Raw genomic sequence first — 216,908 nt, 5'->3', positions numbered from 1 at the left:
CAAAGGCAAAGTTTGAACGCAACAAACCGCACGTGAACATCGGCACGATTGGTCACGTTGACCACGGCAAGACGACGCTGACGGCGGCGATCACGAAATACTTTGGCGATTTCCGGGCCTACGACCAGATCGACGGCGCGCCGGAAGAGAAAGCCCGCGGCATCACCATCTCGACCGCGCACGTCGAGTATGAAACCGAAGCGCGTCACTATGCGCACGTCGACTGCCCCGGCCACGCCGACTATGTGAAGAACATGATCACCGGTGCCGCCCAGATGGACGGCGCGATCCTGGTGGTGAACGCGGCCGACGGCCCGATGCCCCAGACCCGCGAGCACATCCTGCTGGGCCGCCAGGTCGGCATCCCGACCATGGTCGTCTACCTCAACAAGGTCGACCAGGTTGACGACGCCGAGCTGCTGGAGCTGGTGGAAATGGAAGTCCGCGAACTGCTGAGCTCGTATGACTACCCCGGCGACGACATTCCGATCATTCCGGGTTCGGCTCTGGCCGCAATGGAAGGCCGCGACGCGGAAATCGGCGAAGAGTCGATCAAGAAGCTGATGGCCGCTGTCGACGAATGGATCCCGACGCCCGAGCGCGCCGTGGACCAGCCGTTCCTGATGCCGATCGAAGACGTGTTCTCGATCTCGGGCCGCGGCACCGTTGTGACCGGCCGTGTCGAGCGTGGCGTGATCAACGTGGGCGACGAAATCGAAATCGTCGGCATCCGCGACACCAAGAAAACCACCTGCACCGGCGTGGAAATGTTCCGCAAGCTGCTGGATCGGGGTGAAGCCGGCGACAACATCGGCGCCCTGCTGCGCGGTGTGGACCGTGAAGGCGTGGAACGTGGCCAGGTGCTCTGCAAGCCCGGTTCCGTGAAGCCGCACAAGAAGTTCGAAGCCGAAGCCTATATCCTGACCAAGGATGAAGGTGGCCGTCACACGCCGTTCTTCGCCAACTACCGCCCGCAGTTCTACTTCCGCACCACGGATGTGACCGGCACGGTGACACTGGCCGAAGGTACGGAAATGGTAATGCCCGGCGACAACGTGAGCTTCGGCGTCGAGCTGATTGCCCCGATCGCGATGGAGCAGGGCCTCCGCTTCGCCATCCGCGAAGGCGGCCGCACCGTCGGCGCCGGCGTGGTGTCGAAGATCGTCGAATAAGACATAGCGGGGCAGGGGGACCCCCCCCTGCCACCAGCGTGATTGAAACGGCCCTCCCACCTTGGGGGGCCGTTTTTCGTTTGTTCACGCTTTTCTGAAAAGCTCGTCCCGTGATCGGCGGAAATTGCGGCACTCGCGGGATCGTGTTGGCCAGACTTTGCCGCCCTGCGCAACGACAGGGTTGATATTCATGTATCAGGACGTAGGGTTTTAAGCGGGTAAGAAGACAAAACGGAATATGCGACTAGGTAGATTTGTACTGACGCTGTTTCTGGCGCTGGTTCCCTTTATGGGGGTGGCGCGGCCGTCCGATACCGGTGCCGCGACCGATCAGGCCCGAACCTGCACCGAATTCACCGGCGACTACGCCCGGATCATGTCTGCGTGCCGGGTGGCGCTGGACCGTCCGGATATCTCCGACCGAACCCGGCAGGATCTGATGGATGGGCTGGCTTGGGCGCACTATTACCTGAACGATATCGACGGTGCGCGGAGTGTTTTTCAGCAGATACTGGCGCGTTATCCAAACTCGGAAGACGGGATGACGGGCCTTGCCTGGCTGGCCTATGACGACGATTCATACGATCAGGCAGCGGAGCTGTTTGCCCGGGCGATGGATGTGTCCCCCAATGCCGAAGTGCTGGCCGGGTACGGCGCCGCGCGCTATATGGCGCGCCTTGATCCGCTGGATGCGGCCTTGGCCCGGATCGATACCGCCCTGACGATCGACCCGGAGTATATCTGGGCGCTGCGCCGTAAAGGTTGGTTTCTTGAAGAGGCAGGCCGCCTTGCCGAGGCTGAAGCCGCCTTTCGCCGTGCGATAGACGTACAGCCTGACGATGCGGCCTCGCTCTACGGATTGTCCTATGTCTTGGGACGTAGCGGGAAATGGGCACAGGCACTGCCCTATGTGAACCGCGCATTGGAAGAGCGGCCCGATTATCTGGCCGCCCTGTCGCGACGCTCGCTGGTGCTGTTCAACCTCGGGCGTCTGGGAATGGCCCTGCGCGATGCTGACCGGATGATCGCCGCCGATCCCGGGTGGTCCGAAGGATACGTGCGCAAGGCGCGGGCACTGTTCCGGCTGCGCCGAAATGACGATGCGGTTGCCGCACTGGCCACAGGAGACAAGGCTGTCGGCTACAACAGCTTTCTGTTGTACTGGTACGCACGGATGCTGGTCGATACCGGCCACAGTGCGCAGGCGCTGGACCAGATCGACCGGATTGACGCCCGCGGCGATGCCGATTTTCACGATGTTCTGCTCCAGACGCGGATTGCGCTGGTGATGGGAAACACCGTGTTGGCGCGACAGGCGATAGACCGCTCTCTGGGCTTTCGCCCGACCGATAAATGGGCGCTGTACTACGCCACGCTCGTTCTGGTTGCGGAAGGCCGTTACGACGAGGCCGAGGTCCGGTTCGATGCAGCGCTGCGGGCCGGTTTGAGCAAGGAAAAGCTGCCCGATTTCATCAAGGCCCTTCTGGGTCGCAACGAACATGCCCGTGCGGTGAAGCTGCGCGACCGATACGTGTCACAGGCCAGCGGAGGCTAAAGCCGCCCGGTGCGCCTGTCGCTGTCGTCGGTGATCGTGTCGAGCGCGGATTGCAGGTTCAGGCGCAGCGTCTCGACCGTCTCGGCGTCGGCTTTGCGCGGGACGGTTTCATTCCACTCCCGGCACATCAGAACACCGCGCGAAAACGGCACTGGCAGCATGATCCTGTCCCAACTTGGAAAGGTGAGCGCGCGATTGGCCGACCAGGACAGAACGAACACGCGCTTGCCCGTGCTGCGCGCCCAGACGATGGGCACGGTTGACGCCTGCCGCGCCGGGCCGCGCGGCCCATCCACCGCGATACCGATGCTATAGCCTTCGCCGATGTGGCGCAGGACTTCGCGCGACAGGGCGACATGGCGTTTGTGGCTCGACATCGGGATGGTGGCAAAGCCGAACCGGCCCAGAACCTTCCCGACCAGCCGCCCGGCCCGGGCCGAACTGGTCAGCGAGCAGAACTTTCCCAGGTCCTGATTGAACATGAAGGGTGCCATCACAAGCCGCTGATGCCAGACGGAAAAAATGACCGGCTCGCCCTGCGCCAGAACCGCATCCATAGCCTCGAATCCCTCCGCCTCCCAGCGCGAGGTGCGTTGGGCAAAGCGAATATACCCCGCGAAGAACGACTCCACGGCGCGGTTGACCCGCTTGCTGTCGGCGATTTTCCTGCGAAGCGACACGGGTGCGCCTTTCGGTCGGTGACGGTGCCTGCGCTTACACCGCGAAATCGCCCGCAAGGCAAGAGCGGGGCAATTTCCCCCTTGCCCCGCGCGCGGGCCTGTCATAGATCATGCGCGGCCTTAGGGGTATAGCTCAGTTGGTAGAGCGACGGTCTCCAAAACCGTAGGTCGCGGGTTCGAACCCTGCTGCCCCTGCCAGTTTCCCGAAATTTGCGAAATCTGCCCGGATGTGACCGGGTTCACAGCTTTGGCGCGGGTTTCGCCCAGAATGGGGTGATTGCCCGGGGGTGCATCTGCTACCATGGGCGCAGTGGTTCTGACATTTCAGTATCGAGGCCCCGCCATGATACGCATTCTATTGGTCTTTCTTCTGTTGCTGCCCTCGGGTGCGATGGCGGACAAGGTCGCGCTGGTGATCGGCAACGCGGCCTATGACTCGGTGGCCGTGCTCGACAATCCGGCAAACGATTCGCGCGATGTATCGCGGGCGCTGGCGCGGCAGGGGTTCGATGTGATTGCCGCGAACGATCTGAACCGCGTGCGGATGCGTGACACCCTGCGTGAATTTCGCGAGTTGGCCGACCGGGCCGAGGTGGCGCTGGTGTATTATGCAGGCCACGGGATCGAGATTGCGGGCCGCAACTATCTGGTGCCGGTGGACGCGCGGCTGGAAGACGAGCGCGACGCTGAGCTCGAGATGATCGACCTTGACCTGGTGCTGGCCCAGATCTCGGGGGCGAAGGCGCTTAAGATGGTGGTGCTGGATGCCTGCCGCAACAACCCTTTCGTCGTCAAGATGAAGCGCGCCGAGGCGGGGCGCAGCGTCAAGGCGGGGCTGGGGCGGATCGAATTCGCGCAGGCGGACACGCTGATCGCCTATGCCGCTGCCGCCGGAGAGATTACGCCCGATGGGGCCTCTGGCGGAAATTCGCCTTTTACCCGCGCGTTTCTAAGCGCGCTGGAGGGGCCGCCCACGGATGTGCGCCGCCTTTTGGGGCGGGTACGCGACCAGATGCGCCAGGATGTGCCGGATGCCGCACCATTTGTGTATACGTCGCTGGGTGGCGGGGAATTTGTCATCAACCCCAATAGCAAAGGCGCCAGTCAGCCCGTGGCGCAGGCTGCGGGCCCCAGCATTTCAGAAGATTTCATCTCCACCGATCGCGCCGGCGATTTCGATGCCTGGAATGGGTTCCTTTTGCGACATGAAGGGCAAAGCGATCACCCTTTGTATGCCTTCGCGCTGGAAAAGCGCGAGTCGCTGCGCGGTGCGCGTGTGGCGCTTGCCACCCCCGAGGCCGCCGGCCCAAATCCCGAGCGCCCCGCCGCTCGTGCCGAGCCAGAGCCGACACCCACGCCAGACCCGCAGGCAATAGCCCGTGCCGTGCCTGTCCCGGATGACGAAGTGGCGCGGCAGTTGCAGGTATTGCTGCGCGACGCCGGGTGCTATCGGGGCGCGATTGATGGCATTCTGGGCCGCGGCTCTCGCGGTGCCTTGGCGCGCTTTGCGGCGGCCGCCGGGATCGACCTGCCATCGCAGGCTACCGTAGGCGGCGCGCCATTGCAGGAGACGCTTGCGCAGGTACAGGACAATGTGGGCGTCGAATGCCCACAGGTGGCGGCTGTGCGCCGCACACCGCAGCCGCGTGTGTCGACGAAGCCGGCCACCGCTCCGGTATCCGCGGCGCCGACTCCGCAACCGCAAACGCTGCCGCAAGACAGCCGAGAGCCGCGCCGGACCAAGCTGCTGCCGGAAAAGGGATCGGAGCAGATCGAATGCAAAGGCCCGCGCCGCAAATTCTATGACTGCCCGTAGCACCTAGCTTTTGAAGGGTTTCATCCCCTTGCGGGCCAGTTCGTCGGCGCGTTCGTTTTCGGGGTGCCCGGCATGGCCCTTAACCCATTTCCACGTCACCTTGTGGCGCGCCTGAGCCGCGTCCAGCCGCTGCCACAACTCGGCATTGGCGACGGGTTTCTTGGCGGCGTTTTTCCAGCCGTTGCGCTTCCAGCCGTGGATCCAGCCGGTGATGCCGTTCTTGACGTAGTTGCTGTCGGTCACCACGGTGATTTCGGTCGCCCGGCCCAGCGTTTCCAAAGCGTTGATCGCGGCCAGCAGTTCCATCCGGTTGTTGGTGGTCTGCGGCTCGCCGCCGTTCAGCTCACGCTCTTTGACCACGCTGTCGCCCTGCTTGGCCTGCAACAGCACACCCCAGCCACCGGGGCCGGGATTTCCCGAACAGGCGCCATCGGTATAGGCAAAATACTCAGCCATCGGTTTTCCGTGTCAGCAAGGTGATCCAGGGTTCGACCGCACCGGCCAGACCCGCCTCTGCGCCATGCGATTGTTCCAATATCTCGAAGCCCTGCGCATCCAGACGGGCAGTCAGATCAACGGCCGAGTAGTAGGTATAGCTCCGGCCGAGGGCGTCGCGGGCGCTGTCTTTGCCGGTTTTCATGCCGATATGGAACAGCCCGCCGGGGCGCAGCGCGGTGGCGATGTCGGCAAGGTGGGCATCAAAACGGTCGCGGGGGGCGTGCAGCAGCGAAAAATTGGCCCATACGCCATCAAGACTGGCCGGGGGCAGGGTGCCAAGGTCGTCGAACGTGGCTTGCTGCGCCTTGACCCCGGGATGGCGCCCGGCAAGGCGCACCATCTCGGCCGAGGCATCGGTGGCCAGTACCTCGTGGCCTGCGTCGGCCAGCCGGGCGGCCATGTGCCCGGGGCCACAGCCAAGGTCCAGCACGCGGGCGCGGGCGGGCAGGGCAGACGCAAAGGCATCCTGTGCGGGGTCGGGTGCGCCCTGAAACCGCGCGGCATACTCGGCGGCGCGTGTGTCGTAGACGCGAATGGTGTCGGGGTCGGTCATATCGGCAACGGTTGTCTTGCGGCGCTTAGGCGCGTTCGGCCATCAGGCGCGCGGCCAGCCCGGCGAACGACGCGGCAAAGGCGCGGCGCATCCACGTCATGGCGCGTTGATTTTCTACCAGATGGGCGCGCACCACAGAGGAAACCAGCGCATAGCCCACCATCACCGCGCCTGTCATGGCAACGAAACCGGCGCCCAACTGCGCCATCAGAAGCGTCGGGGCCGCCGCGTCGGCGGGCATGAACTGCGGCAGGAAGGCGACGAAGAAGATCGGCAGTTTCGGGTTCAGCAGGTTCAGCAGGATACCCCGCATCACGATCGTTGCCGGAGCCGACGATCGGGCTGCGCGATCCGGCTCGACCCGCAGCGCACCAGTGCCGCGCAGCGTGGTCCACGCCATCCACAGCAGATAGGCGACACCGGCGAATTTGATGGTCTGGAACAGCAGGGCCGAGGTGTGCAGGATCGCGGCCAGCCCGGCCATCGCGGCAGCCAGATGGACGGCGGTGACGATGGTGCAGCCGAGCGCCGCCCAAAGCCCGCGCGACAGCCCTCCGCCAAGTGCGGTCGAGAGCGTGAAGATCACACCGATCCCGGGCGTGAGGCAGACAATCAGGGCGGTCAGCAGGAATTCAACAGACATCAAAAGCCTTTCGCGCGGTGCAGGTGTTCGTACCTGCCACGGCCCGCGGGTTCTGACAACCCGCAAGGCATGCGACTAGGCCGGTTGGCGCAGCACCCGGGGCACTTTGAATTCGACGTTCTCAACGGCGGTTTCTACCGGCTCGACGGTCAGGTCAAAGCGGTCGGCAAGGGCATCGACCACTTCTGACACCAGCGTTTCAGGCGCCGAGGCGCCCGCGGTCAGCCCCATGGTGCGCACGCCGTCCAGCGCGCGCCAGTCGATGTCGGTGGCGCGTTGCACCAGTTGCGAATAACTGCACCCGGCGCGGGCCGCGACTTCGACCAGACGTTTGGAATTTGACGAATTGGGCGCGCCCACCACCAGCATTGCCTGCGCACGGGGTGCGATGGCTTTCACGGCCTCTTGCCGGTTGGTCGTGGCATAGCAGATGTCTTCCTTGTGCGGGCCGACGATGGCGGGAAACCGTGCCTGCAAGGCGGCCACGATCCCGGCTGTGTCATCGACCGAGAGCGTGGTCTGGGTGACATAAGCAATGCGCGCGGGGTCGCGCACGACGACATCGGTCACATCGGCCTCGGTTTCCACCAGCAGCACGTCGCCTTCGGGCAGCTGGCCCATTGTGCCGATGGTTTCAGGGTGGCCGCGATGGCCAATCATGATGATCTGCAACCCGGCGTCGGCGTGGCGCTGGGCCTCGATATGCACCTTGCTGACCAAGGGGCAGGTGGCATCGACGTAAACCATGTTGCGGTGTTCCGCCTCGGCCGGGACCGATTTCGGCACGCCATGCGCGGAAAAGATCACGGGACGGTCGGCGGGGCATTCGTCAAGTTCTTCGACAAACACCGCCCCCTTGTCCCGCAGCCCGTCGACGACGAACTTGTTGTGCACGATTTCATGGCGCACATAGACCGGCGCACCCCATTTCTGGATCGCCATTTCCACGATCTTGATGGCTCTGTCGACACCGGCGCAGAACCCGCGCGGTGCAGCCAGATACAATGTCAGGGGTGGTTTTGTCATGATGGACGCTCCATCGCGCTGTTGGGGTCAGAGCTGCCCCAAACGCGAAAACCGCGCCGGTTCTCCGGCGCTGTCAGGGCCTTTGCCCGGGCGGTTTCGTTATCTGGCGCCGGCTGCAGCCACGCGCGAGTCGTCCTGCGAATGATCGCGGGGCGGACGGCCAATGACTTCCTTCAGCTCTTCCAGTTCGATGAAGTTGTCGGCCTGGCGGCGCAATTCGTCCGAAATCATCGGCGGCTGGCTGCGGATGGTCGAGACGACCGACACCCGGACACCCTGACGTTGCAGGCTTTCCACCAACGGGCGGAAATCGCCGTCGCCGGAAAACAGAACGATGTGGTCCACACGCGGCGCCAGTTCCATGGCATCGACGGCAAGTTCGATATCCATGTTACCCTTCACCTTCCGACGCCCCATGCTGTCGGTGTATTCCTTGGCCGGTTTCGTGACCATCGTGAACCCGTTGTAATGCAACCAGTCCACCAGCGGCCGGATCGGCGAATATTCGTCGTTCTCAAGCAGGGCTGTATAGTAAAACGCGCGCAGAAGCTTGCCGCGACGCATGAATTCCTGTCGCAACAGCTTGTAGTCGATGTCGAACGACAGGGCCTTCGCGGCCGCGTACAAATTCGATCCATCGATGAACAGCGCGAGCCGTTCGTCCTTGTAAAACATTATTATCGTCCTTCCGGTAAGCCGCGCCGCTTTGTCCGTGAGTGAGTGAGTGAGTGAAAAATTCAGCTACGCGGTGGACTTAAAATAAGGTAACTGATTCAGTCCGCAAGTCTAAAGACTAGGTGGGGAGAGGTCAAAATTGTTCAAGAACCGGAATGAAATCGTTATCGCGCTGGGCGGAAATCTGCCTTTGGCGCAACATTCCGTCGGGTCAACCGTGAGCTGTGCGATTGGCGCCATTTCGCGTCAGGTCGGAATGATTCGCGCCATTAGCAGGTTTTATGCCACGCCCTGTTTTCCGGCGGGTGCCGGGCCAGATTACGTGAATGCAGCACTTATTGTTGAAAATCATGCATCTATCCCCGACCTCTTGGCAAGCCTTCATCGGATCGAGCGTGATTTCGGCCGGGAACGGCAGGAAAGATGGGGCGCACGGACACTTGATCTGGACGTGATTGCCGCCGGGCAGGAGATTTTTCCGGACCCTGCAACCCAGGCCGGGTGGATGAACCTGCCGCCCGAAGCGCGCGGCGAAAAAGCACCGGACAGCGCCATTGTGCCGCACCCCCGTCTGCAGGAGCGCGCCTTTGTGCTGGTGCCGATGCTGGACATTTGCCCTGACTGGGTTCATCCTGTCACCGGGCGCACGGTTGCGCAGATGGCTGCGGCGCTTGCGCCGGGCGAAATTGACGCGGTGCGCCCGATTTAGGGGGCTTGCGCCTTGTGTTTCGGCAGAATCCTCTTTAGATAGCGACCTTCTGTAAGGTTTCTCAAGCTTGGAGAATGTTCCATGGCCCGCGTGACGGTCGAAGACTGCGTTGACAAGGTTCCGAACCGGTTCGAACTGGTGATGCTGGCGGCACACCGTGCCCGCGAAATTTCGGCCGGGGCGCCGATCACCGTGGATCGTGACAACGACAAGAACCCCGTCGTCAGCCTGCGCGAGATCGCGGATGAGACCCAGCGCGCCGATGATCTGCGTGAGCGTCTGATCGAAAGCAACCAGAGCCAGATCGAAGTCGACGAACCCGAAGAGGATTCGATGGCGCTGCTTATGGGGGCCGAGAACGACAAGCCGGTCGAGGACGATATGTCGGAAGAGCGGCTGCTGCGCGCTCTGATGGAGGCCCAAGGCCAGGGCTGAGAACCAAAGGCAGGGTTCGGACCGGATGATTTCTGCTGACGACCTGATCGAGTTGGTCCGAAACTACAACCCCAAGACAAATGTCGCCCGCCTGACAGAGGCGTACGACTACGGCGCGGCGATGCACGAGGGCCAGTTCCGCCACTCGGGCGAGCCCTATTTCACGCATCCCGTCGCCGTCGCCGCGATCCTGACGGAACAGCGGCTGGACGACGCCACCATCATCACCGCCCTGCTGCACGACACGATCGAGGATACCAAGGCCTCGTATCAGGAAGTGTCGAACCGGTTTGGCAAGGAAGTGGCCGAGCTGGTCGATGGCGTCACCAAGCTGACCAACCTGCAACTGTCGAGCGCCGAAACCAAGCAGGCCGAAAACTTCCGCAAGCTGTTCATGGCGATGAGCAAGGATTTGCGGGTCATTCTCGTGAAGCTGGCCGACCGTTTGCACAACATGCGCACGATCAAGTCGATGCGCCCTGAAAAGCAGGTGCAGAAGGCGCGCGAAACCATGGACATCTTCGCGCCGCTTGCGGGCCGCATGGGGATGCAGTGGATGCGCGAGGAACTCGAAGATCTCTCTTTCCGGGTGCTGAACCCCGAGGGCCGCCAGTCGATCATCCGTCGCTTCATCACCCTGCAACGCGAATCCGGTGATGTGATTCCGCGCATCACCCGCGACATGCGGGCCGAACTGGAGAAGGCGGGGATCGAGGCCGAAGTGTTCGGCCGCGCCAAGAAACCCTATTCGATCTGGCGCAAGATGCAGGAAAAGGATCAGGGCTTTTCCCGCCTGTCCGACATTTATGGCTTTCGCATCATCACCGGCTCCGAAGAAGATTGTTACCGGGTGCTGGGTGCAATTCACCAGCGTTGGCGCGCGGTGCCGGGCCGGTTCAAGGATTACATCAGCCAGCCCAAAACCAACGGCTACCGCTCGATCCACACCACGGTGTCGGGCCGCGACGGCAAGCGGGTCGAGGTGCAGATCCGCACTCACCAGATGCATGACGTGGCCGAAACCGGCGTGGCGGCGCATTGGTCCTATCGCGATGGCGTGCGCGCGCGAAACCCGTTTGCGGTGGACCCGGCCAAATGGATCAGCTCGCTGACCGAACAATTCGACTCTGAAGAAAACCACGAGGAATTCCTCGAAGCGGTCAAGCTCGAGATGTATTCCGATCAGGTGTTCTGCTTCACCCCCAAGGGTGACGTGATCAAGCTGCCGCGCGGGGCGACGCCGATCGATTACGCCTTTGCGATCCACACCCGCATCGGCAGCGCCTGCGTGGGCGCAAAGGTCGATGGCATCCGCGTGCCGCTGTGGACCCGGCTCAAGAACGGCCAGTCGGTCGAGATCATCACCGCCGAAGGCCAGACGCCGCAGGTCAGCTGGCTGGACATTGCGACCACCGGCAAGGCGCGCACCGCGATCCGTCGCGCCCTGCGGGTGATCGACCGCGAACGCTTTATCAAGCTGGGCCGCGAGTTGGCGCGCTCGGCCTTTGAGCATGTCGGACGGCAGGCCACCGACAAGGCGTTGGCAACCGCCGCGCGGCTGTTGCGTCTTGATGGCCAGGACGAACTGCTGGCCCGCCTTGGCAGCGCCGAACTGACGACACACGAAGTTGTGCAGTCGGTCTATCCCGAACTGGCCCGCGTCGAGGCCGATCAGATTTCGCCCCGCCGCGCTGTGGTCGGCCTTGCCCCCGGGCAGTCGTTCGAACGTGCCCATTGCTGCCAGCCGCTGCCGGGCGAACGCATTGTCGGGATCACCTTCCGGGGCAAGGGCGTTGTGGTCCACGCGATCGATTGCGATCTGCTTGGCGATTACGAAGATCAACCCGACCGCTGGATCGACCTGCACTGGCACGACGGCACCCATCCGGCGGTCTATGGCGCGACCATCGATCTGACCATCGGCAACGACGCGGGCGTCCTGGGGCGGATCTGCACCTTGATCGGAGAGAAGAAGGCCAATATCTCGAACCTGAATTTCGTGGATCGGAAACCGGATTTTTACCGCCTTATGATCGACGTGGAATTGAGGGATGCCGAACAACTTCATTCCTTAATGCTGACACTCGAGGCGGATAGCGATGTCGCCGCGGTCGAGCGGTTCCGCGAAAAATCGAAGCCCCATGCGCGGGCAGGATAACTCGTAACCCGGGAAAGAAGGACGTTCCCTTGGTATTCAGACGCCGTGACCGACGCCCGCTGCTGCGCACGATCGCGGATTTCCTGTATCCCCGGGGCGGCTGGACCCGCGCGTTCCACTACGTCAAACACCGCGTCCGCCGTCTGCCCGACAGCCCCGAACGAATCGCGCGCGGGATCTTTGCCGGGGTCTTCACCACCTTCACGCCCTTCTACGGGATGCACTTTGTGGTCGCCGCCATCGTCGCGCGCACCCTGCGCGGCAACATCTTCGCCGCGCTGATGGCCACCTTCTTCGGTAACCCGCTGACCTACGTCCCGATCGGCCTCGTTTCGCTCAAAACCGGTTACACCCTGCTGGGCACCCGTTTCGACGAAGGCAAGCACCGCTCTTTCGGTGGGAAATTCGCCGATGCGGGCCACGACCTGACCAACAATTTCCTTGCCATCTTCACCGACCGCACTGCCGATTGGCAGGGCCTGCGCGTGTTCTATGACGAGGTGTTCTTTCCCTACATGATCGGCGGGCTGATCCCCGGCGTGATCGCAGGCTGTATCGCCTATTACCTCTCGGTCCCGGTGATCCGCGCCTATCAGAAACGCCGTCGCGGCGCGATCAAGGCCAAGTTCGAAGCGATCCGCAAAAAGGCCGCCGTCGCCGAGGCCACGCGCAAATCCAACGCCAAAAAGGCAGACTGACGCCGCAGACCCGGCTTCTTTTCGGCCAAAATACTCCTGGCGGAGTCACCCGCACGTTCCTTTCCACGGCGGCTGGGGTGTTTTCCATGCCGCCGCCTTGCGCTAGAACCACGGGAAAGACACATCGGCGGAGCCAGGCCATGACAACCCAATCCCCCCTGCGCCTTGGCGTGAACATCGACCATGTCGCCACCGTGCGGAACGCGCGCGGCGGTGCCACGCCGGACCCGGTCCGCGCCGCGCAGATGGCCGAGGCGGCGGGCGCCGATGGTATCACGGCACATCTGCGCGAAGATCGCCGCCACATCAGCGACGCCGACATCGACGGGTTGATGGCCGCGCTGCGTGTGCCGCTGAACTTTGAAATGGCCGCCACGGCCGAGATGCAGGCCATCGCCCTGCGCCATCGGCCCCATGCTGTTTGCATCGTGCCCGAGAAGCGCGAGGAACGCACGACCGAGGGCGGGCTTGAAGTCGCGCGCGAGGAAAACCGGCTGGCGCATTTCATCGCCCCGCTGCGCGAGGCCGGATGCCGCGTGTCGATCTTCATCGCCGCCGACCGCCGCCAGATCGAGGCCGCGCATCGCATCGGCGCCGAGGTGATCGAGCTGCACACAGGCGCCTATTGCGACGCCCACGCCGAGGGCCGCCTGGCCGAGCGCGACCGCGAACTGGCCGCGCTGCGCGAGATGTCGGCATTCGCCCATTCGCTCGGGCTCGAAGTGCACGCGGGCCACGGGCTGACCTATGACACCGTTCAGCCGATTGCCGCGTTCCCCGAAGTGCGCGAGCTGAACATCGGCCATTTCCTGATCGGAGAGGCGATCTTTCGCGGGCTAACCCCCGCAATCGCGGAAATGCGCCGCCTGATGGACGACGCCCGCAGCCAGCGCGCGGTGTCCTGATGCCGCGCTTCCCTCGGCCGGGGGGCGCATCGTGATCCTCGGCATCGGCACCGATCTGGCCAACATTGATCGAATCGCGGGTACGCTCGACCGGTTCGGCGACAGGTTCCGCAACCGCGTCTTCACCGACATCGAACAGGCCAAGGCGGAACGCCGCGCCGACACGCCCGGCACCTATGCCAAGCGCTGGGCCGCGAAAGAGGCCTGTTCCAAGGCGCTGGGCACCGGCCTGCGCATGGGCATCGCGTGGAAGGACATGGCCGTGTCGAATCTGCGCACCGGTCAGCCGGTGATGCATATGACCGGCTGGGCGAAAGAGCGGCTGGACAGCATGACCCCACCGGGCCACGAGGCGATCATCCACGTCACCCTGACCGACGATCATCCCTGGGCGCAGGCCTTCGTGGTGATCGAGGCCCGCCCCAAGGCCCCCGATACCCCTGAAACGTGACGCTGGCCCGGGTTGACACCGCCCGGGGCTACCCGCATGTACCGCGCAGCGACAACGTGCGGAGAGCAGTATGGCAACCCAGGCCAAACCCGGAAATGCGGTGGTCGAGACCATCAAGACCATCGTGTACGCCCTGCTGATCGCCGGCGTCTTCCGCACCCTGTTTTTTCAGCCGTTCTGGATTCCCTCTGGTTCAATGAAGGAAACGCTGCTGATCGGCGATTTCCTTTTCGTCAACAAGATGAGCTACGGCTATTCCTACGCGTCCTGCCCCAGCGTGAAGATCCCGCGCTTTGGCATCGATATTGATGCCAGCGACATCTGCGGCTGGTCGCGCGGCGACAATTCGCGCCTGTTCGGCAGCGAACCCGAACGCGGCGATGTGGTTGTGTTCCGCCACCCGGTGACGGGCAGCGATTTCATCAAGCGGCTGATCGGCCTGCCGGGCGACAAGGTTCAGGTGCGCGATTCGGTTCTGTATATCAACGACGAAGCCGTCGGCCTTCAGGACGCGGGCGAATTCGAGGAACTGATGGCACCCCAAGGCCCCGAGGGCTCGCCCCCGCGGTGTGAAAACGCGCCAGTCGGCATGGGCGGAAGCTGCCTGAAATCGCGCCAGATCGAAACCCTGCCGGGCGGGGTCAGCCACACGATCCTCAATATCGGCCGTCAGAGCCTGGACGACACCGGCGTGTTCCTTGTGCCGGATGGCCATTATTTCTTCATGGGCGACAATCGCGACAACTCCACCGACAGCCGCGTGCCGCAAACCGCGGGCGGCGTGGGGATGGTGCCCTACGAAAACCTGATCGGTCGCGCCGATCGGATCATGTTCTCTTCCGCCGGGCGGTCGATGCTGTTCTTCTGGACATGGCGTGGCGATCGCTTCTTCAAAGGCATCGAATAGGGCGCGTCGGGGATGAAGCTGTCGGCCGAGATGCGCGCCTTTGAAGAGCGGATCGGGCATCGGTTCGACCGGCCCGAACTGCTGGTGCGCGCGCTCACCCACGGCTCGGTGTCCTCTCCCAACCGCACCGACAACCAGCGGCTGGAGTTTTTGGGCGACCGTGTGCTGGGCCTTGCGATGGCCAGCGCGCTGCTGGACGATGACAAGGCCGCGACCGAGGGCCAGCTGGCGCCCCGGTTCAACACGCTGGTGCGCAAGGAAACATGCGCCGATGTCGCGCGCGAGATCGGGCTGGGCGAGGTGCTGAAGCTTGGCCGTTCGGAAATGCTGTCGGGCGGGCGGCGCAAGCAGGCGCTGCTGGGCGACGCGATGGAGGCGGTGATCGCCGCCGTGTTCCGCGATGCCGGGTTTGTCGTGGCCGCCGAGATGGTGCTGCGCCTTTGGGGTGATCGGATCGGGCAGGTCGAAACCGATGCCCGCGATGCAAAATCCGCGCTGCAGGAGCGTGAACAGGCCAAGGGCCACACGCCGCCCCGCTACGAGGTGGTGCGCCGCGAAGGCCCCGACCACGCGCCTGAGTTCACGGTTGCCGTGCGCCTAGCCGACGGGTCTGAAGCGCAGGCCAAGGCCGCATCAAAGCGCAACGCCGAACAGGCGGCCGCGCAACAGATGCTGGACCAGTTGGGCTAAGCCCCGGCATTCAACACCATTCCGCGTGATGTCGGCCCGGGTTCCCCGGGTCGCCCAACACCTGTGCACAATTCAAACACATCCTGACGAAAATTTCGTGAAAAATGCATGTATCATAATTTGCGACCAGATTGGTCCCGATTTGGACGCAATCCAGAACGATCCAGCCACCATGGCGCCGGAAAAAGGCGTGAAGGTTCAAGAAAGAACACCAAGTGGCAGGCGAATCCTTTCTGTTGTCGGGCGATCAGATCGCGACATATGGCAACAATCAAATGAGCTACCCGGATGGGGTGCCGACGATCAAGCTTAACTCGGTCAAGACATTGGGCGATGCGGATTCGCGGTTCTTCCTGGTGCGGACGCAGGGCGACGGGGATGAGGTCACCAATGGCCAGTTCTGGACGGTTTACCCGGCGGTCAGCGACGGGGCCGGCGGGCTGATGCCCGGCCCGACCCCGGTGTTCGAGCCGAACTATGCCACGCCCGATGGCTATGAAGGCGCGGCGGGCGGAGACAGCTACAACATCTTTGGCATGTTCGGCGGCACGAAATTCGCGGTGAACCTTGACGGGTTCCAGGGCGCCAAGACCTTCACCGCCACGCGCGGCGAAGACCGCACCGGCGGTGATTACGATGGCGAGATGGACCTGGCCGAGATCGCAGCGGCCAACCCGGATGGCGGCATATGTTTCCTGCGCGGTACGCCCGTGGATACGCCCGATGGCCCGCGCCGGATCGAGACGCTGAAACCGGGCGACATGGTGCTGACCGCCGACAAAGGCGCGCAGCCTTTGCGCTGGGTTGCAATGACACGGGTGCGATTGGGGGCAGGAAACCGCGATCTGGCCCCGGTGCGGATCAAGGCGGGGGCGCTGGGGGGCGGTCTGCCCTTGCGCGACATTTGCGTGTCACCGGCCCATCGCGTGCTGCTCAGCGGTCCGCGCTGCGAACTGCTGCTGGGGGTACCGCAGGCGCTATGCCCGGCGCGGATGCTGTTGGACGGGGTCAATATCACCCACGATCCGGCCGAGGGCACGGTGGAATACTGGCATCTTCTGTTCGATGACCACGAAATCCTGACGACCGCCGGCATGGATAGCGAAAGCTTTCATCCCGGCGCCCGGGCGCTTGGCGCGCTGGACGTGGACGCGCGGTCCGAAGTGCTGCGCCTGTTCCCACAGCTTGCCGGACTGGCCGCGCGCGCCCCGGCCCTGGCGCGCCCCGTGCTGCGCGCCTTCGAGGCCCGCGCCGTGCTTGGACGCACGGGCACCTAGAACGCGCGTCGGCTTGCCAACAGCCCAGCCTCTGGCGGTGACGGCCAACATGCGCTAATCCGCGACGGCACGCGCACCCCGCGCGCGCCCCGCAACAAGGATACCGCAGATGAGCACACGCGCCGGATTCGTCGCCCTGATCGGAGAGCCGAACGCAGGCAAGTCCACCCTGCTCAACCGCATGGTCGGGGCCAAGGTGTCGATTGTAACCCACAAGGTGCAAACCACCCGCGCCCGCATTCGCGGCGTCGCCATGGAAGGCGACGCGCAGATTGTCTTTGTCGACACGCCCGGCCTGTTCCAACCCCGCCGTCGGCTCGATCGCGCGATGGTTGCCGCCGCCTGGGGCGGCGCGGGCGACGCCGATGTGATCGTGCTGATGGTCGAAGCCCACCGCGGCATCACCGATGGCGTGACCCGCATCCTTGAAACACTGGCCGAAGTGGGCCAGGGTCGCACCGTGGCCCTTGCTATCAACAAGATCGACCGCGTCCCCTCGGAGGCGCTGCTGGGCCTGACCAAGGACCTGAACGAAACCTACGATTTCGCCGAAACCTTCCTGATCTCGGCCGAACGCGGCCACGGCACCGACGACCTGCGCAAATGGCTCGCGACACAGCTGCCCGAAGGCCCCTGGCTCTACCCCGAGGATCAGATCGCCGATCTGCCGATGCGCATGATCGCGGCCGAAATGACACGGGAAAAGCTGACCCTTCGCCTGCATCAGGAACTGCCCTACCAGATGACGGTGGAAACCGAAGCATGGGAGGACCGCAAGGATGGTTCAGCTCGGATCGAACAGGTGATCTATGTGGTCCGCGACGGGCACAAGGGCATTGTGCTGGGCCACAAGGGCGAAACGGTCAAGGCCGTGGGCAAGGCCGCCCGTGAGGAACTCGAGACTTTCCTGGGCCGCAAGGTGCATCTGTTCCTGCAGGTCCGCGTGCGCCCGAATTGGCTGGAGGAATCCGAACGCTATTCGCAGATGGGTCTTGATTTCAAAGATGGCAACTGACGCGATGGCCCCCTGCTTCTCTTTTGCGAAAATACTCCCGCCGGAGGCATCCGACCTCTCGGCCCGGCAAAGGGCCGCGGTGGCATGGCGCGGCTGACCGCCGATTTCTGGGTTCGCGCCTACTTGGCGCGGCTGCGTCTGGCTGACATTCCGGCCTTTGTCACCTCACGTGGCGATGCCACGGCCGGGGCGGTACTGGTCAAGCTGAACACGCTCGACGGGCAAGCCACGGCATTCCAGCGGGAATTCAACTTGATGACGGGCGCCCGCGCCTGGGTCGAACTGGCACACGGCCCGGAGGCAGAAGTTGACGCTGCCATCACCCGCCAACGCAGCTTCGATCCCGACCTCTGGGTGATCGAAGTCGAAGATCGCTCGGGGCGCCATCTGCTTGATCAGGACGGCCTGTCCGAGTGAACCTTGGCAAAAATCGTCTCCCGTGTCTTGATGCGGGCGGATGGGTTTGGGGTAGGCAATGGCAACCGAATGGCGTGATACAGGCATCTTGCTGGCCAGCCGCCGCCACGGCGAAAGCGCCGCGATCGCAGAGGTCTTCACCCGCGCGCACGGCCGCCATGCCGGGGTGATCCGAGGCGGTGCCAGCCGACGCATCGCACCGATCCTGCAACCTGGTGCCCAGCTTGACGTGACCTGGCGCGCAAGGCTGGACGATCACGTGGGGGCCTTTACCGTTGAACCCCAACGCAGTCGCGCCGCCACGGCCATGTCGGGCCGCCTGTCGCTGGCCGGGCTGAACGCCGTCTGCGCACTGGTGCAGTTCTCGCTGCCCGAACGCGATCCGTCACCGGAATTCTACGACAGGACCGAAGCGCTGCTGGATCTGTTGGGACAGGATGATGTTTGGCCACTGGCCTACCTGCAATGGGAGCTGGCCCTTCTTGAAGTCACGGGCTTCGGGCTGGACCTGTCGGCCTGCGCGGCGACGGGTACCAACGAAGAGCTGATCTTCGTTTCACCCCGCTCGGGCCGCGCAGTATCACGTCAGGGGGCAGGGGAATGGGCCGACAGAATGCTGCCGCTGCCCCGCTTCATGGGGCTGCGCGAAGCGGTGACGGATCAGGGCATTGCCGAAGGCTACACGATGACAGGGCACTTCCTGAACAACCGCCTGGCGCCCGCACTTGGCAACCGCCCGCTGCCCGAGGCGCGCGCGCGGTTTGTCACGCTTTTCGACCGGATGCGCCGGGATTAGGCCCGGCGGGACGCCGCTCTTTGCTCGCGCAAAGTCGCCCCGCCCGCCGTCCCGTGCCGTTCCCTGCTTCTTTTCCGCTCAAATCTTCAAAGTCCGACGGCCGCGCCGCCGCGCGACCTATCCCAGAAGGCGGCGCGCGATGACCTGGGCCTGGATCTCGGCCGCACCTTCAAAGATGTTCAGGATCCGCGCGTCGCACAGGATCCGCGACACCTTGTATTCCAGCGCAAAGCCGTTGCCGCCGTGGATTTGCAACGCGTTGTCGGCGCAGGCCCAGGCCACACGGGCACCTAGCAGCTTGGCCATTCCGGCCTCGAGATCGCAGCGGCGGTCGTGGTCTTTTTCATAGGCCGAGAAGTAGGTCAGCTGACGCGCCACCATGATTTCGACGGCCATCATCGCCAGCTTTCCCGACACGCGAGGGAAGGCCAGCAGGGGTTTGCCAAAGGCCTTGCGGTCTTGCGCATATTGCAGCCCGACATCCAGTGCCGACTGGGCCACGCCGATGGCGCGGGCGGCGGTCTGGATGCGCGCCGCCTCGAAGGTGCGCATCAGCTGGCGGAAACCCTGGCCTTCCTCTCCGCCCAGAAGGTTCTCGCCCTTCACGCGGAAATTGTCGAAGCCCAGTTCGTATTCCTTCATGCCGCGATAGCCCAGCACCTCGATTTCGCCTCCGGTCATGCCCTCGGACGGGAAGGCGTTGTCCTCGGTGCCCGGTTCCTTTTCCGCCAGGAACATCGACAGGCCGGTATGGTCGGTCGTGGCCGGGTCGGTGCGCGCCAGCACTGTCATCACGTGGGCGCGGGCGGCGTGGGTGATCCATGTCTTGTTGCCGGTGATCGCGTAATCGCCATCCTCGCCCTTCACCGCGCGGGTGCGCAGCGCGGCCAGGTCCGAGCCGGTGTTCGGTTCGGTGAACACGGCCGTGGGCAGGATTTCCCCGCTCGCGATGCGCGGCAGCCAATGGCTTTTCTGTTCGTCCGTGCCGCCGCCAAGGATCAGCTCGGCTGCGATTTCCGACCGGGTCCCAAGGCTGCCGACACCGATATAGCCGCGCGACAGTTCTTCCGACACCACCACCATCGACGCCTTTGACAGCCCGAAACCACCAAGGTTTTCCGGGATCGTCAGGCCGAAGACACCCATCTCGGCAAGTTCCTCGATCACCTCCATCGGGATCAGCTCGTCCTTGAGGTGCCAGTCGTGGGCGTGGGGTTCCACCTTGTCCACCACATAGCGGCGGAACTGCTCGCGGATCATTTCCAGCTCTTCGTCCAGACCCGAAGCGCCAAAGCAGATATTGGCGGCCTGTTCCTGCATCAGCTCTGCCAGGCGCGTCCGCGCGGCCTGCGTGTTGCCAGTCGCGATCAGGCGCGACACCTCGGGCGTCTGAAAGGCGGTCATCTCTTCTGCGCCAAGTCCCAGGTCGGCGGCGCGGACGATTTCTCCCTGGCTCATCGGGATGCCCCCGGCGATCTGGGCAAGGTATTCGCCGAAGGCGATCTGGTGGATCAACTGTTCGATTTCACCGAAGCGCCCTTCGGACTGCAACCCGGTGGCCCATTTCTGCATCTGGCGCAGGCTTTCGGCATAGGTCGCAAGCCATGCCAGACCGTGGGTGGCGGTCTGCTCACTTTCGATCAGCGCGACCGAGAGCTTGCCGTTTTCGCTGACGCGGCTGCGAAGAGCCTCGCGGGCGGCGTCGAACAGCGTCTCGACCGGGGCGAGGGCGGCGCCGGTAACATCCAGCAGATCGGGCATAAGCAAGGCGGGGGTCATGGCGGTGTCCTGTCCATCGTGGGGCATGAATCGCGTCCTTTTTCCGGTGTCGGTTGCTGGTAATCATTTTGCAGTTGCAGCGCAACAAAAATACGCGTGGCGGTAAATTCAAGACCGAAAGTTGCGCTGCTTTTTGGCGTGCAGCGGCGGACGAGGCTGCTATTAAGGCGCTATGATCGTATTGGATGCATTTGCAGAAATCGGGCTGGGCCTACCGCAACTGGCGCTTGCGGTGGCGGTGGCGCTTGGGGCCGGGGTGGTGAAAGGCATGGTGGGGTTCGCCATGCCAATGCTGATGATTTCGGGGCTCAGCATGATCATGGGGCCGGAGTTGGCGCTGGCCGCGCTGATTTTTCCCACGGTAATGACAAACGGTGTGCAGGCGCTGCGGCAGGGCCGTGCGGCGGCATTCGATTCGGTGCGCAAGTTCCGGGTGTTCCTGCTGGTGGGGGGCGCATTCCTGTTGATGAGCGCTCAGCTGGTGCGGGTGCTGCCGGCGCCGGTGTTCCTGTTGATGCTGGGCATTCCGGTGATGTTTTTCGCGTTGATTCAGCTGGTTGGCCTGCGGCTGAAGCTGGAACAGCGCAGCCTCAAGATCGAGGTGGGCATCGGCGCGCTGGCCGGGTTCATCGGCGGGCTGTCGGGAGTCTGGGGTCCGCCAACGGTGATGTATCTGACCGCTTTGGACACGCCGAAACAGGAGCAGATGCGCATTCAGGGCGTGATCTATGGGTTGGGCGCCGTGTTCCTGCTGATCGCGCATACCGGCTCGGGCGTGATGCGGGCCGAGACGGTGCCGCTGTCGGCGGCGATGGTGCTACCTGCGCTGGTCGGCATGTGGATCGGCGGGCGGTTGCAGGACAGGATCGACCAACGCGCCTTTCGCCGGGCCACGCTGGCGGTGCTGCTGATTGCCGGGCTGAACCTTGTGCGGCGCGGTTGGATCATGCTGTAGCGCAGCATGTCACGACATAAAGTCGCCCCCACAGCTGTCGCCCACGCCGGGGGCTAGTTCGGGTGCGACCACTCGAAACGTCACATCGTACAGCAACGCGCCATTGTGCCACGCGCGAAACCGCCACGGGCCGGGTACCATTTCCTCGACCGTGTCGAAGGAATAGGCGTTGATCGATGGCTCTTCGCCGCCCAACTCGGTGACATAGCTTTGCCGCGTAGTGCCCGAATTCAGGAAGGGCGGGTGCGTCACCTCGATCAGCACCGGATAATAGATGTCGGCCGTGGTGCCCACGCTGCGGATGCCAAAGGAAATGCCCGGCATCGCGGGAACAGCGGCGCCCGGCCAGATGATATCGGGGATGTCCGGCAGCAGGTCGATCTTTTGCGCCTGCGTGTCGGGCGCGATCACTTCTCCCACCGGGCGCTGCTGGCAGAAAGCACCCGCCACGCCGGTCAGGCGATCAGGATCAAACCAGATCTCGGCCCGGGCGGGCAGGGCGGTGGCAATGCAGATCAGCAAGGAAAACAGAGGCACGCGCATGTGCTAAGCAGGCCGGTCGGTGCCGGCTTTGTCAAGGCGGGCCAAACGCAAAACGCCCCCGGCGCGAACCGGAGGCGATTGTTGTTTCAAAAACGGTGGCCTTAGCCGATGGCGCAGGCTTTTACATCGTCGTCGATGTAGGGCACGTATTGCGCGAAGTTGTCGGCAAACATCTGCACCAGCTTGGCCGCGGCCTGGTCGTAGCCTTCGGCGTTGCCCCAGGTGCGGCGCGGATCCAGCAGAAGCTGCGGGACACCCGGCACGTCAACCGGCACGTCGAAGCCAAAGTTCGGATCCTTGCGGAATTCGGCATTGGCCAGCGTGCCGTCCAGCGCGGCGGTCAGCAGGCCGCGGGTCGCCTTGATCGGCATCCGGTGGCCGGTGCCATAGGCGCCGCCTGTCCATCCGGTGTTGACCAACCAGCAGGTCGCGCCATGCTGGGCGATCTTGTCGCGCAGCAGGTTGCCGTACACCTCGGGGCGGCGCGGCATGAAGGGCGCGCCGAAGCAGGTCGAGAATGTCGGCTCGGGCTCGGTCACGCCACGCTCGGTGCCCGCAACCTTCGAGGTAAAGCCCGACAGGAAGTGGTACATCGCCTGCGCCGGGGTCAGCCGCGCGATCGGCGGCAGAACGCCAAAGGCGTCGCAGGTCAGCATGATGATGTTCTTGGGGTGGCCGCCCAGCGCGCTGGCCGACGCGTTCGAGATGTACTCCAGCGGGTAGGCCGCGCGCATGTTGGCGGTCAGGCTGTCGTCTTCGAAGTCCAGTTCGAAGGTCTCGGGGTCGAACACCATATTCTCGATCACGGTGCCGAATTTCGACGTTGTGGCATAGATTTCCGGCTCGGCCTCGGGGCTGAGCGAAATCGTCTTGGCATAGCAACCGCCTTCGAAGTTGAAGGTGCCGCGATCCGACCAGCCGTGTTCGTCGTCGCCGATCAGCACGCGCGCCGGGTCGGCCGACAGGGTGGTTTTGCCGGTGCCCGACAGGCCGAAGAAGATGGCCGTGTCGACAGGGTTGCCCACCGCGTGGTTGGCCGAGCAGTGCATCGGCATGATGCCTTTTTCGGGCAGCAGGTAGTTCAGCAGCGTGAACACAGATTTCTTGTTCTCGCCCGCGTATTCCGTGCCGCCGATCAGGATGATCTTGCGATCGAAGTTCATCGCGATGACGGTCTCGCTGCGGCAGTCATGCTTGGCCGGATCGGCCTTGAAGCTGGGGCAGTTGATCACTGTCCAATCGGCGGTGAAATCGTCCAGATCGGCGCGGTCGGGGCGGCGCAGCATGTGGCGGATGAACAGCCCGTGCCAGGCCAGTTCGGTCACCATGCGCACGTCGATGGAATTGGCCGGGTCGGCACCGCCAACCAAATCCTGCACGAAGAAATCGCGCCCCTTCATATGCTCGGTCATGTCCGCATAGAGCGCGTCGAAGCCTTCCGGCGACATGGCGGCATTGTTCTCCCACCAGATTTTCTCGGCGACGCTGTCGGTTTTCACGACATGCTTGTCCTTGGGAGAGCGGCCGGTGAACTTGCCCGTGCTCACAAGGAAGGCGCCGCCGTTGCCCAATTTGCCTTCGCCGCGCATCAATGCGGCCTGTACCAGCGCCGGTTCGGTCAGGTTGTAATGCACCTGACCCAGACCTTCGATGCCCTGATCCTCGAGTCGGAACTTGGGGTTGACCCGTCCGGTTGTCATCTTTCGTCTTCTCCATATGGCTGCGCAAGCCGCGTGCCGGGCGGTTGCGACAGGGGGGCGTTGGTTCGGGTCTTAACATGACGCTTTCGGCGGTGAACAGGACGCTTTGATCCAGTTAGCGCAACCAAGGCGATGTTTAGCGCAACCATGGATTTAGTGGACGGCCGGGGCGTGGCGGATGTGCGACAATTCAAACATCCTCAACGTTTTTTTGTCCAAATCGGGGCCAATCACGTGGGTGATTCGCAGTTAAGGATTGATTCGGTCAGGTAAAGCGGTGAAAGATACGCGAAAAACTACTAATCGAGCATAATAGGGGCACCTAGATGTCAAAAATCGCATTGGTCGATGACGACAGGAATATCCTGACGTCGGTGTCGATGACGCTCGAGGCCGAAGGCTTCGAGGTTGAAACGTATAATGACGGTCAGGCGGCGCTGGACGCCTTCAACAAGAAGCTGCCCGACATGGCCGTTCTTGACATCAAGATGCCGCGTATGGACGGGATGGACCTGTTGCAGCGCCTGCGCCAGAAAACCCAGATGCCGGTGATCTTCCTCACTTCCAAGGATGACGAGATAGACGAGGTTCTGGGCCTGCGCATGGGTGCCGACGACTATGTAAAGAAACCGTTTTCCCAGCGGCTTCTGGTGGAACGCATTCGCGCGCTGCTGCGCCGTCAGGAAGCGGTCGAAGGCGACGCAACCGGCACCGGCCCCGAAGCTAAGGTGATGGAGCGCGGCCATCTGCGCATGGATCCGCTGCGCCATTCGGTCAGCTGGAAAGGCAAGGATGTGTCGCTGACGGTGACGGAATTCCTGCTGCTTCAGGCGCTCGCGCAGCGCCCCGGTTTCGTCAAGAGCCGCGATCAGCTGATGGATGTGGCCTATGACGATCAGGTCTACGTCGATGATCGCACCATCGACAGCCATATCAAGCGCCTGCGCAAGAAGATGCGCAGCGCCGATGACGATTTCTCCGCCATCGAAACGCTTTATGGCATCGGCTATCGCTACAACGAAGAATAACCACAGGGCAGGGCTGGCCCATCTGAAAGGGACATCGTGCGCGACTCGGGCACATCTTCGGGGAATCGCAATGGCGACGTCGTTCTGGGCGACGACTGGATCGTGCCTGATGAGGGTGATGGCGAAGATCTGAAAGGCAGACGCGCGCGGCGCGGGTTCTTTTCTGTCAAGGGATCGCCGCTGACCCGCAAGATCATCATGTTCAACCTGATCGCGCTGGTCATCCTCGCGGCAGGTATCCTGTATCTGAATGATACGCGCGACAGCCTTGTGCGACAGCGCGCCAACGCCCTTGTGGGCGAGACCGAGCTGATAGCCAACGTCTTCGAGGCGACATTGCAGGCCAGCGATGCGTCTTCGGTCGGCGCGGCGGGAAGCGATGCCATTCTGGCGACGCTCAGCAACCTGAACCTGCGTCTGGGTGTCGAGGTTTTCGTGTTCGACACGGATGGAACGCTGGCCGGGCGTACCAAGGGCACACAGCAAAGCGCCACGCTGACGGCGCTGACACGGCAAGCCGATGGGCGCACCGTCATCACTGATGGGTTATCCAAGGTCTGGAGCGGGGCTTCGGCGGTGCTGTCGCCGCGCAGCAACGGGGCCAATCCGACGCTGGTGGAACAGCTTGGCGCGGCGGTTCCCGACACGCTTGCCAAGGGAACGATGGTGGAAACCGGGCTGGATACGGCGGGCGGCACCGTGCTGTCGGCTACCACGCCGGTTGAAATTGGCGGCCGGGCGATGGGCGTTGTGGCGATGGCCAGCCCGCAGGGCGAAATCGACCGGTTGGTGCGCGCCGAACGTGAGCGCGTGTTGCAGATGTTCGTGGTTGCGATCCTTGTCTCAATCGGGCTGAGCCTTGTTCTGGCCTCGACCATTGCCAACCCCCTGGCCGATCTGGCCGAGGCCGCCGAAATGGGGCGCGACCGGAATTCCCGAAAGGTCACCCCGGGGCGCATCCGTATTCCGGACCTCAGTGGTCGCCCCGATGAAATCGGGCGACTGAGCCGGGCGCTGCGGGGCATGGTATCGGCGCTCTACAACCGGATCGACGGGAACGAACAATTCGCGGCCGATGTGGCCCACGAAATCAAGAACCCCCTGGCCAGCCTGCAATCCGCCGTCGGCACGTTGCGCATGGTCAAGCGCGACGATCAGCGCGAACGCCTGCTGGACGTGATCGAACATGACGTAAAGCGGCTGGACCGTCTGGTCAGCGACATCTCGAACGCCTCGCGCCTCGACGCCGAACTGGTCAAGGAAGAGGAAGAACCGTTCGATCTGCTGCGGATGCTGTCAAACATCAACGGCTACCTGGGCGAAGATGCGCAGGCCAAGGGCATTGATTTCATTACCGATCTGCCGCCCGGCCCAATCACGATCCACGGGTTAGAGGCGCGGCTGGCGCAGGTTTTCGTAAACCTCATCACCAATGCGATTAGCTTCTGCGACGATGGCGATGCCATTCGCGTTTGGGTGCGGCGCCGTGACAATCGCGTGCTGATCGTGGTCGAGGATACCGGCCCCGGCATCCCCGAACAGGCGCTGGGCAAGGTGTTCAACCGGTTCTATTCGCAACGTCCCGAGGAGCATTTCGGTAACAACTCGGGCCTTGGGCTTGCGATCTCCAAGCAGATCGTCGAGTCGCATGGCGGTGTGATCTGGGCCGAGAATATCCGCCCGACCGACGCCGATCTGACATCTGAACCGCTGGGCGCGCGCTTTGTCGTGGGCCTTCCGGTGTGAGCGGTGCCGCCTGACCCTTCCATCGCCGAGGCGGACCACATCGAACACGCGTCCTGCGTCGCGTGGGACGGCCGCGCGCTGCTGGTCCGGGGCGCGGCGGGGCAGGGCAAATCCACACTTGCGCTCACGCTTATGGGGTACGGCGCTGTTTTGGTTTCTGATGATCGCACGCGTCTGTGGCGCCACGGCGCGACCATCATGGCCGATGCGCCCGACACCCTGCGCGGCCTGATCGAAGCGCGCGGCCTTGGCATCCTGAACGCCACGCCCGCCGGGCCCACGCGGGTTGTCGCCGCTGTCGATCTTGACCAACCCGAGCGCGACCGGTTGCCGCATACACGGCAGGTTGATCTGCTGGGGGTGGCGTTGCCCTTGCTAAACATGGGCGGCGCGCCCCATCTTGCGCCTGCCCTGCTGCAGTACCTCAAGGCCGGGCGACGGGACGATTTATGACACAGTCGGGATTGGCGCAGCTTGTACTTGTCACCGGGCCTTCGGGCGCCGGGCGGTCCACCGCGATCAACACGCTCGAGGATCTGGGATTCGAGGCGATCGACAACCTGCCGTTGCGGCTGGTGCCGCGCCTGCTGGAGGGGCCGGGGCCCGACCGGCCACTGGCGCTGGGTATTGATGCGCGCAATCGCGATTTTTCCGCCAGCGGGCTGGTGACCCTGATAGACGATCTGGCCGGGCGGCAAGGGCTTGACCTGAGTGTGCTGTATCTGGATTGCCGCAGCGACGTTTTGTTGCGCCGCTATTCCGAAACCCGCCGGCGTCACCCGCTGGCCCCTGCCGAAAGCACAGAGGCCGGTGTCGCGCGCGAGCTGGACCTGCTGGCCAAGGTGCGCGAACGGGCCGATACCTTGCTCGACACATCGGACATGAACGTGCACGAGCTGCGTGCCGAGATCGAACGTGGCTTTGCCCCCGATCAGGGCGGGCGATTGGCTGTCACCGTCTGTTCGTTTTCCTACAAGCGGGGGCTACCTCGGTCTAACGACATGGTATTCGACTGTCGGTTTCTTAAGAACCCCTATTGGGAACCGGCGCTGCGCCCGCTGGATGGCCGCCACCCCGAAGTGGACGCCTATATCGCCACTGATCCGCGCCGCGCGCCGTTCTTCGACCGGGTGCTGGATCTGGTGCGCCTGTTGCTGCCCGCCTACGCCGAGGAAGGAAAATCGCATCTGTCGATTGCCTTTGGCTGCACCGGCGGGCAACATCGCTCGGTCGCGCTGGCGCAATCGCTGGCCAAGGCTCTTGCGGAGGACGGCCAGCAAGTGTCAATTAGGCACCGCGAGCTTGAGGGCCGCACCAAGGATGAGACGTAAATCGTGATTGGTATCGTGATCGTGGCGCATGGCGGGCTGGCAAGGGAATACCTCGCCGCGATGGAACACGTCGTGGGCCATCAGCCCGGACTGAAAGCGGTCTCTATCGAGCCTGACCATGATCGCGACGCGAAGCAGCAGGAAATCTGTGCCGCCGCGGACGAGGTCGATCTGGGTGATGGCGTTGTAGTGGTGACCGACCTGTTCGGCGGCTCGCCCTCGAACCTGAGCCTGCTGGCCTGCCGCCCCAACAATCGGCGTATCCTGTATGGCGCGAACCTACCCATGTTGATCAAGCTGGCGAAAAGCCGCCAGCTGCCGGTGGGCGATGCGGTGCGCACTGCCATGGACGCGGGCAAGAAATATATCAACACGCAGAACGTAAGCACGGATTGAAAGCCCCACGGATGACCGACCTGACGTTGAAGATCGTGAATGAAAAGGGGCTGCACGCGCGCGCCTCGGCCAAGCTGGTCGAGGTGGTCGAAGCGTTTGACGCACAGGCCGAGGTCAGCCGCGACGGAATGTCGGCCTCGGGCGACAGTATCATGGGGCTTTTGATGTTGGCAGCCTCGCGGGGAACCAGTATTGACGTGCGAACATCCGGGCCCGATGCTGAGGCCCTTGCAAACGCCATTCAGGCGCTGGTGGCCGACCGGTTCGGCGAACCGATGTAAACGGCCCGGCGCCCGCTTGGAACAGGATAGGGAAACCTGTGGTTGACAGTTTTCACGACACGCCCGGGGTGACACCAGGGCTTGGCGGACAGGACAACGCCGAAGAGCGGGTCGATTTCAAGAAATACGACCGGCGCTCGTTGTCCTATGCAACAACTTTCGAAGACCCGTGGAAGGCCCAGCTGATCCGCGCGATAGAGCTGTTTACCGGCAAGCTGACCATCGTGCGGCTGATCCGCGAGTTTGAACGCCGCGGCGCCCCACGCGGGCAGGAATTCTGGCGCGCCTGTCTGGACGTGATGGGGATCGAGCTGACGACCCCGCCAGAACAGCTGGACCGCATCCCGAAAGAAGGCCCGGTGATCGTGGTGGCGAACCACCCGCACGGCATGGTTGACGGGATGATCTTTGCCGATCTGATCGGTCGCGTGCGCCCCGACTACCGCATCCTGACCCGGTCGCTTCTGACAGCCATCGACGATGTGGCGGGCAGCTACATGATTCCGGTGCCCTTCCCGCACGACAAGGACGCACAGCGCAAGGGCGTGGAAATGCGCGCCAAGGCGATGGAGCATCTGAAAGACGGCGGCGTTGTCGCGCTGTTCCCGTCGGGCGTCGTGGCGCATTCGGAAACCTGGTGGGGCCCCGCGGTCGAAGCCGAGTGGAACGTGTTTACCGCCAAGATGATCCGCCGTTCGGGCGCGCAGGTGGTGCCGATGCGTTTTCCGGGAGCCAATTCTCGGGCCTATCAGATCGCCAACAGAATCTCGCCGATCCTGCGGCAGGGGTTGCTGCTGCATGAGATCGTGTATTCGCTGAACAAACCGCAGGGGCCGATTGTCGGCCATCCGCTGTCGGCAGAGACCATCGCCGAACATGCCGACGATCCGCGCGGGTTCATGGCGTGGCTGCGCCAGCATACGCTTGATCTGAAAGACTAAGCCTCACGGCTGTAGACCACCGGGAACCAGTCTTCGCGCAAAGGCTCGCCAGCCTGCATCCCGTGCCCCGGAAAAGGGGGAGAGGTGGGGCCGGGCCGTTCAACATATCGCGCATCGTCCCCGACCAGCCGCAAGGAAAAGGCGCGGCGCCGCGCGTTTGACGTATTGCCCCGCGCGCCATGCAGCGTGCGGAAATCAAAGGCCACGGCGTCGCCCGGTTCCATCGCATATTCCACAATGCGCATCCCCTCGGCCTCGGGGTCGGGCACGGGCATGTAATCGCCTGCAAAAAACGCCTCTTCCGAAACCCAGCGCGTGGGCAGAACCTCTTTCTCCCACCGGTGCGAGCCTGCGACACAACGCAGAGTCGCCTCGCGAACCGGATCGAGAGGAGACCAGAAGCTGACGGTTTGCTGCCCGGCGACAAAGTAATAGGGGCTGTCCTGATGCCACGGCGTCGCCATCGAGGTGCCGGGTTCCTTCACCAGCACATGATCGTGGAACATCTGCACACGGCTTGCACCCATCAGATCGGCGGCAACGGCCCCGGCGGGGCTGTCCGCGACAACTTTTTGAAAAGCGGGAATGCGCGTCCAGTTGCAGTAATCGTCGAAGAACCGTCCGGTTTCGCCCGCGCGCTTGTTTTCAGATGCATAGGGTCCGGGATCGGCCATGTTCTGCGCCACGCCGTCGCGAAGCGTCTCGACGTAATCGGCGAATAGCCCGCGCACCAAAACCACGCCATCGCGTCGGTAGGTGTCGATGTCATCGGCAGTCAGCAGCGGATGCGGCATCGCCGCGCTCAGGATTTGCGGCGCAGGCGGATCACCACGTCGACCGAAGCGATTTCGCAGCCCGCAGGCGCATCGGGCACGCGGGTGATGACCAGCTGATCGGCGGGCGCATCGGTCAGCCGCGCGTCGTCTTCCCAAAAGAAATGCGGGTGATCGTGGGTGTTGGTGTCGAAATAGCTTTTCGATCCGTCCACGGTGACCTCTTGCAGCAGCCCGGCCTCACAGAAGGCGCGCAGGGTGTTGTAGACGGTCGCCAGCGACACCGGCGCGCCGTTGGCTTTGGCGGATTCGAACAGGCTTTCGGCGGTGACGTGGCGGTGCTGCCCGTCGCCCACCAGCAGCTCGGCCAGCGCAAGACGCTGGCGCGTTGGCCGCAGATCGGCCCGGCCCAGCCATTGTGTGGCGTAGTCAGCTGCGGATACGGTCATGCCTGGCTCTCGAAAGACTGCGTGGTTTCGCCCTATATAAAGGTGCGAATGCAGGGAATTCAAATGGAAATCCCTTCGCGGCCTCGGCCATGCCATGCGCCCGGATGCCCTGCGGCGGATTGCACGCGTACCATTCGCAGCCTTGCACCGGCGCGGGGGCGGGTGATAAGGGGGCAGAAATCAAAGACTATACCCAAACGCCCAACAGGCAGGAGAACCGCCCATATGACGGACTACCCCAGCAGTTTTGACAAGGACGATTTGCTGAAATGCGCGCGGGGTGAGCTGTTCGGGCCGGGCAATGCCCAGCTTCCGGAACCGCCGATGCTGATGATGGACCGCATCACCGAGATCAGCGCCGATGGCGGGGCCTCGGGCAAGGGCCATGTTGTGGCCGAGTTCGACATCACCCCCGACCTGTGGTTCTTCAAATGCCATTTCCCCGGAAATCCGATCATGCCGGGGTGCCTTGGCCTTGACGGGTTGTGGCAGCTGACCGGGTTCAACCTGGGCTGGCGCGGCATGAAGGGCCGTGGCATGGCGATGGGCGTGGGCGAGGTCAAGCTGAAGGGCATGGTCCGCCCCGACCGCAAGATGCTGACCTACTACGTCGATTTCACCCGCATCATCGACCGCAAGCTGAAGCTGGGCGTGGCCGATGGACGGGTTGTCGCCGACGGGGAAGAGATTTATTCCGTAAAGGACATGAAGGTGGGGCTGGCCACGTCAGACGACTGACACCGGGCCGCGCCACGCCATCGAAAGGGAGAGTTGCCGATGCGTCGCGTCGTCGTAACCGGATTGGGCGTGGTATCGTCCATCGGGAACAACAAGGCCGAAGTGCTGAATTCGTTGAAAGCGGGCACCAGCGGCATTGTCGCAAGCGAAGAAATGGCCGAGCACGGGTTCCGCAGCCGCGTGGCCGGAACGCTGAAGCTGGACGTGGCCGACCATGTGGACAAGCGCACGCTGCGCTTCATGGGGCCGGGGGCCGCCTATGCCCATATCGCCATGGCCGAGGCCATCGCCGATTCCGGGCTTGAGGACAGCGATATCGTGAACCCGCGCACCGGCCTTGTGGCCGGGTCGGGCGGGCCGTCGACCAGCGCGATGCTGACGGCGCATCAGGTGGTGCTGAACAGCGGCGCGACCAAGCGGATCGGCCCCTTTGCCGTGCCGAAGTGCATGTCCTCCACGATCAGCGCGAACCTGTCGACCGCCTACAAGATCAAGGGCATCAACTATTCCATCACGTCCGCCTGTTCGACCAGCCTGCATTGCATCGGCAATGCGGCGGAACAGATCATGATGGGCAAGCAGGACGTGATGTTCGCCGGCGGTGGCGAGGAACTGGACTGGACGCTGTCCTGCCTGTTCGACGCCATGGGCGCGATGAGCAGCAAGTACAACGACACCCCCGAAAAGGCGAGCCGCGCCTTTGACGCCAATCGCGACGGATTCGTGATCACCGGCGGCGGCGGCATCGTGGTTCTTGAGGAACTGGAGCACGCCAAGGCGCGCGGCGCCAAGATCTACGCCGAGGTGACGGGTTTTGCCGCCACCAGCGACGGGCACGACATGGTCGCCCCCTCGGGCGAGGGTGGCGAACGCGCGATGCGGCTGGCGCTGCAAACGCTGCCGTCGGACCGCAAGGTCGGCTATATCAACGCGCATGGCACCTCGACCCCGGTCGGTGACGTGGGCGAGGTTGAAGCCGTGCGCCGTGTCTTCGGGCAGGGCAGCACGCCGCCGATCAGCTCGACCAAGTCGATGACGGGCCACGCGCAGGGCGCGGCGGGCGCGCTCGAGGCGATTTTCTGCCTCTTGATGCTCGAGAACGATTTCATCACCCGGTCTATCAACGTCGAAACGCTGGATCCTGCGCTTGATGCCTCCGAGATTGCCACCGCCTTGGTGGAAAACGCGGGGCTTGATAGCGTGATGACCAACTCTTTCGGGTTCGGCGGCACCAACGGGTCGATGATCCTTTCGAAATATCACGGGTAAGTGTCTGGCATGTCGGATCAATTGAAGGGAAAGCGCGGGCTGGTCATGGGCGTCGCCAATGACCGCTCGATCGCCTGGGGTATCGCAAAAGCGATGAGCGAGGCCGGCGCCGAGCTGGCCTTTACCTACCAAGGCGAAGCCTTTGGCAAGCGGCTGGAGCCGCTGGCCGCCAGCGTCGGGTCCGATTTCATGGTGGATGTCGACGTGACCGACGATGCTTCGCTTGACGCGGCGTTCGAGCAATTGGGCGCGCGCTGGCCGACGATTGATTTCGTGGTGCACGCCATCGCCTTTTCCGACAAGTCCGAGCTGACCGGCCGGTTCCTGAACACCAGCAGAGCCAACTTCAAGAATTCGATGGATATCTCGGCCTATTCCTTCATCGAGGTAGCGCGCCGCGCCTATCCGCTGATGAAGGACAACGGCGGCACGCTTCTGACGCTGACCTATCAAGGGTCCAACCGCGTGGTGCCGAATTACAACGTGATGGGCGTGGCCAAGGCCGCGCTGGAAGCCGCGACGCGCTATCTGGCGAACGATCTGGGCCCCGAGGGCATCCGCGTGAACGCGATCAGTCCCGGGCCGATGAAAACGCTGGCCGGCGCGGCGATTGGCGGCGCGCGCAAGACCTACAAGCACACCGATCAGAACGCGCCGCTGCGCGCCAATGCCACGCTCGAAGCGGTCGGCGGCACGGCGGTTTACCTTGCCTCGGATGCGGGCGCCTGCACCACCGGCGAAATCATCCGCGTCGATGGTGGCTTTCACGTGCTGGGCATGCCGCAGGCGGAACATCTTTAGGAAACGAAAAACGCGGCCCCCGAGAGAGCCGCGTTTTCAATTCATGAGGCTGGCTCAGGCCGCCTGATCGATTCCGACCAGTTCGATGGCAAAGGTCAGATCCTTGCCTGCCAGCGGGTGGTTGGCGTCCAGTGTGACCTGCGCCTCGTCCACGTCGACCACGGTCACCGGCATCACTTGTCCTTCGGGCGTCTGCATCTGCAACTGCGTGCCGATGTCCAGCGGGATGTCGGCGGGGATGCCTTCGCGCGGCACGGCCTGACGCATTTCGGGGTTCAGCGGGCCGTAGGCCTGATCGCACGGCACATTCACGGTTTTCTTGTCGCCCACGGTCATGCCGGGCAGGGCGGCATCAAGGCCGGGGATGATCTGGCCTGAACCAACCTGAAACTCCAGCGGGTCGCGGCCCTCGGACGAATCGAACTGGGTGCCGTCATCCAGTGTGCCGGCATAGTGAATTTGTACGGTGTCGCCAGTCTTTACCTGGGTCATAAGCTCTCCGAATTTGGGGGGTGAATGGCAAAGGCCGCGCCAGGCGCGGGTGCTTTGGATTGGGTCCAGCCTAACGCACTGAGTGCTGATGTAAACCCGAACGCAAAACAGGCTTCCCCGAGATGATGTGCTGTGCAACGCTGGCGCGGGGAGTATTCAGTAAATGGGGGCCGTGATGGGGATCACGACGTGTGTATTCGACGCCTACGGGACGCTGTTTGATGTGGCGGCGGCGGCGCGGGAAGCCGCCCGCGACAGTGACAGCGCGCAGTTGAAGGAAAACTGGGCGGCATTGGCCGAACACTGGCGGCTGAAACAGCTGCAATATTCCTGGCTCCGCGCGATCACGGATTCGCACTGTGATTTCTGGCAGGTCACGCAGGACGGGCTGGACTGGGCTCTGGAAAAGACCGGGCTGGACGGCGATCCGGCTCTGCGTCAGCGGATGCTGGATTTGTACTGGCAACTGTCTCCCTATCCCGAAGTGGCCAAGATGCTGGCCGCGCTGAAACAGGGTGGGCTGAGCACGGCGATCCTGTCGAATGGCTCCCCCGCCATGCTGGAGGGCGCGGTGACTTCGGCCGGGCTGGCCGATGTGCTGGACGATGTGCTGTCGGTCGAAAGCATCGGCATCTTCAAGCCCGACGCGCGTGTGTACGATATGGTTGGCGAGCGCTTTGGCTGCGCGAAGGACGAGGTGCTGTTCGTGTCCTCCAACGGCTGGGATGCGGCGGCGGCGCTGGGCTATGGATTCAACACGGTCTGGGTCAATCGCGGCGGTGATCCGGTGGATCGCCTGCCCTGGGTTCCGCAGGTGACGGCCAGCGACCTTACGGGTATTCCGGCGCTGGCTGGGGTGTAGGCGCCCCTTGACCCCGGCGCGTCGGGGTGCAACCGATTGGCGCAACGATACGCGCAGGCAGGGACCACCATGACCACCATTCAGATGATCGACGCCGCCGCCGCGCGGCTGAAAGGCCACGCCCGGCGCACGCCGATCCTGACCTCGCCCTTTCTGGACGAGATCGCTGGGCGGCGCGTGCTGCTGAAGGCGGAATGCCTGCAACACACCGGCAGCTTCAAGTTTCGCGGCGGATGGTCGGCGGTGTCTGCGCTGGAGCCGGAGGTGCGCGCCAAGGGGGTGATCGCCTTTTCCAGCGGCAACCATGCGCAAGGCGTTGCCGCCGCGGCGAAGGGGCACGGCGTGCCTGCCGTCATCATCATGCCCGAAGACGCGCCGGCGCTGAAAATCGCCAACACCCGCGCGCTGGGGGCCGAGGTGGTGCTGTACGATCGTGCCACAGGCGACCGCGATGCGATTGGCGCCGATCTGGCGCAGCGGCGCGGGCTGACGCTGATCCGGCCGTTTGACGAACCGCTGGTGATCGCGGGGCAGGGCACCGTGGGGTTGGAAATTGCCGATGATGCGGGCGTAGAACAGGCCGATGTGCTGGTCTGCTGCGGCGGTGGCGGTCTGACCTCGGGCATCGCCCTGGCGCTGGAGGCGCGCGCGCCGGGCCTGCGCGTGCGCCCGGTCGAACCGCAAGGGTTCGACGACGTGGCGCGGTCTCTGGCGGCGGGGGCGATCCAGCGCAACGACCGCCTGTCAGGCTCGATCTGCGATGCGATCATCACGCCGCAGCCGGGCGACATCACCTTTCCGATCATGTCGCGCCTTTGTGGCCCCGGCATGGCCGTCACCGAAGAGGAGGCGCTGCGTGCCATGGCGCTGGCGTTTCAGCGTTTGAAAGTGGTGCTGGAACCGGGCGGCGCGGTGGCGCTGGCGGCGGCGTTGTTCCACGGCGATTCGATCGAAGGCGATGCTGTCATCGCTGTGGCCTCGGGCGGGAACGTGGATGCGGCGATGTTTGCCCGCGCGTTGGAAACGCTGGACTAGGCTCGCTTCAGAACCACTGGCCCGGCTCCATCAGGCCCAGGTCCAGCAGTTGGCGCGAATGCCACTCGAACGGGGTGGTGTTGTGCCAGCGGAAGGTCTCGATATCGAAGGTCGAGCCGGGGTTGCGTTTCAGCGCCTTGGCGGTACGGAAGGAACAGACCGCCGCCGTCAGGTTGTGATGCCATGGGCAGGCGTAGGTATTCAGTTCCTGCACATCAAAGGTGTAATCGGGTCGCAGCCGCAGGCCTCTTTGCGCGCGGAACAGCGAAATCCTGTCGATCCGGCGGCTGGTGGCAGGCACGTGTTCCTCGAACCGCCAGCGCAGCCCACCGTAGAAATCCAGCTGCCGGTCGCGCGGTGTGTCTGTGGCCGGATCGGTGCGGGCCAGCGCATAGTAACCTGATCGGTCAAGGCAGGCATCTTCCAGCGAGACCGCGCCGGGGTGGGCGGACAGATCGCCGGCGTACAGATCAACCACGTAGGTCAGCATCGCGTCGCGCCGTTCCTCGGTGTGAAAGGCCAGCATTTCGCCGATGCGGCGCGTTTCGCAGAACGGGTAGAACAGGTATTCGGCGTTGTAGCAATAATAGACCCACGCCCCGGCGGCGGCGTCGATCAGCTGGTTCACGGCGGCGACCATGGCCCCAGGCGCGGTGGTGTCACAGGCGACGCGGTGCACCCGCGCGGCGACATCCTGGGGCAGTTCGAACGCCTCGGGCATCAGCGCCAGCACCGGGTCGAATCCGCAGTGCAGGTGATGGCGCAGGGTGCTGTCCAGCTCGACCTCATCCTCGGCCAGAATCACGGCCACCGGGCCGCGCGCCAGAAGCCCGGCATCGCGGGCCAGAAAGCTGTCGATCGAGGGATGGCGGTTGCCCACGGCGGCGCCTTTGGTCTGAAGCTGGCAATTGCACGCAGAGTCGGGTATTTGCCGCCGCATTGCAAGGTGGGCGCGTATGGCGTAAGCCCGCCAGCCGACCCCGATCCGAAAGGCCCTGCCATGACCGCGCCGAAAAAGCTGTTTGTGAAGACCTATGGCTGTCAGATGAACGTCTATGACAGCGAGCGTATGGCCGAGGCGCTGGGCGGGCAGGGCTATGTCACCACGGATCGCGCGGACGATGCCGACATGATCCTGCTAAACACCTGCCACATCCGCGAAAAGGCAGCGGAAAAAGTCTATTCCGAGCTGGGCCGGTTCAAGGGGCTGAAGGAAGAAAAGCCTGATCTAAAAATCGGCGTGGCAGGCTGTGTCGCGCAGGCCGAAGGGGCCGAGATCATGCGCCGTCAGCCGCTGGTCGATCTGGTGGTGGGGCCGCAAAGCTATCACCGCTTGCCCGAGTTGGAAGCAAAGGCGCGCAGCGGCGAAAAGGCGCTGGATACCGATTTCCCGGAAGAGGACAAATTCGAAAAGCTGAAAGGCAAGCGCAAGGCGCAGCGTGGCCCGACGGCTTTCCTGACGGTGCAGGAAGGCTGTGACAAGTTCTGCGCCTTCTGCGTCGTGCCCTATACCCGGGGGGCCGAGGTGTCGCGCCCGGCCGACCGTATCCTGGACGAGGCGCGCGATCTGGTGGAACGTGGCGTGCGCGAAATCACCCTGCTGGGGCAGAACGTCAACGCCTACCACGGTGCGGGCGACGGCGGCGACTGGTCGCTGGCGCGGCTGATCTGGGCGCTGGACAAGATCGACGGGCTGGAGCGCATCCGGTTCACCACCAGCCACCCGAACGACATGGGCGACGACCTGATCGCGGCACACGGCGAATGCAGCAAGCTGATGCCCTATCTGCATCTGCCGGTGCAGGCCGGGTCGGACAAGATTCTGAAGCGGATGAACCGCAGCCACACCGCCGAAAGCTATCTGCGGCTGATTGAACGAATCCGCGCGGCGCGCCCCGACATCCTGATGTCGGGCGATTTCATCGTCGGCTTCCCCGAGGAAACAGAAGAGGATTTTCAGGCCACGATGGCGCTGATCGAAGAGGTGAATTACGGCTATGCCTATTCGTTCAAGTATTCGACGCGCCCCGGCACCCCGGCGGCGGAACGCGCGCAGGTGCCCGAGGATGAAAAGGACGACCGTCTGCAACGGCTTCAGGCGCTGATCACCCGTCAACAACGCGCCTGCCAGGATGGCATGGTCGGGCGCGAGGTGGGCGTGCTGTTCGAAAAGCCCGGGCGATTCGCGGGGCAGATGGTGGGCAAATCCGACTACCTGCACGCGGTGCATGTGACGGCGCCCGATGTGGCCGTGGGCGAAATCCACCGCGTGCGGATCGTGGACTCGGGCGCCAATTCGCTGGCGGGCGAGGTCATCGCCCCGGTCTGACCCGAAAGCCATCCACCGTTGTGAAACAATTTGACCTAGAGGTTTGAATTGTTTCCTGAATCCTGGGTTGCAGGCCGCGTTGCCGCAAAAATGCCGCAACTTTTCCCTGAATTGGATTATATTCCTTCATGAGCCGCGAGACTCGGCGGGTGCCCCGCCGGTTTTGGTGGGGATTGTTCATGAGGAAGATTGGTGTGTCGAAACAGAAGTTGAGACAGGCGATTGCGGGGGCCGTTGCACTGGCCCTGACTGTTGCCGGAGGTGCCGCAGCGGCGCAGAACAGCGGTGAAATGCGCAGCGAACGTTATGTGCCGTCGATCTGGGTTGATCCGGATGGCTGCGAACACTGGGTGATGGACGATGGGGCCGAGGGTTACATGACGCCTCATGTCACCCGCGACGGGCGCCCGGTGTGCCGGCGCGGCAAGGTGTGCGGCGTGATGCCGACCGACCAGTTCTTTGCCACCGACAAGGCGACGATCAGCCGCGAAGGGCAGGAGCGGCTGCGCAATTTCTTTGCCACGGCGACCGCCCGGTCGGGGTTCATTATCACGGGGCACACCGACAGCCGCGCTTCGGACGAATACAACATGGCCCTCAGCCAGCGCCGCGCCAACGCGGTGGCCCGCGTAGGTCAGTCGGCGGGCGCGCGTATCCTTGACGTGCGCGGCTATGGCGAACGCCAGCCCCGCGCCAGCAATGATACGGGGCGCGGCATGGCGCTGAACCGTCGTGTCGAAATCGTCTGTCTGCAATAGGGGCCGGGTTATGCGTATCACAAAGATCATCGCCGTCGGCGCCGCTTTGGCCACCTTTGCGGGCTGCACCGACACTATGGGCGACATGACGCTGGACCGGGGGATCGATTCGAAAAACCTTGGCCTGTTGCAGGCGGGAATCTGGGTCGATCCGAATGGCTGCGACCACTGGATCATCGACGACGGGCTCGAGGGCTATCTGAGCCAGCGGCTTGATCCCAATGGCAAACCTGTCTGCTCGGGCATCGCGCCGCCGAATACGGCGATTGGTCCGTTCAAGTCGGGTAGTTCCATCCCCGACCCGATCTAAGCATTTCCGGTGACAGCGGCCGCCCCAGCGTCGGGCGGCCGCTTCCCTTTGCCCGGCGAAGAACCGCCCAATTTCGGGCGTGAGCGTAGGGGCGGGCGCAAAAATTGTATCAGTTCCGCAAAATTGATCGCGGCGCGCTTGCGCGGGGCGGGCTGGGTTGGCAAGCTTGACCCAGACATCGAAGCAGCAGGAGAGCGGATTGGCCATTGGCGAGCTGACCCCACCGCACCCCACCGCACCCCAAGAGGTGCTGATCGAATTTCCCGACAACCGCCTGATGGTGGACCTGTGCGGCGAACATTCCCGAAACCTCGCCATCATCGAAGACGCGCTTGGCGTGCAGATCGTGCACCGGGGCAACCAGCTTGCGATGTTCGGATCGGCGCAGGACCGCGCGGCAGAGGTGCTGCGCGCGCTTTACGCGCGACTTGAGGCCGGGCGCGAGGTGACGCCTGGCGACATTGACCGCGAATTGCGCATGGGCGCCGGACGCGCGGTGCCCGAAGGCGACCAGCTGGAAATGTTCCGGGGCGGCAAGTTCGAGATCAAGACGCGCAAGAAAACAGTCGAGCCGCGCACCGACGCGCAGAAGGCCTATGTGCAATCGCTGTTCGAAAACGAACTGGCCTTTGGCATTGGTCCGGCGGGCACGGGCAAGACCTATCTGGCCGTGGCCGTGGGCGTCAGCATGTTCATCTCGGGGCAGGTCGACCGGATCATCCTGTCACGCCCCGCGGTCGAGGCGGGCGAAAAGCTGGGCTATCTGCCGGGCGATATGAAAGACAAGGTCGACCCGTACATGCAGCCGTTATACGACGCGCTGAACGATTTCCTGCCGGGCAAGCAGCTGGCCAAGCTGATCGAGGAAAAACAGATCGAAATCGCGCCGCTGGCCTTCATGCGGGGCCGGACCCTCAGTCGCGCCTTTGTTGTGCTGGACGAGGCGCAGAACGCCACCACCATGCAGATGAAGATGTTCCTGACCCGTCTTGGCGAAGGCTCGCGCATGGTGATCACAGGCGACCGCACCCAGATCGACTTGCCGCGCGGCGTGTCCTCGGGGCTGGCCGATGCGGAACGGCTGCTGAAGTCGATCCCGAAGATTTCCTTCAGCTATTTCACGTCGAAGGATGTCGTGCGTCACCCGCTGGTCGCCGCCATCATCGAGGCCTACGAGGCCGACGCGAAAGTGTAACGAAAAACGCCGGGCGCATGGCCCGGCGCTCCTTTGCTCAGTTCGCGGCGCTTAGCTTTTGCGGCGGCGGCGTATCGCGGCAAATGCGCCAAACCCGGCCAGCAAAAGGGGGGCCGAGGCAGGCAGCGGCACTGCACCCGGGGTAGGTGGCAGAACCTCTTCGGTGATGCCCGCATAGCGAACGCTGCCTTGCGAATAGTTATAGAACCCGAAAGACCCGTCGGTGAACTGCGAGCCATGCATGAGGCTGGAGTAGCTGATCTGCAAAACGCTATCGACGTAGACCTCGATCAAATCCTTGGTGAAGGTCAGCTCGAACGAATAGGTTGTGTTGTCCGCCCAGCCGGTCGAGCCAAGCGTTGCGGCGCGCTGGACTTCGCTGACCGGTCCGGAGTGGTTCCAGAACGGATCGCCGCCAACCACGACATTGCCGCTGACGTGGCTCAGCGACAGCCCGTCAACGGCGGGGCTCTGATCGCCCTGCTTCCAGTCGATCAGCCAGAAGTCGGCCGATGAGCTGTTCAATTCGCCGTCCTGATACCCAAGCACGAAGCCGATGAAATCATCGTCGCCTGTGGTTTCAACCTTGATTGTGCCAGCCAGCGCCGTGCCCTGTGCGTTCTCACCATCCTTGAAGAAGGCAGTGGGCTGACCGTTCACCGATTGGAAAACGCTGTCGTTTCCACTTCCCTGAACTTGCCAGTTATGGCTGCTGGAGTTTTTCCATCCGTCGGCCTGCCAGCCGCTCAGATCAACGGACACGGGTGCAGCAACTGCTGCAACTGGCATGATAACGGCCAGCGCAGTACCTAGTAAAAACTTTTTCATTGTGACACTTCCCTGATCACTCAAATTTTAAGTGACGCCACGGTATGCGGGCTCGATACGGCTGGGAAGTCGGGCCTGTCGAAATGCAAGCATTTTGGGGGCAAAAATTGGGCAGAACTCCGTCGCAGGAAACAGTGTGGCTGGATGAGCGAGATCGTTTCTGTTTCTGGGTTGTGAGCCAGATTTCCGGTGCACGTGTAAGGTGTGAGGCATATGACTGACGTAAGGGTTACCGATACCCGCATCGAATCCCGCCAGTGGAACGCGCTGGCGCTTGAACCGCTGGTCGAAGCGGCCGGGCAGGCTGTTCTGGCGCACCTCGGGATTGCACCCGAAGGCTGCGTGATCGCGGTTCTCGCGACGGATGACGCGGAAATCGCCCGCCTGAATACCGAATTCCGGGGCAAGCCGGTGCCGACGAACGTGCTCAGCTGGCCCGCGCAGGATCTGGCCGCCGAAGATGATGGCGACACCCCCGATTTGCCCGAGCCGGATCCGACCGGTGAAACCGAACTGGGCGATATCGCGTTGGCATGGGACACCTGCGCGCGCGAGGCGCAGGAGGCAGGCAAATCCGTGGCCGATCATGTGACCCATCTGACGGTTCACGGGGTGTTACATCTTTTGGGCTACGACCACATCCGTGACGCGGATGCCACGTTGATGGAAGGTATCGAGACGATTATACTTGGCAGAATGGGCATCGCGGACCCATATAGCTGATCGGATGCCCCCGGCGCGGCCGCGCCATGCATTATCGGAAAAGGACAGATGAACGACACGGAAGACGGATCTAGCGCAGCGCAAAGCGCGCTTTCGCAGTCCAGCGCCACAGATAGCGCCGAATCGCAGCCCGAGGAACGGTCAGGATTTTTCGGCCGGATCATCGAGGCTCTTACTCCGGTAGAGGAGGTTGAGGACGACGGTGCCAACCGGCGCGACGCGCCGCGTGGGCTTGCCAACCTGCGGCGTATGCGGGTGGAGGATGTGGCGGTTCCCACCGCTGAAATCACGGCCGTTCCATCGACCATCAGCAAATCCGATCTGGTTGACGTGTTCCGCGACAGCGGGATGACCCGCGTGCCTGTCTACGACGGCACGTTGGATACGCCTGTGGGAATGATCCACCTGAAGGATTTCGCGCTGAATCATGGGTTCAACGGCGGCTCTGACGAGTTCGACATTTCTACGCTGCTGCGTCCGTTGCTGTATGTACCGCCTTCGATGCCGATTGGCGTGCTGCTGACCAAGATGCAGGCCGAGCGCCGCCATATGGCGCTGGTGATCGACGAATACGGCGGGGTCGACGGGCTGGTCACGATCGAGGATCTGATCGAACAGGTCGTGGGCGAGATCGAAGACGAACACGACATCGACGAAGACAAAAGCTGGGTCAAGGAAAAGCCCGGCCAGTACATTGCGCTGGCCAAAACCCCGCTTGAGGATTTCGAGGCCGAAATCGGCCGCTCGCTGACCGACCACGACGAGGTCGACGAGGAAGAGATCGACACGCTGGGCGGGCTGGTCTTCATGCTGTCGGGCCGTGTGCCCACAAGGGGCGAGGTCGTGGCCCACCCCGATGGGCCTGAATTCGAAGTGGTCGACGCCGATCCCCGGCGTATCAAGCGGTTGCGGGTGCGGCTGGTCGGCCCAGCCGAATGACTCGATGACCGGCGACAGCCGCCTGCGCCTGGCGGGGCGCGCCCTTGCCTGCGCGGTGCTGGGTGCCGTTGGTGCGCTGGGGCTGGCGCCATTCGGGTATCCGATCGCAACGGTGATCGCGCTGGCGCTGGTGCCCGTGGCGCTGGGCACAACGTGGCGCGGCGCGGCACTGTGCGGCTGGGCTTTTGGAACCGGGTATTTCGCCTTGGCGCTTGCCTGGATTGTCGAGCCGTTTCTGGTGGATGTCGCGCGCCATGGCTGGATGGCGCCCTTTGCGCTGATCTTCATGGCGGGAGGCTTGGCGCTGTTCTGGGGCGCGGCCTTCTGGATGGCCGCGCGTCTGTCGGACCGCCCGGTGCCGCGCGTGGCGGCTCTGATCGTCACATGGACCCTGGCCGAGATGGCGCGCGGCTGGGTGCTGACGGGGTTTCCATGGGCGGCACCTGCGCAAATCTGGGTCGGCACCCCGGCGGATCGATGGCTGGCCTATATCGGCCCCGAGGGGTTGACCCTGCTGACATTCGCGGCCGCGCTGCCGCTGGGCCTGACGTTGAGCGCGCCGAGGTGGGCCAAGGGCGTGTTGCCGTTCATGTTGATTGCCGTCATCACGCAGCTTCTGCGCTTTGCCGGGCCTGTCGCCACGACCGGCACTGGCCAGATCGTGCGGCTGGTGCAGCCCAACGCCCCGCAGCATCAGAAGTGGGATCCGGCCTTCATGCCGATCTTTTTCAATCGTCAGATCGACTATACCTCTGCAGAACCGCGCCCCGATCTTGTGGTCTGGCCCGAGGCGTCTCTGCCCGGCTTCATCCCCGTGGTGGACGATCCGCTGGCGGCCGTAGGGCAGGCGGCGGGCGGTGCGCAGGTTGCCGTGGGCACGGTGCACGGCAATGGGCAGGAGTATTTCAACAGCCTGCTGCGGCTCGACGAAAGCGGCCAACTGACAGAGGTGTATGACAAGCACCACCTTGTTCCCTTTGGCGAATATGTACCCCTGCGCCGCTACCTCCCGGAATTTGGCTTGCGCGCGCTTGCGCAGGTAATGCCGGGCGACATGGCGGCGGGGCCGGGGCCGCAGCTGGTGGATTTCGGCGATCTGGGCCGCGCGCTGCCGCTGATCTGCTACGAAGCGGTGTTTCCACGCGATGTGGCCGCCGCGCCGGAACGCCCGGACTTCCTGCTGCAAATCACCAATGACGCGTGGTTCGGCACATGGTCGGGCCCGTATCAGCACCTCGCGCAGGCGCGGATGCGGGCGATTGAACAGGGTATCCCGATGGTCCGCGCGGCCAATACCGGCGTGTCGGCCATGATCGACCCGCTGGGGCGGATCCGCGCCTCTCTGCCGCTGGGGCAGGCAGGGTATGTGGATGCCGAACTGCCCGCGCCGCTGCCGCCGACGCTCTATTCCCGCATGGGCGATGTGCCGGTTCTGCTGTTGCTTTTTCTGGCGTTGACGAATTTCGCAGCTGCGCGCCTGCGCCGCCCCCGCGCGGCTTGACCAAAGCGCAGACAGGGCGTAACCCGGTCGAATTGCATCACAACGGCTTCCTGGCGTGGTGTTTTACATTCAATGGAGCGCTTTCAATGGCCCGCAAGAACTATATCTTCACCTCGGAATCCGTGTCCGAGGGCCACCCCGACAAGGTCTGCGACCGCATCTCGGATGCCGTGCTTGACGCCTTCCTGAGCGAAGAGGCCGAAGCCCGCGTTGCTGCCGAGACTTTCGCCACCACTAATCGCGTGGTGATCGGGGGCGAAGTGGGCCTGTCCGATCAGGACAAGCTGCACGATTACATGGGCCGGATCGAGGGCATCGCCCGCGAATGCATCCGCGATATCGGCTACGAGCAGGACAAGTTTCATTGGAAAACCTGTGAAATCACCAACCTTCTGCACGAACAGTCCGCCCATATCGCCCAAGGCGTGAATGCGGCCGAAAACAAGGACGAAGGCGCCGGCGACCAGGGCATCATGTTCGGCTTCGCCACAAATGAAACCGAGGCGCTGATGCCCGCGCCGATCCAGTACAGCCACGCGATCCTGCGCCGCTTGGCCGAGGTGCGCAAGAATGGCACCGAACCGGCACTTGGCCCAGATGCCAAAAGCCAGCTTTCGGTGATCTACCGCGATGGCAAGCCGGTCGGCATCCATTCGCTGGTGCTCTCGACGCAGCACCTGGACGAAAGCCTGACTTCGGAGGACATCCGCGCCATCGTCGCCCCCTATTTCCACGAAGTCCTGCCCGAAGGCTGGCTGACCGATGACACCATCTGGCACGTGAACCCGACCGGCAAGTTCGTGATCGGCGGCCCCGATGGCGATGCCGGCCTGACCGGGCGCAAGATCATCGTCGACACCTACGGCGGCGCGGCGCCCCACGGCGGCGGTGCGTTTTCCGGCAAGGATCCGACCAAGGTCGACCGCTCGGCCGCCTATGCGGCTCGGTATCTGGCGAAGAACGTCGTCGCCGCAGGCATGGCCGACAAATGCACGATCCAGCTGAGCTATGCGATTGGCGTGAGCGAACCGCTGTCGATCTATGCCAATACGCACGACACCGGCGAAGTGCCCCCGGCCGCCATTGAAAAGGCGATCCGCAAAGTCATGAGCCTGACCCCGCGCGGCATCCGCGAGCACCTGCAACTGAACAAGCCGATCTACCAGCGTACTGCGGCTTATGGCCACTTTGGTCGTGCGCCCGAAGCCGACGGCGGGTTCAGCTGGGAACGCACCGATCTGGTCGAGGCGCTGCAAAACGCCGTCTGAGCCGGATCGGGCAGACCTTTGTGAAACGCCCGGCCCGCAAACGGCCGGGCGTTTTGCATTTCGGGTCTTGCGCCGTCCTGCATTCGCCCTTTTCCGCCGCCACCACGCATGGCATGTATCGGCAACTGCCCTGTCGGACACTCCAAGGCTGACACAGGCAAGAACGGCGCCAGGCGTCACAACGGCAGGAGGAGCGATGTTCCGTATGTGGCTGACGGTACTCTGGTGTTTCGCGGCGGGTATCGCCTTGGCACAGCCTACGACGCAGGGCGCAGAGCCGGGTGCCGGGGCGGGCCAAGTGCACCCCGACGGCAAATTGCGCCTGGAAGGCGAGACGCTCATCTACAACACCGAAACCCCCGGCCCGGACGAGATGACCGGCATCGTCAGCGACGATATCGACCGCCTGCTGGAGCTTCTGCGCGGCCCCGACCCGATCACCACCCTGCAGCTGAACTCGGCCGGAGGCGAGGTCTATGCCGCATCGCAGATCAGCGATATCGTGATCGATTTCGAACTCGACACCCATGTGCACGGCGACTGCGACAGCTCTTGCGTCACGATCTTCCTGGCCGGGGCGCGGCGCAGCATGTCGCGCGGATCGCGGATCGGGTTTCACCAGATTTTCTGGTCGGCCGAGAATATCGCCACCTATTACGACCGCGAAGCGCCGGGGCAGGGGTGGCAGACACCGTGGGATTTCGCGGCGTGGATGTACCTGGATACGCAGGAAGAAATCTACGCTCACCTGACCTACATCGTGTCGCGTGGGGTGGACCCGGGCTTTGCAATCGAAACGCTGCGCACGCCGCAGGCTGACATGTGGCGGCCCTACCGTGCCGAACTGCTGGCCGCAGGTGTGCTGACGGAATAGGCGCGCGCCGCTTGCCCTGAACCGCCCGTGGCGCTAAAGCGCGCGCCATGACATCGCCCGATCGCCCGCACCGCAACTTCTATGGCCGCCTCAAGGGCAAGGCCCTGAAGTCGAGCCAGAAAACCTATCTGTCCGAGGATTTGGCAGCGCTGTCGCCCGGCGCGGTCGATTGGGAGTCGAACCCCGACCGCCAGCCGCTCGACTTGGCCGCGCTGTTCGGCACGCGGCCGGTCTGGCTGGAAATCGGCTTTGGCGGCGGCGAGCACCTGGTGCACCAGGCCGCGAACAACCCCGACACCGGCATCATCGGGGCCGAGCCCTACATCAACGGCGTCGCAATGCTGCTGGGTAAAATTCGCCGCGCCGGTGTCGACAACCTCGCCGTGCACCCGGGCGACGTGCGCGACCTGTTCGACGTACTGCCCGACGCGAGCATTAGCCGCGCCTTCCTGCTTTACCCCGACCCATGGCCCAAGGCGCGCCACCACCGCCGCCGTTTTGTGACGCCCGAACACCTGGTCCCGCTCGCCCGTGTGCTGAAGCCCGGGAGCATCTTCCGCGTCGCCACCGATATTCCCGACTATGTGCGCCAGACGCTGGAAGAAGTCCCGCGCGCTGGGTTCGAGTGGCTCGCGGAAACTGCAAGCGACTGGCGTACCCCATGGGACGACTGGCTGTCGACCCGCTATGAACAGAAGGCACTGCGCGAAGGCCGCACGCCCAACTACCTCACCTTCCGGCGTACCGACGCCCCCGCCTGACCAGTCCCAGCTTCACCTTCGCGAAAATACTCCGGGGGAGTCCCGCAGGGACGGGGGCAGGGCCCCCGCTTCGTTCTGATTGCCACCTTTCGGTGGCGGCGGGCAGGGCCCCCGCTTCGTTCTGATTGCCACCTCTCGGTGGCTGCGGGCAGACCCCTCTTCTCTCCCCATGAAAAACCTTTTAGAACGCCGCAACTGCCCTATTGCACGCGAGGTTTCTGAATGTCCGGCCATGGTACTGCGATCCCGATGATGTCCTCCCCCTGCGGGCCGCTCTCGGGAACGGCCGAGGTCCCGGGCGACAAGTCGATTTCGCATCGTTCGCTGATCCTTGGCGCGATGGCCGTGGGCGAAACCCGCATCACCGGCCTGCTGGAAGGCGAAGACGTGCTGGACACCGCTGCCGCCATGCGGGCCTTCGGCGCAGAGGTCACCGATCACGGGGGCGGTGCATGGTCCGTGCACGGTGTCGGAGTCGGTGGCTTTGCCGAACCGGGCCAAGTGATCGACTGCGGCAATTCCGGCACCGGCGTGCGGCTGATCATGGGGGCGATGGCCACCTCGCCAATTACGGCTACCTTCACGGGCGATGCCAGCCTCAACAAGCGCCCGATGGCGCGGGTCACCGATCCGCTGGCGTTGTTCGGCACCCGTGCCGTGGGCCGCGCGGGCGGGCGTCTGCCCATGACACTCGTGGGCGCCGCCGAACCCGTGCCCGTGCGCTATACGGTGCCCGTTCCCTCGGCTCAGGTGAAATCCGCCGTGCTGCTGGCCGGGCTCAACGCGCCGGGCCAGACCGTGGTGATCGAAAAGGAAGCCACCCGTGACCACACCGAACGGATGCTCGCAGGGTTTGGCGCCGAGATCACGACCGAAGAGACGGAAGAGGGCCGCGTCATCACGCTGACCGGCCAGCCTGAGCTGAAACCCCAGGTGATCGCGGTGCCGCGTGACCCATCGAGCGCTGCCTTTCCCGTCTGCGCGGCGCTGATCGTGCCCGGGTCCGATGTACTGGTGCCGGGGATCGGGCTGAACCCAACCCGTGCCGGCCTGTTCACTACCCTGCGCGAGATGGGCGCCGATCTGAGCTATGAAAACGAACGCACCGAAGGCGGCGAGCCGGTGGCCGATCTGCGCGCCCGCTTCTCGCCCGATATGCAGGGCATCGAAGTGCCGCCCGAGCGTGCAGCCAGCATGATCGACGAATACCCGATCCTGTCGGTTGTCGCGGCCAACGCGCGTGGCGTTACCATGATGCGCGGCGTGAAAGAGCTGCGCGTCAAGGAAAGCGACCGGATCGATGCCATGGCCGTGGGGCTGCGCACCTGCGGTGTGGACGTGGACGAAGGCGAGGACTGGTGGTCGGTCGCCGGCCTGGGCCCCGGCGCAGTGCCGGGCGGTGCGACCTGCGAAAGCCACCTTGATCATAGGATCGCGATGTCGTTCCTTGTCATGGGAATGGCGGCGCGATCGGCCGTTTCGGTGGACGATGGCGCGCCCATTGCCACATCCTTCCCGATCTTCGAGCCGCTGATGGCCCGCCTTGGCGCCGATCTGCGCCGCGCCTGACCCGACACCGGAGGATGCCATGAGCTTTACGGTCGCCATCGATGGGCCAGCCGCGGCTGGCAAGGGCACGATCTCGCGCGCGGTCGCGGCGCATTTCGGCTTTGCGCACCTGGACACGGGGTTGCTCTACCGGGCCGTGGGCGCCCGGGTGCTGGCAGGCGAGGCGCCGCTGGAGGCGGCTCACGCCCTTGTGGCCGAAGACCTTGACGCCGACGGGCTGCGCACGCCCGAGGTAGCTCAGGCGGCAAGTCGGGTTGCGGCGCTGCCGGATGTCCGCAGCGCGTTGGTCGATTTTCAGCGCGCCTTTGCCGCTCGCGCCGGGGGCGCGGTTCTGGATGGGCGCGACATCGGAACGGTGATCTGTCCGGATGCGCCGGCCAAGCTGTTCGTGACCGCCTCTGCCGAGTGTCGCGCCACCCGCCGCTACGACGAGTTGCGCGGAAACGGCCACGATGTGACGCGCGACGAAGTTCTTGCCGATGTCATCGCCCGCGACAAGCGCGACAGCGAACGCGCGACGGCGCCTTTGATCGCCGCCGAGGATGCGGTGACCATCGATACCTCGGACATGAGCATCGAAGAGGCGGTGGCCGCCGCCGTTGCGGCCATCCTGTCCAAAGACGGGCGCCCCGAGAATTAGAGAGCGGGCCGGGGGCGCTGCCCCCGTCCGCTTGCGCGGACTCCCCCGGGATATTTTCGGCCCAAAGAAGCTTCGGACTCCTTTTATTCTTTGGGCTTCAAATATCCCCGCCGGAGGCATCGCGCGTCAGCGCGATCTGGCGGCATCACCCCAGTTGCGACAGCGCGAGGGCGAGGGACAGGCCGATGGCGACGGCGATGCCGGTCCATTCGGAGTCCTCTCGGAAGGCCTTTGGGAAGACTTCGGTTGCGAGCGAGGCGAGCACGGCACCGGCGGCAAAGCAGTTGATCGTGGCGAGCAGGGGCTTTGGGGCGTTGGACAGCCCGGCGTAGCCACCATAGGCGGCGGCGGCGAGAAGCGCGGCCACCGCGCTCCAGAGGGCGAGGACCTGCCAGCGGCTGCGCCCGTCCGAGATCATCTGGCGAGCACCTCCGGCGGCTTCGGGCAGGTTCGACAGGAAGATCGACCCGGCCAGCGCGGCGACAGCCAGCGCATCGGCGCCGATCAGCGCGCTGCCGAGCGCCAGGTTTTCCGGCACCCCGTCCAGCGTCACGGCCAGCATCATCCCGGCGCCGCCGCTGTTGCGCAGGCGTTCGTTGACCCAGTAGTCGCCAGCCGAGAACAGCGCCGCGCCTGCCAGGATCGCAGCAATCGCGCCCCAAAGCGTCAGCGGGTCGACCGAGGGGCGGATCAGCTCGTCCATCACCGACACGATCAATGCGCCCCCGGCCAGTGCTACGACGAAGCCTTCGGTGCGCCTGCCAAGCCCGACATAAGCGCCCCATAGCGCGCCAAGGATCAGCGCGGCGGTGGTGATGCAGATGACGATGAGGACGGTCATTCCGGCCAACCCCCGGCGCACACCCCTGGTTCCGTGGGACTTGTGTCCGCGCCTGTAATGGCATATACGCGCGCCTGTCAAAGCGGCGGGACAGTCGCGGATCGAGCAGGGCCGGGTTCACCGGCCCTGTTTGCTTGCGCAAGACCTGCCTTGACCAATGTCTGTTCAAGACCGGCGGAGACAACCGCACGGCCAGTCAAACCGAAGAAAAAGGAAACCATAGGCCACATGGCTCAGAACGCATCCATGGAGGAATTCGAAGCCCTCCTGAACGAAAGCTTCGAAATGGACACGCCCGAAGAGGGCAGTGTTGTCAAAGGCAAGGTCATCGCGATCGAAGCGGGCCAGGCCATCATCGACGTCGGCTACAAGATGGAAGGCCGTGTCGAGCTGAAAGAATTTGCAAACCCCGGCGAAGCGCCCGACATCAGCGTCGGTGACGAGGTCGAGGTCTATCTGCGCCAGGTCGAGAACGCCCGTGGCGAGGCTGTCATCAGCCGTGAAATGGCCCGCCGCGAAGAAGCCTGGGATCGTCTGGAAAAAGCCTATGCCAGCGAAGAGCGTGTCGAAGGCGCGATCTTTGGCCGCGTCAAAGGCGGCTTTACCGTGGATCTGGGTGGCGCCGTTGCCTTCCTGCCCGGCAGCCAGGTTGACGTGCGCCCCGTGCGCGATGCCGGCCCGCTGATGGGTCTGAAGCAGCCGTTCCAGATTCTGAAAATGGACCGTCGTCGTGGCAACATCGTCGTGTCGCGTCGTGCCATCCTTGAAGAATCGCGTGCCGAGCAGCGTGCCGAAGTTATCGGCAACCTGAGCGAAGGCCAGGCGGTTGACGGTGTGGTCAAGAACATCACCGAATACGGGGCCTTCGTGGACCTGGGCGGTGTCGACGGCCTGCTGCACGTGACCGACATGGCATGGCGCCGTGTGAACCACCCCTCGGAAATCCTGTCGATCGGCGAAACCGTCAAGGTTCAGGTCATCAAGATCAACAAGGAAACCCACCGTATCAGCCTGGGCATGAAGCAGCTGCAGGAAGACCCGTGGGATCTGGTTGGCGCCAAGTATCCGCTGAGCTCGGTCCACAAGGGCCGCGTGACCAACATCACCGATTACGGCGCGTTCGTGGAACTTGAGCCGGGTGTCGAAGGTCTGGTGCACGTCTCGGAAATGTCCTGGACCAAGAAGAACGTCCACCCCGGCAAGATCGTATCGACCTCGCAGGAAGTGGATGTCATGGTTCTGGAGATCGACGGCGCCAAGCGTCGCGTTTCGCTGGGCCTGAAGCAGACCATGCGCAACCCGTGGGAAGTCTTTGCCGAAACTCACCCCGAAGGCACCGAAGTCGAGGGCGAGGTCAAGAACATCACCGAATTCGGTCTGTTCATCGGCCTGGAAGGCGAGATCGACGGCATGGTCCACCTGTCGGACCTGTCGTGGGACGAGCGTGGCGAAGATGCGATCCAGAACTACCGCAAGGGCGATGTGGTTCAGGCGGTTGTCTCGGAAGTCGACATCGAGAAAGAGCGCATCTCGCTCTCGATCAAGGCTCTGGGCGGCGACCGCTTTGCCGAAGCCGTTGGCGGCGTGAAGCGCGGGTCGATCATCACCGTGGCCGTGACCTCGATCGAGGATGGCGGCATCGAGGTGGAATACGAAGGCATGAAATCCTTCATCCGCCGCTCGGATCTGTCGCGTGACCGTGCCGAACAGCGCCCCGAGCGTTTCTCGGTCGGTGACAAGGTCGACGTGCGCGTGACCAACGTCGACAGCAAGACCCGCCGTCTGGGCCTGTCGATCAAGGCGCGCGAGATCGCTGAAGAGAAGGAAGCCGTCGAACAGTACGGTTCCTCCGATTCGGGCGCATCGCTGGGCGATATCCTTGGCGCGGCGCTGAAAGGCGACGAATAAGGCCCACCTGGCCACCCAGTCCGAAACGGACGGGGAGCGAACTTGCGAAAGGCCCTGCTGCTTATGCGGCGGGGCCTTTTGCTATGGTGGGAAGGGGCGAATCATAGGCTATGACCGGAGGAGACACCGCCGGGGCAGCAATGACATGGCGCCTGCAAACTGCCCCGTACCGGGCCGTCAAGTGCGGATGGCTGCCGAATTTCCCTAGATTATTCCGATAGTTCTGGTTTGCGAAGCGCGACAATGATCCTATAGTCATATCAAAGTCCAATGCGCCACCGCTGCTGCCTTGGGAGGGGCACCCACATGATCCGCTCGGAACTGATCCAGAAGATTGCCGAAGAAAATCCGCACCTGTACCAACGGGATGTCGAGCGGATCGTGAACACCGTATTCGAAGAAGTGACAGGCGCGATGGCGCGGGGAGACCGTGTCGAACTGCGCGGCTTCGGCGCGTTCTCGGTGAAAAAGCGGGATGCCCGCGTCGGGCGGAACCCGCGCACCGGCGAAACCGTTACCGTCGAGGAAAAGCATGTTCCGTTCTTCAAGACTGGCAAACTGTTGCGCGACCGGCTGAACGGCAAGGAAGAGTAGGACCGCCCCAATGCGCTATATCCGCTATGCCTTCCTTGCGGCGCTTGCCATCGTGGTAATTTCGGTGTCGCTGGCCAATCGCGAGCTGGTGACGCTGAACCTTTTGCCGGCCGAGCTGGCGGAGTTTCTGGGGCTGAACTGGACGATATCGCTGCCTCTGTTTCTTGTGGTGCTGGGCGGCATTGTTGCTGGCTTGGTGATCGGGTTCATCTGGGAATGGCTGCGTGAACACAAACACCGCCGGGTTGCCAGCGTGAAGGCCCGCGAAGTCGACAAGTTGGAGCGCGAGGTGGTCCGCCTGAAGGGCGAGCGAAACCAGAACCGCGACGAGGTTCTGGCGATCCTGGACGAAGCCAGCTGAGCGACATGACGGGCACGGCCATCAAGTTCTGCGGCCTGACTCAGGCCGCCGACATCGACGCGGCCGTGGCGGCGGATGCGCGCTATGTCGGTTTTGTGTTTTTCCCGGCATCGCCGCGCAACATCACCCGCGAGGTGGCGCGCGATCTGGCGTTGATGGTGCCGCCGGGCGTGATGAAAGTGGCGCTGACCGTGAATGCCGATGATGCGCTGCTGGACGACATCGTGGCGGATGTGCCTTTGGATATGCTGCAGCTGCACGGCACAGAAGCAGCCGAGCGGGTGGCCGAGGTGAGGGCACGCTACGGCCTGCCAGTGATGAAGGCCGTGGGGGTGGCGACTGCCGATGATCTGCCCGCGCTTGACACCTATGGCCGCGTCGCAAACCAGTTGCTGGTGGATGCGAAGCCACCGCCGGGAGCGGATTTGCCTGGGGGCAACGGACTCGCCTTTGACTGGCGCCTGATCGCCGGGCGACGCTGGCCGGTGCCGTGGATGCTGGCGGGCGGCCTGACGCCCGAGAATGTGGCGCAGGCGGTGGCGATGACGGGGGCACGACAGGTCGACGTGTCGTCAGGCGTCGAACGCGCGCCGGGCGTCAAGGATGCGCGACGCATGGCCGATTTCGCCGCTGCGCTCGCGTGACGCGGCCCCGTGCCAATGGCCCGCTTTACCCCGGCGGGCATTGCCGATAAACGCAGAAAAGACCTGACGGGAGAGCGCCAATGGCCGACGATCTTTTCAACTCCTTCATGACGGGCCCCGATGAAAATGGCCGTTTTGGCGATTTTGGCGGGCGGTTCGTTTCGGAAACGCTGATGCCGCTGATCCTGCAACTGGAAGCGGAATACGAGAAGGCCAAGACCGACCAGAGTTTCTGGGACGAGATGGACGATCTTTGGGCGAATTACGTCGGCCGCCCCAGCCCGCTGTATTACGCCGAGCGCCTGACCGAGCATCTGGGCGGGGCCAAGATTTACCTGAAGCGGGACGAGCTGAACCACACCGGCGCCCACAAGATCAACAATGTGCTGGGCCAGATCATCCTGGCGCGGCGCATGGGCAAGACCCGGATCATCGCCGAAACCGGTGCAGGCCAGCATGGCGTGGCCACGGCAACGGTCTGCGCGAAATTCGGTCTGAAATGCGTGGTCTACATGGGCGCGCATGATGTTGAACGGCAAAAGCCCAACGTATTCCGCATGCGGCTGCTGGGCGCCGAGGTGGTGCCGGTGACCTCTGGTCGTGGCACGCTGAAGGACGCGATGAACGACGCGCTGCGCGACTGGGTGACCAATGTGCGCGATACCTTCTATTGCATTGGCACGGTGGCGGGGCCACACCCCTATCCGGCGATGGTGCGCGATTTCCAGGCCATCATCGGCAAGGAAGTCCGCTGGCAGCTGGCCGAGCAGGAAGGCGAGGGGCGCCTGCCTGACACCGTGATCGCGGCCATCGGCGGCGGGTCGAACGCGATGGGGCTGTTCTTTCCATTCCTCGACGACACCGAGGTGAACATCATCGGGGTCGAGGCCGGCGGCAAGGGCGTGACCGAGAAGATGGAGCATTGCGCGTCGCTGACCGGCGGTCGGCCCGGCGTGCTGCACGGCAACCGCACCTATCTTCTTCAGGACGACGACGGGCAGATCCTTGAAGGGTTTTCCATCTCGGCGGGGCTGGATTACCCGGGGATCGGGCCGGAACACGCCTGGCTGCACGATGTGGGGCGCGCGCAATACGTTTCGATCACCGACAAAGAGGCGCTTGAGGCGTTTCAGCTGTCCTGTGCGCTGGAAGGGATCATTCCCGCGCTCGAACCCAGCCACGCGCTGGCCCATGTGATGAAGATCGCGCCCGAGCTGCCCAAGGACCATATCATCGTGATGAACATGTGCGGGCGTGGCGACAAGGATATCTTTACCGTCGCCAAGCACCTTGGCTTTGACATGGCCGAGTAGATACCGGCCTTGCGCGCGGGCCTAACCCTCGTGCAGGACGGTTTCAAACCCCTCGAACTGCGGATGCCCGACCATCGGGCTTTCGCCTTCGCGGTTACCCGCGTTTTTGTGGGCGTCGCGAAACTGTTCCGATTTGGTCCAGGCCTCGAAATCGGCCTTGCTGTCCCAGATCACGTGGCTGGAATACAGCGTGTGATCGTCGGATTTCGGGCCTTTCAGCAGGCGGAATTCACGAAAGCCCTGCATCTCGCTCAGGCGGCTTTCACGGGATTTCCAGATGGTTTCGAAATCGGCCTCGCGACCAGGGCGGATCTTGAAGCGGTTCATCGCGATAAAGCTCATGGGATGGTCCAGTCATTGTCAGGTTACAGGGGCGCTGGCTGAACATGGCTGGCTTGCGCCGCACTAATCAGGAAAACGCATTGGGGGTCAAGCCGCAGGATCGGTGGCATGGGAGCGCAATATCTCCAGCGAAACCACGTCAAGCGCGCGCAGGTGGGTGGCCTTCAGGTTGATCTGCGGCGCGCATCCTTCCTCGGCCGCCTGAGCGAAACGGCTGGCGCAAAGGCACCATGAATCCCCCGGTTTCAGCCCGTCAAATCCGTATTCGGGGCGCGGCGTTGACAGATCGTTACCTACATATTTCGAATAGGCCAGGAATTCCCGAGTCATGATGGCGCAGACCGTGTGGCTGCCCTGATCGGCGGCGCAGGTGTTGCAATGCCCGTCGCGGAAAAACCCGGTCACCGGCGAGACAGAGCAGGGGGCAAGCGGGCCGCCCAGAACATTGACGCTGGCATCGGGCTGCATGGCGGGATCCTTCGGTTCGTTGGTTACCCCCAAGTCTAGCGCGAATTGCGCGGTCTGTCAGTGGCGCGCCATCACTTGAACCGGTCGAGCAGCTTTTCCAGCGGCGACCGGGTGTCGGCGGGCGGTTCGGTGGCAGTGTCGCGCGATTCCCCTTCGGTTTCCTTAACGGCTGCCTCGGGCGCGGCTTTCGGTTTTTTCTGTCCGGTCGAGGGGCGCGGCGGAGCGACCCTCAGGGCAATTGCGTTGCTGGCGCGGGCGGCATCGCCCCGGGCCAGATCGGGTGCACCGTCAGACAGGCCGCGCAGCACATCGTCGATCCAGGCTTCATCCGCCTTGGCGAAATCGTGCAGCACGTAGCCCGGCACCGCCTCTTTGCGTCCGGGGTGGCCCACGCCGATGCGCACGCGGCCATATTCGGGGCCGATATGCTGATGCACGGATCGCAGCCCGTTGTGCCCCGCATGACCGCCGCCGCGCTTCAGCTTGACCTTGCCGGGGGGCAGGTCGATTTCGTCGTGCACGACCCAGACATCCTCTGGTGTCAGCTTGTAAAACCGCATCGCCTCGCCCACGGCTTGCCCCGACAGGTTCATGAAGGTTTCGGGCTTCAGCAACAGCGCCTTGTCGTCGCCCAACCGGCCTTCGGTCAGGCTGCCTTGAAACCGGCCGCGCCACGGGGCGAACCCATGGTCCTCGGCGATCTGGTCCAGCGCCATAAAGCCGATGTTGTGACGGTTGCGGGCGTATTTCGGGCCGGGGTTGCCCAGGCCGACAAGCAGGATCATGGCGCGGTCTTTCCGTTTGTGGCGATGTGCCTCCGGTGATGCCGAAAACCGCCGGGAATTTCCAGTGCCCCGGTCCAGAAACGCAAAACGGGGCCGCAAGGGCCCCGTCTCACAGCAACGCTAATGCACAGCTTATTCTTCTGCGGCCTCTTCGCCGGCGTCTTCGGCTTCGGCCTCTTCATCGTCACCCGAAGAACGCAGGCCCGACGGAGCGGACACGTTGGCGATCACGAAGTCGCGGTCGATGGTTGCCTTGGCGCCATCGGGCAGCGTCACCGAGGAAATGGTGATGCTGTCGCCGATGTTGGCGCCCGACACGTCGATGGTGATGTGATCGGGGATATCGCCCGCGGTCACGACCAGTTCCACCTCGGGGCGGACCAACGTCAGAACGCCACCCTTGCGCAGGCCGGGGCAGCTCTCTTCGCCCACAACTTCAACCGGGATGTACAGGTTGATCTTGGTGGTGCGGCGCAGGCGCATGAAATCGACGTGCGTCGGCAGGTCTTTCACCACGTCGCGCTGAACGTCGCGGCAGATCACGCGCACGTCGTCGTGGCCTTCAACCTTCATGTTGAACAGCGTCGACTTGAAGCGCCCGGCGCGCAGTTTCTTCAACAGGACGTTGAAGGGAATGTTGATCGGCAGCGGATCATTGTCGCCACCAAAAACGATTCCGGGAACCAGGCCGTCACGACGTGCCTGACGAGCGGCGCCCTTGCCTGTCCCCGTCCGTTCCTGGGCGATGAGATCGGGAATCTCTCCAGCCATAGGTCTATCTCCATAAGTAGGGGCGGGGCTCCTCCAAGGCTGTAGCCCCGCGTGAAGCCGCGCGTATAGACCGGATTCGACCGCAGGGAAAGCCCTTTTGCGCAAGGCGCGACGGGCGGCTACAGCGCGGTTTCAAGGTGCCCGCCCGCGTCAACCAGCCGGGCATACAGATCGAATTCCGCCTGCCGCGCGACGACGAGTTTGCGGCGGGTGTCCGGCTCCAGCTCGGCCGCGACGGGGGGCGAGACATTGCGCGCCTTCAGGGTGATCGGCTCGCCAAAGCGGGCGTCAAGGAAGGCGTGCAGTTTCAGCGGGGATTCATGGGCAAACAGGTGATGTACTAGCAGCTTGCCCTTGCCCGAGGTCAGCATGGCAAACTGGCTGCCGATGCCCGCATAGGGCGGCGGATCGTCAGAGATCACCGCCCGCACGAATTCATCGAATCCGATGCCCTCGGTCGATAGGGCCGAGCCCTGCTTTGCCTCGCGCGCGCGATAGCGAAACCAGCTGCGGATCTGCTCCTCGGGCTCGCGCATCACGGCAAAGCGGTCGGGGCGCATGTCGAATTCGGTGTTGAGGAACGGCGCGATCCGGTTGTGAAACCGCTGCGCCGTCAGGTGCTTGCGCTTCTTGGTAAAGATGATGTCGGCGCGCGGCTTCAACGCCAGCTCTATCGCGGTGGTCCCGGTCTTGGGCACCGCGATGAAGGCCAGGTTCTGCGCCGAGAAGACGAGCATCGCCTAATCCTGCCAGGTGCCTTCGAACCCCTGCGGGATCAGCAGGTTGTGGCGCCCAAGATTGGCCACGTTGGTTTCGCCGCAGAGCGCCATCGTCATGTCGAGTTCCTTGCGGATGACTTCGAGCGCGGTGCTCACACCCTTTTGCCCCATGGCGCCAAGGCCATAGATGTAGGACCGCCCGATCATCGTGCCGTTTGCGCCCATCGCCAGCGCCTTCAGCACGTCCTGACCCGACCGGATGCCGCTGTCGAGATGCACCTCGATATCGCCGCCCACGGCGTCCAGGATCGGGGTCAGCATTCGGATCGAACTGAGTGCGCCATCGAGCTGACGCCCGCCGTGGTTCGACACGGTGATCGCATCGGCGCCGACCTTCACGGCCATCTTGGCGTCTTCCGGGTCAAGGATGCCTTTCAGGATCACCTTGCCGCCCCATTGCTCCATCAGCTTGCTGATCTTGGACCAGTCCAGCGTCAGGTCGAACTGCTGCGCTGTCCATGCGCCCAACGAGGCCGGATCGTCGATGCCGTCGACATGGCCCACGATATTGCCGAACTCGCGCCGCTTGGCGCCCAGCATTTCGATGCCCCAGGCCCATTTCGTGGCGAGGTTCGCAATCGTGCGCGCGGTCAGCTTGGGCGGGGCGGACAGGCCGTTCTTCAGGTCCTTGTGGCGCTGCCCCAGCAATTGCAGGTCCAGCGTGATGACCAGCGCGGAACAGCCCGCGTCCTTGGCCCGCTGGATCAGCCGCGAGGTGTAATCGGTGTCGTTCATCGTATACAGCTGAAACCAGAACGGTTTCGTCGTCGCCTCGGCCACGTCCTCGATCGAATTGATCGACATGGTCGACAGCGTATAGGGCACGCCGAACGCCTCGGCCGCGCGGGCGGCCTTGATCTCGCCATCGGCGTGCTGCATCCCCGTTAGCCCCACGGGGGCCAGTGCCACCGGCATCGTAACATCCTGCCCGATCATCTTGCCGGCGGTCGAGCGGCCCGACATATCCACGGCCACTTTCTGGCGCAGGCGGATCTGTTCGAAATCGGTGGTGTTCTCGCGAAAGGTCTGCTCCGTCCAGCTGCCGCTTTCGGCGTAGTCGTAGAACATGCGCGGCACGCGGCGTTCATGGATGCGCTTCAGGTCGGCGATGTTGGTGATGACGGGCATGGCGGGCCTTTCACGGTAAACGGTTAGGTTTCTTTACCAATGCCGTCGCGTTCAGGCAATCGCGCGTGATCGTGCGGGGCTGGAACCGTTCCGACGCGCAGGTCATAGTCATCTACAAACGGGGAGAGACAGATGTTTTACGAAGATATGCCGGTCGGCAAGACCTATGCCACCGGAACCAAAACGCTGAGCGCCGAGGAGATCATCGCCTTTGGCAAACAGTGGGACAACCAGCCGTTCCATGTGGACGAAGCGGCGGCGAAAGAGTCGGTCTTCGGCGGGCTGATCGCCAGCGGGTTTCACACCATCCTGACTGCCTTCAACCTGACGCTTCAGGCCAGCGACTGGTCGGAAAGTTCGATGGGGTCGCCCGGCATGGCGGATGTGCGCTGGATCAAACCGGTCTACGCGGGCGATACGCTGCGGGTCGAGGCAGAGGTGACAGCGGCCAAGCCGTCAAAATCGAAACCCGACCGTGGCTTCGTCGATGTACAATACAACATCCTGAACCAGAACGATGTGCTGGTGTCGTCCTATCATTCGACCCACATGCTGAAACGGCGCGACGCCTAGCTCAGGAATTTTTCGCGGCACCAGCCAAGGTAGCGAATCGAATCGGCGATCAGGTCGTTGTCTTCCGGCGGCAGCCGGTTCAGCGCGACCTGAAAGGCCGCGCGTTTCTGTTCGTATGTGCCGCTGACGTGGCGGCCAAGGATGTTGGTCGCCGCGATGGCCCCCTCATCGGCGTTGCGTGGCGTGAACAGCCCGCGCCCTGCCAGAACCCAAGCAGAATAAGAAAAGTAAGCCGCGCATTGCAGCGCCTTTGCCTCGTCGCCCTGGTAGACGCGGGTTTCAGCCATGGCGCCCGGCGCCAGACCCAGTTGTGCGGCGCACAGCAGGGCGCCAAGAAAGCTGCGAAGTGCCATTGTTTGCTCCACCGGAAACAATTGCCGATGAAGCAGGGATAATCGCCGCTAGTGGCCTGCAAATGGCAACAGACCGTTCATTTCTGGGCAACAATCAGGCGGAATGCGCGCCGTCGGCCAATCCGCGCACGAAAGCCAGCACATCGGCCACGGATTTGCCATGTTCGATCTGGCTGACAATGGCCGAGCCGACAACCGTGCCATCGGCCACCCCGGCGATGGCCTTGGCGGTTTCGGGCGTCTTGACACCAAAGCCCACGATCACCGGCAGATCGGTGCCCGCCTTGATGCGCGCGACCTCGGGGGCGACATCGTCGGCCTGCGCCTCGGCCGAGCCGGTGATCCCGGTGATCGAGACGTAATAGACAAACCCCGAGGTGTTCTGAAGCACGCGCGGCAGGCGCGCATCATCGGTGGTGGGCGTGGCAAGGCGGATGAAATTCAGCCCGGCCTCCTGCGCAGGAATGCACAGCTCGCTGTCTTCTTCGGGCGGCAGGTCGACGATGATCAGCCCGTCGATGCCGGCCTCTTTCGCTTGTTCCAGGAATTTCGGCACGCCCCGGCTGTAGATCGGGTTGTAATAGCCCATCATCACGATCGGCGTTGTGGTGTCGCCTTCGCGAAAGGCCCGGGCCAGCGCCAGCGTCTTGTCCAGCGTCATCCCGCCTTCCAGCGCGCGTTGCCCGGCCAGCTGGATCGTCGGCCCATCGGCCATCGGATCGGTAAAGGGCAGGCCCAGCTCGATCACGTCGACCCCGGCACCCGGCAACCCGCGCACGATCTCAAGCGAGGTGTCGTAATCGGGATCGCCCGCCATGACATAGGCAACAAAGGCCTTCTGGCCCTTGGACTTCAGGTCGGCGAACTTGGCATCGATGCGGGTCATGGGTGCAATCCTGTGGAACGGTTTCCCGCTGTTGCCAAATACGGGGCCGGAAATCAATGCACCATCCGGCCCGTCGGCTGTTGTCACCTTGGCTCAGAAGGCCAGATGATAGCGTACCAGCAGCGCGTTGACGCCGGGGTTGTAGCTTTTGGTCGAGGCATTGCTTTTGTGTGTCAGGGCCATCGACACGGCATTGCCCGAGGGCAGGGTGCGCCCAACGCCCAGCAACGAGCGGAAGTGGAAGTGCCCGCCCAGATTATTCGCCGCAGTGCCCGCGTCGTAATAGCCGGGCATCGTGCTGGCCTCGATGAACCAGTCGTTTTTCAGCCGCCATTTCGCACCCAGACCAACGCCGGCATAGCTGTCGCCTTCGCCATCGTGATCGGCGGCGATCAGCGTTGAAATTTCGATCACCCGGCCCGAATAGAAAGGGGCAAATTGATACTCGAGGCTCAGTGTGGCCGTATCGCGGCCGCGGGCGTCGCTGAAATCGGAATACCCGGCGCCAAGGACGAGGGATTGCGCCTGCGCGGAAATGGCGGCCACCATCAGACCGAATGCCAGAGCGAGTGTTTTCATCGTGCGAACTTTCGAAAGCTGAGAAGCGGTAAAATATGTCTTTCGCGCCAGAAGCCAAGGGGCCGTGCTGCGCATCACCTGTGCATTGTTGCGGCGATGCGTCACCGGGGGAGGGAGGGGCGCTTGCGCATCACGGCGATGCTGATAGAAGCGGCCCGTTGCAACGCAAAGAGGCCTGATATGGGATTCAAGATGGGGATCGTCGGACTGCCGAACGTGGGCAAGTCGACGCTGTTCAACGCGCTGACACGCACCGCTGCCGCCCAAGCTGCAAATTTTCCCTTCTGCACCATCGAACCCAACGTGGGCGAGGTCGCTGTGCCCGACGCGCGGCTTGACCGGCTGGCTGCGATTGCCAGCTCGAAACAGATCATCCCGACGCGGATGACCTTCGTCGATATTGCGGGCCTCGTGAAGGGTGCCAGCAAGGGCGAGGGCCTTGGCAACCAGTTCCTTGCCAACATCCGCGAGGTCGACGCCATCGCCCATGTGCTGCGCTGCTTCGAAGACGGCGACGTGACCCATGTCGAAGGCCGCGTCGATCCGGTTGCCGATGCCGACACCATCGAAACCGAACTGATGCTGGCCGATCTCGAATCGATCGAGAAGCGCCGCGCCAACCTGGTGCGCAAGCTCAAGGGCAACGACAAGGAAGCCCAGCAGCAGGACCGCCTGCTGGCCGCCGCCCAGGCCGCGCTGGAAGACGGCCGCCCGGCCCGCACCGTCGAGGTGGACGCCGAAGACGCCCGCGCGTGGAAGGGGCTGCAACTGCTGACCACGAAACCGGTGCTCTACGTCTGCAACGTGGCCGAGGATGAATCGGCAACCGGCAACGCCCATTCCGCCCGCGTGGCCGAGATGGCCGCCGCACAGGGCAACGCCCATGTCATCATCTCGGCCCGGATCGAGGAAGAGATCAGCCAGCTCGAAACCGACGAAGCTGAAATGTTCCTGTCGGAAATGGGCCTCGAAGAACCGGGCCTCGACCGGCTGATCCGCGCCGGCTACGAATTGCTGCAACTGGAAACCTATTTCACCGTTGGCCCGAAAGAGGCGCGCGCCTGGACGATCCGCCAGGGCACCTCGGCCCCCCAGGCCGCCGGCGTGATCCACGGCGATTTTGAAAAAGGCTTCATCCGCGCGGAAACCATCGCCTTTGACGACTTCGTCGCGCTGGGCGGCGAACAGGGCGCCAAAGAAGCGGGCAAGATGCGCGCCGAGGGCAAGAGCTATGTCGTCAAGGACGGCGACGTGCTGCATTTCCTCTTCAATACCTAAGCCCCCACCCCCGGGCGTCTTTGGGCGAAAAATATCCCGGGGGAGTCCCGCAGGGACGGGGGCAGAGCCCCCCTGTCCTTCGCCACAGCACCGAGTGATCGGACCTTGGGATAGCCCTGTGACGGGCTGACGCTCTGACAGGCCCAAACCGGGCCACTCTGTCTAAAATTTCGAAAATTTCGCATCTGCTGGGGATCCTCAGCAGCTCTGGCGGCATGGGCGCTTGAAAATCATCGATAATTACGACGTGTCGCCAAAAATGTGAATATTTTGATTGACCTGCGTCAAATATAGATATTTTTTACCGCCGGGAGGTGGCCATGACGCAAGTAACGCAAACAGATTCGGCACCGGGCGTGCTGGCCCGCATCGACAGCGTGATCGCACGGGCGGAAACCGTTCTGATCGGTGCGTTGATGCTGGCGATCTTTGGCCTGTTGATGCTCAACGTGATCTCGCGCAGCATCGGCAGCCCGGTGATCTGGGTGGACGAGGCCGCGGTCTTCCTGATGATCTGGGTCGCGCTGACCGGAGCGTCGCTCGCGCTCTTCGCGCGTCAGCACCTTGCCGTGACTCTTCTGCCCGACTTGCTGAGCGAATCTGCGCGTCACGCCCTCGCGCGCGCGGTCGATGTGCTGCTGTTTGGCTTCTTCCTGCTCTTCGCCGTGATCCTGTGGATGTGGTTCGATCCGATCACCCTCTGGCAGGCAGGCTCGGTCCGCGAATTTTCGCGTGCGACATTCAACTTCCTCTATCAGGAGCCGACGGTGACCCTGGGTATCCGCAAAATCTGGTTCTGGCTGGCGATGCCGGTCTTCTGTTTCTGCGGCTTGGTCCATACCGGTGCGCACATCCTTGGCCGGGGCGGGGTGCGAACATGATCGCGGCGGGCAGTTTTCTTGGCTTCCTCCTGGCGGGGGTGCCGATCTCCTTCGCGCTGATCCTGCTCGCGCTGGTCTATATCGCGGTCACCGGCAACTGGATCCTGTTGCAATCCTTCCCTCAGCAACTGTTCGGCGGGATGGAGAATTACGGCCTGCTGGCGCTGCCGCTGTTCATCCTGCTGGGTGAATTCATGAACGCGGGCGGCATCGGGCGGCGCCTGATGACGCTGGCGATGGCGACGCTCGGCTCGATCCGGGGCGGGCTGGCCTATGTAAACCTTGTCGCCAACATGATGATGGCCTCGATCCTTGGTTCGACCGTCGCGCAGATCACCATCATGTCGCGCATCGCCGTCCCGGAAATGGAGCGGGCGGGCTATCCCAAGGATGTCAGCGTCGCCATCACCGCCGCGGGCGGGTTGCTGGCCCCGATCATCCCGCCTTCGATGATGTTCATCATCTTTGGCGTCATCGCGCAGTTACCGATTGGAGACCTGTTCATCGCCGGAATCGTGCCGGGGGTGATGATGTTCGTCGGCTTCATCGCGGTGATCGCGTGGCTGGGTCGCAAACATGGCTTCCCCGCGACCGAAAAGATGCCCCTGCGCGCGCGCGGTGCGGCGGTGCTGAACGCATTGCCGGCGGCGCTGATCCCCATCGTCATCGTCGGCACAATTCTGGGCGGCATCGCCACTCCGACCGAAGCGGCAGCCATTGCGGCTGCGGCGGCGGCGCTGATCGGGCTTTTCATCTACCGCGAGATGTCGCCAGCCGATATCCTGCCCGCCTTTGTCAGCGCCGGGCGCAACTCGGCCGTGGTGCTGTTCCTGATCGCAGCGGCGCAGATTTTCAGCTGGGTCATCACCTTTGAGAACCTGCCCGCGATGGTGGCGCAGTGGATGCAGTCGCTCACGACCTCGCCCATTCTGTTCCTGCTGATGCTCAACCTGCTGCTGCTGATGCTGGGGATGGTGGTTGATCCGATCCCGGCAATCATCCTGATCGTGCCGGTGTTCCTGCCGGTGGCGCAAGGGGTCTACGGTATCGACCCGTTCCAGTTTGGCGTCATCATCTGCCTCAACCTGACGATGGGCCTGCTGACACCCCCCGTCGGCACGGGACTGTTCACCGCGGCCTTGATGAGCGGATTACGCGCCGAGCGGATCGCCCGGCTGATCATGCCCTTCCTTGCCTCGATCGCGCTGGTGCTGATCCTGCTGGCTGTGTTCCCGTCGCTCTCGACCGCGCTGAAGGATGCGCTTTGATGGCTCGGGTTCTGATCCTTGGGGGCGGCTTGATCGGCGCAGGTTGGGCAGCGGCCTTCGCGGGCGCCGGGCATCAAGCCATCGTGGCCGACCCCGACCCAGAGGCAGGAGCCCGAGTCGCGCAGGCATGGCAGGCGGCGCAGCCTGTCATGGCCGCGCTGGGCACTTTGCGCGACGGCGCGGAACCGCCCCTGCATGTGACAAACGCCGCCGACGCGCCCACGCCCGATCTGGTGCAAGAGGCGCTGCCTGAAACGCTTGCCCTGAAACACCGCGCGCTGGCGGCGCTGGAGCCGCTGATCGCAATTGATGCGCCGATCGCCTCGTCGTCCTCGGGGTTCACGCCGGGCGATATCGCGCGCGGTATGGCGCATCCCGACCGGCTGTTCATCGCGCACCCGTGCAACCCGCCTTACCTGATGCCGACGGTCGAACTGGTCGGGCAGGCGACCACACCGCCAAAGTTGCTGGATAGGGCCGAGGCGATCTATGCCGCGATGGGGAAAACCGTGTTGCGCATGGCCCGCCCAATGCAGGGGCATCTGGTCAACCGGCTGCAATTCGCGCTGTGGCGCGAGGCGGTGCACCTTGTCGCCTCGGGTGCGGCCACGCTGCCCGATGTCGAACGCGCCGTGTCCGAAGGACTCGCGCCGCGCTGGTGCCTGATGGGGCCGGGCGGGGTGTTTCACCTGTCGGGCGGGCCGCGTGGGATGGCCGGATATGTCGATGCGCTTGGCCCCGCGACCGAGGCCATGTGGGCCGATCTGGGCACACCGGATTTGAATGACGCCACTGCCGCCGCGCTGATCGCGGGGATGCAGACGACTGACGCGCGCGATCCGGCCGTGCTGGCCGCCGCACGAGATCGCGCCTTGCCGCAGGTGGTTCGCGCCCTTGCGCCAATTCGCGAAGAGTATTCCAAACAGGGAGAGAACTGATGACCATATTTCGCACTCTTGCACTGGGGCTTGGCGCCCTTGTGCTGCCGCTGGCGGCGCAGGCCGAACAATACCGGCTGGGGCTGATAACGCCGCCGCCGCACCAGTGGACGATTTCCGCAACCGAAGCCGCGGCCGAGATCAAGGAAAAGACCGAAGGTCGCGTTGATATCCTGATCTTCCCCTCGGGCCAGTTGGGCAACGAGGCGCAGATGCTCCAGCAGTTGCAGACCGGGGCGATGGATTTCGCCTTCTTCACGCTGGGTGAATTCGCCAACCGCGATCCGAACTATGGTATCTTCCTTGCGCCCTTCATCGCAGAAGATGTGGCCGCCGCGCGGGATCTGCTGAAGGGCGAGACCGCCCAGACGCTGCTGGACGGCATGGCCGATTTCGGGCTGGTCGGGTTCGGCTGGGGCATGGCCGGGATGCGGATCATCGTCACCGGCACCGAGGTCGAAACGGTCGACGATCTGGCGGGCAAGAAAATCCGCACCATCCCGTTCGCGCCGGAACTGGCGTTCTGGGAAAGCCTTGGCGCGGCGCCCACGCCAATGCCGCTGCCTGCGCTTTACGATGCCTTTGCCAATGGGCAGGTCGACGGGATGCAGATCGACGTGGAAGGCACGTGGAACACAAAATACTATGAGCACGCCGGGTCGATCATCGTGTCGAACCACATGATGTTCCCGATGGCCGCCATTGGGTCTGGCCGCAAATGGGCCTCGATCTCCGAGGCGGACCGCGCCGTGATCGACGAGGTCTTTGCCCGCACCCTCGACGATATGGTTGCGAAATACGGCGAGATCGACGCCAAGTATAAGGCCGATCTGGAAACCACCGATGTGCCGGTGAAGGTGGTTGGCCGCGACTGGTTCGGTCCTGCGATTGACGTATGGTACACCGAATGGCGCGAGAAAGCGCCGATGCTGAAGGATCTCGAGGCCGAAGCGGCACAGTAACCTCTCGCCCCGCGCGACCGCGCCGCCCGGATCGCTCCGGGCGGCGCTTTGCGTTATTTCGCTGCGTCCGGGCGGCGCACGCGGAACACCGCCAGATACAGCGCCGGGGCGAAGACCAGCGTGATGACCGTGCCCGCAATGATGCCGCCCATCATGGCGAATGCCATCGGACCCCAAAAAATTTGCCGCGAGATCGGGATCAGCGCAAGGCTGGCCGCCGCCGCCGTCAGCAGGATGGGGCGGGCCCGGCTGTCGCTGGCCTCGAACACCGCGTCCCAGGCGCTGCTGCCCGCGTCTTTCAGCACCTCGATTTCATGCACCAGGATGATCGAGTTGCGGATCAGGATGCCGATCAGCGCCAGCACCCCAAGGATGGCCACAAACCCCAGCGGCGCGCCCGAGGGCACCAGCGCCGCTACCACCCCGATCAGCCCCAGCGGTGCAACACACAGCACCACGAAAGTCAGCCGGAAACTTTGCATCTGCACCATGATCAGCGTAAGCATGATCAGGATCATCAGCGGCACCACGGCGGCAATCGGCGCCTGGCTGTCGGCGCTGGATTCCACGGTGCCCCCCACCACGGCCTTGTAGCCGAACGGCAGCGAGCGGTTGAACTCGGCAATCGCGGGGGCCAGCGCGGCGGCAATGGTATCGGGCTGGTCACTGGTGGCGATGCCCGATTTCACGGTGATCGTGGGCATCCGGTTGCGCTGGTGGATCACCGGCTGCTCGGTGCCATAGTCAAAGGTTGCCACTGTGCGCAGCGGGATGGTGGTGCCGTTATCCATGTTCAGTTGCAACCCGGCCAGCGCCTCGACCGACTGGCGGGCGCTGTCGTCGCCCCGTGCCAGAATGTCGATCAGGTACTCGCTGTCGCGCAACTGGGTCACGGCGGTGCCATCGTAGATTGCGTTCAGCGCCGAGGCGATGTCGCGCGGGGAAATGCCCAGCTGGCGTGCCTTGTCCTGCAGGATGTTCAGCCGCACCACGCGCGCGGGTTCGTTCCAGTCCATCACCGTGCCCGTCGTGCGCGGATCGGCCGACATCAACGCCGCCAGATCGCGGGCGCGGTCGCGCAGCACGTCGATATCCGGCCCGCTGATGCGGTATTGCACCGGGCGGCCCACGGGCGGGCCGACTTCCAGCAGCTTGACGAAAATATCGCTGCCGGGGAAGTCGTTGGCGGCCACCTCCTCCAGCTCGGCGCGCAGACGGTTGCGTGCCTCGACCGAGGGCGTCTGTATCACGATCTGCCCGGTGTTGGGGCCGGCCGTGGGCACATCATAGGACAGGATGAACCGAGGCGCCCCGCGCCCGACATAGGACGACCAGAACAGCACGTCGTCATGGCCTTGCAGGTGGGTTTCCATCCGCACCATTTCGTCCCGCGTGGCGGTGATCGACGCATTCTGCGGCAGGGTGAAATCCAGGATCAGCTCGGGGCGGTCGGAACTTGGGAAGAACTGGTTCTCGACAAACCGCATCCCCCAAACGGCCCCGCCGAAGATGGCGATGGTGGCGACAATCGTGACCCAGCGAAACCGCATCGCCGCGCGCAGCAGGACGTGAAAGCCCCGGCGCAACCGGCCCGGACCGGCGGCGTGGTGTTTCATCTTCGACGGCAGGAAGGTCACGCCCAGAAGCGGCGCGAACAGCACCGCGACGATCCAGCTGACCAGCAGCGACACGGCGATCACCACGAACAGCGAGAATGTGAATTCCCCGGCGGCGGAATCGTTCAGCCCGATGGGGATGAACCCCGCCACCGTCACCAGCGTGCCCGAGAGCATCGGAAAGGCAATCGAGGTCCAGGCGTACGACGCCGCGCTGGTCAGGCTTTCCCCAATCTCCAGACGCGAGATCATGGTTTCGATCGCGATCATCGCATCGTCCACCAGCAGCCCCAGCGCGATGATGAGCGCGCCCAGCGAAATCCGCTGCAGCGTGATGCCAAGGTAATCCATCACCACAAAGGTGATCGCCAGCACCAGCGGAATGGTCAGCGTGACCACGAACCCGGCACGCAGCCCAAGGCTGACAAAGCTGACCACGAGAACGATGGCGACGGCCTCGGCCAGCGCCTGAAGGAAGTGGTTCACCGCGTATTGCACCACATGCGGCTGGTCGGCCACCTGGTGGATCTCGATTCCAATGGGCAGATCGGACTGCGCCTGCGTGATAACATCGTGCAGGGCCTCGCCGAATTCGATGATGTTCGCGCCCTTGCGCATCCCGACCGACAGGCCCACGGCCTCCTCCCCGTTATAGCGGAACAGCTCGGATGGCGGATCCTGATAGGCGCGCCGGATCGTCGCCACATCGGCCAGTCGGAAGAACCGCCCATCGACGCGCAGGTTGATGTCGGCGAGGCTTTGGGCATCGGTGAACTGACCGCCGATGCGCACCAGCACCCGTTCGGGCCCTGCGTCGATCACGCCGGAAGGCACTATGGCGTTCTGTGCTGCCAGTGTGGCCTGTACCGCGCTTTGGCTGACCCCCAATGCGGCCAGCCGCTCGGTCGAGAAATCAAGGTAGATGGTTTCATCGCGGGTGCCGAAGATCTCGACCTTGCCGGAATCATCCAGCATCTGCACCGCGCGGCGGGTGCGTTCGGCGTAATCGCGCACCTCGCGCGGGGTGAACCCGTCCGACGTAAAGGCAAAGATGTTGCCGAACACATCGCCGAAGTTGTCATTGAACTGGAAGCCTGCGAACTCCTCGGGGAACTCGGGGCGGATGTCGCCCATCATGTTGCGCACCCGCTGCCAGATGCGCGGCAGCTCGGGCGCCTTGGTTTCGGGCAGCAGCTCCAGGTACACCACCGCCTCGCCGGGGCGGGTGACCGAGCGGGTGAAATCCAGCTCAGGCAGCTCTTCCAGCTTCTTCTCGATCCGGTCGGTGACCTGGGTCAGGGTTTCCTGCACGTCCGCACCGGGAAGGGCGGCGGCGATCACCATCGTCTTGATCGAAAAGTCGGGGTCTTCCTCGCGCCCGATGTTGACGTAGGACAGCGCCCCCGCCAGCACCGAGACGATCATCAGGAACCACACGAAAGACCGGTGGCGCAGCGCCCAGTCGGACAGGTTGAAACGGCTCATTGCTGCACACGTGGGCCGACGATCTGCCCATCCTTGAGAGAGTTGATGCCCTTGGCGACGATCTCTTCGCCGGGGGTTATGCCAGACGTGATCTGCAGCCGGTCGCCAAGGCGTGCGCCCAGCGTGACGGGCGTGCGGCGCACCGCGCGGCCCTCGGGGGTGACAACCCAGACGGCGGGGTCCGTGTCGGGCGCGAGGATGGCCGACGCCGGCAGCGAGAGCGCAGCCTGTGTCGTGCTTGTCGCGGTAACTCGCGCCAATGCGCCAAGGCGGAAAGCATCGGGCGGTTCCATCAGAGTCAGGTGCACGCGGCGGGTGCGTGTCGCCGAGGCGGCGACCGGTTCGACCCGCGTCAGCCGCGCGGTGGCGGTGATATTCGGGTCGGCGGCCAAAGTGGCGCGGAACTGCGTGCCGGGCACCATGCCTGCCGCGTCCTGTTCGGTGACGTCGATGACCACCTCGCGCGCATCGGTGCCCGCCAGTTGCACGATGGCCTGCCCGGCGGTGACCGTTGCGCCTGAATCGACCGGAGCCGTGGTGACCACGCCGTCCTGCGGTGCGCGCAGTGTGGCGTGATTCAGCATGTCGGTGGCGCGCGCTTCGGTGGCGCGGGCCTGTTCCAGCCGCGCCTGCGCGGCGGTCAGCGCGCGTTCGGCATCTTCCAGCCGCGTGGTGCTGTCGACACCGCGATCGGCCAGCGTGCTGGCCCGTTCGCGCGCATCGGTGGCTGACCGCAGCTGTGCCTGTGCCACGGCAACTCCGGCGCGGGCGGTGCGCAGATCGGCCTCCAGATCCTCCGGGTCCAGCCGGGCAACGATATCGCCCTGTGCCAGCACGTCGCCGGTATCAACCAGCCGCTCGGCCACGGTACCGGCCATGGGAAAGGCCAGATCGGTTTCGGCCCGTGCGACCACGGTTCCGGCATAGCCCGACGCGCGGCCCGGTTCGGCACTTGCGATGACCGAGGCAACGGGGCGGGGAGCGGGGGTGGGTTCGGTGCTGTCGGCAAATGCGGGCAGGGCGACCAGCGTCATCAGAATGGCAAGGCGGGCGATCATTTCGGTCCCTCCACGTCGCGGACGATGCGCCCGGGGTACAGCAGGTGCGCGCCGTCGGTCACGACCAGCGCGCCTTCTTCCAGCCCCTCGGCCAGCACGATACGCCCGGTTTCAAACCGCGCGATGCGCACGAGGGTGGTGGCAACCTGCATGGTTTCCGGATCCACCGACCAGACGGCGGGCCCCTCGGCGGTGGCCGTCAACGCGGTATAGGGCAGCGTGATCCGGGGTGCGCCTTCGAACGTCACGGTCCCGCGCACCGCATCGCCATAGGATACGTCGGGCGGCGGATCGCTGACCGAAACCTTGACCTGCACGGTGCCGGTGCTGGCGTCGATCAGCGGCGAAATCTCACGCGGGGTGCCGGTGAACGTCGTGGTGGGCTGGTCGATCAGGGAAAGCGTGATGCGGCCCGGTTGTGCGTCGTCATTCGTCAGCATCGCCTCGGGCACGTCGAACACCGCGTCGACATCAGTGCCCAGTGCCAGTTCGATCACCGGTTGCGCGGCGCCAACGACCTGCCCGGGTTCGATGGCGCGGTCGGTTACGGTGGCGGCCTCTGGCGCCAGAAGCGTTGTGTCGTCCAGCGACTTGCGCGCGCGGTCCAGTTCGGCACGGGCCTGATCCAGCGTGCCTTCGGCGATTGTGCGGGCGTCTTCCGCGCTGTCCCGGCTGATACGCGTGGTGGCGCCGCGCGCCAGCAACTGGTCCTGACGGTCCAGATCCTCGACCGCTTGCCGATAATCGGCTTCGGCGGTGGACAGCCCGGCCTCGGCTGCGCGCAGCGCTTGTTCCTGCTGCACCGATTCCATGCGCGCCAGTGGTGCGCCCGCCCGAACGCGGTCGCCCTCTTCGACCAGCACTTCGGCGATTCGGCCGCCGGAGGGGAAGGCTGCGTTCAGCGTGTCTCGCGCGGCGATTTCGCCGGTCAGCGACTGGCTTTGAACATCCGGCATGGCGGTGGCGCGCGCGATCCCGACGGCAAGAGGCGTTTCGGCGGCGGTTGGGCCGATCAACACGGCAATGGCCAGCAGCATCGCGCCAGCCCGAAAGATGCGGTCAGGTTTTTTCATTTCGCGCCTCTTCGGTGCCGGTTGGGGTGTCGCAGACGGAAAACCGGGCCGCGATGGTCTGCATTGCTCTCAAGAAGGCCGGGCGGTCCGCCGGGGGCAACGCATTCAACATCCGCGCGCAGACAACGCGCTTTTCGGCCGAGGCTTCGGCAAAGATCGATTCGCCCGTGGGCGTCAGTGACAGAAGAACGGTGCGACGATCCTGTTCGCTCCGGGTTCGCTGCACGATCCCGTGGCGCACGAGTCGGTCGGCAAGGGCGCTGGCCGTGGTCATCCCGACGCCAAGGTGCGCCGCAAGCTGCGACACCATCGGCGCATCCTGACTGCCGATATAGGTCATCGCCGCGATTTCGGGCGGCGCCATCTTTTTCCAATGCGCGCTGTTCGCGCCAACGCGCGTGGCCGTGGCGATCCGGCTGACAACGGTTTCCACACAGGTCTTCAGCGCGCTGACGGCGTCGTCCTGGGTATCAAGAGGATCATCGGGTTCAGAGGGGCGAGTCGGCATGGGCAGGAGTTCCAATCGTTGGATAGTCCAATAATTGGAGTAATGCTTCGAAGTCAACCCGGCGCCTGCGGCAACCGCGCGCGCCGCCTGTGACCGTGCCGCTTGAATTCCGGCGCGCTGGGCGTTATGTGCGGCGACAACACAGCATCCGAAAGAACCGCAGCCGATGGCCACCAATCCGATCCAGTTCGTCAACCAGGTCCGTTCCGAAGTTGCCAAGGTCGTCTGGCCAACCCGGCGCGAGGTTCTGCTGACCACGGTGATGGTGTTCATCATGGCCGCGCTGACGGCCGTGTTCTTTGCCTTGGTGGACCTTGCCATTCGCGGCGGGTTGCAGGCGCTGCTCGGCTTCTTCGGCTGATTTCCACCATTGGCTGTCGCGTCAGGCGGCGGCCCGGCACTTGATCCCGCGCGGCCATGGCGGTAGGGAGCGCGTGTCCCGATATTTGGCGTGCGGCGATTCGCGCTGCGCGCCGCTTTGTGTCGGGGCAGAGACAAATTTACCGGAAAGCGGCCCGACGCGGGGCCGCATCTCAGGACAAGGACGGCAATCGGCATGGCGAAACGGTGGTACTCGGTCAGCGTTCTTTCGAACTTCGAGAAAAAGATCGCAGAGCAAATCCGCACCTCGGTGACCGAGAACGGGCTTGAGGCCGAGATCGACGAGGTTCTGGTGCCCACCGAAGAGGTGATCGAGGTTCGGCGCGGCAAGAAAGTGTCGACCGAGCGGCGGTTCATGCCGGGTTATGTGCTGGTGCACATGGAAATGTCGGATCGCGGCTATCACCTTATCAGCTCGATCAACCGGGTGACCGGGTTTCTTGGCCCGCAGGGCCGCCCGATGCCGATGCGCGACGCCGAGGTGAACCAGATCCTGAACCGCGTTCAGGAAGGTGAAGAAGCGCCGCGCACACTGATCCGCTTTGAAGTGGGCGAGAAGGTCAAGGTGAGCGACGGCCCGTTCGAGGATTTCGACGGCATGGTCGAAGAGGTGGACGAGGACAACGAGCGCCTCAAGGTCACCGTGTCGATCTTTGGCCGCGAAACCCCGGTCGAGCTGGAATTCACCCAGGTTTCGAAACAGGGCTAGGCCCTTGCGCCGCCCATGCCAGGGCGGCTTTCTGCTGATGGTGTCGACGTCTTGACGGCGACGCCGTGTGCATCTGTTAGAACAGGCCATAGCGGTCATTATCCTGTCAGCGGCATCTTGACCCCGCGGTGATTCACCTCTAGTGGCACCGACGCCGGGCCGCGCGATCCTTTCGCAGTGGCCCCGGTTCAATTCGTGGGAGGTACGCCGGGCGCGCCCGGTCCGCCTGACCACGACAACATGGCCCCCGCATCGCGATGCCGGGGTGTTGGAAAAGGAGAAGGCCAATGGCCAAGAAACTTATGGGCTCGCTCAAGTTGCAGGTGCCCGCAGGTCAGGCGAACCCGTCGCCGCCGGTTGGTCCGGCGCTCGGTCAGCGTGGCATCAACATCATGGAATTCTGCAAGGCGTTCAACGCCAAGACCGCAGACATGGAGCCCGGTGCGCCGTGCCCGACCGTGATCAGCTATTATCAGGACAAGTCCTTCACGATGGACATCAAGACGCCCCCGGCGTCCTACTACCTGAAAAAAGCGGCCAAGGTGAAATCCGGCGCCAAGACGCCGTCGCGCGAAACCGTGGGCACCGTGACCGTCGCCCAGGTGCGTGAAATCGCCGAAGCGAAGATGAAAGATCTGAACGCCAACGACGTCGAAGGCGCAATGCAGATCATCCTGGGCTCGGCCCGCTCCATGGGCATCGAGGTGAAGTAAGATGGCAAAGCTTGGAAAACGCACCCGCGCCGCGCGCGAGGCCTTCGCTGGCAAGGAAAACCTGTCGGTTGAGGACGCTGTAGCCCTGGTAAAGGCGAATGCCGCGGCCAAGTTCGATGAAACCGTCGAAATCGCGATGAACCTGGGTGTTGACACCCGCCACGCCGACCAGATGGTCCGCGGTGTTGTCGGCCTGCCCAACGGTACCGGCAAGGACGTGCGCGTTGCCGTCTTCGCCCGTGGCGCGAAAGCAGACGAAGCTCAGGCCGCTGGTGCCGATATCGTTGGCGCCGAAGACCTGATGGAAACCATCCAGGGCGGCAAGATCGACTTTGATCGCTGCATCGCCACCCCCGACATGATGCCGATCGTTGGCCGTCTGGGTAAGGTTCTGGGCCCCCGGAACCTGATGCCGAACCCCAAGGTCGGCACCGTGACGATGGACGTGGCCGAAGCGGTCAAGGCTGCCAAGGGCGGTGAAGTCCAGTTCAAGGCCGAAAAGGGCGGTGTCGTCCACGCCGGCGTTGGCAAAGCCTCGTTCGACGAAGGCAAGCTGGTGGAAAACGTCCGCGCCTTCATCGGCGCCGTGACCCGTGCCAAGCCCACGGGCGCGAAGGGCACCTACCTCAAGAAGATCGTGCTCAGCTCGTCCATGGGCCCGGGCGTAACGGTCGATGTGGCCGGAGCCGGCAGCGAATAATCGCTTCAGGTTTGTGAATTCGAAAGGGCGGACCACCTGGTCCGCCCTTTTCGATTCCGCGCCCCGGAATTATTTGGGACGCGCCGTTGATTTGAAGCCCCTGCTGTGAAACCCTTCGCCTATTGAGTGACGCCAATATTATGGGGGTAAAATGGCATTTTTTCTTGTGCAACTGTATGCAGCAGACTTTCCGGAAAAGAATTTGCGCGGTTATAAGGTCGCGCTATACGGGTCGGTGACAGCCGGAGAGATCAATCGTGAAGGCGGGTCACCGGCAACCGTGGCACCCGATCAACTTTATGATGCGCTTTGGTATGGGGTCATCGATTTTATCGCGGTGGGAAGCGACCAGGATCTTGTCTCGTTGGAGGCGCTTCTCGGCAATGAGATCTATTATAGCGAATATGATGCGCCGCCACCGCCGACCGAGCCGACCGAAGGCAAGGACAACTTGACCGGCACCGATGCGGCGGACGACATCGATCTGCTGGGCGGCAGCGACACCTATGACGGCCTTGGCGGGGCTGATCTGATCCGGGGTGGGGACGGGAACGACGTTTTGAACGGCGGGGACGGTAACGATCGAATCTGGGGAGGAATCGGGCAAGATACGCTGCGTGGTGACGCGGGCCGTGACCGGCTCTTTGGCGAAGATGGTGGCGACGTCATGCACGGCGGGACAAACGCCGATATTCTGAACGGTGGCGCGGGCGCCGACATGATTTACGGTGAGGCTGGAGGTGACACGCTGATTGGTGGCGACGGATGGGATCTAATGTTCGGCGGCGAAGGCAAGGACGATCTGTCGGGTGGCAAAGGGCTCGACTATCTCTACGGCGGTGCCGGGGCTGATGTGATGTCTGGCGGCGACAGTTCCGACAACTTGTATGGCGAGGGTGGCGCCGACACATTGTACGGAAATAAGGGCATTGATTTGATTTTTGGGGGGGACGGCAACGACACGCTTTATGGCGGTGCTGGGGCGGATCGCTTGTGGGGCGACCGCGGAAACGACGTGTTGATCGGTGGCACAGGCTCGGACACCTTTCTGTTTCAAACCTATGGAGAAAGAAACCGCGATACGATCAAGGATTTCCGCAAGGGCGAGGATCGGATTGAAGTCTATGATCCAGACTATGTGATCCGGAAGGTTGATGGCAACATCGTCCTGAAGTTTGGCGGGGGCGAAAGCCTGACGCTGGAGGGGATTTCGGCGCGCAAGGGTGTGGCCGACAGCATTAAGGTGCGTTTGTACCGCGAGTTCGACAATGGGGATGAGGCGCCAGAGATCACCGCCCCGTACGATTACGATGATACGCTGCTGTAATGCCGGTGTTCGTGCTCTGAACCCCGCCCCACAAGAAATTTCTTGACGAAACCGGAAATATGAGAATGCCCCTTCACATTCCGGCCGTCACGGCCTAGACAAACTTGGTCGGGCGCCCTCGTGATTCGGGGGCGCTTGCCGTTCGTCCGAGACGGTGGGTGAGGTTCTCCTCATAATTCCTGCCCGAGACGGGAAATGACAAAGTTTCTTCGGACCGCCCGTATGGTGTGCCGGGGCAATGCGCAGGACCCGTAAGGACCCGATTGTCGGGGCTTTCGTCCCGGCAGAACTGAGCCGGAGGGTCAAACCTCCCTTACTGGAGTGAAGCTGTGGATAGAGCCCAGAAAGAGAAAGTGGTCGAGGAACTCGGCCAGATCTTCGAAAGCTCTGGCGTCGTTGTGGTTGCCCACTACGTCGGATTGACAGTTGCCGAGATGCAGGATCTGCGCGCGCGTGCACGCGAAGCAGGTGGATCCGTGCGTGTTGCCAAGAACAGGCTCGCCAAGATCGCCCTTGATGGAAAGCCCTGCGCAAGCATTGCCGACCTTCTGACGGGCATGACCGTTCTGACCTATTCCGAGGATCCCGTGGCTGCGGCCAAGGTTGCCGAGGATTTCGCCAAAGAGAATTCGAAGTTCGAAATTCTCGGCGGTGCAATGGGCGAGAACGCGTTGGACCGGGCTGGTGTGACAGCCGTGTCGAAAATGCCTTCGCGCGAGGAGCTTATTGCTTCGATCGTGGGCTGCATCGGCGCGCCTGCAAGCAACATCGCCGGGGCCATTGGCGCACCTGCTTCGAACATCGCTTCCATCCTGTCCACGATCGAGGACAAGGCGGCGGCCTGAGCACTGTAAATCCGGCGCGTGGTTGAACACCCGTCGTTGGAACCCATGTATACAAACGGAAAGAGCTGAAAATGGCTGATCTGAAGAAACTGGCAGAAGAGATCGTTGGTCTGACCCTGCTGGAAGCACAAGAACTGAAAACCATCCTTAAGGACGAATACGGCATCGAGCCCGCAGCTGGCGGCGCAGTCATGATGGCCGGTCCCGCAGACGGTGCTGGCGCCGCTGCCGAGGAAGAAAAAACCGAATTCGACGTCGTTCTGAAGAACGCCGGCGCTTCGAAAATCAACGTGATCAAGGAAGTTCGCGGCATCACCGGTCTGGGCCTGAAAGAAGCCAAGGACCTGGTCGAAGCCGGCGGCAAGATCAAAGAAGGCGTGGACAAAGCCGAAGCCGAAGACATCAAAGCCAAGCTGGAAGCAGCTGGCGCCGAGGTCGAGCTGGCCTAAGCCATACGGTGGGGTCATCCCGCCGCGCAGAATTGGGCTGGATCCGGAATTTTCCGGGTCCAGCCGAACACGTCTTGGAAAGGGCCCCGCGGATCGGGGCGTTTTCTCAGGCGCGGTTCACCGGATCGGGAGGCAGCCATTGGGACGGCAGCCATGAATTGATCCGAACCCGCTGTCTCGTATGGGCAAGGCGCCGTAGCCCGACGCCGCTCTTGCCCGGTGAGAAATTCGAAAGGTGACACCTGACATGGCTCAATCGTTCCTTGGCCAGAAACGTCTTCGTAAATATTATGGCAAAATCCGCGAAGTGCTGGAGATGCCGAACCTGATCGAGGTTCAGAAATCCTCGTACGACCTGTTCCTGAATTCCGGCGACCAGCCCGACCCGAGCGATGGCGAAGGTATCATGGGTGTGTTCCAGTCGGTGTTCCCGATCAAGGATTTCAACGAAACCAGCGTGCTGGAATTCGTGAAATACGAGCTGGAAAAGCCCAAGTACGACGTCGAGGAGTGCCAGCAGCGCGATATGACCTACAGCGCGCCGCTGAAGGTGACGCTGCGCCTGATCGTTTTCGATATCGACGAAGACACCGGCGCCAAATCGGTCAAGGACATCAAGGAACAGGACGTGTTCATGGGCGACATGCCCCTGATGACACCGAACGGTACGTTCATCGTGAACGGCACCGAGCGCGTGATCGTCAGCCAGATGCACCGCTCGCCCGGTGTGTTCTTTGACCACGACAAGGGCAAGACGCACAGCTCGGGCAAATTGCTGTTCGCCTGCCGGATCATCCCCTATCGCGGGTCGTGGCTGGATTTCGAATTCGACGCCAAGGACATCGTGTACGCGCGCATCGACCGTCGCCGCAAGTTGCCGGTGACGACGCTGCTGTATGCGCTGGGTCTGGACCAAGAAGGCATCATGAATGCCTACTACAACACGATCCAGTACAAGTATCAGAAGGGCAAGGGCTGGGTCACCAAGTTCTTCCCCGAGCGCGTGCGCGGGACCCGTCCGCCGTTCGACCTGGTCGATGCGGCCACCGGCGAGGTAATTGCCGAAGCGGGCAAGAAGATCACCCCGCGCGCGGTCAAGAAACTGATCGACGAAGGCAATGTGACCGAGCTGCTGGTGCCGTTCGAGAACATCACCGGCAAGTTCGTCGCGCAGGACATCATCAACGAAGACAACGGCGCGATTTATGTCGAAGCCGGTGACGAGCTGACGCTGGAATACGACAAGGACGGCGACCTGATCGGCGGCACCGCGAAGGAACTGATCGACGCGGGCATCACCGACATTCCGGTGCTGGACATCGACAACATCAACGTCGGTCCCTACATGCGCAACACCATGGCGATGGACAAGAACATGAACCGCGACACCGCGCTCATGGACATCTATCGCGTGATGCGCCCGGGCGAGCCGCCCACCGTCGAAGCCGCTGGCACCCTGTTCGACACGCTGTTCTTCGACAGCGAACGCTATGACCTGTCGGCCGTGGGCCGGGTCAAGATGAACATGCGCCTTGCACTCGACAAACCCGACACCCAGCGCACGCTGGACCGCGACGATATCGTCGCCTGTGTGAAGGCGCTGGTTGAACTGCGCGACGGCAAGGGCGACATCGACGACATCGACCACCTTGGCAACCGCCGGGTGCGCTCGGTCGGCGAGCTGATGGAAAACCAGTACCGCGTCGGTCTGCTGCGCATGGAGCGCGCGATCAAAGAACGCATGTCCAGTGTCGAGATCGACACCGTGATGCCGCAGGATCTGATCAACGCCAAGCCTGCCGCTGCCGCCGTGCGCGAATTCTTCGGCAGCTCGCAGCTGTCGCAGTTCATGGACCAGACCAACCCGCTGTCGGAAGTGACGCACAAACGCCGCCTGTCGGCGCTTGGGCCGGGCGGTCTTACACGCGAGCGTGCCGGCTTTGAGGTGCGCGACGTCCACCCGACCCACTATGGCCGGATGTGCCCGATTGAAACGCCGGAAGGCCCGAACATCGGTCTGATCAACTCGCTGGCGACCTTCGCGCGCGTGAACAAGTACGGATTCATCGAAACCCCGTACCGCGTCGTGAAAGAAGGCCAAGTCACCGACGAAGTGCACTACATGTCGGCGACCGAGGAAATGCGTCACACCGTGGCACAGGCCAACGCAACGCTGGACGACGACGGCAAGTTCGTGAACGAGATGGTCAACACCCGCCAGTCGGGCGACTATACGCTTGCGCCGGTCGAAAGCGTCGATCTGATCGACGTGTCGCCCAAACAGTTGGTCTCGGTCGCGGCCTCGCTGATCCCGTTCCTTGAAAACGACGACGCCAACCGCGCTCTGATGGGCTCGAACATGCAGCGTCAGGCGGTTCCGCTTCTGCGGGCCGAGGCGCCGCTGGTCGGCACCGGGATCGAGGAAGTCGTGGCGCGCGACTCGGGCGCCGCGATCATGGCGCGCCGCGCCGGGATCATCGACCAGGTCGATGCTCAGCGGATCGTGATCCGGGCCACCGAGGACCTGGAACTGGGCGATGCGGGCGTCGACATCTACCGTATGCGCAAGTTCCAGCGCTCGAACCAGAACACCTGTATCAACCAGCGTCCGCTGGTGAAGGTGGGTCAGCAGGTTGGAAAGGGCGAAGTCATCGCCGACGGCCCCTCGACCGACCTGGGTGAACTGGCGCTTGGCAAGAACGTGGTCGTCGCCTTCATGCCGTGGAACGGCTACAACTACGAAGACTCGATCCTGATTTCCGAGCGGATCGCGCGTGACGACGTGTTCACCTCGATCCACATCGAGGAATTCGAAGTCGCCGCCCGTGACACGAAGCTCGGGCCCGAGGAAATCACCCGCGACATTCCGAACGTGGGTGAAGAGGCGCTGCGCAACCTCGACGAAGCCGGCATCGTCTATATCGGTGCCGACGTGGAGCCGGGCGACATTCTGGTGGGCAAGATCACGCCCAAGGGCGAGAGCCCGATGACCCCGGAAGAGAAACTGCTGCGCGCCATCTTCGGCGAAAAGGCCAGCGACGTGCGCGACACCTCGCTGCGCGTGAAGCCGGGCGATTTCGGCACCGTTGTCGAGGTTCGCGTATTCAACCGCCACGGTGTGGAAAAGGACGAACGTGCGCTTCAGATCGAGCGCGAGGAAGTCGAGCGTCTGGCCCGCGACCGGGATGACGAGCTGGCGATCCTCGACCGCAACATCTATGCCCGCCTCAAGGGCATGATCATGGGCAAGACGGCCGTGAAAGGCCCGAAAGGCGTGAAGGCCGGGTCGGAAATCACCGACGATCTGCTGGATACGCTGAGCCGTGGCCAGTGGTGGCAACTGGCGCTGGAAGACGAGAAGGACGCCCAGATCGTCGAAGCCCTGAACGAGCAGTACGAGGTGCAGAAACGCGCGCTCGACGCCCGCTTCGAGGACAAAGTCGAGAAGGTGCGCCGGGGCGACGATCTGCCGCCGGGCGTGATGAAGATGGTCAAGGTCTTCGTCGCGGTGAAGCGCAAGCTGCAGCCGGGCGACAAGATGGCTGGCCGTCACGGCAACAAAGGTGTGATTTCCAAGGTGGTCCCGATGGAGGACATGCCGTTCCTCGCGGACGGTACGCCGGTCGACTTCTGCCTCAACCCGCTGGGTGTGCCGTCGCGGATGAACGTCGGTCAGATTCTGGAAACCCACATGGGTTGGGCCGCGCGCGGCCTTGGTCTGAACATCGACGAGGCCTTGGGTGAGTACCGCCGCTCTGGCGATCTGACCCCGGTCCGCGAAGCGATGCGTCTGGCCTATGGTGATGATGTCTATGACGAAGGCATTGAATCCATGGACGAAACCGCGCTGATCGACGCGGCGGGCAATGTTGCTCGCGGTGTGCCGATTGCAACGCCGGTCTTCGATGGTGCCAAAGAGGCCGACGTGAACGACGCGCTGGCGCGCGCCGGGTTCGACACCTCGGGGCAGTCCGATCTGTTCGATGGCCGTACCGGCCAGCAGTTCAGCCGCAAGGTGACGGTGGGTGTGAAATACCTGCTGAAACTGCACCACCTCGTGGACGACAAAATCCACGCGCGCTCGACCGGGCCCTACAGCCTCGTTACCCAGCAGCCGCTGGGCGGGAAGGCGCAGTTCGGTGGTCAGCGGTTCGGGGAAATGGAAGTCTGGGCTCTGGAAGCCTATGGCGCTGCCTATACCCTGCAGGAAATGCTGACCGTGAAATCGGACGACGTTGCCGGCCGGACCAAGGTGTACGAAAGCATCGTGAAGGGCGAGGACAACTTTGAAGCGGGTATCCCCGAAAGCTTCAACGTTCTTGTCAAAGAGGTGCGTGGCCTTGGCCTGAACATGGAACTCCTGGATGCGGAGGAGGAATAGGGCGACCCCAAAGTTTTTATGAAAAACTTTGTCCCAAACTTTTCATAAAAGTTTGGGCGCCCCGTCCCAGCCATCCGCACGATATTCAAGGATTTGAAAATGAACCAGGAACTGACAAACAACCCGTTCAACCCGCTGACCCCGCCGAAGGTTTTCGACGAAATCAAGGTGTCGCTGGCCAGCCCCGAGCGGATCCTGTCGTGGTCCTACGGCGAGATCAAGAAGCCGGAAACCATCAACTACCGCACGTTCAAGCCCGAGCGTGACGGACTGTTCTGCGCGCGTATCTTTGGCCCGATCAAGGATTACGAATGCCTTTGCGGCAAGTACAAGCGCATGAAATATCGCGGTGTCGTCTGCGAGAAATGCGGCGTGGAAGTCACGCTGCAAAAGGTCCGCCGCGAGCGGATGGGCCATATCGAGCTGGCCGCGCCGGTGGCGCACATCTGGTTCCTGAAATCGCTGCCCAGCCGCATCGGCCTGATGCTGGACATGACGCTGCGCGACCTGGAGCGGGTGCTGTATTTCGAGAACTACGTTGTGATCGAACCCGGCCTGACCGATCTGCAGTATGGCCAGATGCTCACCGAAGAAGAGTATATGGACGCGCAGGATGCCTATGGCATGGATGCCTTCACCGCCAATATCGGTGCCGAGGCCATCCGCGAGATGCTGGCCCAGATCGACCTTGAATCCGAGGCGGAACAGCTGCGTGCCGATCTGGCCGAAGCCACGGGCGAGCTTAAGCCGAAGAAAATCATCAAGCGTCTGAAGGTCGTCGAATCCTTCCTCGAGTCGGGCAACCGGCCCGAGTGGATGGTCATGACGGTGATCCCGGTCATCCCGCCGGAACTGCGTCCGCTGGTGCCGCTGGACGGTGGCCGGTTCGCCACGTCGGATCTGAACGACCTGTATCGCCGCGTGATCAACCGGAACAACCGCCTGAAGCGCCTGATCGAGTTGCGCGCGCCCGACATCATCGTGCGCAACGAAAAGCGGATGCTGCAGGAATCCGTCGACGCCTTGTTCGACAACGGCCGCCGTGGTCGCGTGATCACGGGCGCCAACAAGCGTCCTCTGAAATCACTGTCGGACATGCTGAAAGGCAAGCAGGGCCGCTTCCGTCAGAACCTTCTTGGGAAACGCGTCGACTTTTCGGGCCGCTCGGTCATCGTGACCGGGCCGGAGCTGAAACTGCACCAGTGCGGGTTGCCCAAGAAGATGGCGCTCGAACTGTTCAAGCCGTTCATCTACTCGCGCCTTGAAGCCAAGGGCCTGTCGAGCACGGTGAAGCAGGCGAAGAAACTGGTCGAGAAAGAACGCCCCGAAGTCTGGGACATCCTGGACGAGGTGATCCGAGAGCACCCGGTGATGCTGAACCGCGCACCGACGCTGCACCGTCTGGGCATTCAGGCGTTCGAACCCGTCCTGATCGAAGGCAAGGCGATCCAGCTGCACCCGCTGGTCTGTTCGGCCTTCAACGCGGACTTCGACGGCGACCAGATGGCCGTGCACGTTCCGCTAAGCCTTGAGGCCCAGCTGGAAGCGCGCGTTCTGATGATGTCGACGAACAACGTTCTGTCGCCCGCAAACGGCGCGCCGATCATCGTTCCCTCGCAGGATATGATCCTTGGCCTGTATTATGTCACGCTGGAACGCGAAGGCATGAAGGGCGAAGGCATGGTCTTTGGCTCGATCGAGGAAGTCCAGCATGCGCTGGACGCGGGTGTCGTGCACCTGCACTCCAAGATTCAGGCGCGGATCACGCAGATCGACGACGAAGGCAACGAGGTTCAGAAGCGGTTTGAAACCACGCCGGGCCGTGTCCGTCTGGGCGCGCTGCTGCCGCTGAACGCGAAAGCTCCGTTCGAACTGGTCAACCGTCTGCTGCGCAAGAAGGAAGTGCAGCAGGTGATCGACACCGTCTACCGGTACTGCGGCCAGAAAGAGTCGGTCATCTTCTGTGACCAGATCATGTCGATGGGCTTCAAGGAGGCGTTTGCCGCCGGGATTTCCTTTGGCAAGGACGACATGCTGATCCCCGAAACCAAATGGCCGATCGTGGAAGAAACCCGCGAGCAGGTGAAGGATTTCGAACAGCAGTACATGGACGGCCTGATCACCCAGGGCGAAAAGTACAACAAGGTTGTCGATGCCTGGTCGAAGTGTAACGACCGCGTCACCGAAGCCATGATGGGCTCGATCTCGGCCAGCCAGCGCGATGCAGATGGCTCGGAGCGTGAACCGAACTCGGTCTACATGATGGCCCACTCGGGTGCGCGTGGCTCGGTTACGCAGATGAAGCAGCTGGGCGGGATGCGCGGCCTGATGGCGAAGCCGAACGGCGACATCATCGAAACGCCGATCATCTCGAACTTCAAGGAAGGTCTGACCGTTCTTGAATACTTCAACTCGACCCACGGCGCGCGGAAAGGTCTGTCGGACACCGCGTTGAAAACCGCGAACTCGGGGTATCTGACCCGCCGTCTGGTGGACGTGGCACAGGACTGCATCGTGCGTATGCGCGATTGTGGCACCGACAATGCCATCACCGCCGAAGCGGCCGTGAAAGAAGGCGAAGTTGTCGCAACCCTGGCCGAGCGTGTTCTGGGCCGTGTCGCGGCCGAGGACATCAAGCGCCCCGGCACCGACGAGGTTCTGATCGCCCATGGTCAGCTGATCGACGAACGCATGGCCGACACCATCGACGAAGCCAACGTGCAAAGCGCGCGCATCCGCTCGCCGCTGACCTGTGAGGCAGAGGAAGGCGTTTGCGCCATGTGCTATGGTCGTGACCTTGCACGCGGCACGATGGTGAACTCGGGTGAAGCGGTGGGTATCATCGCGGCGCAGTCGATCGGGGAACCCGGTACACAGCTGACGATGCGGACCTTCCACATCGGCGGCGTGGCGCAGGGTGGCCAGCAGTCCTACCTGGAATCGAGCCAGGCGGGCAAAGTGGTTTATGAGAACGCGCAGACGCTGGAGAACGCCAATGGCGAGATCCTCGTGATGGGCCGGAACATGAAGCTGCTGATTCAGGACGAGGATGGCGAGGAACGCGCAAGCCACAAGATCGGCTATGGCACCAAGCTGTTCGTCAAGGATGGCCAGATGATCAAGCGCGGCGACAAGCTGATCGAATGGGATCCCTATACCCTGCCGATCATCGCGGAAAAGGCCGGTACGGCGAAGTTCGTGGACCTCACCAGCGGTATCGCCGTGCGTGACGAAACCGACGATGCCACCGGCATGACCCAGAAGATCGTGATCGACTGGCGCGCGGCCCCCAAGGGCAACGAGCTGAAGCCCGAGATCATTCTGGTCGGCGAAGATGGCGAACCTGTCCGCAACGAAGCAGGCAACCCGGTGACCTATCCCATGTCGGTGGACGCGATCCTGTCGGTGGAAGACGGGAACGAGGTGAAGGCCGGCGACGTGGTTGCACGTATCCCGCGCGAAGGCGCCAAGACCAAGGACATCACCGGGGGTCTGCCCCGCGTGGCGGAACTGTTCGAGGCACGTCGTCCCAAGGATCACGCGATCATCGCGGAAATCGACGGCTATGTGCGGTACGGTCGCGACTACAAGAACAAGCGCCGTATCAGCATCGAGCCCGCCGATGAATCGATGGAGCCTGTCGAATACATGGTGCCCAAGGGCAAGCACATTCCGGTTCAGGAAGGTGATTTTGTCCAGAAGGGCGATTACATCATGGACGGCAACCCGGCGCCGCATGACATCCTTGCCATCATGGGCGTCGAGGCCTTGGCCGACTACATGATCAACGAGGTGCAAGAGGTCTATCGCCTGCAGGGCGTGAAGATCAACGACAAGCACATCGAGGTCATCGTCCGTCAGATGCTGCAGAAGTGGGAGATCCAGGAAAGCGGCGATACCACGCTGCTGAAAGGCGAACACGTCGACAAGCAGGAATTCGACCAAGCCAACGAAAAGGCGCTCGCCAAGGGTGGCCGTCCGGCGCAGGGCGAACCGATCCTGCTGGGCATCACCAAGGCCTCGCTGCAGACCCGGTCGTTCATCTCGGCCGCGTCCTTCCAGGAAACCACCCGCGTGCTGACCGAAGCGTCGGTGCAGGGCAAGAAGGACAAGCTGGTTGGCCTCAAGGAAAACGTGATCGTCGGGCGCCTGATCCCGGCGGGCACCGGCGGGGCGACCCAGCAGGTGCGTCGCGTGGCCCAGGATCGCGACAACGTGGTGATCGAAGCCCGCCGGGAAGAAGCCGACGCAGCAGCGGCCCTGGCAGCCCCGACCGACGAAGATATCATCGGGACGGATGCCACATACGATCCGCTGATCGACACGCCGGAAAGCCGCGATTAATCCGCGCGTTCACCGCTAGACACATCAGCCCCCGCGCCCAACCGGCGCGGGGGTTTTTCTTTGCCACGGGGGCGCGTTGCTGAAAACCTGTGCGCTTTGCATCTTTCCTTCCCATATCGCCGGGTGTTTGGTATCGGCAGGCAAAGGGCAGGGCAGGGCATGGCGCACAGCTTCAGAACAATCGGACTTTTGCGGTTCTCGGTCCTTACCCCGACCTATTTTTCCGAACGCTTTGCCTCGCTTGAAGAGACTGCCGCGCATCTGTTTTCGCCCGAGCGCATGGCGCTGCGGTTCAACCTGTTCGAAAACCTGTGCCTGCCGTCGTTGGTGAACCAGAGCGATACCGGGTTCGATCTGCTGGTGCTCACGGCCGAATCGATGCCCGAGGACTATCTGCAGCGCCTCGCCGACCTGATCGAACCGCACGATCATATCCACCTGCGCCCTGTCGGGACGGGGAAGCATTACCCGCTGCTGCGCGAGGCCTATAATTCGGTTCCCGTCGATGGGGTGACCCACCGGATCATGTTCCGGCTGGATGACGATGACGCGGTGGATACTGATTTCATCCGCCGCACCAAGCGTTTGGCGAATGGGCTATTTCACCTGCACGACGATCCGCCTCCGACAATCATCGCCTACAACCGGGGTTTCTATGTCCGCACGGGCGAAGGCGAGGCCGAGGTGTTCGACGCCTGCGAACGCGCGCCGCTCTCTACCGGTGTCACGCTGATCGCGCCGGTCGATCACAACACGAACCCCTACCGCTATGTGCACCGCAAATTTCCGCAGCACTATAATACCTATTCGGATATTTCGGTGCCCGCCTTCGTGCGCACCGTGCATGGCGACAACAAATCCAACCCGGCGCAGATCGGGCTGACGCACAAGATGAAGCCGGCCCAGATAGATGCGCAGTTGCGGCACCATTTCAACCTGTCGATCGACCGACTGAAGGCCCTCTGACCATGCAACCAAACACACGCGCGGCGCTGTTCATGATCGCGTCGATGGCGGCGTTCACCATGAACGACACATTGGTCAAGGTGGTGGGTAGCGATGTGCCCCTGTTCCAGCTGGTGACACTTCGAGGCATCCTTGCCAGCGTGCTGATCTACATTCTGGCGCAGCGTTTCGGCGGGGTGCATTTCCGGCTGTCTCGGGGCGACTGGTCGCTGATCGGCCTGCGCTGCCTGGGCGAGGTCAGTGCGACCTATTTCTTTCTCACCGCCCTCATGCACATGCCTTTGGCGAATGTGACAGCGGTGTTGCAGGTGTTGCCGCTGACGGTGACCCTTGGCGCGGTGCTGTTCTTTGGCGAAAGCGTGGGGTGGAAACGGGCGGTCGCCATCGCTGTTGGCTTTGCCGGGATGCTGTTGATCGTGCGGCCCGGACCGGACGGGTTTTCGATCTATTCGCTTTATGCCCTTGGCGCGGTGGCCTGTGTGACGCTGCGCGATCTGTCCACGCGGCGCATGTCGGCCGACGTGCCCTCGATGACCGTCACTTTCCTGTCGGCGGTATCGGTCTGTCTGGCGGCCGCGATCGCTTCGCTGGGCAGCCCGTGGCAGCCGGTTGCCGCCGTCGATGCCGGGCTGATCGTGCTGGCGGGCGTGTGCATCGCCATCGCCTATCTGTTCAGCATCCTTGTCATGCGGGTTGGCGATATCTCTTTCACCGCGCCGTTCCGCTATACCGGGTTGGTCTGGGCGTTGGTGCTGGGGTGGTTCGTTTTTGGCGACTGGCCCAGCAATCTGACCTTGCTGGGCGGCGCGATTGTCGTCGGGTCCGGCATGTTCATGTTCCACCGGGAGAAAGTGGTGGAGGGCGACGTGGAAACCGACGTGACGCCGCACGTCTAACCCTGCGCAAACACCCGGCGCACGTGATCGGCATCAATATTGTAAGTGTCGCGGAACAGCTGTTCGCCTTCGGCATCCAGCGGGGTCAGGCGCACGGGCTTCACGCCGTCGCCCTGACGTGAATCGTTATAGTCGTTGTGGCCGCGCAGCATCATGTTGTCTGTCGGGAAAGAGATGGTGGGCATCTTTCGTCCCATCGCGTGATGGGCAAAGTTCATCACCGTTACGTTGACCCCGGGCCGCAGCATCAGCGCGAGGCCCGCCGTCCAAAGCGGCTTGTGAATGGCGGTGGCGTCGATCCCGTTCGGCCCGGGGCGGGCGATGAAGCCGCGGTTGAAATCCAGCGCGATATGACGGTGATCGTCCAGCAGTCCGGCCACCTGCCGCGCGGCGGCACGCAGGCGGGCGACGAAGGTTACCGCCACCGCGTCGTCATCGTCCAGCCGGAACTGCAGGCAGGGGCCATCGCCATCGCGGACCGAGTTGATTGCCGCCTTCATCACGTCGCGATGCGGCCCCGGCGGGTGCGCCTGAATCTGCACTTGCGGCACATCCTGCACCAGCGCCTGCAGTCGGGCGCGGTGCTCGGGCGGCAGGCTATCTCCGATCACGATCAGAAAGGTGAAATCAGGGTCCAGCTGTGCCCGGATCGAGGGCAGGGTGAAGCATTCAAAGAAGCGGAACCGTTCTTCCAGCCGCTGGGGCGCATACAGAAAGGCGATCCGATCCTCGAGGCTGTCGTGTTCGATCTGAAAGCCGCCGATGCCCGGATAGGAAAAGCGGCACAATCCGATGACCTGCATGAAAACCTTCCTGCCCGAGTTGATGCCCCGCCGGTGCGGCGCTACATCTGCACTGTCACCCAAGCCGTGCCCCTATGGCAAGCAACGCGGCGGTTGACACCCCCGGCGACTCCCCCTATACGCCCGCTATCTCGGCTGACGGGGGTCGCCCCATGTGCCGAATCCAGTACTAAGTGGTCACGATCCGGCCGGCATTGGCCCGATCCTCTGGAAACCCACCGCGTCGTTCCGGGCAACCCGGGAGCGAAGGCGGTTTTTGCGCTTTTCGGACGCGGAAGGCGCCGGACGAATTGAACCGCACGCCCAGCGTGCATGCACATGTGTTGATGAGACGGGGAAAGAACCGGAATGCCAACGATCCAACAGCTGATCCGCAAGCCGCGGCAGCCGAAAGTGAAACGCTCGAAGTCGATGCACCTGCAGGAATGCCCGCAAAAGCGCGGCGTCTGCACACGCGTCTACACCACCACGCCGAAGAAGCCGAACTCGGCCATGCGGAAGGTTGCCAAGGTGCGCCTGACCAATGGTTTCGAAGTCATCAGCTATATCCCGGGTGAAAGCCACAACCTGCAGGAACACTCGGTTGTGCTGATCCGCGGCGGCCGTGTAAAAGACCTTCCCGGTGTGCGTTACCACATCCTGCGCGGTGTTCTGGATACCCAGGGCGTCAAGGATCGGAAACAGCGCCGCTCGAAGTACGGCGCCAAGCGTCCGAAGTAATGATCCGGGCTATGCTCATCCCTGTTGCGCCTCTTGCCGATGCGCCGGTCGCCGCCAAAGCCTGCTTTGGCGCGATCCCGTTCGGCCCCCGGAATATGCCGGGGCGGGGCGCGGGGGTGGGTCGGGCATAGCCAGAACGCCAGAAGCGGAACGCACGTACCTGCAAGGTCGCCACATCGTTCTGCGTCATGGGCATGTAAGATAGGAGTTAGGGAATGTCCCGACGTCACGCCGCTGAAAAACGCGAAGTTCTGCCCGACGCCAAATACGGCGATATCGTGCTGACCAAATTCATGAACAACCTGATGGTTGACGGCAAGAAATCCGTCGCCGAGCGGATCGTCTACAGCGCGATGGATCGCGTTGAAGGCAAGATCAAGCGCTCGCCGCTGGAAGTCTTCCACGAAGCACTCGACAACATCCAGCCCAGCGTCGAAGTCCGTTCGCGCCGTGTGGGTGGTGCCACCTACCAGGTTCCGGTCGAAGTGCGCCCCGAGCGCCGTCAGGCCCTGGCGATCCGCTGGCTGATCAACGCCAGCCGCGCCCGCAACGAAAACACCATGGAAGAGCGCCTTGCAGGCGAGCTGCTGGACGCCGTCCAGTCGCGTGGTGCCGCCGTCAAGAAGCGTGAAGACACGCACAAGATGGCAGACGCGAACAAAGCGTTCAGCCACTACCGCTGGTAACCAACCTACTCATTTCGAGGACTGCCCCAATGGCACGCGATTATCCGCTTCAACGCTACCGCAACTTCGGCATCATGGCCCATATCGACGCAGGCAAGACCACCTGCTCGGAACGGATCCTGTTTTACACCGGCAAATCCCACAACATCGGCGAAGTGCATGACGGCGCGGCGACGATGGACTGGATGGAGCAGGAGCAGGAACGCGGGATCACCATCACTTCGGCTGCAACGACGACCTTCTGGCAGCGCCAGGAAGAGCCGACCAAGGACGGCACGTCGGACACCAAGTACCGCATGAACATCATCGACACCCCCGGCCACGTCGACTTCACCATCGAAGTCGAACGTTCGCTGGCCGTGCTCGACGGTGCTGTCTGTGTGCTGGATGCCAACGCCGGTGTCGAACCCCAGACCGAAACCGTGTGGCGTCAGGCTGACCGCTACAAGGTGCCGCGCATCGTGTTCGTCAACAAGATGGACAAGATCGGTGCCGACTTCTTCAACTGCGTTCGCATGATCGAAGACCGCACCGGCGCCCGCGCGGTTCCCGTTGCGCTGCCGATCGGTGCCGAGAACGAGCTGGAAGGCCTGGTTGACCTGGTCACCATGGAAGAGTGGGTCTGGAAGGGTGAAGACCTGGGCGCGTCCTGGGAAAAGAACCCGATCCGCGACAGCCTGAAGGACGTCGCCGACGAATGGCGCGCCAAGATGATCGAGGCCGCCGTCGAAGAAGACGACGAAGCCATGATGGAATACCTCGAAGGCAACGAGCCCGACGTTGACACCCTGCGCAAACTGCTGCGCAAGGGCACGCTGGCGCTGCACTTCGTTCCGGTTCTGGGTGGGTCTGCCTTCAAGAACAAGGGCGTGCAGCCGCTTCTGAACGCCGTGATCGACTATCTGCCCAGCCCGCTGGACGTTGTCGATTACATGGGCTTCAAGCCGGGCGACGAAGAAGAAGTTCGCAACATCGCGCGCCGCGCCGATGACGACATGCCCTTCGCCGGTCTGGCGTTCAAGATCATGAACGACCCCTTCGTTGGCTCGCTCACCTTCACCCGCATCTACTCGGGTCAGCTCCGCAAGGGCGACACGATGCTGAACTCGACCAAGGGCAAGAAAGAGCGCGTTGGCCGGATGATGATGATGCACTCGATCAACCGCGAGGAGATCGAGGAAGCCTTCGCTGGCGACATCATCGCGCTGGCCGGTCTGAAGGACACCACCACCGGTGACACGCTCTGCAACGAGAAAGACCCGGTCGTTCTGGAAACGATGACCTTCCCGGATCCGGTGATCGAGATCGCGATCGAACCCAAGACGAAGAACGACCAGGAGAAGATGTCTCAGGGTCTGCAGCGTCTGGCGGCCGAAGACCCGTCGTTCCGCGTCGAAACCGACATCGAGTCGGGCCAGACCATCATGAAGGGCATGGGCGAACTTCACCTCGACATCCTGGTGGATCGTCTGAAGCGCGAATTCAAGGTCGAAGCCAACATCGGTGCGCCGCAGGTGGCCTATCGCGAGACCATCTCGAAAGAGGTCGAGCACACCTACACCCACAAGAAACAGTCGGGTGGTTCGGGTCAGTTCGCCGAGGTCAAGCTGATCATCACCCCGACAGAGCCGGGCGAAGGTTATTCCTTCGAGTCGCGCATCGTTGGTGGTGCGGTTCCCAAGGAATACATCCCCGGTGTCGAAAAAGGCATCAAGTCGGTGATGGATTCGGGCCCGCTGGCCGGCTTCCCGGTGATCGACTTCAAGGTTGCCCTGATCGACGGTAAGTTCCACGACGTGGACTCCAGCGTTCTGGCCTTCGAAATCGCCGCCCGTATGGGCATGCGCGAAGGCATGCGGAAAGCTGGCGCCAAGATGCTGGAACCGATCATGAAGGTCGAGGTGATCACCCCCGAGGATTACACCGGTGGCATCATCGGCGATCTGACCTCGCGTCGTGGCCAGGTGACCGGCCAGGAACCGCGCGGCAACGCCATCGCGATCAACGCCTTCGTGCCGCTGGCCAATATGTTCGGCTACATCAACACCCTGCGTTCGATGAGCTCGGGCCGCGCCCAGTTCACCATGCAGTTCGATCACTACGATCCGGTGCCGCAGAACATCAGCGACGAAATCCAGGCGAAATACGCGTAACTGGGGATGGAACGGCGAATTTTTCTTGTTGGCCTTGGGGCGGCGTTTCTGGCGGGGTGCGAAGATGGCACCTCGGCAACCAAACGCCCCTCGCCGGAACCGGTCTACGGTCACGGGGTCTTTAAGCCGGGTTCGTCCGATAAAACCGCGCTGGCGCCCGGAGATACCGGGCAACAGCTGGCCGATGGCCGCCGGGGCTCCAGCCTGAAGGTGGTCGAGGTTTCGGTGGATACATCGGCGATCGAAGGCGTGCAGGGACGGGCGATCTCCGTTCCGCCCGCCCAGATCGGGGCCGACATCCGCAGCACCCTGCTGGCATCGCTTGGCAACAATGCCGGTGATCGCCCGGTCAAGGTGAACCTGCTGGTGGAGCGTGTCGTGCTTGTGTCACCGGGTCAGTCGATGCTGGTCGGTGGGGTAAGCACCATCACCGGCACGATGTGGATCGTGGATGCGCGCAACGGTGCGGTCCTTATGAAACCGGCCACCGTTCGCGGCACGGCCAAGGGCGGATGGGTCGGCGGCGGCCTGATCGGTGTGGCCCTGACCAAAGAGCCGCAGGAAGACTATCGTGCCACCGTGGCCGGCTTCGCTGCGGATGTAAGAAAACGCCTTTTCGGCAAACAGACATGAACATGAGTTGGAAGGACTACCACTATGGGTAAGGCAAAGTTTGAACGCAACAAACCGCACGTGAACATCGGCACGATTGGTCACGTTGACCACGGCAAGACGACGCTGACGGCGGCGATCACGAAATACTTTGGCGATTTCCGGGCCTACGACCAGATCGACGGCGCGCCGGAAGAGAAAGCCCGCGGCATCACCATCTCGACCGCGCACGTCGAGTATGAAACCGAAGCGCGTCACTATGCGCACGTCGACTGCCCCGGCCACGCCGACTATGTGAAGAACATGATCACCGGTGCCGCCCAGATGGACGGCGCGATCCTGGTGGTGAACGCGGCCGACGGCCCGATGCCCCAGACCCGCGAGCACATCCTGCTGGGTCGCCAGGTCGGCATCCCGACCATGGTCGTCTACCTCAACAAGGTCGACCAGGTTGACGACGCCGAGCTGCTGGAGCTGGTGGAAATGGAAGTCCGCGAGCTGCTGAGCTCGTACGACTACCCCGGCGACGACATTCCGATCATTCCGGGTTCGGCCCTGGCCGCAATGGAAGGCCGCGACGCGGAAATCGGCGAAGAGTCGATCAAGAAGCTGATGGCCGCTGTCGACGAATGGATCCCGACGCCCGAGCGCGCCGTGGACCAGCCGTTCCTGATGCCGATCGAAGACGTGTTCTCGATCTCGGGCCGCGGCACCGTTGTGACCGGCCGTGTCGAGCGTGGCGTGATCAACGTGGGCGACGAAATCGAAATCGTCGGCATCCGCGACACCAAGAAAACCACCTGCACCGGCGTGGAAATGTTCCGCAAGCTGCTGGATCGGGGTGAAGCCGGCGACAACATCGGCGCCCTGCTGCGCGGTGTGGACCGTGAAGGCGTGGAACGCGGCCAGGTGCTCTGCAAGCCCGGTTCCGTGAAGCCGCACAAGAAGTTCGAAGCCGAAGCCTACATCCTGACCAAGGATGAAGGTGGCCGTCATACGCCGTTCTTCGCCAACTACCGCCCGCAGTTCTACTTCCGCACCACGGACGTGACCGGCACGGTGACGCTGGCCGAAGGTACGGAAATGGTGATGCCCGGCGACAACGTGAGCTTCGGCGTCGAACTGATCGCCCCGATCGCGATGGAGCAGGGCCTCCGCTTCGCTATCCGCGAAGGCGGCCGCACCGTCGGCGCCGGCGTGGTGTCGAAGATCGTCGAATAAGACAGTGCGGGGCAGGGGGAACCCTGCCACGTGACCGGTCGAATTTGGAAAGGCGCCGCGTGCGTCTTTCCTTTGCAAGATAGGTTCGAAGAGGGGCGGCGGTGGTCGTCGGTCCTCCTCTCAACTTGAAAAGCCCTTGAAGGGGATAGTGACATGGCCATTCAAAGCCAAAACATCCGCATCCGTCTGAAGGCGTTCGATTACCGTGTGCTGGATGCGTCCACGCAGGAAATCGTGAACACCGCCAAACGGACCGGTGCCAACGTGCGCGGACCGATTCCGCTGCCGAACAAGATCGAGAAGTTCACCGTTCTGCGCGGCCCGCACGTCGACAAGAAATCCCGCGATCAGTTTGAAATCCGCACGCACAAGCGTCTGCTGGATATCGTCGATCCGACCCCGCAGACGGTGGACGCGCTGATGAAGCTCGACCTCGCCGCCGGCGTGGATGTCGAAATCAAGCTGCAGTCGTAAGCGAAGGGGGCAGAACAGATGTTGCGCTCTGGAATTATCGCAAAGAAAGTCGGCATGACCCGGCTGTTCCTGGAAGACGGCAAGCAGGTTCCCGTGACCGTGCTGCAACTGGACAAGTTGCAGGTCGTGGCACAACGGACCGCTGACAAGGACGGGTATACCGCCGTTCAGCTGGGCGCCGGTACGGCCAAGGCCAAGCGGACCACCCAAGCCATGCGCGGCCACTTTGCCGCTGCCAAGGTTGAACCCAAGCGGAAGATCGCGGAATTCCGCGTCGACCCGGAAAACCTGATCAACGTGGGCGAAGAAATCACTGCTGACCATTACTTTGCCGGTCAGTACGTCGATGTTGCCGGCACCTCGATCGGTAAAGGTTTCGCCGGTGCCATGAAGCGGCACAACTTCGGCGGTCTGCGGGCCTCGCACGGTGTGTCGATTTCGCACCGTTCGCACGGTTCGACCGGTCAGTGTCAGGATCCCGGCAAGGTCTTCAAAGGCAAGAAGATGGCCGGCCACATGGGGGCCGTGCGCGTCACGACCCAGAACCTCGAAGTCGTGAAAACCGACGCCGAGCGTGGCCTGATCATGGTCAAGGGCGCCGTGCCCGGTTCGAAAGGTGGCTGGGTCACTGTCAAGGACGCGGTGAAAAAGCCGTTCCCGGAAAACGCGATCCTGCCCGCCGCGCTGAAATCGGCCGCCGAGGAAGCCGCGAAAGCCGCTGAAGAAGCCGCCGCCGCCGCCGCCGCAGAAGCCGAAGCCGAAGCCAAGCGTCTGGCCGAAGAGCAAGCCGCCGCAGAAGCCGAAGCGCTGAAAGCCGCCGAAGCCGATATCGCTGCCGACAAGGCAGAGGGCGAGCCCGAGAAGAAGGAAGGTGACGAATGAAACTCGATGTCATCAAACTCGACGGCGACAAGGCCGGATCGGTAGACCTGGACGAGGCCCTGTTCGGCCTCGACCCGCGAGCCGATATCCTGCACCGCGTCGTTCGCTGGCAGCGTGCCAAGGCACAGGCCGGCACCCACAAGGTGAAAACCCGGTCGGAAGTCAGCTATTCGACCAAGAAGATCTATCGCCAGAAGGGCACAGGCGGCGCACGCCACGGCTCGCGCAAGGCGCCGATCTTCCGCAAGGGTGGCATCTACAAGGGTCCGACCCCGCGCAGCCACGCACATGACCTGACCAAGAAGTTCCGTGCCCTGGGCCTGCGCCACGCGCTGTCGGCCAAGGCGAAAGCGGGCGAACTGGTCGTGATAGACACGGCGGAGTCGGATGGCAAGACCGCCATCCTGGCCAAGCAGATCGCCAGCCTGGGCTGGAAGCGCGCGCTGATCATCGACGGCGCGTCGGTCAACGAGGCATTCGCCAAGGCCGCCCGCAACATCGAAGGTCTGGATATCCTGCCGACGATGGGCGCAAACGTTTATGACATCCTCAAGCGTGACACCCTGGTGATCACGAAAGCGGGTGTCGAAGCACTGGAGGCTCGACTGAAATGAGCGCGAAGGCAGAACACTACGACGTGATCCGCAAGCCGATCATCACCGAGAAATCCACCATGGCGTCGGAAAACGGCGCGGTGGTCTTCGAAGTGGCGATGGACAGCAACAAGCCGCAGATCAAGGAAGCGGTCGAGGCGCTGTTCAACGTCAAGGTGAAGGCCGTCAACACGACGATCACCAAAGGCAAGACCAAGCGTTTCCGCGGCCTGATGGGCAAGCGGAAAGACGTGAAGAAAGCCTATGTCACCCTGGAAGAGGGCAACACGATCGACGTGACCACCGGTCTGTGATCGTGAGGGCAGGGATACCCTGCCTGGCGTCAACGAATGGAAGGCCCCTCACCGGATGGTGGGGGGCCTTTTACGTTTCGCCCAGCAGATCGTGCCAGTTTCGCCGTGGATGCAGGATGCGCAGCACCAAAAGCGTCGTCTGATCGGTGCGATAGAAAACAAGGTGTTCGCCGCTATGATATATCCGGACCGGAGGGGTGAATTCCGTCCGCAGGCGGCCGATCGCGGGCATGTCGCAGAGCGTCGCGAAACTGGTACTGAACCCGTCCAGGTAGCGGTCGGCCTGGGCCGCGCCCCATTTCTCGAAACTGTACCGCCAGATTGCTTCCAGATCCTCCTGCGCCTTTGGGGTAAGGCGAAGGGGGAGTGGCTCATGCCCCATGCTTGCGATGCATGTCGGCCTTGAAGGCGCCCATGTCGAACGCCTGCGGCGGGCCACTGGCCTCTGCCTCGTCCAACGCGGCCTGTATCTCGAAAATCGCCTGCTGCCGCTCCTGATCACGCCGGATCAGGTGGCGGACATAGTCGCTGGTGTTGCTGAATTCCTTGCCGTCCAGACGGGTCTCGACCCAGTCTTTCATCTGATCGGGAAGGGAGACATTCATCGTAGCCATGTGCGGAAGATGGCGGGAATGGCAAAGTTTGTCAAGATTTGAGCGGTGATTGACGGGGCGAGCGGACCCGCAGATGCAGGGTGTCAAACAGAGCGTGAAAGCTGTGCGTCAAGCTCCCGCGCCAATCCGCTTGACCCGCCCCCCCAAACCCCCTACACGACCCCATCTGCGCCGCCCCGGATTCGTCTGGGGCTGTGCTTTTTTGCCGAAAGGCAACGTGAACCGGGGACCTTCGGGGCCCTATACTCTGGGTAGTGTGTCGGATGCGGTCTTTCCAGCCGCGCGGCAAATACCCCATACATAGCGGCCCTTATGGGTCGCACTGCTAAACGGAAGACAGAAAGCATGGCACTCAAGTCGTACAAGCCGACGACGCCGGGCCAGCGCGGGCTGGTGCTGATCGACCGTTCGGAGCTGTGGAAAGGACGCCCCGTCAAAGCCCTCACCGAGGGTCTGACGAAATCGGGCGGCCGGAACAACACCGGACGTATCACCTCGCGTCGTCGCGGCGGTGGGGCAAAACGCCTCTACCGGATCGTTGATTTCAAACGCAACAAATTCGACGTTTCCGCCGTTGTGGCGCGCATCGAATACGACCCCAACCGGACCGCATTCATCGCGCTGATCCAGTATGACGACGGCGAGCAGGCCTATATCCTGGCCCCGCAGCGTCTGGCGATCGGCGACAAGGTCGTTGCCGGATCGAAAGTCGACATCAAGCCGGGCAACGCGATGCCGTTCTCGGGGATGCCGATCGGGACGATCGTCCACAACATCGAGATGAAGCCCGGCAAGGGCGGCCAGATCGCACGCGCCGCGGGCACCTATGCCCAGTTCGTCGGCCGCGATGGCGGCTATGCCCAGATCCGCCTGTCCTCGGGCGAGCTGCGCATGGTGCGTCAGGAATGCATGGCCACCGTCGGTGCCGTGTCGAACCCCGACAACTCCAACCAGAACTACGGTAAAGCCGGCCGGATGCGCCACTATGGCAAGCGTCCCTCGGTCCGCGGCGTCGTGATGAACCCGATCGACCACCCGCACGGTGGTGGTGAAGGCCGGACCTCGGGTGGTCGTCACCCGGTGACCCCGTGGGGCAAGCCGACCAAGGGTGCCAAGACCCGCAATCGCAACAAGGCGTCGAGCAAGCTGATCATCCGCTCGCGGCACGCCAAGAAGAAGGGGCGCTAAACCATGGCTCGCTCTGTATGGAAAGGCCCCTTTGTCGACGCTTACGTGCTGAAAAAAGCCGAAGCGGCGCGGGAATCCGGCCGTCACGAAGTTATCAAAATCTGGTCGCGTCGCTCGACGATCCTGCCCCAGTTCGTGGGCCTGACGTTTGGCGTCTACAACGGCAAGAAACACGTTCCTGTCAACGTCAGCGAAGACATGATCGGTCAGAAGTTCGGTGAATACTCGCCGACGCGGACCTATTACGGTCATGCCGCCGACAAAAAAGCGAAGCGGAAGTAAGCCATGAGCAAGGATAAGAATCCCCGCCGCGTGGCCGACAACGAAGCAATGGCAAAGCTGCGCATGCTTCGGACCAGCCCGCAGAAACTGAACCTGGTCGCCGCGATGATCCGTGGCAAGAAGGTAGAACGCGCCCTGACCGATCTGACCTTCTCGAAGAAGCGGATCGCCGTGGACGTGAAGAAGTGCCTTCAGTCGGCCATCGCCAATGCCGAGAACAACCATAACCTGGACGTCGATGAACTGGTCGTCGCCGAGGCATGGGTCGGCAAGAACATGACGATGAAGCGCGGTCGCCCGCGGGCCCGGGGCCGGTTTGGCAAGATCGTCAAGCCGTTTTCCGAGATCACCATCCTGGTGCGTCAAGTCGAGGAGCAAGCCTAATGGGTAACAAAGTCAATCCGATCGGCATGCGCCTTCAGGTCAACCGCACCTGGGACAGCCGCTGGTATGCAGATACCAAGGATTACGGCGATCTTCTGCTGGAAGACCTGAAGATCCGTGATTTCATCAACGAGGAATGCAAGCAGGCCGGCGTTGCCCGCGTGATCATCGAGCGTCCGCACAAGAAGTGCCGCGTCACGATCCACACGGCCCGTCCGGGTGTCATCATCGGCAAGAAAGGCGCGGACATCGAAGTCCTGCGCAAGAAGATCGCCGCGATGACCAACAGCGAGCTGCACCTCAACATCGTCGAAGTGCGCAAGCCCGAGCTTGACGCCCGCCTGGTGGGTGAATCCATTGCCCAGCAGCTGGAACGTCGGGTCAGCTTCCGTCGTGCGATGAAGCGTGCCGTGCAGAACGCCATGCGCATGGGGGCCCTGGGTATCCGGGTCAACGTCGCGGGCCGTCTGGGCGGTGCCGAAATCGCGCGGACCGAATGGTATCGCGAAGGCCGCGTGCCGCTTCACACCCTGCGTGCCGACATCGATTACGCACATGTCGAGGCAACGACCGCCTATGGCATCATCGGGATCAAGACCTGGATCTTCAAAGGCGAGATCATGGAGCACGATCCCCAGGCGCGTGACCGCAAGGCACAGGAACTTCAGGATGGTCCGGCCCCCCGTGGTGCCGGTGGCCGTCGCTGAGGAGGACAAGTAAATGCTTCAACCAAAGCGTACGAAATTCCGTAAACAGCACAAAGGCCGCATTCATGGCGAAGCCAAGGGTGGCAGCACCCTGACCTTCGGCACCTACGGTCTGAAGGCGCTGCAGCCGGAACGTGTCACGGCGCGTCAGATCGAAGCGGCCCGCCGCGCGATGACCCGCCACATGAAACGTCAGGGCCGTGTCTGGATCCGGATTTTCCCGGATCTGCCCGTCACCTCGAAACCCACCGAAGTTCGTATGGGTAAAGGTAAGGGTTCGGTCGATTACTGGGCTGCCAAGATCAAGCCGGGTCGCGTGATGTTCGAAATCGACGGCGTCGATGACGACATCGCCCGCGAGGCTCTGCGTCTGGCCGCGATGAAACTGCCGCTGAAAACGCGCGTCGTGGTTCGCGAAGACTGGTAAGATCGTGGGGCAGGGCGTTGTTCTGCCTGCACTGAAAATTGGATACCCCCGCCAGCGATGGCGGGGGTTTTTCGTTGTGCGCGGGGATGTCAGAGAGCAGCGGCTACCGCGCTGTCCAGCGGCGTGGTGGGCCGCCCGATCAGCGTCGACAGCGTATGGCTGTCGTCAAAAAACTCGCACCGTTTTGCGGCGGTGTCGAAGTCGGCCAGCATCTGGGCCACGGGCGCGGGGAAACCGGCCTTTTCCAAAACAGCGGCATACTCGGGCACGGGCATGTCCACATAGGGGATCGTGCGCCCGGCTTTGGCCGAAATGGCCGCAGCAAGGTCCGTCAGGGTATAGCTGGTGTCACCGGCCAGTTCATAGGTTCGGCCCGCATGGCTTTCGTCCAGCATCGCCACGGCTGCGGCTTCGGCATAGTCTTCGCGCGTGGCCGAGCTGATGCGGCCATCGCCTGCGCTACCCAGCAGGGCGTTGTGTTCCAGCGCGGCCGGCAGAGAGGCCAGGTAGTTCTCGGTGTACCAGCCGTTGCGCAGCAGCGTGACGGCCAGCCCCGAGGCGGCCAGCGCGGCTTCGGTGTCGCGGTGTTCCTGCGCCAGTCCAACCTGTGCCGTGTCGGCGCGTAAGAGGCTGGTATAGACGATGCGTTTGACGCCCGCGGCCTTGGCGGCATCAATCACGGCCTGATGTTGCGGAACCCGGCGCCCGACCTCCGAGGCAGAGATCAGCAGCAGCGTTTCGACACCGGCAAGGGCAGGGGCGAGCGTTTCCACCTTGTCGTAATCGAATGGCCGCACCTCGGTCCCCAGATCGTCGGCCTTCTCCGGGCTGCGGGCAAGGGCGACAACGGGGGTATCGGGCGCGCGCTCTCTCAGTTTTTCAACGACGAGGCGGCCAAGCTGGCCGGTGGCTCCGGTGATGGCGATGGTCATGTGAAAGTCCTTTCTATCTCACGTCCCCCGCATCTAATCCTCTTGCTTATTTTTAGTAAGTACGTACATAAACGTAAGTATGGAAATAGATGATCTTGATACCGCGCGCCTGTCGCTGTCGCAAAAGCTGTCCCGGGGCGACCTGCTGGCCACCGGCTGCCCGTCGCGCGAGGTGTTGAAGCATGTGACCAGCCGCTGGGGCGTGCTGATCCTGATGTCGCTGGAACAGGAAACGCTTCGGTTCAGCGGCTTGCGGCGGCGGATTGGCGGGGTCAGCGAACGGATGCTGGCGCAGACGCTGAAATGGCTGGAAACGGACGGGCTGGTGGAACGGATCGACCACGGGGTGATTCCGCCCCACGTTGATTATCGCCTGACGCCGCTGGGCCGGGAAGCCGCCGAAAAGGTGCGCGGCCTTGCCGACTGGATCGAGGTGAACCTGCCGCGCATCGCCGCCAACTGGGATGCGCCCCGCGACATCTGAACGCGGCCTCTCCCCTTTGGGGCCGACATGCGCTAGGGCAGGTCAAACCGCCAGTCAGGAGCCTTGCCATGGCCGATCTTCGTTCGCTGTTTGTCACCCGGCTGTACCAGGCCCGATTGTCCGAGCTTGGCGGCAAGGTCGATCCGGACGAGCTGCGCGCATCCTGCTATTCGATTGCCGAGGATGACGAGGCCGGGCAGGACTGGTGCGAGGAAAACGGCTTTCCCGGCTATACATCCTATGCCTCGCTAACCGATCTGCCGTGGCGGTTCCCGATCTTTGCAGATGTCGTCGCCTGCCTTGATGCCCATGTCGCGGCCTTCGCCGCCGATCTGGGGTTCGATCTGGGCGACAAGGCGCTGAAGCTGGAAGACCTCTGGATCAACATCCTGCCCGAAGGCGGCGCGCATTCCAGCCACATCCACCCGCATTCGGTGATTTCCGGCACGACCTATGTGGCGATGCCCGATGGCGCCAGCGCGCTGAAGCTGGAAGACCCGCGCCTGCCGATGATGATGGCCGCGCCGACGCGGGTAAAGGACGTGCGGGAAGAGTTGAAAAGCTTTGTCTACGTCGCGCCCAAGGTGGGCGATGTGCTGCTGTGGGAAAGCTGGCTGCGTCACGAGGTGCCGATGAACATGGCCGAGGACGACCGCATCAGCGTCAGCTTCAACTACGCCTGGGAATAGCGGCTAAAGCGACGCCTCGACGCGAAAGCTGTCGGGGATCGCGTCTGTGCCGGTCAGGATCAGGTCGGCCATCACCTCGGCAATCGCGGGGGCCATGCCAAAGCCGATCTTGAAGCCGCCGTTGGCGATGAATGCGCCGGGGCGGAAGGGATGCGGCCCCAGCATCGGCGCCCGGCTGCGGGCGCGGGGGCGCAAACCGGCCCAACGTTCCCGCACCGTGGCATTCCGCAGGGCAGGGCACAGGGCGCGGCCCTTGTCGATCAGCGCCTCAAGCTGCGAGTCAGTCGTGTCGGGGGCGTCAAAGTCACGCTCGCTGGTGGAGCCTATGGCCACGGTGCCGCCGTCATGTGGCACGATGTGCAGCGCCTCGGCGAACAGCTGCGGGGCCGTGCCCGCGTTGTATTCCAGAACGGCCGCCTGGCCCTTGATGGGGGCGCCGACACTACGGCCCAGCTCGCGTGACAGCTCGGCCAGACCGGCGGCCCCGGTGGCATGTACGACGGCGCCCTCTGGCGGGGCATCCGCCACAATCTCAACCCCGCGCGCACGCAGGGCGGCGGCCAGCGCAAGGCAGGCGCGGCGCGGATGCACCCGCGCGGTCAGCGTGTCATGCACCAGCAACCCGGTGGGCGAGGGCGGCGCCCAGGGGCCGGCCGTATCGGCGTCGATCACGCGCCACGTGGCCTTGCCCTGCCACAGCTCTTGTGCCGTGGCCTCGCGCGCGCGGGCCAGCGATATGGCGGCGTCATCGGCCAGCGGCTGCAACCGGCCAAGCCGCCCATAGCCCGAGCCAAGTCCGCCAATCGCTTCGACTTCGGGCCAGAAGGTTTCAGCCCGCAACAGGCTGTTAAACTGGAACGCCTTCTTGTCGTTCCAGTTTTCCGGCACATGCGGCGCCAGCGCGCCCAGCACACCGCCGCTGGCGCCCGCGCCGGGGCCGCGCGGGTCGATCACGCGCACCCGCGCGCCACGTGCCACGCAGGACCAGGCGATCGACAGGCCGAAGATCCCGGCCCCCAGAACGGTGACATCGCATCTTGTCATTCCTCGGCCCTTTCGCCAGTGTCGCGCGGTTCACGGGCAGACATACGGGGTTCGAAAACGATGCGCCAGCCGCAGTCCCTTCAGTGGCGCGACGGCGATGTGCCGGTCTCGACACGCTTTGATGACCCATATTTCAGCCTTGAAAACGGGCTGGCTGAAACGCGTCATGTGTTCCTTGCGGGCAACGATCTGACTGCGCGCTTCGACGGGCCGCTGCATGTCGCCGAGCTGGGGTTCGGCACGGGCCTGAATTTCCTGACCTGTGTCGAGGCCTGGCAGCGCCAAGGTGCGGCCCAGCCGCTGCACTTCACCAGCTTCGAGGGCTTTCCGATCACGCCCGAAGACATGGCCCGCGCGCTTGCGGCCTTCCCCGAGTTGGGCGATCTGGCGCCTGGCTTGCTGGCCGTCTGGTCACCCGAGGGTGGCACCTGGGCGCCGTTTCCAGGCGTCACGCTGACTGTCATCATCGGCGATGCGCGCGAAACCTTGCCCGCGTGGAAGGGCCGCGCCGACGCGTGGTTCCTTGACGGGTTCTCGCCCGCGAAGAACCCCGAACTCTGGCAGCCCGAGCTGATGGCCGAGGTCGCGCGCCACACCGCGCAAGGCGGTTCGGCGGCCACTTATACCGCCGCCGGTTTCGTGCGCCGTGGCCTTGCCGATGCGGGCTTTACAGTGGAACGGACGCCGGGATATGGGCGCAAGAGACATATGACCAAGGCCACCCTTTCATGAAGATCGCGCCCGCTGCCGCCGCTGCCGCCCCGGCCCCCCAAAGCAACAACATCCCCCTTGGCATCGCTCTGATGCTGGCGGTCACCGTGGTCTTTGCTCTGCAGGATGGCATCTCGCGCCATCTTGCGGGGGAATACAACGTCTACATGGTGGTGATGATCCGCTATTGGTTCTTTGCCGCCTTCGTGATGGCCGTGGCCGCGCGCAAGGCCGGCGGGCTGCGGGCGGCGGCGCGCACGTCGCAGCCGGGCATCCAGATTTTCCGGGGCTTCCTGCTGGCAGCGGAAATCTGCGTGGCGGTGCTGGGGTTCACCATTCTTGGACTGGTCGAAAGCCACGCGGTCTTTGCCTGTTATCCTCTGATGGTGGCGGCGCTGTCGGGGCCGATCCTGGGCGAAAAGGTCGGCTGGCGGCGCTGGACGGCCATCGCCATCGGGTTCATCGGCGTGATCATCATCCTTGAACCCGGATATGGCGTGTTCGACCCGATGGCGATCATTCCGCTGGTCTCGGCGGTGATGTTCGCTGTTTACGGGCTGCTGACGCGCTATGCCGGGCGGCGCGACCGCACGGCCACCAGCTTTTTCTGGACAGGCGTCACCGGCGCCATCGGCATGACCGCCGTGGGCGCGTGGTTCTGGGAACCTATGGCCCCGGGCGACCAGCTTTGGATGGCGCTGCTGTGCCTGACCGGGGCATCGGGCCACTGGTTGCTGATCCGCTGCTACGAGGTGGCCGAGGCCAGCGCCGTGCAGCCCTTTGCCTATTTCCAGCTGGTCTTTGCATCCGCGCTTGGAATGGCCGTGTTCGGCGAGACCCTGCGCACCAATGTTGCCATCGGAGCGGTGGTGATCGTGGCGGCGGGGCTGTTCACCCTCTGGCGCGAACGCCAGAAGGATCTGGAACCAGACGCCTAGGGCGCATAGCCGATCAGCGTCGCCCCGGTCAGCTCGGCCGAGAAGGGGATCGGCAGCGGGTCTTTCCCCAGCCGCGCGCGATAGACGGGCAGGCTCTCTGTCACGCGCATCACGTAGTTGCGGGTTTCGTTAAAGGGGATCATCTCGATCCAGTCGACGATCTCGTCATCGCCCTTCGGCGTGGTGCTGCGCGGATCGCCCCGCTCGGCCATCCAGCGCAACGGGCGGCTTGGCCCGGCGTTGTACCCGGCCGACATCATCACCACGTTGCCGCCCAGCTCTCCGGCCAGTTTGGCCAGGTAGTTGGTGCCCAGCTTGGCGTTATAGCGCCACTCCGAGGTCAGTCGCCCGGTGTCATGGGACGAGAGAATCCCAAGCTGCCCGGCAACCGCCTTGGCCGTGGCGGGCATCACCTGCATCAGCCCGCGCGCGCCTGCACCGCTGACCACCTTGGGGTCGAATTCGCTTTCGCGACGGGCAATCGCCAGCGTCATTTCGGGCGCCATGGGCAGATCCATCCGGCCCACGGGATGCACGGGGTAATAGGCGCCATACAGCACCTGCGCCGCCCGGGCGGCGCGCTTGGCAATCATCACCGCCAGATGCGGGCGATCCAGATCCAGCGCCATCTGCCCCAGTTGCAGCGCCGCCTGTTCATCCAGCGATTCCACCAGATGCGTCAGGAACCGTTCGCCAAGGTCAGGTTCGTCTGCCGCCAGCATCATCAGCCCGGCCTGAAGCACCGAAGATTTGGTGAAGGCCGCATCGCGCCAAGGCGCGGTGGCGGGCGGTTCCTGCAGGCTGCTGTCAAAGGGCAGACCGGCGCGTTCGGCCGCCAGCAGGCCATAGAACGAGGTCTGGAACTTCGCGCCGATGGCATAGGCCTGCGCGGCCTTTTCCTTTTGCCCCAGCGCCTCGTGCGCGCGGCCCAGCCAATACCCGGCACGGCCCTTGGAAATCGGCGTATCGACAGCGGCATCGAACCGGCGGAAGTGATCGACGGCGGCGGCGGGATTGTCGAGCATCCGCATCGCGATAAAGCCCGACAGCCATTCCAGATCGGCGTGCACATATCCGGCCTCGGGCGTGGTGAAATGCATCGAGGCCACCAGATAGGCGCGCCGCGCGTCGCCCTTGCGCATCAGGCTGCGGGCAAGGTTCAGGCGCCGGGTCGCCCAGGCGGCGGGTTCGCCCAGCATCTTGGCGCTTTTGCTGCGCTCCAGCAGCAGGGTAATCGCGTCGTCGTCGCGGCCCTTGCGGTCGCGCCAGACAAACCGGTCATACGCCAGCCCGGGCGAATCCTGCAACGCGGCGGGCACGGCAGCGATCTTGCCATCCACCCCGGCCTGCTGTTCGTGCAACGCAATCCGCGCTTCGCCCAGGGCACGCTCGCCGTCGCTGACCAAGGGCAGCATCCGGCCGCTGCTTTCCATGTGGCTGTCCCACAGCAGACGGTCCAGCCGGGCGGCGTGGTGCGGTTTCAACAGCGCGCCATGCCCGGCAAGGTAGGCCGCCTGAGTGGCCGCCCCCATCGCCATTGTGCGCCATGCCATCACCAGCGCGGCCTCTCCGTCGCCTTTCTGACCGGCGGCAATCAGGGCGTTGGCATGGGCCAGCACGCCCTCGGGCGTTTGCGGTGGCTCGCCTGCAAAAAACGCCAGCACCACGTCGCGGCCAGCGGCGGCAATGGCGGGTTCACTCTTGCGGCGCAACCAGTCGAGGCCCGGCCAGTCGGGGCGGCGGGCCAGGAAGGCGTTAACCTCGGCCGCCGTGCCTTGCCCGGCGCGCAGGCGGTGCCATTCGATGACATCCGCCGCGACGGCGCCATCGCGCCCGGCGGTCTCGCGCGCGGCGCTCCATTCGGCCTTGCGCATCAGGTCCATCCCCCGCGCCAGCGCGTCCGAGGCATGGCCGGGCGCAGGGCCGGACCCAAGCGCCAGTGCAACAAGCAGCAACAGCAGCGGGCGAACGGATGACATCACTTGCATTTCCCTTTCATAGAAGGCTAGAGGCTTTGACGATACGGCCCATACGGCCGGGATCAATTCACTTTCGTGCCAGTGGCACATCACTGGGCGGTCGAAACCGTCCGCCCATGCAACCAAGGGAGAGCGCCCCAATGTTTACCGGCTCCATGCCAGCCCTCGTCACCCCGTTCAATAACGGCAAGGTGGACCTGGACGCGCTCAAACACCTGGTGGAATGGCATGTCAAGGAAGGCTCGACCGGGCTGGTGCCCGTGGGCACCACCGGCGAAAGCCCGACGCTCAGCCACGAGGAACATGAACTGGTGGTGGAAGAGGTCGTGCGCGCCGCAGCGGGCCGCCTGCCGGTGATTGCCGGGGCCGGTTCGAACAACACCGACGAATCGATCCGCTTCATGACTTTCGCCAAGAAGGTCGGCGCGTCGGCGGCGCTGGTGGTGACGCCCTACTACAACAAGCCGACCCAGCGCGGGCTGATCGCGCATTTCACGGCCGTGCATGATTGCTGTGACCTGCCGATCATCATTTACAACATCCCGCCGCGCAGCGTCATCGACATGACCCCGGCGACGATGGGGCAACTGGCGAAACTGCCGCGAATCATCGGGGTGAAGGACGCCACCGGCAAGCTGGAGCGCGTGAGCCAGCAGCGTGCCAGCTGCGGCAAGGAGTTCGTCCAGCTGTCGGGCGAAGATGCCACCGCGCTTGGCTTCAACGCCCATGGCGGGGTGGGCTGCATTTCCGTCACCGCGAACGTGGCGCCGAAACTCTGCGCCGAATTCCAGGCCGCCACGCTGGCCGGCGATTACAAGCTGGCGCTGGAATATCAGGACCGGCTGATGCCCCTGCACGAGGCGATCTTTATCGAGCCGGGTCTGGTGGGCGCGAAATACGGCCTGTCGCGTCTGGGCCTCTGCTCGGAAGAGGTCCGCTCGCCCCTCACCGGGCTGGAAGACAGCACCAAGGCCGCCATCGACGCCGCCATGGCCCACGCGGGCATCGAGCTTTAGGATCGGACGGGCCGCCACTGGCGGCCCGGTTCTTTTTGAACGACGCGTGGATGGCTGCTGGTCACTCAAGGTATCTGAAGAATGCTGAGCCCCTGACCGGCTCGAAGTGCGTACCCCGCTTCCAGCAATGCCTGTTTCGATTTGCTTGCGGTGTAAGGTAGCCGGTGTAGACGCGGCACAGGCAGCCCATGCTAGGACTCACGCCACCACCAAGGATCAAGCTGTCCAAGCTCCGAGATATTGGATGGGCTCTTTGGGATCCTATCGGCCTTTTGTTGACCCCTGAAGGACATTCAGCGGGAACGTGGGACGAAGAGGACAATCTGCCTTTCGCCGATGAGTACGATAACTATCTGATTGCGGCAGCCTCGGCGCTGCGCCGGGGCGAACCAAGCGCAGAAGTGGTCGATTATCTCGTTCATATCGAAACGCATTCCATGGGGCTGACCCCAACGCCCACCACTCGGGAACGTGCATCGGCGGTGGTCGAGGCAATTCTGGCTGACAAGACGATATAGACCTGGCCGGATGAGCACGGCAAATTCAGATAGGGCGCCAATCCGGGTCAAGAAACATTGGCACTGGATTGCGGCCTGATGCCAGTCGCCCGGCGTTCTACTTCATCCAAAAAGGGCCGCCCGAAGGCGGCCCGGTTCCTTTACACCTGCTGAGGCCGCATGTCGGCCGGGTCGATCCCGGCGACGGCGACGGGTTTCTTCATCGCGTCGCGGCGGAAGGGTTCGCCAAGTTCCTGGTTGATCAGCGCCTCGATCAGCGTGGTGATGCCGTTTTCCATCTGGTCCTTGATGGCTTGGTGCAGCGCCGCTGTCAGCTCGTCCATGGTGCGGGCCTGCACGCCTTTCAGCCCGCAGGCCTGTGCGATTCCGGCGTATGACACCTCGGTCCCCAGTTCGGTGCCGACGAAGTTGTCGTCGTACCACAGGGTCGAATTGCGCTTTTCCGCGCCCCACTGGTAATTGCGGAACACGATCTGCGTGATCGCGGGCCATTCCGGGCGGCTGATTGCGGTCAGCTCGGTCACCGCGATGCCGAATGCGCCATCGCCCGCAAAGCCCACGACCGGCACATCGGGGCAGCCGATTTTGGCGCCGATGATCGCGGGCAGGCCATAGCCGCAGGGGCCGAACAGGCCGGGCGCCAGATATTTGCGGCCCTCTTCAAAGCTGGGATAGGCGTTGCCGATGGCACAGTTGTTGCCGATGTCCGAGGAAATGATCGCCTCTTTTGGCAGGGCCGACTGAATCGCGCGCCATGCCATGCGCGGGCTCATCCAGTCGGGTTTGTCGGCGCGGGCGCGTTCGTTCCACGAGGTGCCCGGATCGTCGTCTTCGTGATCCATCGAGGCGAGTTGCTGCGCCCAGGCGGATTTGGTCTGGGCAATCTTCGCTTCGCGCTCGGCGCGGCCCTCGTCGCCTGCGGTGTCCGACAGCCGGTCCAGCAGCGATTGCGCCACATGTTTCGCGTCGCCCACGATGCCGACGCTGACCTTCTTGGTCAGGCCGATGCGGTCGGGGTTGATGTCGACCTGGATGATCTTCGCCTCGGCGGGCCAATAGTCGATGCCATAGCCGGGCAGGGTGGAAAACGGGTTCAGCCGGGTGCCAAGGCACAGCACCACGTCGGCGTTCTGGATCAGTTCCATCCCCGCCTTCGACCCGTTATAGCCCAGCGGCCCGGCGAACAGCGGGTGCGAGCCGGGGAAGGCATCGTTGTGCTGATAGCCGACGCAGACCGGCGCGCCAAGGCGCTCTGCCAGCGCCATCGAGGCCGGGATTGCGCCCGACAGCACCACGCCCGCGCCGTTCAGGATCACGGGGTTCCTGGCCTCGCTCAGCATCGCGGCGGCGGCGGTCAGCGCGGCATCGCCCCCGGCGGGGCGTTCGAACTCGACCACCTCGGGCAGGGCGATGTCGATCACCTGCGTCCAGTAATCGCGCGGCACGTTGATCTGCGCGGGGGCGCTGGCGCGGCGGGCCTGAAGGATCACGCGGTTCAGCACCTCGGCGATGCGGGAGGGGTCGCGCACCTCTTCCTGATAGGCGACCATATCCTTGAACAGCGCCATCTGCTCGACCTCCTGAAACCCGCCCTGGCCCAGCGTCTTGTTCGCGGCCTGAGGCGTGACCAGCAACAGCGGCGTGTGGTTCCAATAGGCGGTTTTCACGGCGGTGACGAAGTTGGTGATGCCGGGGCCGTTCTGGGCGATCATCATGCTCATCTTGCCGCTTGCGCGGGTATAGCCATCGGCCATCATCCCGCCCGAGCCTTCGTGCGCGCAGTCCCAGAAGGTGATACCCGCCTTGGGGAACAGATCGGAAATCGGCATGAAGGCCGACCCGATGATGCCGAAGGCATGTTCGATCCCGTGCCGTTGCAGCACTTTCACGAAGGCTTCTTCTGTTGTCATTTTCATCGGGGGAACCTCTGTATGTGATGGTCGCGCGCGCGGGCGGTCAGGCGCGGATGCTACGCAGGGTGCGGGTGCGCGGTTAGGGCCAGTTGAGGCTGCGCCTTATGTCCAGCCGGCGGCGATGGCGTCGGCGATCATCGCCACCCCGCGATCTATGCGCGATTCCGGGATCGAGGAATAGCCAAGCCGGTACAGGTTCTGCGGTCGCTGGGTTCCGGCAAAGAAGGGCGCACCGGGTTCGATCAGCACGCCCTGCGGGCGCAACTGCTCGGCCAGTCGCGTGGTGTCGGTGCCCGCAGGCGCCTGCATCCAAAGGGACGACCCGCCATAGGCGCCCCAGCCCGCGACCGTCAGCCCGTGGCGCATAATCGATTCTTCCAGTGCGCGGCGGCGGCTGTGCAGCGCCTTCGACGTGCGCCGGATCTGCGCGTCGTAATGGCCAAGCGACAGGAAATAGGCCGCCGTGCGCTGCATCTGCCCCGGCGGGTGGCGCAGAACCGAGGCGCGCAGGGCCCGGGCCTCGCGGATGAACGGCTCGGACCCGACCAGATAGCCCAGCCGCAGCCCCGGAAACAGCGATTTGGAAAACGACCCGACATAGATCACGCGGCCCTCGCTATCCATCGACTTCAGCGCGGGCGAGGGCGCGCCAAGGAACGAGAGTTCGAATTCATAGTCGTCTTCAACGATCAGCGCGTTCAGTGCGCGGGCACGGTCCAGCAGTTCCTGCCGCCGCGCGCGTGGCATGGTGGCCGTCGTGGGCGACTGGTGGCTGGGGGTGCAGAAGATCACGTCGGTCTGCGGCGGAATCGCCTCGGGCGGCAGACCATCGGCATCCACGCGGATCGGCGTGATCGGGCAACGCACATGGGCCAGCAGGTCGCGCAGCGAGTGATAGCACGGGTCTTCGATCGCCACGCTGCGTTTCTGGTTCAGCACGATCTGGGCGGTCAGCCACAGGGCGTTCTGCGCGCCAAGTGTGATCAGAATTTCCGATGGCCTTGCCGCGATGCCGCGCCGGGGCAGGGTGTGGCGCGCGATGAATTCCACCAGAAGCGGGTCATCCTGGTCGAACACATCCGAGGTCATCGGGCCGAAATCCTTGGCCCCCAGCGCGCGCATCGCGCACAGCCGCCAGTTCGCGTGGTCGAACAGCGTCGGGTCGGCCTGCCCATAGATGAAGGGATAGCGGAACCGCTGCCAATCGGCGGGCTTGCGCGGGGTGTCGCCGCCGGAAAACTGCCGCACCATGGCGCGCGACCAATCCACACGATCCTCTCCAGTGGGCTGGGGGGTATAGCTGGGCGGGACCGGCGCGTTGTCGGACACGAAATAGCCCGACCGCCCGCGCGACGTCAGGTAATCGTTCGCGAGCAATTCGGTATAGGCCAGCGTCACGGTGATGCGGCTGACGTTCAGATGCGCGGCCAGCTTGCGCGACGACGGCAGCTTTTCCCCGCGATGAAACCGCCCCGACAGGATGCCCTGCGCGATCATCTGCTGGATGCGCGCCTGCAAGGTGCCCTGCGCGTCATCGGCAAGGAAAAGGGTTTCGACCGAAATTGCCATGCGCCCTTGATAGGCTGGCCCTAAGCGGGGCGCAATCTGGACTTACCTCTAACGCGGGCGCGACAGGGTCCAATTCAGCCCGGCGCGGATCGCGGGCCAGTCGGCTGCGGTGATGGAATAGACGGCGGTGTCGCGCAGGGTGCCGTTGGGCATCACCATGTGCGACCGCAGGATACCGTCCAGCCGGGCGCCCAGCCGTTCGATCGCGGCGCGGCTTTGGCGGTTCAGGAAATGGGTGCGGAATTCCACAGCGATGGCACCCAGCGTGTCAAAGGCATGGCCCAGCAGCATCCGTTTGCACTCGGTGTTCACCCCGCTGCGCTGCACCGATTTCGCGTACCATGTGCTGCCGATTTCGACGCGCTGGTTGACGTGGTCGATGTTCATGTAGGTGGTCATGCCCACGGGCCGCCCGTCGGGGGCCATCACCGTGAAGGGCACCATCGTGCCCTTTTCCAGCAGGCCAAGGCGGCGGTCGATCTCTGCCTCCATCTCGGCGGCATCGGGCACCGGCGTGTACCACAACGACGACAGGTCGCCATCGGCGCTGGCCTGAGCCAGACCGGCCGCGTGTTCCTGGGACAGCGGCACAAGCGCGGCATGGGTGCCGGACAGCGTAACGGGTTGGGCCCACATGGCGGGCTCCTTTCTTGGTCGGGAAGGGGGCGCCGGCCGCGACGGGCCGGCGGGAAATCAGCCGAAGACCTTGGTCAGCGCGCCATCGACGGCATCTGTGATCTGGTCGATGTCGTCGGCGGTCGAAATCAGCGCGGGCGAGAAGCACAGGCAGTTGTTCTTGCCGGGGACCGAGCGGTTGGACGCGCCGATAATCACGCCGCGCGCGCCGCATTCGGCGACCACGGCTGCCACGTGCGCCTCGGTCACCACGTCTTTGGTGGTGCGGTCGCTGACCAGTTCGACACCGCAGAACAATCCCTTGCCGCGCACGTCGCCGATCACGCGGTGCTTGTCCATCAGCGTGTGCAGGTTGTCCATCATCCGCGCGCCCATTGCGTCGGTATTGGCCAGGAGGTTCTCGTCTTCGATGATGCGCATGTTTTCCAGCGCGGCGACGGGCCCCGAGGTGCAGCCGCCGAAGGTGGAAATATCGCGGAAATGGTTCAGCTTGTCGGTTGGATCGTCCTTGAAGTGGTTGAACACCTCTTCTGTGGTGACAAGGCAGGCAATCGCCGCATAGCCCGAGGCGACGCCCTTGGCCATCGTCACCATGTCAGGCTTCAGCCCATAGTGCTGATAGCCGAACCATGTGCCCGTGCGCCCGACGCCGCAGACGACTTCGTCGATGTGCAGCAGGATGTCGTAGCGGTCGCAGATGTCCTGCACCTTCTGCCAATAGCCTTCCGGCGGGACGATCACGCCGCCGCCTGCGGTCACGGGTTCAAGGCACAGCGCGCCCACGGTATCGGGGCCTTCGCGCAGGATCACCTGTTCGATCTGCTCGGCGGCCCATTCACCATAGTTGGCCTCGGGCGCGCCGTCTTGTTCGTGCTTGCGATATTCAAGGCAATGCGGCACGCGCACGAACCCCGGCGTGAAGGGCCCGTATTGCACGTTGCGTTCGTCCTGCCCGCCCGCCGAGAGGCAGGTGATGGTGGTGCCGTGATAGTCGCGGTCGCGGTACAGGATCTTGTGCTTCTTGCCGCCGTATTTCTTGTGCGCGATCTGGCGCACCATCTTGAACGCCTTCTCGTTCGCCTCGGACCCGGTGTTCAGGTAATAGACGCGGCTGAGGCCCGGCATCTTGGAAATCAGCTTTTCCGCGAAGAGCGAGCCGGGGATCGACCCGGCGGAGCCAGCGAAATAGTTCAGTTTCAGCAGCTGGTCGCGCACCGCGTTGGCAATGCTTTCGCGGCCATAGCCCACGTTCACCGTCCACACACCGCCGGACACGGAATCAAGGAATTCCTTGCCGTTCTGATCCCATACGCGCATCCCCTTGCCTTCGACGATGATGCGCGGGTCGCTGGTTTCATAGGGTTTGTGCTGGCTAAGGTGGTGCCAGACATGCGCTTTGTCGGCCTCGACGACGTGGGACAGATCATTATCGCTGAACATGCCTTCCATGGGGCAGCACCTTTCGTAACATTGGAAAACGGGCGCGGGGCAGAGCGGTGGCGCTGCGTCGCGGGTTCATTGGACATGAGCGTGAAATTGCGGCGCATTATAGGGCCAGATGGTGGGTTGGCATAGGTCCAGTATGCCGGGAGCTACTTGCTTAGGGCACGCAATCGAACTCTTACCGTTCTGAATTTGTTAGATAAAATGAGTTTGAAATTCGCTTGTTTCTGCCGTTTTTTCTGACACAGGCATGGAAAGACACAGAAAAATCATTGATCGGATGCCGCTTTTCGGATCGGATCGGGGCCAAGGCCGGGGTGGATTGCGCAGGACGCGCCACCGCCCGCTTGGCCGAAAGAGGCGGAACACCGCCCGACCATTTCAGCCGCCCCGACGGGTGGCGCAACAGGCCTAACGCCGCAAATTGCGGCGCAACAGGGAGACGATGATGATCAAGACCAAAGTTATTGCCGCAATGGCCGGGCTGGCCGCCATGGGCGCCGGCGCCCCGCTGCTGGCGCAGTCCGATGAAATTACCGTGGGCTATTTCCTCGAATGGCCGATGCCGTTCCAATACGCCAAGGTGCAGGGCACCTATGACGAGGAAATGGGCGTCAAGGTGAACTGGGTCAGCTTCGACACCGGCACCGCGATGAGCGCGGCCATGGCCAGCGGTGACGTGCAGCTGAGCGTCAGCCAGGGGGTTCCGCCCTTCGTGGTGGCAGCCAGCGCGGGGCAGGATCTGCAGGTTCTCGACGTTGCGGTCAGCTATGCCGACAACGACAACTGCGTGGTGGCAAGCGGTCTGGAAATCGACAAGACCAGCGCAGACGAACTGGCGGGCAAGAAGGTCGCCGTGCCGTTGGGCACTGCCGCGCACTACGGGTTCCTGAAGCAGATGAGCCATTTCGGTGTCGATCTGGCCAGCCTCGACATCGTCGACATGGCGCCGCCCGATGGCGCGGCGGCGATTGCGCAGGGCGCGGTCGACATGGCCTGCGGCTGGGGTGGAGCGCTGCGCCGCATGAAGGAACACGGTAACGTGCTGCTGACCGGGGCCGAGAAGGAAGAGCTGGGGATCCTCGTGTTCGACGTGACCTCGGGGCCCGCCGAGTGGGTTGCGGAAAACAGCGATCTCGTCGCCAAGTTCCTGAAGGTGACCGCCGATGCCAACGCGATGTGGGCAGACGAGGCGAACCACGCCGAAATGCTGCCGGTGATCGCCAAGGATTCCGGCATGGATGAAACGGCGACGATGGAAACGATCGAAACCTTCATCTTCCCGACGGTTGACGACCAGCTTGGCGCCAAGTGGCTGGGCGGCGGCGCGCAGGACTTCATGAAGGGCGTGGCCGATGTGTTCGTCGAGGCAGGCAGCATCGACGCGGCCAAGGACAGCTATGAAAACGCTGTCAACACAGGCCCGCTGACCAGCGCGCAGGGCATGTAAACGCCTCCGGCCGGGCGCTTTCCGTGCCCGGCCATGACTCAGCCGCGACTTTCAAAAACAACAGGCGGAGCAGTCCCATATGTCGGGTTTGACGATCGACAATCTTTCGATGCGGTTCGACCTGCCGAACGGGTCGTCGGTACAGGCGCTTCAGAACGTCTCGCTTGATCTGAAGGCGGGCGAATTGCTGTCGGTCCTTGGCCCATCGGGCTGTGGCAAGACCACGCTTTTGAACATCGTCGCGGGGTTTCTGGCCCCGACCGAGGGGCGCATTACCCTGAACGGCAAAGAGGTGAAGGGCCCCAGCGCCGAACGCGGCATGGTGTTCCAGCAGGGTGCGCTGTTTGAATGGATGAGCGTGCGCGACAACGTGGGATTTGGCCCTTCGATGAAGGGCATGCCAAAGATCGACAAGGCCCGCACCGTCGATCACCTGCTGGACGTGGTCGGGCTGGGCGCGTTCAAGGACAAGGCGGTGTACGAACTGTCGGGCGGGATGCAGCAGCGTGTGGCCCTGGCCCGCTGCCTTGCCAATGACCCTGATGTGATCCTGATGGACGAACCGCTGGGCGCGCTGGATGCGCTGACCCGCGAGAAGATGCAAAGCCTTGTGCTGAAGCTGTGGAAGGAAACCGGCAAGACGATCATCCTGATCACCCATTCGGTGGAAGAGGCGCTGTTGCTGGGCGAACGGCTGCTTGTGATGGCGCCGCGACCGGGCCGCATCCACACCGAATACCGCCTGCCATTCGCCGAGTTGGGCGTGGGGCAGGATCTGCGCGAGGTCAAGAAACACCCCGACTTCGCGAAACGGCGCGAAGAGATACTCGGCATGATCTGGGACATGGAAGAGGAAATCATGGGCCGCACGGAGGCCGCGCAATGATCCCTCTGCTGATTTACGTCGCCATCTTCATGGTGGCCTTTGCCGTGGTGTCCGTCATGGGGCGGGCGTCGGCGCGGGGCGATTATACCTCGCGCAAGACGGTGACCTTCGGCGATGAAAGCGCGGTCACCCCGAACCGCATCGCCTCGGTCGTGTCGGTCGTGGCGCTGTTCGTGCTGTGGGGCATGTTCACCGGGTCGTCGCTGCTGCCGCGCTTTCTGCACATGCCGGGCCCGTTCGAGGGGGTGACGACCTTCGATTACACCGTCGCCACGCCCGACGGCCAGCGCGACAGCGCCACCGTGACCGTGCTGGTGCATCCCATCGAGGAAGAGGCCGCGGCGCCCGAGGTCGACGCGGGCGAGGGCTGGGCGAAGAACGACAGCGCCGCCATCGGCGTCTGGCGCTCGGGGCTGATCCGGGTGGATCGCAACGATGAGATCGGTCGCGACGACGGCGCCGAGGTGATCGAGGTCAACGGCCGCAAGCTGGCCCCCGGCGGCGAGGTCATCACCGATGGCGGCCGCGTCGGGATGAGCCCGAAAGGCACGCTGACCTTTACCCCCAACAAGGGCTGGCAGATGGAACCGATCTGGCTGCCCGCGCCAGAGGCGGTGGCCGCCCGCGTGGTCGAGATTGCGAGCGAGGGCTTTCGCGGATCAACGCTCTGGGAACACCTTGGCTATTCGCTGTTCCGCGTGATCGTGGGGTTCCTGTTCGGCGCGCTGGTCGGGATCCCGCTGGGCTATGCTATGGGGCTGAGCGACTGGTTCCGGGGCTGGTTCGACCCCATCGTGGAATTCATGCGACCGGTGCCGCCGTTGGCACTGATCCCGCTGGTTATCATCTGGGCCGGCATCGGAGAACTGGGCAAGATCATCCTGCTGTTCCTTGCCGCGCTGTGGATCATGGCGATTGCCGCGCGCTCCGGCGTGTCGGGGGTGAAGATTTCCAAGGTGCACGCGGCCTATTCGCTGGGCGCCAGCAAGTGGCAGATCATGCGCCACGTCATCATCCCGAATTCGCTGCCCGATATCTTTACCGGCGCGCGGGTGGCGATGGGCGTGTGCTGGGGCACCGTTGTTGCCGCCGAACTGGTCGCCGCCGAGAAGGGGGCGGGCATGATGATCATGGTCGCATCCAAGTTTCAGAACACCGACATCGTGATCATGGGAATCATCCTGATCGGCATCATCGGCTTTGGCATCGACATGCTGATGCGCTGGGCGGAACGGGTGCTGGTGCCTTGGAAGGGCAAGGGCTGACCGTCTAGAACAGCACTGGCGCGAACAGCAGCGCCAGACCTGCACCCCCGGCGGCCAACCGCAAGGGCAGCCACCGCCGCGACAGCAGCGCCGCCGACAGCGCAGCCAGCGCCAGCGCCATCGCGACAAAGGCCAGCAGCGCCGCCATCGGGTGATCGCCCAGCGCGATCAGGGCGGGCCAGGTGATCATCCCCACGGGGATCAGGTACAGACCCAACCCCAAAGCCATTGCCGTTCCCGCAACCTTCAGCCAGTTCTCCCCCACCATACCGGCCGCGATGAACACCGCGCCACAGACGGGCGGCGTGATCGTTGACAGCAGCGCATACCAGAACACGAACAGGTGGGTTTGCAGCGGGTCGAGCCCCAGTTTCATCAGGGCGGGCCCCGCGACCGACACGCAGATCACATAGGCGGCGGTGGTCGGCACCTCCATCCCCAGGATCAGGCAGGCCAGCGCCGTCAACAGCAAGGAGGCCGCCAGCATCCCGCCCGAGGCCGAGAGGATCACCGAGGTGATCTTGACCCCAAGCCCCGTGACACCAAGCACGCCGATCACGATGGACGCGCAGAAGATGATCGCGGCGATCATTGACACCTGCTGGGCCGAGGCCAGCAGCGCCTGTTCCACCCGCGCGGCCGTCTGCGGCAGGTTCAGCCGGAATTTCCCGTCGGTCAGCAGCAGCAGCGCGGCAGCGAGGATCGCAAGGCAGGCGGCATATTGCGGCGTGTAGCCAAGGGCGAACATCGCGATCAGCAGGATGGCGAAAGGCACAAGGAAGAAGGCCGATGTCACGATCACGTCACGCTTGGCGGGGCGATCCTCGGGCGCGATGCCGCGCAGATCATAGCGCGTCGACAGCGCGTCGATCCCGGCCCAGACGGCCCAGAAATACAGGATCGCAGGCAGGATCGCGGCGACCATGATCTGCGTGTAGGGCACGCCGGTCAGTTCCACCATCACGAAGGCCCCGGCGCCCATGAGCGGCGGCATGATCTGCCCGCCTGAACTGGCCACCGCCTCGACCGCGCCGGCGACACGGCGGGGGTAGCCCAGCTTCGTCATCGCGGGCAGGGTGATTGCCCCGGTCGAGGCAACGTTGGCGCTGGCCGAGCCGGAAATCGAGCCGAACAGCGCCGAGGAAATGACCGAGACCTTGGCCGCGCCTCCTTTCAGCCGCCCGGCGGCGGCAGCGGCGACGTTCATGAAGCCTTGGCCCGCTTCGCCCGCGTTCAGCACCGCGCCAAGGATCACGAAGATCGACACGATCCCGACCGACACGGCGGTCAGGCTGCCCCAGATGCCGCCTTCGGCAATCGTCATCGTGCCCAAGAACGACCGGATCGGCACGCCGGAGTGGCCGAATTCGCCCGGAATATGCTGGCCGAAAAAGGCATAGAGCAGCGACAGCGCGGCCACCAGCGGCAGCGGCCAGCCGATGGCGCGGCGCGCGGCCTCGATCACCGTGCCCAGCAGCACAAAGGCCACGCCGATCTGAAACGGCGATTCCAGGAACCCGTATTGGTCGCCCAGCATCTCGGCATTCCACGCGACCCAACCCGCAGCCGCCACGCCAAGCGCCGCAAGCGCCACGCCGCTGGCCAGCCGCCAGCCGGTCGCGCCAAAGACAAAGGCCCAAGGCAGGATCAGCGCAAGATGCAGCGGACGGCTGACCAGGTTCGGCACCAGTCCGTAGAACACCAGCCCGATGTGGAACACCACCAGAAGCGCGGCAAGGGCCAGCCAGCTGACACGGGGGAACATGGGCATGATCGTCAACATCCTGTTGAAAAGCGATGGGGCGCCGGCAATCACCGGCGCCCCTGTCATTCGTGGTAAGCCTGTCGCCGCGCGGTTACATCTGCGCGTCGCTCAGCGCAATGCCCGCTTCCTTGTAATAGCGGATCGCACCGGGGTGGATTTTACCCTCGATGGTGCCGATCAGGTCGGTGTCGACGCCTTTCCACCAAGGGGCGGAATCAGTCATTTCCGCCTTTTGCTCCCAGAAGGTCTTGGTCAGCTGATAGGCGGTGTCATCGTCCATCTTGGTGGTGGCATAGGCGACGACGGGCAACGAGGTGGTTGTGATGTCGCTATCCTGCCCGGCATAGGTGCCAGCCGGGATGGTCAGGCGGGTGCGCTTGGTCTGGGCCACCTGATCGTCGCTCAGCGACAGCACCTTCACGTCGGTCGAGGCGGCGGCCTCGATCACGTTGGGCGCGGGCCACGACCCGGCTGTCACGAACCCGTCGATCTGGCCGTTCTTCAGCGCGGCGACAGCGTTCGACAGTTCGGCATCCGACAGCGTCACCTTGCCATCCAGCCCGAACAGGCCCAGGTATTTCTCGCCTTCGGTGGCGCCAAAGCTGCCTTTGCCCAGCAGGATCGTCTTGCCTTCGAGATCGGCAAAACTTTCAGCGCCGCTGTCTGCCGACATCACGAAGTGCATGGTCAGCGAGGGAATCGGGAACAAGGCGCGGATCTCGTCGAACGCCGGATCGCCCTTGCCTTCGAACATGGCCTTGCCGGCCTGCGCCAGCCCGACCAGCGCGGGCGGGGTGGTAAAGACGTAATCGCCGCCGCGCGCGCGCACTTCCATCACGTTCTGGACCGAGCCCTGGCCCTCTTCCAGCGTGACGATGATGTTGCCGTCGGTCCCGGCCTTCATCGCCTCGGCGATCTGGACGCCCATCTGGTAGTAGGACGTACCGGCCTTGGCCGATTTATAGGTGACGCGGGTTTCGGCGGTGGCGGGCAGGGCCACGAGGGCGGCCATCAGGGCGGCCGCGGCAAAGCGCGATTTGGTGAACATGGTGACTCCTCCGTGTGTCGCGGTGACTAAACACGCGGGGCGGCAAAGAATCAACGCCCCGGTGACACGAGGACAGGGCGCTGGCCTGCACGGGGCAGGCCAGCGCGGTCGCGATCAGAGGCTGCCGACAGCGGCATGTTCGATGGTGGGCCACATCTCTTCCGCCTTGGTGATCGTGCCTTCGCGGTCGGCCTTGTATTTTTCGTACACGGCCTGATTGACGAACAGGTACAGCTTGCCGTCCATGATGTCGGCAAAGCGCGGATCGCCGTCCAGCTTCTTGCCCAGGGCCACGGCAAAGGCGCAAAAGCCGCCGTATTGCGGCAGGTAGCGCGCCGGGTCGGCCTTGAAGGTTTCGGCGCTGATCTCCGAGGCAAAGTAATAGGATACGCCGTCGTGCAACACGGCATGGGTGGCCGAGCCATGGGCGACGGTGTTCAGCGTGGCCAGCGCGACCGGGTCGAACCCGTGCAGCGCCAGCGGCGCGCCATCAAGCGTCAGCCCGTTCGATACGTTGACCTCGTCCTCGGCAAAGGCCGGGGCGGCCATGGCGCAGGCGATGGCAAAGGCGAAGGCAAGGTTGAAGGTGGTTTTCCGTGACATGGGACTGTCCTTTCAGGGTTGTCCCGCGATCTGCGGGAAGGGAGGGAAAAGGGTGCCCGACCCCATGGGGAGGTGGCGGCCACGAGGCCGGGCAGGAATGGCGCCTGCCAGAATGGGCAGGGCAGGCGCCGGGGCGGCGGGCATGGGGGATCAGGCAGGCGCCCGCCGCAAAGGCTTACATCGCGTGGGCGTCGCGGATCGCGGCCACGGTGTTGGCGGTATTGTCGACCGCGCTGGCGATCATGCGGAAGTTGGTCAGCGAGGCGGCATAGCCATCATAGAACGGCGTGATCGCCCCGGCGGTGGCATCGGTCACGACCAGCACCTCGAAGCCGGCTTCGACCAGTGCGCGCATGTGCGATTCAGTGCAGAGGTTCGAGGACATGCCGCCAAGGATCACCTTGTCGATCCCGGCCTTGCGCAGTTGCAACACAAGGTCATTGCTTTCCGGGCCGTATACCTTGTGCGGGCTGGTCACGACGGTTTTGCCGTTGTCGATGTAGGGCTTGTATTGTTCAAGCCAGTCGGCACCCGAGCCTTCGAACCCAGTCAGGGTCAGCGCGTCGGGGCGGTCGAACATGCCCAACTGGTGCATCAGCGTTTCCAACGTGCCCTCGAAGTGCCACTTGTGATCGTGTTCGTAGTAGTAATGCGGCGAGATGAAGACCGGCATGTCGGTGGCTTCGGCGGCGGCAAACAAGGCGTCGATATTTTCGACCGTGCCATTGGCGGTGATGCTTTGGCCGACCACGCCCCATGTCACGCCCTCGGGCGACAGGAAATCGTTCTGCGGGTCGGTGATGACCAGCGCGGTATTCCCGGCGGTGATGTCAAAGCCCGGCATCGGCAGGCCATCGTTGACCGGGGGCTGGGTGGCCGTCGCGGCGCGGGCGGTGTCCTGCGCCAGGGCAGGGCCGGTCCCCAGACCGGTGATGATTGCGCCTGTCGACACCATCAGCCCCGCGCCGAGGCAGGCGGCGGCGACGGTTACGCCAAAGTGGGCGGTGCGTTTCTTGAAATCCATGATCTGTCTCCTGTCATGTGCGCGGTTGGGGGCGCCGGGGTCTGGCCGGTACGCTGGCCGCGCGGTGTATCGAACAGGGACTGGATAGGATGACGGGGCCGCGCCGGTCTTGACCGGGCATGTCAGAAACTTGACGCAGCGTGACAAAGCGGGAAAACTTGCGCCCGTCCCCGGGTGGCGCGGGGTTTGGGATCACTGTTGCGGGGGGCGCAGGTGCCGGAGATATCGGCGATATTCGTGCGCAAGCATGTGAACGAGGCGGTGAATCTGCCTGACAAGGCGGCACTGTACGCTTCGGTCGGGCTGACGGCAGACAGCGCGCAGGCCCCCGATGCGGGTGTCTCTACCGCCGATTACTTTTCGCTGCTGGAAACCATCGCCAAAAGCGAATGGCCCAGCCTTGGGTTTCACATGCGGGTCTGTGCGGGAATGCGTTGCGAGGAATTCGGTGCGGTCGGGCTGGCGATCAAATCCGCGCCCACGTTACGCCACGGATTCCAGCGGATGCATCGCTATGCGCGGCTGTACAACAAGACCTCGGCCTTCGCGGTCGAGGACAAGGGCCATGTCTATTGCTGGACGCACCGCCGCCCGGAACCGCAGCGCCTTGGCAATCACCTGTCGAACGAAGCGGCGCTGGCCACCTTCCTGACACTGTGTCGCGAAGCTGCCGGGCCCCAGCTGACTCCGGTGCGCCTGCAATTCGCGCATCAGCCCATTGGCGACACCACTGCGCTGGTGCGGCATTTCGGGATCGAGCCGGTCTATGGCGAGGCGATGGACGGGATGCAGTTTGCGCTTGAGGACGTCGATCGCCCCAATCCTGCGGGCGACATGGGGTTCTGGCGCTTTTTCTCGGATCACCTTGATACCCTGCTTCCCCCGGCAGAGACCGCCCCTGACAAGCTGGCCGCGCAGGTTGTGGACGAGGTGGCCGGTCTGCTGAGCGGTGGCGTGCCGCAATTGGCCGAAGTTGCCAGCCGGATGGGCATGGGCACCCGCACGCTGCAACGACGGCTGTCGGATGGTGGCACGACATATCAGGATCTGGTGACCGAAGCGCGGCGCCAGCTGGCCCGCAAGCTGCTGCGCCAATCGGATTATTCGCTATCGGAAATCGCCTTTCTCACCGGCTTTTCCGAGCAAAGCGCCTTTACCCGCGCCTTCAAACGCGACGAAGGCATCACGCCCCGCGCCTACCGCCAAAGCATCTTGTCCCCAGCGGCGGCTATATAGCCAGAAACCGCTGGAGACCGCGCGCCAAGCAATCACTCACGCTGCTTGGCAATCTCAACCCAGTTCGTGGCCGCTTCTGGATGCGGCGGGCCCTGATCGGGTCAGAGCACCGACGGCAGCACCAGTGTGAGCCAGGGAAACAGCGCAAGCAATGTGGTGCCCAGGACGAACAGCAGAACAAAGGGCCAAGCGGCCGCGTAGACATCGGCAAGCGTTCCCTCGGGCCATGTGCTTTTGAGAGCAAAGAGCACATAGCCTAAGGGCGGCGTCAGGCCTCCGATCGTCACGTTGATGAGGAACAGCAACCAGAACCAGATCGGATCATAGCCCTGCGCGGCAACGATCGGAATGTAGATCGGGATCACGATCAGCATCAGCGCGATCTGGTCGACGAACATGCACAGAACGAAAGGCAGCAGCATCAGGATGAAGAGCATCAGGAAATACCCCAGCTCCAGCCCGACCAGCCATTCGGTCAGCGCAGCCGCACCACCGCTGAGCGCGAGAAGCTGACTGAAAAGTTTCGAGGTCGCCATGATGATCAGGATCATGCCCGACACCTTGGCCGCCGACACCGTGGCCTCTCTGATCATGTTGAAACTTAGTCCACGATAGATCGCCGCCGTGACCAGCGACCCGATAACCCCCATGGCAGCCGCTTCTGTCGGCGTGGCGATGCCCAACAGGATGAAGCCAAGAACCATAAGGATGATGATCGTGAAGGGAATGATGCGAACCACCGCGATAAGGGCATCCCGGGCGGTGACCTTGGGCATGACGTCCGGCGCGGCAGGGGCCATTGCAGGGTTCAGCCAGATACGGACAAAGACATAGACCAGGAACAGCGCGGCGAAGACGAGGCCGGGAATGATGCCCGCGATCAGCAGGCCCGCGATCGACACACCTGCAAGCGTGCCGACGATAATCGTCAGAATGCTGGGCGGGATCAGCGGGGCAAGGCACGCCCCGGCAAGAATGACGCCAGCCGAGAGTCGCGGGTTGTATCCGCGCGAAATCATGCCGGGCAGAAGCGAACGCCCCAGCATCGCCGCTACGCCCATGGCGGCGCCCGAAAGCGTGCTGAACACCGTGGCGAGCGCGATTCCCAGAACGTATTGCCGCCCCTTCACGCGTCCGATCAGCGTGTCGATCGAACGAAAGAGCATCTCGACCGAGTTGCTGCGAAACAGGATCTCTCCCATCAGGATGAACAGCGGAATGGTCGCCAGTGACTGCGTGGTCGTGGTTTCGTAAAGCGAGTTCACGAACATTCCGTATCCCGCAGGCCCGATGAACAGGACAACGGTCAACAGGTTTATCAGGAAAAAACCGACAAAGACGGGCATACCGGTCGATAGAAAGGCCAGCAGCAGACCAACCCCCGCGACCAGTGCGGGTATCCCTTCAGGCATCATGTCCGGGGCTCCTGCTGCGGTGAGGGCGGTGAAACGGTCAGGCCGATAAACGCCAGCCCACAGCCAACCAGACCAAAGGCGATCACTGACGTGAGTATCCATTTCGGAAAGGGAATTGCCGAATAGGTCATCGTTCCACGCCGGAAAAGCGATGCGGCTTCGGCGATCGCAATGACGCCCCCGCCGATGCAGACGATGGCGCCCGCCGCGAACCCAAGCCGGATCGCAAGGCGCGCCCATTTCTCTGGCAAGAGGTCGGGCAGCAGGGTTACGGCAACATGGCCGTTTTCCCTTGTCAGCCAGGGCGCAACGAGAAAGACGGATGCCAGCAGAAGGAATGACACCGTGTCACTGGCCCAGCGCGTCGGCGCATTAAAGAAATAACGCATCACCACCTCGCAGGCGTAGCAGGCGACGATGGCTGTCAGGGCAATCGCGCCAAGCGCGAATGCCAGACGGAAAATCCGGTCCAATGTCGTGATCAGCACGGCGGTTATCCTTTTGAATGGCAGGTCTGAGAGGCATCTTTAAGAAACGCCGCCATCGAAGAGATGGCGGCGTCCCGGACGGAGTGTCGGGTCTTACTCGTACGACAGACCGGCCTCTTTCGCCAATTCGCGCATTTTCGAGATCTTGTCGGGGTTGACCGTGGCCGCAAGGTTCATCTGGCCGATGAACCATCCGGTCTGAAGGTCCGCGGCCTGCTCTTCGGTCAGTTGGGTTTCCTGCATGCCGTTCTCGATCAGCTGGGCCTCTTCGCTTTCGACGATCTCGGTGAACTGATCGACGGCCATCTGCTCGAATTCCTGAGCCGCTGCCTCGATCTGCTGGCGTGTCGCGTCGTCCAGACCGTTCCACTTGTCCAGGTTCATCAGAACCAGATAGTTCGACTGGCCGAAGGACGGGCGCATGAGGTAATCGGCGACTTCGAACCACCGGAAGGACAGCGCGCCGATGATCGGCCAGGCTGCCCCATCAATCGTTCCGCGCTCCAGCGCGGGATAGATCTCGCCGCCGGGCAGAACGACTGGCGACGCGCCAAGTTTTTCCAGAGCCGCGTGATAGCTGGGGGTGCCACGAATCTTGCGCCCTGCCAGCCCGTCACCTGTCAGCTCGTCCTTCAGAACGACCTGGTAGCCGCGCGGGTCGGCCAGAACGGCCACGACCTTCATGCCGATTTCCTGGTACTGGGCATCGACAAAGGAAATGATCTCGGCATCGCGCAGGTCGGCGACAGAGCCCTTGAGCGTGTCCAGCGCCATGCCCACACTCAGATCGTTGTAATGATAGGATCCATGCGTGAACAGCATGTCGAACAGGCCGCGCTGAACGGGGTCCAGCTGTTCAAACGGCGGGATCGTTTCCGGCCCCATCGTCTTGATGCTCAGGCTCTCGACGTTGCTCTCGAGGTGATCGGTGAAGGCCGTCAGAACCTTGCCGACGGGCGGAAAGCTGGAATCCCAGCTGGCCAGCAACCGCAGATCCGTTGCCTTGCCCGCGTCGGGCGATAGCGACACGGCCAGAGCGGCCGCCGCAAGAATACCGGTGAATTTCATTGTAGTCTCCTCCCCTTGTTCAAGCATCCGGCCCGCTGCACGACCGGCGCCGGTATCGTCCGGACGCCGGCTCTGGCTGGCCTGATTGCGTGGTGAGACTATACACGACAGCAAACCGCAGAAATGCCATGCGCGAGGTCGACTCGACTTTTGCACATATGTAGAAATTTCTATGCGGGGAGCATTGGGTGGCCTTGAATCGCGCCCGTCAGGGCGCGACGTGCTACAGTTTTCCGGTCGGCGAGGGACTGCGGGCGCTAGTGGACCGCAGCGAACATGATGCGTTTTTCCGTGGCCTCGTCAGGGGTGAACTCCTCGACGATCCGGCCGGCACGCGACACGAGGATGCGGTCGGAAATGTTCATGATCTCGGGCAGGTAGGACGAAATCACCACCACCGCGATGCCCTGATCCGCCAATTCATTCAGAATTTGGTGGATTTCGGAAATGGCCCCAACGTCGACGCCGCGGGTCGGTTCGTCGAAGATGACGACCTTGGGTTTTTGAACAAGCGCACGGGCGATCACCACCTTCTGCTGATTGCCGCCGGACAGTTCGATCACTCGCGCGTTCGAGTTGATCGCCTTGATGTTCAGTCGCTCGCTCCACTCTTTCGCCATCCTGCCGATCTCGGAATAATTCAGTATGACGCCCGAGCTGACATTTGCGGCCTGCGCGGCGCGGTGGATGTTGTCGGCGATCGACATGTTCTCGAAGAAACCTTCGATCTTTCGGTCCTCGGTGACATAAACGATCCCGTCCTTGACCGCCTTCAATGGCGTGCGGTAGCGAACGGGCCTGTTGTTCAGCCGAACCTCTCCGCCGTGAAAGAAATCGCGCTTGTAGATGCCGGATATGACCTTTGCCGCCTCGGTGCGGCCCGATCCGATCAGGCCGAATATCCCCGTGATCTGCCCCGAGTAGACCGAGAACGAATTGTTCTTCACCACCTTTGACATGGACAGATTCTGGATCGACAGAACCTTCTTGCCGGTCGGGCGCACCTTCTGGGATTCGTGATCCTGGTACAGCTCTTCCGAAAGGGTCCTGCCGACCATGGATTGCACGATGGAGTTGCGGTCAAAGCTCTCGGCCGGTCCCGTATCCACGAGTTCGCCGTCACGGAGAATGGAAATCCTGTCTCCGATCATCAGGGCCTCTTCCAGCGCGTGGCTGATGAAAATGACCGATACGCCGCGGTCCTTCAGCTGCCGGACCAGGTTGAAGAAGTGTCGCTTCTCTTCCGGGGTCAGGGTCGCCGTCGGTTCGTCGAAAATGATGACCCGGGCCTTTTGCCGGACGGCGCGGGCAATTTCGACCATCTGTTTCTTGGCGGCCCCCAGCGTTCCGACATCGGCCCAGGGGTCGACATCAAAGTTCAGCGACTGCATGAATTGCTGGGCCGCGATATAGACGCCGCGAAGCCGGTTAAAGAACTTCTCTTCCCCCAGATACAGGTTCTGCGCGACCGACATGGACGGCACCAGGCTGGTTTCCTGAAACACCATGGCGATTCCGTTGTTCAGCGCCTCGGCGGGCGTGGCAAAGGAAACGGGGCGCCCCTCAAGAAGCATTTCGCCAGAGGTCAGTTCTGTCACGCCGGCCATGATCTTGGTCAGGGTCGATTTGCCCGCGCCGTTTTCGCCCAGCAGAGCGTGGATTTCTCCGGGTGCCAGTTCGAAATCGACATTCTTGATCGCAGGAACGCCCCTGTATTCCTTGGTGGCGTTCCGCATTGTGACCAAAGGTTCGGTCTTTGCCGCATCAAAGCTCATGTTGTTGCCTTCAAGATTGTGTCCCCACCCTTCGAGGCGATCAGAAGACCGCCCGAAACCGGCAGACAACTTGTGATACCGTGACGTTTCCCGTTTGCTCGCGAATGGAGGCTTTCCAGCGGTCGCCCGTCGGCGTCGAGCCGAACTACCAGTCCGATAGAGCGCGATGGGGCCCACGGCTTCAACTCGCCCAGTTGCTTCAGGCCGCCGCCTTGCATGGGTTCAAGGTAGGATATCGGAGCGTGCAGCGATGGCGCGATCCAGTATTCGGGATCGATCTCGGCCAGCATTCTCTCGCGGTAGGCGCGTTCTTTCAGCACGAACTCGATCAGCTGGGTGCGCGGGGCGAAGATGCAAAGCCACAGATCGTTGTTGTCGCCTCGGATCAACCGCGACGGATATCCCGGCAGTTCGTCCAGAACCACGCCCGGTTCTCCGCCATCCGCGATGGTGATCACGCGGTGACGCCAGCTTTCCGACACCAGTACCGCACCGTCGTCCCGTGCCACGATGCCGCTTGGAAAGGCAAGATCGCGCGAAAGACACCGGGCCGCGCCAGTTATAAGGTCCAGTCTCCAGACCGAACCTGATGCGCCGAATGTCATCAGGTCCCGTTTCCATTCGGCCATTCCGTGCACCTGGCTCGCCAGGCAGATCAAGAGCGTTGCGGCATCCTCGAAGACCATCGCGCTTGGCGCCACGATTTGCGTATCGCCAAGCGAGGTGAAGGACTGCCCGTCATGCGCGCCGCCACGTATGATGATCTGCCCCTCTTCCAGACCAATGGCCAACGCGCCCGAGGTATGGCTGGCAAGGCAGCACACGGCGCTTGTCTCGGTTGCGATCTGTGCGACTGCGCCGTGTTCTTCCAGCTTGTGCAGCGTCGAGCCGCTGCTGAAGATCAGGCCGCCGTTGTGGCGAACGAGATTGTCGGGCGCGTCCACAGCCGCGATTTCATCGGCCTCTTCGATGCGGTTGTTGGGACGCAGCGCACCGTCCATCGGGGGCAGGGTGATGGCGGCCTCGCCACTGCCGCGCAGCCGGTCGAAGTACCGGGTGAACATGTTACCCATTGTCCTTGTCTCCCCAGTAATGCGAGATGCCCGTCCAGTTGGGATCGGCGCCCGGGATGTCGTAGACACCGATCCGGTCGTTGAAGAGACCGCCCAGATAGAGCTTGCCCTTGTGTTCGCGGATCGAAGTCAGCGACGGATGCTTTGCGCCTTCGCGGTCCCACAGCACTTCAAGGATGTTGCCGTCGATGTCGAACTTGATGAGGCACCCGAAGTTCATGTTCGGATACATCCATTCGTCGGCGGCAACGCGGTACACCATGCGCTTGCGATATTGCGGCATCCGCAACGCCAGATCGAAGGTGGGCGAACGCATCCCCACCAGCCCGCACCAGAAGTTGCCGTCCGACGCCCGGTTGATGTTGTCGGGATATCCCGGCAGATCGGGGATGACCGATTCGGTCTCGCCCTTTCTGGGCCCGTCGTACCAATAGCGGGTGATGCTGCAATCCCAGGTCTGCGCGAACAGGAACGACTGCCCGTCGTCGCACATGCAGATACCGTTGGGGAACTTCAGGTTCGACAGGATCGTTCGCGATGTCCCGTCGCTCGGGTCGTAGCAGATCAGTCGGCCGTTCCCGCGCGCCTCAATCGCGTCAAGCATCCATTCGCTGGTGTTGTAGCGGATGGTGGCTTCGGAGAAGAAGACCCGGCCATCCGGCGCAATGTCCAGATCGTCCGCAATCCGCATCCGCGAGTCGTCGATCACCGACAGAAGCGACCGGTTGGTTTCGTCCGAAAGTTTCACCACCTCGCGGTCGCGCGTGATCTTGTACAGGCCCATGCCGCCGACGCAGACCACCAGTTCCTGGTCGCGATTGAAGGCCATGCCAAGAGGGTGACCGCCGATATGGGCGTAGACTTCGTGGCGTGTGTAATCGGGTGCGAAAAAACGGATCACGTCGCCGTGGCGGCTGCCGCAATACAGGTGATCGTCTTCGTCAAGGATCACGTCCTCGGGACCGTCAAGTTCGCCCTGACCAATGACACCGGCCTCGCCGAGCCTGTTGTTCACCTCGTAGATCGACCCCGATCCTTCGCGGGTTTCCGGGTTCGGCGGCAGCGCCAGATAGGTTGGCGACACATAGGCCTTGTTCAGAACCTTCATCCGGTTCTTCATCCATTTCACGTCGATCGCCACAGCCGCCAGCATGATCGAACCAAGAACCAGTTCGCTGGCACCAGTCCGCAGTCCCATGCGGATCAGGGCGTTGGACACCAGAACAACAATCACGGTCCCGATGATGGCCTTGGTGACCGAACCGCGCCCGCCGCCAAGGCTGTTGCCGCCAAGCACCGCGGCCGTCAGAATGATGATTTCCAGCCCGATACCAACTGTCCCGCTGGTGCTGCCAAGGCGCGAGGCATAGAACAGCGCGCCCGCCGCGGTGAAAATCCCGCTGTAGATGTAGGTTTGTGCCACGATCCGATTGACCGGAAGGCCGATGTTGTAGGCCGAGCGCCGCGATCCACCGACGGCGCTGAGGTGCCAGCCGAACCGCAACCGGGTCATCAGGGTGTGCGCCACGATGGCGACAACCGCCGCAACCACAAGGCTGAAGGGCACGCCGAGTATGTCTGCCGTTCCCAGATAGTCCCATGCGGGCACCGGGGTTTCGGAGTAGGAGGCCGCGACGCTGTAGTTCAGCGATAGAAGCTCGACCACGGCGCGGACAAGGATCAGTGTCACGAGGGTGGTCAGGAAGGCGCGCAGCCGCAGGTAGCCCACGAGAAACCCGTTGATCGCGCCGACGAAGCCGCCCAGCAGCAGGATCACAGGGATTACCACGATCAGCGGCAGACCCATCGCGTTGACCAGGTAGAGCGCGCCGAAATTGCACAGTGCGAAGTTGGACCCGACGCTCAGGTCGATGCCCCCGGCCTTCAGCACCATCGTCATGCCGATCGCGATGAAGAGATATTCGCCAAGCACCCGCGCAAGGATGGCCAGACTGCCTGTCGACAGAACGCCGGGAAGGATGAAGGCGAACAGGGGCACGGCGAAGCCGAGGAAGATCATTGGAATGGCGTTGTCGATCCAGTTCTTCGACAGAATTTCACCGACAACATGGTCCGGCACGAGCCGATACCGCCAGCGCATGAAGGTTTCACTTGCACTCATTTGGGCGCTCCAGAATTTGATGAGAGTGGCCGCGTACCCCTGTGCGCGGCCGCTCCGATGGCATCGCTCAGTTGCCTGCCTTGATCTGATCGATGGTCCAGCACGAAGAGGGGGTCAGCGTGTCGGCCGTGATGACCTGGTTCGCGGTGTAAAGGCCGATGGGCATGGAGCCCGGCTCGGGTGACTGCTGAAGCAGGATCGAGATCACATTCGCAAGCTGGTGCGCCTGGCTGCGCGTATCGACCTTGATGTAGGACGTGAAGGCGCCGTTCTCGATGTTGTTGCAGCCCGACTCCTGGTTGCCGCCACCTTCGGTAACGACCTTGATCTGCCCTTGCTTGCCAGCCTCGCGGACGGCCGCGGCGGTACCGACGTCCATGTTGTCCCACAGACCCATGAACGCACACAGATCGTCATGCTGTTTGATGATGGTCGATGCGATGGCGTGGGCCTTCGAGGCATCCCAGTCTGCCGCCTGGTTGGCGACGAGTTCGATTTCGGGGTGGTCTGCCAGAACGTCCTCGATCCCGACGACGCCCAGTTGGCTGGCCGGGCTCGTGACCGGGCCGCGTACCAGCGCGACCTTGCCTGACGTACCCTCGCCGCAAAGCTTGACGGTCTCTTTCGCGACATCCGCTCCAACCTGATACCAATCCCCCCCAACGAAGGCGTCGGCATTGACCGGCGTCTTGAGGTTCATCTGTATGACGTTGATCCCTGCGCTCATCGCCCGCTGGACCAGCTTGGTGTATGCCTGCGTGTCATTGTTGTGAAAGATCAGGATATCGGGCTGTTCGCCGATAAGCTGTTCGAGGGCCTGCGCCCCGGCGTCGACGCTCCAGTTAGGGTCGCGGATGATCAGCTCATAGCCCAGGGCATCCGCCTCGCGCTGCACCGCAGCCACCCAGCCTTGCGTCAGATCGAACCCCATGGAGATGGGCACGAAGGCGACAGTCTTGCCTTTCACGGCCTCCTGATACTTGAAGACCAGCCCGTCATCGGGTCGTTCCGCATGGGCTATGCCCGCCGTGCCGATCATTGCGACCGCAACTCCGGCAGCCCGCAGGGCAGATTTTACGCCAAAAAAATTCATGTCTTGTTCCTCCCAGTTTTATTTTTCGCGCGCGCCGTTCGGGCGCGCGCGGCAATGCTCATCCGCCGGATCGAACCTGATCGACGGTCCAGCAGTCGGTGTCGGCCACGGTTTCGGGCGTCAGAAGCTGATTGGCCGTGTAAAGGCCGAAGGGCTGCGAACCCGGCTCGGGCGAAACCTGCAGCAGCGTTTCCACCGCCGAGGCCAGTTGTTTGGCTTGATCGCGCGTGTCCACCTTCACGTAGGATGCGAACATGCCGTTCTTGATGTTGTCGCACCCGGATTTCTGGTGGCCGCCACCTTCCGTAATCACCTTGATCTTGTCGGCCAGACCTGCTTCGCGAACGGCAGCGGCCGCACCGATGTCCATGTTGTCCCAAAGGCCAACGAATGCGCACAGATCGGGGTGCTGCTTGATAAGGGTCGAGGCGATGGCGTGTGCCTTGGATGCATCCCAATCGGCAGCCTGATTGGCGACGATGGTGATATTGGGATGTTCCGCCAGCGTGTCCTCGATCCCTGCAACACCAAGAAGGCTGGGCGGGCTTGTGACCGGGCCCTGGATGATGGCGACCTTGCCCGAGGTGCCTTCGCCGCACAGCCGGACCGCTTCCATCGCTTCGTCCGCGCCGACCTGGTACCAGTCGCCCCCGATGAATGCGTCGGAGTTCACCGGTGTCTTCAGGTTCATCTGGATCACGTTAATGTCGGCGGCCATGGCCCGTTGCACCAGCTTGGTATAGGCGTGCATGTCGTTGTTCTGAAAAATCAGGATGTCCGGCTTTTCCGAGATGAACTGCTCAAGCGCCTGCGCCCCCGCGTCGATGTTCCAGTTGGGGTCGCGGATCTGCAACTCGTAGCCCAGACGCTCTGCGCTATGCTCCAGCGCGGCGATCCAGCCCTCGGTCAGATCGTAGTTGGCCGATATTGGCACGAAGGCCACCGTCTTGCCCTCGAATGCGCTTGAGTAGATGTCAAAGAGCCCGTCATCGGGTCGTTCGGCCATCGCGGGCGCGGCCATGCCGATGGCGCCGCACATCAGGCCGGTCAGGGTGGCTAATCTTCCGGTCAGTCGCAGTTTCATGTTGTCCTCCTCCAGTGTTGTCTGCCCAGGTCCGGCGGATCAGATGTCGCCTTGCTGGGAGGTCTGTTCGTCGCGCGGGTTCAGAAGCGAATCCAAGATGATGGCGGCAAGCAGGATCAGCGCCTTGATGATGTTCTGGACCGAATAGCTGATGTTCATGATCGTCATGCCGTTCAGCAGAAGGCCGATCAGAAGCGTCCCGGACAGGACGTTTCGAATGCTGCCCTTGCCGCCCGACAGCCCGATGCCGCCGATGACGACCACCAGGATGATGTCATAGACCAGCGTCGAATTGGCCAGGCGCGCGTTCACGGTTGACACGGTTGTCGCCATGATCAGACCTGCAAAGAAGGCGATCGCCGCCGATACCGCATAGGCGAGGATCGTCATCGGCCGCGTCGCGATACCGTTGTTGCGGGCCGCGAGGTAGTTGTCGCCGATCGCGTAGATGAAGGCCCCGTAGCGCGTGTACCGCAGGGCAAGATAGACGACGAAGGCCAGCAGCAGGAATATGACAACCGGCATCGGAATGACCGATCCGATGCGGCCCGATCCCAACTGTCCGATCAGTCCCAGATCGCTGGTGATGAAGATGGTATCGGACTCGACCAGTGCGAACCGGCCCAGCCCTGCGATAACGGTGGCCATGGCGAGGGTGGCGAAGATCGCCGGAATCTCGACATAGGCAATCAGGAACCCGTTTACCGTTCCGATCAGCAGCGCCAGCGCAAAGCCCAGGGCAAGCGCGATCCCGATCGACATGCCGTCAAGATGCAGCGAAAAGCTCCAGCCGACGGTAAAGACCATCACCGCAACCATCGTCAGGTCAATGCCGCGTCCGATGATCACCACGGCCATGCCGATGGCGAGGATGCCAAGGATCGATACGTTCTGCAGAAGCGAAACCAGGTTCGAAACTTGCAAGAAACTGTCGAGCGTGATCGAGAAGATCACAAAAAGGGCAGCAGAGATTATCAGGACCATTTGTTCCTGACTGATCGATCCCCCTTTCAGCATTTTCTGCATGTGCTGTCGTCCTCCCCGTTTGATGTCTTGCTGCACCCGGCTTCGGCCTAGGTTGCAGTGGGCGAAAGCCCAAGGTCACGCATTGTGGCGATATAGTCGGCGATGCCTTCGGACAGGCCGTACTGTGGCGCGAACCCCAGGTCGTCGTGGGCGCGCGTGTTGTCCAGAACGCCGGCATAGCGGACGCCGGCATTGAAGAAGTCGAGGCCGGGACCGATCTCGAAGTCCACGCCGGGTGCGTGTGCCTTCACCGCGTCGGCGAATTCGCCAAGCGTGACACCTGTTCCCGAAGAAATATTGTAGGCGTGATGCGCCGGTTTCTCGTGTTCGAGTGCAGCCACGCAGGCCCGGGCAACATCGCCGACGTAAATGATATCGTCCCGCTCTTCTCCGCCCTGCGGAAGACGCAAGGGGATACCCAGCATCCCGTTTTCGATGATCCGTGACAGGATGCCCATAGGGCCATGCCGGACAAGCTTGCCGGGCCCGTAGATCGTTGAAAAGCGCAGGGCGACGAACTCGAGCCCCAGTTTGGCGAAGGTGCGCCCCATCAGCTCGCCGCTGAGCTTCGTCACATCATAGACGCTGTGCGCCTCGAGCGGCTGGCCCTCGTCAACCGGGCGATAGGTTGGATGTGCGTGTTCGCCCACGATGTTTCCGTAAACGGCACGCGAACTTGTATACACGAAACGCTTTGCCCCGGACGCAAGCGCGGCGTCCATCAGTTGCACGGCACCAAGGCCATTGACCATGAACCCTTTCAGCGGGTCTTCGTCGATCCCGGTGATCAGCGCGGCCATGTGAATGACGGCATCAACCTTCTGATCTGTCATCAGCTGCGCCATTGCATCGCGATCAAGGATATCGGTATGGCGCAGGTCGATTTTTTCCGCTGCGGGGCCCAGCAGAGACACGTCTCGCTGGCGGTCGACAACGATAACCCGGTGCCCGCGTTCGACGAGTTGCCGCGTCACGAATGCGCCGTTCACACCCAGGCCGCCGGTGACCAACACAATCATGACAGCACTCCCATCGATAAGAGAAGAGGTAGGTTGGTCAAGTTACCGGACATTGAGCGCCTCCACCGTGTTGGCCTCTTTCAACCAGGCCAGCAGCGCCGACAGTTGTTGATCGCGGGTCTCGACCACGCTTTCGCTTGTCCCCGCAAATGTGTACCAGCCGCGCCCCGTGATCGCGCCGAGATGATCCTGGCGCACCATGTCTTCGAGCACGGGGCGGCCCTTGTAGTTCTCGTCGCCGGTCTGCTCGTAGATCGAGTTGGTGACGGCCAGCGCCGTCTTCTTCGAAACGATCAGATCTTCCGTCAGAAGGGGCCCCCACAAAGCAAGCCTTGGCCCAAGGCTAAGCCGCACCGCGTTGTCGATGTCGTCGCGAGAGGCGAGGCCCTCGTCCATAAGGCGATAGATCTCGGTCAGCATCGCGAACTGGATGCGGTTCACGAGGAAACCAGGGCGTTCAAGAATTGCGACACCGACATGATCCAGCGAGTCCACGAAGGCTCTGCTCCACGCCACCAGCTCGGCCGGGGTGTCGGCCGCGCTGATGAGTTCGATAACCGGAATGATATGCCCGGGCGTCACAAAGTGAATCCCGATCACCCGCTGACGGTTCTGCATTCGGGCAGAGATATCGGAGATAAGAAAGGACGATGTGTTCGTTGCCAGCACGACCGTAGCCGGACACAGCGTGTCCAGCGTTTCGAACAGCGCCTGTTTGACATCGAGAACTTCCTGCACCGCTTCGTGAACCAGAAACGCGCCTTCGACGGCTTTGGTCAGATCCGGCTCTGCCTCGACACGCGCAAGGATCGCGTCTGTTCCCGCCGCGTAGCCCAGCAGACTCGCGGCAATCGGGTTCGCCCGATCATGGTAGCTGCGCAGCATTGCGGGATCGCTGTCGCAGATCGCGACCTCATAGCCGTGATGGGCGTAGAGCGTGGCGATCACGCATCCCATGAAGCCGGCTCCGACCACGCAGATTTTCCCGCCTTGGGGCGGATTCTCCCCGAACATCGCGTCAGACAAAATAGTAAACTCCTCTTGGTCCCACCTGCCGATCACTCGATCCCCCTCGGCAGCGTGGTGGTCATTTGTCATCGCTCAACACCCCCGCGTCCAATACCTATGAGTCGACTTTTCATAAGTGTCTGGTTATCATTTGGCTTGACGGTGGGCGGATGCTGGCTAGCCTTGGGCCAGCCGATCAGGCTGGGGTGAGCAGGTTGCCGTCGCGAGAGCGGCCGCACTGTTCCGTGTTCGGGCAGGCAGGGGAGCGTCTGGATGCCGACCAATCCGACCGATACAAGCTACACCGCGCTGCCGCGCGAGGCGCTGCGCGCGGGCAACCTGACGCTGCACAAGCTCCATGTGTTCTGCATGGTGGCGCGCTACGGCAGCGTGACACGTGCGGCGCAGCATCTAAGCGTCGCACAACCGGCCGTCAGCGCCCATTTGCGCAGTCTGGAGCAGAGCCTCGATACCAAGCTGGTGCGCAAGTCGGGGCGGAATATCGAACTGACATTGCCGGGACAGCGGATTCACGCGTGGGCGGAAGAGATCATCCAGCGCAGCTCCGAAATGTTCCTTGATCTTGCCGACATAGAGCGTGGCGTGATCGGCAAGATCCGCATGGCGGCCTCTATGGTTGCAGGGTCGTACAAGCTGTCGGACGTGGTTATCGCCTTCAAGAAAGAGAACCCGCTGGTCCATATTTCCCTGTCGGTCGCGACACCCCATGTGGCAACAGAGGCGGTTCTGTCCGGGGATTCCGATTTTGGCGTGACGTTGATCGACCACAGCCGCGATACGTCCCGGCTCAAGACCGAGCTGTTGTGGCGAGAGCCACTGTATCTTGTCGCAGCGTCCCACAGCCGCCTGGTGGGGCCGGTCGCACGACGCGAAGACCTTGCCTCGATCCCGCTGGTCACGCCGCCAAAAGGCCAGATGGCCATGGCGAGCGAGTTGATCGACGAGGCGTTGCGGGCGGTGGGTGTGGCCGGAACAAACAGCGTTCTTGCCTTCGGTCATCCCGAATCCATCCTGAACGCGATCCGCGCCGATATCGGCGCCGGTTTCGTGTATCAGAGCACGTTGCCAGACGATCTGACGGGGTCTGGATTGCGCATCGTCGAGACCCCGGACGTAGAGATCGCGATGCCGCTGTACCTGATCTACGACCGGAATATCCGGCTGTCACCGGTCGAAAAGCAGCTGCTGGAGCGGATCCGGGCCGCGTATAAAGAGCTCGTGTGAACGGAAATTACCGGGGCACGTCACAAATTGAAACCGCCGACCAAAATGGCCGGCGGTTGATACCCATGACCCAGGGCAGGGTAGGCGGTGCCATACCTTGGTCGCGCCCGGTGGCCGGGCTGACCCGCCCGCGTCAGGCCTCCAGATCGTAGGGAATCTGGGTCGGGCCCTTCGTCTTTTTGATCTTGCCGGTATCGGCGTCGTAATAGTTCTGAAGAAACCCGCCGACCCGCTGATCCCGGAAGATGACCCCCACAACGGGTTCCTCTCCCGTGTGCTCGACATGAATGTCATAGGGGCGGACGAAGTCGATATAGCCGGGGGTCACTTGATGCTCGGAAATCTTCCTGAGATCGGCGTGGTCCTCGCTCGGGGTTTCATTTTCAACGACATCCGTCCGCTCGAAGCGAATGACGGTTTCGGTTCCCCGCAGCACGCCGTACAGGGTCCAGGTGTGCGCATGATCGTGGACAGGCGTGCTTTCGTGCGGTTTCTTCAGCAGCGAATTCAGAACAAATTTGTGATCCGGATCTTCGTAGAACAGGAGGTTCTCGATATAGCCTTTCTCGGGTTCGTTCCGGAAAGGCCACGCCTTTGAGGCTTCCTTCAGTTCCTCATCTTTCAGAAGCTCCTGAAGCAACGGTCGAATCTGGTCGAACCGGGTCTCCATATCGTCTTCGCGCTCGTAAATCGCGCGCACGTCGCTGACGAATTTTTCTGCCGCCTTGATCATATCATCTCTCCCATTGAAGGGCCCGATTGCGCTAAGTCGATCCTCGAAAAGAGGCGGGCCAATAGGCAATTTGCTATTTCGCGCGCTGATTTCAGGCAAGGCGCGGCCGATTGGACCGCCGTTTTTACAGCCATCTGAAATTTTGCGCCTCTGACGCGCGTGCAGCGGCGCGTGACTGCGTCTCGGCGCTCGCAAACTTTGCACATATGTGGAAACATCAAGGACCTGCTTCCCCGTGGCCGCAGCTGTCGCGTAGAACAGGTCAAGAGACGGGGCTGCAGTGCAGGGATGGAGGTGCAGTGCAGAAATGAGCAGACACAGCGTCAAATCTGCCGAGCGGGTGTTCCGCATTCTTGAGGATTTCGCAAGGACCCGCGAGCCAGCACGGCTCAGCGATCTAGCAAGACGGCTCGGTCATCCGGTCTCGAGCGTCAATGCCCTTCTGAAGTGCATGGTTGACCTTGGGTATATGGAGTTCGACGATACGAGCCACCGGTATTATCCGGCAGCGCGAGTTGCCCATCTTGGGTCTTGGCTGAATTGCCAGGATTATGAACAGACGGCGGTGCTCGAAGCGATGTATCTGCTGCGCGAGACCGTTGGCGAATCCGTCGTTCTTGCGACAACGAACGATATCTATCTGGAATATGTCGAAACCCTGCATGGGCACGGGGGCATCAAGATTCTTCGAGGCACGCGGCGACTTCTTGTTCAATCCGGGACTGGATGGCTGTTTCTCGCGCGATCAAGCATCGCCGATGCGATTTCCGTATATCTTCGCACGATCGAGCTGGGTGAGTTGGAGCAGGACGAATTCAGCGAAGCCGATCTGCTGCACCGCCTTGCCGAACATCGCAAGATGGACATCTCTTTTCTTCGGGCCCGCGAATTGCTGCGTCCCACCGCACATTGGGACGCCGCAATGATGTCGACGATTATCCCGTCCCCGCCGGGGCATCGGCCTCTCGCGCTGGGCGTTCACGGTCTGGCAGAAAGCCTTGCCGAAAAGCGCGACAAGATCGCCGACCTGTTCGGCTCCATCGTCAAATCACTTGGCGAGGCTCACGCCGGCAGCGATTGATCCGCTCCGTCACGAAGCCGGGCGCCAACGATTGCTTGAAATGGCGCCTTCTCCCTGGCGTGTCGTCGCCAAGGAATTGATTTCTGGCGCCATTGGTGTCGCCGGTAACCACATGGCAAGAAACACCGGAAGCTCCCTTGGGGGTGCCCGGTTCCGCTATCCTCAAAAGGGAAGTGGTGCTGCTGGAGAGAATTGAACTCTCGACCTCTCCCTTACCAAGGGAGTGCTCTACCTCTGAGCTACAGCAGCGCCGTGGGCGGCTGATTAGACGCAAAGCGGGCGTGGTGCAAGGGCATTCTGGACGGTTTTTTCTGCTTGCGTTAGGAAGGGGCCATGGCAGACAGAAAGACCCCCGAAAAGGGTGCCAAACCGGCGCCCACACGTGATGATCGGCTGAAGGCCGCGCTGAAGGCGAATCTGGCGCGGCGCAAGGCGCAGGCGAAGGCGCGGGCGGGGGACAACACGGGCAAACCGGGCAGCGAAGAGGGCAGTTGAGATGGATTCGATTATCGTGACGGGCAACGGCCCGCTGTCGGGGCAGATACCGATTGCGGGGGCCAAGAATGCCTGTCTGACACTGATGCCGGCGACATTGCTGAGCGATGAACCGCTGACGCTGACCAATGCGCCGCGCCTGTCGGACATCCGCACCATGACCGATCTGCTTGGCTCGCTGGGGGCTGAAGTGGCCAGCCTTCAGGGCGGCAAGGTGCTCGCCTTGTCGAGCCATGATCTGAACAACCACACTGCGGACTACGATATCGTGCGCAAGATGCGCGCTTCGATCCTGGTGCTCGGGCCGATGCTGGCGCGCGACGGCCATGCGGTGGTGTCGCTGCCAGGCGGCTGCGCGATCGGGGCGCGGCCTGTCGATCTGCACCTGCGTGCGCTCGAGTCGCTGGGCGCCGAGATGGACCTGCGCGATGGCTATGTGCATGCCAAGGCGCCAGCGGGGGGCTTGCGCGGCGGGGTCATCGAATTCCCGTTCCCGTCGGTCGGGGCGACGGAAAACGCGCTGATGGCAGCAACGCTGGCCAAGGGCACCACCGTGATAAAGCGCGCCGCGCGCGAGCCGGAGATCGTCGACTTGGCCGACTGTCTGCGCAAGATGGGCGCCCAGATCGAGGGCGATGGCACCGATACGATCACCGTTCAGGGCGTCGACCGGCTGGGCGGGGCGACGCATCCGGTGGTGACAGATCGGATCGAGCTGGGCACCTATATGCTGGCCCCCGCGATCTGCGGCGGCGAGGTCGAACTGCTGGGCGGCCGGCGTGATCTGCTGGCGGCCTTCTGCGACAAGCTGGACGAGGCCGGCGTTGATGTGACCGAGACCGAGGCAGGGCTTTCGGTGCGTCGCCGGTCCGATCACATCTCCGCCGTCGATGTCGCGACCGAGCCATTCCCCGGCTTTCCGACCGACCTGCAAGCTCAGATGATGGCGCTGCTGTGCACCGCCGATGGCGTCAGCAATCTGGAAGAGACGATTTTTGAAAATCGCTTCATGCACGCGCCGGAGCTGATGCGCATGGGCGCCCGGATCGACGTGCATGGCGGCAGCGCCAAGGTCACCGGGGTCGAACGCCTGAAGGGCGCACCCGTGATGGCGACCGACCTGCGCGCCAGCGTGTCGCTGATCCTTGCCGGTCTGGCTGCCGAAGGCGACACGAAAGTCAGTCGGGTTTATCACCTGGATCGTGGGTACGAGCATGTCGTGCGCAAGCTGCGCGGCGTGGGCGCACAGATCGAGCGGGTGGTGGGCCAGTGAGCGAAGACGCGCGATTCGAAGATGGCCGCGAGGCGCCGCTGAACCTTGGCGCGCTGGACGCGGATGATCTGGGGGTGATTTCGACGCTGGTGCAGGATGCGGTGTTTCCGGTGACGGAAATGCAGTTCCGCCGGGTCGAGCGCCGGTTTGCAATTCTGCTGAACAGGTTCCGTTGGGAAGATGCCGAAGCGGCCACCCGTCTTCAGCGCGCGTTCGAACGGGTACAGGCGGTTCTGGTCTTTGACACGGTGCTGTCGGTGGCCAGTCAGGGTTTGGACCGGTCCGACCGCGACTTGATCCTGTCGATCCTGTCGGTGACATTCCAACCGGGCGAAGATGGCGCCGGCCATATCGAGATCACGCTGGCGGGCGATGGCGCGATCCGGCTGCAGGTCGAGGCGGTCGAGGTCACCCTGCGCGATGTGACCCGGCCCTATCAGGCGCCCTCGCACAATAAACCTGGCCATCCGGAATAATCCGCGACGGAAATCTTCTGCCGCCGCGTATCACGGGGGGGCAGGCAAGGCATTTGAGCAAGGGACGTTTTCAATGAACGGATTGCTGCGCGGTATGGCGCTGATTTCGCTGTTGTTGTCGGGGGCGATCTTCGGGTTTTTCTACGCTTGGGTCTGCTCGACCATGTGGGGGCTGGACCGGCTGGAGCCTGACACCGCGATTGCGGCGATGCAGGCGATGAATGCCTCGGTCCGCAATGGCGTGTTTGCGCCAGCGTTTTTCGGCACGCCTTTCGTGTTGCTGGCAACCGCGCTGGTAGGGTGGCGCGCGCGGGAGGGTCTGTCTGCGGGGCTGTTCGGGCTGGCGGGCGTAATTTCTCTGTTCGGGGGCGTGGTGCTGACCATGGCGGTAAACGTCCCGATGAACGAGGCGCTGGCCCAGGTGGCGTTGCCGCTTCCCGATGGGCTGGCCGAACAGGTCTGGGCCGAATATTCGCCCGACTGGCAGCTGTGGAACACCATTCGCACCGTGGCAACCGGTATCGTGCTGCTGCTGGTGGGGGTGGCGCTGATGCGGTTGCCCCGCGCCGGGGACGCAGCCGCCGCTTGAGATCGCGGCCCCGCGCCGCTATGGCAGGGTGAGCCACTGAAAGTCCTGCCATGCCCGTATTTCTTGATGCCGCCGCGCCCGATTTTGAAACCCGCTTTGCCGCCTTGCTGGGTGCCAAGCGGGAAGACAGCCCCGATGTCGACGCCGCCGTGGCGAAAATCATCGCCGATGTGCGCGCGCGCGGAGATCAGGCGGTGATCGACCTGACCGCGCGGTTCGACCGGATCGAGCTGACGCCAGCGACGATGGCGTTTTCGCCGGAAGAGATTGCCGCCGCCGTCGAAGCGGTCAGCCCCGAGGACCGCGCCGCGCTGGAGATGGCGGCCGAACGTATCCGCGCCTACCACGTGCGCCAGATGCCGGCCGACCAGATGTGGACGGACCCGGACGGCGCAACGCTGGGCTGGCGGTGGAGCGCGGTTTCGGCAGCTGGGCTCTATGTGCCGGGCGGGCTGGCCTCTTACCCCTCCTCGGTGCTGATGAACGCGATTCCCGCCAAGGTGGCCGGGGTCGGACGGCTGGCGATCACCGTGCCCACGCCCGATGGGGTGGTGAACCCGCTGGTTCTGCTGGCGGCGCAACTGGCGGGGGTGGACGAGGTGTATCGGATTGGCGGGGCGCAGGCGATTGCAGCGCTGGCTTATGGCACCGACACCATCGCGCCGGTCGACAAGATCACCGGCCCGGGCAACGCCTATGTGGCGGCCGCAAAGCGGCGCGTCTTCGGAAAGGTCGGGATCGACATGATCGCGGGTCCGTCGGAGATTTTGGTGATTGCCGATGCCGACAATGATCCGGACTGGATCGCGCTTGACCTGCTCAGCCAGGCGGAACACGACGAAAGCGCCCAGTCGATCCTGATCGCGGACGATGCCGAATTCGGCCAGCGTGTGGCGGCCGCGGTCGACAAGCGGCTGGAAACGCTGGAACGGCGCGCGATTGCGGGGGCCAGCTGGCGTGATTTCGGCGCGGTCATCACCGTGTCCGACATGGCTCAGGCGGCGGCGCTGTCGAACCGCATCGCGCCCGAGCACCTTGAACTGTGCGTGGCCGATCCGGTGGCGCTGGCCGAACACACCGTCCACGCGGGCGCGATTTTTTTGGGCCACTGGACGCCCGAGGCGATCGGCGATTACGTTGGCGGCCCGAACCACGTTCTGCCCACGGCGCGCTCGGCGCGGTTCTCCTCGGGCCTGTCGGTGATGGATTTCCTCAAGCGCACCACCATGGCGCAGATGACTCCGGAGGCGCTGCGTGCTATCGGACCTGCGGCGGAACGCTTGGCCACGTCCGAAAGTCTTGAGGCACACGGGCTTTCGGTGCGCGCCCGTCTTGACCATTTGAACAGGTGAACCGGCCCCATGTCGCGTATCTTTGACATTGCCCTTGACGACGCGGGACTGCCCGCGCCGACCCCGGAAATCGAGCAGGAACGCCGCGTGGCGATTTTCGACCTGCTGGAAGACAACAGTTTTACCCTGCCATCACGCGACGGGCGTGACGCGCCCGACGGGCCGTACCGGCTGAACCTGTCGATCCGCGAGAAACGGCTGGTGTTCGACGTGGAAACCGAAAGCGACGACAAGGCGGCCGAATTCCACCTGTCGCTGGGGCCGTTCCGGCAGGTGGTCAAGGATTACTTCCAGATCTGCGAAAGCTATTTCGCCGCCGTCAAAACCCTGCCGCCCAGCCAGATCGAAACCATCGACATGGCCCGGCGCGGCATCCACAACGAAGGCAGCCGCGTGTTGCAGGAACGTCTGGAAGGCAAGGTCGATGTCGATACCGATACCGCCCGCCGCCTGTTCACCCTGATCTGCGTGCTGCACTTCGGGGGCTGATGTGACCTTACCGCTGCCCCAGTCGGTTCTGTTCTGCTGCGATCACAACGCGGTGCGATCGCCCATGGCCGAGGGCATCATGAAGAAGTTTTACGGCACCGGGACCTATGTGCAGTCGGTCGGGGTGCGCAACGACATGGAAATCGACGGGTTCTCCATTGCCGTGTGCCAGGAGATGGACGTGGAACTGTCGCGCCACCGCTCGCGCAGTTTCGACGAGATGGAACAATGGGGCGACGATCTGTCGTCCTTCGATCTGGTGGTGGCGCTGTCGCCCGCCAGCCAGCGCCGCGCGCTGGAGTTGACACGATTCTTCCATCTTGAGGTGGAGTATTGGCCGATCCTTGACCCGACCGGGCTGGGCGATGGCCGCGAGGCCAAGCTGGCCAATTACCGACAGGCCCGCGACCAGATCGTCGGGCGGCTCAAGGCCCGCTGGGGCGAACCGACGGAAGTGCAATGACCGACTGCGTAAAGACCTATTTCGATGCCTTCAATGCGGGCGATACCGATGCGATGCTGGACTGCCTGACCGATGATGTGGCCCACCACGTCAACGAGGGCAAGATTCGCACCGGCAAACCCGCCTTCGCCGAATTCTGCGCGCATATGAGCCGTTGCTACCGCGAAAACCTGACCGACATGGTGATTTTCTCGGGGGCAGGGGGCACGCGCGCGGCGGCGGAATACATGGTCAACGGCACCTACCTTGAAACCGACGAAGGCCTGCCCGAAGCACGCGGCCAGTCCTATCGCCTCCCGGCGGGGTCGTTCTTTGACATCCGCGACGGCAAGATCGCCCGCGTCACCACCTATTACAACCTCGCCGACTGGATGGCGCAGGTAAAGTGAGCGCTGCGCTACGGGTGCTGACCGGCGCGGCGCTGGACGGCGCGCTGGAGGATGTGGCACGCCTGCGCATCGCGGTGTTCTGCGACTGGCCCTACCTCTACGATGGCGATCTGGCCTATGAGCGCGACTATCTGGACCGGTTCCGGTCCAGCGCGGGCGCGGTCGTCGTGGGGGCCTTTGACGGCACCCGGCTGGTGGGGGCGGCAACCGGCGCGCCGCTGTCCGACCACGCGGCGGATTTCGCCGAGGCGTTCGACGACTCCGGGCTGAACATCGGCAACATCTTCTATTGTGCGGAGTCCGTGCTGTTGCCCGAATGGCGGGGGCAGGGCCTTGGCCATGGCTTTTTCGACCATCGCGAAGCGCACGCCCGCTGGCTGGGGCTGTCGCGCGCGGCATTCTGTTCTGTCCTGCGCCCGCCCGACCACCCGCTGCAGCCATCGGATTACCAGCCCCTGGACGGTTTCTGGCGCAAACGTGGCTATGCCCCGCTGCCCGGTGTGATTGCGCGCTTTCGCTGGCGCGATGTGGATCAGCCGCAAGAGACGGAAAAATCCCTGCAATTCTGGTCGCGCCAGCTGTGACCGGCTGCACCTGCGACATCAGGTGCGGAACAAAATGGTGCCGAACCGCATTGACCACTTGAAAATCCGGGCGTTTGGGACCATTTAAGCGCACGTTCCGCACCCCTGCGGACATTTCAAAGACGGAGACCACATGGCCAAGGAAGATATTCTCGAATTCCCCGGCGTCGTGAAGGAACTCCTGCCTAACGCGACATTTCGGGTCGAGCTTGAGAATGGCCATGAAATCATCGCGCACACGGCAGGCAAGATGCGCAAGAACCGCATCCGTGTTCTGGCGGGCGACAAGGTGCAAGTCGAAATGACACCCTACGATCTGACCAAGGGCCGGATCAACTATCGCTTCAAATAGCGCGAGGCATTGCTTTGCGCGACGCGGGATAGCGGGTCGCAACGCGACCTGCAGCCGCGCACCCGTTAGGACAGCGCCCCCATGCACCCGCGCCTGATTCTGGGCTCTGGCAGCCCCCGGCGGCTTGACCTGCTGGCGCAGCTTGGCCTGACGCCTGCCGATGTCCGCCCCCCCGATATCGACGAATCGCCCCTTCGCGCGGAACTGCCGCGCCCCTATTGCGCGCGCATCGCCCGCGCCAAGGTGCAGGCCGTGGTGGCCGACCCCGATGATGTGGTGCTTTGCGCCGATACCACCGTGGCGCTGGGCCGCCGTATCCTGGGCAAGCCCGCTGACGCCGCCGAGGCCGCGCAATTTCTGACCCTGCTGTCGGGGCGCCGCCATCAGGTCATCACCTCGGTCGCGGTGCGCCGGGGTGACCGCATCTGGCAGCGCGATGTCGTCAGCCAGGTCCGCATGAAACGCCTGTCGGACGCCGAGCTGAACGGCTACCTTGCCAGCAACGACTGGCAGGGCAAGGCCGGCGGCTATGGCATTCAAGGGCCTGCTGGTGCGCTGATCCCCTGGATTTCGGGGTCTTTCACCGGCATCGTCGGCCTGCCGCTGGCGGAAACCGCAAACCTGTTGCGCTCGGCCGGACTGACGCCTTTGGAGGGCCTGTGATGAAGGGCAATACCGTGGTTCTGAGCCACCTGAACGGGCGCGATGTGGCCGCCCTGATGGTAGACGGCCAGTTGGATGATTTGTTTGTCGAAGGCGATGCGCCCGCGCCTGGCACCATCTATCGCGCGCGTGCAGACCGCCCGGTGAAAGGGCAGGGCGGCATGTTCCTGACCACGCCCGACGGCCCGGCTTTCCTGCGTCAGGTCAAGGGCTTGGCGCCGGGCGCGCTGCTGCTGGTGCAGGTGTCAGGCTATGCCGAACCCGGCAAGGCGATTCCGGTCACCACGAAACTGCTGTTCAAAAGCCGCTACGCCATCGTCACGCCCGATGCCCCGGGGTTGAACATTTCGCGCAGCATCCGCGACGAAGACGAACGCGACCGGCTGCTTGAAATCGCACACGGCGCGGCGGGCGAACAACCTGCGGGGCTGATCCTGCGCTCGGCTTGCGACGGGGCTGATGCTGACGCGATCGAGGATGACATCGCCGCGATGCTGACGCTGGCCGGTCAGGTCATGCAGGACGAAGGAACCGAGGTCGAGCTTCTGGCCGAGGGCGATGGCCCCCACACGCTGGCCTGGCGCGACTGGTCGTTGCCCGCCGAAGTGATGGAAGGCGCCGCCGCGCTGGAAGACTCGGGCGCGCTGGATGGCATCGATGCTGCACGGGGGGCCTCGGTGCCGCTGTCCGGCGGCGGGCATATGTATGTCGAACCGACGCGCGCTCTGGTTGCGGTCGATGTGAACACGGGCGGTGATACCTCTCCGGCCGCAGGCCTGCGCGCCAACCTCGCCTGCGCCCGCGCCCTGCCACGCGCGCTGCGCCTGCGTGGCCTCGGCGGTCAGGTGGTGGTGGATTTCGCACCGATGCCCAAGAAAGACCGCCGCACCGTCGAATCAGCCTTGCGCGGCGCCTTTCGCACCGACCCCGAGGAAACCACGCTGGTCGGCTGGACCGCGCTGGGCCACTATGAATTGCAACGCAAACGCGGGCGCGTAGCGCTGTCTGATATCCGCGCCGAGGTGCCGCGATGAGCTGCCCGATCTGCGGTGAAGATACGGTAAAAGCCTACCGCCCCTTCTGCTCGCGCCGCTGCGCCGACCGCGATCTGGGCCGTTGGCTGACAGGCTCTTACGCCGTCCCGTCGCATCGCCTGGAAGATGAGGAAGACCTGGATCGCGCCCTGTCAGAGGCCCGCGAGTCTGACGTATCGGAAGGCCCAGGCAACCGCCGCAAACCGCATTGAGCCGATTGGCAAAATTCCCTCTGGACACGCCCGCCACATCGCCCTAGAACGCCCCAACCCGAAGGGACATCCCTTCCCCGTGCCCGGGTAGCTCAGGGGTAGAGCAGTGGATTGAAAATCCTCGTGTCGGTGGTTCGATTCCGCCCCCGGGCACCATTTTTACCGAAATCCGGTCAAGATGAAGACGCGTGCGGCTGCGGGCCGAGGCGGCTTGTAGCTAGCATGCCTCTGGCGCTGGGGCAGGTTTCGTTCGGGCTTCGATCCTTCGCTGATTGTCATGCCGTTCATGCCGGATTACCGCACGGCACCGGCGTCCCTCAGCGCCGCGATCCGGGGCGCGTCATAGCCGATGCTTTCCAGAACCGTGTCGGTATCCAGCGTGGTGTCATACATGCGCGGGGCGATGGTTGGGCTTTGGGAATAACGCGGCGCGGGGGTGGGCTGGGTGATGCCGCCTGCGGTCACGAAGGTGCCGCGCGCGGTGTTGTGAGGGTGATGGGGCGCCTCGTCCAGCGACAGGACGGGGGCATAACAGGCATCCGTGCCCAGCAGGATGCCATCCCACTCATCGCGCGTGCGGGTCAGAAACAGCTGGGCCAGCCCGTCGCGCATGTCGTCCCATCTGTCAGCATCCATTTGGCGGGCATAGGCCGGGTCATCGCTCAGGCCAAGGCGATCCAGCAGGGTCGCGTAAAACTGCGGTTCGATCGCACCGACGCTGACATACTTGCCGTCACGGGTTTCGTATGTGTCGTAGAAATGCGCGCCGCCATCCAGAAGGTTCACACCGCGGTCATCCTGCCAGATGCCAACCTGCCGGAATGTGTGGATCATGGCTGACAGCAGGGCCGAGCCATCCGTCATCGCCGCATCGACAACCTGGCCCTCTCCGGTGGCGCGCGCGTGGTGCAGTGCGGCCAGCATTCCGAAGGCCAGCATCATCCCGCCGCCACCGAAATCTCCGAACAGGTTCAGCGGCACCACCGGCTTTTCACCCTTGCGGCCAACTCCGTGCAAGGCGCCCGAGATCGCGATGTAATTCAGGTCGTGCCCCGCCATCGGGGCCATCGGCCCGGTCTGGCCCCAGCCCGTCATGCGCCCGATTACCAGTGCCGGGTTGGCGGTGTGCAGTACCTCGGGGCCAATGCCCAGACGTTCGATCACACCGGGGCGAAATCCTTCGATCAGCCCGTCGGCCTTGCGCACCAGATCCAGCAGAACGGCCTGCGACTCTGGGTTTTTCAGGTCCAGTTCGATCGTCTTGCGCGACCGCAGCAGGATATCCTTTTCCGCTGGAATCTGTGGCCCGGCCTTGCCCGACCCGATGCGCTCGACCCGGATCACCTCGGCGCCATGATCGGCCAGCATCATCCCGGCAAAGGGGCCGGGGCCGATACCGGCCAATTCGATGATGCGCAGGCCGGAAAGCGGGGGGCGGGACATGGCGGTTCCTTCGGTTCGGTTGTTTTGGTCCTGTGCGCCGATCCCGATCTTGGCGATCACCCAACGCGCCCAAAGGGTGCAACGTCTCGAGCAGGTCTTCCAGCGATAATTTCGTCGAATCCGCTGGTTGATGGCCGGACGCATTCGGAGGGATCGGGCTTGAGATGCGCGACCCCGGGCCCGAATTCTCCGTTTTTGGGTGACGTGATGCAGGTTTGGGTGACGTAACGTAGGGTTGTGACGCCGGGTTTCTGTTTCTAACCGCCCGCGCGTCTTATACGGTCTTCGGCGGGGGGTGATTTTCTAGCTGCAGGATGCCGATGATATGCCACCGCCGCATCTGGCTGCGGCCGATCCGGGGGATGTCTGGTGGTCTTGCCAGAAGATGAGGGAGAGGCAAAAGCCGTGGTTCAGCAAAAACATCGGGGTTGCGCAGACCCGGGACACGGCGCAGGGCCAGGCATGTGCAGCGGAAGTGACAGGCGAGGGTGGATGCGCTGATATCCGCGTGGGGCGCCGCGCCCGCGACCGGCACGCCGGTCAGGGGCAACCGAAATACTGAAGACTGGCCGGCGATACGCGCGGCCAAGGATTTGACGAAAGGAAGACGCAGATGAACATCGAAGGACAGGCGGCAATCGTGACGGGCGGTGCCTCGGGCCTGGGCGGCGCGACGGTTGAAATGCTGGCGAAGGCCGGAGCGAAGGTGGCGATTTTCGACCTGAATGCCGAGTTGGGCGAGGCCAAGGCGAAAGAGGTCGGCGGGACATTCATCAAGGTCAACGTGACCGATGAATCGGAAGTCGAAGCCGCCATTGCCGAGGCCGAGGGCCTGCACGGCAAGGCGCGCATTCTGGTGAACTGTGCCGGTATCGGGCCGCCGAAAAAGGTGATCGACCGCGAAGGCAACGCCATTCCGCTGAAGGATTTCACCAGCATCGTGAATGTGAACCTGTTCGGCTCTTTCAACGTGGCCTCGAAATTCGCGGCTGCGTTGCACACCGCCGAACCGCTGGGCGAGGAACGTGGTGTCATCATCAATACCGCCTCGGTCGCGGCCTTTGACGGGCAGATCGGGCAGGCGGCCTATGCCGCCTCCAAAGGTGGGATCGTGGGCATGACCCTGCCCATCGCGCGCGAGCTCGCCCGATATGGCATCCGCGTCATGACCATTGCGCCGGGGCTGTTCCTGACGCCGCTGATGGCCTCGCTGCCGCAAGAGGCGCAGGACAGCCTTGGCCGCCAGGTGCCGTTCCCGCCGCGTCTGGGCGACCCGACAGAATTCGCCCATATGGTCGGCTCGATCATCGGGAATATCATGCTGAACGGCGAAACCATCCGCCTGGACGGGGCGATCCGGATGGCGCCGAAATGACATTTGCACTTGATAATTCCGGCATGAGCGACCGTGCGATTGCCATTGCAGACACCGTCGAAACCTTCGTGCGGGGCACCGTTGCCCCGTTTGAAAAAGACCCGCGCCGTACCTCGCACGGGCCAACCGACGAACTCGCGAACGAGTTGAAAGAGCTTGCCCGCAAGGCAGGCGTGCTGACGCCGCATATCCTTGACGGTGGCGATCACCTGACCCACCGCGAAACGGCGGCGGTGCTGATCCGTTCGGGCCTGTCGCCGCTGGGGCCGGTGGCCTGCAACGTGGCCGCGCCGGACGAAGGCAACATGTACCTGCTGGGCAAGGTCGGCTCGCCCGAGCTGAAACAGCGGTTCCTTGACCCGATGGTCGCGGGGCAGATGCGCTCGGCCTTCTTCATGACCGAACCGGCCGAAGATGGCGGCGCGGGCTCGGACCCGTCGATGATGCTGACCACCTGCAAACCCGATGGCAACCATTGGGTCATCAACGGCCGCAAGACCTATATCACCGGGGCCGAAGGCGCGGGTATGGGTATCGTGATGGCGAAATCCGACGATGGCGCCTGCATGTTCCTTGTCGATCTGCCGAACCCGGCGATCCGCATAGAACGGGTGATGAACACCATCGACAGCTCGATGCCGGGCGGTCATGCGGTGGTCGCCATCGACAACCTGCGGGTGCCTGCCGACCAGATGCTGGGCCAGTCGGGCGAGGGATTCAAATACGCGCAGGTGCGTCTGGCGCCCGCGCGTCTGACTCACTGCATGCGCTGGCTGGGCGCCTGCATCCGCGCCAATGAAATTGCCAGCGATTACGCCAACCGCCGCATGGCTTTCGGCAAGCCGCTGGTCGATCACGAAGGCGTCGGCTTCATGCTGGCCGACAACATGATCGACCTGAAACAGGCCGAGCTGATGGTTTATTGGTGCGCCGATGTGCTGGACACCGGCGTTCTGGGCACGGTCGAAAGCTCGATGGCCAAGGTCGCCGTGTCCGAGGCGCTGATGCGCGTCGCCGACCGCTGCGTGCAGGTCATGGGCGGGCAGGGTGTGACCGAGGATACCATCGTCGAACAGGTGTTCCGCGAAATCCGCGCCTTCCGCATCTATGACGGCCCGACCGAGGTCCACAAGTGGAGCCTTGCCAAGAAGATCAAGCGCGACTGGAAGAAGGCCAACGCCGAATGAGCGATGCGCTGAGTACTGAGGCCAATGTCGGAGTCGATCCGGTGGGCGACGACCACGGGTTCGACATGGACCGGCTGCTGGGCTGGTTGCAGGACAACGTCGCGGGGTTCAAGGGCCCCGTGACGCTGTTCAAGTTCAAGGGCGGCCAATCGAACCCCACGTTCAAGCTGGTGACGCCGGGCGGCGCCTATGTGCTGCGGCGCAAGCCGCTGGGCCAGCTGGCCGGGGGCGCCCATGCGGTGGATCGCGAGGCGCGCGTGCTAAGCGCGCTGCACGCGCAGGGCTATCCGGTGGCCAAGGTGCACGGCCTGTGCACCGACGACAGCATCATCGGGTCGATGTTCTTCGTGATGGACATGGTCGAGGGCCGCATCTTCTGGGATGCCGCGTTTCGCGATGTGCCCGCGCCCGAACGCCGCGCCTATTATTCCGAGATGAACCGCGTGCTGGCGCAGCTGCACGGGTTCGACCCCGAGGCCGTAGGGCTGGGCGATTACGGGCGGCGCGGCAACTATTTCGAGCGCCAGATCGGGCGGTGGACAAAAAGCTATCTGGCGGACGAGGACGCTGGCCGCGATCCGGGTATGGACCGGCTGATCGAATGGCTCCCGACCGCCATCCCAAAGGGCGACGAAAGCACTATCGTCCACGGCGATTTCCGCTGTGACAACATGATCTTCCACCCGACCGAACCGCGCGTTCTGGCGGTGCTTGATTGGGAACTGTCGACGCTGGGCCACCCCTTGGCCGATTTCGCCTATCACGCGCTGATGTATCGGATGCCGCCCGACATCGTCGCCGGGATCGGCGATTCCGACCCGGTCAGCCTGTCGCTGCCAACCGAGGCCGAATACGTCGCGGAATATTGCGCCAACACCGGCCGCGACGGCATTCCCAACTATGATTTCTACATCGCCTTCAACTTCTTCCGCATCGCTGCCATCTTTCACGGGATCAAGGGGCGCGTGGCGCGCGGGCAGGCATCGTCTGCCCATGCGGCGGAACGCGCGGCGGCCTATCCGCGCCTTGTCGCGCTGGCGATTGACGCAATGGAGGCCTGCCGCTGACGGCGGGCCGCTGACACTTTCCGGCGGGGTGTCCCGCCCTGCACGATACCGAGGAGACAAGACCAATGGCACATGCTTACATCGTTGAAACCGCCCGCACCGCCGGAGGCCGCCGGGGCGGCGCGCTGGCGGGCTGGCATCCGGCTGACCTTGGCGCCGAGATCCTGAACGCGCTGGTGGATCGCTCGGGCATCGACCCGGCCGCCATCGACGATGTGATCGTCGGCTGCGTCACGCAGGCGGGCGAACAGGCCTTTGCCTTTGGCCGCAATTGCGTGCTGGCCTCGAAGCTGCCCGAAAGCGTCCCGGCTGTAACCATCGACCGCCAGTGCGGCAGCTCGCAGCAGGCGGTGCAATTCGCGGCGCAGGCCGTGATGTCGGGTACGCAGGATGTGGTCGTTGCGATGGGCGTTGAAAGCATGACGCGCGTGCCGATGTTTTCCAACGTAGTGCTGCACGCCAAGGCAGGCATGGGCGAGGGGCCGTTTTCCGACCGTATCGCCGCGCGTTTCGGCACCAAGGATTTCAGCCAGTTCAAGGGCGCCGAGATGATCGCCCGCAAACACGGCTTCACCCGTGACGATCTGGACCGGTTCGCACTGGAAAGTCACCGTCGCGCCGTGGCCGCAGCCGAGGCGGGCGCTTTTGACGCCGAAATCGTTCCGCTGGCCGTGGACGGCGGGCTGCACACCCGTGACGAAGGCATCCGCGCCGATGCCTCGCTCGAGGCAATTGGCAGCGTGAAGCTGCTGGAAGAGGGCGGGATGATCTCGGCCGCGAACGCCAGCCAGATCTGCGATGGATCCGCCGGGGTTCTGGTGGTCTCCGAGGCGGCGCTGAAGAAATACAACCTGACCCCCAAGGCGCGCATCGTGAACCTGACGGTGACGGCGGGCGACCCTGTCATCATGCTGGAAGAGCCGCTGCCCGCCACTGCAAAGGCGCTGGAACGCGCAGGCATGAAGATCGACGATATCGATCTGTACGAGGTGAACGAAGCCTTTGCCCCCGTGCCGCTGGCCTGGCTGAAAGCCACCGGCGCCGATCCGGCCAAGCTGAACGTCAACGGGGGCGCGATTTCACTGGGGCATCCGCTGGGCGCGTCAGGGGCCAAGCTGATGACGACGCTGGTGCACGCGCTGCATGCGCGCGGCAAGAAATATGGCTTGCAAACCATGTGCGAAGGCGGTGGCATCGCCAACGTCACCATTCTGGAAGCGGTCTGACAGGCCAGGCGGCCCCCGGCATGGGGGCCAATCATTCCGGGCCGATGCGGCCCTGACGCGGTGAAAGGACAGATATGGAACCGATCGTTATTGCAGGTATGGCCCGCACGCCCATGGGGGGCTTCATGGGCGCGCTCTCGCGCATTCCTGCGCCGAAACTGGGCGCAGCCGCCATTTCCGCCGCGCTGTCGCGCGCGGGCGTCGCGGGGGATGCCGTCGATCAGGTGGTGATGGGCAACGTTCTGCCCGCCGGTCTGGGGCAGGCGCCCGCGCGGCAGGCGGCACTGGGGGCCGATCTGCCGCTGTCGGTGCGCTGTCAGACGGTGGGCAAGGTCTGCGGCTCGGGGATGCAGGCGATCATGAATGCCCATGACACGCTGGCGCTGGGCCAGTCCGACATCATCGTGGCGGGCGGTATGGAAAGCATGTCGGGCGCGCCCTACCTGCTGGAAAAGGCGCGCACCGGCTATCGCGCGGGGCATGGCCGCGTGATCGACCACATGTTCCTGGATGGTCTGGAAGATGCCTATGACACGGGCCGCGCCATGGGCACCTTTGCCGAGGATTGCGCCGAGGCCTATCAATTCACCCGCGAGGCACAGGATGGCTATGCGCTGCAATCGCTGGACCGCGCCAATGCCGCGATCAGCTCGGGCGCTTTCAGCGCCGAGGTGACGCCCGTGGGCGATGTCACCACCGATGAACAACCCGGCCGCGCCCGCCCCGAGAAGATCCCGACGCTGAAACCCGCCTTCCGCGAGGGGGGCACGGTGACGGCGGCGAATTCCTCGTCCATCTCGGACGGTGCGGCGGCGCTGGTGCTGACCCGCGCCGGTCTGGCCGAATCGCAGGGCATGACCCCGATCGCCGTGATCCGTGGCCACGCCGGCCACGCGCAGGCGCCGGGCCTGTTCACCACCGCGCCGATCCCCGCCATCCGCAAGGTGCTCGACCGCGTCGGCTGGGCCGTCGAAGACGTGGATCTGTTTGAAATCAACGAGGCTTTCGCCGTGGTCGCCATGGCGGCGATCCGCGATCTTGGGCTCGACCCCGAAAAGGTCAACGTGAACGGCGGCGCCTGCGCGCTGGGCCACCCCATCGGCTGTTCGGGCGCACGCATCGTGGTCACGTTGATCGCCGCGATGCAGGCGCGCGGCGCGAAAAAGGGCGTCGCCTCGCTGTGCATCGGCGGGGGCGAGGCAACGGCGCTCGCCGTCGAGCTGCTGTAACGGGGGCGCCGCGATGATCCTGAGCGAAGATCAGACCATGATCCGCGACATGGCGCGGCGCTTTGCCAGTGAACGGCTGGCGCCGCAGTCGGCGGACTGGGATCGCACCAAACATTTCCCCAGGGCCGAGATCGCGGAACTTGGCGCGCTGGGGATGCTCGGGATGCTGGTGCCCGAAGCCTATGACGGCGCAGAGGTCGACCATATTTCCTACGCGCTGGCGCTGGAAGAGGTGGCCGCCGGGAATGGCGCGGTATCCACGATCATGTCGGTGCACAATTCGGTCGGTTGCGCGCCGATCCTGAAGTTCGGCAACGAGGACCAGAAACAGCAATTCCTGCGCCCGATGGCGCGGGGCGAAAAGCTGGGCGCCTTCTGCCTGACCGAGCCGCAGGCCGGGTCCGATGCCTCGGCCCTGAAAACCCGCGCCCGGCGCACCAATTCCGGCTGGGTGCTGGACGGCGTGAAGCAGTTCATCACCAACGGCCAGAACGGCGACACCGCCATCGTCTTTGCCGTGACCGACCCCGAGGCCGGCAAGCGCGGGATTTCTGCCTTCATCGTGCCGACCGACACGCCGGGCTATCGCGTCGCCTCGATCGAGGACAAGCTGGGCCAGACGCTGTCGGACACCGCGCAGATCGCGTTTGAGGGCTGCGAGATCCCGTCCGAGAACCTGCTGGGCGAAGAGGGGCAGGGCTATCGCATCGCGCTGGCCAACCTCGAAGGCGGGCGGATCGGCATCGCCTCGCAATCCGTCGGCATGGCGCGCGCCGCGATGGAGGCGGCGATTGCCTATGCGCAAGACCGCGAAAGTATGGGCCGCAAGATCATCGACCATCAGGCGGTGGCCTTCCGGCTGGCCGACATGGCAACGCAGATCGAAGCCGCGCGTCAGCTGGTGCTGCACGCCGCCGCCCTGCGCGACGCGGGCGAACCGGCGCTTCACGCGGCCTCGATGGCGAAGCTTTTCGCCTCGGAAATGGCTGAACGGGTCTGTTCCGACGCGATCCAGACCTTTGGCGGCTACGGCTATACCCGCGATTTCCCAGTAGAACGCATCTATCGCGATGTGCGCGTGTGCCAGATCTACGAAGGCACCAGCGACGTGCAACGCATCGTCATCGCGCGGGGGCTTGCAGCGGCGCAGTGATGCGCCGGACAGGCGGATACCTGTGGCCGACTGTTGCGGCCGCGCGTCGAACAGCCGGGCCAAGGCTCCGTGTTACAGGGGAACATGGTGCTGTGGTGCGAAGGGGGCCATCGTGATCCGCGACAAGGGGCGGCGTGGTCTTGCGGCCTCACGCGGTCGGGTCTGGCCCGTATGGCAATTGCGCGGGGTGGAACTGCCCGTAATTCATCCGAAAACAGGTATCACCCGGCCTGATCTCAATTTTTTCCCGTCCTGCGATTGAACCTCGCGGGCGGACCTTCCATTCTGGCGCAATGGCACGCCACCCCAAGGATCATCCGAGCCCGCCAATGCCCCGCGCCGCGCAAACCTCATTCAGCCAGACGCTCTCGGCCCTGTTGGCCGAGGTCTATCCCGAAACCGATACAGATGTGCTGGCCTCGCATGTGGTCGAAACCTTCTGGCCGGACGGTACGCACCGGCGCAAACGCGCGCGCAAGCCGGGCAACAACCTGTGGTCGGAACAGGACGCGGTGCTGATCACCTATGGCAACTCGCTGATCGACGGCAAGCACAAGCCGTTGGATTTGCTCTATGACTTTCTGTCTTCCCGGTTGCGCGGCGTGGTCAACGGCGTGCATATCCTGCCGTTCTTTCCCTTTACGTCTGATGACGGGTTCGCGGTAACAGACTACCGCGCGGTCAATCCGCAACTGGGCGACTGGGCCGATATCAACCGCATCGGCGCACGCTTTCACCTGATGAGTGATCTGGTCCTGAACCACGTTTCGAGCCAGGGGAACTGGTTCAACGCCTATCGTCAGGGCCTTGCGCCCTATGACAGCTATTTCTTCGAAGCCTCACCCGAGGATGATCTGTCGGACGTCGTGCGCCCGCGCACCACTCCCCTTTTGCAAGAAGTCGAGACGGCCAATGGCCCGCGCCATGTCTGGTGCACCTTCAGTCATGACCAGATCGATCTGGATTTCCGCAACCCCCAGGTGCTGCTGGAATTTCTCGACATCATCCGCCTGCATATCGACAACGGCGTGCGGATTCTGCGGCTGGATGCCGTGGCGTTCCTGTGGAAACAGGTCGGCACGCCCTCGATCCACCTGCCGCAGACCCATGCCATCGTGCGCCTGTTGCGGCTCTTGTGCGACTATACGGTCGAGCCGGTGGTGCTGCTCACCGAAACCAACGTGCCCAAGGCCGAGAACCTGTCGTATTTCGGCCGCCGGAACGAGGCGCACGCGGTCTACAACTTCCCGCTTCCGCCGCTGATCCTGCACGCGATGATGGCCGGCACGGCGCGCTACCTGAACCGCTGGCAGGCGGGGATGCCGCCCGCGCAACTTGGATGCGCCTACCTGAACTTCACTGCCAGCCACGATGGCATCGGGATGCGCCCGGCCGAAGGTGTCCTGCCCGAGGTGGAAAAGCAGAAAATGATCGACACGGTGCGCGCTGCGGGCGGGCTGGTCTCGATGCGCGCCCTGCCCGACGGGGGCGAGGCGCCCTACGAGCTGAACACCACTTTCTACGAGGCGTTGGCGGCGACCTTCAAAGGCGCCGACGATAATCATTTCGACCGCTTCCTCGCCTCTCAGACCATCGTGATGTCGCTCGAAGGGATTCCGGCGTTCTATATACACTCGCTTCTGGCCACGCCCAACGATCACGAACAGGTCGCGCATCGGGGCATGAATCGCGCAATCAACCGACACCGCTGGGATTACCCGACCTTGCTTGAACGTCTGGCCGATCCGGAGACGCCGCAGGCTCGCGTTCTGAAGGCAATGTCGGACCGGCTGCGGCTGCGCTCGAAACAATCAGCGTTTCACCCCAACGCCACGCAATTCACGCTGGCAGTGGATGAACGTGTATTCGGGGTCTGGCGGCAGAGCCTTGATCGCCACCAGTCGATCTTTGCACTGCATAACGTCAGCGATGAGACGGTCGTCCTGAAATCAAGCGCGATCAACCTGATCGAGGACGAGCATTGGGTCGACATCCTGTCTGGCGATGTCATCGGAGACATCGAATCGGACTTGCAACTGGCACCCTATCAATGCCGGTGGATCACCAACCGCACCGGGTAATGCGCGGGTCAGTCGGACAGGGAAAAGGGGGCTCTGCCCCCGCCCGCTGCGCGGACTCCCCCGGAGTATTTTCGCGAAGGTGAAGCAATAGGGCGGCTCTGTTTCTTTGGGGCATAAATATCCCCGCCGGAGGCTCGCGCGGCAGCGCGATCTGGCGATCCCTTTCGCACTCAGGCGAACTCGGCTTCGTCTGCGGCGGCGGCGGCCTTGAATTCTGCCAGGAATTTCGGATCGGCCGAGTGAATGCGGTTCCATGTCGGAATGAAGGGCGTTTCGTGCGGGTTTTCTAGGAAGATCTGCCCGGCGCGCATGATGTTTTCGGCAAACAGCTCGATCGACTGTTCCTCGCGGTGGCGGTCGATGGTCAGCCCGTTCATCTTGGCATCGTTGTAGTAGCTGTCGAGCAGATCCAGCGCGCAGCGGTAGTAGGTGGCTTTCAGCGTGCGGAAGACATGGGTGGTAAAGACCGTGCCATCGGCGGCGAGTTTGCGGAAGATCGCCTTGCAGATGTCGGTCGACATGCGCGACAGCCCGGCAGAGGCGTCGTCGGCGCTGAGATCCTGGTGTTTGTGGTCGTAGACATCGGCGATTTCCACCTGGCAGACCGATTGCGGGGCCAGGTTGCGCCAGGCCTCTGACAGGATGCCGATTTCCAGACCCCAATCGGACGGGATGCGCAGGTCGGGCAGGATGCCGGTGCGCATGGCGAATTCGCCGGACAGCGGGTAGCGGAAGCTGCGCAGGTAGTCGATGTAGTCGCGGTCGCCGATCACCCGTTTCAGCGCGATCAGCAGCGGGCTGACCAGCAGCCGGGTTACCCGTCCGTTCAGCTTGCCGTCGCCGACACGGGGGTAATAGCCCTTGGCCACCTGATAGGGAAACGCCGGGTGCGCCACCGGGTAGACCAGCCGCGCCAGCAGGTCGCGGTTATAGGTGACGATATCGCAATCATGGATCGCCATCACCGCGCTGTCGGCGCAGGCCATCAGGTAGCCAAGGCATGACCACACGTTCTTGCCCTTGCCGGGCTCCATCGGGGCGAGCGAGAGATCTTCGAGCCGCTTGCCCAGCGCCTGCATCCTCGGGCTGTCGTTCCAGATCACGATATGGTTCTGCGGCAGATCCGAGAAGAACGCGCGCGCCTTGCGGTATTGTTCGGCATCGGCGCGGTCGAGCCCGATGATGATGCGGTGCAGATAGGTGACCTTGGACAGCTCAGCCAGGATGTTGGGCATCGCCGGACCTTCGAGTTCGGAATAGAGGCAGGGCAGGATCAGCGTGATCTTGCGCGACTGGGCGAATGTCTCCAGTTCATAGCTCAGTTCGTCGGTCGATTGGGTGCGCAGGTTGTGCAGGGTGGCGATATTGCCGTTCTGGTGAAAATCCGCCATCCGCTTGGTCCTTTATCCGGTCTTGTCATCTGACAGTAGGTCGAGCATCGCCCGGTTCCAACCTTCCGGCCCGGGCAATTGCGTACGGATGATGCGCCCTGCCTCTTCATTGGGCAGTTGTGGCAGGGGCGTTGCCTCGGGATTGGCGACGATCACGCCGATGTCGGCGGCTTGCAGCATTTCCACATCGTTGGGAGCATCCCCCAGAGCAACGGTGCGGGCAGGTTGCAGGGTATCGATGATTTCGGCCATGCGATCGGCCTTGGTGGCGCCATGCGACAGCGTCAGAAAGCGGCCGCCCATGCGAGCGCTGATTTCTTCTGCGGCCAGCGCAACCAGAAAGCGGTCGCGCAGGGCATCATCGCCGGACCATGTTCCGGGTTCCGAAAACTGGCGTTTGCGGGACAGTGCGGCGTCGGGCAGGGGCAGGCCGGTGGCCTGGGCCACGCCTGCGTCATCCATGTCGCCAAAGCCGGTGAAAGGCGCGCGCAGGGTATCTGGCAGCGCGTCCAGCGCGGCGCGGATCGTCTGCCATGCCTCGTCGCCGCCACTTGCCTCGGCACCCGGTTCCAGCAGGCCCGCGCCATTTTCCACGATGGCGGGCCAACCTGTCAGCCCAAGCTGGTCGCGCAGGGGGGCGATTTCGGCAGCTGTCTTGCTGCTGGCCAGCACCACACCTGCCCCCATCCGGGCCAGCGCGTCCAGCGCGGGCTGTGCGGGGGCATAGCCATAGCTGTGATGGTCCAGCAACGTTCCGTCAAGATCGGTAAAAACAAGCAGGGGGATCAATGACATGCGGGCGCGGGCGTCCTTGGGGCGATGCGGTTTTGGCAACCTTAGCGCAACGCCGCGCCCGCCCCAAGGGTTCCGCCCTTACCGACGCACGATGCGGTTTGCCAACGTGCCGATGCCCTCGACCTTCAGCTCGAACCGGTCGCCATCGGACAGCCGCCGGCCGGTTTCCAGCCCACAGCCGGTGCCAACGGTGCCCGAGCCGATCACCTCGCCGGGATAGAGCGTTTCCGAGGCCGAGATATGTTCGATCACGCGGGCGAAATCGTGCTGCATCTGGCGCGAATTGCCGCCGCCCCAGCGGCTGCCGTTCACATGCAGCTCCATGTCCAGTGCGGCGGGGTGGGGGATTTCGTCGGCCGTCACGATCCACGGGCCAAGGATGTTGCCGGTGTCGAAATCCTTGCCCTTGGCCGGGCCAAGCTGGCCGGGCATTTCCTTCATCTGGGCATCGCGGGCCGAAACATCGTTCAGGATGGTATAGCCCCAGATATGGCCGGGGGCATCCGCGCGCGAAATGCTGGTGCCCTGCTTGCCGATCACGATGGCCAACTCCAGTTCCACGTCCAGATGGTCGGCATAGGCAGGCCAGGTCACCTCCTGCTCGTGGCCGATGAAGGACATGCGATTGCCCTTGTAGTAAATCGGCTGATCGTACCAGACCGGGGCGATCTGGCTTTTGACGCCGGTGTTTTTTTCAAACGCCGCCAGACAGTTGGCCAGATGTTCCTCGAACACCAGACAGTCGCGGTATTGCACGGGCCGCAGGGGGCAGCGCATCTGCACTGCCTCCAGTGGGATCACCGGGGCACCTTCTGCCAGCCGGGCGCGCGCCTGCTCCAGCGCCGCATCGCCGCCTTCGATCAGCGCCACCATGTCGGGCCAGAGGTCGGAGAGATCGACCAGTTCGGTGTCGGATTTGACGGCGACCAGCGTGTCGCGCCCGTCGTGATGAACGGTGCCCAGTTTCATCGCTCACTCCTCGAATATGGCGACAGCGCGGGTGAACCCGCCCGAGGCGCCCTTGATCTTGAACGGAAAGGCCGAGACGGTGAATCCGGTCGCGGGCAGCTGGTCCAGGTTGGTCAGCTTCTCGATCTGGCAATAGCCCTGATCCATACCGGCGCGGTGGCCTTCCCAGATGAGGCTGGCATCGCCCGTTTCGGCATAGCGTTTCGCGGTCAGCGCGAAAGGCGCGTCCCAGCTCCACGCGTCGGTGCCGCACATGCGCACGCCCTTGCCGGTCAGGTAATTCGTCGCCTCGCGGCCCATGCCGCAGCCCCGCATCAGGAAATCGTCATGGCCGTAACGGTCGCCCGCGCTGGTGTTGACCACGACGATGTCCAGCGGTTGCAGGCTATGGCCGATGCGCTCCAACTCGGCCTCGATCTCGGCCGCTGTCACCACATGGCCGTCGGGCTTGTCGCGGAAATCGAACTTCACGCCGCGCCCGAAACACCACTCCAACGGCACCTCGTCGATGGTCAGCGCGCGTTCGCCGCCCGACATGGTCGAATGGTAATGATAGGGCGCATCCACATGGGTGCCGTTGTGGGTCGAGATGTTGAGCTGCTCGACCGCCCAGCCTTCGCCGCCCGGCAGATCCTCGCGTTTCAGCCCGGGAAAGAACGACAGGATCTGCTCGGCCGTCTGGTCGTGACCGAAGTATTCGATCTGGGGCAGGGCCATCGGCGGGTCCGAGGCGATGCCGGTTTCCAGCGGCACCGAGAGGTCGACAAAACGGCGGGGCATGTGGGGCTCCTTTGGTCAGGTAGGGTCAGCGCCCCGGCACAAGGCCGGTGGCAATGGCGGGAAAGGCCAGCACCAGCGCCAGCACGATCAGCATGATCGCGGCAAAGGGCGCGGCGCCGCGAAAGATGTCGCCCAGCGTGATCGAGGGGTCGTCCAGCGTGGCCTTGATGACGTAGACGGATATGCCGAAAGGCGGGGTCAGCAGGCCGATTTCCACGGCCAGCACGGTGACGATGCCGAACCACACTAGATCGACCTGCATCGGGATCACCACGGGCAGCATCAGCGGTACGAGGATCAGCATGATGGACGAGGAATCAAGGATCATGCCCATCGCCACGACGATGGCGACGTAAATCAGCATCACGCCCCACAGCCCCAGATCGGCGTTGGCGGCCAGATTGCCCAGCCCGGCGGGCACGCCCGACAGCGCCAGCATCCGCGAATACATCTGCGCCGCGATGATCAGGAAGCAGACCGTGGCGGTGACCAGCCCGGTTTCCACCAGCACCGTCCACAGCCGCGCCAGCGTCAGGCGGCGCATCGCGAACCCCAGCAGCAGCGCGCCGATGGCGCCCATGGCCCCGGCCTCGACCGGGGTGAAGAACCCGGCATAGATGCCGCCCAGCACCAGCACGATCAGCCCGGCAATCGGCAGCCCCTTGGCGGCCATCGTGCCGCCGCTCAGCGCGCCCGCCTCGCTGTCGCGGTCGGGGGTGCCGACGAAGCCGGGCCACCAGATCGCCATCGCCATGATCCCAAGCGCAAAGAACAGCGCCAGCAGCAGCCCGGGGCCAACGCCCGCAAGGAACAGGTCGCCGATGGATTGCTCGGCCAGGATGCCGAACAGGATCAGCAGCAGCGAAGGCGGGATCAGCATCCCCAGAACCGAGCTGCCCGCGACCACGCCCACGGCAAAGCGTTTGCCGTACCCGTGGCGGATCATCTGCGGCACGGCGATCTTGGTAAACACGGCGGCCGAGGCGATGGAAATGCCGGTGATCGCGGCAAAGATCGCGTTCGCCCCCACGGTGCCCACGCCAAGGCCCCCGCGTAGGCGGCGGAACACCGCATTCGCCACGTCAAAGGCATCGCGCCCGAACCCGGCCTCGGACACGATGAAACCCATCAGCACGAACAGCGGCACGACCCCGAAGAAATAGCTGGAAATCGCGTCATTCGCCGCCAGCGCCAGCAGTTTCGACGCCAGCAGGGGCGAGCCCTTGATCGCCCAGACGCCGAAATACGAACAGACGATCAGCGCGATCGGCACGAACAGCCCGGCCATCACCGCCACGCCCATCGCCAGCAGCGACAGCAATCCGATGTCGAACGCGCTCATGCCGCGTAGCGCCGCCAGATTCGCGCGACGAATTGCAGGATCAGCATGCTGCCCCCGATCACAAGTGTCAGCTTCACCGGCCAGACCGGCGCGGTGAAATCCCCCAGCGCGCCGATGAACTCGCCACGCTCCCAGGCGCGGGTGAACATCGGCCAGGTCGAGGTGACGATGATGTACAGAACCGCCGCGCCCATCAGGTCGAACAGCGTCGCCAATGCGCGGCCCAGCGCGGGTGCGCGCCGGTCCAGCCAGCCCAGGAAAGCGTCCGATTGCGTCAGGCGCCCCGCCCGCAGCGCCTGCGGGATCTGCAGGAAGACGATGGCGACAATGCTTAACGTCACCAGTTCCGGCACGCCGGGCACCGGCGCGCCAAACAGGTTGCGCCCGCCCACGTCCACGCCCACCAGCACCATCAACACAAGGATCAGCGCGGACCCAAGCACGTTCAGCGCCTGGGTCGCACGATCCAGCAGCCGCAGGGCAACAGGCTCGGACATGACTGGATTACTCCTTGTCCCAGTCGCGCAGCGGCGTGGCCCCGGCGGCGCGCATCGCCTCCATGTAGGTGGTCAGCACCTCGGTTGCGGGCTTGCCCTGGGCATCCAGTTCAGCCGCCCATTTGGCGGCGGCGTTCTCCATCCCCTTGGCCCAGGCCGCGCGCATCGCGTCGGGCGCGTTGGTCACGGTCGCCCCGGCCTCGGCCATCTTTTCCAGCGAGACGCCAACAGCGGTTTCCAGCTCGGTCGTGTACCAGTCGCGCGCCGCATCCGCCCCGGTCTTCAACGCCGCTTTTACATCGTCGGGCAGCCCTTCGTACCAATCGGCATTGGCGCAGAGCGACCCGGCATATTGCGCGCCCAGCCCCGCGCGGGTGACATAGGGCGCCACCTCGTACAGCTTGCCGGGCAGGGCGGCGCTGGCGAACACCAGAACCCCGTCGTACACGCCGGTCTTGATCTCGTTGTAATAGGTGGTCAGGTTGCCCGCCACGCCCACGGCCCCGGTGCCCGACAGCCAGTTGATCGCCGCCCCCGGCGCGGCAATCTTGCGCCCGTCCAGATCGGCCAGGCTCTCGACCGGGAAATTCGTCATCAAAAGGTAGTCGTCGATGGTGATCGGCGCGCCGATATAGACGACACCGTTTTCGCCATAGGCTTCGGTCATCGCGGGCAGATCGGCGTGCAGGCTGTCGATCACCTCGCCCACCTTGCGCAGGTCGGCGCTGACGAAGGGGGTGTAATAGGTCACGTTCTGCACGGCCAGCTTGGCCGGATCGAACAGCGACTGGCAGGTGCCCAGCTCGGCCAGACCGGCCTCGACGGCTTCCAGCTCTTCGCCCACCTTGGCCAGCGCACCACCGTATTGTTCGTCAAAGGTGATGGTGTGGCCGGATTTCTCCAGCTCGGCGGTGACCGTCGGAATGAACGTGTCCGAGATCATGCGAATCCAGCGGAACACCGGCGGGTGCCCGGCGGCGATGGTGGCGGTGAAACTGTCGGCCGTGGCGCTGACAGGCAGCAGAACGGCCAGCGCCGTGGCCAGCGCGGGTGTATAACGTGTCATGATGTGGTCTCCTCCCAGAAACAGGCGCCGGTTTGGCCCGGCGCGGTCGTCTATCCGCCCCTCTCGGCGGTGTCCTAAATGCGCCCCGTCCGGGCGATGGCGGCCTCCACTCCACCGGTTGCAAATTCCACCAGCCGCGCGACCACGGCATCGGTGTCCTGAACAGTCTCGGTGTCGACCAGCCGCTCGGGCCGACCGCTGCGCGCCACGGTGGCAATCAGAGCGCCAATGGCAAAGTTGTAGGCCCAGCTCAGCGTTTCGGGCGCGGTTTCGGGACAGGCCGCGCCAAGGGCCGCGATGAACCGCCGCGCGGTTGGATCGTACAGCCGCGCCACCAGATCGGCCTCGCGCGTGCCGCCCACCAGCAGCCCGGCAAAGATGCGCGCATACGCTTGCCCGCCGCCCGCAGGCCCCAGCGGAGGTCGCAGCAGCGCCTCGAGAATGCGGGGCAGGGCGTCGGGCGCGGCGGTGTCGACGCGGGCCAGCATCGCCTCGCGCTCGGCATTGATCGCGCCCGCGCGGCGTTCGATCACGGCGGCATACAGCCCGTCCTTGGTGTCGAAGTGATAATGCAGCAGCCCCTGTGCCACCCCGGCGCGCACGGCGATGGCCTTCATCGAGGCTCCGCCGAATCCGCCTTCGGAAAACGTGTGCTCTGCCGCGTCCAGAATCCGCAGACGTGCGGTATGGCCTGCGGTTTCGCGGTCTTCGGAACCGGAAGCGGACGCAGGAATAGAGGCGGTTGCAGGGCGAGTCATGCGGGCACGCTAGATCCTAACTGATCGTTCAGTCAAGATGCCTGTGCCGGGTGGTTGCGACCCTGTCATTGTCATGAAATTTTTGCCCAACTGACACTTGATCGTGATCTGCGCCGGCCTAGTTGTCGCCGTGGTGAATTCGCGCCACCGGCAGATGCCCCGTCCCCATGGCGCGTCCGGGCCCCGCAACGGCAGCAGCGGGGCCCGCCTTCCTCCGCAGGTTGCATATCGACCGCCGGGCTAAGTTCCCCCTTCTCAAACAGCCTCAAATGCCTATGGTCCGCGCCGACAGGAGGGGGCCATGCCAAGGCAAAGCGACACAACGGCGCGAATTGCAGCCGACTGCGAGATCGAGAATTCCACGCTGGCCGCATTCTCTGCGCTGGGTCTGGGTTCGCGTCTGGTCAATACTGCGCTTGGCGCCTATTCCAGTTGCGACACCTATTGCGACATCGCCAATGCCCAGATCGGCAAGTTCGTTCATATCGGCGCATTTGTCCGGCTGGGCGCGCCCGATGGAATGATGCGCCAACCCGGTCGGGTGACCACCCTGCTGGCCCGGCGCCATACCCGCAAGGTTCACATCGGCCACGATTGCTGGATCGGCTATGGCGCCGAGATTCGCCCCGGTGTCAGCATCGGGGACGGGGCCATCGTCGCTCCGGGGGCCGTGGTGTCGCGCAACATTGCGCCCTTCACCATCGTGGCCGGAGTGCCTGCGCGCATGGTGCGCCTGCGCTATCCGAAGGCCATCGCCGATCGGATGGCCGCGCTGGCGTGGTGGCATTGGGATCACGACATGCTGCGCGCCCGTCTAGTCGATATGCGCAGCCGCGACGCGGCCAGTTTCCTGGACCGCTATGAAATGTCCCGCAGCCGTCCGCGCCGACGCGCCTGACGGCCGCACGCCGAGCGCTGGCCGCCCGCCATCCGGCGAATTCGGAATTTTTGCAAAAAGGTATTCCACTTGGCGGAATTTGATGGTTCTATGCCTGTCGAGGATGCCGCAGGGTCGGCGGCTTGCGCCATCGTGCGCGGGCGCGTGGTCGGGGAGTGACAAGAACGCAATCTGGCAACATTGCGGGACGCGGGGCAGCTGTGTCACCGGTTCCGTGACGCGACAGCCCGCACGGCGGGGGGTTGCCATGACCCGAGCGGCGGCATCACAGTGAAACAGGTTCAATGGGAGGATCATCACATGACCGTATCGAAGACAGGACTGAACCGCCGCGCCATGCTGCGTGGCGCCGCCGTGGCCGCAGTTGCCTCGCCCGCACTGGTGGGCAAGGCAATTGCCGCCGGGAAATACACATGGCGGGTTCAGTCGCACTGGCCAAAGGCGTCCAGCTCGTTCAGCGACAGCCTTGGTGTCGTGGCCGAGATCGTCGAGAAGGAAACCGACGGCGCGATGAAGCTTGAGCTTCTGGGCGCGGGCGAATTCGCCAAAGGCCCCGATATCTATAACATCCTGCGCAAGGGCGTGGTGCCGATGGCGACGCTGTCGCCGTCCTACATTCAGGATCAGGCGCAGGCCGCGTCGTTCCTCTATGGTATCCCGGGCACCTTCCGCGAAAGCTGGGAGATGCAGCACGCGGTGAAAAACCTTGGGCTCGAAGATCTGGTGAACGCCGATCTGAACACCGAAGGCGTACACCTGATGACCGAAAAGGTGCTGCCGGTGGAAATGGTGGTGTCGAAGAAAATCGAATCGGCCGACGATTTCAAAGGTCTCAAAATCCGCTCGTCCGGCACCATGCAGGATTACCTGGCCGCCGCTGGCGCCGCGCCGCAGTACATCCCCGGGTCAGAGCTTTATCAGTCGCTGTCCTCGGGCGTGGTTGACGGGGCGCATTGGGGTGCGGCCATCGGTGCCAAGTCGATGTCGCTGTGGGAAGTCTGCAAATACCACGTGAAGCCGGGCCTCGGTCAGACCACCGATGCCTTCGCGCTGAACATGAGCGAGCTTGAAGGGCTGGACGATGACGTGCGCATGGTGCTTCTGAACACCATCCAGAACCGGTTCTTCCTGCGCTCGCAGGAGTATTCGCACAAGGAAGCCATCGCGCTGTCGCAAGGCGTGGCCGAGGACGGTGTCGAGGTCATCAACCTGCCCGACGACGTGCTGGCGATCCTGGCCGAAACCTCGACCCAAATCCTGGAAACCGAGGCAGCCAAAGGCGAAAACGCGGCCAAGGCGGCGGATGTCTACAAGACGCTGATGAAAGATCTCGGCTACGTCTGATACGGGCTTGACGCCAATCCGCCCGGGGTGTGGCCCCCTGCACCCCGGGCTTTTTTCGAATGAAATCAATTGCGGCCGGCGCGGACTTACCCATGGGTAAGCTTCGTGTTCGGCCGCTTCGCGCCAGAAGGAGATCGCGGCAATGCAGGCGATTGCACGGGCGATAACCCGCCTGAACCGATGGATAGGCCGATGGATCGCCCATGCGGTCCTGATCATTTTCGCGCTGCTGCTGGCCGATGTGGTGATGCGCTACATGGTCGGCCAACCGGCGATCTGGACGGCGGAGCTGGCCGTGCTGATCTTTGGCGTCTACGCGATCATCGGCGGCGGGTTCCTGCTGGCCGAGCGTGGGCACGTCAGCGTCGATATCCTGTACGGATCGTTTTCGCGCAAGCGCAAGGCGCTGATCGACATCGTGACCTGGCCGCTGTTCCTGCTGTTTGTCGGAGTGCTGCTGTGGCAGGGCTATGACATCGCGTCCGAGGCGGTCGGCGACTGGGAGCGGTCGAATTCCGTGTGGAAGGCGCCGCTCTGGCCGACGAAATCGCTGATCCCCGTGGCCGCCACCCTGCTGCTGTTGCAGGGGCTGGTGCGGCTGTGGGCCGATGTGCGCATCCTGATGGGGCTGCCCGTCGATCCTGAAACCTTCGGCGTTCTTGCGGACGAGCCGACCAACGACGAGGTACAGCCGTGAGCGTCGAACTTCTGACCCTGCTGTTCTTCGGGTCGCTTCTTTTCTTCGTGCTGCTGGGCACGCCGCTGGCCTTCGTGCTGGGCGGAATCTCGGTTATCTTCCTGTATTTCGAGATGGGGCAGATCGGGTTCTACCTGCTGGCCTCGAAGATGTGGGAAACCATGTCGAACCCCACGCTGATGGCGATTCCGCTGTTCGTCTACATGGCGATCCTGCTGGAAAAATCGGGCGTGGCGAACGACCTGTATGACATGATGCACCAGTGGTGGGGCGGCCTGCGCGGCGGTCTGGCCATCGGCACGGTGCTGATCTGCGTGATCTTTGCCGCCATGTCGGGCATTTCCGGCGCGGCCGTGGTGACGATGGGCACCATCGCGCTGCCCAAGATGCTGGAGCGTGGATATGACAAGCGGCTGGCGCTGGGCGCGATCAACGCGGGCGGGGGCTGGGGCATCCTGATCCCACCCTCGATCCTGATGGTGCTGTACTCGTTGCTGTCCGAGGTGTCGGTCGGCAGGCTGTTCGCCGCCGGTGTCGGGCCGGGCATCCTGCTGTTCGTGCTGGTGTCGATCTATATCGGCGTGCGCTGCTGGATCCAGCCCGAGCTGGGCCCCGCGCTGCCCAAGGAAGAACGCGCCGGCTGGAGCCGCAAGTTCGCCTCGCTCAAGGCGGTGATCCTGCCGATCCTGATCGTGGTGGTGGTGCTGGGCGCGATCTTTGGCGGCTTTGCCACCCCGACAGAGGCGGCCGCCATCGGTGTGGCGGGCGCGCTGTTCGCCACGGCGGTGAACCGACAGCTCAGCTGGCGGGTGATGAACGATGCGGCGCTGTCGACGCTGAAGCTGACCGCGCTGGTGATGTGGATCCTGTTTGCCGCGCACGCCTTTTCCACCGCCTATACGGCGCTGGGCGCGCAAAGCCTGATCCAGCATCTGATGGCCTATATCCCCGGTGGCAAATGGGGGGCGCTGGCCTTCATGCTTTTGATCCTGTTCCTGTTCGGCATGGTGCTGGACCCGGTCGGGATCATGCTGATCACGCTGCCGGTGTTCCTGCCGGTGATCCGCGATGCCGGGTTCGATCCGATCTGGTTCGGGATCCTCTTCATCATCATGATGGAGGTCGGGTACATGACGCCGCCCTTTGGCTTCAACCTGTTCTACCTCAAGGGCGTCGCGCCTGCGGGGGTGACGATGGGCGATATCTATACCTCGATCATCCCCTACGTGATCGTCACACTGATCGGGTTGCTGCTGATCATCCTGATCCCCGACATCGCCCTGTTCCTGCCGAACTGGTTCTACGGGTAGAGTATCGGCCGGTCCGCCGCATTGGCGGGCCGGCTATTTCGGCGGCAGTTCCGAGGCGATGCGCCCGGAAAACGCCTTGGCCACGCTGACCGACAGCACGATCCGCGCCACATGGTGCGTGGTGACATAAAGCACCGAGATTTGAAGCGAGATCGCGACCAGCGACATTTCCGCCAGCCCGCCCGGGGCAAAAGCCAGGACCACTGCCTGAATTTTCTCGTCCACCACCTCGTGCAGGGCGATGCCTGCGGCGATGGCCAGGATCATGGTCAGCGCGATGTTCATCAACGCCAGCATCAGCGCCTTGCCGAAGGCATCGGCGCGCATCCCCACGAAGCGTGTGCCCAGAGAGGTGCCGATCACGATCTGGGTGACGTCGATCAGCCAGCGCGGCGGGGTCGATTCCAGCAGCCCGGTCAGGTGGCCCAGACCCGAGGCAAGGATCGGCCCGGTGATCATGTAGGCCGGCAGGTTCAACCGCCGCCCGATGAAGAACCCGGCCGCGCCCAGCGAGGCCTGCCAGAACACCTCTGTCCCCGTGATGGGGGCGTGATCGTTGCCAATCAGCACCCCGGCGGCGGATCCGACCGCGCCGCCGCTGAGCAGGGTAAAGGCCAGCGGCACCAGCAGGATGGTCAGGATCAGCCGCATGAATTGCAGCGCTGTCAGCATCTGGATATCGGCACCGTTTTCCTCGCCCATGGCGATGCATTCCAGCAGCCCGCCGGGCACGGCCGAGTAATAGGCGGTGACGGGTGACAGGTGCCCCAGCCGCCGGAACCCGTGGTAGCCCACGAAATGCGCCAGCGGAATGTACACCACCAGCGCCAGCAGCGAGGGCCACCAGCCGCGCGCCTCTTCCAGCACGGCGGAAGTGAAGGCGGCCCCGATCGACAGCCCGATGATGGGGATGAAGAACAGCCGCAGCCAGAACGGAATCCGGGGCGGGTGGCCGCCCGGTTTGAAGCCGAAGATCGAAATCGCCCCCACCGCGACGACCGAACCCAGCAGCATCGGCAGCGGAAAGCCCGCCCATTTCGCCAGGAACCCGCCAAGGATGCCCACGGCAAAGACTAGGATCGTGGTGCCAAGGTGCACCTCTTCGCCGGCAATACGGATCTGTGGCATGTACGGGGGGCTTTTTGCTGCTGGGGGTTGTTGCTTTGTGTAGGGTTTCGCTGACCTCCGGTCAACGGCGCCACGCGGAGGCCGGGCCAACAGGCTTGCGCGCTGTGCCCCGATTTCCTAGCCTGCCTACAATATGCGGAACGAAATTTCGCATAGCGGGAGGAAAACAATGGCAATTACACCGATCCCGGGCGACCGCCCGTGGCTACGGCATTATCCGGACACTGTGCGCAGGGATTTTGCGCCGGACCCCACCACCATGACGGCCCTGATGACCCGTGCGTTTGATCGCTATGCCGATACGGTGCATATCGAATATTACGGCACGTCCTATACTTACGCCGACATGCGGGCGCAGGTGGCGCGGGTGGCCTCGGCGCTGAGGGCGCGCGGCATCGGCAAGGGCGATTGTGTGGCGCTGCACCTGCCGAATTGCCCCTGGCATCCGATCTTCTTCTTTGGCGTGCTGGCCGCCGGAGCGGCGGTGACGCATCTCAGCCCGCTGGATGCCCATCACGAGCTGTCGCACAAGCTGCGCGACAGCGGGGCCAAGCTGGCCGTAACGCTGACCACGCCCGAGCTTGGCAGCCATTTCGCGCCCCTGCTGGCCAGCGGAGAAACGCCGCCGCTGGTGATGTGCCCCGATCAGGTTTCGGCCATGGGGCGGGTCTGCCCGGTGCTGGAGGGCGCGATGTCGGTGGCGGATTTCCTGTCGGGCCACGATGGCGCGGCCTATGACCCGGTGCCGGTGACGCCCGAGGATACCGCGCTGCTGCAATATACCGGCGGCACCACCGGCGTTCCCAAGGCGGCGGTGCTGAGCCATGCCAACCTGTCGGCGGCGGTGCTGATCTATGCCGAGGCGGCAAAGGACGATCCCGGATCCGACCCGGGCAAATCCGCGCTGCTATATGCGCCGATGTTCCATATCATGGGGCTGACGGCGGGGTTGCTGAAGCGCACCCACGAAGGCGGGACGCTGCATGTGCGGCTGCGCTACGATGCCGAAACCGCCGTGCGCGAGATCGAGGAAAAGCGCATCGCGTCCTTCGGGGGCGTGCCGACGACGTGGATCGCGCTGCTGCAAATCCCCGATATCGACAGGCGCGATCTGTCTTCGCTGGAATATGTCGGCTCGGGCGGGGCGCCGCTGCCGGTCGAGGTGTACAACCGGGTGAAACAGCTGACCGGGCTGAAGCTGCGTGGCGGCTGGGGCATGACGGAAACCTCTCCGGCGGGCACCAACGTGCCGCGTACCATGCCCGACGAAAAGCTGGGCACCATCGGCATTCCGCTGCCAGGGATCGACATGAAGATCGTCGATGTGGATGATGCCTCGCGCACGCTGGGGCCGAATGAAACCGGCGAAATGGTCATCAAGGGGCCAAATGTGCTGCGCGCCTATTGGAAGAAGCCCGAGGAGACCCGCGCGGCGTTTCATGACGGATGGTTCCTGACCGGCGACGTGGGGTACATGGACGACGACGGGTACTTCTACCTTGTGGACCGCAAGAAAGACATGATCCTGTCGGGCGGGTTCAACGTGTATCCGCTGATGATCGAGAATGCCGTGCACCAGCACCCGGATGTGTCCGAGGCCATCGCCATCGGGGTGCCGGACGACTATCGTGGCGAAAGCGCCAAGGTCTTCGTGCGGCTGAACCGGGGGGCGAAACCCTTTACGCTGGACGCGTTGCAGGGGTTTCTGGCGGACAAGCTGGGCCGTCACGAAGTGCCCCGCCACCTGGAATTCCGCGACGAGTTGCCCCACACCCCGGTGGGCAAGCCTGACCGCAAGGCGCTGAAGCAGCAAGAGGCCGCGCCGGCAGAGTCCTGACGGGAAACGCGAAACGGCCCGCGCAGAGGCGGGCCGTTTGATCGTAAGCGGGGCGGACTTAGAAGCGGTAGGTCGCTTTCAGGTGGAGCGTGTTCACGTCCACATCGCCGCCTGCCGTGCCGATGCCGTCAAAGGCGTGATACATGTATTCGCCGCCCACGGTCCAGTTGTCGGACACGCGGTGGTCATAGCCGACGCCGACAAGATAGCTGTCGCCGCTGCCGTTGAAGAAGGTGCCAACGCCGTCAAAGTCTGCATAGGCATAGCCCAGCGTCCCGTAGAGGAAGCCGTTGCCCATCGCCTTACCGACAACCGCTTTCAGGCGGGCCATTTCGTTGAACGTTGCGGTGTTACCGGTGTTCGGGTCCGTCACCGAGACATCGGCCCAGTCGTACTGGAATTCCGGACCGGCGTACCAGTCGTTGCCGAGGTTCCACAGGTAACCGGCCGTCAGACCGCCGATGACACTGTCGTTGTCAAAGCTGCCGCCAAGGTCGAATTCGCCGTAGGCATAGCCCACCTGACCACCGATATAGCCGCCTTCCCAGAAGGGCGAGGCCGGGGCGGGGGCAGGGGTGTAAACCACCGGATCGGCCGGGGCCGGATCGTTGCTGCCCGCATAGGCCGCGCCTGCTGCAGCCGTGGTGCAGAGAAGGGCAATCGTTACTGTTCTGATCATATGCTCACTCCGTAGTCATGTCGCGCCATTCACCGGGCCGCCCGGAAATGGGCGGCCTTTGGCGGCGCGTGTCAGTTCAACGGATGTAGGTGCAAGGGGTTCCTTCACAATTCCAGTGACCGGAATGTGAAGGCGTTGCCCGCGGAATATGGCCGATCAGGCGGGCTTTACGGCGGATTGCAGCCGGTTCCATGCCGCGCGATATTCGCGCTCCAGCCGGTTGACCAGTTCGGCGGCGGGCAGAACGTCGCCCACCGCGCCGATGCCCTGGCCCGAGCCCCAGATTTCCTTCCAGCTTTTCGGCTTTTGCCGGTCTTCGCCGAAATCCATGTTCGACGGGTCCGAGCGTTCAAGGTTGTCCGGGTCCATCCCGGCCTTGGCAATCGAGGGTTTCAGGTAGTTGCCCCAGACCCCGGTGAACAGGTCGGAATAGACGATGTCGTTTGCGCCATGGTCCACGATCATCTGCTTGTAGGCGGCGTCGGCGTTGGCCTCTTCCGTGGCGATGAAGGCCGAGCCGACATAGCCGCCATCGGCGCCCATCGCCTGTGCCGCAAGGATGCTGTCGCCGCGCGCGATGGCGCCCGACAGGAACAGCGGGCCGTCGAACCACGTGCGGATCTCCTGCACCAGCGCGAAGGGCGACAGCGCCCCGGCATGGCCGCCAGCCCCGGCGGCCACGGCGATCAGCCCGTCGGCGCCCTTTTCGATGGCCTTGCGGGCAAAGCGGTTGTTGATCACGTCATGCAGGGAAATGCCCCCGCAGCCATGCGCGGCCTCGTTCACCCATTCCTGCGCGCCCAGCGAGGTGATCCAGACCGGCACGTTGTACTTCGCGCAGATTTCCACATCGCGCTCCAGCCGCGCGTTCGAGCGGTGCACGATCTGGTTCACGGCGTAGGGCGCGGCGGGGGTGTCGGGGTTGGCCTGATTGTGGCGGTCGAGTTCCTCGGTGATGCGTGTCAGCCAGCGTTCCAGTTCGATCGGCTCGCCTTCTTTCTCACGCGCGTTGAGGGCGGGAAAGGCGCCGACGATCCCGGCCTTGCACTGGGCAATCACCAGGTCGGGGTTCGAGATGATGAACAGGGGCGAGCCGATCATCGGCAGGCGCAGATTGTCGAACATGGCGGGCATGGTCACGGGGGTGTCCTCCTTCGAAGCGCGCGCGGAAAGGGGCGCGGCGGTGCTGATACGGGGATAAGCCAGCGCGCGCGCCGCACAAAGCGGAACGCGGCGTCAGAAATTGGCTGTCATGCGCTGGCTTAGGGTTGTGGCCAGTTCGACCAGACGTTTGCCGACCTCGGGCAGTCGGTCTGCGGGCAGGTAATGCGATGGTCCGCCAAGGTTCAGGCCCAGCAGAGGCAGATCGGGATCGGTGCTGCGCAGGGGCACGGCCACCGCGTTGACGCCAGCCTGCCATTCACCATGGTTCGCGTAATAGCCCTGCTGCGCAACCTGTTTCACCGCGTCCTCGATCCCGGCGCGGATTGCGGGCCAGGTTGTGCGCGGCTGCGTATGTGCCTCAAGATCGGCCATCAGCGCCTCGCGTTCCGTGGCAGAACAGCCCGCCAGCCAGGCCCGGCCCATGGCCGACCGCGCCAGCGAAATGCGCGAGCCGACGCCAAGCTGGAGCGCCACGACGCTGCGCGAGCGGGCGCAGGCGAAATAGGTCATGGTGCGTTCATCGCGGCTGCCAAGCGCCACCATGATACCTTCGCCGCAGGCATCCGCCAGCGTCTGCATATAGGTTTGCGCGGTGTCGCGCAGCGGCATTGACGACAGGCAGGCGTAGCCAAGGCTCAGCACCGGGACCCCCATGCGATACCGCCCGGTCACCGCGTCGTAATTCAGATAGCCCGTCGTCAGCAGCGTATAGGTCAGCCGTGACACGGTGGAGTTGGGCAGGCCGGTGCGCTCGGCCAGATCGCCGTTCGACAGGCCCGCGCGGTCGTCGGGGCGGAAGGCGCGCAGCACTTCGAGGCCGCGATGCAACGAGGTAATGAACTGGCGTTCGTGCTGGCCATTGGGTTGGGCACCGTCGTCATCGGTGCCGGGGCTGCGTTTTCTCACGTCTGATGACTTCCTTGCCTCTGGGCCCCTCCACGGGCGGTGCCGGGCGGGGTGCACGCAAGATTAACCGCTTGGCAAAGGCGCGGCCAGTATGCATTTGCACTGAAACCGCGCGCGCCTTGCGTTTTTCGTTGTATTTTCGATCGGTTCGGGCAATCAGGGGCGCCAATTCCGGAACTTAGTGAAAAATGACACCTATGGCCGAAAATGACACCGTGCAGGAGCCGCCCGTCGCGGGCGAGACGTTGGGCGAAATCGGGCTGAACAACTTTGCCCCCTACCTGCTGAACCGCATCATGGGCCGGTATAACGACGACCTGACCGGCGCGTTGCGGTCGAACAACCTGAACACGGCCAAGATGCGGGCGCTGGCGGTGATGGCGGTGGTGCCGGGGCTGACCATAAACGAGCTGTCGGTTTATGCCGTGACCGAGCAATCGACGATGAGCCGCACGCTCGAGGCGCTGGAAACCGCCGGGCTGGTGCGCCGGGTTGAACGCGCCACCGACGGCCGCGTGCGCGAGATGTACCTGACCGACGAAGGCCGGGCCGAGTTTGAGCGTGTCTGGCCGATCATGTGGCACAGCTATCGCCGCATGTTCGACGGCATCGAGCCCGCAGAGATGCAGCAATTCGTGGGCACCTTGCAGCGCATTCTTGGCAACGTGCGCCAGAATGCCTTTTAAGATCGGGGCCTTCTAGCGCGCTGGCATCGCTCTTCAGTTCGGTGTAGCCCTGCGGTCGCGGACCATAAGGGAGGGGTGCCATGCAGACGGTAGCGAATTTCGACAGGATCGGCGAGGAAAACGCCTTTGCCGTGCTGGCGCGGGCCAATGCGCTGGCCGATCAGGGGCGTGACATCATCAACCTTGGCATCGGTCAGCCGGATTTTCCGACGCCCGAGCATATCGTCGAAGCCGCGGTGAAGGCGCTGCACGACGGGCAGCATGGCTACACCGCCGCCACCGGCATCCCGCCGCTGCGCGAGGCGGTGGCCGCCGATCTGCACCGCCGTTTCAATGCCGAGGTAAACCCCGACAACGTGATGGTGGTGCCCGGCGGCAAGGTGACGATGTTCACCGCGATCCTGATGTTCGGTCAGCCGGGCGTGGAAATCATGTATCCCGATCCGGGGTTTCCGATCTATCGCTCGATGATCGAATTCACCGGCGCGACCCCGGTGCCGATCCCGATCCGCGAGGAAAACGGCTTTGCCTTCTCGGCCGAGGAAACGCTGGGCCTGATCTCTGATCGCACCCGGCTGATCATCGTGAACTCGCCCGCCAATCCCTGTGGCGGGGTGACGCCCAAGGCGGAAATCGACGCGCTGGTGGCGGGGCTGGCAGACTGGCCCGAGGTCGCCGTGATGTCGGACGAGATTTACGACCAGATGCTCTATGACGGTGAAAAACACGTCACGCTGCTGGATTACCCCGAGATTCGCGACCGGCTGATCTTGTTGAACGGCTGGTCAAAAACCTATGCGATGACCGGCTGGCGGCTGGGCTGGGCTGTCTGGCCCGATGCGCTGTATGACAAGGCGCGCAAGCTGGCGGTGAACGCCTGGTCCTGCGTGAACACGCCCGCGCAGTTCGGCGCGCTGGCGGCGTTGACGGGCCCACAGGACGCGGTGGCCGAAATGGGCGCGGCCTTTGACGCGCGCCGCCGCGTGGTGGTCGAGCTGCTGAACGCGATGCCGGGGGTGTCCTGCGTGGTGCCCAAGGGCGCGTTCTATGCGTTTCCGAACATCTCGGGCACCGGATGGCAGGCCAAGAAGCTGGCGAGCGCCCTGCTTGAGGACGCGGGTATTGCCACCATCGGCGGCCCCGATTTCGGCGTGCTGGGCGAGGGGTATATCCGCATCAGCTATGCCAATTCCGAGGACAACATCCGCCGCGCGCTGGGCCGGATGAAAGAGTTCCTCGAACGCTAGATCTCGTGCCGCCAGGGCGGGTTCGCCCCGGCGCGCGACACGGTCACGGCGGCAACGCGCGCGCCGTAGGACAGGATGTCGGCCAGCGCGTCGGGCGTGAGGGCGGCCAGCGCCTCGCGTGACAGCAGGCCCAGTGCCTGCGCCCGCGCCAGCATCCCGGCGTTGAAGGTATCGCCCGCGCCCACGGTATCGACCACCTGCGCGGGCACGGCGGGCACGGTGACGGTTTGCCCGCCGGGCAAATATCCCACGGCACCATCGCCGCCGCGCGTCACCACCACGATGCGCGCGCCCATGTCTTGCAGTCTGCGCACGCGGGCGGCGTCGTCGGTGGCATCAGGGCAGATCCACGCCAGATCGTCATCCGAGACCTTGACCAGATCGGCCAGCGCCAGCATTCCGTTCAGCCGCACGCGATAGGCGGGTTCGTCGCTGATGAACCCGGGGCGGATGTTCGGGTCGATCACGATGGCGCGGCGGCCGGCCTGCTGCGCGGCCAGCGCGGCATAGCTGTCGGCGGCTGGCGGGTTGCACAGGCTGATGCCGCCGAAATACAGCAGGTCCACCGTGTCGGGCAGGGCGGGGATATCCGCCCGATGCAGCATCCGCCCGGCGGAGTTTTCGTCGTAAAACAGATAGCTGGCCTGCCCGTCGACCAGATCGACAAAAGCCAGCGTTGTGGGCCGGTCGCTGCGCGTGACCAGCGCGGTATCGACGCCCGCGTCCTGCAAGGCGCGATCCAGCTGCCGCCCGAAACGGTCGCGCGACAGCCCCGTCCACATGGCGACCGGCGCGCCAAGACGGCCCAGCGCGATGGCGGTGTTGAACACCGCGCCGCCCACCAAAGGCACCAGGGCCGCCGCGCCGTCGGGGGTGGTGCCGGGGATCATGTCGATCAGGGCTTCTCCGCAGCACAGGATCATGGGGCCGTTCCTTCAGGTGGCAGGGATCGGGCAGACTCCTGCTATGTTTGCGATAACATTGCAAGCCCGCTTGGCGTGTCAGTCGACGGGGACGACATCCACGCTATGGGTCGATTTCTGCCCGCCGGTGGCGCGCAACGATCCCTTGACCGGGGCGACATCGGCATAGTCGCGGCCCACGGCGACCACGATGTGATCTTCTTCGGCCCAGATCGCATTGGTCGGATCGATTTCGACCCAGCCGGTTTCGGCCCCGCACCACGCCCGCACCCAGGCGTGCATCGCGTCGGCGCCCTCGAGCCTTTCCTGCCCGGGCGGCGGGAGGGTGCGTAGGAAGCCGCTGACATAGCCCGCCGGAATCCCCAGCGTGCGCAACGCGGAAATCGCGATATGCGAGAAATCCTGACAGACGCCGCGACGGGCGCGAAACGCCTCGTCCGGGGCGGTGGTGACTTCGGTTGCGACCGGATCGAAGGCCATTTCCGAGTGCAGCCGCGACGACACCGCCTGCACCAGCGCGCGTGTGGTCATGCCCGGTTCGGCAATGCTTTGGGCGAAATCGGCGATATCGCCGCCGGGGGTCACGCGGTCGCTGCGGCCCAGAAAATGATGCGGCGACAGGGCGTCGATGCTGCGGGTCGCGGCCAGATCGCTGGGCAGGCGGTCATAGGGGCAGGACAGATCCATCGGGTTGATGTTGGGGCTGCGGCGCACACGGCCCTGAAAGCGGAATTTCGTTTCCTGCACCGGCGCGGTATGGGCGATTTCCGTCATGGCGTTGCCGAAGAAATCGGTGCGATCCAGCCGGAAATCCGGCGGGGGCGACACGGTGACTGCGCCCGAGAGCAATTGCTGGTCGACCCGCGTCGGCGGCAGCATCCGCAGCAGCGTCCGGCTGGACCCGGCGGCGCGTTCATAGCGGTAGCCGATTTCAAGCGTGATGTCGTAGATCACTGGCATGTCAGGTCTTCCGATACGGGGCGCGCGCGGGTGGGCCGGATGTCAGACAAGATACAGATCGGTCAGCGCCTCGGAGACGGCGGCAAAATCGCGCCGCAGCCCGCCGATGCGCCGGGTGGTCAGCCGTTCGGGCGTGATGGTGGCAAGGTCAGTCTGCAGGCGCAGGATGCGGCGGCCAAGGTCGGTCATGCGGGGGCCATGTTCGGGCCGGGGCAGTTCGGTTTCCTCGCGGCGCAGCAGGTCGGCCTGAAAGATCACCGAGCGCGGGTTGCCTTCGTCCAGCGCCAGCAGGTCGATCACCGTGCTGCGCGTGGTGGCCACGGCATAGCGGCGGCGATGGGTGATGACGCTGTCGCCTACCTCGACCGCGACATCGAAGCTGCCGGCGGGGGCCTTGAGATCGCAAAAGGTTTCCAGCAGCGCCAGCGTGTGATCGGCGCGTTCCAGCGCGCGGCCCATCGACAGGAACCGCCAGCCGGTGAAGCGGAACATGTTTTCGTGCACAAGGCCCGAGAAGCCCGCCAGCTTGCGCAGCAGCACCGTCATGGCGCGGGCGGCATCGTCGCCCGGCTGGGCGGTGCCCGCCATCGCGTGCGCGCTGTGGGCCAGGTCGTTCAGCGCGTGCCAGCCATCGGTAGAAAACCGGTCGCGCACCTTGCCGGCGCAGTTCAGCGCGGTGTCGAACTGGGCCAGCAGGGCCGTGGGCATCGGCTGGGCGGTATCCAGACCGAAGGTCGAGATAAAGCGGCTCAGGTGGTCGATCAGCGTGGTTTCGGCGTCGCCTGCATCCTCGCGGCGCAGGTGGAAGGCGCGCAGCAGGCGCACGTGGCTTTCGGCGCGTTCGACATAGCGGCCAAGCCAATAGAGGTTATCGGCGGCGCGACTGGGCAGCACACCGGGGGCGCGGCGCACATAGGGGCCATCGGGCTGGGCGGTCAGGCTGTCGCGTGACACGGGCCTGTCGCCCACGATCCAGACATCGGCAACCGAACCGCCGTTCTGCATCGCCAGCGCGGTCGGATCCTCGGTGCGCCCGATGCGGGCATAGCCGCCGGGCATCACCGTCCAGCCCTGCGGCGTGCGGGCGGCAAAGACGCGCACCACCATGGGGCGCGGCACAAGCTGGCCGTCGATCATGGCCGGCGTGGTCGACAGCGTCACCGCCTCTTGCCCGACAAGGTTCGGTGCATCTGTCGCGAGCCAGTCGTCGATCGGGCGCTGGGCGCTGCCGCGGAAGGATCCGCCAAGAACGGTCGCGCCATCGATTTCAAAGGGCAGGCGGGTCGATTGCGCCGGGCCGATCATCATCCGGTCGAGCGTGCGGCGCACATGGTCCAGCTCGCGCGGCTGGCCGCACCACCATGTCGCGATATTGGGCAGCTTCAGCGGCTCGCCCAGCAGGGTGCGGGCGATGCGCGGCAAAAAGGCCATCATCGCGCGGGTTTCCAGCACGCCCGAGCCAAGGCAGTTCAGCATGGACACGGCGCCCTGCCGCAGCGCCGAAACCATGCCGGGGGTGCCGATGGTCGACTCTTCGCTAAGTTCGAGCGGATCCGAGAAACGGGAATCAAGCCTGCGCCACAACACGCTGATCGGTTCCGGGCCGCTGACGGTGCGCACGGTCAGCAGGCCGTTGTCGATTTTCAGATCGTCCGCTTCCAGCAGCAGAAAGCCAAGGTAGCGCGCGATATAGGCGTGTTCGAAATAGGTATCGGTGTGCTGACCCGGTGTCAGGATCGCGACGCGGCCCTGCCCGTCGTGGCGCAGCCCGTTGGCCGCATCGCGGAAGGCGCGGAAGAACCCGGCCAGGCGTTCCACGTTCGACCCCGAGAAGTGATCGAAGAACACCCGGCTGGTCGCCATGCGGTTTTCAAGCGCAAAGCCCGCACCAGAGGGCGCCTGTGTGCGGTCGCCCAGCACGAACCAACTGCCATCGGGCGAGCGGCCGATTTCAAAGGCAAGGAAGTGCAGGAAATGCCCCGAGGGCGGGCGCGTGCCCACAACAGGGCGCAGCCATTCGCTGTTCTGCGCGACCAGTTCGGCGGGCAGCAGCCCGTCGCTGACCAGCCGCCCGGGGCCGTAGAGATCGGCCATCACCCGTTCCAGCAGCTCGGCCCGCTGCACGATGCCATCGGACAGCGCGCGCCATTCCGGCGCGGCGATCACCACCGGAACATGGCTCAGCGGCCAGTTGCGTTCGTCCGATCCGCTGGCGGTGTGCTGGCGGAAATAGACGCCCGCGTCGGCAAGATACTGATCGCCGCGCGCGAAGCGCTGGGCCAGCACATCGGGGCCGAGGCCGGCCATATGGTCGATTAGCGGTTGCCAGACCGGGCGCAGCTGACCCGGGGCGGCGAACAGTTCGTCTGCCACCCCGGAGCGCGGGGTGTAGCCCGCCAGCAAATCGTTCAGCGTTTCGGCCTGCATCGTCCTTTGGTCGGGTCTTTCATGGGCCCTCGCGCGGGCGGGGCGGGGGTGTCATCAGGTGATACCGGAGGCGCGCCGCAGGTCGAGTGTCATCGGGAACTCGCGGTGCGGGGTTTCGGGTGCGGGCCAGTAGCTGCCGATGCTGTGGCCCATTTTCTCGAACCGCGCAAGGCGGCGGGCCTCGGCCTCGTTTCCATTTACGGGGAATGTCTCATAATTGCGGCCCCCCGGATGGGCGACGTGATAGGTGCAGCCACCCAGCGCTCGGCCCGTCCACGTATCAAAAATGTCGAAGGTCAGCGGCGCGTTGACGGGCAGAACCGGGTGCATCGCCTCGGCCGGTTGCCATGCCTTGAAGCGCACGCCGCCCACGGATTGCCCGGCGCCTGCGCCCTTGACCAGTGGAATGCGGCGCTGGTTGCAGGCCACGATATAGCGGTCGGGGTCGGCGGCGGTCAGCTGAACCTGCATCCGCTCGACCGAGCTGTCGGTATAGCGCACGGTGCCGCCGATGGCGCCGCGTTCACCCATCACATGCCAGGGCTCCAGCGCCTGCCGCAGTTCCAGGTGCACGCCGTCGTAATCGACCTCGCCGCAGAAGGGGAAGCGGAATTCGGCCTGCGCCTCGTACCATTCGGGGCGCAGGGTGAACCCGTGGTCGCCCAGGTCGCGTAGCACCTCGGTGAAGTCGGCCCAGAGGAAATGCGGCAGCATGAAGCGGTCGTGCAGGGTGGTGCCCCAGCGCACCGGCGCGCCCTTGATCGGGCTGGCCCAGAACCGCGCCAGCAGCGCCCGGATCAGCACCTGTTGCGCAAGGCTCATCTGGGGATCGGGCGGCATCTCGAAGCCGCGGAATTCCACCAGCCCAAGGCGCCCGGTGGGGCCATCGGGGGAATACAGCTTGTCGATGCAGATCTCGGCCCGGTGGGTGTTGCCGGTCACGTCGATCAGGATGTTGCGCAGCAGCCGATCCACCAGCCACGGCTGCGGCGGCGGGCCGTCTTCCGGGTTCGGGATTTGCGACAGCGCGATTTCCAGCTCGTACAGCGTGTCGTGGCGGGCTTCGTCGATGCGGGGCGCCTGGCTGGTGGGGCCGATGAACAGCCCCGAGAACAGGTAGGACAGCGAGGGATGCCGCTGCCAGTGCAGGATCAGGCTGCGCAGCAGGTCGGGGCGGCGCAGGAACGGGCTGTCATCCGGGGTTTCGCCGCCCACCACGACGTGGTTGCCGCCGCCGGTGCCGGTGTGCTTGCCGTCGATCATGAACTTGTCGGCGCCAAGGCGGCACTGACGTGCCTCTTCGTACACCGCGCGGGTGGTTTCCACGCACTCGGCCCAGGTGGCGGCGGGGTGAATGTTCACCTCGATCACGCCGGGGTCGGGGGCGACGCGGATCACGTTCACCCGGTGGTCATGCGGCGGTGCGTAACCTTCGATATGAACGGGCAGGCCCAGCTCTCGCGCCGAGTTTTCGGCCACTTGCAACAGGTCAAGATAATCTTCCAGCGACTCGACCGGCGGCATGAACACGCAAAGCCGCCCGTCGCGCGGTTCGACCGTCAGCGCGGTGCGCACGGCGCCGCCGACGACGCCCAGCTCCTGCTCGATCACGTCCTGCACCGGGCCGCCGGGCACGGGCGCCGAGACGGGTTGTTCGCGTTCGGGTGTTGCCGCTTCGGCCACGGGATCGGCGACAGGATCGGGCAGGGGGCCGCGCGGTACAGTTGGGTCGGTGACATAGGTATAGGGGTATTGCGAGGGCGGCACATAGGGCAGCGTGCCCAGCGGAATGCGATAGCCCACCGGGCTGTCACCCGGCACCAGATAGACATGCCCGCGCCGAAGCTTCCATTTTTCCGACCGCCAGACCGGCCCCGTGGCGCGCGATTGCCAGCGTTGCACCGGCAGCACAAAACCCGAGGGTTCGGTCAGCCCGCGTTCAAAGACACGCGCCATGCGGTGGCGTTCTTCGGGGTCTTTCAGTTTCGAATTTTCCGGGGTCACGTTTTCCGGCAGGTTCGATTCCTTCAGGATCCATTCGGCCGGATCCTCATAGGCGGGCACGACATGGTCGGATTCGATCCCCAGCCCTTCGGCGATGCGGCCCAGCAGGGCGCCGGCCTGATCGGGCGTGGCGCTGCCCTTGACGTCTTCCTCGGCGATCAGATCGGCGTCGCGCCAGATCTGCTTGCCGTCCTTGCGCCAGTAGAGGCTGAAGGTCCAGCGCGGCAGGGTTTCGCCCGGATACCACTTGCCCTGACCGTAATGCAGGAAGCCGCCGGGCGCGAAGCGGTCGCGCAGGCGGCGGATCAGCCGGTCGGCCAGCCCGCGTTTCATCGGCCCGACCGCGCCGGTGTTCCATTCCGAGGATTCGAAATCGTCGATCGACACAAAGGTCGGCTCGCCCCCCATGGTCAGGCGCATGTCGCCCGCTTCCATCGCGGCATCGACCTGTTTGCCGAGTGCGTCGAGCGCCTGCCACGACTCTTCCGAGAAGGGTTTGGTGATGCGGGGGTGCTCGGCGGTGCGTTTCACCTGCATGTCAAAGTGAAAGCCGACCTCGGGCGTGCCTGCCGCCGTGAAGCCGCCCGCGATGGGCGCGGCGTTGCGGTAATGCGGGGTGGCGGCCAGCGGGATGTGGCTTTCGCCCGTCAAGAGGCCGCTGGTCGGGTCCAGCCCGATCCAGCCCGCGCCGGGCAGGTAGACCTCGGCCCAGGCGTGCAGGTCGGTGAAATCGTGATCGGTGCCCGCCGGGCCATCCAGCGCCACCAGATCGGGTTTCAGCTGGATCAGGTAGCCCGAGACAAAGCGCGCGGCGAACCCCAGATTGCGCAGGATCTGCACCAGCAGCCACGAGGTATCGCGGCACGAGCCCTTTTGCAGGGTCAGCGTTTCCTCGGGCGTCTGCACGCCCGGTTCCATGCGGATGACATATCCGATGTGCTGTTGCAGCGCGGTGTTCAGCGCGACAAGGAAGTTGACGGTGTTCGTCTCGCTCCGGTCGAGCCCTTCGAGATAGGCGGTCAGCGCGGGGCCGGCCGGCTCGGGGGTGCGGTAGATCGACAGATCTTCGCGCAGATCCTCGGGGTAGGCAAAAGGCCATTCCTCGGCGCTTTCCTCGACGAAGAAATCGAAGGGGTTGTAGACGGTCATGTCGGCGACCAGGTCGACCTCGATCTTGAATTCGGTCACCGGCTCGGGGAAGACGAAGCGCGCCAGCCAGTTGCCATAGGGGTCTTGCTGGTGGTTCACGAAATGCCCGGCAGGCAAGACGCGCAGCGCGTGCGAAATCACGCGGGTGCGGCTGTGCGGCGCGGGGCGCAGGCGGATGATCTGCGGGCCCAGCGTGACTGGGCGGTCATAGGTGTAATGCGTGACGTGGGTGATCGCGGCGGTGATGGCCATACGGCGTTGGTCCTTCGTCTGGGTCTGGCCCAGCAGACCGGGTTTGCAGCGTGCTGTAAAGTGGATTGCCACCGGGACGCACGGTTGGGCCAAGTGCGGCGGCGGCGGGCCTCATTTCGCGGCACTCACAGGCGTGTCGGCGCGGATTGCCTGTGTCAGATGGTCAGCCAGCGCGGCATGAAACGGCGACAGCGGGCGGCCCCGGCGGCGTACAAGGTAGATGGGCACAGACAGCGCCATGCCCGGCGTGTCGATGCGTGCGAGCGTGCCAGTGGCAAGATCGTCCTGCACCGAGGACAGGAAGACGAAGGCCACGCCTGCACCCGCGCGCACCGCCTGTTTGATGGCTTCGGCATGGCCCAGTTCCAGCGCGATACGGCGGGTGCCAATTCCAGCGGCCATAAGCGCGTGATCCTCGATGGCGCGGCGCGGGGTTCCAGCCTGCGCGGCCACGAAAGGCAGGGTTTCCAGCTGGGCGGGAGACAGCGTTTGCGGGGTCTCGGGCCGGGCGGCTCCGATCAGGATCAGCGGTTCCTGCCGCATCGGCGCCACGTCAAGCCCGTCGATGTCGTGGCCGGGTTCAAGGATGGTAAACGCCATGTCGCAGCCCCCGTCGCGCACCGATTGCGTGGCTGCGCGGGGGCTGACGACCTGCACCGCCAGATCGGCATCCGGAAAGCGCGCGCGGCTGTCGACCAGCAGGCGTGGCAGCACGTAGGAGCCAAAGGTCATGGAGGCGGCCAGCGTCGCCGTGCCGCGCCGCCCTTCGCGGGTTTCGGCCAGCGCCTGTTCCAGATCGCGGGCCCGGCGCAGCAGGTCGGCGCCCCATGCGTGCACGCGGCGGCCTTCTTCCGTCAGTTCGATCCGGCGGCCCCTGCGCCGGGTCAGCGCAACACCCAGCTTGTCGGACAGGGCGCGCACATGGGCGGTGACGACGGGCTGGGCGATGGCAAGCTGTTCCGCCGCGCGGGTGACCGAGCCGTGGTCTGCCACGGCGCAGAACACGGCGATCTTGTGCAGGCTGAGGTGCGACAGGGCGGATTGCATCACGTATACCCATTTGAATATGAAAATGGCCTGAAACATATATTAGAACCATTTCCTGCGACCGTCTAGGAAGGGTGCATTCCACAATTGACGAGGACCAGAATGGACGAACAGGCAGTAATCGACGCAGCGATCACCGAGTTGGTGATCGCGAACCGGATCATGGCACGCGAGGATGTGATCGACGATTTCGGCCATGTCAGCATTCGCCACCCGCTGAATCCCGACCGCTATTTCCTGTCGCGCTCGCGCAGTCCGGCCAATGTGACGCGCGCGGACATTCAGGAATTCGACATGGACGACAGAATTCAGGGCGACGATCCGCGTGGATCGTACCGCGAGCGGCCGATCCATTCCGAAGTCTACCGCGCCCGCCCCGACGTGATGGCGGTGACGCATCACCACGCGCGGTCGGTCGTACCGTTTACCATCTCGGACGTGCCGCTGCGGCCCATCTTTCACATGGGATCGGTCATCGGGCGGCATATCCCGATCTGGGACAGCCAGCCGGAGTTCGGCGATACCAACATGCTGATCGAGACAAAGGAGCAGGGGGCCTCGCTGGCGCGCACGCTGGGCGATGGCCGGGTGGCGCTGATGCGGGCGCATGGGGCGATCTGTGCGGCGCAGTCGCTGAAACACGTCTGCATGGTGTCGATCTACCTGAAGGAAAACGCCGATCTGATCTTGCGGACGCTGCCGCTGACGCAGCCGACCTATCTGAGCGATGGCGAAATCGAGATGACCACGCAGACCTTGTTCCATCCCTCCTGCGTGGCGCGAGCCTGGGATTACTGGATCGCGCGCGCTGGGTTCTCGGGGCTTTAATCGGGGCTTTAATCGGGTCTCCAATCAGGCGCCCCGGCCCCGGGGGGAGCCGGGGCGCCTGCGGCCTGCCACCCGATCGGGAGGGCGGCCCACTGCTGCGGCGCGCTCGGGCAAGGTGCGCCGCGGCGGTTTGCGCGTGGGGCGCAGAGAGGGGGGCTCTGCCCCCCCCCCTCCCTGCGGGAGTCCCCCGGGATATATTGTGCCTTAAAGACGGATACGGATTTTGGCTTGCATCGGCCGAGGCGAGCGGGAAACCTGCGCCGAACGGCTGGGAGGGCGCGATGGGTACGGGAGATAATGGCGAGCACGGCAAGGGACCGCGGGCGAACCGGCGCTTCCGGTCGCAGGAGTGGTTCGACAACCCCAACAACCCGGGCATGACGGCGCTGTACATCGAGCGCTATCTGAACCACGGCTATACCCGCAGTGAGTTGCAGGGAGAGCACCCGGTAATCGGGATTGCCCAGACCGGCAGCGATCTGGCGCCCTGCAACAAGATACATCTGTTTCTGATGGACCGGATCAAGGCGGGAATCCGCGATGCGGGCGGGATACCTATGGAATTCCCGGTGCATCCCATTCAGGAGACCGGCAAGCGGCCCACCGCCGCGCTGGACCGGAACCTGGCCTACCTGGGGCTGGTCGAGGTGTTGCACGGCTATCCCATCGACGGGGTGGTGCTTACCACGGGTTGCGACAAGACGACTCCGGCGATGCTGATGGGTGCGGCGACCGTCGATATTCCGGCGCTGGCGCTGAATGGCGGGCCGATGCTGGATGGCTGGTGGAACGGCACCCGGGCGGGCAGCGGCACGATCGTCTGGGAGAGCCGGCGGCTGCTGGCTGAGGGGCAGATCGACTATGAGGAATTCATGGACCGGGTTTGTGCCAGCGCGCCGAGCCTTGGGCATTGCAACACCATGGGCACCGCGTCGACCATGAATGCGATGGCCGAGGCGCTGGGCATGACGCTGACCGGATCGTCCGCGATTCCGGCGCCGTTCCGCGAGCGTATGGCGATGGCCTATGAGACCGGGCGGCGCATCGTGGAGATGGTCTGGGACGATCTGAAGCCGTCGGACATCCTGACGCGCGAGGCGTTCGAGACCGCCATCGTGGTGAATTCGGCGATAGGCGGGTCAACCAACGCCCCGCCGCATCTGCAGGCGATTGCGCGCCATGCGGGTGTGGATCTGGAGGTGGAGGATTGGCAGCGCATTGGCCATGACGTGCCTTTGCTGGTGAACATGCAGCCGGCGGGCGCCTACCTGGGCGAAAGTTTCTATCGCGCCGGCGGCGTGCCTGCGGTGATGGGAGAGCTGCTGCGCGCGGGGCTGTTGCGCGGCGAGGCCATGACGGCAACCGGGCGTGCGATGCGCGACAACCTGGCGGGATGGGGCAGTCGTGACCGGGATGTGATCCGCGGTTGCGATGATCCCCTGCGCACGCGGGCAGGGTTTTTGGTGCTGACAGGCAACCTCTTCGACAGCGCGTTGATGAAGACCAGCGTGATTTCCGATGACTTCCGCGCCCGGTTCCTGAGCGCGCCGGGGCGCGAGGGCATTCACGACGCGCGCGCCGTGGTGTTCGAGGGCCCCGAGGATTACCACGACCGGATCAATGACCCGGACCTGGAGATTGGCGAGGACAGCATGTTGTTCATTCGCGGCGTCGGCTGCGTGGGCTATCCCGGGTCGGCCGAGGTGGTAAACATGCAGCCGCCCGATGCGTTGATCCGCGCGGGGGTAAGCCATTTGCCCACCGTAGGTGACGGGCGGCAATCGGGCACCTCGGAAAGCCCGTCTATCCTGAATGCCTCGCCCGAGGCGGCAGTGGGCGGGGGGCTGGCCTTGCTGCGCACGGGCGACCGGGTGCGGCTGGATTTGAATGCCGGGCGGCTGGATGCGCTGGTTGCGCCCGACGAATGGGACGCGCGGCGCGCCGCCTGGGTGGCGCCGGAGTTGAACCACCAGACGCCCTGGCAAGAGATGTATCGCGCCCATGTCGGACAGCTGGCGCAGGGCGGCTGCCTTGAACTGGCGACCGCATATCGCCGGGTGCGCGAAAGCCTGCCACGCGATAATCATTAGAGGGCCCTGCGCCCTGAAGGAGATAAAATGAGCCAGAGCATCATCATCACCGGGGCAGGAATCGGCATTGGCCGGGCGACCGCGCGGGCCTTTTTGCAAGCGGGCTGGAACGTAGGGCTGGTGGGGCGCCGTGTCGAAGCCCTGGAAGAGGCGGCGGACGGCCACGCGGCCGCGCGGATCATGCCTTGCGATGTCTGCGAGGAAGACGCTGTTGAAGGTGCCTTTGGCCGGGTCGCGGCGGAATGGGGGCGGCTGGATGTTCTGTTCAACAATGCGGGCGTGTCGCTGAAAGGCGCGCCCATCGACGAGATCGCCATCGGCGATTGGCGCCGGGTGATCGAAACCAACCTGACCGGATCCTTCATCGCGGCACAGACGGCCTTTGCGCTGATGCGGCGGCAGGATCCGCAAGGCGGGCGGATCATCAATAACGGTTCGATCAGTGCCCATGCGCCGCGTGTGGGATCGGCAGCCTATACGGCCTCGAAACATGCGATCACCGGGCTGACCCGGTCGATCTCGCTGGACGGACGGCCCTTCAACATCGCCTGCGGGCAGATCGACATCGGCAATGCGCTGACGGAAATGACGCTGCCAATGACACAGGGGATGCCGCAACCCAATGGCGCGGTCGAGGTCGAGCCGGTGATGGATGTCGAGGACGTGGCCCGGTCGGTGCTGCACATGGCAACGATGCCCGAGGGCGCGAACGTCCAGTTCATGACGGTGATGGCGACGAACATGCCCTTTATCGGGCGCGGCTAGGCGCCTTACGATGTGGGGATGTTTTCCTTGAACACCACCTGAAGGCGGGGCAGGTATTCCGGCTCGCGCGCGCCGCGCACGGATGAGGTGAGCAGGCGCAGGATCTCGCGCGCCTCGACCCTTGGGTTCTGGTCGATCACCGCATCCATCGTGCGGTCCAGCAGCATCAGGCGGGTTGCATCTGTCAGATCGTGGCCGATGAACACCACGCGGCGTTCCATCTGCCGTTCGCGCAGGGCGCGCGCGATGCCCTGATTGCCCGAGCCGATGTTGTAGATGCCCGCGATGTTGCCGGAATCCAGAAACCGGAGGGTTTCGTGATAGGCGCGGTCGCGGTCGTCCGACACTTCGGCCAAGCCGACGACTTCCAGTTCCGGGAAATCCTCGGACAGGATGGCGCGGAACCCCATCTCGCGTTCTTCATGGCCGCGATAGGCCAGCGAGCCCATGAACACCGCGATCCGCTGCCGTCCGGCGGGGGGCAGGAACCGGCCCAGCAGCAACCCGGCCACCCGGCCCGCCGCGCGGTTGTCGACGCCGACGTACCCCACCTTGTCCACGGTCGGGATGTCGGACACCAGCGTGCCGATCTTGGCGCCCGATTGCGCCAGCGCGTTGATCTCCTCGCGCACCTGGGGATGATCCAGCGCGACGACACCCACCGCATCGGTCTTGCCGCGCAGATCGCGAAGCCGGGCCGACAGGCGTTCAGGGTCGAAGCCTTCGATGTCGTGCACGTTTACCGCCACGTCGGGCCGGGCCGTGGCCTCGTCCAGCAGGTGTTTGCGCAGCGCGCGGATAAAGCTGTTCGAACCGGCAGGCAGCACGAAATCCATCCGCATCCGGGCGGTGGCGGTATCGGCGACCGGGCCGAAGTAGCCCAGCTGCGTCGCCGTTTGCATCACGATATCGCGGGTGCGCGCGCGCACCCCGTCGCGATTGTTCAGCACCCTGTCGACCGTGGCGGGCGACACCCCGGCGGCGCGGGCGATCTGGGTAACGGTTGTGCGCATGTGCGAATCCCCTCGTGGCGTGCCTTCATTTTCCATCATGCAAAACGCATAAATGCAATCATTTCACATCATTAATGCTGCGAACATGCATTTCTGCGCCTGCAAAACGGCCGCGATTGACGGAAATGATCAAAAATGATGGTTCTTGATGATTGTCCGTCCCTCAATCCCTGTCACAGGTAAAGGCACAAGATCAAGGCGCCGGGGAGGGCGCCGTCACGGGAGGACATCATGAAGAATTCACCGCATTTCACGCGGCGCAGGTTCCTGTCTGCCGCTGCCCGCACGACGGCCCTTGTGGCGCTGTCTTCGCCCTTGGTACTGCGGGCCGACCGGGCCCGCGCTTCGGCCGGGCTGGCGCAGGGCATGGTGGGCGGGCCGACCGGTTTTGCCGGGGCCGAGCGGTACCAATACGGCGCCGACACGCCGGAGGGCCGTGCCGTCGAGGCCGCGAAGGCGCTGAAAGCCGCCGGCAAGGCGCCCGAGCGCATCGTTCTGGGCCTGTCGGACGGGTCCATCGGGCAGATCACCCAGCCCTTCCCCGAAGGCGCGCCCTCGGTCAAGGACTTGTGGGAGCAGGAAACCGGCATCACGCTGGACATCGTTGGCGTGCCCAACGGGCAGGAATTCACCAAGGTCATGCAAGACGTGTCGACCAAGGGCGGCGGGTTCGACATTTACGCGGTCGAATGGAACCGCCTGGGCGACTTGGCCGAGACCGGCGGCATCGTCGCACTGGACGATTACGTGGCCACCCACCGCCCCGAGTGGGACGATCCCGAGCGCGGCTATGTGAACGGTGAGGCGGGCGTGTCGCTGCTGAACGGCTATCGCGGATCGGTTTACGGCGTGTCGCTGGACGGCGATTTCCAGACATGGAACCACCGCACCGACCTGTTCAACAACCCCGAGGAACAAAAGGCCTTTGCCGACCAGCACGGGTACGAGCTCGCCCCGCCCTCGACCTGGGAGCAGCACGACCAGATCGCGGCCTTCTTCCACCGGCCCGACGAGGGGCTGTTCGGCTCGACCGATCTGCGCAATCAGGGCTGGGGCTATACCAACTGGTATCAGCGGTTCGTGTCGATGGCCTCGCCCAACCAGTTCCTGTTCGACGATGAAGGCACCGCGCTGATCAACGGCGAGGCCGGCTGGGCCGCGACCGAGGAATACATCAAGAGCCTCGCGCACCATTCGCCCGACGCGATTTCGTGGTCCTGGCCTGAACAATATGGCAACTTCGGCAATGGCGGCGCGGCGATGACATGCGCCTTCTCGAACCTGCCCAAGTTCCTCGACAACCCGGCCAACGAAGGGTCGAAGGTGACGGGCAAAGTGGGCAGCCACCTGCCGCCGGGGCGGATGCATGACGACGGGCTGGTGCGGCGCACGGTGCTGTGGCTGAACCTGACGGCCTGCGTGTCGTCGCAGTCCGAGCACCCCGAGGCCGCGTACCTGCTGCTGCAATGGCTGGGCTCGTCGCGGATCTATTCGTGGATGACAGCCAACCCGGGCGGCTATTTCGACCCGTTCCAGCTGGCGAACTTTGCCGATCCGCTGGTGCGTGAAACCTATCACGACTACCACATGGACGTGGTCCGCGAGAGCGTGCGCCGCACGGTGCCGACGATCAACTACCCCGGCGCCACCGCCTTCCACAACGCGCTGGACGAGAACCTTGTCGCGGCGCTGACGGGCAGCATGACGGCGCAAGAGGCCATGGCCAACACCGAGCGCCAGTGGAAGCGTATCACGCGCCGCGTGGGCGAGGACAAGCTGGTCGATGCGATCAAGGCGAACAAATCCGCCTGGCCCGATCTGGTCGATCCGGCGGCGACCTGACGCACCCGCGCGGGTCGCGCCTTGCGCGGCCCGCGCCTTCTTCCCCAAACACCGTGAAAGCCTGACATGAACCGCTCGCTGTCATTCGACATCTTTCGCTATGCCGCGATCCTGACCTTCCTCGCGATCTCGCTGATCCCGACGGTGTGGATGATCTCGATGGCATTCAAACCCATCGCCGAGTGGCAGGCCTCGGGCGCCGACCTGACGTGGTGGCCCAACAATCCGACGCTCGACAACTTCCGCTTCATCTTTGGCGAGAGCGGGTCCGAGCTGATCGTGGCGCTGGAACGCACCGCCGGGCGGCCCATCCTTGCCTCGCTGCTGGCGGCCAGTTTCGGCACGCTGATCGCGATGGGGGCGGGCACGGCGGCCGCCTATGGGCTATCGCGGTTCGGCTATGGTGGCAACCTGCCGCTGGCGCTGATCCAGCTGCGGCTGTTCCCGCCGATGGCGGTGATGATCCCGGTGATGATCATGTGGGCCTTTCTTGGCCTGATCGACACCTGGTACGGCCTGGCGTTGATCTATGGCATCGTCACGCTGCCCTTTGCCTTCTGGCTGATGAAGACCTTCTTCGACGACATGCCGCGCGAAATCGAGGATGCCGCCCTGGTCGAGGGCTGCTCGCGCTGGCGTGTCTTCCTGCGGATCACCCTGCCGATGATGCGCCCGGCGCTCGCCTCTTCCGCGCTGTTCGTCTTTATCCTGAACTGGTCGGATTACCTGATCGCGCTGCTGCTGACGACGCGCGACTGGGTGACGATCCCTGTCTACATGGCCTCGCTGTCGTCTTCGATGACCGGCCAGCTGTATGGCGCCAAGGCCGCGCTGGGACTGATTGCCGCCGTGCCGCCCGTGATCATGGGCATCGCGATCCAGAAACAGCTGGTGCGCGGCCTGACCTTCGGGGCGCTCAAGGAATGACCGACATGACCCAACCCATCGCCGCGCCTGCCAGCGCGACCCCCGAGGCCGATACGAGCGAGGAAAAGCGCCTTGGCCTCTGGTTGACGCTGCCCGCGCAACTGCTGGTGCTGTTCATCGCGCTGTTCCCGATCTGCATGCAGATCTACATCTCGCTGACCGACTGGTCGCCGCTGGACGGCATCCCCTGGTATCGCGCCTATGAGCTGTGGATCGGGTTGCTGAACTATGTCGATCTGGCGGGCGATCCGCGGTTCTGGTCGGCGCTGTGGCGCACCTGCATCGTGATGGCGATCTGCGTGCCGGTGCAGTTCTTCCTAGGCCTTGGTCTGGCGATCCTGTTCGTCGACGATTTTCCCGGCAAGCGCGTGCTGTATTCCACGCTGCTGGTGCCGATGATGGTGGTGCCTGCGGTGGCCGGATACATGTTCTTCATGCTGTTCCAGTCCGGCGGGCCGGTGAACGACCTGCTCTCGCTGTTTGCGGGCCGTCCCGTGACCATCGCCTGGCTGTCCGATCCCGATCTGGCGCTGTTCGCCGTCATCGTGTCCGACATCTGGCAGTGGACTCCGCTGATGTTCCTGATCCTTCTGGCGGGCATGGTCTCGGTCCCGCAGGATCAGCAGATGGCGGCGGTTCTGCTGGGCGCCTCGTGGACGCGGCGGTTCTTTACCATCGTGCTGCCCCGGATGAAGACGATCATCATCATCGCCATCGCGATCCGGGTGATCGAGAACTTCAAGGTCTTCGACAACTTCTACATCATGACGGGGGGCGGCCCCGGCGTCGCGACCGAGACGATTTCCATCTACATCTACAAGGTCACGCAACAAGAGCTGATCTGGGGTTATGTTGCCGCAATCGCGCTGGCCATCCTGATCGTGCTGTCCATCGTGTCGGCCCTGGCCATCAACAAGATGAAAGGCGCGAAATGACCCGGATCACGCTGGAAAACCTGGGCCGCGATTTCGGTGAGTTCACCGCGCTGGCGAACATGGACCTGACGATTGCCGATGGCGAATTCGTCGCGCTGCTGGGGCCTTCGGGCTGTGGCAAATCCACCACGATGAACATGATCGCGGGAATGCTGGAACCAAGCCACGGCGAAATCCGGTTCGACGGGCGAAACATGAACGGCGTGCCCATGGCGAAACGCGGCGTGGGGTTCGTGTTTCAGAACTACGCGATCTTCACCCACATGAGCGTGCGCGACAACCTGGCCTACGGGCTGAAGGCGCAGGGCGTGGGCCGGGCCGAGATTGCGCGCCGGGTGGGCGAGATTGCCGAGCTGTTGCAGCTGTCGCCGCTGCTGGATCGCCGCGCGGCGGGGCTGTCGGTGAACATCCTGCAACGTCTGGCGATTGGCCGTTCGGCGGTGGTCGAACCCTCGATCTTTCTGATGGATGAACCGCTGTCGAACGTCGATGCCGCCTTTCGCGCCGTCATGCGGTCGGAACTGAAGGGCCTGCAACGGCAATTCAAGCAGACGATGGTTTACGTCACGCATGACCAGCTTGAAGCGATGACGATGGCCGACCGGATCGCGGTGATGGACCACGGCAAGCTGTTGCAGGTGGGCACCCCGCTTGAGGTGTACAACCACCCCGCCGATACCTTCGTGGCGCGCTTTATCGGGGCGCCGGGGATGAACCTGTTGCCGGGGCGGGTCACGGGCGGCGATGGTGCCCCCGTCATCGATCTGGGGGCCGCCGGGCATTCGGGCGCGCTGCGGCTGGAGCAGACCGGCGACATCCTGTTCGGCTTCCGCCCCGAAGAAGTGGTGCCCGATGCCAACGGCCCACTGGCGATGCAGGTCACCGCCGCCGAGCGGATCGGGCCACGGATCATCCTGCACCTTGCCGCAGGCGATCACCGCGCCAAGGTGGTGCTGGACGGCGAAACCCCGGCCCCCCAACAGGGCGAGACATTCCGCTTTTCGGTGCCGGAGCGTTCCGTCCGCCTGTTCGACGCGCAAACCGAAAGGGCGCTGTGATGGCTTCGATTTCCTTCCGCAACGTGACCAAGCGGTTCGGCGAGACGCTGGCGCTGGACGACGTGAGTTTCGACATCCGCGACAACGCGTTCTTCTGCCTGTTCGGCCCGCCGCTGTCGGGCAAATCCACCATCCTCAAGCTGATATTGGGGCTGGAGCAGCCCGACGCGGGCGAAATCCTGATTGATGGGCGCCCGGTGTCCAATGTCAGCCCCGCGAAACGCAACGTGGCGATGGTGTTCCAGAACCTTGCCCTGTTCCCGCATATGAGCGCGCTGGACAACGTGCGCTTTCCGCTGGTGGAACGCGGCATCGACGCCGCCACCATCCGTGCGCGGGTCAGCGACGTGTCGGACAAGCTGCATATCGGGCACATCCTGCACAAGCCGCCGGCGCAGCTGTCGGGCGGCGAACGCCAGCGGGTTGCGATTGCCCGCGCGCTGGTACGCGATCCGGTGGCCTACCTGATGGACGATCCGATCAGCGCGCTGGACGCGCGCCTGCGCGAGGAAACCCGGGTCGAGCTGCGGCGCATCCAGCAGGACATGGGCAAGACGCTGGTTTACGTCACCCACGATCAGGAAGAGGCGATGTCGGTCGCCGATGGCATGGCGGTGCTGGAGTCGGGCCGCGTGCGCCAGATCGGCACGCCCGAGGAATTGTACCGCCATCCGAATTCCACCTATGTCGCCTCGATGCTGGGCGCGCCCGCGATGAACGTGGTGCCGATGGCGCTGGCGGCGCGGATGCAGCTGGGCGCGGGGCCTGCCGGCGCGGCCAGCCTTGGCGTGCGCCCCGAGAACCTGCGCGTGGCGCGGGGCCCGGGGGCGCGGATTGCCGAGGTCGAGCCGCTGGGCGGCTTCACCACGCTGACGCTGGATTTGGAGGGCACGCAGATGCGCGCCACGCTGCGCGGCCAGCCGCAGTTCACCGCAGGAGAGGATGTCACGCTACGCGTCGACGAGGGGCGCGCGCATTTCTTTGACGGCGCCGGGCAGGCGCTGGCGTGACAGGACACAGGGGAGGGGACACGATGAAAGATTTCACCCACAGGCCGGATCCGGAGGTTCGGATCCGCGACTATCGTATCGGCGCGATCGGTGCGGGCATGATCATGGCTGAATGCCATCTGGCCGCCTATGCCGAGGCCGGGTTTCAGGTGGTGGCCATTGCCTCGCGCACCAAGGCCAAGGCGGCGGAGGTGGCGCAACGCTGGAACATCGGCCGGGTGCATGACACGCCCGAGGCGCTGATTGCCGACACGGATGTCGAGATTGTCGATATCGCCTATCCGCCTGACCAGCAGCCCGCGCTGATCCGCGCCGCGCTGGCCGCGCCGCACATCAAGGGCGTGCTGGCGCAGAAACCGCTGGCCCTGTCGCTGGACGAGGCTCGCGCCCTGCGCGACGAGGCCCGCGCGGCGGGCAAGGTGCTGAGCGTCAATCAGAACATGCGCTATGACCAGTCGATGCAGGTTCTGAAACAGATCCTGAACCGCGGCGCGCTGGGCGATCCGGTGTTTGCCCAGATCGACATGCACGCGATCCCGCATTGGCAGGGGTTTCTGGAGGGGTACGACCGGCTGACCCTGTCGAACATGAGCGTGCACCACCTTGACGCGCTGCGGTTCCTGTTCGGCGACCCCGAAGAGGTGACCAGCCTGACGCGCCCCGATCCGCGCACCAGCTTCGACCATTCCGACGGGATCGTGGTGACCACGCTGAAATTCCCCGGCGGCCTGATGGCGCTGAGCCTTGAGGACGTATGGTCGGGCCCGCGCGAGGAAGGGTATGCCGACGATCAGCACATCACATGGCGGGTCGAAGGCACCAAGGGCGTCGCCAAGGGCACGATCGGCTGGCCGACGGGCGCGGCCTCGACCCTGAGTTACAACTCCACCACCGAGACGGGCGGCGAATGGGTCAGCCCCGCGTGGGACACGATGTGGTTTCCCCATGCCTTCATCGGCGTGATGGAGCAGCTGCAATACGCCATTCATGCCGGAGAAACTCCGGTTCTGAACGTGGCCGACAACGTGCGCACCATGGCGCTGGTCGAGGCCGCATACCAATCCATCGAACAGGGCCGCACGGTGCGGCTTGACCTGACGAACGACTGAGGGAGGACACGACAATGATGCAGACAGGGATTTTCACGGGCTATTTCCCGTATGACCTGAAAAAGACGGCCCAGGTGATCCGGGGCCACGATTTCAACACCGTGCAGCTGGACCTGCATTTCAAGGATATCGACGTGTCCGACGGGCAGGTGACGCCCGAGAAATGCCGCACCATCCGCGACACCTTCCGCGATCATCACCTGCCGGTGTCGTGCATTTCGGCCTATACCAACATTGTCCACCCGGACGCGGGCGAACGCGCGAAACGCAACGGACGGCTGAAGGAAATCCTGGCCCATGCGCAATACCTTGGCTCGCCCTATGTGATTTCCGAAACCGGCACCTTCGATACGGAAAGCGATTGGGTCCACCACCCCAAGAACAAGACGGAAGAAGGCTGGGACGATTGCCGCACGGTGATCTCGGACCTCGCGCAATTCGCCTATGACCACGGCGCGATGTTCCTGCTGGAAACCTATGTGAACAACGTGGTCGGCAGTGTCGAGGAAACCCTGCGCATGTTCGCCGAGGTCGATCACCCGGGGCTGGGCCTGCTGATGGACCCGACCAACTACTTCGAGGCGCATAACATCGACGCCATGGACAAGACGCTGAACTATGTCTTCGACGCGCTGTCGGACAAGATCAAGATCGGCCATGCGAAAGACGTGAAACGCTCGGGCGATGACAAGGGCGAAAAGCACTCTGACATCGGCGATGCGGATGCCGCCGAGAGCCACACATTCCGCGGTGTGGGTGAAATCGAACTGCCCGCGCCCGGGCTGGGAGAGCTGAACTACGATCTGTATTTCCAACGGCTGGCCAAGAAGCATCCGAACATTCCGATGATCATCGAACATCTGGATGAATCCGACGTGCCGCGCGCCAAGCAGTTTATCGACGGCCGGATGCGCGCCAACGGCGTCTAGGCCCGCGAGACCCACTGCGGCGGGCCAGAACCGGCCCGCCGTTTCCCCGACAAATGACAGAAGATGCCAGGGCCGCGGCGCTGGCAAACGGAGAGATCATGGTCAAGCTCTATGGAAAAGACCTGACCCGCCACGAGGCCGAGGCGCTGAGCGGTGGCCTGGGTCACGCCGCCGGGGTGCGCAGCATGGTGCTGGACGACGGGCTGGAGCGCGGAATCCGGATGCTGGAATTCCGCACCGGCACCGGCCTGCGTTTCACCGTGCTGGTGGACCGCGCGATGGATATTGCCGATTGCGAGTTTGCAGGGCAGGCGATCGGGTGGCATTCGCCGTCGGGGTTTCGCCATCCGGGCCTGCACGAGTACGAAGGCGAAGGCGGTCTGGGCTGGATGCGCAGCTTTTCGGGGCTGATGATCACCTGCGGGCTGGACCATATCCTGTTCATGTATGACGCGCCCGCCGACACCTATGTGTACGGGCCGCGCCAGACGGCCAGCCATTCGATTCATGGCCGTATCGGCACCATCCCCGCCAAGCTGACCGGCTATGGCGAACGCTGGGAGGGCGACCGTTGTTTCCTCTGGGCCGAGGGCGTGGTGAGCCAGGGCACAGTCTTTGGCGAGCATCTGGAATTGCACCGCCGGATCGAGGCCGAGGTGGGCACAAACGACATCCGCCTGCATGACCGCGTGGTGAACCGGGGGTTCTACAAGACGCCGCATATGTTCTGCTATCACATCAACGTCGGGCATCCCGTGTTGGAAGAGGGCGCGCGTTACCTTGCGCCCGTGGCCGATGTGGTCTGGGCGGCCCATGCCGACAGCTATGACCGGCAAGGAGTCGGGTATCGCCACCTGCCGGGGCCGCAGCTGGATTTCCACGAACAGGTCTGGCAGCACGAGATGGCCGCCGACAGCGCGGGCGAGGTGCCGGTGGCGCTGGTCAACGACCGGCTTGGCCTTGGGCTGATGGTCACGACGCGCAAGGATCAGTTCCCCTGCCAGTACGAATGGCAGAACCTGCAATCGGGGCAATACGCGCTGGGGATCGAACCGGCGACGAACCATGTTCTGGGCAATGCCGCCGCGCGCGAGCGGGGCGAGATGACGTGGTTGATGCATGGCGATGAACGCCGGTACGACACCACCTTCGCCGTGCTGCCCGACGCCGCCGCGATTGCCGGGGCAGAGGCGCGCATCGCGGCCATCGCGGTGCAACCCGATACGGATTACCCCGCGCCTTCGGGCAACCATCGCCCGATCGGGGGCCGGTCATGAGCGGCGCGCTGACAGGGCGCCGGGTGCTGTATACCGGGGCGTCGGGCGGGCTGGGCCACCAGACCACGCTGGATTTTCTGGCGGCGGGCGCCGAGGTCTTCGCCATCGACCGCGACCATTCCAAGAACGCGCGCCTGCTGGAGGACACGCCCCCCGGGGCCGCCGAGCGGCTGCACCTGCTTGAGATGGACCTGACCGACCAGCCCGCGCTGGAGGCCAAACTGGCCGAGATCACCGCCGAGCGTCCCATCGACGTGGTGCTGAACAACGCCGCGATCTACCCGTCGAAACCCTTTGAGGATTACGCGATGGAGGAGCTGCGCGCCGTGCATCAGGTCAACGTGGAATCCGCGTTGATCTGCACCCGCGCGGCGCTGCCGGGGATGCGCGCGCAAGGCTGGGGGCGGATTGTCAACGTCACCTCGATTACCCTGTCGGGCGGGTGGGAAAACCTGGCGCCATATGTCCAGTCCAAGGGCGCGCTGCTGGGGCTGACGCGGGCCTGGGCGCGCGAATTCGGCAAATGGGGCATCACCTGCAACGCCATCGCGCCCGGCGCCTTTCCGACCGACGCAGAGAAGATCCACCCTGATCCGGAAGGCTATGTGAAATTCGTGATGGATCATCAATCGGTCAAGCGGCGCGGAACGCCGCATGACATCGCCGCAACCATCCTGTTCCTCGCCTCTGACGGCGCGGGATTCATCTCTGGCCAGACCATCGCGGTGGATGGCGGCTGGATCATGCACTGAGGCAATCATGGGAATTCTGACGGGTTATACCGTGCTGGACTGTTCGATCGCGATGGCGGGGCCCTTTGCCGCGCAACGGCTGGGCGATCTGGGCGCGGATGTCATCAAGGTCGAACCGGTGGCGGGTGAATGGCAGCGCCACGCCCCGGCAGGCGGCATCACCGGCAACAAGATCAACGTGTCGTTCCTGTCGCTGAACCGCAACAAACGCTCGCTGGCCGTCGATCTGAAGTCCGAAGCCGGGCAGGCGATCATCCGCAGGCTGGTGGCCAAGGCGGATGTGTTCATCCAGAACTACCGCGCGGGTGTGGCCGGGCGGCTGGGCGTGGATTACGACACGCTCTCGTCGATCAACCCGGGGCTGATCTATGTCTCGATGACGGGCTACGGCGAAGACGGCCCCCACGCGCAGCGCCCGGGGCAGGACCTGCTGTTGCAGGCCATGTCGGGTGCGATGATGTCGACGGGTCGCAAGGGCGAACCGCCGCAGGCGGCCGGGCAGTACCTTGTGGATGCCGTCACCGCCTATACCGCCTTCGAGGGCGCGCTGGCCGCGCTGCTGCACCGCGAACGCACGGGCGAGGGCCAGAAGGTCGAGGTGAACATGCTGGACGCGATCACCACGCTTCAGATGCAGGAACTGTCGGTCTTCACGGTCGGTCACAAGCCGCAGGAGCGCAGCGCCGAGCCGCACGCCCATGTCTATATCCGCGCGCCCTATGGCACCTTCGCGACGCAGGATGGCTATATCGCGCTGGCGATGCCGAATTTTCCGGGGCTTGCCCGCGCGCTGAACGCCCCCGCGCTGGCCGAACTGGACGAGGTGCGCGCCGGCTGGGACGACCGCGATGCCACCTTTGCCGCGGTGCGCGAGGCGATTGCGCGCTTCACCAGCGCCGACTGTCTGTCGCGGCTGGCGGCCGAGGGCATCTGGGCCGGGCCGGTCTATGGCTATGCCGACCTGGTGGCCGACCCGCAGATTGCCCACAACGGCACCTTCATCGAATACGATCACCCGACCGAGGGGCATGTCAAAACCCCCGGCTTTCCGATCCGCTTTTCGCGCAGCCCGTCCGAGTTGCGCCGGGGTGCGCCGCTGACCGGCGAACATACCGACGACATCCTGCGCGCGGTCGGGTTTTCCGACGCCGAGATCGGAGAGATGGCGCAGGCTGGCGCCATCGGGCGGGGCGAGCCATGAGCGCGCGCGGCCTGACATGGGATCACCCGCGCGGCTATAATGCGCTGGCCGCCGCCGGTGGCCCGGTGACATGGGAGACGCAACCGCTGGAAGGGTTCGAAAGCGCCCCGATTGCCAGGCTCTGCGCCGAATATGACCTTGTCGTGCTGGATCACCCTCACCTGGGCGAGGCGCTGGCCGAGGGGTGCATCCTTCCGCTGGATCAGGTGTTCGAGGCCGAAGATCTGGCCCGGATCGCCGATGCCGCCATGGGGCCCAGTTTCGCCAGCTATGCGATGGCGGGGCGGCAATGGGCGCTGCCGCTGGATGCGGCGACGCAGGTCATGGCCTTGCGCCCCGACCTGACAGAGGCGCGCCCGACAACGTGGGACGAGGTGTTGCGACTGTCGGGGCAGGGCGGCGTTGCCCTGTCGTTGGCCGGGCCACATGCGGCGCTGTCGTTCCTGTCGGTCTGCGCCGCGCTGGATGCGGGGCTGGACCTGCGCGATGGCGGCTGGGTCGCGCCCGACGTGGCGCGCGAAGCCTATGACATCCTGGCCGAGCTGGCGGCACACAGCCCTGCCAGCACCGCCGCGCTGAACCCCATCGGCATCCTGAACCACATGAGCGCGCAGGACGATGTGGCGCTATGCCCGCTGATCTATGGCTATGTGAACTATGCCGCGCCAACCCGTGCGCATCCGCTGCGGTTTGCGAATGCGCCGCGCGCCGGCGGGCGGCCCGGGTCGATCCTTGGCGGCACCGGCATCGCGGTCTCGCGGCGCTGCACCATGACGGATGCCTTGCGCGCGCATCTGCTGATGCTGATGTCCGAGACGGCCCAACGCGGGCTGATCCCCGACAACGACGGCCAGCCCGGTCTGGCGGCCGCCTGGGCCGATCCGCGCATCAACGCGGCCTGGGGCAACTTTTACGCCGATACCGCTGACACCCTGCGCGCGGCGGCGATCCGCCCGCGCCACAACGGCTATATCGCGTTCCAGACGGCAGCCTCGGCGCATCTGCGCGATGCGCTTTCCACCCGCCGCCCCGCCGCCCAGGCGGTGGACGAGCTGGCCCGCATGTTCCACGCATCCATCGAAAAGGCCCAAGCATGAGCGCGCCGCTGACCCTGGACATCGACGGCCCCGTGGCCACGATCACCTACAACCGCCCCGACAAGCTGAACGCGATGACGCCCGAGATGGCCGCGCTGATGATCGAAGCGGTCGAGCGCTGCAACACCGACCCGGCCGTGCGCGCCGTGGTGCTGACCGGCACCGGCAAGGCGTTCTGTGCCGGGTCCGACATTGCCGAGCTGGACCGCTATGCCACCCCGTGGGATTTCCGCAACCGGCCCGAATATTGCGATGCGCTGCGCGCGCTGCTGAAGCCGTCGATTGCCGCCATCAACGGCTATGCCTTTGGCGGCGGGCTGGAAATGGCGCTGTCTTGCGACATTCGCATCGCGTCCGACACGGCCCGCATGGCCGCGCCGGAAATCAAGCTGGGCTGGATCGGCGGGGGCGGGATGACCGCGCTGCTGGCCCATTCCATCGGCCCGTCGAACGCCGCGATGATGGTGATGACGGGCGACCCCGTCGATGCCGCGCAGGCGCTGGGCTGGGGGCTGGTCAGCGAGGTCACGGCGCCCGACGCGCTGCTGGACCGCGCCCGGGCCATTGCGGCCACCATCGCCAGCCGCGCGCCGATCGCGGCGGAAACCGCGCGCGCCAACCTGAAAGCGGCCTATAACATGCCGCTGGAACGCGCCGTGGCCTATGAACGCGATCTGCAGGCGGTATGCTTTGCCACCGAAGACGCCGCCGAGGGGCGCGCGGCCTTCGCCGAGAAACGCACACCTGACTTTTCGCGCCGCTGACACAGGGACAAGGGAATACAATGAGTCTGCAAGACGATACCGCTCTTTGGCTGGGCCGCGCCTGGCTGCCCGATGTGAAGGGGCCTGCCGTCGTCACCGTGCGCGACGGCCAGCTGTGTGATGTCACCTCGCGCGCATTTCCGACCGTGTCGCATCTGTTGGACGCCGACGACCCCGCCGCTATTCTGCGTGATCTGCCCGGGCGGGCGCTTGGTCCGGTCGGCGATATTGCGGATGTGGCCCCGGATCCCGATCGGCTGCACCTGCTGGCGCCCTGCGACCTGCAGGCGATCAAGGCCTGCGGCGTGACTTTCGCGCGCTCGATGGTGGAACGCGTGATCGAAGAGCAGGCCGCCGGCGACCCCGCCCGCGCAGCCGAGGTGCGCGCCCGCATCGGGGCACTGATCGGAGACAGCCTGCGCAATCTGCGCGCCGGTTCGCCCGAGGCGGCAGAGGTCAAGGCCGCGCTCCAGGCCGAAGGGCTGTGGAGCCAGTATCTAGAGGTGGGGATCGGCCCCGACGCCGAGGTCTTCACCAAGGCGCAGCCGTTGTCCTCGGTCGGGCCTAACGCCGAGGTGGGGCTGCACCCGATTTCGACATGGAACAACCCCGAGCCGGAAATCGTGCTGGCCGTCAGCAGCACGGGCCGTATCCTTGGCGCGACGCTGGGCAACGATGTGAACCTGCGCGATGTCGAAGGCCGCTCGGCCCTGTTGTTGGGCAAGGCCAAGGACAACAACGCCAGCTGCGCCATCGGGCCGATGATCCGCCTGTTCGACGACGGGTTTTCGCTGGATGACGTGCGCGCCGCCACGCTGGATCTGACGGTGACGGGCGCGGGTGGCTATGAGATGACGGGCCAATCCTCAATGGCTGAAATCAGCCGGGATCCGGCTGATCTGGTGGCGCAGACCATCGGGCGCCATCACCAGTACCCCGACGGGGTGATGCTGTTTTTGGGCACGCTGTTTGCCCCGACAGAAGACCGCGACGAACCGGGGCAAGGGTTCACACATAAATCCGGGGATGTGGTCAGGATCGCGGCGCCCGGTCTGGGCGCGTTGGTCAACACTGTGCGCCTGTCGACCGAATGCCCCGAGTGGCACTTTGGTGTGCGGGCGTTGATGGCGAACCTAGCGCAACGCGGGCTGGTGTAGCCGGGCCTCTGCCAAGGTGGTGGGCATGCCCGCCGCCGTCACCTTTCAATAAACTCTTTGGGGCCTTCGGTGATCGACGGCGCCCTCTTCCTTCCCCATTCAAAAGGATCCTCCTATGAACGGCACACCCCCCGATTTCACCCCACATGGCAAGCACCTGATTGCGGGCGACTGGGTTACTGGCGATGCCACCTTCCAATCCGAGCCGGCCCATGGCCCTGCGCATGCGTTCTCGATCGGCACGCCCGATCTGGTCAACCGTGCCTGCGAGGCCGCCGAAGATGCATTCTGGACCTACGGCTATACCACGCGCGAGGCGCGCGCCGGGTTTCTTGACCGCATCGCCGACGAAATCGAGGCACGCGCCGAGGCGATCACCTTGATCGGCGCGCAGGAATCCGGCCTGCCCGAAGCGCGGCTGCAAGGCGAACGGGGCCGCACCACCGGCCAGCTGCGCCTGTTTGCCAGCCACATCCGCGCGGGTGACTATCTTGACCGCCGCCATGACGCGGCGCTGCCAGATCGCGCCCCGCTGCCGCGCCCCGATCTGAAGATGATCCAGCGCCCGATCGGTCCGGTGGCCGTGTTCGGTGCATCGAACTTTCCGCTGGCCTTTTCAACCGCCGGTGGCGACACCGCCGCGGCGCTTGCGGCGGGCTGTCCCGTGGTGGTCAAGGGCCACTCGGCCCATCCCGGCACCGGCGAAATCGTGGCCGAGGCAGTGCATGCCGCGATCGTCGCCTGCGGGCTGCACCCGGGCGTGTTTTCCCTGATCCAGGGCGGCAAGCGCGATGTCGGCACCGCGCTGGTGCAACACCCGCGCATAAAGGCGGTCGGCTTCACCGGATCGCTGGCAGGGGGGCGCGCCCTGTTCGATCTGTGTGCCGCACGGCCCGAGCCGATCCCGTTCTTCGGCGAACTAGGGTCAGTAAACCCGATGTTTCTCCTTCCGAATGCGCTGTCCCGCCGGGGGGCGGACATCGGCGCGGGTTGGGCTGGCTCCCTGACTATGGGGGCCGGGCAGTTCTGTACAAATCCCGGCATCGCGGTGGTGCCGCTGGGGTCAGATGGCGATGCCTTCGTGGCGGCGGCGGCCAGTGCGCTGGAGGGGCAGAGCGCGCAGACCATGCTGACCGACGGTATCGCCGAGGCGTTCAGAAAAGGTAAATCGCGGTTTGACACCCGCAATGCGGTGCGCCCCGTCCTGACGAAAGACTCCGAGGGCCGCAGGGCTTTACCGAATCTTTATGAAACCGATGCAGACACCTACCTGAGCGATGCCGCCCTGGGCGAAGAGGTGTTCGGCCCGCTCGGGCTGGTGGTGCGCGTGGACGGGCCGGGCGCCATGGCCGATCTTGCGCGCGGGTTCCACGGCCAGCTGACCGCGACGCTGCACATGGACGACGCCGATATGGAAGCGGCGCGCGCCCTGATGCCGATCCTTGAGCGGATGGCGGGCCGAGTGCTGGTCAACGGCTTTCCGACCGGGGTCGAGGTGGCCGACAGCATGGTTCACGGCGGGCCCTATCCGGCGTCGACCAATTTTGGCGCCACCTCGGTTGGCACACTCTCGATCCGCCGTTTCCTGCGGCCGGTCTGTTACCAGAATATTCCAGACGCGTTTATGGCGGACCTCTGAATGGCATAAACGCACACGTAAAACTGGCCGGTAACGCATATCCTGGCAGCCTGGCGTGCTCAAAATGAGGTATCCGAACGGAACGTGGTCCGGTAGGAAAGGGGCCCGAAAGAAAAGCGGAACGCGCGGTTGTGGAAACGCAATCGGTGGCTGCGGGTGTTTTCTGAGAGGCGATATGGCGGTAGGCTGTTGATCTACCAAGGTATGATTTCCGGGATGGGGATTCGTGTGCGCCACGCCTGCTCGTCTCGGTTCATCAAGATCGGTTCTGCAGCCCCCCTTCGTCAGCGCGCCGCCTGCAATGGATCGAGGCAAAGAGAGCCGGTTTTCCGTCCCGACGCATGTGGTTCTCTGTGCCTCACCGATATCGTTCTTGTCGCTGATCGACGCTTGTTTCTTCGGTCAGTTGCCTGGCCCTTGGCCGGGGTCGAGTCACGATGGTGATCCCGGCCGTGCTGCGCATCTTTGGCAAGACGGGCTGTTCAATGCGATGCTTGGAGCAGGTCGATACAGGCATCGCGACGGATCCGGTTGCTTTGATCGCCGCTTGGGTCGCTAACACGTCCTGTATGTCTAAGAGCCGCAGGTATCGGTTTCTCACCTGAACCCGTATCCGAGGTTTGGGGGGCACCGCTGGCGCGTTTCGACTGAGCTGGGCACGGCCGCATTGGTCGTCTGGTGCTAGATAAGTCCAGTGAGCTGCGTGCGATTGGCAGGAGGACGCACTGAAGGCTACCTGCCTCGACAGGCCATTTGAACACGCTTGTCGCGACGCTTCCAAAGTATGGAGGCGACCTTTCACAGTTGCTTCGAATCGATCTGGCCTTCTAACCTACTCGGAATTTTTTTGATCTGATTGGGGCGATACATGTTGGTTGAAGGTATTTCCACGCGCGAGGAATTTGCGGCGCTCATAGGGGAGGGAAGTACGGGCCCAGTTGGGTTTATGCAGCCGGGAACACATTCTGGCATGTTGGCCAATGACCTTCGTCGAATTCTGGAGGCCCAGACCGTCGCGACGTTCAATCAGAACTTGGACGACATCAAAGCCCAATTCAAGAACCACGCAAACAATCCTCAGGCGCAGGCTGTTTTGGCAATGAACAGGGTCCGCAGTCTGGAAGATATCGAGACGATCAATAGCGCACGAAAGATCCTGACGGACACATCCGTGAACCGCGCTGATCTGGATGATTCCACGAAGTTTACCGAATCGTCGGCAAGCAAATCGGTTGGCCACAGGCTCGAAGACGGAAATGAAGGAAATAGGAAATTCCTAAGCACCGAGCCTGGCGCGCATCAAGAGTATGTCGTTGGTCCTGATGATGAAATTTTAACTTATGAAACGGACCCGACGAATGTCGGGACCTACAATTTTTCTGGCGATGATATGGCCAAGCATTTCTGGTTGGATATCGTTCCGTGGATACTTTTCGGCAATAGCGATCCCGCGAACGGAATCGTCGATCCTTCAACGCAAGCAGAGCGTGCCGCCGCTATGGCAAAAGGTGCCGCCATGATGGCAGCCGAGAACGCATATAAACTGCAACCGGCCTATTGGACCGCTGTCGTTATTGTCAAGCTGGTCGAGGCAACGCTGAACAGCTCTCCTCTGGTGCTGGATCTTGACGGGGACGGGATCGAGCTGGTGTCGCTGGCGGACAGCACCGTGATGTGGGACATCGACGGTGATGATTTCCTGGAACACTCGGGCTGGGTGCAATCCGATGATGGTCTGTTGGCGCTGGACAGGAATGGCGATGGTGCGATCAGCGATTCCTCGGAGCTGTTTGGCAGCAACAGCCGCGATGGGTTCTCCATCCTGGCGGCCCTTGACGACAACAATGACGGGGTCATCAACCGCAAGGACTCGGTCTTTGGCCAACTGCGCGTCTGGCGGGATCTGGATCAGGACGGGGCCAGCCGCAAGGCCGAACTGTTCCGGCTCAAAGCGCTGGGAATTACCGAAATCGACGTGGTGGCGAAAACTGCGTCTGCCACCAACGCGGGGCATGACGTAAGCCACGTCTCGACCTTTACCATGACCGATGGCTCGGGCGGGGTTTTGACGCGGGCGATTGAAGATATCTGGTTCAACTACGACAACACCAACAGCCTGTACCGCCCCGATTTCGACATCGACCTTTCTGTCGTGCTGCTGCCTGACCTGCGGGGCTATGGCAATATCCCGCATCTGCGCCTTGCGATGATGGAGGGGCATGAGAGGTCCGATGCGCTGCGCCCGCTTGTCGCGCAGCTGGACGGGCTGAGCTTTGCGCAAATGTTCCGCAACCCCGATGACACCGCCGCGCTGGTGCGTGATATCCTGTTCACCTGGGCCGGGGTCGACCAAGTCGACCCGGATTCGCGCGGGGCTTATATAGACGCGCGCATGTTGCACTTCCTCGAGGCGTTCACGGACGAGCCGTTCCGCCAACGCGGCTATTCGCCTGACCCGTTCATTTTCGCGTCGCGCGATCTAATGGAAGGCTTTGATATCGCGTATGATAATGCCTATGCGCGGCTGCTGGCCCAGACCTCGGGGCATCTGTTGTTCGATGACGAAATCAGCTATGATAACCTTCTGGACAGTTTCAGCGGTGGCACCACCCTGAATGCCACCTATCTTGCCGAACTCGCGAATATTGCCAGAACCGGCGAGGATGCGCTTGTCGTGTGGCAGTCGGCGGTGCGCATGATCGAATTCACCGTCGGGGTATCGGCCCTGAAAGAAGCATCCAAGATCGATTTGAACGAGGCGATCAAGGGGTCTGTGAATGGTCTGGACCTGGCGGCCGTCCTGGCATCACTGGACTTCGAATCCTTCGCGGGCGGCACGTTTCGCGGGACCAATGGCGATGACACGCTCGCGGGTCGGGTTGGCGACGATTTCATCTATGGCGACTATGGCGATGACACGCTGAATGGTCGGGTGGGGGCTGACACGATCAACGGCGGCGGGGGCGATGACACCTTGATCGGAGGGATTGGCGCCGACCTGATCCGGGGCAGTTTCGGTGCCGATATCTATCGTTATGCGCGCGGCCATGGCGTGGACACCTATGCCGAAGAGGGGCACGAGCACGATACCATCCTTCTGGGCAAGGGGATCAAACGTGGCGATCTGACCATAGAGCGTGTGTCAAACGGTGATCTGCGGATCCTGATCGCCGGCGAGGCCCCGGGTGCGATCTATATCGAAGATCAGTTTACCAGCGGAGGCCATATTGAAACCATTCAGTTGAACAGCGGGGCCCGCATCGAACTGGACCAGACGGCATACACGCTGGTCGGATCGCAGGATGACGATCGCCTTTACGGGGTCGGATGGGGTGGGCTGAAGAACGACACCATCCTTGGCGGCGCGGGGAACGACATCATGTATGCCGCCGCGCCGAACCAGTACGGGTTCGAACGGAACAAGCTGCTGGGACAGTTGGGGGACGATAGCCTGTATGGTGACAGGGGAGCGGACCGTTTGCTTGGTGGGGGTGGTGATGATTACATCGCGGGCAACCTTGGCAACGATATCATCACCGGAGGGCGCGGAGACGATATCCTGTATGATGCCGGCGGGGATGATACGTATCGCTTTGCACGTGGCGACGGTATCGACCACATCGAGGATATCCGCGGCGAAGATGTTCTTGCCTTCGGAAAAGGCATCACGGAATCCGATATATCGGCGATCCGACGGGGCAATTCCCAGCTGGAGTTGCAGTTGGACGGTGGCCGGAAAGGCACCGTGCTGATTGACAACCAGTTCGACCCTCTCGGGGGGATCGAGACCATTCGGGTGCGTGGTGGCGTCACGCTGGATTATTCGACGACCGAATTCACGACATTGGGCACTGGTGGCGCTGATACCATCTACGGCATCCGGTTTGGCGGCTCTCCGGTTGACAGGATTTACGGTCGCGGCGGCAACGATACGATTTATGCGCAGGGTGTGAACAGCTATGAGTTCAACGCCAACTGGCTGTACGGCGAGGCCGGGAACGACAGGCTTTACGGCGGGCGGGGCGATGATGTTCTGGAGGGTGGAACCGGTCGCGATGTTATCCAGGGGTACCAGGGCGACGACCTTCTGACCGGTGGCCGAGGGCGCGACAAGATTTACGGCGGCCAGGGGGATGACACGTATCGGTTCGATTATGGTGATGGCGTCGACCAAATCCATGAAGAAATGGGCAACGATCGGATCCTGTTTGGCGACGGCATCAGCGTCGATGACCTTCAGATGGTTCGGATTGGCAATTCGACATTGCGCATCACGGTTGACGGCGGCGCGGGCGGCCAGATCGAGGTGCGCAGCCAGTTCGACTATCGCGGGGCGGTGGAGACGCTGGAGTTTGCAGACGGTTCGACGCTGGATCTGACAGCGACCGCCTTCGTGACCCGGGGCACCGAACGTGCCGATAGCATACTTGGCATTCGCTATGGCGGGTCGGCCGTGGATCGCATCTATGGCGGCGGTGGCAACGATACGATCTATGCCGAAGGCGCCAACAGCTATGATTACACGGCCAACTGGCTCTATGGCGAGAATGGAAACGACTGGCTGTACGGGGGCCGGGGGGATGACGTGATCGAGGGCGGGGAAGGCAACGACTACCTGTATGGCGATCTGGGCGATGACCTGCTGACCGGCGGGGCCGGAAACGACCAATTATACGGGGCGCAAGGGACAGATACGTTTGTATACTCTGGCGGGCGCGACACGATCCTCGATTTTGATGGCGATCTGCTACATCTGTCGACATCGGTTTGGGGGGATGGCGCACAGACGGTGGGCGAGGTGATGAGCTTTGCCACGGTAACCGGCTCGAACACGCTGTTCGTGTTTGACGAGGATAATCGCTTGCTTGTGGACGGGTTTACCGACCTTGCCGCGATCGAGGCGGCGATCACCTTGATCTGACCGCGCAGTGGGCTGCGACATCGCGAGGCATCGCAATGGGTTGACCCCGGACCCGGCGGCGGCCATGAAACAGCCGCCCCAGTGCCAACCAGACAGGACAGCCCATGGCCCGAACCGCCCCCGCCTCTGCCGCCCCCGGGGCCAGCGAAGAGCGCGCGACATCGCGCAACATGCGCGGGCTGAATGCGCTCTGGCCGTTCCTGAAGCCCTATCGCGGGCTGCTGCTGGCGTCGCTCTGTGCGCTGGTGCTGACGGCGGGCGTGTCGCTGACGCTGCCGCTGGCGGTGCGCCGAGTGGTCGACAATTTCCGCACCGGGGCGGATGCGCTGCTGGATCAGTATTTCCTGGCCGCGCTGGGCATTGCCGCGCTGCTGGCGCTGGGCACCGGCCTGCGCTACGCGCTGGTGACGCGGCTGGGCGAGCGGGTCGTGTCGGACATCCGCAAGGCCGTGTTCGACCGGGTGCTGGGCATGAGCCCTGCGTTTTTCGAAAACATCATGACCGGCGAAGTGCTGAGCCGGATCACCACCGACACCACGCTGATCCAGTCGGTTCTGGGCTCGTCCGCCTCGATCGCGTTGCGCAACATGCTGATTTTCCTGGGCGGTCTGGTGCTGATGCTGCTGACTTCGGTCAAGCTGACCGGGCTGGTGCTGCTGCTGGTGCCAGCGGTGATCGTGCCGATCATGACGCTGGGGCGGCGGCTGCGCCGGATCAGCCGCGAAAACCAGGACTGGATCGCGGCCTCGTCGGGCAACGCGGGCGAGACGCTGGGCGCGGTGCAGACGGTGCAGGCCTTTACCCACGAGGCACAGAGCCGCGCGGGCTTTGCCGAGATGACAGAGACCGCCTATCAGGTGTCGTTGCGGCGGATCACGACGCGGGCGCTGATGACGGTGATCATCATCTTCCTCGTGTTCTCGGGCGTGGTGGGCGTTTTGTGGATCGGCGCGAACGACGTGCGCGGCGGCGCGATGAGCGAGGGCACGCTGATTCAGTTCGTGATCTACTCGGTCATGGTGGCAGGGTCTGTCGCCGCGCTGTCGGAAATCTGGGGCGAGTTGCAGCGCGCGGCGGGCGCGACCGAGCGCCTGGTCGAGTTGCTGAATGCAACCGATACGGTGCACGACCCGGACGTGGCGAAAACGCTGACCCAGCCGGTGCGCGGCGCGATCAGGTTTGACGATGTGCATTTCACCTATCCCGCGCGGCCGGGAATGCCGGCGCTGGACGGGGTGACGCTGGACATCGCGCCGGGCGAAACGGTGGCTTTTGTCGGGCCTTCGGGCGCGGGCAAGACCACGGTGATCCAGATGATCCTTCGGTTCTACGCGCCGCAGCGCGGGCGCATTCTGTTCGATGGTGTGCCGCTGGAAGATATGGATCGCGCCGCCTTCCGCCGCCATCTGGCGCTGGTGCCGCAGGATCCGGTGATCTTTGCCGCTTCGGCCCGCGACAACATCCGGTTCGGACGCCCCGAAGCCAGCGATGCCGAGGTTGAAGCGGCGGCACGGGCGGCGGCGGCGCATGACTTTATCGCGGCGCTGCCCGAAGGCTATGACGCCTGGCTGGGTGAACGCGGCGTGATGTTGTCGGGTGGGCAGAAGCAGCGCATCGCCATCGCCCGCGCGATCCTGCGCGACGCGCCCGTGCTGCTGCTGGACGAGGCGACCAGCGCGTTGGATGCCGAAAGCGAAGGCGCGGTGCAGCGCGCGGTCGAAATGCTGTCGCAGGGGCGCACGACGCTGATCGTCGCGCATCGGCTGGCCACGGTGAAAAAGGCCGACCGGATCGTGGTGATGGAAGCGGGCCGTATCGTGGCCGTGGGCAGCCACGATGCGCTGGTGGCCGAGGGCGGGCTGTACGCGCGGCTGGCCCGAATGCAGTTCACCGACGGCGCCACCGCCGCCTGATCCCGAAACGTTGCCCAGCGGAGGCCCGTTCCGGGCCACACGACATTTGGCCGCCCGTCCGGGCGGCGTGGGCGCCTGTTGCGTCCGGTGTGGCACGCCCGGAGAACCCGAATTGCGCAACGTCATCATGGGCGATCCCCCGCCTGCGGGCTTGCCTAAGCCTTGGTTTCCTTACAAGTTGAGCCTGTGAGAGAATGGCCGGGGTACATCGGCCTGCCGGGGAGGAGACCGTCACATGACTTTTGCGTCGCGCCAGGATGCGCTTGCGATCGAAGCCGAAATGCCGTGGGCCAACCGCGATTTGCCCAGGACGGTGTTCGAGATGCTGAGCGATACCGCGAAGAAATTTCCGCAGCGCCCGGCGGTGTCCTATCAGCTTTTGTCGGGACCAAAGGACAAATCTGAAACGCTGACCTGGGCGCAATTGCAAGGCAAGGTCGCGCAAGCCGCGAACCTGTTCCGCACGCTGGGAATTGGTGAAAAGGACGTTGTCGCACTGGTGCTGCCCAATACCACCGAGACGGTGATTGCCACGGTGGCGGGCACGGTGGCTGGTATCGTCAACCCGATCAACCCGCTGCTGGATGCCGAGCAGATCGGCGCCATTCTGCGCGAGACAGGGGCCAAGGTTGTCGTGACCCTTCGCGCCTTTCCCAAGACCGACATCGCCGAGAAGGCCGCCGAAGCGGTGGCGCTGGCCCCCGATGTGCACACGGTTCTGGAGATCGACCTGAACCGTTACCTGACTCCGCCCAAAAGCTGGATCGTGCCGCTGGTGCGGCCCAAGGTCGAGGTGCGCCACAAGGCGGCCGTGAAGGATTTCAACAAGGAAGTTGCTTCGCAATCCACCACGCTGAGCTTCCCGGATGCAACCGAGGACCGGATCGCGGCCTATTTCCACACCGGCGGCACCACGGGGATGCCCAAGGTGGCGCAGCACAAGTATTCGGGCATCGTCTATCAGGGCTGGATCGGGGACGAGCTGCTGTATACCGAGGAAGACAGCGTGATGTGTCCGCTGCCTCTGTTCCACGTCTTTGCCTGCCACGTGATCCTGATGGCCGTGATCAAATCGGGCGCGCATGTGGTGTTTCCGACGCCCGCAGGATATCGCGGCGACGGGGTGTTCGACAATTTCTGGAAGCTGTGCGAACGCTGGAAAACGACCTTTATCATCACCGTGCCCACCGCGGTGTCGGCGCTGATGCAGCGTCCGGTGGATGCGGATCTGTCGTCCGTGAAGAACGCTTTTTCCGGCTCAGCCCCGATGCCGCTGGAATTGTTCCGCCGGTTTGGCGAGGCAACGGGGATGAACATTGTCGAGGGGTACGGCCTGACCGAGGCGACCTGCCTTGTGTCCTGCAACCCGGTCGATGGTGAAAAGAAGGTCGGCAGCGTCGGCGTGGCCTTTCCCTATACTGATCTGCGCATCGTCAAACTGGTCGATGGCAAGCCGGTGGATTGCGGCACCGATGAGGTGGGCGAAATCTGTGTGTCCAACCCCGGCGTTTTTGCCGGGCACACCTATACGGAAGAGGCCAAGAACAAGGATCTTTACCATTTCGGGACGCATCTGCGCACGGGTGATCTGGGCCGCGTCGACGCCGATGGTTACCTGTGGATCACAGGCCGTGCCAAGGATCTGATTATCCGGGGCGGGCACAACATCGACCCGGCCGAGATCGAAGAGGCGCTGCTGAAACACCCCGCCGTCGCCTTTGCCGGTGCGGTGGGCCAGCCCGACGCCCGCGCGGGCGAGCTGCCCTGCGCCTTTGTCGAATTGGTGGGCGGTGCAACGGTCACCGAAGACGAGTTGATGGCGCATTGCAACGAACACGTCCACGAACGCGCGGCCCATCCC

General features: G+C 63.8%; 208 protein-coding genes, 3 tRNA genes and 1 riboswitch (1 of these 212 running past the window's edge). Of the genes, 137 read left to right on the top strand and 74 right to left on the bottom strand.

Going from position 1 to position 216,908, the window contains the following annotated elements; all coding sequences use genetic code 11:
* Both tuf (FGK64_RS05690) and FGK64_RS05685 read left to right on the top strand, forming a co-directional pair.
* A partial coding sequence (gene tuf / locus FGK64_RS05690) for an elongation factor Tu (RefSeq protein ID WP_138863075.1) occupies nt 1-1,172 on the top strand: 1,172 nt, incomplete at its 5' end.
* Between the two features lie 238 nt (nt 1,173-1,410).
* Nucleotides 1,411-2,727 (top strand): tetratricopeptide repeat protein, encoded by a 1,317-nt coding sequence (locus tag FGK64_RS05685; protein WP_138862792.1) that lies wholly within the window; start codon nt 1,411-1,413, stop codon nt 2,725-2,727.
* Here FGK64_RS05685 and FGK64_RS05680 read toward each other — a convergent pair.
* On the bottom strand, nt 2,724-3,407 hold the full coding sequence (locus FGK64_RS05680; RefSeq protein WP_171053982.1) for a lysophospholipid acyltransferase family protein: 684 nt from the start codon (nt 3,405-3,407) through the stop codon (nt 2,724-2,726). The genes FGK64_RS05685 and FGK64_RS05680 overlap by 4 nt on opposite strands.
* Before the next feature lie 122 nt (nt 3,408-3,529).
* On the opposite strand from FGK64_RS05680, the gene FGK64_RS05675 reads away from it, so the two are divergent.
* Nucleotides 3,530-3,605 (top strand) — tRNA-Trp (locus FGK64_RS05675).
* A gap of 145 nt (nt 3,606-3,750) precedes the next feature.
* Nucleotides 3,751-5,223: a caspase family protein gene (locus tag FGK64_RS05670; protein ID WP_171053981.1), complete on the top strand. Its 1,473-nt coding sequence runs from the start codon at nt 3,751-3,753 to the stop codon at nt 5,221-5,223.
* A gap of 3 nt (nt 5,224-5,226) precedes the next feature.
* Here FGK64_RS05670 and rnhA read toward each other — a convergent pair whose 3' ends face one another.
* From rnhA to FGK64_RS05645, 5 genes are all read right to left on the bottom strand, one after another.
* Entirely contained in the window at nt 5,227-5,679 is a 453-nt protein-coding gene (gene rnhA, locus FGK64_RS05665) for a ribonuclease HI (RefSeq protein WP_138862789.1), read from the bottom strand.
* Nucleotides 5,672-6,274 (bottom strand): class I SAM-dependent methyltransferase, encoded by a 603-nt coding sequence (locus tag FGK64_RS05660; protein WP_138862788.1) that lies wholly within the window; start codon nt 6,272-6,274, stop codon nt 5,672-5,674. Before FGK64_RS05660 ends, rnhA begins: the two co-directional genes overlap by 8 nt.
* 25 nt (nt 6,275-6,299) lie before the next feature.
* Nucleotides 6,300-6,917: a LysE family translocator gene (locus tag FGK64_RS05655; protein WP_138862787.1), complete on the bottom strand. Its 618-nt coding sequence runs from the start codon at nt 6,915-6,917 to the stop codon at nt 6,300-6,302.
* A gap of 75 nt (nt 6,918-6,992) precedes the next feature.
* Entirely contained in the window at nt 6,993-7,943 is a 951-nt protein-coding gene (gene ispH, locus FGK64_RS05650) for a 4-hydroxy-3-methylbut-2-enyl diphosphate reductase (RefSeq protein WP_138862786.1), read from the bottom strand.
* 99 nt (nt 7,944-8,042) lie between these two features.
* Nucleotides 8,043-8,618 carry a LabA-like NYN domain-containing protein gene (locus FGK64_RS05645; protein WP_138862785.1) on the bottom strand — a complete coding sequence of 192 codons (576 nt, stop codon included), beginning with the start codon at nt 8,616-8,618 and terminating at the stop codon, nt 8,043-8,045.
* 139 nt (nt 8,619-8,757) lie between these two features.
* Here FGK64_RS05645 and folK point away from each other — a divergent pair, with 139 nt between their 5' ends.
* The 12 genes from folK to recO all read left to right on the top strand — a co-directional run bounded on the left by folK (nt 8,758) and on the right by recO (nt 19,076).
* Nucleotides 8,758-9,327, top strand: coding sequence for a 2-amino-4-hydroxy-6-hydroxymethyldihydropteridine diphosphokinase (gene folK / locus FGK64_RS05640; RefSeq protein WP_138862784.1), 570 nt, complete (start codon nt 8,758-8,760; stop codon nt 9,325-9,327).
* Nucleotides 9,328-9,408: 81 nt separating this feature from the next.
* Nucleotides 9,409-9,762 carry a DNA-directed RNA polymerase subunit omega gene (gene rpoZ / locus FGK64_RS05635; protein WP_138862783.1) on the top strand — a complete coding sequence of 118 codons (354 nt, stop codon included), beginning with the start codon at nt 9,409-9,411 and terminating at the stop codon, nt 9,760-9,762.
* Between the two features lie 25 nt (nt 9,763-9,787).
* The gene (locus tag FGK64_RS05630) at nt 9,788-11,920 is read left to right on the top strand and encodes a RelA/SpoT family protein (protein ID WP_138862782.1); all 2,133 of its coding nucleotides are present in this window, start codon (nt 9,788-9,790) and stop codon (nt 11,918-11,920) included.
* 29 nt (nt 11,921-11,949) lie between these two features.
* Nucleotides 11,950-12,618: a DUF2062 domain-containing protein gene (locus tag FGK64_RS05625; RefSeq protein ID WP_138862781.1), complete on the top strand. Its 669-nt coding sequence runs from the start codon at nt 11,950-11,952 to the stop codon at nt 12,616-12,618.
* 140 nt (nt 12,619-12,758) lie between these two features.
* A complete protein-coding gene (locus tag FGK64_RS05620) occupies nt 12,759-13,523 on the top strand; it encodes a pyridoxine 5'-phosphate synthase (RefSeq protein ID WP_138862780.1) in 765 nt (254 codons plus the stop codon).
* Nucleotides 13,524-13,554: 31 nt separating this feature from the next.
* Nucleotides 13,555-13,974 carry a holo-ACP synthase gene (gene acpS / locus FGK64_RS05615; RefSeq protein WP_138862779.1) on the top strand — a complete coding sequence of 140 codons (420 nt, stop codon included), beginning with the start codon at nt 13,555-13,557 and terminating at the stop codon, nt 13,972-13,974.
* Between the two features lie 70 nt (nt 13,975-14,044).
* The gene (lepB, locus tag FGK64_RS05610; RefSeq protein WP_138862778.1) at nt 14,045-14,881 is read left to right on the top strand and encodes a signal peptidase I; all 837 of its coding nucleotides are present in this window, start codon (nt 14,045-14,047) and stop codon (nt 14,879-14,881) included.
* A 12-nt stretch (nt 14,882-14,893) separates the two neighbouring features.
* Nucleotides 14,894-15,571 (top strand): ribonuclease III, encoded by a 678-nt coding sequence (gene rnc, locus FGK64_RS05605; RefSeq protein ID WP_138862777.1) that lies wholly within the window; start codon nt 14,894-14,896, stop codon nt 15,569-15,571.
* A gap of 275 nt (nt 15,572-15,846) precedes the next feature.
* On the top strand, nt 15,847-16,848 hold the full coding sequence (locus FGK64_RS05600; protein WP_138862776.1) for a Hint domain-containing protein: 1,002 nt from the start codon (nt 15,847-15,849) through the stop codon (nt 16,846-16,848).
* 109 nt (nt 16,849-16,957) lie between these two features.
* Nucleotides 16,958-17,863 (top strand): GTPase Era, encoded by a 906-nt coding sequence (era, locus tag FGK64_RS05595; protein WP_138862775.1) that lies wholly within the window; start codon nt 16,958-16,960, stop codon nt 17,861-17,863.
* Between the two features lie 84 nt (nt 17,864-17,947).
* Nucleotides 17,948-18,280 (top strand): DUF1491 family protein, encoded by a 333-nt coding sequence (locus FGK64_RS05590; protein WP_138862774.1) that lies wholly within the window; start codon nt 17,948-17,950, stop codon nt 18,278-18,280.
* 58 nt (nt 18,281-18,338) lie between these two features.
* Nucleotides 18,339-19,076, top strand: coding sequence for a DNA repair protein RecO (gene recO, locus FGK64_RS05585; protein ID WP_138862773.1), 738 nt, complete (start codon nt 18,339-18,341; stop codon nt 19,074-19,076).
* A gap of 117 nt (nt 19,077-19,193) precedes the next feature.
* Here recO and FGK64_RS05580 read toward each other — a convergent pair whose 3' ends face one another.
* On the bottom strand, nt 19,194-20,882 hold the full coding sequence (locus tag FGK64_RS05580) for an acyl-CoA dehydrogenase family protein (RefSeq protein ID WP_138862772.1): 1,689 nt from the start codon (nt 20,880-20,882) through the stop codon (nt 19,194-19,196).
* A 145-nt stretch (nt 20,883-21,027) separates the two neighbouring features.
* Between FGK64_RS05580 and FGK64_RS05575 the strand changes: the two genes are divergently transcribed.
* Complete coding sequence (locus FGK64_RS05575) at nt 21,028-21,810, top strand: sulfite exporter TauE/SafE family protein (RefSeq protein WP_138862771.1); 783 nt, start codon at nt 21,028-21,030, stop codon at nt 21,808-21,810.
* Nucleotides 21,811-21,819: 9 nt separating this feature from the next.
* Here the strand turns inward: FGK64_RS05575 and FGK64_RS05570 are convergent, their stop codons facing one another.
* Nucleotides 21,820-22,353 carry a DUF3859 domain-containing protein gene (locus tag FGK64_RS05570; protein ID WP_138862770.1) on the bottom strand — a complete coding sequence of 178 codons (534 nt, stop codon included), beginning with the start codon at nt 22,351-22,353 and terminating at the stop codon, nt 21,820-21,822.
* Between the two features lie 101 nt (nt 22,354-22,454).
* A complete protein-coding gene (locus FGK64_RS05565) occupies nt 22,455-24,053 on the bottom strand; it encodes a phosphoenolpyruvate carboxykinase (RefSeq protein WP_138862769.1) in 1,599 nt (532 codons plus the stop codon).
* 326 nt (nt 24,054-24,379) lie between these two features.
* Here FGK64_RS05565 and FGK64_RS05560 point away from each other — a divergent pair, with 326 nt between their 5' ends.
* The 7 genes from FGK64_RS05560 (at nt 24,380) to FGK64_RS05530 (ending at nt 29,776) form a co-directional block, all read left to right on the top strand.
* On the top strand, nt 24,380-25,081 hold the full coding sequence (locus FGK64_RS05560) for a response regulator transcription factor (protein ID WP_138862768.1): 702 nt from the start codon (nt 24,380-24,382) through the stop codon (nt 25,079-25,081).
* Between the two features lie 36 nt (nt 25,082-25,117).
* A complete protein-coding gene (locus FGK64_RS05555; RefSeq protein WP_138862767.1) occupies nt 25,118-26,827 on the top strand; it encodes a sensor histidine kinase in 1,710 nt (569 codons plus the stop codon).
* Between the two features lie 3 nt (nt 26,828-26,830).
* Nucleotides 26,831-27,280 (top strand): HPr kinase/phosphorylase, encoded by a 450-nt coding sequence (locus FGK64_RS05550; RefSeq protein WP_246057677.1) that lies wholly within the window; start codon nt 26,831-26,833, stop codon nt 27,278-27,280.
* Complete coding sequence (gene rapZ, locus FGK64_RS05545; RefSeq protein WP_138862766.1) at nt 27,277-28,158, top strand: RNase adapter RapZ; 882 nt, start codon at nt 27,277-27,279, stop codon at nt 28,156-28,158. The genes FGK64_RS05550 and rapZ overlap by 4 nt, the downstream gene beginning before the upstream one ends.
* A gap of 3 nt (nt 28,159-28,161) precedes the next feature.
* Entirely contained in the window at nt 28,162-28,554 is a 393-nt protein-coding gene (locus tag FGK64_RS05540; protein ID WP_138862765.1) for a PTS sugar transporter subunit IIA, read from the top strand.
* An 11-nt stretch (nt 28,555-28,565) separates the two neighbouring features.
* A complete protein-coding gene (locus FGK64_RS05535; RefSeq protein ID WP_138862764.1) occupies nt 28,566-28,835 on the top strand; it encodes an HPr family phosphocarrier protein in 270 nt (89 codons plus the stop codon).
* 68 nt (nt 28,836-28,903) lie between these two features.
* Nucleotides 28,904-29,776, top strand: coding sequence for a lysophospholipid acyltransferase family protein (locus FGK64_RS05530; protein ID WP_138863073.1), 873 nt, complete (start codon nt 28,904-28,906; stop codon nt 29,774-29,776).
* On the opposite strand, the gene FGK64_RS05525 is transcribed toward FGK64_RS05530, so the two are convergent.
* Nucleotides 29,773-30,570, bottom strand: coding sequence for a phytanoyl-CoA dioxygenase family protein (locus FGK64_RS05525; RefSeq protein ID WP_138862763.1), 798 nt, complete (start codon nt 30,568-30,570; stop codon nt 29,773-29,775). The two genes, FGK64_RS05530 and FGK64_RS05525, sit on opposite strands and share 4 nt — an antisense overlap.
* A gap of 8 nt (nt 30,571-30,578) precedes the next feature.
* Nucleotides 30,579-30,998, bottom strand: a complete 420-nt coding sequence (irrA, locus tag FGK64_RS05520; protein WP_138862762.1) for an iron response transcriptional regulator IrrA — start codon at nt 30,996-30,998, stop codon at nt 30,579-30,581.
* A 225-nt stretch (nt 30,999-31,223) separates the two neighbouring features.
* Here irrA and fabA point away from each other — a divergent pair, with 225 nt between their 5' ends.
* The 3 genes from fabA to FGK64_RS05505 are packed head-to-tail and all read left to right on the top strand — an operon-like array spanning nt 31,224 to nt 33,806.
* The gene (fabA, locus tag FGK64_RS05515; RefSeq protein WP_138862761.1) at nt 31,224-31,736 is read left to right on the top strand and encodes a bifunctional 3-hydroxydecanoyl-ACP dehydratase/trans-2-decenoyl-ACP isomerase; all 513 of its coding nucleotides are present in this window, start codon (nt 31,224-31,226) and stop codon (nt 31,734-31,736) included.
* A 39-nt stretch (nt 31,737-31,775) separates the two neighbouring features.
* A complete protein-coding gene (fabB, locus tag FGK64_RS05510) occupies nt 31,776-33,005 on the top strand; it encodes a beta-ketoacyl-ACP synthase I (RefSeq protein ID WP_138862760.1) in 1,230 nt (409 codons plus the stop codon).
* A gap of 9 nt (nt 33,006-33,014) precedes the next feature.
* Nucleotides 33,015-33,806, top strand: a complete 792-nt coding sequence (locus FGK64_RS05505) for an enoyl-ACP reductase FabI (RefSeq protein ID WP_138862759.1) — start codon at nt 33,015-33,017, stop codon at nt 33,804-33,806.
* Nucleotides 33,807-33,860: 54 nt separating this feature from the next.
* On the opposite strand, the gene FGK64_RS05500 is transcribed toward FGK64_RS05505, so the two are convergent.
* Nucleotides 33,861-34,298, bottom strand: a complete 438-nt coding sequence (locus FGK64_RS05500; RefSeq protein WP_138862758.1) for an FKBP-type peptidyl-prolyl cis-trans isomerase — start codon at nt 34,296-34,298, stop codon at nt 33,861-33,863.
* 175 nt (nt 34,299-34,473) lie between these two features.
* On the opposite strand from FGK64_RS05500, the gene FGK64_RS05495 reads away from it, so the two are divergent.
* Nucleotides 34,474-35,160, top strand: a complete 687-nt coding sequence (locus FGK64_RS05495) for a haloacid dehalogenase type II (RefSeq protein WP_138862757.1) — start codon at nt 34,474-34,476, stop codon at nt 35,158-35,160.
* A 69-nt stretch (nt 35,161-35,229) separates the two neighbouring features.
* Nucleotides 35,230-36,195: a threonine ammonia-lyase gene (locus FGK64_RS05490; protein ID WP_138862756.1), complete on the top strand. Its 966-nt coding sequence runs from the start codon at nt 35,230-35,232 to the stop codon at nt 36,193-36,195.
* A 7-nt stretch (nt 36,196-36,202) separates the two neighbouring features.
* Here the strand turns inward: FGK64_RS05490 and FGK64_RS05485 are convergent, their stop codons facing one another.
* Nucleotides 36,203-37,135, bottom strand: a complete 933-nt coding sequence (locus FGK64_RS05485; RefSeq protein WP_425456598.1) for a hypothetical protein — start codon at nt 37,133-37,135, stop codon at nt 36,203-36,205.
* A gap of 60 nt (nt 37,136-37,195) precedes the next feature.
* Here FGK64_RS05485 and miaB point away from each other — a divergent pair, with 60 nt between their 5' ends.
* The 4 genes from miaB (at nt 37,196) to FGK64_RS05465 (ending at nt 40,787) form a co-directional block, all read left to right on the top strand.
* Entirely contained in the window at nt 37,196-38,524 is a 1,329-nt protein-coding gene (miaB, locus tag FGK64_RS05480) for a tRNA (N6-isopentenyl adenosine(37)-C2)-methylthiotransferase MiaB (RefSeq protein ID WP_138862755.1), read from the top strand.
* 179 nt (nt 38,525-38,703) lie between these two features.
* Nucleotides 38,704-39,282: an OmpA family protein gene (locus tag FGK64_RS05475; RefSeq protein ID WP_138862754.1), complete on the top strand. Its 579-nt coding sequence runs from the start codon at nt 38,704-38,706 to the stop codon at nt 39,280-39,282.
* Between the two features lie 10 nt (nt 39,283-39,292).
* Nucleotides 39,293-39,592 (top strand): hypothetical protein, encoded by a 300-nt coding sequence (locus FGK64_RS05470; RefSeq protein ID WP_138862753.1) that lies wholly within the window; start codon nt 39,293-39,295, stop codon nt 39,590-39,592.
* A 199-nt stretch (nt 39,593-39,791) separates the two neighbouring features.
* Nucleotides 39,792-40,787: a PhoH family protein gene (locus FGK64_RS05465; RefSeq protein ID WP_138863071.1), complete on the top strand. Its 996-nt coding sequence runs from the start codon at nt 39,792-39,794 to the stop codon at nt 40,785-40,787.
* A gap of 51 nt (nt 40,788-40,838) precedes the next feature.
* Here the strand turns inward: FGK64_RS05465 and FGK64_RS05460 are convergent, their stop codons facing one another.
* Nucleotides 40,839-41,615 (bottom strand): VPLPA-CTERM sorting domain-containing protein, encoded by a 777-nt coding sequence (locus FGK64_RS05460; protein WP_138862752.1) that lies wholly within the window; start codon nt 41,613-41,615, stop codon nt 40,839-40,841.
* A 213-nt stretch (nt 41,616-41,828) separates the two neighbouring features.
* On the opposite strand from FGK64_RS05460, the gene ybeY reads away from it, so the two are divergent.
* The 8 genes from ybeY (at nt 41,829) to FGK64_RS05420 (ending at nt 49,890) form a co-directional block, all read left to right on the top strand.
* Nucleotides 41,829-42,338: an rRNA maturation RNase YbeY gene (gene ybeY / locus FGK64_RS05455; RefSeq protein WP_138862751.1), complete on the top strand. Its 510-nt coding sequence runs from the start codon at nt 41,829-41,831 to the stop codon at nt 42,336-42,338.
* A 48-nt stretch (nt 42,339-42,386) separates the two neighbouring features.
* A complete protein-coding gene (locus FGK64_RS05450; RefSeq protein ID WP_138862750.1) occupies nt 42,387-43,277 on the top strand; it encodes a hemolysin family protein in 891 nt (296 codons plus the stop codon).
* Between the two features lie 4 nt (nt 43,278-43,281).
* Nucleotides 43,282-44,778: an apolipoprotein N-acyltransferase gene (gene lnt / locus FGK64_RS05445; RefSeq protein ID WP_138862749.1), complete on the top strand. Its 1,497-nt coding sequence runs from the start codon at nt 43,282-43,284 to the stop codon at nt 44,776-44,778.
* A 31-nt stretch (nt 44,779-44,809) separates the two neighbouring features.
* A riboswitch (SAM-SAH riboswitch) is annotated at nt 44,810-44,858 on the top strand.
* A gap of 6 nt (nt 44,859-44,864) precedes the next feature.
* Nucleotides 44,865-46,046, top strand: coding sequence for a methionine adenosyltransferase (metK, locus tag FGK64_RS05440; protein ID WP_138862748.1), 1,182 nt, complete (start codon nt 44,865-44,867; stop codon nt 46,044-46,046).
* 196 nt (nt 46,047-46,242) lie between these two features.
* Complete coding sequence (locus tag FGK64_RS05435) at nt 46,243-46,920, top strand: COG3904 family protein (RefSeq protein ID WP_246057676.1); 678 nt, start codon at nt 46,243-46,245, stop codon at nt 46,918-46,920.
* 47 nt (nt 46,921-46,967) lie between these two features.
* A complete protein-coding gene (trmB, locus tag FGK64_RS05430; protein ID WP_138862747.1) occupies nt 46,968-47,681 on the top strand; it encodes a tRNA (guanine(46)-N(7))-methyltransferase TrmB in 714 nt (237 codons plus the stop codon).
* Between the two features lie 222 nt (nt 47,682-47,903).
* Entirely contained in the window at nt 47,904-49,250 is a 1,347-nt protein-coding gene (gene aroA, locus FGK64_RS05425) for a 3-phosphoshikimate 1-carboxyvinyltransferase (protein ID WP_138862746.1), read from the top strand.
* 19 nt (nt 49,251-49,269) lie between these two features.
* Nucleotides 49,270-49,890 carry a (d)CMP kinase gene (locus FGK64_RS05420; protein ID WP_138862745.1) on the top strand — a complete coding sequence of 207 codons (621 nt, stop codon included), beginning with the start codon at nt 49,270-49,272 and terminating at the stop codon, nt 49,888-49,890.
* 145 nt (nt 49,891-50,035) lie between these two features.
* Here FGK64_RS05420 and FGK64_RS05415 read toward each other — a convergent pair whose 3' ends face one another.
* The gene (locus FGK64_RS05415) at nt 50,036-50,731 is read right to left on the bottom strand and encodes a ZIP family metal transporter (RefSeq protein WP_138862744.1); all 696 of its coding nucleotides are present in this window, start codon (nt 50,729-50,731) and stop codon (nt 50,036-50,038) included.
* Nucleotides 50,732-50,959: 228 nt separating this feature from the next.
* On the opposite strand from FGK64_RS05415, the gene rpsA reads away from it, so the two are divergent.
* The 5 genes from rpsA (at nt 50,960) to trpB (ending at nt 55,551) form a co-directional block, all read left to right on the top strand.
* Nucleotides 50,960-52,639 carry a 30S ribosomal protein S1 gene (rpsA, locus tag FGK64_RS05410; protein WP_138862743.1) on the top strand — a complete coding sequence of 560 codons (1,680 nt, stop codon included), beginning with the start codon at nt 50,960-50,962 and terminating at the stop codon, nt 52,637-52,639.
* 306 nt (nt 52,640-52,945) lie between these two features.
* A complete protein-coding gene (ihfB, locus tag FGK64_RS05405; protein WP_138862742.1) occupies nt 52,946-53,233 on the top strand; it encodes an integration host factor subunit beta in 288 nt (95 codons plus the stop codon).
* Nucleotides 53,234-53,243: 10 nt separating this feature from the next.
* Nucleotides 53,244-53,594, top strand: a complete 351-nt coding sequence (locus FGK64_RS05400) for a lipopolysaccharide assembly protein LapA domain-containing protein (protein WP_138862741.1) — start codon at nt 53,244-53,246, stop codon at nt 53,592-53,594.
* 5 nt (nt 53,595-53,599) lie between these two features.
* Nucleotides 53,600-54,238 (top strand): phosphoribosylanthranilate isomerase, encoded by a 639-nt coding sequence (locus FGK64_RS05395; RefSeq protein ID WP_138862740.1) that lies wholly within the window; start codon nt 53,600-53,602, stop codon nt 54,236-54,238.
* An 80-nt stretch (nt 54,239-54,318) separates the two neighbouring features.
* Entirely contained in the window at nt 54,319-55,551 is a 1,233-nt protein-coding gene (gene trpB / locus FGK64_RS05390; protein WP_138862739.1) for a tryptophan synthase subunit beta, read from the top strand.
* A gap of 21 nt (nt 55,552-55,572) precedes the next feature.
* Here the strand turns inward: trpB and hmuQ are convergent, their stop codons facing one another.
* The 6 genes from hmuQ to FGK64_RS05360 all read right to left on the bottom strand — a co-directional run bounded on the left by hmuQ (nt 55,573) and on the right by FGK64_RS05360 (nt 59,824).
* Nucleotides 55,573-55,893, bottom strand: a complete 321-nt coding sequence (gene hmuQ, locus FGK64_RS05385) for a heme-degrading protein HmuQ (protein ID WP_138862738.1) — start codon at nt 55,891-55,893, stop codon at nt 55,573-55,575.
* A gap of 87 nt (nt 55,894-55,980) precedes the next feature.
* Nucleotides 55,981-56,361 carry a DUF2237 family protein gene (locus FGK64_RS05380; RefSeq protein WP_138862737.1) on the bottom strand — a complete coding sequence of 127 codons (381 nt, stop codon included), beginning with the start codon at nt 56,359-56,361 and terminating at the stop codon, nt 55,981-55,983.
* 71 nt (nt 56,362-56,432) lie between these two features.
* Nucleotides 56,433-57,146: an aminoacyl-tRNA hydrolase gene (pth, locus tag FGK64_RS05375; protein ID WP_138862736.1), complete on the bottom strand. Its 714-nt coding sequence runs from the start codon at nt 57,144-57,146 to the stop codon at nt 56,433-56,435.
* A gap of 132 nt (nt 57,147-57,278) precedes the next feature.
* Nucleotides 57,279-57,917 (bottom strand): 50S ribosomal protein L25/general stress protein Ctc, encoded by a 639-nt coding sequence (locus tag FGK64_RS05370; RefSeq protein ID WP_138862735.1) that lies wholly within the window; start codon nt 57,915-57,917, stop codon nt 57,279-57,281.
* 119 nt (nt 57,918-58,036) lie between these two features.
* Nucleotides 58,037-58,654, bottom strand: a complete 618-nt coding sequence (locus tag FGK64_RS05365) for a sulfotransferase family protein (RefSeq protein ID WP_138862734.1) — start codon at nt 58,652-58,654, stop codon at nt 58,037-58,039.
* A 3-nt stretch (nt 58,655-58,657) separates the two neighbouring features.
* Nucleotides 58,658-59,824 (bottom strand): alpha-hydroxy acid oxidase, encoded by a 1,167-nt coding sequence (locus tag FGK64_RS05360; RefSeq protein ID WP_138862733.1) that lies wholly within the window; start codon nt 59,822-59,824, stop codon nt 58,658-58,660.
* Between the two features lie 132 nt (nt 59,825-59,956).
* Here FGK64_RS05360 and FGK64_RS05355 point away from each other — a divergent pair, with 132 nt between their 5' ends.
* Nucleotides 59,957-60,397 carry a MaoC family dehydratase gene (locus FGK64_RS05355; RefSeq protein ID WP_138862732.1) on the top strand — a complete coding sequence of 147 codons (441 nt, stop codon included), beginning with the start codon at nt 59,957-59,959 and terminating at the stop codon, nt 60,395-60,397.
* Here the strand turns inward: FGK64_RS05355 and FGK64_RS05350 are convergent.
* The 3 genes from FGK64_RS05350 to FGK64_RS05340 form a co-directional block, all read right to left on the bottom strand.
* The gene (locus FGK64_RS05350) at nt 60,394-60,750 is read right to left on the bottom strand and encodes a hypothetical protein (protein ID WP_138862731.1); all 357 of its coding nucleotides are present in this window, start codon (nt 60,748-60,750) and stop codon (nt 60,394-60,396) included. The two genes, FGK64_RS05355 and FGK64_RS05350, sit on opposite strands and share 4 nt — an antisense overlap.
* Nucleotides 60,751-60,844: 94 nt before the next feature.
* Nucleotides 60,845-61,636: a tryptophan synthase subunit alpha gene (gene trpA / locus FGK64_RS05345; protein WP_138862730.1), complete on the bottom strand. Its 792-nt coding sequence runs from the start codon at nt 61,634-61,636 to the stop codon at nt 60,845-60,847.
* A 93-nt stretch (nt 61,637-61,729) separates the two neighbouring features.
* The gene (locus tag FGK64_RS05340; protein WP_138862729.1) at nt 61,730-62,215 is read right to left on the bottom strand and encodes an acyloxyacyl hydrolase; all 486 of its coding nucleotides are present in this window, start codon (nt 62,213-62,215) and stop codon (nt 61,730-61,732) included.
* A gap of 180 nt (nt 62,216-62,395) precedes the next feature.
* Between FGK64_RS05340 and ychF the strand changes: the two genes are divergently transcribed.
* From ychF to FGK64_RS05315, 5 genes are all read left to right on the top strand, one after another.
* On the top strand, nt 62,396-63,493 hold the full coding sequence (gene ychF, locus FGK64_RS05335; protein ID WP_138862728.1) for a redox-regulated ATPase YchF: 1,098 nt from the start codon (nt 62,396-62,398) through the stop codon (nt 63,491-63,493).
* Between the two features lie 320 nt (nt 63,494-63,813).
* A complete protein-coding gene (locus FGK64_RS05330) occupies nt 63,814-64,374 on the top strand; it encodes a TRAP transporter small permease (protein ID WP_138862727.1) in 561 nt (186 codons plus the stop codon).
* Complete coding sequence (locus tag FGK64_RS05325) at nt 64,371-65,642, top strand: TRAP transporter large permease (RefSeq protein ID WP_138862726.1); 1,272 nt, start codon at nt 64,371-64,373, stop codon at nt 65,640-65,642. Before FGK64_RS05330 ends, FGK64_RS05325 begins: the two co-directional genes overlap by 4 nt.
* Entirely contained in the window at nt 65,642-66,580 is a 939-nt protein-coding gene (locus FGK64_RS05320) for a 3-hydroxyacyl-CoA dehydrogenase NAD-binding domain-containing protein (RefSeq protein WP_138862725.1), read from the top strand. Before FGK64_RS05325 ends, FGK64_RS05320 begins: the two co-directional genes overlap by 1 nt.
* A complete protein-coding gene (locus FGK64_RS05315; protein WP_138862724.1) occupies nt 66,580-67,542 on the top strand; it encodes a TRAP transporter substrate-binding protein in 963 nt (320 codons plus the stop codon). The genes FGK64_RS05320 and FGK64_RS05315 overlap by 1 nt, the downstream gene beginning before the upstream one ends.
* Before the next feature lie 53 nt (nt 67,543-67,595).
* Here the strand turns inward: FGK64_RS05315 and FGK64_RS05310 are convergent, their stop codons facing one another.
* The 4 genes from FGK64_RS05310 to FGK64_RS05295 are packed head-to-tail and all read right to left on the bottom strand — an operon-like array spanning nt 67,596 to nt 73,282.
* A complete protein-coding gene (locus FGK64_RS05310) occupies nt 67,596-70,643 on the bottom strand; it encodes an efflux RND transporter permease subunit (protein ID WP_138862723.1) in 3,048 nt (1,015 codons plus the stop codon).
* Nucleotides 70,640-71,701 carry an efflux RND transporter periplasmic adaptor subunit gene (locus FGK64_RS05305; protein ID WP_138862722.1) on the bottom strand — a complete coding sequence of 354 codons (1,062 nt, stop codon included), beginning with the start codon at nt 71,699-71,701 and terminating at the stop codon, nt 70,640-70,642. Before FGK64_RS05305 ends, FGK64_RS05310 begins: the two co-directional genes overlap by 4 nt.
* Complete coding sequence (locus FGK64_RS05300) at nt 71,698-72,774, bottom strand: efflux RND transporter periplasmic adaptor subunit (protein WP_138862721.1); 1,077 nt, start codon at nt 72,772-72,774, stop codon at nt 71,698-71,700. Before FGK64_RS05300 ends, FGK64_RS05305 begins: the two co-directional genes overlap by 4 nt.
* A complete protein-coding gene (locus tag FGK64_RS05295) occupies nt 72,761-73,282 on the bottom strand; it encodes a MarR family winged helix-turn-helix transcriptional regulator (RefSeq protein WP_138862720.1) in 522 nt (173 codons plus the stop codon). The genes FGK64_RS05300 and FGK64_RS05295 overlap by 14 nt, the downstream gene beginning before the upstream one ends.
* A 166-nt stretch (nt 73,283-73,448) precedes the next feature.
* Between FGK64_RS05295 and secE the strand changes: the two genes are divergently transcribed.
* From secE to FGK64_RS05240, 11 genes are all read left to right on the top strand, one after another.
* Entirely contained in the window at nt 73,449-73,643 is a 195-nt protein-coding gene (secE, locus tag FGK64_RS05290) for a preprotein translocase subunit SecE (RefSeq protein ID WP_138862719.1), read from the top strand.
* Between the two features lie 195 nt (nt 73,644-73,838).
* Entirely contained in the window at nt 73,839-74,372 is a 534-nt protein-coding gene (gene nusG / locus FGK64_RS05285; protein WP_138862718.1) for a transcription termination/antitermination protein NusG, read from the top strand.
* Between the two features lie 287 nt (nt 74,373-74,659).
* Nucleotides 74,660-75,085, top strand: a complete 426-nt coding sequence (gene rplK, locus FGK64_RS05280) for a 50S ribosomal protein L11 (RefSeq protein WP_138862717.1) — start codon at nt 74,660-74,662, stop codon at nt 75,083-75,085.
* A gap of 1 nt (nt 75,086) precedes the next feature.
* The gene (gene rplA, locus FGK64_RS05275) at nt 75,087-75,785 is read left to right on the top strand and encodes a 50S ribosomal protein L1 (protein ID WP_138862716.1); all 699 of its coding nucleotides are present in this window, start codon (nt 75,087-75,089) and stop codon (nt 75,783-75,785) included.
* Nucleotides 75,786-75,936: 151 nt separating this feature from the next.
* Entirely contained in the window at nt 75,937-77,112 is a 1,176-nt protein-coding gene (locus tag FGK64_RS22705; protein WP_138862715.1) for a calcium-binding protein, read from the top strand.
* Between the two features lie 329 nt (nt 77,113-77,441).
* Complete coding sequence (gene rplJ, locus FGK64_RS05265; RefSeq protein ID WP_138862714.1) at nt 77,442-77,957, top strand: 50S ribosomal protein L10; 516 nt, start codon at nt 77,442-77,444, stop codon at nt 77,955-77,957.
* Nucleotides 77,958-78,028: 71 nt separating this feature from the next.
* Nucleotides 78,029-78,406, top strand: coding sequence for a 50S ribosomal protein L7/L12 (gene rplL, locus FGK64_RS05260; RefSeq protein WP_109468773.1), 378 nt, complete (start codon nt 78,029-78,031; stop codon nt 78,404-78,406).
* A 247-nt stretch (nt 78,407-78,653) separates the two neighbouring features.
* Nucleotides 78,654-82,787, top strand: a complete 4,134-nt coding sequence (gene rpoB / locus FGK64_RS05255; protein WP_138862713.1) for a DNA-directed RNA polymerase subunit beta — start codon at nt 78,654-78,656, stop codon at nt 82,785-82,787.
* Between the two features lie 99 nt (nt 82,788-82,886).
* Nucleotides 82,887-87,131: a DNA-directed RNA polymerase subunit beta' gene (rpoC, locus tag FGK64_RS05250; protein ID WP_138862712.1), complete on the top strand. Its 4,245-nt coding sequence runs from the start codon at nt 82,887-82,889 to the stop codon at nt 87,129-87,131.
* Nucleotides 87,132-87,290: 159 nt separating this feature from the next.
* Entirely contained in the window at nt 87,291-88,097 is an 807-nt protein-coding gene (locus tag FGK64_RS05245; protein ID WP_138862711.1) for a glycosyltransferase, read from the top strand.
* Between the two features lie 2 nt (nt 88,098-88,099).
* Entirely contained in the window at nt 88,100-88,993 is an 894-nt protein-coding gene (locus FGK64_RS05240; protein ID WP_171053978.1) for a DMT family transporter, read from the top strand.
* On the opposite strand, the gene FGK64_RS05235 is transcribed toward FGK64_RS05240, so the two are convergent.
* On the bottom strand, nt 88,990-89,796 hold the full coding sequence (locus FGK64_RS05235) for a putative rhamnosyl transferase (protein ID WP_138862709.1): 807 nt from the start codon (nt 89,794-89,796) through the stop codon (nt 88,990-88,992). The two genes, FGK64_RS05240 and FGK64_RS05235, sit on opposite strands and share 4 nt — an antisense overlap.
* A gap of 348 nt (nt 89,797-90,144) precedes the next feature.
* On the opposite strand from FGK64_RS05235, the gene rpsL reads away from it, so the two are divergent.
* From rpsL to FGK64_RS05190, 9 genes are all read left to right on the top strand, one after another.
* Nucleotides 90,145-90,516, top strand: a complete 372-nt coding sequence (gene rpsL / locus FGK64_RS05230) for a 30S ribosomal protein S12 (protein WP_007118826.1) — start codon at nt 90,145-90,147, stop codon at nt 90,514-90,516.
* Nucleotides 90,517-90,731: 215 nt separating this feature from the next.
* Nucleotides 90,732-91,202 carry a 30S ribosomal protein S7 gene (gene rpsG / locus FGK64_RS05225; protein ID WP_138862708.1) on the top strand — a complete coding sequence of 157 codons (471 nt, stop codon included), beginning with the start codon at nt 90,732-90,734 and terminating at the stop codon, nt 91,200-91,202.
* A gap of 29 nt (nt 91,203-91,231) precedes the next feature.
* Nucleotides 91,232-93,355: an elongation factor G gene (gene fusA / locus FGK64_RS05220; RefSeq protein WP_138862707.1), complete on the top strand. Its 2,124-nt coding sequence runs from the start codon at nt 91,232-91,234 to the stop codon at nt 93,353-93,355.
* Between the two features lie 6 nt (nt 93,356-93,361).
* Nucleotides 93,362-93,988, top strand: a complete 627-nt coding sequence (locus FGK64_RS05215; RefSeq protein ID WP_138862706.1) for a hypothetical protein — start codon at nt 93,362-93,364, stop codon at nt 93,986-93,988.
* 24 nt (nt 93,989-94,012) lie between these two features.
* A complete protein-coding gene (gene tuf / locus FGK64_RS05210; RefSeq protein WP_138862705.1) occupies nt 94,013-95,188 on the top strand; it encodes an elongation factor Tu in 1,176 nt (391 codons plus the stop codon).
* 159 nt (nt 95,189-95,347) lie between these two features.
* The gene (gene rpsJ / locus FGK64_RS05205; protein WP_008756422.1) at nt 95,348-95,662 is read left to right on the top strand and encodes a 30S ribosomal protein S10; all 315 of its coding nucleotides are present in this window, start codon (nt 95,348-95,350) and stop codon (nt 95,660-95,662) included.
* An 18-nt stretch (nt 95,663-95,680) separates the two neighbouring features.
* Nucleotides 95,681-96,544 carry a 50S ribosomal protein L3 gene (gene rplC / locus FGK64_RS05200; protein WP_138862704.1) on the top strand — a complete coding sequence of 288 codons (864 nt, stop codon included), beginning with the start codon at nt 95,681-95,683 and terminating at the stop codon, nt 96,542-96,544.
* Nucleotides 96,541-97,158, top strand: coding sequence for a 50S ribosomal protein L4 (rplD, locus tag FGK64_RS05195; protein WP_138862703.1), 618 nt, complete (start codon nt 96,541-96,543; stop codon nt 97,156-97,158). Before rplC ends, rplD begins: the two co-directional genes overlap by 4 nt.
* Nucleotides 97,155-97,451 carry a 50S ribosomal protein L23 gene (locus FGK64_RS05190; protein WP_138862702.1) on the top strand — a complete coding sequence of 99 codons (297 nt, stop codon included), beginning with the start codon at nt 97,155-97,157 and terminating at the stop codon, nt 97,449-97,451. The genes rplD and FGK64_RS05190 overlap by 4 nt, the downstream gene beginning before the upstream one ends.
* A 70-nt stretch (nt 97,452-97,521) precedes the next feature.
* Here FGK64_RS05190 and FGK64_RS05185 read toward each other — a convergent pair whose 3' ends face one another.
* Together FGK64_RS05185 and FGK64_RS05180 are read right to left on the bottom strand one after the other, a co-directional pair.
* Nucleotides 97,522-97,833: a type II toxin-antitoxin system RelE/ParE family toxin gene (locus tag FGK64_RS05185; protein ID WP_138862701.1), complete on the bottom strand. Its 312-nt coding sequence runs from the start codon at nt 97,831-97,833 to the stop codon at nt 97,522-97,524.
* Nucleotides 97,823-98,056, bottom strand: a complete 234-nt coding sequence (locus tag FGK64_RS05180) for a type II toxin-antitoxin system ParD family antitoxin (RefSeq protein ID WP_342773938.1) — start codon at nt 98,054-98,056, stop codon at nt 97,823-97,825. Before FGK64_RS05180 ends, FGK64_RS05185 begins: the two co-directional genes overlap by 11 nt.
* Before the next feature lie 354 nt (nt 98,057-98,410).
* Here FGK64_RS05180 and rplB point away from each other — a divergent pair, with 354 nt between their 5' ends.
* The 5 genes from rplB to rplP are packed head-to-tail and all read left to right on the top strand — an operon-like array spanning nt 98,411 to nt 101,053.
* The gene (gene rplB / locus FGK64_RS05175) at nt 98,411-99,253 is read left to right on the top strand and encodes a 50S ribosomal protein L2 (protein WP_138862699.1); all 843 of its coding nucleotides are present in this window, start codon (nt 98,411-98,413) and stop codon (nt 99,251-99,253) included.
* A gap of 3 nt (nt 99,254-99,256) precedes the next feature.
* On the top strand, nt 99,257-99,535 hold the full coding sequence (gene rpsS / locus FGK64_RS05170; RefSeq protein ID WP_138862698.1) for a 30S ribosomal protein S19: 279 nt from the start codon (nt 99,257-99,259) through the stop codon (nt 99,533-99,535).
* 3 nt (nt 99,536-99,538) lie between these two features.
* Nucleotides 99,539-99,919, top strand: a complete 381-nt coding sequence (gene rplV, locus FGK64_RS05165) for a 50S ribosomal protein L22 (protein ID WP_138862697.1) — start codon at nt 99,539-99,541, stop codon at nt 99,917-99,919.
* Nucleotides 99,919-100,626 carry a 30S ribosomal protein S3 gene (gene rpsC / locus FGK64_RS05160; protein ID WP_138862696.1) on the top strand — a complete coding sequence of 236 codons (708 nt, stop codon included), beginning with the start codon at nt 99,919-99,921 and terminating at the stop codon, nt 100,624-100,626. Before rplV ends, rpsC begins: the two co-directional genes overlap by 1 nt.
* A gap of 13 nt (nt 100,627-100,639) precedes the next feature.
* Nucleotides 100,640-101,053: a 50S ribosomal protein L16 gene (gene rplP, locus FGK64_RS05155; RefSeq protein WP_138862695.1), complete on the top strand. Its 414-nt coding sequence runs from the start codon at nt 100,640-100,642 to the stop codon at nt 101,051-101,053.
* Nucleotides 101,054-101,142: 89 nt separating this feature from the next.
* Here the strand turns inward: rplP and FGK64_RS05150 are convergent, their stop codons facing one another.
* Entirely contained in the window at nt 101,143-101,985 is an 843-nt protein-coding gene (locus FGK64_RS05150) for an SDR family oxidoreductase (RefSeq protein WP_138862694.1), read from the bottom strand.
* 79 nt (nt 101,986-102,064) lie between these two features.
* Here FGK64_RS05150 and FGK64_RS05145 point away from each other — a divergent pair, with 79 nt between their 5' ends.
* On the top strand, nt 102,065-102,469 hold the full coding sequence (locus FGK64_RS05145; protein ID WP_138862693.1) for a winged helix-turn-helix transcriptional regulator: 405 nt from the start codon (nt 102,065-102,067) through the stop codon (nt 102,467-102,469).
* Nucleotides 102,470-102,537: 68 nt separating this feature from the next.
* The gene (locus FGK64_RS05140) at nt 102,538-103,158 is read left to right on the top strand and encodes a 2OG-Fe(II) oxygenase family protein (protein ID WP_138862692.1); all 621 of its coding nucleotides are present in this window, start codon (nt 102,538-102,540) and stop codon (nt 103,156-103,158) included.
* Nucleotides 103,159-103,161: 3 nt separating this feature from the next.
* Here FGK64_RS05140 and FGK64_RS05135 read toward each other — a convergent pair whose 3' ends face one another.
* Complete coding sequence (locus tag FGK64_RS05135; protein ID WP_138862691.1) at nt 103,162-104,202, bottom strand: NAD(P)/FAD-dependent oxidoreductase; 1,041 nt, start codon at nt 104,200-104,202, stop codon at nt 103,162-103,164.
* A gap of 60 nt (nt 104,203-104,262) precedes the next feature.
* Here FGK64_RS05135 and mnmC2 point away from each other — a divergent pair, with 60 nt between their 5' ends.
* Both mnmC2 and FGK64_RS05125 read left to right on the top strand, forming a co-directional pair.
* Nucleotides 104,263-104,934: a tRNA (5-methylaminomethyl-2-thiouridine)(34)-methyltransferase MnmC2 gene (gene mnmC2 / locus FGK64_RS05130; RefSeq protein ID WP_138862690.1), complete on the top strand. Its 672-nt coding sequence runs from the start codon at nt 104,263-104,265 to the stop codon at nt 104,932-104,934.
* Nucleotides 104,931-105,851, top strand: coding sequence for a DMT family transporter (locus tag FGK64_RS05125; protein WP_138862689.1), 921 nt, complete (start codon nt 104,931-104,933; stop codon nt 105,849-105,851). The genes mnmC2 and FGK64_RS05125 overlap by 4 nt, the downstream gene beginning before the upstream one ends.
* Here FGK64_RS05125 and FGK64_RS05120 read toward each other — a convergent pair.
* A complete protein-coding gene (locus tag FGK64_RS05120; protein WP_138862688.1) occupies nt 105,848-107,830 on the bottom strand; it encodes a lytic transglycosylase domain-containing protein in 1,983 nt (660 codons plus the stop codon). The genes FGK64_RS05125 and FGK64_RS05120 overlap by 4 nt on opposite strands.
* Nucleotides 107,831-107,970: 140 nt before the next feature.
* On the opposite strand from FGK64_RS05120, the gene dapA reads away from it, so the two are divergent.
* Both dapA and FGK64_RS05110 read left to right on the top strand, forming a co-directional pair.
* Nucleotides 107,971-108,846 (top strand): 4-hydroxy-tetrahydrodipicolinate synthase, encoded by an 876-nt coding sequence (gene dapA / locus FGK64_RS05115; RefSeq protein WP_138862687.1) that lies wholly within the window; start codon nt 107,971-107,973, stop codon nt 108,844-108,846.
* Nucleotides 108,847-109,034: 188 nt separating this feature from the next.
* A complete protein-coding gene (locus tag FGK64_RS05110; RefSeq protein WP_138862686.1) occupies nt 109,035-109,364 on the top strand; it encodes a hypothetical protein in 330 nt (109 codons plus the stop codon).
* A gap of 140 nt (nt 109,365-109,504) precedes the next feature.
* Here FGK64_RS05110 and xsc read toward each other — a convergent pair whose 3' ends face one another.
* The 4 genes from xsc to FGK64_RS05090 all read right to left on the bottom strand — a co-directional run bounded on the left by xsc (nt 109,505) and on the right by FGK64_RS05090 (nt 114,931).
* On the bottom strand, nt 109,505-111,280 hold the full coding sequence (gene xsc, locus FGK64_RS05105; RefSeq protein WP_138862685.1) for a sulfoacetaldehyde acetyltransferase: 1,776 nt from the start codon (nt 111,278-111,280) through the stop codon (nt 109,505-109,507).
* A gap of 99 nt (nt 111,281-111,379) precedes the next feature.
* Nucleotides 111,380-112,846: a MocR-like pyridoxine biosynthesis transcription factor PdxR gene (gene pdxR / locus FGK64_RS05100; RefSeq protein ID WP_138862684.1), complete on the bottom strand. Its 1,467-nt coding sequence runs from the start codon at nt 112,844-112,846 to the stop codon at nt 111,380-111,382.
* A gap of 48 nt (nt 112,847-112,894) precedes the next feature.
* Complete coding sequence (locus FGK64_RS05095) at nt 112,895-113,482, bottom strand: GNAT family N-acetyltransferase (protein ID WP_138862683.1); 588 nt, start codon at nt 113,480-113,482, stop codon at nt 112,895-112,897.
* A 57-nt stretch (nt 113,483-113,539) separates the two neighbouring features.
* On the bottom strand, nt 113,540-114,931 hold the full coding sequence (locus FGK64_RS05090) for an aminotransferase family protein (protein WP_138862682.1): 1,392 nt from the start codon (nt 114,929-114,931) through the stop codon (nt 113,540-113,542).
* Between the two features lie 442 nt (nt 114,932-115,373).
* Between FGK64_RS05090 and FGK64_RS05085 the strand changes: the two genes are divergently transcribed.
* The 3 genes from FGK64_RS05085 to FGK64_RS05075 all read left to right on the top strand — a co-directional run bounded on the left by FGK64_RS05085 (nt 115,374) and on the right by FGK64_RS05075 (nt 118,526).
* Nucleotides 115,374-116,375, top strand: coding sequence for a taurine ABC transporter substrate-binding protein (locus FGK64_RS05085; protein WP_425456596.1), 1,002 nt, complete (start codon nt 115,374-115,376; stop codon nt 116,373-116,375).
* Nucleotides 116,376-116,454: 79 nt separating this feature from the next.
* Nucleotides 116,455-117,261, top strand: coding sequence for a taurine ABC transporter ATP-binding protein (locus tag FGK64_RS05080; protein WP_138862680.1), 807 nt, complete (start codon nt 116,455-116,457; stop codon nt 117,259-117,261).
* Complete coding sequence (locus FGK64_RS05075; protein ID WP_138862679.1) at nt 117,258-118,526, top strand: ABC transporter permease; 1,269 nt, start codon at nt 117,258-117,260, stop codon at nt 118,524-118,526. The genes FGK64_RS05080 and FGK64_RS05075 overlap by 4 nt, the downstream gene beginning before the upstream one ends.
* 4 nt (nt 118,527-118,530) lie before the next feature.
* On the opposite strand, the gene FGK64_RS05070 is transcribed toward FGK64_RS05075, so the two are convergent.
* The 4 genes from FGK64_RS05070 to FGK64_RS05055 form a co-directional block, all read right to left on the bottom strand.
* Nucleotides 118,531-120,297, bottom strand: a complete 1,767-nt coding sequence (locus FGK64_RS05070) for a TRAP transporter permease (protein WP_210236539.1) — start codon at nt 120,295-120,297, stop codon at nt 118,531-118,533.
* A gap of 85 nt (nt 120,298-120,382) precedes the next feature.
* The gene (locus FGK64_RS05065) at nt 120,383-121,339 is read right to left on the bottom strand and encodes a TAXI family TRAP transporter solute-binding subunit (RefSeq protein ID WP_138862678.1); all 957 of its coding nucleotides are present in this window, start codon (nt 121,337-121,339) and stop codon (nt 120,383-120,385) included.
* A gap of 114 nt (nt 121,340-121,453) precedes the next feature.
* On the bottom strand, nt 121,454-121,942 hold the full coding sequence (locus FGK64_RS05060; protein ID WP_138862677.1) for a YHS domain-containing (seleno)protein: 489 nt from the start codon (nt 121,940-121,942) through the stop codon (nt 121,454-121,456).
* Nucleotides 121,943-122,117: 175 nt separating this feature from the next.
* The gene (locus FGK64_RS05055) at nt 122,118-122,966 is read right to left on the bottom strand and encodes a cysteine hydrolase family protein (RefSeq protein ID WP_246057675.1); all 849 of its coding nucleotides are present in this window, start codon (nt 122,964-122,966) and stop codon (nt 122,118-122,120) included.
* A gap of 213 nt (nt 122,967-123,179) precedes the next feature.
* On the opposite strand from FGK64_RS05055, the gene FGK64_RS05050 reads away from it, so the two are divergent.
* Nucleotides 123,180-124,202 (top strand): AraC family transcriptional regulator, encoded by a 1,023-nt coding sequence (locus tag FGK64_RS05050; protein ID WP_171053977.1) that lies wholly within the window; start codon nt 123,180-123,182, stop codon nt 124,200-124,202.
* Between the two features lie 101 nt (nt 124,203-124,303).
* On the opposite strand, the gene FGK64_RS05045 is transcribed toward FGK64_RS05050, so the two are convergent.
* The 11 genes from FGK64_RS05045 to FGK64_RS04995 all read right to left on the bottom strand — a co-directional run bounded on the left by FGK64_RS05045 (nt 124,304) and on the right by FGK64_RS04995 (nt 137,379).
* A complete protein-coding gene (locus tag FGK64_RS05045; RefSeq protein ID WP_138862675.1) occupies nt 124,304-125,614 on the bottom strand; it encodes a TRAP transporter large permease in 1,311 nt (436 codons plus the stop codon).
* Nucleotides 125,614-126,105: a TRAP transporter small permease gene (locus FGK64_RS05040; protein ID WP_138862674.1), complete on the bottom strand. Its 492-nt coding sequence runs from the start codon at nt 126,103-126,105 to the stop codon at nt 125,614-125,616. The genes FGK64_RS05045 and FGK64_RS05040 overlap by 1 nt, the downstream gene beginning before the upstream one ends.
* A 93-nt stretch (nt 126,106-126,198) precedes the next feature.
* Nucleotides 126,199-127,173 carry a TRAP transporter substrate-binding protein DctP gene (gene dctP, locus FGK64_RS05035; protein WP_171053976.1) on the bottom strand — a complete coding sequence of 325 codons (975 nt, stop codon included), beginning with the start codon at nt 127,171-127,173 and terminating at the stop codon, nt 126,199-126,201.
* A 257-nt stretch (nt 127,174-127,430) separates the two neighbouring features.
* Nucleotides 127,431-128,948 (bottom strand): sugar ABC transporter ATP-binding protein, encoded by a 1,518-nt coding sequence (locus tag FGK64_RS05030; protein WP_138862672.1) that lies wholly within the window; start codon nt 128,946-128,948, stop codon nt 127,431-127,433.
* Nucleotides 128,945-130,012 carry an SMP-30/gluconolactonase/LRE family protein gene (locus FGK64_RS05025; RefSeq protein ID WP_138862671.1) on the bottom strand — a complete coding sequence of 356 codons (1,068 nt, stop codon included), beginning with the start codon at nt 130,010-130,012 and terminating at the stop codon, nt 128,945-128,947. The genes FGK64_RS05030 and FGK64_RS05025 overlap by 4 nt, the downstream gene beginning before the upstream one ends.
* A gap of 1 nt (nt 130,013) precedes the next feature.
* Nucleotides 130,014-132,143 (bottom strand): ABC transporter permease, encoded by a 2,130-nt coding sequence (locus FGK64_RS05020; protein ID WP_138862670.1) that lies wholly within the window; start codon nt 132,141-132,143, stop codon nt 130,014-130,016.
* 67 nt (nt 132,144-132,210) lie between these two features.
* The gene (locus tag FGK64_RS05015) at nt 132,211-133,182 is read right to left on the bottom strand and encodes a sugar ABC transporter substrate-binding protein (RefSeq protein WP_171053975.1); all 972 of its coding nucleotides are present in this window, start codon (nt 133,180-133,182) and stop codon (nt 132,211-132,213) included.
* A 112-nt stretch (nt 133,183-133,294) separates the two neighbouring features.
* Nucleotides 133,295-134,320 carry a sugar ABC transporter substrate-binding protein gene (locus tag FGK64_RS05010; protein WP_138862668.1) on the bottom strand — a complete coding sequence of 342 codons (1,026 nt, stop codon included), beginning with the start codon at nt 134,318-134,320 and terminating at the stop codon, nt 133,295-133,297.
* Nucleotides 134,321-134,359: 39 nt separating this feature from the next.
* Complete coding sequence (locus FGK64_RS05005) at nt 134,360-135,304, bottom strand: ABC transporter permease (protein ID WP_246057674.1); 945 nt, start codon at nt 135,302-135,304, stop codon at nt 134,360-134,362.
* Between the two features lie 89 nt (nt 135,305-135,393).
* Nucleotides 135,394-136,365, bottom strand: a complete 972-nt coding sequence (locus tag FGK64_RS05000) for an NAD-dependent epimerase/dehydratase family protein (RefSeq protein ID WP_138862667.1) — start codon at nt 136,363-136,365, stop codon at nt 135,394-135,396.
* 42 nt (nt 136,366-136,407) lie between these two features.
* Nucleotides 136,408-137,379 (bottom strand): 3-hydroxyacyl-CoA dehydrogenase family protein, encoded by a 972-nt coding sequence (locus tag FGK64_RS04995; RefSeq protein WP_281280391.1) that lies wholly within the window; start codon nt 137,377-137,379, stop codon nt 136,408-136,410.
* Nucleotides 137,380-137,646: 267 nt separating this feature from the next.
* Between FGK64_RS04995 and FGK64_RS04990 the strand changes: the two genes are divergently transcribed.
* Nucleotides 137,647-138,618, top strand: coding sequence for a LysR family transcriptional regulator (locus FGK64_RS04990; RefSeq protein ID WP_138862665.1), 972 nt, complete (start codon nt 137,647-137,649; stop codon nt 138,616-138,618).
* Nucleotides 138,619-138,751: 133 nt separating this feature from the next.
* Here FGK64_RS04990 and FGK64_RS04985 read toward each other — a convergent pair whose 3' ends face one another.
* Nucleotides 138,752-139,702 (bottom strand): cysteine dioxygenase family protein, encoded by a 951-nt coding sequence (locus FGK64_RS04985; protein ID WP_138862664.1) that lies wholly within the window; start codon nt 139,700-139,702, stop codon nt 138,752-138,754.
* Between FGK64_RS04985 and FGK64_RS04980 the strand changes: the two genes are divergently transcribed.
* Nucleotides 139,692-140,432, top strand: a complete 741-nt coding sequence (locus tag FGK64_RS04980) for a helix-turn-helix domain-containing protein (protein WP_171053973.1) — start codon at nt 139,692-139,694, stop codon at nt 140,430-140,432. The two genes, FGK64_RS04985 and FGK64_RS04980, sit on opposite strands and share 11 nt — an antisense overlap.
* Nucleotides 140,433-140,606: 174 nt before the next feature.
* On the opposite strand, the gene FGK64_RS04975 is transcribed toward FGK64_RS04980, so the two are convergent.
* Nucleotides 140,607-140,681: transfer RNA gene (locus FGK64_RS04975), tRNA-Thr, on the bottom strand.
* 84 nt (nt 140,682-140,765) lie between these two features.
* Here FGK64_RS04975 and FGK64_RS22120 point away from each other — a divergent pair.
* From FGK64_RS22120 to FGK64_RS04910, 14 genes are all read left to right on the top strand, one after another.
* Nucleotides 140,766-140,927 carry a hypothetical protein gene (locus FGK64_RS22120; RefSeq protein WP_171053972.1) on the top strand — a complete coding sequence of 54 codons (162 nt, stop codon included), beginning with the start codon at nt 140,766-140,768 and terminating at the stop codon, nt 140,925-140,927.
* A 1-nt stretch (nt 140,928) separates the two neighbouring features.
* Complete coding sequence (murA, locus tag FGK64_RS04970; RefSeq protein ID WP_138862662.1) at nt 140,929-142,200, top strand: UDP-N-acetylglucosamine 1-carboxyvinyltransferase; 1,272 nt, start codon at nt 140,929-140,931, stop codon at nt 142,198-142,200.
* Nucleotides 142,197-142,676 carry a DUF2948 family protein gene (locus FGK64_RS04965; protein WP_138862661.1) on the top strand — a complete coding sequence of 160 codons (480 nt, stop codon included), beginning with the start codon at nt 142,197-142,199 and terminating at the stop codon, nt 142,674-142,676. The genes murA and FGK64_RS04965 overlap by 4 nt, the downstream gene beginning before the upstream one ends.
* Before the next feature lie 73 nt (nt 142,677-142,749).
* Nucleotides 142,750-143,265, top strand: a complete 516-nt coding sequence (locus FGK64_RS04960; RefSeq protein WP_138862660.1) for an anthrone oxygenase family protein — start codon at nt 142,750-142,752, stop codon at nt 143,263-143,265.
* 50 nt (nt 143,266-143,315) lie between these two features.
* The gene (gene hisD / locus FGK64_RS04955) at nt 143,316-144,617 is read left to right on the top strand and encodes a histidinol dehydrogenase (RefSeq protein ID WP_138862659.1); all 1,302 of its coding nucleotides are present in this window, start codon (nt 143,316-143,318) and stop codon (nt 144,615-144,617) included.
* Between the two features lie 9 nt (nt 144,618-144,626).
* Nucleotides 144,627-145,106, top strand: a complete 480-nt coding sequence (locus FGK64_RS04950) for a UPF0262 family protein (protein ID WP_138862658.1) — start codon at nt 144,627-144,629, stop codon at nt 145,104-145,106.
* Nucleotide 145,107: 1 nt separating this feature from the next.
* Nucleotides 145,108-145,569 (top strand): arsenate-mycothiol transferase ArsC, encoded by a 462-nt coding sequence (locus tag FGK64_RS04945; RefSeq protein WP_138862657.1) that lies wholly within the window; start codon nt 145,108-145,110, stop codon nt 145,567-145,569.
* Complete coding sequence (locus tag FGK64_RS04940) at nt 145,566-145,958, top strand: ketosteroid isomerase-related protein (protein ID WP_138862656.1); 393 nt, start codon at nt 145,566-145,568, stop codon at nt 145,956-145,958. Before FGK64_RS04945 ends, FGK64_RS04940 begins: the two co-directional genes overlap by 4 nt.
* Nucleotides 145,955-146,542, top strand: a complete 588-nt coding sequence (locus FGK64_RS04935; RefSeq protein WP_138862655.1) for a GNAT family N-acetyltransferase — start codon at nt 145,955-145,957, stop codon at nt 146,540-146,542. The genes FGK64_RS04940 and FGK64_RS04935 overlap by 4 nt, the downstream gene beginning before the upstream one ends.
* 133 nt (nt 146,543-146,675) lie before the next feature.
* Nucleotides 146,676-146,894 (top strand): translation initiation factor IF-1, encoded by a 219-nt coding sequence (gene infA, locus FGK64_RS04930; protein ID WP_010137880.1) that lies wholly within the window; start codon nt 146,676-146,678, stop codon nt 146,892-146,894.
* 81 nt (nt 146,895-146,975) lie between these two features.
* Nucleotides 146,976-147,557, top strand: coding sequence for a Maf family protein (locus FGK64_RS04925; protein ID WP_138862654.1), 582 nt, complete (start codon nt 146,976-146,978; stop codon nt 147,555-147,557).
* Nucleotides 147,557-148,591, top strand: coding sequence for a ribonuclease E/G (locus FGK64_RS04920; protein WP_138862653.1), 1,035 nt, complete (start codon nt 147,557-147,559; stop codon nt 148,589-148,591). Before FGK64_RS04925 ends, FGK64_RS04920 begins: the two co-directional genes overlap by 1 nt.
* A complete protein-coding gene (locus FGK64_RS04915) occupies nt 148,588-148,803 on the top strand; it encodes a DNA gyrase inhibitor YacG (protein ID WP_138862652.1) in 216 nt (71 codons plus the stop codon). The genes FGK64_RS04920 and FGK64_RS04915 overlap by 4 nt, the downstream gene beginning before the upstream one ends.
* A gap of 81 nt (nt 148,804-148,884) precedes the next feature.
* Nucleotides 148,885-148,959 (top strand) — tRNA-Phe (locus FGK64_RS04910).
* A 138-nt stretch (nt 148,960-149,097) separates the two neighbouring features.
* On the opposite strand, the gene FGK64_RS04905 is transcribed toward FGK64_RS04910, so the two are convergent.
* Nucleotides 149,098-150,246 carry a CaiB/BaiF CoA transferase family protein gene (locus FGK64_RS04905; RefSeq protein WP_138862651.1) on the bottom strand — a complete coding sequence of 383 codons (1,149 nt, stop codon included), beginning with the start codon at nt 150,244-150,246 and terminating at the stop codon, nt 149,098-149,100.
* Between the two features lie 613 nt (nt 150,247-150,859).
* Here FGK64_RS04905 and FGK64_RS04900 point away from each other — a divergent pair.
* The 7 genes from FGK64_RS04900 (at nt 150,860) to FGK64_RS04870 (ending at nt 159,564) form a co-directional block, all read left to right on the top strand.
* Complete coding sequence (locus FGK64_RS04900; protein ID WP_138862650.1) at nt 150,860-151,621, top strand: SDR family NAD(P)-dependent oxidoreductase; 762 nt, start codon at nt 150,860-150,862, stop codon at nt 151,619-151,621.
* Nucleotides 151,618-152,808 (top strand): acyl-CoA dehydrogenase family protein, encoded by a 1,191-nt coding sequence (locus tag FGK64_RS04895; RefSeq protein WP_210236537.1) that lies wholly within the window; start codon nt 151,618-151,620, stop codon nt 152,806-152,808. The genes FGK64_RS04900 and FGK64_RS04895 overlap by 4 nt, the downstream gene beginning before the upstream one ends.
* A complete protein-coding gene (locus FGK64_RS04890) occupies nt 152,805-153,875 on the top strand; it encodes a phosphotransferase (protein WP_138862649.1) in 1,071 nt (356 codons plus the stop codon). The genes FGK64_RS04895 and FGK64_RS04890 overlap by 4 nt, the downstream gene beginning before the upstream one ends.
* A 65-nt stretch (nt 153,876-153,940) precedes the next feature.
* Nucleotides 153,941-155,101 (top strand): acetyl-CoA C-acetyltransferase, encoded by a 1,161-nt coding sequence (locus tag FGK64_RS04885; RefSeq protein WP_138862648.1) that lies wholly within the window; start codon nt 153,941-153,943, stop codon nt 155,099-155,101.
* A 74-nt stretch (nt 155,102-155,175) separates the two neighbouring features.
* Nucleotides 155,176-156,330, top strand: coding sequence for an acetyl-CoA C-acyltransferase (locus tag FGK64_RS04880; RefSeq protein WP_138862647.1), 1,155 nt, complete (start codon nt 155,176-155,178; stop codon nt 156,328-156,330).
* A gap of 13 nt (nt 156,331-156,343) precedes the next feature.
* Complete coding sequence (locus tag FGK64_RS04875; protein ID WP_138862646.1) at nt 156,344-157,483, top strand: acyl-CoA dehydrogenase family protein; 1,140 nt, start codon at nt 156,344-156,346, stop codon at nt 157,481-157,483.
* A 329-nt stretch (nt 157,484-157,812) separates the two neighbouring features.
* On the top strand, nt 157,813-159,564 hold the full coding sequence (locus FGK64_RS04870) for a sugar phosphorylase (protein ID WP_138863065.1): 1,752 nt from the start codon (nt 157,813-157,815) through the stop codon (nt 159,562-159,564).
* Nucleotides 159,565-159,734: 170 nt separating this feature from the next.
* Here FGK64_RS04870 and FGK64_RS04865 read toward each other — a convergent pair whose 3' ends face one another.
* The 8 genes from FGK64_RS04865 to FGK64_RS04830 form a co-directional block, all read right to left on the bottom strand.
* Nucleotides 159,735-160,955 carry a glycosyltransferase family protein gene (locus FGK64_RS04865; protein ID WP_138862645.1) on the bottom strand — a complete coding sequence of 407 codons (1,221 nt, stop codon included), beginning with the start codon at nt 160,953-160,955 and terminating at the stop codon, nt 159,735-159,737.
* A gap of 12 nt (nt 160,956-160,967) precedes the next feature.
* Nucleotides 160,968-161,750, bottom strand: coding sequence for an HAD-IIB family hydrolase (locus FGK64_RS04860; protein ID WP_138862644.1), 783 nt, complete (start codon nt 161,748-161,750; stop codon nt 160,968-160,970).
* 78 nt (nt 161,751-161,828) lie between these two features.
* Nucleotides 161,829-162,719 carry a fumarylacetoacetate hydrolase family protein gene (locus FGK64_RS04855; RefSeq protein ID WP_138862643.1) on the bottom strand — a complete coding sequence of 297 codons (891 nt, stop codon included), beginning with the start codon at nt 162,717-162,719 and terminating at the stop codon, nt 161,829-161,831.
* Nucleotides 162,720-162,722: 3 nt separating this feature from the next.
* Nucleotides 162,723-163,499 carry a cyclase family protein gene (locus tag FGK64_RS04850; protein WP_138862642.1) on the bottom strand — a complete coding sequence of 259 codons (777 nt, stop codon included), beginning with the start codon at nt 163,497-163,499 and terminating at the stop codon, nt 162,723-162,725.
* A 25-nt stretch (nt 163,500-163,524) separates the two neighbouring features.
* The gene (locus tag FGK64_RS04845) at nt 163,525-164,841 is read right to left on the bottom strand and encodes a TRAP transporter large permease (protein WP_138862641.1); all 1,317 of its coding nucleotides are present in this window, start codon (nt 164,839-164,841) and stop codon (nt 163,525-163,527) included.
* Entirely contained in the window at nt 164,838-165,338 is a 501-nt protein-coding gene (locus FGK64_RS04840) for a TRAP transporter small permease subunit (RefSeq protein WP_138862640.1), read from the bottom strand. Before FGK64_RS04840 ends, FGK64_RS04845 begins: the two co-directional genes overlap by 4 nt.
* A 7-nt stretch (nt 165,339-165,345) precedes the next feature.
* Nucleotides 165,346-166,404, bottom strand: a complete 1,059-nt coding sequence (locus FGK64_RS04835) for a C4-dicarboxylate TRAP transporter substrate-binding protein (RefSeq protein ID WP_138862639.1) — start codon at nt 166,402-166,404, stop codon at nt 165,346-165,348.
* Nucleotides 166,405-166,478: 74 nt separating this feature from the next.
* On the bottom strand, nt 166,479-167,162 hold the full coding sequence (locus FGK64_RS04830; protein WP_138862638.1) for a TetR/AcrR family transcriptional regulator: 684 nt from the start codon (nt 167,160-167,162) through the stop codon (nt 166,479-166,481).
* Nucleotides 167,163-167,463: 301 nt separating this feature from the next.
* Here FGK64_RS04830 and FGK64_RS04825 point away from each other — a divergent pair, with 301 nt between their 5' ends.
* From FGK64_RS04825 to FGK64_RS04810, 4 genes are all read left to right on the top strand, one after another.
* Entirely contained in the window at nt 167,464-168,060 is a 597-nt protein-coding gene (locus tag FGK64_RS04825) for a DapH/DapD/GlmU-related protein (protein ID WP_138862637.1), read from the top strand.
* A 300-nt stretch (nt 168,061-168,360) separates the two neighbouring features.
* A complete protein-coding gene (gene dctP, locus FGK64_RS04820) occupies nt 168,361-169,404 on the top strand; it encodes a TRAP transporter substrate-binding protein DctP (RefSeq protein WP_138862636.1) in 1,044 nt (347 codons plus the stop codon).
* Nucleotides 169,405-169,546: 142 nt separating this feature from the next.
* Complete coding sequence (locus tag FGK64_RS04815) at nt 169,547-170,101, top strand: TRAP transporter small permease subunit (RefSeq protein WP_138862635.1); 555 nt, start codon at nt 169,547-169,549, stop codon at nt 170,099-170,101.
* Nucleotides 170,098-171,411, top strand: coding sequence for a TRAP transporter large permease (locus FGK64_RS04810; protein ID WP_138862634.1), 1,314 nt, complete (start codon nt 170,098-170,100; stop codon nt 171,409-171,411). The genes FGK64_RS04815 and FGK64_RS04810 overlap by 4 nt, the downstream gene beginning before the upstream one ends.
* 33 nt (nt 171,412-171,444) lie before the next feature.
* On the opposite strand, the gene FGK64_RS04805 is transcribed toward FGK64_RS04810, so the two are convergent.
* Complete coding sequence (locus FGK64_RS04805; RefSeq protein WP_138862633.1) at nt 171,445-172,539, bottom strand: AbrB family transcriptional regulator; 1,095 nt, start codon at nt 172,537-172,539, stop codon at nt 171,445-171,447.
* A 169-nt stretch (nt 172,540-172,708) separates the two neighbouring features.
* Here FGK64_RS04805 and FGK64_RS04800 point away from each other — a divergent pair, with 169 nt between their 5' ends.
* On the top strand, nt 172,709-174,376 hold the full coding sequence (locus FGK64_RS04800) for an AMP-binding protein (protein ID WP_171053971.1): 1,668 nt from the start codon (nt 172,709-172,711) through the stop codon (nt 174,374-174,376).
* A gap of 58 nt (nt 174,377-174,434) precedes the next feature.
* Here FGK64_RS04800 and FGK64_RS04795 read toward each other — a convergent pair whose 3' ends face one another.
* The 3 genes from FGK64_RS04795 to FGK64_RS04785 all read right to left on the bottom strand — a co-directional run bounded on the left by FGK64_RS04795 (nt 174,435) and on the right by FGK64_RS04785 (nt 177,125).
* Nucleotides 174,435-175,055: an outer membrane protein gene (locus FGK64_RS04795; protein ID WP_138862631.1), complete on the bottom strand. Its 621-nt coding sequence runs from the start codon at nt 175,053-175,055 to the stop codon at nt 174,435-174,437.
* Between the two features lie 156 nt (nt 175,056-175,211).
* Nucleotides 175,212-176,189 (bottom strand): NAD(P)H-dependent flavin oxidoreductase, encoded by a 978-nt coding sequence (locus FGK64_RS04790; RefSeq protein WP_171053997.1) that lies wholly within the window; start codon nt 176,187-176,189, stop codon nt 175,212-175,214.
* A gap of 102 nt (nt 176,190-176,291) precedes the next feature.
* Nucleotides 176,292-177,125: an IclR family transcriptional regulator gene (locus FGK64_RS04785; RefSeq protein ID WP_171053970.1), complete on the bottom strand. Its 834-nt coding sequence runs from the start codon at nt 177,123-177,125 to the stop codon at nt 176,292-176,294.
* A gap of 197 nt (nt 177,126-177,322) precedes the next feature.
* On the opposite strand from FGK64_RS04785, the gene FGK64_RS04780 reads away from it, so the two are divergent.
* Both FGK64_RS04780 and FGK64_RS04775 read left to right on the top strand, forming a co-directional pair.
* Nucleotides 177,323-177,811 (top strand): MarR family winged helix-turn-helix transcriptional regulator, encoded by a 489-nt coding sequence (locus tag FGK64_RS04780; protein ID WP_138863064.1) that lies wholly within the window; start codon nt 177,323-177,325, stop codon nt 177,809-177,811.
* Between the two features lie 80 nt (nt 177,812-177,891).
* Nucleotides 177,892-179,058, top strand: a complete 1,167-nt coding sequence (locus FGK64_RS04775; protein ID WP_138862628.1) for a pyridoxal phosphate-dependent aminotransferase — start codon at nt 177,892-177,894, stop codon at nt 179,056-179,058.
* Here the strand turns inward: FGK64_RS04775 and FGK64_RS04770 are convergent.
* The 5 genes from FGK64_RS04770 to FGK64_RS04750 all read right to left on the bottom strand — a co-directional run bounded on the left by FGK64_RS04770 (nt 179,055) and on the right by FGK64_RS04750 (nt 187,820).
* Nucleotides 179,055-179,981, bottom strand: a complete 927-nt coding sequence (locus FGK64_RS04770; protein WP_138862627.1) for a carbohydrate kinase family protein — start codon at nt 179,979-179,981, stop codon at nt 179,055-179,057. The genes FGK64_RS04775 and FGK64_RS04770 overlap by 4 nt on opposite strands.
* A gap of 78 nt (nt 179,982-180,059) precedes the next feature.
* Nucleotides 180,060-180,941: a transglutaminase family protein gene (locus FGK64_RS04765; RefSeq protein ID WP_138862626.1), complete on the bottom strand. Its 882-nt coding sequence runs from the start codon at nt 180,939-180,941 to the stop codon at nt 180,060-180,062.
* Between the two features lie 42 nt (nt 180,942-180,983).
* A complete protein-coding gene (locus FGK64_RS04760; RefSeq protein WP_138862625.1) occupies nt 180,984-183,368 on the bottom strand; it encodes a circularly permuted type 2 ATP-grasp protein in 2,385 nt (794 codons plus the stop codon).
* A gap of 54 nt (nt 183,369-183,422) precedes the next feature.
* Nucleotides 183,423-186,773: a transglutaminase family protein gene (locus FGK64_RS04755; protein ID WP_138863063.1), complete on the bottom strand. Its 3,351-nt coding sequence runs from the start codon at nt 186,771-186,773 to the stop codon at nt 183,423-183,425.
* 111 nt (nt 186,774-186,884) lie between these two features.
* Nucleotides 186,885-187,820 carry a LysR family transcriptional regulator gene (locus tag FGK64_RS04750; protein ID WP_171053969.1) on the bottom strand — a complete coding sequence of 312 codons (936 nt, stop codon included), beginning with the start codon at nt 187,818-187,820 and terminating at the stop codon, nt 186,885-186,887.
* A 102-nt stretch (nt 187,821-187,922) separates the two neighbouring features.
* Here FGK64_RS04750 and FGK64_RS04745 point away from each other — a divergent pair, with 102 nt between their 5' ends.
* The 3 genes from FGK64_RS04745 to FGK64_RS04735 all read left to right on the top strand — a co-directional run bounded on the left by FGK64_RS04745 (nt 187,923) and on the right by FGK64_RS04735 (nt 191,503).
* Complete coding sequence (locus tag FGK64_RS04745; RefSeq protein WP_138862623.1) at nt 187,923-188,648, top strand: class II aldolase/adducin family protein; 726 nt, start codon at nt 187,923-187,925, stop codon at nt 188,646-188,648.
* A 281-nt stretch (nt 188,649-188,929) separates the two neighbouring features.
* On the top strand, nt 188,930-190,738 hold the full coding sequence (locus FGK64_RS04740) for an IlvD/Edd family dehydratase (RefSeq protein ID WP_138862622.1): 1,809 nt from the start codon (nt 188,930-188,932) through the stop codon (nt 190,736-190,738).
* 27 nt (nt 190,739-190,765) lie between these two features.
* Complete coding sequence (locus FGK64_RS04735) at nt 190,766-191,503, top strand: SDR family oxidoreductase (RefSeq protein WP_138862621.1); 738 nt, start codon at nt 190,766-190,768, stop codon at nt 191,501-191,503.
* Between the two features lie 5 nt (nt 191,504-191,508).
* Here the strand turns inward: FGK64_RS04735 and FGK64_RS04730 are convergent, their stop codons facing one another.
* Nucleotides 191,509-192,516, bottom strand: a complete 1,008-nt coding sequence (locus FGK64_RS04730; protein ID WP_138862620.1) for a LacI family DNA-binding transcriptional regulator — start codon at nt 192,514-192,516, stop codon at nt 191,509-191,511.
* A 231-nt stretch (nt 192,517-192,747) separates the two neighbouring features.
* Between FGK64_RS04730 and FGK64_RS04725 the strand changes: the two genes are divergently transcribed.
* From FGK64_RS04725 to FGK64_RS04645, 17 genes are all read left to right on the top strand, one after another.
* On the top strand, nt 192,748-194,358 hold the full coding sequence (locus FGK64_RS04725) for an extracellular solute-binding protein (RefSeq protein ID WP_138862619.1): 1,611 nt from the start codon (nt 192,748-192,750) through the stop codon (nt 194,356-194,358).
* 66 nt (nt 194,359-194,424) lie between these two features.
* Nucleotides 194,425-195,285, top strand: a complete 861-nt coding sequence (locus FGK64_RS04720) for a carbohydrate ABC transporter permease (protein ID WP_138862618.1) — start codon at nt 194,425-194,427, stop codon at nt 195,283-195,285.
* Nucleotides 195,286-195,290: 5 nt separating this feature from the next.
* Nucleotides 195,291-196,220, top strand: a complete 930-nt coding sequence (locus FGK64_RS04715; RefSeq protein ID WP_246057673.1) for a carbohydrate ABC transporter permease — start codon at nt 195,291-195,293, stop codon at nt 196,218-196,220.
* A complete protein-coding gene (locus FGK64_RS04710; RefSeq protein WP_138862616.1) occupies nt 196,217-197,278 on the top strand; it encodes an ABC transporter ATP-binding protein in 1,062 nt (353 codons plus the stop codon). Before FGK64_RS04715 ends, FGK64_RS04710 begins: the two co-directional genes overlap by 4 nt.
* Entirely contained in the window at nt 197,278-198,288 is a 1,011-nt protein-coding gene (locus FGK64_RS04705; RefSeq protein WP_138862615.1) for an ABC transporter ATP-binding protein, read from the top strand. The genes FGK64_RS04710 and FGK64_RS04705 overlap by 1 nt, the downstream gene beginning before the upstream one ends.
* Before the next feature lie 23 nt (nt 198,289-198,311).
* A complete protein-coding gene (locus FGK64_RS04700; protein ID WP_138862614.1) occupies nt 198,312-199,397 on the top strand; it encodes a Gfo/Idh/MocA family protein in 1,086 nt (361 codons plus the stop codon).
* Between the two features lie 14 nt (nt 199,398-199,411).
* Complete coding sequence (locus FGK64_RS04695; RefSeq protein WP_138862613.1) at nt 199,412-200,326, top strand: sugar phosphate isomerase/epimerase family protein; 915 nt, start codon at nt 199,412-199,414, stop codon at nt 200,324-200,326.
* A gap of 98 nt (nt 200,327-200,424) precedes the next feature.
* The gene (locus FGK64_RS04690) at nt 200,425-201,603 is read left to right on the top strand and encodes an aldose 1-epimerase family protein (protein WP_138863062.1); all 1,179 of its coding nucleotides are present in this window, start codon (nt 200,425-200,427) and stop codon (nt 201,601-201,603) included.
* Entirely contained in the window at nt 201,600-202,355 is a 756-nt protein-coding gene (locus FGK64_RS04685) for an SDR family NAD(P)-dependent oxidoreductase (protein WP_138862612.1), read from the top strand. The genes FGK64_RS04690 and FGK64_RS04685 overlap by 4 nt, the downstream gene beginning before the upstream one ends.
* Before the next feature lie 7 nt (nt 202,356-202,362).
* The gene (locus FGK64_RS04680) at nt 202,363-203,556 is read left to right on the top strand and encodes a CaiB/BaiF CoA transferase family protein (protein WP_138862611.1); all 1,194 of its coding nucleotides are present in this window, start codon (nt 202,363-202,365) and stop codon (nt 203,554-203,556) included.
* On the top strand, nt 203,553-204,653 hold the full coding sequence (locus FGK64_RS04675; protein ID WP_138862610.1) for an extracellular solute-binding protein: 1,101 nt from the start codon (nt 203,553-203,555) through the stop codon (nt 204,651-204,653). The genes FGK64_RS04680 and FGK64_RS04675 overlap by 4 nt, the downstream gene beginning before the upstream one ends.
* Nucleotides 204,650-205,417, top strand: coding sequence for an enoyl-CoA hydratase/isomerase family protein (locus FGK64_RS04670; protein ID WP_138862609.1), 768 nt, complete (start codon nt 204,650-204,652; stop codon nt 205,415-205,417). The genes FGK64_RS04675 and FGK64_RS04670 overlap by 4 nt, the downstream gene beginning before the upstream one ends.
* A 20-nt stretch (nt 205,418-205,437) precedes the next feature.
* Nucleotides 205,438-206,574 carry a fumarylacetoacetate hydrolase family protein gene (locus tag FGK64_RS04665; RefSeq protein WP_138862608.1) on the top strand — a complete coding sequence of 379 codons (1,137 nt, stop codon included), beginning with the start codon at nt 205,438-205,440 and terminating at the stop codon, nt 206,572-206,574.
* A gap of 115 nt (nt 206,575-206,689) precedes the next feature.
* Nucleotides 206,690-208,213, top strand: coding sequence for an aldehyde dehydrogenase (NADP(+)) (locus FGK64_RS04660; protein WP_138862607.1), 1,524 nt, complete (start codon nt 206,690-206,692; stop codon nt 208,211-208,213).
* Between the two features lie 1,519 nt (nt 208,214-209,732).
* Nucleotides 209,733-213,134 carry a calcium-binding protein gene (locus FGK64_RS04655; RefSeq protein ID WP_171053968.1) on the top strand — a complete coding sequence of 1,134 codons (3,402 nt, stop codon included), beginning with the start codon at nt 209,733-209,735 and terminating at the stop codon, nt 213,132-213,134.
* A gap of 104 nt (nt 213,135-213,238) precedes the next feature.
* Nucleotides 213,239-215,047 (top strand): ABC transporter transmembrane domain-containing protein, encoded by a 1,809-nt coding sequence (locus tag FGK64_RS04650; protein WP_138862605.1) that lies wholly within the window; start codon nt 213,239-213,241, stop codon nt 215,045-215,047.
* Between the two features lie 235 nt (nt 215,048-215,282).
* Nucleotides 215,283-216,908 carry the 5' portion of an acyl-CoA synthetase gene (locus FGK64_RS04645; protein ID WP_138862604.1) on the top strand. 255 nt of this gene lie beyond the right edge of the window, so only the first 1,626 of its 1,881 coding nucleotides appear in the window; it begins with the start codon at nt 215,283-215,285; its stop codon lies off the right edge, out of view.

Source organism: Arenibacterium halophilum, assembly GCF_005938225.1.
GTDB classification, from domain to species: Bacteria; Pseudomonadota; Alphaproteobacteria; order Rhodobacterales; family Rhodobacteraceae; genus Arenibacterium; species Arenibacterium halophilum.
This window is presented reverse-complemented; position numbering and strand designations above follow the sequence as displayed.

Bases quoted from the DNA above. Each gene is read 5' to 3' on its own strand.
- FGK64_RS05340 (WP_138862729.1), bottom strand. From the start codon at position 62,215: ATGAAAACACTCGCTCTGGCATTCGGTCTGATGGTGGCCGCCATTTCC.
- FGK64_RS04865 (WP_138862645.1), bottom strand. From the start codon at position 160,955: ATGGCGGATTTTCACCAGAACGGCAATATCGCCACCCTGCACAACCTG.
- FGK64_RS04745 (WP_138862623.1), top strand. From the start codon at position 187,923: ATGGACGAACAGGCAGTAATCGACGCAGCGATCACCGAGTTGGTGATC.
- FGK64_RS04760 (WP_138862625.1), bottom strand. From the start codon at position 183,368: ATGCAGGCCGAAACGCTGAACGATTTGCTGGCGGGCTACACCCCGCGC.
- rplP (WP_138862695.1), top strand. From the start codon at position 100,640: ATGCTTCAACCAAAGCGTACGAAATTCCGTAAACAGCACAAAGGCCGC.
- dctP (WP_138862636.1), top strand. From the start codon at position 168,361: ATGACCGTATCGAAGACAGGACTGAACCGCCGCGCCATGCTGCGTGGC.
- FGK64_RS05505 (WP_138862759.1), top strand. From the start codon at position 33,015: ATGTCGGATCAATTGAAGGGAAAGCGCGGGCTGGTCATGGGCGTCGCC.
- rplV (WP_138862697.1), top strand. From the start codon at position 99,539: ATGAGCAAGGATAAGAATCCCCGCCGCGTGGCCGACAACGAAGCAATG.
- FGK64_RS04690 (WP_138863062.1), top strand. From the start codon at position 200,425: ATGGTCAAGCTCTATGGAAAAGACCTGACCCGCCACGAGGCCGAGGCG.
- FGK64_RS05215 (WP_138862706.1), top strand. From the start codon at position 93,362: ATGGAACGGCGAATTTTTCTTGTTGGCCTTGGGGCGGCGTTTCTGGCG.
- rapZ (WP_138862766.1), top strand. From the start codon at position 27,277: ATGACACAGTCGGGATTGGCGCAGCTTGTACTTGTCACCGGGCCTTCG.
- FGK64_RS05490 (WP_138862756.1), top strand. From the start codon at position 35,230: ATGACCACCATTCAGATGATCGACGCCGCCGCCGCGCGGCTGAAAGGC.
- FGK64_RS04705 (WP_138862615.1), top strand. From the start codon at position 197,278: ATGGCTTCGATTTCCTTCCGCAACGTGACCAAGCGGTTCGGCGAGACG.
- FGK64_RS04950 (WP_138862658.1), top strand. From the start codon at position 144,627: ATGTCGCGTATCTTTGACATTGCCCTTGACGACGCGGGACTGCCCGCG.
- mnmC2 (WP_138862690.1), top strand. From the start codon at position 104,263: ATGCGCCAGCCGCAGTCCCTTCAGTGGCGCGACGGCGATGTGCCGGTC.
- FGK64_RS04900 (WP_138862650.1), top strand. From the start codon at position 150,860: ATGAACATCGAAGGACAGGCGGCAATCGTGACGGGCGGTGCCTCGGGC.
- pdxR (WP_138862684.1), bottom strand. From the start codon at position 112,846: ATGGCAATTTCGGTCGAAACCCTTTTCCTTGCCGATGACGCGCAGGGC.
- FGK64_RS04890 (WP_138862649.1), top strand. From the start codon at position 152,805: ATGAGCGATGCGCTGAGTACTGAGGCCAATGTCGGAGTCGATCCGGTG.
- FGK64_RS05495 (WP_138862757.1), top strand. From the start codon at position 34,474: ATGGGGATCACGACGTGTGTATTCGACGCCTACGGGACGCTGTTTGAT.
- FGK64_RS05500 (WP_138862758.1), bottom strand. From the start codon at position 34,298: ATGACCCAGGTAAAGACTGGCGACACCGTACAAATTCACTATGCCGGC.
- FGK64_RS04780 (WP_138863064.1), top strand. From the start codon at position 177,323: ATGGCCGAAAATGACACCGTGCAGGAGCCGCCCGTCGCGGGCGAGACG.
- FGK64_RS05070 (WP_210236539.1), bottom strand. From the start codon at position 120,297: ATGCCCATGTTCCCCCGTGTCAGCTGGCTGGCCCTTGCCGCGCTTCTG.
- FGK64_RS05475 (WP_138862754.1), top strand. From the start codon at position 38,704: ATGAGGAAGATTGGTGTGTCGAAACAGAAGTTGAGACAGGCGATTGCG.
- FGK64_RS05685 (WP_138862792.1), top strand. From the start codon at position 1,411: ATGCGACTAGGTAGATTTGTACTGACGCTGTTTCTGGCGCTGGTTCCC.
- FGK64_RS05485 (WP_425456598.1), bottom strand. From the start codon at position 37,135: ATGCGGCGGCAAATACCCGACTCTGCGTGCAATTGCCAGCTTCAGACC.
- FGK64_RS05525 (WP_138862763.1), bottom strand. From the start codon at position 30,570: ATGCCGCATCCGCTGCTGACTGCCGATGACATCGACACCTACCGACGC.
- FGK64_RS05055 (WP_246057675.1), bottom strand. From the start codon at position 122,966: ATGGATTTCAAGAAACGCACCGCCCACTTTGGCGTAACCGTCGCCGCC.
- FGK64_RS05180 (WP_342773938.1), bottom strand. From the start codon at position 98,056: ATGAATGTCTCCCTTCCCGATCAGATGAAAGACTGGGTCGAGACCCGT.
- FGK64_RS04755 (WP_138863063.1), bottom strand. From the start codon at position 186,773: ATGGCCATCACCGCCGCGATCACCCACGTCACGCATTACACCTATGAC.
- FGK64_RS04915 (WP_138862652.1), top strand. From the start codon at position 148,588: ATGAGCTGCCCGATCTGCGGTGAAGATACGGTAAAAGCCTACCGCCCC.
- FGK64_RS04750 (WP_171053969.1), bottom strand. From the start codon at position 187,820: ATGCAATCCGCCCTGTCGCACCTCAGCCTGCACAAGATCGCCGTGTTC.
- FGK64_RS05395 (WP_138862740.1), top strand. From the start codon at position 53,600: ATGACGGGCACGGCCATCAAGTTCTGCGGCCTGACTCAGGCCGCCGAC.
- FGK64_RS04985 (WP_138862664.1), bottom strand. From the start codon at position 139,702: ATGCGGAACACCCGCTCGGCAGATTTGACGCTGTGTCTGCTCATTTCT.
- nusG (WP_138862718.1), top strand. From the start codon at position 73,839: ATGGCGAAACGGTGGTACTCGGTCAGCGTTCTTTCGAACTTCGAGAAA.
- FGK64_RS05660 (WP_138862788.1), bottom strand. From the start codon at position 6,274: ATGACCGACCCCGACACCATTCGCGTCTACGACACACGCGCCGCCGAG.
- FGK64_RS05360 (WP_138862733.1), bottom strand. From the start codon at position 59,824: ATGCCCGTCATCACCAACATCGCCGACCTGAAGCGCATCCATGAACGC.
- rplC (WP_138862704.1), top strand. From the start codon at position 95,681: ATGTTGCGCTCTGGAATTATCGCAAAGAAAGTCGGCATGACCCGGCTG.
- FGK64_RS05415 (WP_138862744.1), bottom strand. From the start codon at position 50,731: ATGACCGTCCTCATCGTCATCTGCATCACCACCGCCGCGCTGATCCTT.
- aroA (WP_138862746.1), top strand. From the start codon at position 47,904: ATGTCCGGCCATGGTACTGCGATCCCGATGATGTCCTCCCCCTGCGGG.
- rnc (WP_138862777.1), top strand. From the start codon at position 14,894: ATGAAGCTGTCGGCCGAGATGCGCGCCTTTGAAGAGCGGATCGGGCAT.
- FGK64_RS05350 (WP_138862731.1), bottom strand. From the start codon at position 60,750: ATGGCACTTCGCAGCTTTCTTGGCGCCCTGCTGTGCGCCGCACAACTG.
- FGK64_RS05075 (WP_138862679.1), top strand. From the start codon at position 117,258: ATGATCCCTCTGCTGATTTACGTCGCCATCTTCATGGTGGCCTTTGCC.
- FGK64_RS04710 (WP_138862616.1), top strand. From the start codon at position 196,217: ATGACCCGGATCACGCTGGAAAACCTGGGCCGCGATTTCGGTGAGTTC.
- FGK64_RS05450 (WP_138862750.1), top strand. From the start codon at position 42,387: ATGAACGACACGGAAGACGGATCTAGCGCAGCGCAAAGCGCGCTTTCG.
- miaB (WP_138862755.1), top strand. From the start codon at position 37,196: ATGACCGCGCCGAAAAAGCTGTTTGTGAAGACCTATGGCTGTCAGATG.
- FGK64_RS05580 (WP_138862772.1), bottom strand. From the start codon at position 20,882: ATGCCCCACGATGGACAGGACACCGCCATGACCCCCGCCTTGCTTATG.
- FGK64_RS04740 (WP_138862622.1), top strand. From the start codon at position 188,930: ATGGGTACGGGAGATAATGGCGAGCACGGCAAGGGACCGCGGGCGAAC.
- rpsL (WP_007118826.1), top strand. From the start codon at position 90,145: ATGCCAACGATCCAACAGCTGATCCGCAAGCCGCGGCAGCCGAAAGTG.
- FGK64_RS05325 (WP_138862726.1), top strand. From the start codon at position 64,371: ATGATCGCGGCGGGCAGTTTTCTTGGCTTCCTCCTGGCGGGGGTGCCG.
- metK (WP_138862748.1), top strand. From the start codon at position 44,865: ATGGCCCGCAAGAACTATATCTTCACCTCGGAATCCGTGTCCGAGGGC.
- FGK64_RS04670 (WP_138862609.1), top strand. From the start codon at position 204,650: ATGAGCGCGCCGCTGACCCTGGACATCGACGGCCCCGTGGCCACGATC.
- FGK64_RS05355 (WP_138862732.1), top strand. From the start codon at position 59,957: ATGTTTTACGAAGATATGCCGGTCGGCAAGACCTATGCCACCGGAACC.
- FGK64_RS05460 (WP_138862752.1), bottom strand. From the start codon at position 41,615: ATGAAAAAGTTTTTACTAGGTACTGCGCTGGCCGTTATCATGCCAGTT.
- FGK64_RS05135 (WP_138862691.1), bottom strand. From the start codon at position 104,202: ATGACAAGATGCGATGTCACCGTTCTGGGGGCCGGGATCTTCGGCCTG.
- FGK64_RS05380 (WP_138862737.1), bottom strand. From the start codon at position 56,361: ATGCAGCCCGATGCCAGCGTCAATGTTCTGGGCGGCCCGCTTGCCCCC.
- FGK64_RS05145 (WP_138862693.1), top strand. From the start codon at position 102,065: ATGGAAATAGATGATCTTGATACCGCGCGCCTGTCGCTGTCGCAAAAG.
- rpsG (WP_138862708.1), top strand. From the start codon at position 90,732: ATGTCCCGACGTCACGCCGCTGAAAAACGCGAAGTTCTGCCCGACGCC.
- fusA (WP_138862707.1), top strand. From the start codon at position 91,232: ATGGCACGCGATTATCCGCTTCAACGCTACCGCAACTTCGGCATCATG.
- infA (WP_010137880.1), top strand. From the start codon at position 146,676: ATGGCCAAGGAAGATATTCTCGAATTCCCCGGCGTCGTGAAGGAACTC.
- hisD (WP_138862659.1), top strand. From the start codon at position 143,316: ATGCCCGTATTTCTTGATGCCGCCGCGCCCGATTTTGAAACCCGCTTT.
- FGK64_RS04855 (WP_138862643.1), bottom strand. From the start codon at position 162,719: ATGAAACTGGGCACCGTTCATCACGACGGGCGCGACACGCTGGTCGCC.
- FGK64_RS05365 (WP_138862734.1), bottom strand. From the start codon at position 58,654: ATGCTCGTCTTCTCGGCGCAGAACCTGGCCTTCATCGCGGTGCCCAAG.
- rplK (WP_138862717.1), top strand. From the start codon at position 74,660: ATGGCCAAGAAACTTATGGGCTCGCTCAAGTTGCAGGTGCCCGCAGGT.
- trmB (WP_138862747.1), top strand. From the start codon at position 46,968: ATGACATCGCCCGATCGCCCGCACCGCAACTTCTATGGCCGCCTCAAG.
- fabB (WP_138862760.1), top strand. From the start codon at position 31,776: ATGCGTCGCGTCGTCGTAACCGGATTGGGCGTGGTATCGTCCATCGGG.
- FGK64_RS05140 (WP_138862692.1), top strand. From the start codon at position 102,538: ATGGCCGATCTTCGTTCGCTGTTTGTCACCCGGCTGTACCAGGCCCGA.
- FGK64_RS05005 (WP_246057674.1), bottom strand. From the start codon at position 135,304: ATGGTCCTGATAATCTCTGCTGCCCTTTTTGTGATCTTCTCGATCACG.
- FGK64_RS04850 (WP_138862642.1), bottom strand. From the start codon at position 163,499: ATGCCCCGCCGTTTTGTCGACCTCTCGGTGCCGCTGGAAACCGGCATC.
- FGK64_RS22705 (WP_138862715.1), top strand. From the start codon at position 75,937: ATGGCATTTTTTCTTGTGCAACTGTATGCAGCAGACTTTCCGGAAAAG.
- trpB (WP_138862739.1), top strand. From the start codon at position 54,319: ATGGCCGACGATCTTTTCAACTCCTTCATGACGGGCCCCGATGAAAAT.
- hmuQ (WP_138862738.1), bottom strand. From the start codon at position 55,893: ATGAGCTTTATCGCGATGAACCGCTTCAAGATCCGCCCTGGTCGCGAG.
- xsc (WP_138862685.1), bottom strand. From the start codon at position 111,280: ATGAAAATGACAACAGAAGAAGCCTTCGTGAAAGTGCTGCAACGGCAC.
- secE (WP_138862719.1), top strand. From the start codon at position 73,449: ATGGCCACCAATCCGATCCAGTTCGTCAACCAGGTCCGTTCCGAAGTT.
- FGK64_RS04735 (WP_138862621.1), top strand. From the start codon at position 190,766: ATGAGCCAGAGCATCATCATCACCGGGGCAGGAATCGGCATTGGCCGG.
- FGK64_RS05565 (WP_138862769.1), bottom strand. From the start codon at position 24,053: ATGACAACCGGACGGGTCAACCCCAAGTTCCGACTCGAGGATCAGGGC.
- FGK64_RS04920 (WP_138862653.1), top strand. From the start codon at position 147,557: ATGAAGGGCAATACCGTGGTTCTGAGCCACCTGAACGGGCGCGATGTG.
- FGK64_RS04775 (WP_138862628.1), top strand. From the start codon at position 177,892: ATGCAGACGGTAGCGAATTTCGACAGGATCGGCGAGGAAAACGCCTTT.
- FGK64_RS04845 (WP_138862641.1), bottom strand. From the start codon at position 164,841: ATGAGCGCGTTCGACATCGGATTGCTGTCGCTGCTGGCGATGGGCGTG.
- FGK64_RS04655 (WP_171053968.1), top strand. From the start codon at position 209,733: ATGGCAGCCGAGAACGCATATAAACTGCAACCGGCCTATTGGACCGCT.
- FGK64_RS05575 (WP_138862771.1), top strand. From the start codon at position 21,028: ATGATCGTATTGGATGCATTTGCAGAAATCGGGCTGGGCCTACCGCAA.
- rpsS (WP_138862698.1), top strand. From the start codon at position 99,257: ATGGCTCGCTCTGTATGGAAAGGCCCCTTTGTCGACGCTTACGTGCTG.
- FGK64_RS04790 (WP_171053997.1), bottom strand. From the start codon at position 176,189: ATGCCCGCCATGTTCGACAATCTGCGCCTGCCGATGATCGGCTCGCCC.
- FGK64_RS04825 (WP_138862637.1), top strand. From the start codon at position 167,464: ATGCCAAGGCAAAGCGACACAACGGCGCGAATTGCAGCCGACTGCGAG.
- FGK64_RS05150 (WP_138862694.1), bottom strand. From the start codon at position 101,985: ATGACCATCGCCATCACCGGAGCCACCGGCCAGCTTGGCCGCCTCGTC.
- FGK64_RS05535 (WP_138862764.1), top strand. From the start codon at position 28,566: ATGACCGACCTGACGTTGAAGATCGTGAATGAAAAGGGGCTGCACGCG.
- rpoZ (WP_138862783.1), top strand. From the start codon at position 9,409: ATGGCCCGCGTGACGGTCGAAGACTGCGTTGACAAGGTTCCGAACCGG.
- FGK64_RS04675 (WP_138862610.1), top strand. From the start codon at position 203,553: ATGAGCGCGCGCGGCCTGACATGGGATCACCCGCGCGGCTATAATGCG.
- FGK64_RS04665 (WP_138862608.1), top strand. From the start codon at position 205,438: ATGAGTCTGCAAGACGATACCGCTCTTTGGCTGGGCCGCGCCTGGCTG.
- FGK64_RS04715 (WP_246057673.1), top strand. From the start codon at position 195,291: ATGACCCAACCCATCGCCGCGCCTGCCAGCGCGACCCCCGAGGCCGAT.
- FGK64_RS04940 (WP_138862656.1), top strand. From the start codon at position 145,566: ATGACCGACTGCGTAAAGACCTATTTCGATGCCTTCAATGCGGGCGAT.
- dctP (WP_171053976.1), bottom strand. From the start codon at position 127,173: ATGAAATTCACCGGTATTCTTGCGGCGGCCGCTCTGGCCGTGTCGCTA.
- FGK64_RS05190 (WP_138862702.1), top strand. From the start codon at position 97,155: ATGAGCGCGAAGGCAGAACACTACGACGTGATCCGCAAGCCGATCATC.
- FGK64_RS04990 (WP_138862665.1), top strand. From the start codon at position 137,647: ATGCCGACCAATCCGACCGATACAAGCTACACCGCGCTGCCGCGCGAG.
- FGK64_RS04860 (WP_138862644.1), bottom strand. From the start codon at position 161,750: ATGTCATTGATCCCCCTGCTTGTTTTTACCGATCTTGACGGAACGTTG.
- FGK64_RS05560 (WP_138862768.1), top strand. From the start codon at position 24,380: ATGTCAAAAATCGCATTGGTCGATGACGACAGGAATATCCTGACGTCG.
- FGK64_RS04885 (WP_138862648.1), top strand. From the start codon at position 153,941: ATGGCACATGCTTACATCGTTGAAACCGCCCGCACCGCCGGAGGCCGC.
- rpoC (WP_138862712.1), top strand. From the start codon at position 82,887: ATGAACCAGGAACTGACAAACAACCCGTTCAACCCGCTGACCCCGCCG.
- FGK64_RS05370 (WP_138862735.1), bottom strand. From the start codon at position 57,917: ATGGCTGGAGAGATTCCCGATCTCATCGCCCAGGAACGGACGGGGACA.
- FGK64_RS05645 (WP_138862785.1), bottom strand. From the start codon at position 8,618: ATGTTTTACAAGGACGAACGGCTCGCGCTGTTCATCGATGGATCGAAT.
- FGK64_RS04835 (WP_138862639.1), bottom strand. From the start codon at position 166,404: ATGACACGTTATACACCCGCGCTGGCCACGGCGCTGGCCGTTCTGCTG.
- ihfB (WP_138862742.1), top strand. From the start codon at position 52,946: ATGATCCGCTCGGAACTGATCCAGAAGATTGCCGAAGAAAATCCGCAC.
- FGK64_RS04875 (WP_138862646.1), top strand. From the start codon at position 156,344: ATGATCCTGAGCGAAGATCAGACCATGATCCGCGACATGGCGCGGCGC.
- FGK64_RS04795 (WP_138862631.1), bottom strand. From the start codon at position 175,055: ATGATCAGAACAGTAACGATTGCCCTTCTCTGCACCACGGCTGCAGCA.
- trpA (WP_138862730.1), bottom strand. From the start codon at position 61,636: ATGACCCGCATCGATGCCAAGTTCGCCGACCTGAAGTCCAAGGGCCAG.
- FGK64_RS05125 (WP_138862689.1), top strand. From the start codon at position 104,931: ATGAAGATCGCGCCCGCTGCCGCCGCTGCCGCCCCGGCCCCCCAAAGC.
- rplA (WP_138862716.1), top strand. From the start codon at position 75,087: ATGGCAAAGCTTGGAAAACGCACCCGCGCCGCGCGCGAGGCCTTCGCT.
- irrA (WP_138862762.1), bottom strand. From the start codon at position 30,998: ATGACCGTATCCGCAGCTGACTACGCCACACAATGGCTGGGCCGGGCC.
- FGK64_RS04685 (WP_138862612.1), top strand. From the start codon at position 201,600: ATGAGCGGCGCGCTGACAGGGCGCCGGGTGCTGTATACCGGGGCGTCG.
- FGK64_RS05110 (WP_138862686.1), top strand. From the start codon at position 109,035: ATGCTAGGACTCACGCCACCACCAAGGATCAAGCTGTCCAAGCTCCGA.
- FGK64_RS05600 (WP_138862776.1), top strand. From the start codon at position 15,847: ATGAGCTACCCGGATGGGGTGCCGACGATCAAGCTTAACTCGGTCAAG.
- FGK64_RS04925 (WP_138862654.1), top strand. From the start codon at position 146,976: ATGCACCCGCGCCTGATTCTGGGCTCTGGCAGCCCCCGGCGGCTTGAC.
- FGK64_RS04720 (WP_138862618.1), top strand. From the start codon at position 194,425: ATGAACCGCTCGCTGTCATTCGACATCTTTCGCTATGCCGCGATCCTG.
- murA (WP_138862662.1), top strand. From the start codon at position 140,929: ATGGATTCGATTATCGTGACGGGCAACGGCCCGCTGTCGGGGCAGATA.
- FGK64_RS05000 (WP_138862667.1), bottom strand. From the start codon at position 136,365: ATGATTGTGTTGGTCACCGGCGGCCTGGGTGTGAACGGCGCATTCGTG.
- FGK64_RS04680 (WP_138862611.1), top strand. From the start codon at position 202,363: ATGGGAATTCTGACGGGTTATACCGTGCTGGACTGTTCGATCGCGATG.
- FGK64_RS04840 (WP_138862640.1), bottom strand. From the start codon at position 165,338: ATGTCCGAGCCTGTTGCCCTGCGGCTGCTGGATCGTGCGACCCAGGCG.
- FGK64_RS05570 (WP_138862770.1), bottom strand. From the start codon at position 22,353: ATGCGCGTGCCTCTGTTTTCCTTGCTGATCTGCATTGCCACCGCCCTG.
- FGK64_RS04650 (WP_138862605.1), top strand. From the start codon at position 213,239: ATGGCCCGAACCGCCCCCGCCTCTGCCGCCCCCGGGGCCAGCGAAGAG.
- FGK64_RS04730 (WP_138862620.1), bottom strand. From the start codon at position 192,516: ATGCGCACAACCGTTACCCAGATCGCCCGCGCCGCCGGGGTGTCGCCC.
- FGK64_RS05295 (WP_138862720.1), bottom strand. From the start codon at position 73,282: ATGCCGACTCGCCCCTCTGAACCCGATGATCCTCTTGATACCCAGGAC.
- FGK64_RS04660 (WP_138862607.1), top strand. From the start codon at position 206,690: ATGAACGGCACACCCCCCGATTTCACCCCACATGGCAAGCACCTGATT.
- FGK64_RS05315 (WP_138862724.1), top strand. From the start codon at position 66,580: ATGACCATATTTCGCACTCTTGCACTGGGGCTTGGCGCCCTTGTGCTG.
- FGK64_RS05045 (WP_138862675.1), bottom strand. From the start codon at position 125,614: ATGCCTGAAGGGATACCCGCACTGGTCGCGGGGGTTGGTCTGCTGCTG.
- FGK64_RS04695 (WP_138862613.1), top strand. From the start codon at position 199,412: ATGATGCAGACAGGGATTTTCACGGGCTATTTCCCGTATGACCTGAAA.
- rnhA (WP_138862789.1), bottom strand. From the start codon at position 5,679: ATGGCTGAGTATTTTGCCTATACCGATGGCGCCTGTTCGGGAAATCCC.
- FGK64_RS05085 (WP_425456596.1), top strand. From the start codon at position 115,374: ATGATCAAGACCAAAGTTATTGCCGCAATGGCCGGGCTGGCCGCCATG.
- FGK64_RS05620 (WP_138862780.1), top strand. From the start codon at position 12,759: ATGACAACCCAATCCCCCCTGCGCCTTGGCGTGAACATCGACCATGTC.
- tuf (WP_138862705.1), top strand. From the start codon at position 94,013: ATGGGTAAGGCAAAGTTTGAACGCAACAAACCGCACGTGAACATCGGC.
- FGK64_RS05470 (WP_138862753.1), top strand. From the start codon at position 39,293: ATGCGTATCACAAAGATCATCGCCGTCGGCGCCGCTTTGGCCACCTTT.
- FGK64_RS05095 (WP_138862683.1), bottom strand. From the start codon at position 113,482: ATGTGGGCCCAACCCGTTACGCTGTCCGGCACCCATGCCGCGCTTGTG.
- dapA (WP_138862687.1), top strand. From the start codon at position 107,971: ATGTTTACCGGCTCCATGCCAGCCCTCGTCACCCCGTTCAATAACGGC.
- FGK64_RS05065 (WP_138862678.1), bottom strand. From the start codon at position 121,339: ATGTTCACCAAATCGCGCTTTGCCGCGGCCGCCCTGATGGCCGCCCTC.
- FGK64_RS04830 (WP_138862638.1), bottom strand. From the start codon at position 167,162: ATGACTCGCCCTGCAACCGCCTCTATTCCTGCGTCCGCTTCCGGTTCC.
- FGK64_RS05060 (WP_138862677.1), bottom strand. From the start codon at position 121,942: ATGTCACGGAAAACCACCTTCAACCTTGCCTTCGCCTTTGCCATCGCC.
- FGK64_RS05630 (WP_138862782.1), top strand. From the start codon at position 9,788: ATGATTTCTGCTGACGACCTGATCGAGTTGGTCCGAAACTACAACCCC.
- rpsC (WP_138862696.1), top strand. From the start codon at position 99,919: ATGGGTAACAAAGTCAATCCGATCGGCATGCGCCTTCAGGTCAACCGC.
- FGK64_RS05030 (WP_138862672.1), bottom strand. From the start codon at position 128,948: ATGAGCTTTGATGCGGCAAAGACCGAACCTTTGGTCACAATGCGGAAC.
- pth (WP_138862736.1), bottom strand. From the start codon at position 57,146: ATGATCCTGCTTGTCGGCCTGGGCAACCCCGGCCCGAAATACGCCCGC.
- FGK64_RS05670 (WP_171053981.1), top strand. From the start codon at position 3,751: ATGATACGCATTCTATTGGTCTTTCTTCTGTTGCTGCCCTCGGGTGCG.
- FGK64_RS05185 (WP_138862701.1), bottom strand. From the start codon at position 97,833: ATGGGGCATGAGCCACTCCCCCTTCGCCTTACCCCAAAGGCGCAGGAG.
- recO (WP_138862773.1), top strand. From the start codon at position 18,339: ATGGCAACCGAATGGCGTGATACAGGCATCTTGCTGGCCAGCCGCCGC.
- FGK64_RS05305 (WP_138862722.1), bottom strand. From the start codon at position 71,701: ATGATCGCCCGCCTTGCCATTCTGATGACGCTGGTCGCCCTGCCCGCA.
- FGK64_RS05080 (WP_138862680.1), top strand. From the start codon at position 116,455: ATGTCGGGTTTGACGATCGACAATCTTTCGATGCGGTTCGACCTGCCG.
- lnt (WP_138862749.1), top strand. From the start codon at position 43,282: ATGACCGGCGACAGCCGCCTGCGCCTGGCGGGGCGCGCCCTTGCCTGC.
- rplL (WP_109468773.1), top strand. From the start codon at position 78,029: ATGGCTGATCTGAAGAAACTGGCAGAAGAGATCGTTGGTCTGACCCTG.
- FGK64_RS04880 (WP_138862647.1), top strand. From the start codon at position 155,176: ATGGAACCGATCGTTATTGCAGGTATGGCCCGCACGCCCATGGGGGGC.
- FGK64_RS04815 (WP_138862635.1), top strand. From the start codon at position 169,547: ATGCAGGCGATTGCACGGGCGATAACCCGCCTGAACCGATGGATAGGC.
- FGK64_RS04905 (WP_138862651.1), bottom strand. From the start codon at position 150,246: ATGTCCCGCCCCCCGCTTTCCGGCCTGCGCATCATCGAATTGGCCGGT.
- fabA (WP_138862761.1), top strand. From the start codon at position 31,224: ATGACGGACTACCCCAGCAGTTTTGACAAGGACGATTTGCTGAAATGC.
- FGK64_RS05655 (WP_138862787.1), bottom strand. From the start codon at position 6,917: ATGTCTGTTGAATTCCTGCTGACCGCCCTGATTGTCTGCCTCACGCCC.
- rplD (WP_138862703.1), top strand. From the start codon at position 96,541: ATGAAACTCGATGTCATCAAACTCGACGGCGACAAGGCCGGATCGGTA.
- FGK64_RS05320 (WP_138862725.1), top strand. From the start codon at position 65,642: ATGGCTCGGGTTCTGATCCTTGGGGGCGGCTTGATCGGCGCAGGTTGG.
- rpoB (WP_138862713.1), top strand. From the start codon at position 78,654: ATGGCTCAATCGTTCCTTGGCCAGAAACGTCTTCGTAAATATTATGGC.
- FGK64_RS04895 (WP_210236537.1), top strand. From the start codon at position 151,618: ATGACATTTGCACTTGATAATTCCGGCATGAGCGACCGTGCGATTGCC.
- FGK64_RS04800 (WP_171053971.1), top strand. From the start codon at position 172,709: ATGGCAATTACACCGATCCCGGGCGACCGCCCGTGGCTACGGCATTAT.
- FGK64_RS04960 (WP_138862660.1), top strand. From the start codon at position 142,750: ATGAACGGATTGCTGCGCGGTATGGCGCTGATTTCGCTGTTGTTGTCG.
- FGK64_RS04995 (WP_281280391.1), bottom strand. From the start codon at position 137,379: ATGTTCGGGGAGAATCCGCCCCAAGGCGGGAAAATCTGCGTGGTCGGA.
- FGK64_RS05020 (WP_138862670.1), bottom strand. From the start codon at position 132,143: ATGAGTGCAAGTGAAACCTTCATGCGCTGGCGGTATCGGCTCGTGCCG.
- FGK64_RS05120 (WP_138862688.1), bottom strand. From the start codon at position 107,830: ATGTCATCCGTTCGCCCGCTGCTGTTGCTGCTTGTTGCACTGGCGCTT.
- FGK64_RS22120 (WP_171053972.1), top strand. From the start codon at position 140,766: ATGGCAGACAGAAAGACCCCCGAAAAGGGTGCCAAACCGGCGCCCACA.
- FGK64_RS05025 (WP_138862671.1), bottom strand. From the start codon at position 130,012: ATGTTCACCCGGTACTTCGACCGGCTGCGCGGCAGTGGCGAGGCCGCC.
- FGK64_RS04770 (WP_138862627.1), bottom strand. From the start codon at position 179,981: ATGATCCTGTGCTGCGGAGAAGCCCTGATCGACATGATCCCCGGCACC.
- FGK64_RS05435 (WP_246057676.1), top strand. From the start codon at position 46,243: ATGTTCCGTATGTGGCTGACGGTACTCTGGTGTTTCGCGGCGGGTATC.
- FGK64_RS05235 (WP_138862709.1), bottom strand. From the start codon at position 89,796: ATGCAGGTCATCGGATTGTGCCGCTTTTCCTATCCGGGCATCGGCGGC.
- FGK64_RS05090 (WP_138862682.1), bottom strand. From the start codon at position 114,931: ATGGAAGGCATGTTCAGCGATAATGATCTGTCCCACGTCGTCGAGGCC.
- FGK64_RS05010 (WP_138862668.1), bottom strand. From the start codon at position 134,320: ATGAAACTGCGACTGACCGGAAGATTAGCCACCCTGACCGGCCTGATG.
- ispH (WP_138862786.1), bottom strand. From the start codon at position 7,943: ATGACAAAACCACCCCTGACATTGTATCTGGCTGCACCGCGCGGGTTC.
- FGK64_RS04700 (WP_138862614.1), top strand. From the start codon at position 198,312: ATGAAAGATTTCACCCACAGGCCGGATCCGGAGGTTCGGATCCGCGAC.
- FGK64_RS05400 (WP_138862741.1), top strand. From the start codon at position 53,244: ATGCGCTATATCCGCTATGCCTTCCTTGCGGCGCTTGCCATCGTGGTA.
- FGK64_RS04725 (WP_138862619.1), top strand. From the start codon at position 192,748: ATGAAGAATTCACCGCATTTCACGCGGCGCAGGTTCCTGTCTGCCGCT.
- FGK64_RS05240 (WP_171053978.1), top strand. From the start codon at position 88,100: ATGCAACCAAACACACGCGCGGCGCTGTTCATGATCGCGTCGATGGCG.
- era (WP_138862775.1), top strand. From the start codon at position 16,958: ATGAGCACACGCGCCGGATTCGTCGCCCTGATCGGAGAGCCGAACGCA.
- FGK64_RS05300 (WP_138862721.1), bottom strand. From the start codon at position 72,774: ATGAAAAAACCTGACCGCATCTTTCGGGCTGGCGCGATGCTGCTGGCC.
- FGK64_RS05420 (WP_138862745.1), top strand. From the start codon at position 49,270: ATGAGCTTTACGGTCGCCATCGATGGGCCAGCCGCGGCTGGCAAGGGC.
- ychF (WP_138862728.1), top strand. From the start codon at position 62,396: ATGGGATTCAAGATGGGGATCGTCGGACTGCCGAACGTGGGCAAGTCG.
- rplB (WP_138862699.1), top strand. From the start codon at position 98,411: ATGGCACTCAAGTCGTACAAGCCGACGACGCCGGGCCAGCGCGGGCTG.
- FGK64_RS05330 (WP_138862727.1), top strand. From the start codon at position 63,814: ATGACGCAAGTAACGCAAACAGATTCGGCACCGGGCGTGCTGGCCCGC.
- FGK64_RS05015 (WP_171053975.1), bottom strand. From the start codon at position 133,182: ATGATCGGCACGGCGGGCATAGCCCATGCGGAACGACCCGATGACGGG.
- FGK64_RS04765 (WP_138862626.1), bottom strand. From the start codon at position 180,941: ATGCCAGTGATCTACGACATCACGCTTGAAATCGGCTACCGCTATGAA.
- rpsA (WP_138862743.1), top strand. From the start codon at position 50,960: ATGGCTCAGAACGCATCCATGGAGGAATTCGAAGCCCTCCTGAACGAA.
- FGK64_RS05310 (WP_138862723.1), bottom strand. From the start codon at position 70,643: ATGAGCCGTTTCAACCTGTCCGACTGGGCGCTGCGCCACCGGTCTTTC.
- FGK64_RS04805 (WP_138862633.1), bottom strand. From the start codon at position 172,539: ATGCCACAGATCCGTATTGCCGGCGAAGAGGTGCACCTTGGCACCACG.
- FGK64_RS04870 (WP_138863065.1), top strand. From the start codon at position 157,813: ATGCCCCGCGCCGCGCAAACCTCATTCAGCCAGACGCTCTCGGCCCTG.
- lepB (WP_138862778.1), top strand. From the start codon at position 14,045: ATGGCAACCCAGGCCAAACCCGGAAATGCGGTGGTCGAGACCATCAAG.
- ybeY (WP_138862751.1), top strand. From the start codon at position 41,829: ATGACTGACGTAAGGGTTACCGATACCCGCATCGAATCCCGCCAGTGG.
- FGK64_RS05245 (WP_138862711.1), top strand. From the start codon at position 87,291: ATGGCGCACAGCTTCAGAACAATCGGACTTTTGCGGTTCTCGGTCCTT.
- FGK64_RS05590 (WP_138862774.1), top strand. From the start codon at position 17,948: ATGGCGCGGCTGACCGCCGATTTCTGGGTTCGCGCCTACTTGGCGCGG.